This is a genomic window from Lysinibacillus sp. SGAir0095 (assembly GCF_005491425.1).
GTDB lineage: Bacteria > Bacillota > Bacilli > Bacillales_A > Planococcaceae > Ureibacillus.
In genome coordinates, this window is record NZ_CP028083.1 from 2025760 (window position 1) to 2256445 (window position 230686).

The 230686-nt window shown below is 35.2% G+C and carries 217 protein-coding genes, 10 pseudogenes, 2 riboswitches and 1 other annotated feature (1 of these 230 cut by a window edge); of the genes and pseudogenes, 94 read left to right on the forward strand and 133 right to left on the reverse strand.

What is annotated here, in order from left to right; translation table 11 throughout:
- Window positions 1–514: 514 nt before the first annotated feature.
- The 3 genes from bioB (at window position 515) to C1N55_RS09950 (ending at window position 3343) form a co-directional block, all read left to right on the forward strand.
- A complete protein-coding gene (gene bioB / locus C1N55_RS09940; RefSeq protein WP_137728680.1) occupies window positions 515–1507 on the forward strand; it encodes a biotin synthase BioB in 993 nt (330 codons plus the stop codon).
- Between the two features lie 387 nt (window positions 1508–1894).
- Complete coding sequence (locus C1N55_RS09945; RefSeq protein ID WP_137728681.1) at window positions 1895–2221, forward strand: antibiotic biosynthesis monooxygenase family protein; 327 nt, start codon at window positions 1895–1897, stop codon at window positions 2219–2221.
- A gap of 156 nt (window positions 2222–2377) precedes the next feature.
- Window positions 2378–3343, forward strand: coding sequence for a nucleoside hydrolase (locus C1N55_RS09950; protein ID WP_137728682.1), 966 nt, complete (start codon window positions 2378–2380; stop codon window positions 3341–3343).
- A 256-nt stretch (window positions 3344–3599) separates the two neighbouring features.
- On the opposite strand, the gene C1N55_RS09955 is transcribed toward C1N55_RS09950, so the two are convergent.
- On the reverse strand, window positions 3600–4007 hold the full coding sequence (locus tag C1N55_RS09955; protein ID WP_137728683.1) for a cupin domain-containing protein: 408 nt from the start codon (window positions 4005–4007) through the stop codon (window positions 3600–3602).
- A 23-nt stretch (window positions 4008–4030) separates the two neighbouring features.
- Window positions 4031–4894, reverse strand: coding sequence for an aldo/keto reductase (locus C1N55_RS09960; RefSeq protein ID WP_137728684.1), 864 nt, complete (start codon window positions 4892–4894; stop codon window positions 4031–4033).
- A 344-nt stretch (window positions 4895–5238) separates the two neighbouring features.
- Between C1N55_RS09960 and C1N55_RS09965 the strand changes: the two genes are divergently transcribed.
- The 8 genes and pseudogenes from C1N55_RS09965 (at window position 5239) to C1N55_RS10005 (ending at window position 11253) form a co-directional block, all read left to right on the forward strand.
- Entirely contained in the window at window positions 5239–5787 is a 549-nt protein-coding gene (locus C1N55_RS09965; protein WP_137728685.1) for a TetR/AcrR family transcriptional regulator, read from the forward strand.
- An 8-nt stretch (window positions 5788–5795) separates the two neighbouring features.
- Window positions 5796–6206, forward strand: a pseudogene (locus C1N55_RS09970) (aldo/keto reductase); the annotation flags it as partial.
- A 159-nt stretch (window positions 6207–6365) separates the two neighbouring features.
- Window positions 6366–6545, forward strand: a complete 180-nt coding sequence (locus C1N55_RS09975) for a DUF6440 family protein (RefSeq protein ID WP_137728687.1) — start codon at window positions 6366–6368, stop codon at window positions 6543–6545.
- A 185-nt stretch (window positions 6546–6730) separates the two neighbouring features.
- The gene (locus C1N55_RS09980) at window positions 6731–7762 is read left to right on the forward strand and encodes a S66 family peptidase (RefSeq protein ID WP_137728688.1); all 1032 of its coding nucleotides are present in this window, start codon (window positions 6731–6733) and stop codon (window positions 7760–7762) included.
- A 1080-nt stretch (window positions 7763–8842) separates the two neighbouring features.
- Window positions 8843–9163 carry a PadR family transcriptional regulator gene (locus C1N55_RS09990; RefSeq protein ID WP_137728689.1) on the forward strand — a complete coding sequence of 107 codons (321 nt, stop codon included), beginning with the start codon at window positions 8843–8845 and terminating at the stop codon, window positions 9161–9163.
- Between the two features lie 70 nt (window positions 9164–9233).
- The gene (locus C1N55_RS09995; RefSeq protein ID WP_137728690.1) at window positions 9234–9575 is read left to right on the forward strand and encodes a DUF1048 domain-containing protein; all 342 of its coding nucleotides are present in this window, start codon (window positions 9234–9236) and stop codon (window positions 9573–9575) included.
- A gap of 166 nt (window positions 9576–9741) precedes the next feature.
- On the forward strand, window positions 9742–10503 hold the full coding sequence (locus tag C1N55_RS10000; RefSeq protein ID WP_137728691.1) for an ABC transporter ATP-binding protein: 762 nt from the start codon (window positions 9742–9744) through the stop codon (window positions 10501–10503).
- Window positions 10504–11253 (forward strand): ABC transporter permease, encoded by a 750-nt coding sequence (locus C1N55_RS10005; protein WP_137728692.1) that lies wholly within the window; start codon window positions 10504–10506, stop codon window positions 11251–11253.
- A 76-nt stretch (window positions 11254–11329) separates the two neighbouring features.
- On the opposite strand, the gene C1N55_RS10010 is transcribed toward C1N55_RS10005, so the two are convergent.
- Window positions 11330–12046: a CPBP family intramembrane glutamic endopeptidase gene (locus tag C1N55_RS10010; protein ID WP_137728693.1), complete on the reverse strand. Its 717-nt coding sequence runs from the start codon at window positions 12044–12046 to the stop codon at window positions 11330–11332.
- 286 nt (window positions 12047–12332) lie between these two features.
- On the opposite strand from C1N55_RS10010, the gene C1N55_RS10015 reads away from it, so the two are divergent.
- The 9 genes from C1N55_RS10015 (at window position 12333) to C1N55_RS10055 (ending at window position 20701) form a co-directional block, all read left to right on the forward strand.
- Window positions 12333–13067, forward strand: coding sequence for an SDR family NAD(P)-dependent oxidoreductase (locus C1N55_RS10015; RefSeq protein WP_137728694.1), 735 nt, complete (start codon window positions 12333–12335; stop codon window positions 13065–13067).
- A gap of 131 nt (window positions 13068–13198) precedes the next feature.
- Window positions 13199–13432, forward strand: coding sequence for a cyclase (locus C1N55_RS10020; protein ID WP_137728695.1), 234 nt, complete (start codon window positions 13199–13201; stop codon window positions 13430–13432).
- Between the two features lie 110 nt (window positions 13433–13542).
- Window positions 13543–14568: a C45 family autoproteolytic acyltransferase/hydrolase gene (locus tag C1N55_RS10025; protein WP_137728696.1), complete on the forward strand. Its 1026-nt coding sequence runs from the start codon at window positions 13543–13545 to the stop codon at window positions 14566–14568.
- 399 nt (window positions 14569–14967) lie between these two features.
- On the forward strand, window positions 14968–15462 hold the full coding sequence (locus tag C1N55_RS10030; protein ID WP_137728697.1) for a cysteine hydrolase family protein: 495 nt from the start codon (window positions 14968–14970) through the stop codon (window positions 15460–15462).
- A gap of 897 nt (window positions 15463–16359) precedes the next feature.
- Window positions 16360–17235, forward strand: a complete 876-nt coding sequence (locus C1N55_RS10035) for an alpha/beta fold hydrolase (protein WP_255502532.1) — start codon at window positions 16360–16362, stop codon at window positions 17233–17235.
- A 206-nt stretch (window positions 17236–17441) separates the two neighbouring features.
- Window positions 17442–18158: a carboxymuconolactone decarboxylase family protein gene (locus C1N55_RS10040; RefSeq protein ID WP_137728699.1), complete on the forward strand. Its 717-nt coding sequence runs from the start codon at window positions 17442–17444 to the stop codon at window positions 18156–18158.
- A 16-nt stretch (window positions 18159–18174) separates the two neighbouring features.
- Window positions 18175–18861: a CoA transferase subunit A gene (locus tag C1N55_RS10045; RefSeq protein WP_137728700.1), complete on the forward strand. Its 687-nt coding sequence runs from the start codon at window positions 18175–18177 to the stop codon at window positions 18859–18861.
- The gene (locus C1N55_RS10050; RefSeq protein ID WP_137728701.1) at window positions 18854–19486 is read left to right on the forward strand and encodes a 3-oxoacid CoA-transferase subunit B; all 633 of its coding nucleotides are present in this window, start codon (window positions 18854–18856) and stop codon (window positions 19484–19486) included. Before C1N55_RS10045 ends, C1N55_RS10050 begins: the two co-directional genes overlap by 8 nt.
- A gap of 18 nt (window positions 19487–19504) precedes the next feature.
- Window positions 19505–20701: a thiolase family protein gene (locus C1N55_RS10055; RefSeq protein WP_137728702.1), complete on the forward strand. Its 1197-nt coding sequence runs from the start codon at window positions 19505–19507 to the stop codon at window positions 20699–20701.
- Window positions 20702–20720: 19 nt separating this feature from the next.
- Here C1N55_RS10055 and C1N55_RS10060 read toward each other — a convergent pair whose 3' ends face one another.
- Window positions 20721–21050, reverse strand: coding sequence for a DUF3870 domain-containing protein (locus C1N55_RS10060; RefSeq protein ID WP_137728703.1), 330 nt, complete (start codon window positions 21048–21050; stop codon window positions 20721–20723).
- Window positions 21051–21217: 167 nt separating this feature from the next.
- Between C1N55_RS10060 and C1N55_RS10065 the strand changes: the two genes are divergently transcribed.
- Window positions 21218–22549, forward strand: a complete 1332-nt coding sequence (locus C1N55_RS10065) for a short-chain fatty acid transporter (RefSeq protein ID WP_137728704.1) — start codon at window positions 21218–21220, stop codon at window positions 22547–22549.
- Window positions 22550–22642: 93 nt separating this feature from the next.
- Complete coding sequence (locus C1N55_RS10070) at window positions 22643–23260, forward strand: carboxymuconolactone decarboxylase family protein (protein WP_137728705.1); 618 nt, start codon at window positions 22643–22645, stop codon at window positions 23258–23260.
- Window positions 23261–23512: 252 nt separating this feature from the next.
- On the opposite strand, the gene C1N55_RS10075 is transcribed toward C1N55_RS10070, so the two are convergent.
- A complete protein-coding gene (locus C1N55_RS10075) occupies window positions 23513–24550 on the reverse strand; it encodes a YeiH family protein (RefSeq protein WP_137728706.1) in 1038 nt (345 codons plus the stop codon).
- 119 nt (window positions 24551–24669) lie between these two features.
- On the opposite strand from C1N55_RS10075, the gene C1N55_RS10080 reads away from it, so the two are divergent.
- Window positions 24670–25569, forward strand: coding sequence for a LysR family transcriptional regulator (locus tag C1N55_RS10080; protein WP_137728707.1), 900 nt, complete (start codon window positions 24670–24672; stop codon window positions 25567–25569).
- Between the two features lie 83 nt (window positions 25570–25652).
- Window positions 25653–26135, forward strand: a complete 483-nt coding sequence (locus C1N55_RS10085; protein WP_137728708.1) for an immunoglobulin-like domain-containing protein — start codon at window positions 25653–25655, stop codon at window positions 26133–26135.
- Window positions 26136–26275: 140 nt separating this feature from the next.
- Here C1N55_RS10085 and C1N55_RS10090 read toward each other — a convergent pair whose 3' ends face one another.
- The gene (locus tag C1N55_RS10090; RefSeq protein ID WP_255502533.1) at window positions 26276–27400 is read right to left on the reverse strand and encodes an NADH:flavin oxidoreductase; all 1125 of its coding nucleotides are present in this window, start codon (window positions 27398–27400) and stop codon (window positions 26276–26278) included.
- Between the two features lie 336 nt (window positions 27401–27736).
- Between C1N55_RS10090 and C1N55_RS10095 the strand changes: the two genes are divergently transcribed.
- From C1N55_RS10095 to C1N55_RS10125, 7 genes and pseudogenes are all read left to right on the forward strand, one after another.
- A complete protein-coding gene (locus C1N55_RS10095; RefSeq protein ID WP_137728709.1) occupies window positions 27737–28771 on the forward strand; it encodes an ABC transporter permease in 1035 nt (344 codons plus the stop codon).
- 1 nt (window position 28772) lies between these two features.
- On the forward strand, window positions 28773–29480 hold the full coding sequence (locus C1N55_RS10100) for an ABC transporter ATP-binding protein (RefSeq protein WP_137728710.1): 708 nt from the start codon (window positions 28773–28775) through the stop codon (window positions 29478–29480).
- Between the two features lie 184 nt (window positions 29481–29664).
- Window positions 29665–30342 carry a response regulator transcription factor gene (locus C1N55_RS10105; protein WP_137728711.1) on the forward strand — a complete coding sequence of 226 codons (678 nt, stop codon included), beginning with the start codon at window positions 29665–29667 and terminating at the stop codon, window positions 30340–30342.
- Window positions 30339–31718 carry a sensor histidine kinase gene (locus C1N55_RS10110; protein WP_137728712.1) on the forward strand — a complete coding sequence of 460 codons (1380 nt, stop codon included), beginning with the start codon at window positions 30339–30341 and terminating at the stop codon, window positions 31716–31718. The genes C1N55_RS10105 and C1N55_RS10110 overlap by 4 nt, the downstream gene beginning before the upstream one ends.
- Window positions 31719–31897: 179 nt before the next feature.
- Window positions 31898–32287 (forward strand): hypothetical protein, encoded by a 390-nt coding sequence (locus tag C1N55_RS10115; protein ID WP_137728713.1) that lies wholly within the window; start codon window positions 31898–31900, stop codon window positions 32285–32287.
- A gap of 185 nt (window positions 32288–32472) precedes the next feature.
- Window positions 32473–33036: a DUF6434 domain-containing protein gene (locus tag C1N55_RS10120; protein WP_137728714.1), complete on the forward strand. Its 564-nt coding sequence runs from the start codon at window positions 32473–32475 to the stop codon at window positions 33034–33036.
- Window positions 33037–34077: 1041 nt separating this feature from the next.
- Window positions 34078–34428 (forward strand): annotated as a pseudogene (locus tag C1N55_RS10125) (transposase); the annotation flags it as partial.
- Between the two features lie 200 nt (window positions 34429–34628).
- Here C1N55_RS10125 and C1N55_RS10130 read toward each other — a convergent pair.
- The 3 genes and pseudogenes from C1N55_RS10130 to C1N55_RS10140 all read right to left on the reverse strand — a co-directional run.
- Window positions 34629–34814, reverse strand: a complete 186-nt coding sequence (locus C1N55_RS10130; RefSeq protein ID WP_137728715.1) for a hypothetical protein — start codon at window positions 34812–34814, stop codon at window positions 34629–34631.
- A gap of 67 nt (window positions 34815–34881) precedes the next feature.
- A complete protein-coding gene (locus tag C1N55_RS10135; protein ID WP_137728716.1) occupies window positions 34882–35436 on the reverse strand; it encodes a hypothetical protein in 555 nt (184 codons plus the stop codon).
- A gap of 300 nt (window positions 35437–35736) precedes the next feature.
- A pseudogene (locus C1N55_RS10140) lies at window positions 35737–36509 on the reverse strand (IS110 family transposase); the annotation flags it as partial.
- Between the two features lie 449 nt (window positions 36510–36958).
- Here C1N55_RS10140 and C1N55_RS10145 point away from each other — a divergent pair.
- Window positions 36959–37411 carry an SRPBCC family protein gene (locus tag C1N55_RS10145; RefSeq protein WP_137728717.1) on the forward strand — a complete coding sequence of 151 codons (453 nt, stop codon included), beginning with the start codon at window positions 36959–36961 and terminating at the stop codon, window positions 37409–37411.
- A 205-nt stretch (window positions 37412–37616) separates the two neighbouring features.
- The gene (locus C1N55_RS10150) at window positions 37617–38753 is read left to right on the forward strand and encodes an MFS transporter (protein ID WP_137728718.1); all 1137 of its coding nucleotides are present in this window, start codon (window positions 37617–37619) and stop codon (window positions 38751–38753) included.
- Window positions 38754–38948: 195 nt separating this feature from the next.
- On the opposite strand, the gene C1N55_RS10155 is transcribed toward C1N55_RS10150, so the two are convergent.
- The 3 genes from C1N55_RS10155 to C1N55_RS10165 all read right to left on the reverse strand — a co-directional run bounded on the left by C1N55_RS10155 (window position 38949) and on the right by C1N55_RS10165 (window position 41785).
- A complete protein-coding gene (locus C1N55_RS10155) occupies window positions 38949–39263 on the reverse strand; it encodes a DMT family transporter (RefSeq protein ID WP_137728719.1) in 315 nt (104 codons plus the stop codon).
- Entirely contained in the window at window positions 39263–39604 is a 342-nt protein-coding gene (locus tag C1N55_RS10160) for a DMT family transporter (protein ID WP_137728720.1), read from the reverse strand. The genes C1N55_RS10155 and C1N55_RS10160 overlap by 1 nt, the downstream gene beginning before the upstream one ends.
- Before the next feature lie 71 nt (window positions 39605–39675).
- Window positions 39676–39771, reverse strand: a riboswitch (guanidine-I (ykkC/yxkD leader).
- A 634-nt stretch (window positions 39772–40405) separates the two neighbouring features.
- Complete coding sequence (locus tag C1N55_RS10165) at window positions 40406–41785, reverse strand: MocR-like pyridoxine biosynthesis transcription factor PdxR (protein WP_137728721.1); 1380 nt, start codon at window positions 41783–41785, stop codon at window positions 40406–40408.
- Between the two features lie 223 nt (window positions 41786–42008).
- Here C1N55_RS10165 and C1N55_RS10170 point away from each other — a divergent pair, with 223 nt between their 5' ends.
- The 3 genes from C1N55_RS10170 to C1N55_RS20525 all read left to right on the forward strand — a co-directional run bounded on the left by C1N55_RS10170 (window position 42009) and on the right by C1N55_RS20525 (window position 44062).
- Window positions 42009–42629, forward strand: a complete 621-nt coding sequence (locus C1N55_RS10170) for an FMN-binding negative transcriptional regulator (RefSeq protein ID WP_137730611.1) — start codon at window positions 42009–42011, stop codon at window positions 42627–42629.
- A 249-nt stretch (window positions 42630–42878) separates the two neighbouring features.
- The gene (locus C1N55_RS10175; RefSeq protein ID WP_137728722.1) at window positions 42879–43679 is read left to right on the forward strand and encodes a dihydrodipicolinate synthase family protein; all 801 of its coding nucleotides are present in this window, start codon (window positions 42879–42881) and stop codon (window positions 43677–43679) included.
- 212 nt (window positions 43680–43891) lie between these two features.
- Window positions 43892–44062 (forward strand): hypothetical protein, encoded by a 171-nt coding sequence (locus C1N55_RS20525; RefSeq protein ID WP_168193838.1) that lies wholly within the window; start codon window positions 43892–43894, stop codon window positions 44060–44062.
- Between the two features lie 836 nt (window positions 44063–44898).
- Here C1N55_RS20525 and C1N55_RS10180 read toward each other — a convergent pair.
- Window positions 44899–45336 (reverse strand): annotated as a pseudogene (locus C1N55_RS10180) (LysR substrate-binding domain-containing protein); the annotation flags it as partial.
- Between the two features lie 146 nt (window positions 45337–45482).
- Between C1N55_RS10180 and C1N55_RS10185 the strand changes: the two are divergent.
- From C1N55_RS10185 to C1N55_RS10305, 25 genes and pseudogenes are all read left to right on the forward strand, one after another.
- Window positions 45483–46559, forward strand: a complete 1077-nt coding sequence (locus C1N55_RS10185) for a homoserine dehydrogenase (RefSeq protein WP_240758254.1) — start codon at window positions 45483–45485, stop codon at window positions 46557–46559.
- 74 nt (window positions 46560–46633) lie between these two features.
- Window positions 46634–47202: pseudogene (locus C1N55_RS21015) on the forward strand (aldehyde dehydrogenase family protein).
- 37 nt (window positions 47203–47239) lie between these two features.
- Window positions 47240–47922 (forward strand): annotated as a pseudogene (locus C1N55_RS21020) (aldehyde dehydrogenase family protein).
- A 1352-nt stretch (window positions 47923–49274) separates the two neighbouring features.
- Window positions 49275–49727, forward strand: coding sequence for a MarR family winged helix-turn-helix transcriptional regulator (locus C1N55_RS10200; RefSeq protein ID WP_137728724.1), 453 nt, complete (start codon window positions 49275–49277; stop codon window positions 49725–49727).
- An 18-nt stretch (window positions 49728–49745) separates the two neighbouring features.
- Window positions 49746–50267 carry a spermidine/spermine N(1)-acetyltransferase gene (locus C1N55_RS10205; protein WP_137728725.1) on the forward strand — a complete coding sequence of 174 codons (522 nt, stop codon included), beginning with the start codon at window positions 49746–49748 and terminating at the stop codon, window positions 50265–50267.
- A gap of 57 nt (window positions 50268–50324) precedes the next feature.
- Entirely contained in the window at window positions 50325–51035 is a 711-nt protein-coding gene (locus C1N55_RS10210) for a B3/B4 domain-containing protein (RefSeq protein ID WP_137728726.1), read from the forward strand.
- Between the two features lie 447 nt (window positions 51036–51482).
- Window positions 51483–52406, forward strand: coding sequence for a LysR family transcriptional regulator (locus tag C1N55_RS10215; RefSeq protein ID WP_137728727.1), 924 nt, complete (start codon window positions 51483–51485; stop codon window positions 52404–52406).
- A gap of 180 nt (window positions 52407–52586) precedes the next feature.
- The gene (locus C1N55_RS10220) at window positions 52587–54107 is read left to right on the forward strand and encodes a succinyl-CoA:acetate CoA-transferase ScpC (protein ID WP_137728728.1); all 1521 of its coding nucleotides are present in this window, start codon (window positions 52587–52589) and stop codon (window positions 54105–54107) included.
- A gap of 193 nt (window positions 54108–54300) precedes the next feature.
- Window positions 54301–54939 (forward strand): HD domain-containing protein, encoded by a 639-nt coding sequence (locus C1N55_RS10225; protein ID WP_137728729.1) that lies wholly within the window; start codon window positions 54301–54303, stop codon window positions 54937–54939.
- Between the two features lie 1025 nt (window positions 54940–55964).
- Window positions 55965–56191, forward strand: a pseudogene (locus tag C1N55_RS10235) (sulfurtransferase TusA family protein).
- Between the two features lie 50 nt (window positions 56192–56241).
- Complete coding sequence (locus tag C1N55_RS10240; protein ID WP_137728731.1) at window positions 56242–56721, forward strand: DsrE/DsrF/DrsH-like family protein; 480 nt, start codon at window positions 56242–56244, stop codon at window positions 56719–56721.
- Window positions 56722–57418: 697 nt separating this feature from the next.
- On the forward strand, window positions 57419–58036 hold the full coding sequence (locus C1N55_RS10245) for a cupin domain-containing protein (protein WP_137728732.1): 618 nt from the start codon (window positions 57419–57421) through the stop codon (window positions 58034–58036).
- A gap of 515 nt (window positions 58037–58551) precedes the next feature.
- Window positions 58552–58815 (forward strand): metal-sensitive transcriptional regulator, encoded by a 264-nt coding sequence (locus tag C1N55_RS10250; RefSeq protein ID WP_107937020.1) that lies wholly within the window; start codon window positions 58552–58554, stop codon window positions 58813–58815.
- Between the two features lie 105 nt (window positions 58816–58920).
- Window positions 58921–59085 (forward strand): hypothetical protein, encoded by a 165-nt coding sequence (locus C1N55_RS20530; protein ID WP_168193839.1) that lies wholly within the window; start codon window positions 58921–58923, stop codon window positions 59083–59085.
- A 355-nt stretch (window positions 59086–59440) separates the two neighbouring features.
- Complete coding sequence (locus C1N55_RS10255; protein WP_240758255.1) at window positions 59441–59701, forward strand: metal-sensitive transcriptional regulator; 261 nt, start codon at window positions 59441–59443, stop codon at window positions 59699–59701.
- A gap of 60 nt (window positions 59702–59761) precedes the next feature.
- Window positions 59762–60109: a rhodanese-like domain-containing protein gene (locus tag C1N55_RS10260; RefSeq protein ID WP_137728734.1), complete on the forward strand. Its 348-nt coding sequence runs from the start codon at window positions 59762–59764 to the stop codon at window positions 60107–60109.
- A gap of 25 nt (window positions 60110–60134) precedes the next feature.
- A complete protein-coding gene (locus C1N55_RS10265; RefSeq protein ID WP_107937014.1) occupies window positions 60135–60431 on the forward strand; it encodes a rhodanese-like domain-containing protein in 297 nt (98 codons plus the stop codon).
- 48 nt (window positions 60432–60479) lie between these two features.
- The gene (locus tag C1N55_RS10270) at window positions 60480–61043 is read left to right on the forward strand and encodes a sulfurtransferase TusA family protein (RefSeq protein ID WP_137728735.1); all 564 of its coding nucleotides are present in this window, start codon (window positions 60480–60482) and stop codon (window positions 61041–61043) included.
- A gap of 28 nt (window positions 61044–61071) precedes the next feature.
- Window positions 61072–61467: a DsrE/DsrF/DrsH-like family protein gene (locus tag C1N55_RS10275; protein WP_107937010.1), complete on the forward strand. Its 396-nt coding sequence runs from the start codon at window positions 61072–61074 to the stop codon at window positions 61465–61467.
- A 122-nt stretch (window positions 61468–61589) separates the two neighbouring features.
- Window positions 61590–62717, forward strand: coding sequence for an MBL fold metallo-hydrolase (locus C1N55_RS10280; protein WP_137728736.1), 1128 nt, complete (start codon window positions 61590–61592; stop codon window positions 62715–62717).
- A 101-nt stretch (window positions 62718–62818) separates the two neighbouring features.
- On the forward strand, window positions 62819–63046 hold the full coding sequence (locus tag C1N55_RS10285) for a sulfurtransferase TusA family protein (protein WP_137728737.1): 228 nt from the start codon (window positions 62819–62821) through the stop codon (window positions 63044–63046).
- A gap of 95 nt (window positions 63047–63141) precedes the next feature.
- Complete coding sequence (locus tag C1N55_RS10290) at window positions 63142–63918, forward strand: sulfite exporter TauE/SafE family protein (protein WP_137728738.1); 777 nt, start codon at window positions 63142–63144, stop codon at window positions 63916–63918.
- A gap of 56 nt (window positions 63919–63974) precedes the next feature.
- Window positions 63975–64364, forward strand: coding sequence for a DUF302 domain-containing protein (locus C1N55_RS10295; RefSeq protein WP_137728739.1), 390 nt, complete (start codon window positions 63975–63977; stop codon window positions 64362–64364).
- Between the two features lie 525 nt (window positions 64365–64889).
- Window positions 64890–65606 (forward strand): annotated as a pseudogene (locus tag C1N55_RS10300) (MMPL family transporter); the annotation flags it as partial.
- Between the two features lie 238 nt (window positions 65607–65844).
- Window positions 65845–67149 carry a tyrosine-type recombinase/integrase gene (locus C1N55_RS10305; RefSeq protein WP_255502545.1) on the forward strand — a complete coding sequence of 435 codons (1305 nt, stop codon included), beginning with the start codon at window positions 65845–65847 and terminating at the stop codon, window positions 67147–67149.
- Window positions 67150–67207: 58 nt separating this feature from the next.
- On the opposite strand, the gene C1N55_RS10310 is transcribed toward C1N55_RS10305, so the two are convergent.
- From C1N55_RS10310 to C1N55_RS10325, 4 genes are all read right to left on the reverse strand, one after another.
- Window positions 67208–68119 carry a tyrosine-type recombinase/integrase gene (locus tag C1N55_RS10310; protein ID WP_137728742.1) on the reverse strand — a complete coding sequence of 304 codons (912 nt, stop codon included), beginning with the start codon at window positions 68117–68119 and terminating at the stop codon, window positions 67208–67210.
- Window positions 68120–68537: 418 nt separating this feature from the next.
- Window positions 68538–69116 (reverse strand): YdhK family protein, encoded by a 579-nt coding sequence (locus tag C1N55_RS10315; protein ID WP_137728743.1) that lies wholly within the window; start codon window positions 69114–69116, stop codon window positions 68538–68540.
- Between the two features lie 237 nt (window positions 69117–69353).
- Window positions 69354–70028 carry a response regulator transcription factor gene (locus C1N55_RS10320; RefSeq protein ID WP_137728744.1) on the reverse strand — a complete coding sequence of 225 codons (675 nt, stop codon included), beginning with the start codon at window positions 70026–70028 and terminating at the stop codon, window positions 69354–69356.
- 20 nt (window positions 70029–70048) lie between these two features.
- Window positions 70049–71338 (reverse strand): sensor histidine kinase, encoded by a 1290-nt coding sequence (locus C1N55_RS10325; protein WP_240758256.1) that lies wholly within the window; start codon window positions 71336–71338, stop codon window positions 70049–70051.
- 607 nt (window positions 71339–71945) lie between these two features.
- Here C1N55_RS10325 and C1N55_RS10330 point away from each other — a divergent pair.
- Window positions 71946–72269: a DUF485 domain-containing protein gene (locus C1N55_RS10330; protein WP_137728746.1), complete on the forward strand. Its 324-nt coding sequence runs from the start codon at window positions 71946–71948 to the stop codon at window positions 72267–72269.
- The gene (locus tag C1N55_RS10335; RefSeq protein ID WP_137728747.1) at window positions 72269–73813 is read left to right on the forward strand and encodes a solute symporter family protein; all 1545 of its coding nucleotides are present in this window, start codon (window positions 72269–72271) and stop codon (window positions 73811–73813) included. Before C1N55_RS10330 ends, C1N55_RS10335 begins: the two co-directional genes overlap by 1 nt.
- Window positions 73814–74102: 289 nt before the next feature.
- Here the strand turns inward: C1N55_RS10335 and C1N55_RS10340 are convergent, their stop codons facing one another.
- The 3 genes from C1N55_RS10340 to parE all read right to left on the reverse strand — a co-directional run bounded on the left by C1N55_RS10340 (window position 74103) and on the right by parE (window position 79584).
- Entirely contained in the window at window positions 74103–75008 is a 906-nt protein-coding gene (locus tag C1N55_RS10340; protein ID WP_137728748.1) for a DMT family transporter, read from the reverse strand.
- A gap of 176 nt (window positions 75009–75184) precedes the next feature.
- Window positions 75185–77611, reverse strand: coding sequence for a DNA topoisomerase IV subunit A (gene parC / locus C1N55_RS10345; protein ID WP_137728749.1), 2427 nt, complete (start codon window positions 77609–77611; stop codon window positions 75185–75187).
- On the reverse strand, window positions 77608–79584 hold the full coding sequence (gene parE / locus C1N55_RS10350) for a DNA topoisomerase IV subunit B (protein WP_137728750.1): 1977 nt from the start codon (window positions 79582–79584) through the stop codon (window positions 77608–77610). Before parE ends, parC begins: the two co-directional genes overlap by 4 nt.
- 619 nt (window positions 79585–80203) lie before the next feature.
- On the opposite strand from parE, the gene plsY reads away from it, so the two are divergent.
- From plsY to C1N55_RS10365, 3 genes are all read left to right on the forward strand, one after another.
- The gene (gene plsY / locus C1N55_RS10355) at window positions 80204–80809 is read left to right on the forward strand and encodes a glycerol-3-phosphate 1-O-acyltransferase PlsY (RefSeq protein WP_137728751.1); all 606 of its coding nucleotides are present in this window, start codon (window positions 80204–80206) and stop codon (window positions 80807–80809) included.
- 27 nt (window positions 80810–80836) lie between these two features.
- Entirely contained in the window at window positions 80837–81127 is a 291-nt protein-coding gene (locus tag C1N55_RS10360) for a HesB/YadR/YfhF family protein (protein ID WP_137728752.1), read from the forward strand.
- A 117-nt stretch (window positions 81128–81244) separates the two neighbouring features.
- Window positions 81245–81694 carry an NUDIX hydrolase gene (locus C1N55_RS10365; RefSeq protein ID WP_137728753.1) on the forward strand — a complete coding sequence of 150 codons (450 nt, stop codon included), beginning with the start codon at window positions 81245–81247 and terminating at the stop codon, window positions 81692–81694.
- A 58-nt stretch (window positions 81695–81752) separates the two neighbouring features.
- Here C1N55_RS10365 and C1N55_RS10370 read toward each other — a convergent pair whose 3' ends face one another.
- Window positions 81753–82310 (reverse strand): flavodoxin family protein, encoded by a 558-nt coding sequence (locus tag C1N55_RS10370; RefSeq protein ID WP_137728754.1) that lies wholly within the window; start codon window positions 82308–82310, stop codon window positions 81753–81755.
- A gap of 184 nt (window positions 82311–82494) precedes the next feature.
- Between C1N55_RS10370 and C1N55_RS21025 the strand changes: the two are divergent.
- Both C1N55_RS21025 and C1N55_RS10375 read left to right on the forward strand, forming a co-directional pair.
- A pseudogene (locus C1N55_RS21025) lies at window positions 82495–82595 on the forward strand (3-hydroxyacyl-CoA dehydrogenase); the annotation flags it as partial.
- Between the two features lie 250 nt (window positions 82596–82845).
- Window positions 82846–83766 carry an oxidoreductase gene (locus tag C1N55_RS10375; RefSeq protein ID WP_137728755.1) on the forward strand — a complete coding sequence of 307 codons (921 nt, stop codon included), beginning with the start codon at window positions 82846–82848 and terminating at the stop codon, window positions 83764–83766.
- Between the two features lie 43 nt (window positions 83767–83809).
- On the opposite strand, the gene C1N55_RS10380 is transcribed toward C1N55_RS10375, so the two are convergent.
- The 12 genes from C1N55_RS10380 to C1N55_RS10435 all read right to left on the reverse strand — a co-directional run bounded on the left by C1N55_RS10380 (window position 83810) and on the right by C1N55_RS10435 (window position 98694).
- On the reverse strand, window positions 83810–85390 hold the full coding sequence (locus C1N55_RS10380) for an amidohydrolase (RefSeq protein ID WP_137728756.1): 1581 nt from the start codon (window positions 85388–85390) through the stop codon (window positions 83810–83812).
- A 141-nt stretch (window positions 85391–85531) separates the two neighbouring features.
- Window positions 85532–86476: a VanW family protein gene (locus tag C1N55_RS10385; RefSeq protein ID WP_240758257.1), complete on the reverse strand. Its 945-nt coding sequence runs from the start codon at window positions 86474–86476 to the stop codon at window positions 85532–85534.
- Between the two features lie 78 nt (window positions 86477–86554).
- Complete coding sequence (locus C1N55_RS10390) at window positions 86555–87673, reverse strand: Ger(x)C family spore germination protein (RefSeq protein WP_240758258.1); 1119 nt, start codon at window positions 87671–87673, stop codon at window positions 86555–86557.
- Complete coding sequence (locus C1N55_RS10395) at window positions 87670–88782, reverse strand: GerAB/ArcD/ProY family transporter (protein ID WP_137728757.1); 1113 nt, start codon at window positions 88780–88782, stop codon at window positions 87670–87672. Before C1N55_RS10395 ends, C1N55_RS10390 begins: the two co-directional genes overlap by 4 nt.
- Window positions 88779–90308, reverse strand: a complete 1530-nt coding sequence (locus C1N55_RS10400) for a spore germination protein (protein ID WP_240758259.1) — start codon at window positions 90306–90308, stop codon at window positions 88779–88781. Before C1N55_RS10400 ends, C1N55_RS10395 begins: the two co-directional genes overlap by 4 nt.
- 120 nt (window positions 90309–90428) lie before the next feature.
- Window positions 90429–92594 carry a methyl-accepting chemotaxis protein gene (locus tag C1N55_RS10405; protein ID WP_137728759.1) on the reverse strand — a complete coding sequence of 722 codons (2166 nt, stop codon included), beginning with the start codon at window positions 92592–92594 and terminating at the stop codon, window positions 90429–90431.
- Between the two features lie 303 nt (window positions 92595–92897).
- A complete protein-coding gene (locus C1N55_RS10410) occupies window positions 92898–93896 on the reverse strand; it encodes a VanW family protein (RefSeq protein ID WP_240758261.1) in 999 nt (332 codons plus the stop codon).
- A 316-nt stretch (window positions 93897–94212) separates the two neighbouring features.
- Complete coding sequence (locus C1N55_RS10415; RefSeq protein WP_137728760.1) at window positions 94213–94668, reverse strand: DUF2269 family protein; 456 nt, start codon at window positions 94666–94668, stop codon at window positions 94213–94215.
- A gap of 147 nt (window positions 94669–94815) precedes the next feature.
- Window positions 94816–95715, reverse strand: coding sequence for an alpha/beta hydrolase (locus tag C1N55_RS10420; protein ID WP_137728761.1), 900 nt, complete (start codon window positions 95713–95715; stop codon window positions 94816–94818).
- Between the two features lie 54 nt (window positions 95716–95769).
- Complete coding sequence (locus C1N55_RS10425; RefSeq protein WP_137728762.1) at window positions 95770–95979, reverse strand: hypothetical protein; 210 nt, start codon at window positions 95977–95979, stop codon at window positions 95770–95772.
- Window positions 95980–96088: 109 nt separating this feature from the next.
- Window positions 96089–97240 (reverse strand): CapA family protein, encoded by a 1152-nt coding sequence (locus C1N55_RS10430; protein ID WP_168193840.1) that lies wholly within the window; start codon window positions 97238–97240, stop codon window positions 96089–96091.
- A 446-nt stretch (window positions 97241–97686) separates the two neighbouring features.
- Window positions 97687–98694: a M23 family metallopeptidase gene (locus tag C1N55_RS10435; protein WP_137728764.1), complete on the reverse strand. Its 1008-nt coding sequence runs from the start codon at window positions 98692–98694 to the stop codon at window positions 97687–97689.
- Between the two features lie 195 nt (window positions 98695–98889).
- Here C1N55_RS10435 and C1N55_RS10440 point away from each other — a divergent pair, with 195 nt between their 5' ends.
- Both C1N55_RS10440 and eis read left to right on the forward strand, forming a co-directional pair.
- The gene (locus C1N55_RS10440; protein ID WP_137728765.1) at window positions 98890–99336 is read left to right on the forward strand and encodes a GNAT family N-acetyltransferase; all 447 of its coding nucleotides are present in this window, start codon (window positions 98890–98892) and stop codon (window positions 99334–99336) included.
- Between the two features lie 90 nt (window positions 99337–99426).
- A complete protein-coding gene (gene eis / locus C1N55_RS10445; RefSeq protein WP_137728766.1) occupies window positions 99427–100683 on the forward strand; it encodes a GNAT family N-acetyltransferase in 1257 nt (418 codons plus the stop codon).
- 277 nt (window positions 100684–100960) lie between these two features.
- On the opposite strand, the gene C1N55_RS10450 is transcribed toward eis, so the two are convergent.
- The 3 genes from C1N55_RS10450 to C1N55_RS10455 form a co-directional block, all read right to left on the reverse strand.
- Window positions 100961–101860 (reverse strand): TIGR01777 family oxidoreductase, encoded by a 900-nt coding sequence (locus tag C1N55_RS10450; protein ID WP_137728767.1) that lies wholly within the window; start codon window positions 101858–101860, stop codon window positions 100961–100963.
- Window positions 101861–101984: 124 nt separating this feature from the next.
- Window positions 101985–102140, reverse strand: a complete 156-nt coding sequence (locus C1N55_RS20535) for a hypothetical protein (RefSeq protein WP_168193841.1) — start codon at window positions 102138–102140, stop codon at window positions 101985–101987.
- Between the two features lie 84 nt (window positions 102141–102224).
- On the reverse strand, window positions 102225–103001 hold the full coding sequence (locus C1N55_RS10455; protein WP_137728768.1) for a phosphotransferase: 777 nt from the start codon (window positions 102999–103001) through the stop codon (window positions 102225–102227).
- 390 nt (window positions 103002–103391) lie between these two features.
- Between C1N55_RS10455 and C1N55_RS10460 the strand changes: the two genes are divergently transcribed.
- The 3 genes from C1N55_RS10460 to C1N55_RS10470 all read left to right on the forward strand — a co-directional run bounded on the left by C1N55_RS10460 (window position 103392) and on the right by C1N55_RS10470 (window position 107039).
- The gene (locus tag C1N55_RS10460; protein ID WP_370452516.1) at window positions 103392–103718 is read left to right on the forward strand and encodes an ArsR/SmtB family transcription factor; all 327 of its coding nucleotides are present in this window, start codon (window positions 103392–103394) and stop codon (window positions 103716–103718) included.
- An 11-nt stretch (window positions 103719–103729) separates the two neighbouring features.
- Window positions 103730–106309 carry a heavy metal translocating P-type ATPase gene (locus C1N55_RS10465; RefSeq protein ID WP_240758263.1) on the forward strand — a complete coding sequence of 860 codons (2580 nt, stop codon included), beginning with the start codon at window positions 103730–103732 and terminating at the stop codon, window positions 106307–106309.
- A gap of 214 nt (window positions 106310–106523) precedes the next feature.
- Window positions 106524–107039, forward strand: coding sequence for a CBO0543 family protein (locus tag C1N55_RS10470; protein WP_137728770.1), 516 nt, complete (start codon window positions 106524–106526; stop codon window positions 107037–107039).
- Between the two features lie 164 nt (window positions 107040–107203).
- Here C1N55_RS10470 and C1N55_RS10475 read toward each other — a convergent pair whose 3' ends face one another.
- Window positions 107204–107692, reverse strand: coding sequence for a CBO0543 family protein (locus C1N55_RS10475; RefSeq protein WP_137728771.1), 489 nt, complete (start codon window positions 107690–107692; stop codon window positions 107204–107206).
- Window positions 107689–108156, reverse strand: a complete 468-nt coding sequence (locus C1N55_RS10480; protein WP_240758487.1) for a CBO0543 family protein — start codon at window positions 108154–108156, stop codon at window positions 107689–107691. Before C1N55_RS10480 ends, C1N55_RS10475 begins: the two co-directional genes overlap by 4 nt.
- A gap of 477 nt (window positions 108157–108633) precedes the next feature.
- Here C1N55_RS10480 and C1N55_RS10485 point away from each other — a divergent pair, with 477 nt between their 5' ends.
- The gene (locus C1N55_RS10485) at window positions 108634–110028 is read left to right on the forward strand and encodes a hypothetical protein (RefSeq protein ID WP_137728773.1); all 1395 of its coding nucleotides are present in this window, start codon (window positions 108634–108636) and stop codon (window positions 110026–110028) included.
- 103 nt (window positions 110029–110131) lie between these two features.
- On the opposite strand, the gene C1N55_RS10490 is transcribed toward C1N55_RS10485, so the two are convergent.
- The 11 genes from C1N55_RS10490 to C1N55_RS10540 all read right to left on the reverse strand — a co-directional run bounded on the left by C1N55_RS10490 (window position 110132) and on the right by C1N55_RS10540 (window position 123640).
- Complete coding sequence (locus C1N55_RS10490; RefSeq protein ID WP_240758265.1) at window positions 110132–111406, reverse strand: MFS transporter; 1275 nt, start codon at window positions 111404–111406, stop codon at window positions 110132–110134.
- Window positions 111396–112046: a 3-oxoacid CoA-transferase subunit B gene (locus C1N55_RS10495; RefSeq protein WP_137728774.1), complete on the reverse strand. Its 651-nt coding sequence runs from the start codon at window positions 112044–112046 to the stop codon at window positions 111396–111398. The genes C1N55_RS10490 and C1N55_RS10495 overlap by 11 nt, the downstream gene beginning before the upstream one ends.
- Entirely contained in the window at window positions 112033–112722 is a 690-nt protein-coding gene (locus C1N55_RS10500) for a CoA transferase subunit A (RefSeq protein ID WP_137728775.1), read from the reverse strand. The genes C1N55_RS10495 and C1N55_RS10500 overlap by 14 nt, the downstream gene beginning before the upstream one ends.
- A 24-nt stretch (window positions 112723–112746) precedes the next feature.
- A complete protein-coding gene (locus C1N55_RS10505; protein WP_370452618.1) occupies window positions 112747–113511 on the reverse strand; it encodes a 3-hydroxybutyrate dehydrogenase in 765 nt (254 codons plus the stop codon).
- Between the two features lie 9 nt (window positions 113512–113520).
- On the reverse strand, window positions 113521–114450 hold the full coding sequence (locus C1N55_RS10510) for a 3-hydroxyacyl-CoA dehydrogenase family protein (protein WP_137728777.1): 930 nt from the start codon (window positions 114448–114450) through the stop codon (window positions 113521–113523).
- A gap of 21 nt (window positions 114451–114471) precedes the next feature.
- Entirely contained in the window at window positions 114472–115779 is a 1308-nt protein-coding gene (locus C1N55_RS10515; protein WP_137728778.1) for a GntP family permease, read from the reverse strand.
- A 260-nt stretch (window positions 115780–116039) separates the two neighbouring features.
- Entirely contained in the window at window positions 116040–116900 is an 861-nt protein-coding gene (locus tag C1N55_RS10520; protein WP_137728779.1) for an MBL fold metallo-hydrolase, read from the reverse strand.
- 215 nt (window positions 116901–117115) lie between these two features.
- Complete coding sequence (gene metA, locus C1N55_RS10525) at window positions 117116–118054, reverse strand: homoserine O-acetyltransferase MetA (RefSeq protein ID WP_137730618.1); 939 nt, start codon at window positions 118052–118054, stop codon at window positions 117116–117118.
- A 102-nt stretch (window positions 118055–118156) separates the two neighbouring features.
- Window positions 118157–118264: riboswitch (SAM riboswitch) on the reverse strand.
- A gap of 103 nt (window positions 118265–118367) precedes the next feature.
- On the reverse strand, window positions 118368–119141 hold the full coding sequence (locus C1N55_RS10530) for a hypothetical protein (RefSeq protein WP_137728780.1): 774 nt from the start codon (window positions 119139–119141) through the stop codon (window positions 118368–118370).
- Window positions 119142–119156: 15 nt separating this feature from the next.
- Window positions 119157–122942: a DEAD/DEAH box helicase gene (locus C1N55_RS10535; RefSeq protein WP_137728781.1), complete on the reverse strand. Its 3786-nt coding sequence runs from the start codon at window positions 122940–122942 to the stop codon at window positions 119157–119159.
- Window positions 122943–123214: 272 nt separating this feature from the next.
- Entirely contained in the window at window positions 123215–123640 is a 426-nt protein-coding gene (locus C1N55_RS10540; RefSeq protein WP_137728782.1) for an acyl-CoA thioesterase, read from the reverse strand.
- A 319-nt stretch (window positions 123641–123959) separates the two neighbouring features.
- Between C1N55_RS10540 and C1N55_RS10545 the strand changes: the two genes are divergently transcribed.
- Window positions 123960–125117 (forward strand): alpha-hydroxy acid oxidase, encoded by a 1158-nt coding sequence (locus C1N55_RS10545; protein ID WP_240758267.1) that lies wholly within the window; start codon window positions 123960–123962, stop codon window positions 125115–125117.
- Window positions 125118–125284: 167 nt separating this feature from the next.
- On the opposite strand, the gene C1N55_RS20540 is transcribed toward C1N55_RS10545, so the two are convergent.
- The 9 genes from C1N55_RS20540 to C1N55_RS10590 form a co-directional block, all read right to left on the reverse strand.
- Window positions 125285–125434 (reverse strand): hypothetical protein, encoded by a 150-nt coding sequence (locus tag C1N55_RS20540; protein WP_168193842.1) that lies wholly within the window; start codon window positions 125432–125434, stop codon window positions 125285–125287.
- A 409-nt stretch (window positions 125435–125843) separates the two neighbouring features.
- Window positions 125844–126833, reverse strand: a complete 990-nt coding sequence (locus tag C1N55_RS10555) for an agmatinase family protein (RefSeq protein ID WP_137728784.1) — start codon at window positions 126831–126833, stop codon at window positions 125844–125846.
- 1 nt (window position 126834) lies between these two features.
- A complete protein-coding gene (gene hutI, locus C1N55_RS10560; protein ID WP_137728785.1) occupies window positions 126835–128091 on the reverse strand; it encodes an imidazolonepropionase in 1257 nt (418 codons plus the stop codon).
- On the reverse strand, window positions 128091–129767 hold the full coding sequence (gene hutU / locus C1N55_RS10565) for a urocanate hydratase (RefSeq protein WP_137728786.1): 1677 nt from the start codon (window positions 129765–129767) through the stop codon (window positions 128091–128093). The genes hutI and hutU overlap by 1 nt, the downstream gene beginning before the upstream one ends.
- 151 nt (window positions 129768–129918) lie before the next feature.
- Window positions 129919–131430: a histidine ammonia-lyase gene (gene hutH, locus C1N55_RS10570; RefSeq protein WP_137728787.1), complete on the reverse strand. Its 1512-nt coding sequence runs from the start codon at window positions 131428–131430 to the stop codon at window positions 129919–129921.
- Between the two features lie 122 nt (window positions 131431–131552).
- Window positions 131553–131996, reverse strand: coding sequence for a histidine utilization transcription antiterminator HutP (gene hutP / locus C1N55_RS10575; RefSeq protein WP_137728788.1), 444 nt, complete (start codon window positions 131994–131996; stop codon window positions 131553–131555).
- Between the two features lie 242 nt (window positions 131997–132238).
- Window positions 132239–132661, reverse strand: a complete 423-nt coding sequence (locus C1N55_RS10580; protein ID WP_137728789.1) for a GNAT family N-acetyltransferase — start codon at window positions 132659–132661, stop codon at window positions 132239–132241.
- Window positions 132662–132903: 242 nt separating this feature from the next.
- Complete coding sequence (locus tag C1N55_RS10585; RefSeq protein ID WP_137728790.1) at window positions 132904–133743, reverse strand: M15 family metallopeptidase; 840 nt, start codon at window positions 133741–133743, stop codon at window positions 132904–132906.
- Window positions 133744–134206: 463 nt separating this feature from the next.
- Window positions 134207–134314 carry a YjcZ family sporulation protein gene (locus C1N55_RS10590; RefSeq protein WP_137728791.1) on the reverse strand — a complete coding sequence of 36 codons (108 nt, stop codon included), beginning with the start codon at window positions 134312–134314 and terminating at the stop codon, window positions 134207–134209.
- Between the two features lie 343 nt (window positions 134315–134657).
- Here C1N55_RS10590 and C1N55_RS10595 point away from each other — a divergent pair, with 343 nt between their 5' ends.
- Window positions 134658–135032 (forward strand): nucleotide excision repair endonuclease, encoded by a 375-nt coding sequence (locus C1N55_RS10595; protein ID WP_137728792.1) that lies wholly within the window; start codon window positions 134658–134660, stop codon window positions 135030–135032.
- A 48-nt stretch (window positions 135033–135080) separates the two neighbouring features.
- Here C1N55_RS10595 and C1N55_RS10600 read toward each other — a convergent pair whose 3' ends face one another.
- The 3 genes from C1N55_RS10600 to C1N55_RS10610 form a co-directional block, all read right to left on the reverse strand.
- Complete coding sequence (locus C1N55_RS10600; RefSeq protein WP_137728793.1) at window positions 135081–135659, reverse strand: hypothetical protein; 579 nt, start codon at window positions 135657–135659, stop codon at window positions 135081–135083.
- 116 nt (window positions 135660–135775) lie between these two features.
- Window positions 135776–137221: a sodium/pantothenate symporter gene (gene panF / locus C1N55_RS10605; protein ID WP_205758548.1), complete on the reverse strand. Its 1446-nt coding sequence runs from the start codon at window positions 137219–137221 to the stop codon at window positions 135776–135778.
- Window positions 137221–137484: a YhdT family protein gene (locus C1N55_RS10610; protein WP_137728795.1), complete on the reverse strand. Its 264-nt coding sequence runs from the start codon at window positions 137482–137484 to the stop codon at window positions 137221–137223. The genes panF and C1N55_RS10610 overlap by 1 nt, the downstream gene beginning before the upstream one ends.
- A 276-nt stretch (window positions 137485–137760) precedes the next feature.
- Between C1N55_RS10610 and C1N55_RS10615 the strand changes: the two genes are divergently transcribed.
- Both C1N55_RS10615 and C1N55_RS10620 read left to right on the forward strand, forming a co-directional pair.
- Window positions 137761–138222, forward strand: coding sequence for a hypothetical protein (locus tag C1N55_RS10615; protein WP_137728796.1), 462 nt, complete (start codon window positions 137761–137763; stop codon window positions 138220–138222).
- Window positions 138210–138503 (forward strand): YxcD family protein, encoded by a 294-nt coding sequence (locus C1N55_RS10620; protein ID WP_137728797.1) that lies wholly within the window; start codon window positions 138210–138212, stop codon window positions 138501–138503. Before C1N55_RS10615 ends, C1N55_RS10620 begins: the two co-directional genes overlap by 13 nt.
- 43 nt (window positions 138504–138546) lie before the next feature.
- Here the strand turns inward: C1N55_RS10620 and C1N55_RS10625 are convergent, their stop codons facing one another.
- The 5 genes from C1N55_RS10625 to C1N55_RS10645 all read right to left on the reverse strand — a co-directional run bounded on the left by C1N55_RS10625 (window position 138547) and on the right by C1N55_RS10645 (window position 145836).
- A complete protein-coding gene (locus C1N55_RS10625) occupies window positions 138547–138822 on the reverse strand; it encodes a hypothetical protein (protein ID WP_137728798.1) in 276 nt (91 codons plus the stop codon).
- A 200-nt stretch (window positions 138823–139022) separates the two neighbouring features.
- Window positions 139023–141224 (reverse strand): 5'-nucleotidase C-terminal domain-containing protein, encoded by a 2202-nt coding sequence (locus C1N55_RS10630; RefSeq protein ID WP_137728799.1) that lies wholly within the window; start codon window positions 141222–141224, stop codon window positions 139023–139025.
- Window positions 141225–141477: 253 nt separating this feature from the next.
- Window positions 141478–144183: an aconitate hydratase AcnA gene (gene acnA, locus C1N55_RS10635; RefSeq protein ID WP_137730620.1), complete on the reverse strand. Its 2706-nt coding sequence runs from the start codon at window positions 144181–144183 to the stop codon at window positions 141478–141480.
- Window positions 144184–144416: 233 nt separating this feature from the next.
- On the reverse strand, window positions 144417–144971 hold the full coding sequence (locus tag C1N55_RS10640; protein WP_137728800.1) for a hypothetical protein: 555 nt from the start codon (window positions 144969–144971) through the stop codon (window positions 144417–144419).
- A 34-nt stretch (window positions 144972–145005) separates the two neighbouring features.
- The gene (locus C1N55_RS10645) at window positions 145006–145836 is read right to left on the reverse strand and encodes a DUF2785 domain-containing protein (RefSeq protein ID WP_137728801.1); all 831 of its coding nucleotides are present in this window, start codon (window positions 145834–145836) and stop codon (window positions 145006–145008) included.
- 188 nt (window positions 145837–146024) lie between these two features.
- On the opposite strand from C1N55_RS10645, the gene C1N55_RS10650 reads away from it, so the two are divergent.
- The gene (locus C1N55_RS10650; protein WP_137728802.1) at window positions 146025–147947 is read left to right on the forward strand and encodes a right-handed parallel beta-helix repeat-containing protein; all 1923 of its coding nucleotides are present in this window, start codon (window positions 146025–146027) and stop codon (window positions 147945–147947) included.
- Between the two features lie 125 nt (window positions 147948–148072).
- Entirely contained in the window at window positions 148073–149182 is a 1110-nt protein-coding gene (gene yfkAB / locus C1N55_RS10655) for a radical SAM/CxCxxxxC motif protein YfkAB (protein WP_137728803.1), read from the forward strand.
- Between the two features lie 36 nt (window positions 149183–149218).
- Here yfkAB and C1N55_RS10660 read toward each other — a convergent pair whose 3' ends face one another.
- The gene (locus C1N55_RS10660) at window positions 149219–150481 is read right to left on the reverse strand and encodes a helix-turn-helix domain-containing protein (RefSeq protein ID WP_137728804.1); all 1263 of its coding nucleotides are present in this window, start codon (window positions 150479–150481) and stop codon (window positions 149219–149221) included.
- Between the two features lie 195 nt (window positions 150482–150676).
- On the opposite strand from C1N55_RS10660, the gene C1N55_RS10665 reads away from it, so the two are divergent.
- Window positions 150677–152065, forward strand: coding sequence for an MFS transporter (locus tag C1N55_RS10665; RefSeq protein WP_137728805.1), 1389 nt, complete (start codon window positions 150677–150679; stop codon window positions 152063–152065).
- A 50-nt stretch (window positions 152066–152115) separates the two neighbouring features.
- On the opposite strand, the gene leuD is transcribed toward C1N55_RS10665, so the two are convergent.
- From leuD to ilvD, 8 genes are all read right to left on the reverse strand, one after another.
- Complete coding sequence (gene leuD / locus C1N55_RS10670) at window positions 152116–152706, reverse strand: 3-isopropylmalate dehydratase small subunit (RefSeq protein ID WP_137728806.1); 591 nt, start codon at window positions 152704–152706, stop codon at window positions 152116–152118.
- A gap of 19 nt (window positions 152707–152725) precedes the next feature.
- Complete coding sequence (gene leuC, locus C1N55_RS10675; protein ID WP_137728807.1) at window positions 152726–154135, reverse strand: 3-isopropylmalate dehydratase large subunit; 1410 nt, start codon at window positions 154133–154135, stop codon at window positions 152726–152728.
- A 15-nt stretch (window positions 154136–154150) separates the two neighbouring features.
- Window positions 154151–155248 carry a 3-isopropylmalate dehydrogenase gene (gene leuB / locus C1N55_RS10680; protein WP_137728808.1) on the reverse strand — a complete coding sequence of 366 codons (1098 nt, stop codon included), beginning with the start codon at window positions 155246–155248 and terminating at the stop codon, window positions 154151–154153.
- A 177-nt stretch (window positions 155249–155425) separates the two neighbouring features.
- Window positions 155426–156970, reverse strand: coding sequence for a 2-isopropylmalate synthase (locus C1N55_RS10685; protein ID WP_137728809.1), 1545 nt, complete (start codon window positions 156968–156970; stop codon window positions 155426–155428).
- Window positions 156970–157983: a ketol-acid reductoisomerase gene (ilvC, locus tag C1N55_RS10690; protein WP_137728810.1), complete on the reverse strand. Its 1014-nt coding sequence runs from the start codon at window positions 157981–157983 to the stop codon at window positions 156970–156972. Before ilvC ends, C1N55_RS10685 begins: the two co-directional genes overlap by 1 nt.
- 102 nt (window positions 157984–158085) lie before the next feature.
- On the reverse strand, window positions 158086–158598 hold the full coding sequence (gene ilvN, locus C1N55_RS10695) for an acetolactate synthase small subunit (RefSeq protein WP_137728811.1): 513 nt from the start codon (window positions 158596–158598) through the stop codon (window positions 158086–158088).
- Entirely contained in the window at window positions 158595–160367 is a 1773-nt protein-coding gene (gene ilvB / locus C1N55_RS10700; protein ID WP_137728812.1) for a biosynthetic-type acetolactate synthase large subunit, read from the reverse strand. The genes ilvN and ilvB overlap by 4 nt, the downstream gene beginning before the upstream one ends.
- Before the next feature lie 447 nt (window positions 160368–160814).
- A complete protein-coding gene (gene ilvD / locus C1N55_RS10705; protein WP_137728813.1) occupies window positions 160815–162485 on the reverse strand; it encodes a dihydroxy-acid dehydratase in 1671 nt (556 codons plus the stop codon).
- Between the two features lie 832 nt (window positions 162486–163317).
- Here ilvD and C1N55_RS10710 point away from each other — a divergent pair.
- Window positions 163318–163572 carry a GlsB/YeaQ/YmgE family stress response membrane protein gene (locus tag C1N55_RS10710; RefSeq protein ID WP_370452619.1) on the forward strand — a complete coding sequence of 85 codons (255 nt, stop codon included), beginning with the start codon at window positions 163318–163320 and terminating at the stop codon, window positions 163570–163572.
- 49 nt (window positions 163573–163621) lie between these two features.
- On the opposite strand, the gene C1N55_RS10715 is transcribed toward C1N55_RS10710, so the two are convergent.
- Window positions 163622–164323, reverse strand: a complete 702-nt coding sequence (locus tag C1N55_RS10715) for a lytic transglycosylase domain-containing protein (protein WP_137728815.1) — start codon at window positions 164321–164323, stop codon at window positions 163622–163624.
- Between the two features lie 140 nt (window positions 164324–164463).
- Between C1N55_RS10715 and mscL the strand changes: the two genes are divergently transcribed.
- Both mscL and C1N55_RS10725 read left to right on the forward strand, forming a co-directional pair.
- On the forward strand, window positions 164464–164853 hold the full coding sequence (gene mscL / locus C1N55_RS10720) for a large conductance mechanosensitive channel protein MscL (protein WP_137728816.1): 390 nt from the start codon (window positions 164464–164466) through the stop codon (window positions 164851–164853).
- 194 nt (window positions 164854–165047) lie between these two features.
- Window positions 165048–166154 (forward strand): methionine biosynthesis PLP-dependent protein, encoded by a 1107-nt coding sequence (locus tag C1N55_RS10725; protein WP_137728817.1) that lies wholly within the window; start codon window positions 165048–165050, stop codon window positions 166152–166154.
- Between the two features lie 113 nt (window positions 166155–166267).
- Here C1N55_RS10725 and C1N55_RS10730 read toward each other — a convergent pair whose 3' ends face one another.
- From C1N55_RS10730 to C1N55_RS10750, 5 genes are all read right to left on the reverse strand, one after another.
- Window positions 166268–166699 (reverse strand): CBS domain-containing protein, encoded by a 432-nt coding sequence (locus C1N55_RS10730; protein ID WP_137728818.1) that lies wholly within the window; start codon window positions 166697–166699, stop codon window positions 166268–166270.
- 122 nt (window positions 166700–166821) lie between these two features.
- Entirely contained in the window at window positions 166822–167427 is a 606-nt protein-coding gene (locus tag C1N55_RS10735) for an SCO family protein (protein WP_137728819.1), read from the reverse strand.
- A 127-nt stretch (window positions 167428–167554) separates the two neighbouring features.
- Window positions 167555–167683 (reverse strand): YvrJ family protein, encoded by a 129-nt coding sequence (locus C1N55_RS10740; RefSeq protein WP_137728820.1) that lies wholly within the window; start codon window positions 167681–167683, stop codon window positions 167555–167557.
- A gap of 79 nt (window positions 167684–167762) precedes the next feature.
- Window positions 167763–167981, reverse strand: coding sequence for a DUF2922 domain-containing protein (locus C1N55_RS10745; RefSeq protein WP_137728821.1), 219 nt, complete (start codon window positions 167979–167981; stop codon window positions 167763–167765).
- A 25-nt stretch (window positions 167982–168006) separates the two neighbouring features.
- Window positions 168007–168225 (reverse strand): DUF1659 domain-containing protein, encoded by a 219-nt coding sequence (locus C1N55_RS10750; RefSeq protein ID WP_137728822.1) that lies wholly within the window; start codon window positions 168223–168225, stop codon window positions 168007–168009.
- Window positions 168226–168345: 120 nt separating this feature from the next.
- On the opposite strand from C1N55_RS10750, the gene C1N55_RS10755 reads away from it, so the two are divergent.
- Window positions 168346–168777 (forward strand): DUF2621 domain-containing protein, encoded by a 432-nt coding sequence (locus C1N55_RS10755; RefSeq protein ID WP_137730621.1) that lies wholly within the window; start codon window positions 168346–168348, stop codon window positions 168775–168777.
- Window positions 168778–168831: 54 nt separating this feature from the next.
- Here the strand turns inward: C1N55_RS10755 and C1N55_RS10760 are convergent, their stop codons facing one another.
- The 13 genes from C1N55_RS10760 to C1N55_RS10820 all read right to left on the reverse strand — a co-directional run bounded on the left by C1N55_RS10760 (window position 168832) and on the right by C1N55_RS10820 (window position 181913).
- A complete protein-coding gene (locus C1N55_RS10760; RefSeq protein WP_137728823.1) occupies window positions 168832–169323 on the reverse strand; it encodes a CcdC family protein in 492 nt (163 codons plus the stop codon).
- Between the two features lie 223 nt (window positions 169324–169546).
- Window positions 169547–169918 (reverse strand): response regulator, encoded by a 372-nt coding sequence (locus C1N55_RS10765; RefSeq protein WP_137728824.1) that lies wholly within the window; start codon window positions 169916–169918, stop codon window positions 169547–169549.
- Window positions 169919–169984: 66 nt separating this feature from the next.
- Complete coding sequence (locus C1N55_RS10770) at window positions 169985–170695, reverse strand: cytochrome c biogenesis CcdA family protein (protein ID WP_137728825.1); 711 nt, start codon at window positions 170693–170695, stop codon at window positions 169985–169987.
- Between the two features lie 190 nt (window positions 170696–170885).
- The gene (gene rarD, locus C1N55_RS10775; protein ID WP_137728826.1) at window positions 170886–171812 is read right to left on the reverse strand and encodes an EamA family transporter RarD; all 927 of its coding nucleotides are present in this window, start codon (window positions 171810–171812) and stop codon (window positions 170886–170888) included.
- A 144-nt stretch (window positions 171813–171956) separates the two neighbouring features.
- On the reverse strand, window positions 171957–173726 hold the full coding sequence (locus tag C1N55_RS10780) for an ABC transporter ATP-binding protein (protein ID WP_137728827.1): 1770 nt from the start codon (window positions 173724–173726) through the stop codon (window positions 171957–171959).
- On the reverse strand, window positions 173701–175479 hold the full coding sequence (locus C1N55_RS10785) for an ABC transporter transmembrane domain-containing protein (protein ID WP_137728828.1): 1779 nt from the start codon (window positions 175477–175479) through the stop codon (window positions 173701–173703). The genes C1N55_RS10780 and C1N55_RS10785 overlap by 26 nt, the downstream gene beginning before the upstream one ends.
- A gap of 246 nt (window positions 175480–175725) precedes the next feature.
- Window positions 175726–176337, reverse strand: a complete 612-nt coding sequence (locus C1N55_RS10790; protein ID WP_137728829.1) for a transglutaminase-like domain-containing protein — start codon at window positions 176335–176337, stop codon at window positions 175726–175728.
- Window positions 176338–176537: 200 nt separating this feature from the next.
- Window positions 176538–177779 (reverse strand): ABC transporter permease, encoded by a 1242-nt coding sequence (locus tag C1N55_RS10795; protein WP_205758464.1) that lies wholly within the window; start codon window positions 177777–177779, stop codon window positions 176538–176540.
- Entirely contained in the window at window positions 177769–178668 is a 900-nt protein-coding gene (locus C1N55_RS10800; protein ID WP_137728831.1) for an ABC transporter ATP-binding protein, read from the reverse strand. Before C1N55_RS10800 ends, C1N55_RS10795 begins: the two co-directional genes overlap by 11 nt.
- 15 nt (window positions 178669–178683) lie before the next feature.
- Complete coding sequence (locus tag C1N55_RS10805; protein WP_137728832.1) at window positions 178684–179232, reverse strand: DUF2812 domain-containing protein; 549 nt, start codon at window positions 179230–179232, stop codon at window positions 178684–178686.
- The gene (locus C1N55_RS10810) at window positions 179229–179546 is read right to left on the reverse strand and encodes a PadR family transcriptional regulator (protein ID WP_137728833.1); all 318 of its coding nucleotides are present in this window, start codon (window positions 179544–179546) and stop codon (window positions 179229–179231) included. The genes C1N55_RS10805 and C1N55_RS10810 overlap by 4 nt, the downstream gene beginning before the upstream one ends.
- 586 nt (window positions 179547–180132) lie before the next feature.
- Entirely contained in the window at window positions 180133–181086 is a 954-nt protein-coding gene (locus C1N55_RS10815; protein WP_137728834.1) for an alpha/beta hydrolase, read from the reverse strand.
- A 197-nt stretch (window positions 181087–181283) separates the two neighbouring features.
- Window positions 181284–181913 carry a cupin domain-containing protein gene (locus C1N55_RS10820; RefSeq protein WP_137728835.1) on the reverse strand — a complete coding sequence of 210 codons (630 nt, stop codon included), beginning with the start codon at window positions 181911–181913 and terminating at the stop codon, window positions 181284–181286.
- Between the two features lie 315 nt (window positions 181914–182228).
- On the opposite strand from C1N55_RS10820, the gene C1N55_RS10825 reads away from it, so the two are divergent.
- Entirely contained in the window at window positions 182229–182618 is a 390-nt protein-coding gene (locus C1N55_RS10825) for a CotD family spore coat protein (RefSeq protein WP_137728836.1), read from the forward strand.
- Between the two features lie 91 nt (window positions 182619–182709).
- On the opposite strand, the gene C1N55_RS10830 is transcribed toward C1N55_RS10825, so the two are convergent.
- The 5 genes and pseudogenes from C1N55_RS10830 to C1N55_RS10850 form a co-directional block, all read right to left on the reverse strand.
- Complete coding sequence (locus tag C1N55_RS10830) at window positions 182710–183858, reverse strand: toxic anion resistance protein (RefSeq protein ID WP_137728837.1); 1149 nt, start codon at window positions 183856–183858, stop codon at window positions 182710–182712.
- A 224-nt stretch (window positions 183859–184082) separates the two neighbouring features.
- A complete protein-coding gene (locus tag C1N55_RS10835) occupies window positions 184083–184865 on the reverse strand; it encodes an SDR family NAD(P)-dependent oxidoreductase (RefSeq protein ID WP_137728838.1) in 783 nt (260 codons plus the stop codon).
- Window positions 184866–184936: 71 nt separating this feature from the next.
- On the reverse strand, window positions 184937–187093 hold the full coding sequence (locus C1N55_RS10840) for a DUF2339 domain-containing protein (protein WP_137728839.1): 2157 nt from the start codon (window positions 187091–187093) through the stop codon (window positions 184937–184939).
- A gap of 464 nt (window positions 187094–187557) precedes the next feature.
- Window positions 187558–187662 carry a YjcZ family sporulation protein gene (locus C1N55_RS10845; protein WP_137728840.1) on the reverse strand — a complete coding sequence of 35 codons (105 nt, stop codon included), beginning with the start codon at window positions 187660–187662 and terminating at the stop codon, window positions 187558–187560.
- A gap of 154 nt (window positions 187663–187816) precedes the next feature.
- Window positions 187817–187906: pseudogene (locus C1N55_RS10850) on the reverse strand (YjcZ family sporulation protein); the annotation flags it as partial.
- 370 nt (window positions 187907–188276) lie between these two features.
- Between C1N55_RS10850 and serC the strand changes: the two are divergent.
- Window positions 188277–189371 (forward strand): 3-phosphoserine/phosphohydroxythreonine transaminase, encoded by a 1095-nt coding sequence (gene serC / locus C1N55_RS10855; RefSeq protein WP_137728842.1) that lies wholly within the window; start codon window positions 188277–188279, stop codon window positions 189369–189371.
- Between the two features lie 330 nt (window positions 189372–189701).
- Complete coding sequence (locus C1N55_RS10860; RefSeq protein ID WP_137728843.1) at window positions 189702–190619, forward strand: cation diffusion facilitator family transporter; 918 nt, start codon at window positions 189702–189704, stop codon at window positions 190617–190619.
- Window positions 190620–190984: 365 nt separating this feature from the next.
- Here the strand turns inward: C1N55_RS10860 and proS are convergent, their stop codons facing one another.
- The 12 genes from proS to C1N55_RS10920 form a co-directional block, all read right to left on the reverse strand.
- Window positions 190985–192421 carry a proline--tRNA ligase gene (proS, locus tag C1N55_RS10865; protein WP_137728844.1) on the reverse strand — a complete coding sequence of 479 codons (1437 nt, stop codon included), beginning with the start codon at window positions 192419–192421 and terminating at the stop codon, window positions 190985–190987.
- Window positions 192422–192686: 265 nt separating this feature from the next.
- Window positions 192687–192914: a binding site (T-box leader), on the reverse strand.
- 236 nt (window positions 192915–193150) lie between these two features.
- Entirely contained in the window at window positions 193151–193921 is a 771-nt protein-coding gene (locus tag C1N55_RS10870) for a hypothetical protein (RefSeq protein WP_137728845.1), read from the reverse strand.
- Between the two features lie 93 nt (window positions 193922–194014).
- On the reverse strand, window positions 194015–194833 hold the full coding sequence (locus C1N55_RS10875) for an MBL fold metallo-hydrolase (protein WP_137728846.1): 819 nt from the start codon (window positions 194831–194833) through the stop codon (window positions 194015–194017).
- A gap of 176 nt (window positions 194834–195009) precedes the next feature.
- Window positions 195010–196719: a methyl-accepting chemotaxis protein gene (locus C1N55_RS10880; protein WP_137728847.1), complete on the reverse strand. Its 1710-nt coding sequence runs from the start codon at window positions 196717–196719 to the stop codon at window positions 195010–195012.
- Between the two features lie 402 nt (window positions 196720–197121).
- On the reverse strand, window positions 197122–197397 hold the full coding sequence (locus C1N55_RS10885) for a hypothetical protein (protein ID WP_137730622.1): 276 nt from the start codon (window positions 197395–197397) through the stop codon (window positions 197122–197124).
- Between the two features lie 371 nt (window positions 197398–197768).
- On the reverse strand, window positions 197769–197972 hold the full coding sequence (locus tag C1N55_RS10890; protein ID WP_137728848.1) for a hypothetical protein: 204 nt from the start codon (window positions 197970–197972) through the stop codon (window positions 197769–197771).
- A 112-nt stretch (window positions 197973–198084) separates the two neighbouring features.
- Complete coding sequence (locus C1N55_RS10895; protein WP_137728849.1) at window positions 198085–200031, reverse strand: elongation factor G; 1947 nt, start codon at window positions 200029–200031, stop codon at window positions 198085–198087.
- Window positions 200032–200139: 108 nt separating this feature from the next.
- A complete protein-coding gene (locus C1N55_RS10900) occupies window positions 200140–201645 on the reverse strand; it encodes a succinyl-CoA:acetate CoA-transferase ScpC (protein WP_137728850.1) in 1506 nt (501 codons plus the stop codon).
- Between the two features lie 179 nt (window positions 201646–201824).
- Complete coding sequence (locus tag C1N55_RS10905; RefSeq protein ID WP_137728851.1) at window positions 201825–202481, reverse strand: reverse transcriptase-like protein; 657 nt, start codon at window positions 202479–202481, stop codon at window positions 201825–201827.
- A 159-nt stretch (window positions 202482–202640) separates the two neighbouring features.
- The gene (locus C1N55_RS10910) at window positions 202641–202838 is read right to left on the reverse strand and encodes a spore coat protein (RefSeq protein ID WP_137728852.1); all 198 of its coding nucleotides are present in this window, start codon (window positions 202836–202838) and stop codon (window positions 202641–202643) included.
- Between the two features lie 248 nt (window positions 202839–203086).
- On the reverse strand, window positions 203087–203515 hold the full coding sequence (locus tag C1N55_RS10915) for a spore coat protein (protein WP_137728853.1): 429 nt from the start codon (window positions 203513–203515) through the stop codon (window positions 203087–203089).
- Window positions 203516–203541: 26 nt separating this feature from the next.
- Complete coding sequence (locus tag C1N55_RS10920) at window positions 203542–204096, reverse strand: spore coat protein (protein WP_240758269.1); 555 nt, start codon at window positions 204094–204096, stop codon at window positions 203542–203544.
- A 690-nt stretch (window positions 204097–204786) separates the two neighbouring features.
- Between C1N55_RS10920 and C1N55_RS10925 the strand changes: the two genes are divergently transcribed.
- Together C1N55_RS10925 and C1N55_RS10930 are read left to right on the forward strand one after the other, a co-directional pair.
- Entirely contained in the window at window positions 204787–205395 is a 609-nt protein-coding gene (locus C1N55_RS10925; RefSeq protein ID WP_137728854.1) for a methyltransferase, read from the forward strand.
- 235 nt (window positions 205396–205630) lie between these two features.
- Window positions 205631–206635 (forward strand): nucleoid-associated protein, encoded by a 1005-nt coding sequence (locus C1N55_RS10930; protein ID WP_137728855.1) that lies wholly within the window; start codon window positions 205631–205633, stop codon window positions 206633–206635.
- A 246-nt stretch (window positions 206636–206881) separates the two neighbouring features.
- On the opposite strand, the gene C1N55_RS10935 is transcribed toward C1N55_RS10930, so the two are convergent.
- The 6 genes from C1N55_RS10935 to C1N55_RS10960 form a co-directional block, all read right to left on the reverse strand.
- Window positions 206882–207196: an ArsR/SmtB family transcription factor gene (locus C1N55_RS10935; RefSeq protein WP_137728856.1), complete on the reverse strand. Its 315-nt coding sequence runs from the start codon at window positions 207194–207196 to the stop codon at window positions 206882–206884.
- Between the two features lie 26 nt (window positions 207197–207222).
- A complete protein-coding gene (gene arsC / locus C1N55_RS10940; RefSeq protein ID WP_137728857.1) occupies window positions 207223–207645 on the reverse strand; it encodes an arsenate reductase (thioredoxin) in 423 nt (140 codons plus the stop codon).
- 15 nt (window positions 207646–207660) lie between these two features.
- Window positions 207661–208956, reverse strand: coding sequence for an arsenic transporter (locus tag C1N55_RS10945; RefSeq protein ID WP_137728858.1), 1296 nt, complete (start codon window positions 208954–208956; stop codon window positions 207661–207663).
- Between the two features lie 195 nt (window positions 208957–209151).
- Window positions 209152–210651, reverse strand: a complete 1500-nt coding sequence (locus tag C1N55_RS10950) for a malate:quinone oxidoreductase (protein WP_137728859.1) — start codon at window positions 210649–210651, stop codon at window positions 209152–209154.
- A 251-nt stretch (window positions 210652–210902) separates the two neighbouring features.
- Window positions 210903–211553: an SDR family oxidoreductase gene (locus C1N55_RS10955; RefSeq protein ID WP_168193843.1), complete on the reverse strand. Its 651-nt coding sequence runs from the start codon at window positions 211551–211553 to the stop codon at window positions 210903–210905.
- Between the two features lie 181 nt (window positions 211554–211734).
- Entirely contained in the window at window positions 211735–212475 is a 741-nt protein-coding gene (locus C1N55_RS10960; RefSeq protein WP_137728861.1) for a hypothetical protein, read from the reverse strand.
- A 200-nt stretch (window positions 212476–212675) separates the two neighbouring features.
- Between C1N55_RS10960 and C1N55_RS10965 the strand changes: the two genes are divergently transcribed.
- On the forward strand, window positions 212676–213500 hold the full coding sequence (locus tag C1N55_RS10965) for an EcsC family protein (RefSeq protein WP_137728862.1): 825 nt from the start codon (window positions 212676–212678) through the stop codon (window positions 213498–213500).
- An 89-nt stretch (window positions 213501–213589) separates the two neighbouring features.
- On the opposite strand, the gene purU is transcribed toward C1N55_RS10965, so the two are convergent.
- The gene (purU, locus tag C1N55_RS10970) at window positions 213590–214495 is read right to left on the reverse strand and encodes a formyltetrahydrofolate deformylase (protein ID WP_137728863.1); all 906 of its coding nucleotides are present in this window, start codon (window positions 214493–214495) and stop codon (window positions 213590–213592) included.
- Between the two features lie 131 nt (window positions 214496–214626).
- On the opposite strand from purU, the gene C1N55_RS10975 reads away from it, so the two are divergent.
- From C1N55_RS10975 to pabB, 3 genes are all read left to right on the forward strand, one after another.
- The gene (locus C1N55_RS10975) at window positions 214627–214836 is read left to right on the forward strand and encodes a hypothetical protein (protein ID WP_137728864.1); all 210 of its coding nucleotides are present in this window, start codon (window positions 214627–214629) and stop codon (window positions 214834–214836) included.
- Between the two features lie 150 nt (window positions 214837–214986).
- On the forward strand, window positions 214987–215568 hold the full coding sequence (locus C1N55_RS10980) for an anthranilate synthase component II (protein ID WP_137728865.1): 582 nt from the start codon (window positions 214987–214989) through the stop codon (window positions 215566–215568).
- Between the two features lie 2 nt (window positions 215569–215570).
- Window positions 215571–217304 (forward strand): aminodeoxychorismate synthase component I, encoded by a 1734-nt coding sequence (gene pabB / locus C1N55_RS10985; RefSeq protein WP_137728866.1) that lies wholly within the window; start codon window positions 215571–215573, stop codon window positions 217302–217304.
- A 59-nt stretch (window positions 217305–217363) separates the two neighbouring features.
- Here the strand turns inward: pabB and C1N55_RS10990 are convergent, their stop codons facing one another.
- The 15 genes from C1N55_RS10990 to C1N55_RS20950 all read right to left on the reverse strand — a co-directional run.
- A complete protein-coding gene (locus C1N55_RS10990; protein ID WP_137728867.1) occupies window positions 217364–219079 on the reverse strand; it encodes a GMC family oxidoreductase in 1716 nt (571 codons plus the stop codon).
- A 41-nt stretch (window positions 219080–219120) separates the two neighbouring features.
- Window positions 219121–219900: a gluconate 2-dehydrogenase subunit 3 family protein gene (locus C1N55_RS10995; protein ID WP_137728868.1), complete on the reverse strand. Its 780-nt coding sequence runs from the start codon at window positions 219898–219900 to the stop codon at window positions 219121–219123.
- A gap of 251 nt (window positions 219901–220151) precedes the next feature.
- Window positions 220152–220472, reverse strand: a complete 321-nt coding sequence (locus tag C1N55_RS11000; protein WP_137728869.1) for a hypothetical protein — start codon at window positions 220470–220472, stop codon at window positions 220152–220154.
- Window positions 220473–220607: 135 nt separating this feature from the next.
- Window positions 220608–220754, reverse strand: a complete 147-nt coding sequence (locus C1N55_RS20545) for a hypothetical protein (protein ID WP_168193844.1) — start codon at window positions 220752–220754, stop codon at window positions 220608–220610.
- Window positions 220755–220858: 104 nt separating this feature from the next.
- Window positions 220859–221326, reverse strand: a complete 468-nt coding sequence (locus C1N55_RS11005; RefSeq protein WP_137728870.1) for a peptidoglycan recognition protein family protein — start codon at window positions 221324–221326, stop codon at window positions 220859–220861.
- Window positions 221327–221372: 46 nt separating this feature from the next.
- A complete protein-coding gene (locus C1N55_RS11010) occupies window positions 221373–221951 on the reverse strand; it encodes a TetR/AcrR family transcriptional regulator (RefSeq protein WP_137728871.1) in 579 nt (192 codons plus the stop codon).
- Window positions 221952–221988: 37 nt separating this feature from the next.
- Window positions 221989–223164, reverse strand: a complete 1176-nt coding sequence (locus tag C1N55_RS11015; RefSeq protein WP_137728872.1) for a thiolase family protein — start codon at window positions 223162–223164, stop codon at window positions 221989–221991.
- Window positions 223165–223245: 81 nt separating this feature from the next.
- Window positions 223246–223644: a MaoC/PaaZ C-terminal domain-containing protein gene (locus C1N55_RS11020; protein ID WP_137728873.1), complete on the reverse strand. Its 399-nt coding sequence runs from the start codon at window positions 223642–223644 to the stop codon at window positions 223246–223248.
- Complete coding sequence (locus tag C1N55_RS11025) at window positions 223641–224090, reverse strand: MaoC family dehydratase N-terminal domain-containing protein (RefSeq protein WP_137728874.1); 450 nt, start codon at window positions 224088–224090, stop codon at window positions 223641–223643. Before C1N55_RS11025 ends, C1N55_RS11020 begins: the two co-directional genes overlap by 4 nt.
- Window positions 224091–224107: 17 nt before the next feature.
- The gene (locus C1N55_RS11030) at window positions 224108–224872 is read right to left on the reverse strand and encodes a beta-ketoacyl-ACP reductase (protein WP_137728875.1); all 765 of its coding nucleotides are present in this window, start codon (window positions 224870–224872) and stop codon (window positions 224108–224110) included.
- Window positions 224873–224983: 111 nt separating this feature from the next.
- Window positions 224984–225949 (reverse strand): MBL fold metallo-hydrolase, encoded by a 966-nt coding sequence (locus tag C1N55_RS11035; RefSeq protein ID WP_240758270.1) that lies wholly within the window; start codon window positions 225947–225949, stop codon window positions 224984–224986.
- A 90-nt stretch (window positions 225950–226039) separates the two neighbouring features.
- Window positions 226040–227677: an ABC transporter substrate-binding protein gene (locus tag C1N55_RS11040; RefSeq protein ID WP_137728877.1), complete on the reverse strand. Its 1638-nt coding sequence runs from the start codon at window positions 227675–227677 to the stop codon at window positions 226040–226042.
- Window positions 227678–227717: 40 nt separating this feature from the next.
- The gene (locus C1N55_RS11045; protein WP_240758272.1) at window positions 227718–228557 is read right to left on the reverse strand and encodes an ABC transporter permease; all 840 of its coding nucleotides are present in this window, start codon (window positions 228555–228557) and stop codon (window positions 227718–227720) included.
- A 110-nt stretch (window positions 228558–228667) separates the two neighbouring features.
- Window positions 228668–229615, reverse strand: coding sequence for an ABC transporter permease (locus C1N55_RS11050; RefSeq protein ID WP_137728878.1), 948 nt, complete (start codon window positions 229613–229615; stop codon window positions 228668–228670).
- On the reverse strand, window positions 229612–230686 hold the 3' portion of the coding sequence (locus C1N55_RS20950; RefSeq protein WP_137728879.1) for an ABC transporter ATP-binding protein. It continues 965 nt past the right edge of the window; only the last 1075 of its 2040 coding nucleotides appear in the window; its start codon lies beyond the right edge, outside the window; it ends in the stop codon at window positions 229612–229614. The genes C1N55_RS11050 and C1N55_RS20950 overlap by 4 nt, the downstream gene beginning before the upstream one ends.

A 230686-nucleotide genomic window follows, 5' to 3' on the forward strand; every position in this document is an offset into this window, starting at 1 on the left:
GGAAAAGTACTACCTTCATTTAGCTTGAAATGGCTTTTCTTATATAGCATTAGTTTATGAAGTGCTCAGAAACTTTTGATAATGATTAGATTCTACTATTTATAAATTATATTAATATAATCAACCCTTTATAATTTCATCTCATTTTGTCAATTGAATATTCATAGTAAAACATAGATTTTCTGTATAGAAGATTTATGTTTTTTTGTTTTATTGATGAACTAATGATTCTACTCTTACTAGGAAGAATATCGTGATTTAGTAACTTAATAGAAAATAATTTGACATAAAATGGTTTTACATTTATATTTTAGTTAACCTAATAATAATTTTGATTAACGTAAACGACTATTTATTATAGATATACTTACTGCTCACTCCTGTAGAACAGTTGTATTATTGCAAGAAGTATTCGCACGCCTATGATAACTAACTTAATCTCTGTACGAATACTTACTTACCCTCAATAAAATTCCTTAAAAGTCTTACCATTAAATTAAAAAGGAGTCCTATGATGAACTGGATTACACTTGCTCATGAAGTAATTGAAGGAAAAATTTTAAATGACGAAATGGCAATGGCTATTTTACAATCTGACGATGATGAATTATTACCGATTATGCAGGGGGCATTTACCATTCGCAAACATTACTTCGGCAAAAAAGTAAAGCTTAATATGATAATGAATGCTAAAAGTGGCTACTGCCCAGAAAACTGTGGTTATTGTTCACAATCGTCAATTTCTAAAGCTCCGATTGAAAAATATCCTTTCATTACGAAAGAAGAAATTCTTGCAGGTGCAAAACAAGCTTTCGAAAATAAAATCGGTACATTTTGTATTGTCGCTAGCGGGAGAGGACCTACACGCAAAGATGTGAAAGTAGTAAGCGAAGCTGTGAAGGAAATTAAAGAAATGTACGGTTTAAAAGTATGTGCTTGCTTAGGATTATTAAAGGATGACCAAGCAGAGCAGTTAAAAGATGCTGGCGTAGATCGTTACAACCACAATTTAAATACATCTTCCCGTCATCATGATTATATTACAACATCTCATACGTATGAAGATCGTATCAATACAGTGGAAATTGCTAAAAAACATGGCTTGTCTCCTTGTTCTGGAGCGATTATCGGCATGAGAGAAACAAAAGAGGATGTTATTGATATCGCGCGTGCATTACGAGCACTAGATGCAGATTCTATACCTGTTAACTTTTTAAATGCAATCGAAGGAACGAAGCTAGCTGGCACAAAAGAGTTGAATCCTCGCTATTGCTTGAAGGTTTTAGCTTTATTCCGCTTTATGAATCCAGCTAAAGAGATTCGGATTGCTGGTGGCCGGGAAGTAAATCTAGGTTCCTTACAACCACTAGGATTGTATGCTGCAAATAGTATTTTCGTAGGGGATTATTTAACTACTGTAGGACAAGAAGAGCATCAGGATTATTCAATGTTAAAAGATTTAGGTTTTGAGATCGAGCTGGCAGAAAAACAGGCTGCTCTATTATAACGAAAATGTGGGGGCGACTTGTAATTCCTATTGAGTCTGCCCCTTTTATAAATGACGCTAATCATTTGGACAGCTACAACAATTTTATTGGGGACAATAGATAGCGTGGTAGGGAGGAGGACAATAGAATCATTTCATATGGAGTAACGCTTAATCTGAAGCATTTCCATATTTCGCAGCAAATTGCAAAGCAGTTACTTCGAATGTCTATGTTCAATCCTGTGATTTTATGTAGCAACTGTAGTGCCATATTAATGTTTTAAGTCATTTATGGAATAGATACATAATCATTATCTTAATTTAATAATTTTTCTTAAATCTATCTATAGAATTGCTATAATAATTACGATCATTCAAATTTGAAATTTGTAAACGTGGGGGAATGTAATGAGTTTAAATAGAAAAATGCCTGAACCACCTTATTATGCTGTGATTTTTTCCTCACGGCGAACAGATGGGGACAGAGGTTACGGAAAAATGTCCGATAAAATGGTAGAATTAGCTACTCAGCAGAAGGGTTTCTTAGGAGTGGAAAGTGCTCGTGATGAGGAATTAGGAATTACAGTTTCCTATTGGGATTCTTTAGAATCAATTCAAGCATGGAAAGAACACTCATTGCATAGTGTAGCACAAGAAAAAGGAATAAAAGAATGGTATAAAAGTTTTTCTCTTAGAGTTTGCAGAGTAGAAAGACATAATTTTTTTGAAATGTAATTTGAACATTTTCAAGTAAGATATAAAAAAGAGCGATTATATTCTAAATGTATCACGATTCTGAAACATTTGTGATGAGGGACTTTAGTTCTTATTATTAAGAATGTGCAAAGAACGAAGAATACGATCAGAAAGACAAAAAGGATGGATTTTCATATGACTAAATTACCAATCATTATAGACACAGATCCAGGAATTGATGATGCAATGATGCTAACTTTGGCATTTGCTAATGATGACATATTGGACATACGCTTAGTGACAACCTGTTCGGGTAACATTTCACAGGACAAAACAAATTACAACGCACGTACATTCTTAAGTTATATAGGCGCGAGTGTTGAAATTGCACGTGGTTTAGAAAAACCCATTTTCCGTGAACTAGAAGTGGCTGAAGATATCCATGGGGAAAGCGGTTTTGGGAATGTACAGTTTCCTGCGCCAACATTACCAGTAAGTAAACGCCCAGCAATTACAGCAATGCTGGAAACGATTATGACCAGCGATGAGAAAATAACAATAGTAGCAACTGGTCCATTAACGAATGTAGCGGCTTTGCTCCTTGCACATCCTGAAGTAAAACCAAAAATCGAGCGTATATCATGGATGGGCGGTGCTGCAGTAGGTGGGAATATGTCACCGATTGCGGAATTTAATGCGTATGTGGATCCACACGCTGTAGAAATAGTGTTCCGTTCGGGTATTCCAATTGTCATGAGTGGTTTGGATGTCACACATAAAGCATTTGTCACACCAAATGAAGCGAAAAGAATTTTAGATATTGGTGGTGAATTTGCGGAAAAAGCATATCAACTCGTGACATATTATTTTGATGTCATTAAGAAAACACCTTTCCATGAAGAAAATTATGATCAAGTGCTGCATTTCCACGATGTATGTGCCGTCATGTATTTACTTAGACCAGAATTATTTAAAGGACAAACCTGCTATGTTGAAGTCTCACTTGAAGGTATAACAGCTGGTGCTACAGTTGTTGATTATACGAATCGTACAGCTAAAGCTCCAAACGTACATGTTCTTCATTCAGTTAATCGCGAGGATTTTGTTGAAGAATTTATGAGGGCAGTTGACATAATTTCAAGCAGGTTGAGGGAAGTTTAGATCTCTATTTCGGATTTAACTATAGACTTTCCCAATATTTTCTACCAAATTAAAGTTAAAGAATTCCATAACCTGGATTGTTTTTGACTATGTTTCTTCTTTTTCTAAAAAAATAGTTTAACGTTCAACAATTAAGGCCATATTCTTGAACATCATCTAAGAAATTCTGTATAAAATATTGAAATATAAAGGCAGACTTGAGGCAGCCAACGAAATAGTACAGATGCATCGAATCTAATGATTCGATGCATTTGTTTTATAATTTATTATAAGATTCATCATCAACAGGTTCTAGCCATTCCGGCGTACCTGCAGTTATGGCAATGTGCTCAAACCAGCTGTCTTTTGTTGCACCATGCCAGTGTTTAACACCATCATGAGTAACATTCACATCTCCAGCTTTCAAGAATTGAGCGGGTTTTCCTTCTTCTTGGTACCATCCTTCGCCACCAGTTACTAATAAAATTTGGAACCCATTACGATGGATATGCCAGTTATTTCTGCAACCTGGTTCAAAGGTTACATTCCCTACACCAACATTCACTTCAGGGTCAGCAACTAATGATTTAAGATAACTTTGTCCCACAAAAAATTGTGCATAGGCTTCATTTTTCTCACCCATAGGGAAAATAACGCCATTTTTTACCTCTTCATGTTTAGCCATTGTAATTCCTCCAACTAACCTTGTTATTTTAGTTTTCCGCCAAATACTGGGAAGTAGCTATGCTCTCCATAATCCTGTATGCGTTCTAAGTTCTTTAAAGTCTCCATATCTGCATTGCTGATAGTAAAATCAAGCTCTGCATTGTTTCTCATGTGATTCGGATTTGCCGTTTTAGGAATTACTACAAGACCGAGCTGGATAGCATAACGTAGGCAAAGCTGGGCGACAGACACGTCATATTTATCGGCTATTACCTGAACCTCCGCATTATTAAGAACTGCACCGTGTGCAATTGGCGAATATGCCTCGATCAGGATGTCATTTTTCTGGCAGAATTCAATCAGTTCAAAAGGAGTATTGCTCACATGTGCCAGGACCTGATTTACCATAGGCTTGATCTCACAGCTAGCAAGAATATTATCGATATCATCCTGTAGGAAGTTCGAAAGCCCTATTGCCTTTACTTTGCCTGATTTATATGCATCCTCCATGGCTTTCCATACTTCTTTGTTTTCCTGGAAGTATCGTTTTTCCTCACGGAATTCCACCCATGGCTGCGGGCTGTGGATAATCATTAGGTCAACATAATCCAGTCCCATTTTTTCTAGAGACTCATTAATGGACTGTGTAGCTGTATCGTAGGTCTTTGCTTCTGCAGTAACCTTTGTTGTAATGAACAGTTCTTCTCTTGCGACACCACACGAACGGATTCCTTTGCCTACTCCTACTTCATTCATATAAGCTTGAGCGGTATCAATATGACGATATCCGATAGAAACCGCGTCGCGTACTGCCTGCTCTGTCTGTGCATCGTCAAGGAGCCATGTACCAAGACCTAATTTTGGAATTTCGACACCATTTGATAATTTGTAAGTTTCATTAAACATGATTTAATCTCCTTTGCATTGTTCTGTTAATTTTCTAAACTAATTTCATTGCCGCATACTAATGCGTTAAATGTTCACAAAAAGCCATATATGGTAAGCAGTGGGTGACGGCGGTGATTGGAAGCCCATTATCATTTAATCCTCCTTTTTATATTTCATAGATAAATTCAGAAAGCGGTAAATTGAGTGCCAAGAAATATACATATACGCATTAATACGCATCTGTGTATAATTATAAAAGGAAAGAGCATGTCTGCAATGACCAATTGGCTAATATTCGTGCATTATTGCACATATTTGTTTAAATTGAGCATTATTAATAAGAAGGAATGGTGACTCTTGTCATGTCTAAGGTAGATCGAAGAATAATCAAATCTCAAGAAGCAATAAAAAATGCTTTCATTGAATTGATGTCTGAAAAAAATTTGGATGGGATTACGATGCAGGATATTTCCGACAAAGCAAATGTGGGCCGTAGAACGATTTATCTACACTATTTGGATAAATATGATTTGTTGGATAAGCTCATTGAAGAACATATCAACGAACTAAGGATACTGTGTCAATCAGCATCTGAATTAAGCTTTACTGAGGGAAATCTCATTTGGTTTGAATATTTTGAACGTAATTACGCATTCTTTTCAACGATGTTATCAAGTAAAGGAGCCACTTTATTTCGTTGTCGATTCTTGCAATTTGTCATTGATGAATTAAAAAGTGATGTAGATGTAATGGAAGGGATAAATAAGGGATTCAGTCAGGATGTTATTCTTAGATTCTTTGGGGCAGCTATTGTGGAAGTTGTGGAGTCATGGATCACTAAAGGGTTATCTGAACCAGCGCAAGTCGTGGCAGAACAATTAGGGAGTCTGTTGGACAGAAACCTATTATAAACACTAGAAATAATAAAGTAGTTCCGGCAGTAAACCAGATTGAAACCCATCCATTCTGCCAGCAAATTGAAAGTCATAACCTTATGGGAGAGAACAATGTTCAAATAATGTCTTGGGGTCCTTTTGCTGAGGGGAAAAATAACATGTTCCAAAACGAAACTTTAGTAGCGATAGCTGAAAAGTATAATAAATCTGTTGCCCAAGTGATTTTACGTTGGTTGACACAAAGGAGGATAGTTGTCATTCCAAAATCAGTTCATATAGAGAGAATCATTGAAAACTTTAATATCTTTGACTTTGAATTAAGTCAAGAAGATATGGAGAAGATTGCTACGTTAGATACAAAAGACAGTGTGTTCTTTTCACATAGAAATCCCGAATTTGTAAGATGGCTCGGTAACGTAAAATTTAATATCTAATACTTTTTTCATCACTAGATAAGTCGAATTCCAATTAGGCATTGAGTAATAGCTCTAAATTGAGTGGCATATATATGTTGAAATTAAAGAAGCTATCAAGAATCGTACTTAAATTAATGGATCATTTTAGAAATTTGCTGGTTAAGGGAGAGTGGGATAATGGAGAGTAAACGTTTTGAAATTATTTATACTCAAGGAAAGCTAGAGTTTTTTAAGATTATTCGTGATAACCAGACGGGAGTTCTATACTTGTTGAACCTTAATGCTGCTGGAAGTGGATTGACCGTTATGGTAGATCAAGAAGGAAAACCCTTGTTAGATGAGAATTATAAAAAATAGTCGAGAATGAGTTAAGGTATCCATTTGGTTAATGCTTATTCCAGATATGGCGCAGTTCTGCAACAAGAACTGTGCCTTTTTTGTATTAAATTGACCATATAATCGAAAAACAGCAGGTAATCTGGTGTTTATATAGAATTCAAGATATATACATAAATAAAAGAGTAATATTAGGGGGAGTTCTTGTGTTAATTAAGCCAAAAAAATTGCAGCCAGGAGACCTGATTGCAACAGTAAGTCCTTCTTGGGGTGGAGCAGGTGAACCAACACTTAGATGGCGATATGAACAAGGGGTAAAGAGGCTAGAGGAAATTTTTGAACTAAAGGTTATACCAATGCCGAATAGTTTGAAAGGAGCAGACTTTCTGTATAAAAATCCACAAGCTCGTGCTGAAGATTTAATGACAGCATTTAAGGATGAGCGCATTAAGGGAATCATTGCAAATATTGGTGGAGATGATAGTATTCGATTACTCCCGTATATCGATTTTAATGTTATACGCGATAACCCGAAAATTTTTATGGGTTACTCTGATGTCACCATTTCTCATTTATTTTGTCATAAAGCAGGGATTTCTTCATTTTATGGTCCAGCAATTTTAACCGATTTTGCTGAGAACGTGGAGATGAATCCTTATACAATTGAGATGGTGAAACGAACTCTCTTCTCCAATGAGGTGATTGGTGAAATTCAGCCGGCTAATGAATGGACGAGTGAGCGTTTGGAATGGGTAGAAGAGAATATAAACCGTCGCCGGACTACCCAGAAAAACATAGGATACGAGGTACTTCAAGGATCAGGTGCAATACAAGGACATTTGATAGGTGGTTGTATTGAAGTTCTAGAGATTGCAAAAGGAACAGAACTTTGGCCCGAGAAAAAATATTGGGAAAATAGCATACTTTTCTTTGAAACATCTGAAGAAAAACCAGAACCCAATCTTATTAAGTATTGGTTACGAAATTATGGTGCACAAGGGATTCTACAAAAAACTAATGGCATCATTTTTGGCAAACCGCAAGATGAAAAGTATTATGAAGAGTATAAAGAAGTAATCCAAACGGTAATGAAAGAATTTGGTTTGGAGGATTTGCCGATCATTTATAACATGAATTTCGGACATACTGAACCAAAATTCATTTTGCCATATGGCAGATTGGCAAAAATTAATTGTGATAATCGAACTTTCACGATTCTAGAAAATGGTGTGGAATGAATTTTATCAAAGAAAAAGAGATACAAGGGATTTATTCAATAGAAAGGAGGTTTTGGCATTGGATATAGAAAAATATAATTTGGTTAATCAAACTAATTGTTGAGAACCAAATTATAAAATAGATGATAAAGAAATATATTTTGATATTTATATTAGCCCTCAAAAAGAAGTGTGTATCGTAGGTTGTTTAGACAACAATTATATTGGTTGGGCTTCAATTACTAATCTTGATGAAAGGGATTTGATTGTTACTATTATCGACTATTTATTAAAAAGTAAACCTGTTTTGGTTTCGAGTATGTATTCCGCTTTAGGATTTCGTTACGAGGAAGTCATGAAATGGCATAAATTTCGGATAACCCAAAAACTGTTTAGTGTTGATGAGTATCGATACTACTCACAAGCCACTCATACTTATTTAGGAGATAGCGAAATGGACCTTGCTAAATCTATAACAAGAGAAATAAACACTTTTTATTATTCAGCGTTATCGAAGTGTAAATATCGTGTGATGGATAACTATTATTTTAAGATATTAGAAGGTTATAAGAAACTACTTACACAAAAGGAAAATGACGAATACTATTACGAAATGAAACCTCTTATTTCCTTATTGAAAAGTGAAAGCTATCTAAAATTATGTCCGGATGAGGAAATAAGAAAATTATATTTGGACTGTATAAAGGAATGTTCGAATCTCTATAACCGCTATATGTCATCCGTGAGGTGAAAAATTGGAAGGTTAACAACTCAGCGGTGTAAACAATGTAAGAAGGAATAGAGTAAAGGACAAGCTTTATAAAGAAAAGCAGATGTATCCAATGTTGCTAGCAGTTTAAAAAAATTACAAATTCCAGTTGACAGACTTACTACTCAGTGTTACGATGTACCTGTAGTAAGTAATACTTAATACTAATAAACCTGATTAATGGTCGAGATAATTTTCCAAGAAAATATTACAAAATACTTTTTAAAAAGCAATACTTAATAGCGCTTTCCAAAAATGCTATTAAGTAAAATTTTTCTTCAGTACTAAGTGATACTGATTATAAGTCAGACAGAATAGAGGAGGTTATGAACATGGAGAATTTAACTGAAATGCTGAAGGGTGCGCTTGAGGGCTGTGTATTGGAAATCATTAGCCGCCATGAAACTTATGGCTATGAAATTACCCGTCATCTTAATCAACTTGGGTTTACCGAAGTCGTGGAGGGGACGGTCTACACCATACTGGTGCGATTAGAAAAGAAAAAATTGGTGAACGTTGAAAAGAAACCATCAGATATGGGACCACCCCGCAAATTTTACTCACTTAATGAGTCCGGCCGGCAGGAACTTGAATTGTTTTGGAAAAAGTGGGATTTTGTATCATCAAAAATAAACGTACTGAAGTCAATGTAGCTGCATAAAATATTCCATCTTAGATTTGTGGAATATCTTTTTCAGCTAATACAAAGGAGGAAAAAATAACATGATGGAACTATTCAAAAAACTGATTGGTGATAAAAAAGAGTACAAAATGATGATGGCACGGGTTGAAGCCTTGCCAGAGGATTATCAGTTTGTATTTAAGAAAATTCAAAATTATATGTGGAATTTCGCAGCAGGGAACGGGATGGATATGCTGAACATTCAATATGAATTAATCGACTTGTTCGAAGAAGGCGCAGCTGAAGGCAGACAAGTGCTAGAAATCACTGGGACCGACGTGGCATCATTTGCCGATGAACTTGTGGCAAACGCTAAAACCTATGTCGCTAAGTATCGTGAAGATTTAAATGAAAGTATCAACAAGAAATTAGGAAAAAAATAAATTCAATAGACATACGACTGAATAGATATCACTAATGTGAAATGCCACCTTCGCTATTCAGTTATTTTTCAATCCAGTAGTAAGTCATACTGGTTACCAGTGAGACTATATAGAGGAAGGTCAGATTTCTAGCTCTAAAAGGAGCTTATGATAAGGAGGAAAATAGATGAACAATGCAGTCATTTCTGTAAAAGGTGTTAAAAAATCCTATAAGGATAAGGAAGTCTTAAAGGGAGTGGATATTGAGGTTCGAAGGGGGACCATTTTTGCACTATTAGGCTCAAATGGTGCAGGTAAAACAACGATGGTCAATATCCTCTCGACACTAATAAAACCTGATGACGGTGATGTAAGTATTTGCGGTTTTGACGTTCAGCTTCAACCGAATCAAGTTCGCCAGAGCATCAGCCTGACGGGGCAGTTTGCAGCTTTAGACGGCATGCTAACCGGACGAGAAAACCTGATAATGATCGCTAAATTGCGGGGAGTTTCCAATCCTGCTCTTGTTGCCGACAATCTGCTTGCAAGATTCAGCTTGAGCGATGCAGCCAACCGCCGAGCAGACCAGTATTCCGGCGGCATGAAGCGTCGACTTGATATTGCCATGAGTCTAATTGGTACCCCTGAAGTTATTTTTCTCGACGAACCTACAACGGGACTTGACCCAGAAGCACGAATTGAAGTTTGGGATACAGTCAAAGAACTTGCTGGTGGCGGCACGACGATCCTGCTGACGACTCAGTACCTGGAGGAAGCAGAACAACTGGCGGACCGTATCGCCATCCTGCATGACGGAAAAATCATCACGAGCGGTACCCTTACCGAACTTAAAGAGATGTTCCCGCCAGCAAAAGTGGAGTATATCGAGAAACAGCCGTCATTAGAGGAAATTTTCCTCTCTATCATCGGCAAAAAGGGGGAAATCTAAATGAAAAGCAAAACAGGTGTATTACTAGGTCGTTTAATGCGTAACATACTCCGTAGCCCAGATACAATTATCACAGTAGCGATTACGCCGATTATGATGATGCTGTTATTTGTTTATGTATTTGGAGGCGCTATAGATACAGGTACGGATAACTATGTCAATTATTTACTGCCCGGAATTTTGCTGATTACTATCGCATCCGGCGTCGCATACACTTCCGTGCGGTTGTTTACGGATGTGAATAGTGGTCTGATGGCTCGTTTCGTTACTATGCCCATCAAACGATCGTCGGTATTATGGGCACACGTGTTAACCTCGCTCGTTTCCAATGCATTGACTCTAGTAGTAGTTATACTGGTTGCGCTATTGATGGGTTTTCGTTCCAGCGCTAATCTCCTGGATTGGTTTGCAATAGCTGGGATAATTGGTTTGTTTACGTTGGCGCTCACATGGCTGGCGGTCATTCCTGGATTGACAGCGAAATCAATGGAAGGGGCGACAGCGTACTCTTATCCGCTGATTTTCTTGCCTTTTATCAGTTCGGCATTTGTCCCTACCGAAACAATGCCTAAAATTGTCCGTGTGTTCGCTGAGAACCAGCCAGTAACTTCAATAGTGGATGCAATTCGTGGCCTCTTGTATGAAGGTGTTGTGGGTGATGATATCTGGATTGCACTTGCCTGGTGCATTAGTATCATAATCATTGCTTACTTCTTCGCAAGTAAAGCATTTAAACGCCAGTTAGGGTAAGTAAAAGCCCTATTATTACAAACAAGCTGTGAATATTTATCACAGCTTGTTTATTGTTCTAAATATTAGTATTGTTTCAATCTCCCAATTTGGCAACGTAATCTATTAAGAAATGTAAAACAATTAGAGGTAAAATCGAACCTATCCCAATATACAAACAAGCAAAAAGCACTCCAACAACTGTAGTCCTTATAACCCCAGAAAATCCTTGATAGGTATGGGCAAGTCCGAACAGAAGGGAAGTAAAAATGAGAACTAACCAAATTGATAAATCAGGAAATAGATAAGAAAAAGCAAAGATTAAGAAGCCTCTATATATTATTTCTTCGGTAACTCCTGCTGTTAAAGAAACGTAGTTCCATATGTGTTTCTCCTCCCTGGTAACAGGCATAATTTCTGAGAAACTGACTGTATTTAATTGACTTTCTTTTGCTTGTATAAACTTCTTTCTAATTTTGCTGCTAAAATGGTAGCCTACACAATTATATAAAACAATTAGTAGGTATAGAAAAACAATTATTAATATCGAATATGTCACCACAGATCCTTGAGGGCCAGTATTGATAGTTGGCATAGCAATTCCAATATCTTTTAAATTGATTTCAGTTACAATGACCAATAGTAAAATTGAAATGGTCGGAATCCAAAGATCAACAATAAGTTTTTTATAATACTTTGTTCTTACATTTCCATCTTCTCTAACAGCAATTTTAAATTTTTGATATTCGAAATAGCCAATAATCGGTTCGTATAACAAAGTGAAAATAATGATTATCCAAAGACAAAAGACCATAAAATCCACCCCTTTATTTAAATCTTATCCTATAAATGTATTATATTGTAAAAAGCACCTAGTACAGAAGAGTAATAAGTAAAAAGTTGTTTTTATCATTAGCACAAAAAGCAAAAAGATTGACGATACACCAAAATTTGGAATATTAGAAGGGGAATTATAAGGGTTAGGTAGAAATATATATAATCTACCTATTTTTTTATTACAGGGATGCGCAGTGTAAAGAAGGGATGGGTAATGCACAAAAAAATTAGTTAAATAATGAAATGTTGAGGAGAACTTAGGAATGCTTAAAAATAGAAAAGTAATAATAACAGGTGCAGCTTCTGGAATTGGAAAAGAAATTGTTAAACAATGTTTATTTCAAGGTGCTTCAGTGATAGCTTGTGATATTAATGAAGATTCCTTACATGAGTTAGAACGGTCTGTAGATGACTATCATGTTTTGCATACATATCAGTTAGATGTAAGTAAGTATGAAGACGTTGTGAGTTTTTTTGAATATGTTGAAACTGAGCATTCTGAAGTAGATTGTTTAGTTAATAATGCTGGAATCTATTTGGCAAAGAATATACTGGATTATCAAGCAGATGACATTGATAAAGTTCTGGATATAAACGTTAAGGGATCTATTTATTTCTCTCAATTGTTCGGGAAGAAAATACTTCAAAGCAAAGGTATGGGAGTAATCGTGAATATGTCTTCCGTGTCAGGCATTGAAGGCAGTTCAGATGCAATTTACGGGCTATCAAAAGCTGCCATACTGGGATTAACTAAAAGCAGTGCTATGAATTTCTCACCTTACATCAGAGTAAATGCTGTTGCTCCTACAATGGTTAATACCCCTATGATGGATGCAATCCCTAATTGGAGGAAAGAGGAGTACTTAAATCACCAACTCATCAACACACCAGTATTGCCTGAAGATGTTGCAGATACTGTTATCTTCTTATTATCAGATAAATCAAAGCATTATACAGGTGCGACATTCGATATAAATAATGGAGGGTATCTAAGATAGTTGAAGTTCGTTTTGAGATTTTTGCTTATACTTATCTTAATAGTAGCGAAGAAAGGTACTGGAATATGGTATTTGTTTTTTTACCTTGAATATAGATATTATAAATAAAACTATAAATAAGGTGGAATGAAGTGGATAAAAGAGTGCTATTCGACTTTGAAATCGAGTTTACCAATGGCGGTGCAATTCAAGGACAGGAATTCCGTCTCGATATAGATGGAGATGACATTTCTGACGAGGAGTTGGCTAGGTATATTGTTGAAGATATGAGATTGTTAATGGTTGGTGAAGTAAGGATTTTAAACAAGAAAATCATAAATGAAAAACATAAGCGAAAACCAGCTGACGGAAAAGAGTTTAAGTAAATACAATGATTAGAATGCCCTACAATCGGAGAAATCGATAGAAATATTGTTAAGTAAAATAGGAGTTGCTGCTGACTGGTAATCCAATCGAATAAGGAGGAGAATGACAAATGGAGGACTTGAAGGTCAGAATTGTGGAATTAAAGGGAAGTTCTTATGAAATGGGTCTCGAGCAAAGTAAAGAAATTAAAACGACGGAGCTTAGAGAACAACTTAATATTTTAGAGGGGTTAACTGTTAATTCAAATTCAAAGAAAGCCGAAGAACTATTAAAGTCTATTTCTCCGAATCTTTTAGAAGAACTTGGAGGTCTTGCAGAAGGATTAGGTATGGAGATTGCTACCATCATTAGACTTTATAGTGGTTATGATGTAACCTTTCCTTCAATGGGCTGTACTGCCCTTATAAATAATGACTATTATGTACGAAATTATGATTTTAGTCCAGAGCTATACGATGCAAGAATCGTTTTAACTAATCCTGTCGATGGTTACGCAAGTGTAGGGTTTAGCCAGCAACTAATTGGAAGGCTTGATGGGATGAATGAAAAAGGATTAGTTGTAGGATTACATTTTGTAAATAATCAACACAAGGCAGAAGGTTTCATTGCAACGACAATTGTTAGAATGTTATTGGAGCAGTGTGGGTGTATAGAAGAGGCAGTAGATTTACTATCAACCATCCCACATGGATTTTGCTACAATTATTCGATTACAGATCCAAGTGGAAATGGTGTTGTTGTGGAGGCAACTCCTGAAAAACAGTGTGTAAATTTCAAAAACCCATTAATTTGTACGAATCATTTCGAATCAGAAATATTACAAGAAAAAAATAAGCAAGAGTTTCAGGGGTCAATAAATCGCAAGGAATTTATAAGTAGCTTATTAACAGAGGAACTCTCACCATTATCTGCCTATCGTCGTTTTAATGATGGAAATTCTCCATTATTTTTTAAATACTATAAAGAGTATTTTGGAACGCTGCATACAGTTGTCTATTTACCAAAAGAGTTAAGCCTCATCATTGGTATTGGCGAGAACAGTGAGCCAATGACGCTCTCCCTAAGAAATTATTTGGATGGAACTATTAATCTCCCGAAAGTTAAAAAGGGAAAAATTAACCAAACAGTTTTTTAATTTTAAGATGCTGACTTTCAACGATTGAATTTCACTTTACGAAAACGATAATTTGAATCAGGTACAACAGAATATCACTAGTGATTTGAAACATCTACTTTTAGCCATCAAGTGGTTTAGTTCAGTTTACGCAAGCAATTCAGGGCATTTTCCTCTAATAGGTGCAGATACATCCGGAAAACATACCTTACTAAAAGGGAATTTATGTGGACAATGGAGAATTTACTCAAATGACAAATTGGTTTGTGAGAAATAGAAATGAATGTGTGCAATTCTATAGCAAGAATTGTTCTTTTTCTTTAGGTTAGAGACTAAATTATATAAAAAAAAGAACCTAAGGAGGATTTTATGCTAAAGTTAAATTAATAAATTATAGAATAGTATAAGGAGATAAAAATTGTGGAAAAATCAGCATTAATAATTATCGACTTGCAAATTGGTGTCCAGCCTGATAATGATTCACTATTTAATTTAGAAAATGTATTAGAAGAAGTTAATCAAAGAATTCATGTATTTAGAGAAAAAAACAATCCTATATTTTTTGTTCAACATAATGATTGTGATTTAGTTCTCAATTCTCCACAATGGCAACTATTTCCGGAACTAAATGCAAAAGATACCGATTTCTTTATCAACAAAACACATGCAAACTCATTTTACAAAACTGACTTGGATGATCAGCTTAGAAAATTAAATATAAATAAACTCGAAATTTGTGGTGCACAAACTGAATTTTGTGTAGATACAACGATTAGAATGGCTCATGGATTAGGATACGAATTATCTATGAAAAAAGGGTTAACTACCACTCTAAATAATGACCTTCTAGGAGCTAAGACAATCATTGAGCATCATGAGAATCTCTGGAATAATAGATTTTTAACTTTTTTCTAGTAAAGAATCATCTTTAAATCGAGTAGTCCTTTCATATACCTGGTTCAAAGAGAGCTAGAACACATTGATTTTTAAAATAAGGTCTCTCAAACTAATAGCTGCCTACTACCTCCAATAAGAAATAATTAATGATTCCCTACGTTTTAGCGCTTTCCTTAAAAAGGAGAGTGCTTTTTTTCTTAAATGCTCAGGTTATGGAAAAGGAAAAAACATAATTATTACTGTTCATTGATCAAATTAATGGTTTCTATGAAGATTTATAAAATAACTGTTTGATGTTAGATTTTTTGGAAACCATAATAATCCCCTGAACTTATTTAAATGTAGAGCAAATTTACTCGAAGAGGTTTTTCAATGGAACTAATAGCTATATTTATTGTACTGCTTGTGTTTGCTGTAGCTCTTGTGTTTTATGTACTTATAAAAGGTGATAAAGATAGTTTAAGCTGAGAGGTATCTCTAGCACTCAACAATCATGAGTTTTCCTTCAATAAGGAAAGTTTTTCTCATTAAACATGCTCATTGTTGAGTAACCTTAGAAGATTAGTTGCTATCATTTAGTAACTAATTTTTATTTAGAAAGTTACAAGAACAGATAACCTATCAACCGGAAATTAATTCAAATTTATTATCAATTTTATATGACTTGGAACTAACAAAGTGCAGTTATATTTTTTAAAAAAATTAACCTGAAAATAAATATATTAAAATATTAAAAAACACTATTAAAAAAGATTGGATCCTATTTTGCAAATTCAATAATTTATAAAGAAGAATATAGAAGTATTTGTTTACAAGCTCCGCAAAATACTTGGTTTATAAACTATACTAATCTAGCTAATTAGAGTCTATTAACAAAACCAATACAAAAAATATATTTTGACTTATTTGAAAATAGTGTGTAACTATTATTTTAAATTATCGAATAGGGGGATGGAAATGGAATTAAAAACAATTGAAGTGAATGGTGGATCTTTATTTTATGCAGACTATCCAGGTGAAAAAGGGACGATTATTGCAGCACATGGTTTGACTGGTAATCACAAACAATTGCATTATTATGCGGAATTGCTAAAGGGTGAGTATCGTTTTATTTCTGTTGATTTAAAGGGACGAGGTAATAGTGCACCTGCACCAGAAAATACTGGTATTGAGCAGCATACAAAGGATATTGAAGCACTAATAGAAGAGCTGAATATCCAAAATCCGATTTTAATGGGCTATTCTATGGGTGCCTTTATTATGTCAAAGGTTGCTAGCAATCATGAAGATGTAAAGGGTCTCATTTTACTAGACGGTGCTGCAACTTGCACGGAGCACCAGGGGAAAATTGTGGAGCCTTCATTAGGCCGTATAAGTAAACAGTATGAGTCGGCAGAGGCTTACATCGAGGAAATTAAGGCTATCTATCATCGTCTAGGTGTTGAATGGACTGACCATCTTGAGCATGTAGGACGTTATGAAATAGCTGAGCATGGGAGCTATTGGGAAAATAAATCTGACGAGGATAAGCTGCTACAAGATTTCCGAAGTTTTTATGACTTTAAGCCCCAAGATGTTTTTGAGAAAATAACTTGTCCGATTTTGTTAATTCACTCTCAAGGTGATATTGGCCAAATGCCCCCGTTATTTTTAGCAGAATCATATAGCGAAACACAGCAATATGCGGCTGATATTCATAAAGTAACCTCTGATAGTAATCATTACACACTTGTATTTGAAAACCGCAGTGATGTAAATGGCAAAATAGAGCAGTTTATTGCGAATTTGTAAAAAAAAGTTATTGAAATTTTTTGATATTTGTGCAAATATTTAATTAATCAAATCTGCAATGTCTATCGGATGGCTATAAGGGAACAACCTTCTCTTACTATCCCCATCCGACTGTTGACTACACTAATCTACTGTATGTGATTTTACACATGCTTGATTTGGTGTAGTCTTTTTTATTATCACTAACGATAAGGGGAAGATTTTGTATGTCAAAAGGATTAGAGTATTTCAAAAAAGTATATGACGTTGTTCCGGGTTGGGTGCAAAAGATGCACGATTATAACCCAGAGATGCTAGATCACTATACAGCACTTCGTGGAGCTGCAATGTCAGCCGGTACCCTTTCTGTAAAAGAGAAAGATATTTTACTAGTTGGGATGAATGCTGCAAGACATTATGCACGCAGTATGGTTTACCATACAAAGGGTGCTATTGATGGCGGTGCGACGCTAGAGGAATTAGCTGAATATTTATTAATTGCATACAACTTCGGTGGAGAAACAGCCTTACAAATTGGACTGCAATCATTTGAGTATGCGCTACAGCTTATCGGAGTAGAGGCAGATAATATCTCTCACGATTCAACTGCCGAAGAAATTGCTCATTATTACAGCTCATTCGCTACTACTGATGAAAGCCGTGAGTACTACAAAGAATTAATTACACTCTTTGCAGCTAAAGATGCGAACGCTTTAACAGAAAAATTGCTAGAGTCTAATGTTGTAGCCAAAGATATGAAATACATTTTAATGACTGGAATTTATACTACAGTGCTCAAAAATGAAGAAACAAATTATTGGGCGAAAAAAGCACGTGAAAATGGAGTTGATGAGCCAAGACTAGCTGAACTGGGCTACATTTGCCTATTAACAGCAGGTATTCCATCTTGGTTTGAAATTAGCGATGCACTTATAGAAAAATAATGGAGTGAGTATCACAATGAAAATTTATAACTCGGCCAAAGAGGCGCTCTCTTGCTTGGAAAGTGGTCAAACGCTTATGGTTGGTGGCTTCGGCTTAGTGGGAGGACCACTTACACTAATTGATACTTTAGGTGAGCTTGACGTTAGCGATTTAACGATTATTAGCAATAATCTCGGTGAAAAAGGAGAGGGCTTAGGGAAACTTCTTAACCAGAAAAAGGTTAAGAAGGCAATCGGCTCGTACTTTACAGGGAACCGGGATGTTGGAGAAGCTTATCAACGTGGTGAGCTTGAAATTGTATTATTACCTCAGGGAACTTTAGCAGAATCTATTCGAGCAGGGGGCGCAGGTATAGGGGGCTACTATACAAAAACCTCAGTGGGTACAGATTTAGCAAAAGGAAAAGAAATTAAAATCATTAAAGAAGAGGAATACGTTTTCGAGGAAGCGCTGACTGCTGATGTTGCGATTATTAGAGCACATAAGGCTGACAAGCTTGGAAACTTAATTTACTACAAAACGGCTCGAAACTTTAATCCATTAATGGCTACAGCGGCAAAAACAGTCATCGTAGAGGTGGATGAAATCGTTGAGATTGGTGAGTTAGATGGCGATACCATTGTCACACCTCATTTATTCATTGATCGAATTATTTTAGCGAAAAAGATCTTAACAAAAGAGGGGGTCGTCGAGCATGGCTAATTATGTGCAAGAAATGATTGCAAAAAGAGCTGCACAGGAAGTGGATGACGGCCAGGTTATTAATCTAGGAATTGGAATACCAACTCTTGTTGCAAAATATGTTTCTACCTCAAATATTTTCTTCCATACAGAGAATGGAATGCTTGGAGTGGATGACGTGAACGACGAAGATATTGATCCAAACCTCGTAAATGCAGGAAAGATTCCAGTTGGAGAAGCAAGCGGTTCATCCTTTTTTCATAGTGCCGATTCATTCGGTATGATTCGTGGAGGTCACGTAGATGTTGCGATTTTGGGTGTATTACAGGTTGACGAATCAGCGCGCATCGCTAACTGGGCTGTTCCAGGAAAAACTATTATAGGTGTAGGCGGAGCGATGGACTTATTGGTAGGTGCGAACAAAGTCATTGTGACAATGACGCATACATCCAAAGATGGAAAAAGTAAAATTTTAAAAGAATGCACATATCCAATAACGTCTACAAGAAGTGTAGATACAATTATTACGGAATTAGCGGTATTTAAATATATTGATGGTCAATTACATTTAGTGGAGCTAATGCCAGATGTCACTTTAGAACAAGTAAATGCAAATACCGAGGCTGATTTTGTTAATTCTTTATAACTAGGGAGGTACTTGAAAATGAGGGAAGTAGTTATCGTAGATGGGATTCGTACAGCTATTGGAAAAATCGGTGGCTCCTTAATGAATGAAACAGCTGATTTTTTAGGAGCTAAGGTTATTCAGGAACTAATTCAACAAAATAACTTAGATACTTCAATTATCGATGAGGTTATTTTAGGACAAGCAAAACAAAGTGCAGATCAATCAAATTTGGCACGACTAGCATTATTGCGCGCAGAAATTCCTGTTGAAGTTCCGGCCTACACAGTACATCGACAGTGTGGTTCGGGCTTGCAATCGATTAATAACGCAGCTCAGCAAATCGCTTTAGGCTATAGTGATATTATTATTGCTGGCGGAGCTGAATCGATGAGCACAGCACCATATTATTTACGAAATGCTCGTTTTGGTTTTGGCGCAGGTAACGGATTAATTTTAGATTCGAATACCGAAAGTCAACCTGGATCACAGCCAGAATCTTACGGTATTAAAACTATGGGCGAAACAGCAGAAAATTTAGTAGATAAATATAATATATCTCGAAAGGAGCAAGATGCGTTTGCTTACGATAGCCAGAAGCGTACAGCAGAAGCAATTAAACAGGGCTATTTTGAAAAGCAAATTGTACCTTATGAAATAAAAACACGTAAATCAACTACATTATTTACAGTGGATGAGCATCCTCGTCTATCATCAATCGAAAAGCTAGCGACATTGAAGCCTGTGTTTCGTCAAGATGGTTCTGTAACTGCTGGTAATAGTAGTGGCAGAAATGATGGAGCTGCAGCATTGCTTGTCATGTCGAAGGAGAAGGCAGAGGAATTGGGCTATCAACCAAAAGTGAAAATTATTGCTCAAGCTTCTGCAGGTGTAGATCCCTCGATTATGGGGATTGGTCCTGCACCCGCTACAATAAAGGCACTTAAACAAGCCAATTTAACTATTGATGATATTGATGTAATTGAATTAAATGAAGCATTTGCAGCACAATCGTTAGCGGTCATTAAAGAACTTGGTTTGGATTCTAGCAAGGTGAATCCAAATGGTGGAGCGATTGCAATGGGTCATCCTATTGGGGCAACAGGGGCCATTTTAATGACAAAACTAATTCATGAGTTAGAGAGAACTGGCAAACGCTTCGGCTTAGTAACGTTATGTATTGCTGGAGGGCTAGGCATTACAACAATCGTTGAAAATTGCCAACATAATATGTGAAGCTGAATAGCCTCACATATTATACATCGATTGAATTTATTTTTTCTAAATAACGTTTTTGTGCAGATTTTAATGCAACAGTCACAGAACCTGTTGAGGGTGCAAAATAATGGGTATCTACTCTTTTAACCAACTCATCAAGGTTTGATGTCATATCAAAGCCAATCAGCATTCGTTTGAAATAGTTTTGAGCTAAATCTGTGATAAAAGTAAATTCAGCATCAACGATTTGATGTGTTACTTTATCGATTTCTAAAACAATTCCTGCATGTTTGTAAATCTCATACATGGACGTACCTTGTGGAGCCTTTGCATATGCAGTAACAATAACTGTGGATAACTGTTGCATGAATATAACCTCCGTATTATGAATGACAGGTTAATTTTATCACTATTATTCAGAAAATCATAAAAAATATTAATTTTTAAAATTATGTAAGCGTTTTTAATTAATGTGGATTTTTTATAGTTTATCAGAGGGAAAAAATGCTCACTACATTCAGGGGGAGAAAAGGGATGGAAAAACTAACAAATTTTTTTACGGAATTGATGAGAAAGTATTTACCGGATCCGTTCGTATTTGCAATTGGTTTAACATTGCTAACATTCGTGCTAGCGCTAATAATCGAGGATACTAGCTTTATAGATTTAACAAACGCATGGGGAACAGGCTTTTGGGATTTACTTGCGTTTACGACACAAATGGCGGTAATACTAGCTATGGGTTATGTACTTGCAACGGCTCCCATTACAGACAAATTTTTAAATAAAATCGCTAGCATGGTACATAAACCTAAGACAGCAATTATTGTTGCAACCCTAGTAGGTGGGATTGGAAGTTACTTAAACTGGGGGTTCGGTTTAGTCATTGGTGGGATAATTGCGAAAAAATTAGCATTAAAAGTAAAGGGTGTACACTATCCTTTAATAATTGCAGCCGCTTATTCTGGATTTACATTCTATGGTTTAGGTTTATCAGCATCTATCCCTATACTAATTTCAACACCCGGTCATTTCCTAGAAGATGCAATGGGTCTAATCACGCTTTCAGAAACAATTTTCAGCTTACCGATGATCTTAACAACAGTTGTTTTGTTAATTACACTTCCGTTGTTTAATGCCATGCTACACCCAAAGAATTCGAAAAACGTAGTTGAAATCGATCCAGCACTTTATGCTGATCAGCCTAAACCAAAACTAACTTTACTAGAAGACAATACTTTAGCAAACAAATTAAATAACAGCAAAATGCTAGCTTATTCAATTAGTGCATTAGGGTTTATTTATATTTGGATTTACTTTACCCAAGGTAATTCATTAAATCTAAACATCTTAAACTTTATCATTTTATTTCTAGGTATTGTTCTACTTGGTACACCAGCTCGATATATTGAGCATTTGGCAGATGGTATTAAAACAATTTCAGGTATTATACTGCAGTTCCCATTCTACGCTGGTATTATGGCAATCATGGCAACTTCAGGATTAGTAGATACAATGTCAAAAGTATTCGTTGATATCTCGAATGAGCAAACATTACCATTCTGGGGATTAATCAGTTCGTTTTTTATCAACTTCTTCGCTCCATCTGCAGGTGGACACTGGGCAGTTCAAGGTCCATTTATGATTGAAGCCGCTAAGGAATTAGGATCATCAATCGCCGAAACATCCATGTCAGTTATGTTAGGTAATGCATGGAATGACTTAGTACAGCCATTCTGGATATTACCAGCTCTTGCATTATCGCGATTAAAACTAAAAGATATCATGGGCTTCCTTGTAATGATCATGTTCTATGTGGGGATCATTTACATTATTGCGATTTTAGCTTGGTCATATTTTTTCTAAAGGAACAAGCCTTTGTTTTCGGACAAAGGCTTTGTTATCCATAGCAAAATATTTAATTTCACATTGTTGATTACTATTTATGGGGGTTAATTGATGATGCAAACAATTGTTCATTCGTTATTAAAAGATGGTGAAATGAAGGCAAAGGACAAAACATTATTGCTTGTTGGATTATTTGCTGCTCGCCGTGAAGAAAGACAAATGCTTTACTTTTTGGAGCGAGCAGTTAAGGAAGGTAATTCCGTCGCGGAAATTGCTGAACTTATATCTGCTGCAATAATTTCTCGAGGCATACCAACATGGCTCTCGGGAATTGAAGCAATAACAAAGGCAATTGAGCTTTCACCAAATCAGAATTCTCAAATGAATGAAGCAAATATTTCAACGTTTGAGTCACAGGAGCAATGCATTCAATATTATAAATCTGAATTTGAGCAGCTTCCGAAATGGATTCAATATTTAATAGATTATGCACCGGATACTTTGCTAAAGTATAGTAATTTGCGTACAACATCATTACGGGACGGGGTCGTATCAAGGTGTTTAAAGGAGCTTTTACTCTATGCTATAAACTTGTGTGACCAATATCCAAAAGGAATAGAAATTCATAAAGCTAATGCTCTTGATTTAGGTGCTACTACGGCTTTTTTAGAAGAAACACGCATTCTTTGTATATATGCGGTAGGTATTCAAGCAATTTGGCAGGAGTAGGGGGAATCCCGTTGCTTACCGATAGCGATTGAAATTAAATCGTAGACGTTAGTCTAAATTCATAGTAATGTAATCTGATAAAAATTATTGATAAATCATCTGAATTTGTTTTATATAAAATTCTATTACAATGGCATAGCTACAACTCCACTCAGTTGATATGAGTGGAGTTTTTCTATCGAGCGCAATTCTAGAGTAGAAAACACACTCTTTCTTTATATATAGGGCCAGATTTTTTATATCCTTTCATTTCTATACAATAAAATAAGTTAAAGTAGAAAGTAAGATGGAGGTGATCCCCATTGCAAGCAATGGTTTTAGGGCTTTTGTACGGAGATCCCGAAGACTTACATTTAATCCGAGTCCAACCATGGCCGCTGTTAAACACCATGAAGAAAAATCGGTTAAACCACTCATGAATTTGCTTGAAATAGGTATAGTTACACCAATTACATAACTTCCCAAAATGCTCATGACTATGAACCCTATTAAAAACCATGGAAATTCAAACACCGTTTCAGAATTTTCATCCCCAGAGCTTTTCCTTTTTATGATATAGATGAAAAGAAAACAAAGAGGAACGAGCAAAAACACTCGACCTAATTTTGCAAGCAAGCCTATCGCGAGCGCATCTTGTCCACCAGGTGCTGCTGCTAAAGCTACATGAGCAATTTCATGTAAGCTAATTCCGGACCAAATCCCATATTCATGTTCTGACAACGGTAGAAAAGGACGTAGTATCGTATAAGATATCGAAAAAATAGTCCCAACCAAAGCAATAATGCCAACACTAATGGCGGTGTCCTCGTCTTTAGACTTAATAATCGGTGCTATGGCAGCTATGGCAGCTGCACCGCACACCCCGGTTCCTACTCCGAGAAGTAGTGATATTTTTTTATCTGCATCAATCATTCGAGATAGCCATAACGTTGCTACTATTGAAAAGATAATAACACCAGCATCCCGAACAAGTAAACCTAATCCATCCTCTAAAACTACGCCTATATTGAGTTTAAAACCATATAAAACAATCGCAAACCTCAACAATGTTTTGGATGAAAATACGATGCCTGCACGAAGTAATTCTGGATAGCCCCAAAATTGCCGATACAGGAGTGCAACTAATATGGCGGATCCCAACTGACCTACATAACTAAATCCTGGAATTTTTGCCAATAAAAAACCCAGGAGAGCAATCAAAAAAGTAAATCCAATTCCACCTATACATTTCAAGAAAGCATTTTGGGGCTGGATAGGATGCTTATGTCGTTTAAAGAATTGCGTTACCATCTCTACACCACCTTTAACTCAGACTAAACCTTTTATAGTCATAAGAAAAATAATTATTTATGATAGTTATTATAAGTAAAACTATATAATGAAATATACATCAAGAAAGGATTGATAAAATGGATCAGCAGTTACATGTTTTTGTAACGGTAGCAGAGATGAAAAACTTCTCCCGTGCAGCAGAAAAATTACATATGACTCAACCTGCAGTAAGTCAATATATTCAGTCTTTTGAGCGTACCATGGGGGCAAAGCTTTTGGATCGCAGTAATAAGATCGTTCAGTTAAATCAAGCTGGAGAAATTGTCTATCATCACGCAAAAGAGATATTAGGTCTCTATACAAAAATGCATTACTTGATAGATGACCTAGCCAATAAGCCGAGTGGACCGCTTTCTATTGGTGCCAGTTATACTTTTGGAGAATATGTTTTACCAGATATTATTGCAAAAATGCATGATAAGTATCCATTGATCACTCCAACCATCAGCATCGGAAACACAAAAGATATAGCAAATTTGGTATTAGGCCACCAATTAGATGTGGGTATTGTGGAAGGGGAATTCAGTAATAAAAATTTACTAATTGAACCTTTTGCAGAAGATTTATTGTATTTGGTGACTTCATCAACTCATAGATTGGCTCAAAAAAATAATGAAATTGACAGTACAGAGTTAGAGGAAGAAACATGGATTGTTAGAGAAAACGGTTCAGGAACAAGAGAAGTAACAGAAAAAATGTTCAAATTATGTAAAATGACCCCGCAAAAAACATTGGAGTTTGGGAGTACACAGCTGATTAAGGAATCTGTAGAGGCAGGTCTTGGCGTTAGTCTGCTTTCTTACTGGACAATTCGAAAAGAATGTTCAATGGGCTCTTTAAGTGTCATTAACTTAAACTACCTTCCGATTAAACGGAATTTTTCAGTTGTGCTACGATCTCCATTCCAGACTAAAGCGTTGCAAGTATTTTTAGAACTATTAAGAGAAAGTAAGGAAATACCTAATTTTACTGACTGACATTATCGTAAAAGAAAAGAATTGGAGCTTTTTGAGGTTGGAACAGGATATTTTTTTAATCATTTATGAGAGGGGATAAACTAATGAAATCAAGAAATATCTTTGTTTCGTTGATGGGAATAACGATGTTTATTTCAGCATGTTCGTACAATTTTACTGATTCAGGAGAAGAGTTTTTGGAAGAAGAGTCTGAGTACGGAGATTTACCGAATAAATTAAATGAAGAACTAACAGAAATTGAAGTTACGACCGATAAAAATGAATATTCAACGCAATTGAATGAACTAATTCTAAAAATAGAGAATGCGGGAACAACAACTGTCGGTTTTGGAGTACCTCTTTACATAGAAAAGTTAATTAACGGAACTTGGTATCGAATTCCGTATAAAAATCTCTCGTTTACAGACATTGGCTTAGGAATAGAACCTAATTCGGAATACGAACAGGCAGTACCACTTGAATATTTGAATTATCAAATTACACAAGGAAACTATCGAATCATTAAAGCCTTCAATATAAACGAAGGTGAAGTTGTTCTTGGAGCTGAATTTGAAATTAAAGAATAACAGCTTTGAAGAATTTTGTTGCACTAATGTGGATAACACCCATTTGGGTTTTGCAGGGCCCCTATGGGTGTTATTTAGAAAGCAATTCAGAAGATATGATGTTTAGCTACAAACTAAAAAATACGTGTTCTTACATGTAATTAAACCAGCTCTTTCTCAGCTTCCTTCGTGTAATGCAATACTTGGTCAAGTTTACCCTTTTTGAGTTTTACTGCCCATTCTGGGTCAGCCAACAATGCACGTCCGACTGCTACATAGTCAAATTCGCCTTCTTTGATTTTGGTATCTATCATTTTGAGATTGTCTACAATCGTTAAATTATCATTATCCTGATTGCTCAAATATGCGCGATTAATTCCAACAGAACCTACCGCAATCGTTGGTCTGTTCGTAATTCGTTTAGTCCAGCCAGCTAAGTTTAAAGATAGATCTTCATCTTTAAATTCTGCTTCCCATATTCGTCTAGTAGAACAATGAAAAATATCTACGCCAGCATCAACCAAGGGAGTAAGCAGTTGTTCAAGCTCACTAGAGTTCTTAGCTAATTTAGCTCCATAATCACTTCCTTTCCATTGGGAATAACGAAAGACAATCGGAAACTCAGGCCCCACTTCTTTCCGGCAAGCACGAACTATATCTGCCGCAAATTTTGTTCGCTCTGCTAGATTTCCACCATACTCATCATTACGCTTGTTCGTTAGTTCCCAAAGAAATTGATCAATTAAATATCCATGTGCTCCATGCAATTCAATTCCGTCAAATCCGATGCGCTTAGCATTTCCGGCTGCTTCGGCATAAGCATCAATCATTTCAATGACTTCATTTTCTGTTAGAGCCTTTATTTTTTCATTTCTTTGACCTTTCAAGGTAAAGCCAGACGGACTCACAGGAGGAGAGTCAATATTTGGTGCACTGCCTGCTTTTCTTGCTGCACCTACATGCCATAATTGCGGAATGATTTTGCCACCGGCTTGATGAACTTGAGTCACTACATTTGACCAGCCATCTAAAGCATCCTCACCATAAAAACGAGGAATATCGTTGCTCGCTACTGCAGATGGGTGGTTGATCGCTGTTCCTTCAGTTATGAGGAGTCCAATCCCATTCTCTGCACGTTTACGGTAATATTGTGCAACATTTTCTCCTGGAACACCTCCCGGCGAAAAGTTTCTTGTCATTGGGGCCATTACTAACCGGCTTTTTAACATTTCATTTCCAAACGGTACAGATTGTAACAATGTATGGCCTACGTAGTTATTATCCAAGTGGAGCACTTCCTTCCTTATTTCACTTTTTATGTTTCCTTTTTACACTTCCACCATACGAAACTGGTGCGTTCCTTAAATAAGGAACGCATCTTTCTTCATGAATGGTCCATTTTATGGAAGAATACTTAAAGTTTATTCCAAAACAAAGATAAAAATATTATAATAAATCAATTTTATAGGTAAAACATGGTAGCAAATTATTAATTAATAGAAAAGCACAATAACTCGCAATCAAGCTCTGATGTATTTTTTGAATTGTTATATCCTGTTCATCGTCTATTCACATAAGAGGTTTATTCTAAGAATGTCAAAAAGAGAGTGGAGGATTTAAAGATGAACCTTGCGTGGAAAGAAATTAGGAGAAACAAAGTAAGATTTTTGATTTTAGGTTCAATTGTATTTCTGATTAGTTTATTAACTTTTATTATTTCAGGCTTAGCGAACGGGTTGTCACAAGATAATGCTTCATTAATTAAAGATTTACCAGACGGGCAATTTTACATGGATGCAGATGCTGACGAAACCTATAGTCTTTCTAGAATAGATAACAGTGTCCAGAGAAAAATGTTACACGATTTTAAAGATGCCACAGCACTATCTATTCAAATGGGTTTTTTGAATGATAAGAACGGTAAACAATTAAGCGTTGCTTTTGTCACCTCAACTGAGACGAAATTAATAGAGGATATCAAAGCCGGTGAAATCATATTGGATCGCTCAATGGAGGAGGAAGGCATAAAAGTTGGTGATATTTTAAAGAACAAACAATTCAATGGGGAGTTTATTGTAAAAGGATTTGTTGATCAAAAGAAATTCAGCCATGCACCTGTTGCATTTATTAATATTGAGAACTACAAAGATATTTATAGAGTAGATGAGATGCAATTGATATTCGTACCCGAAATCGAAAATTCACAAGAGGTGGCTAGCTTACAATCTTTTACCATGAAGCAATTTCTCGACACGATTCCAAGTTATAACGCAGAACAAATGTCCCTTAATATGATTGTTTGGTTTTTAGTCGTGATTTGTGGAATGTTGTTCGCAATCTTCTTTTATATGATGAACGTCCAAAAAATTGGTTTGTACGGCATTTTAAAAGCAATCGGTTTGAAAACAAGCGCCTTATTCAAAATAATGTGGACACAAATGGTTTTTGTAACAACATTAGCTCTTTGTTTATCTATTGCGATTAGTCAAGGCTTTAGTTTTATTGTACCTGCAGGAATGCCTTTCAGTTTAAGCCTTGATACAACAATGCAACTGTCGATTGTCTTTCTAATAATTGGATTTATTGGGGCAACACTATCTGGATTACAAATTAGAAAAATTGAGCCTTTAGATGCGATTCAACAAGGAGAGATGTAACGTGGATTTTTTTACTATTAATGAGGTTAAAAAAACCTTCACAAATGGTGAAGTGAAGGAAGAAATACTAAAAGGAGTCAATCTTACTCTTAAAAAGGGGGAAATTACGGCATTAGTGGGGGCATCAGGTTCAGGAAAAAGTACTTTGCTCACAATCGCAGCAGGACTACAACCCGCATCAAAGGGACAAATAATATTTGAGGGTAAAAGTATTCATACTATGAACCAAGAGCAAATTCGGAAAATACGTGCAAGTGAATTTGGCTTTGTCTTTCAATTTGCACATCTCGTTCCTTTTCTTACAGTCGAAGAGCAACTTCTATTAATGCTGAGTGTTTCGGAATCTAAATTATCAAAACATCTACAAAAAAAGGAGGTTAACCATATTCTAAAAATAGTCGGAATGGAACATCGGAAAAATGCCTTTCCATCCTCCTTATCTGGTGGGGAAAAACAGCGGGTAGCAATAGCACGTGCGATTATTCATAAACCAAAAGTTCTTTTCGCAGATGAACCAACAGCAAGTCTAGATTCCAAAAGGTCTGAAGATGTTATGTCATTAATCAGATATTTAACAAAGACCCTGAATATAACGACCCTAATGGTTACCCATGACGAAGAAACGCTTGCATACTCTGATCATATAATTAAAATGAGTGATGGTCTAATTTTACAAAATGGCGATTCGATCGTTGAACTTCCATCTTAAAATCAACATTTCTTCATATAAACAATTAGCCCTGCTTTGTACTGGGCTAATTTTATTTGCATTAAGTTAATGATAGTTGATAGTAATGGTTCGCTTATTATGTTATAAAGACAGCAGTAAAAACATTTCAGACGTAGATTTTCATAAAAATAAAGCATTTAATTCTTAACAATCGGAGGATAGTATGAAGAAAATTCTAATAGTCGATGATGATATTAATATTTTAAACCTTATTAACATTCATTTGAGTGAACAAGGATACAAAGTATTTGAAGCAAAAGACGGAATTAAAGCATTAGAGCTCCTCGCTATGGAAAAATGTCATTTAGCAGTTGTTGATGTAATGATGCCTTTTATGGATGGTTATACATTAACGAAAGAAATTCGAAGACAGTATAATATTCCGATTATTCTTTTGACAGCAAAAAATCAAATCGAGGATAAAGAGCAAGGTTTTCAAGCAGGTACAGACGATTATCTTGTTAAACCATTTGAACTGAAAGAATTAAGCTTTCGAATCAAAGCTTTGTTGCGGCGATATGATATTCAACCAGATGAGCCGATTGTTCGCATAGGCAATACTACTATAAACAAAAAAAGCTATGAAGTTATGATCGGCGTCAGAACTATTCTTTTACCCTTAAAGGAGTTTGAACTTTTGTATTTCTTAATGGCAAATCCTAGGCAGGTGTTTACCAGAGATCATTTAATCGTACATATATGGGGTTTGGATTATGAAGGAGATGAACGAACGGTAGATGTACATATTAAAAGATTAAGAGACCGTTTTTCTATATTGACTGATGATTTTCAAATTAAAACAATACGAGGGGTGGGCTATTCACTGGAGGCAACGCAATGAAGACTCTTTATGTCAAATTTGTTGTTATTACAGTTGGAATTATGGTTTTAAGTAGTATTCTTGCATTTTTACTATCCAATTCTTACTATCAGCAAAAATTAAAACCCTCAAACGATGAAAAAATCACTAAAATTGCACAATCTATCGCTACATTTACGGACGAGCATCCTAAGTTGAATTTAAAAGAGTATCTAGAGAATATTTCTTCAATCGGATATCAAATATACTTAGTGGATAATTCTGGAGCTGAATCTTATTGGGGTGCAAACTTTAGAGAGATTAATCTTCCGGTTTCAACTAAAGAATATGTCTTAAAGGGCAATACTTATCACGGTATTCTTCATTTTCCCCAAGAAACATTTGTAACAGGCTTCTTTGCAAATGAATTGAAGAATACAATTGGCGTCCCATTAGCACATGACGAAAAAATTTATGCTCTATTTATAAGGCCGGATATTAAACTTCTTTTTAATGAGATGCATCTTCTATTTGGGTGGCTGCTTGCATACACAATTCTTCTGAGCATCGTAATGGTGGTTTTTAGTACAAAATATTTAGTAAAGCCAATTTCCAAACTAACAAAAGCTACAAAATCACTTTCCAATGGCGATTTTGATGTTGAACTTGAGATTAATCGTTATGATGAGCTTGGAGAACTTTCCCGAAGCTTTTTACGAATGGCCCAAAAATTAGAACAAATGGATGATATGAGAAAGGAGTTCATCTCAAACATATCTCATGATATTCAGTCACCTTTATCCAATATAAAAGGATATACAAAACTTTTGGAAAATGAATCAATCGGTCCAGAAGAAAGGGGCCATTACATCTCCATTGTAAACGGTGAAATTAAGAGGCTATCTACTTTAACCACGCAATTATTACTCCTTGCATCACTAGATCGCAATGAGGATATTTTGAAGAAGAAGTCATTTAATGTTGGACAACAAATTAAGAAATTGGTACGAAACTATCAATGGCTAGTAAGCGAAAACAGTATCATGATTAGCTATTCTTTGCCTGATTGTGAAATCGTTGGTGACCCATCTCTGCTCAATACGGTATGGGATAATTTACTGTCAAATGCCATTAAATATAATAAGCCTGAGGGCAATATAGAAATTTCAATTGAAGCAAAAGGAGAATCGATATTAGTAACGTTTCAAGATACAGGAATAGGATTAAAAAATACGGAAGTAGAGCGGATATTCGATCGTTTTTATCGGGCAGATACTGCACGAACTCAAACAATCTCTGGAACAGGATTAGGCTTATCGATTGTTTGGACCATTGTTCAATTACATGATGGTCATGTTACAGTAAATAGTATTGAAGAAAAAGGAACTACTTTTTCTGTTCAATTACCAATTAAATAATTTATAATTACTTTTTTTAATTGTCATTCATTACCGAAGCAATTGCCAATCGCTAATGAATGACTCTTTTTTTGTAAACATTTATTCATCTTCTGTTCATATTTAGGGCGTAAATTAGAGTTGTGTAAGTGAAGTGTGCTTATTTATACAAATGCTATAATGTGGAGGGTAATCTTGTTATGAATAACTATAGTCAAGTATTGTTACGATTTGCTGGTGTTTTCGGTGTAATAGGAGCGATTTTGGGTGCACATATGGCAGGTTCAGACTCTTATGCATTCCGTCCAATTCATGCACATATTTTAGTCGTTGGTTGGTTAAGTCTTTTTGCATGGGCGGTTTTCTATCAGGTTTTCAAAACCTCGCAAATAATATTGTCAACAATACATGTTTGGAGTGCCATTATAGGATCTGTGGGCTTAACAGTGGGCATGTGGTTATACTTGGTTAAGCCATTTCATCTTCCTGAAGGATTAACATTGACTTTTTATATTGGTGGGGGGATTTCGTTACTTGTAAGTTTTGTTTGTTTCTTCTTATTAACATTGTTATTCAAGGAAAATGCATAATTTCCTTAATTCACTTGTTTTCGAGGTATATCACATTGAGTGAAAAATGGCCTTCTTAGTTTGTTTTATTGAATAATCGTGTTTAGGTTTTTATTATAACCAGCTTGTGGAACAAATGGCATGAATAGGTGACATGACAAAACGTATGTTCTATAATAGAGTTATTTAATATGGAGGTGAAATATATGAGACCCATACTGAATAAAAATCTAAATGTAACGGAATTTCTTAATTTCTATTGGTTAAAAGAAGAATTACAATCTTTTTGTAGAGAGAATGGGCTGACTACTTCTGGTACTAAAATTGAAATAACGGATAGGGTAGCAGCATTTCTACAAACCGGAGAAATACAAAAGATTCCGAAGAAAAGAAAGTCTCCTTCAAAAGATGTATTGCCTACAAATTTAAATCTAGATACGGTTATTACTGAAGAACACCGTTGTAGTCAAGCTGTAAGAGCCTTCTTCAAGACTGAAATTCCAAAGTTTCATTTTTCAACTTATATTCAAAATTATTTTAAAAATAATGTGGGTAAAACTTATCGTGACGTTATAAATGCGTGGTATGAAGAGGAAGAAAGAAAAAAGAATCCTTCGTATAAAAAACAAATCGGCCCGCAATTTGAATACAATCAGTTTATTAGAGATTATTTTGCAGATCCAAATAACAAAGAACACAATCGAGAAGATGCAATTAAAGCTTGGAATATCATAAAAACACTACCGGGAAGCAACAAATATAGAAGCTAATTACATATTTCTTCATTTGGGGTGCAGATTATAATAAGAAATGCTTGAAATGCTTCTTTATTAATAAAATGGGTGAGAAGTTAAGTCGATCCCAATTATCATCATCAAGTTTGGAGGAGGAACTTGATGATAAAAGTAATTATGAGAAGTTTTTTGACTAGTTATTGTTCTGTTTGATTTTTTTATAGTTTACATAATATCTATTAAGTTCGTACAAAACAGACTTATCTAAAACTACCTATAATTATTGGTGTGGGATAGAGAATTATAAGGTTGTTCCTTAGAAGTTATGTTCATTAACATTACTCCTAATATTATTATTGCTAAATTGGAAAATTTTAATCATAATATATAAAAAGCCTTATCTTTTAAGTAGAAGTATAATAAATGCTAGGAATTTAAGGGTTTTCTGAAGAAGAAATTATTCTCATTAAAATGAACCTCCTATTTTATAAGAGTTCATTATATTTTGATTGTCAACTGACACTTTAAAATTCTTTATACTATAAATTGACATCACTTGGTAAAGAGGTATAAGAAGAACAACATTTGGAGTATAGGTATGTAATTTATTCGTTTTTAGTTGAGAATCTTCAATTTTATATGTCTTCAATCATTACATAAAATATTCTATATCTTTTGAGGCAGTTTAAATAAAAGCTGACTCTTTTTTTTGTGAATTTTTAAACAATATAATTTAATGGTTAGATTTTTTCTATTTTTTGGTATATTTGAATGTATAATTAAGTGAAAGGTTGAAATGTATATTAGTATTTTGGTTATAGCAGAATTAACATTAAGAAGAGAAAGAAGTTCGGAAAGTGAATTAGTATAGCAGCTGATGTAAAGTTGGAAAATATAAAAAAGTTGACAGAGGTTAAAGAGTCAAATAAATCAGACACTGAGATGGCTTTTTATTATGATAATATCAATGGGAAGACATCAGAAGAAATAGCTGAAGTTTTAATGAGACAATTGATATTGAAAAAATTGTAGATCTTTTGCTTGTCGATGAGACTGGTGATAATGGTGGAATAATAGCTTTGTCCGGAAGGGCAACTCCTAAAATATCCGACAACGACTAAAGATGGAAAACGCCAATACAAATCAAACCCTACTCAATGTGCAACCTGTTCTTTACTTGCTCAATGTACAAATAGTAAAGACCACCGAAAAATCATTGAGCGTCATATTTGGGCACATCATGTTGAAGAAGCGAATCATCTTCATCATCAAAACGATATCAAACAAATAAATGCGAGACGTAAAGAAACGATTGAACGGGTCTTTGCGGATGCGAAAGAAAAGCATGGTATGCGTTGGACAACCCTACGTGGGATTAAAAAATTGTAAATGCAGGCCATGCTTACTTTTGCTGCCATGAATTTATAGAAGCTTGCCAATTGGACGTGGCAGGCTCCAGAAATGATTTAAATAAGGATACTCATAGAGTACTTTCCCTTAAAATAACACTGCAAAATACCCAAAAAGTCATTCAAAATACAAAAGGCCTTCAGAATGAGACCATTCTGAAGGCTTTTTGTCGACATTCTGAAAAGAGTGACTACTGTCATTCTTTTATTTTGTGTTTTTTAGGCTTTAATCTTTGTTTTTGAATATACATATGTTGAATATATTGAAAAACCTATTAGAGTACCTGATATTGCAGGAATCCCAGTTTTTGCTTCTACATTAGCTGTAAAAGAATAAACCAGTAAATAAACCCCTATGCCAAATAAAATAAGAAAATTCAAAGTAATAAATAAAGTGTTTTTCATGAGAACTCCTCCAATTTTTTAGAGTCTCTTTAAATTTGTCTCTATACCAAATTTAAACATAAACTTTTTAGTTTTTCACGTATAAAGTTTTAACTTTTGAAAAATCTCTACGTGGTATTATTGTTAAACTTTGTGTTCCAGTTGAATACATTTCTACCCAACCCATTCCATATCCTTGAGCTGCTTTATTTGAGATATCATCAAAATTTGTGAAAATAGAAGCTACAACAGAAGCAGTACTTATAGTACCTCCGATAATCGGATTTAGTGATAGCCACCCCATAGTTGCTGCCAAAACAGTCATACCATTATTTCTGTTTTTAACGTGTTGTACATAACTTTTCAATTGCGTATTATTCATATACCCTTGAGCTTTTATGTATTTGTCAACATAGATAAATTTAACTTCACCACCACCACCTTGATCATTAGCGAACGGAGTTATTGAAATTATGTTTTCGCTCTCGCTACTAATAAGTGGAGTTTGTTGTACTTCTCCTAAGTTTTTCTTAAATGAGTTTGAATCTGGTGTTGGTGCAGCTGCATCAGCCGAATTTGCGAATCCAATTGCTGATGATGTAACTAGTAACGTAGCAACCGAACTAAGCAATAGTTTTTTCATGATGTTTTCCTCCAATTGTTTTTTGAATCTCTTATAGATTAGCATATGTAATCTTAATGTAATTTTTTTGTAATATATTTGATACAGGGTGAAAATAGTTTTAAGGTCTTTTGTTTTGATTGTTGAATTCTCGGAGAGTAGTGTAGAGCTTGTAGTTATGAAATTATCACGTCCCACAAAACCAGCTAATAGTTGTCAATAAAAATAATAAAAAAATCAAGTTATACTAAATTTGTGCATACCAAATAACCGTTCAAACTAGATTTGGAAAGTTTAGGGCCACTTGGTTAATTTGTTAAATCAAGCAAAGTCTTGGAAGGAAGTTTTACTTCTTAAGTGCATAAATCCAATGTAATAGTTTGTTTGCACAAACTATTACAGCTACTTTATACGATTTTCTTTCTTCACGTTTTTTATCATAGAACGCCCGTAATTTCTTATTACGAGGAAGGACTTCATCCGTTGTTTTCTTTATTCGGCGGTCACGAATAGCACATTTAACAGCCATATACAAAGCTTGCCGTAGTCTGCTAGAGCCTCTTTTGGTTATTCGGTTGTAAGTACCTTTGAAGGCACCAGATTCAAACACACTTGGATCAAGACCGGCAAATGCGACGAGTTTCTTAGGATGATTATATCTTTCAATTTCCCCAATTTCAGATACAATCGTGGCAGCGATTTTTTTTCCGATACCGGGAATTGATTGGATAATCTCAAATTCTTCAATACCTTTTGCTAAAGCATCTATCTCATTTTCAAGTATGGATAGATGTTTTTTGTATTCAAAAAGCATATTAATATACATATCTAAGCTTAGGGCAAGACTAGAGTATAGAGCCTTCTGAAAAGTATTTTTTGCTGCGGCATTCATTAACTTTTCAGGCCTGTTGATTTGCCCATTGTAGAGAACGAGTATTACAGAATTCTTTCATACCTGTAATATTATCGTGCTGTCTCGTAAGATGACGTAAGTTCGTAAGTTGGATACCACGCTTTTTATAAGGCTCTAAATCCTCCTTATAATACAGCTCGCAGAGGTGATTGGCATAATTGATATCTGTTTTTACCTTTCGCTACATCCAGACCAATGACTGGATTCATTATAATTCCTCCTTCAAATTGATAATTGCAGGTAACCCCTAAATCCTCTTTGTAGTGTCATAGCTTCGCTTGGTATACGAGATCATTGTCCCAACCAGCCTCAAACATGTTTCTACAAGTAGGGGCGAACTGTTTTGCGGACGGGGTCTAGCCCCACTGGCGCGAACGTTCTACCCCGGCTACCGTTATCATATATCGATATAAAAATTGGTCAACCAGAAATATTTTCTGGCTGACTTTATAATACGATCGGGCGCTTTCCTTGATAAGGAGAGGGTCTTTCTTCATGAATCGGGGCATTTTCTTGAGTAACAATCCACAATTGAATCATATCAATGCTAAAATATGGATAAGTTTATGAAATACGAACTTAAACTATCAATAGTGTTGATAGAGATATGTTTTATTAAGGAGAATGCAAATGCCAATTATTAAGCACATGCAATTTATAAAAGCACCTATGGAAGTATGTTTTGACCTTGCAAGGAACGTAGATATTCATACTAAAACAACTGCTAAAACAAAGGAAAAAGCTGTTGGTGGTGTTACACAGGGCTTATTAAAAGAAGGCGATACTGTTACTTGGGAAGCCACTCACTTTGGCATTAAACAAAGACTAACGGCAAAAGTAATTTATATGAAAAAACCTACTGAATTTGTTGATATTATGATAAAAGGAGCCTTTCAATCTTTTACCCATACACATCGATTTAGAAAAGAAAAAGGTGGAACTTTAATGATTGATATATTTGAGTATAAGTCACCTTATGGTCCAATTGGGTTAATTGCTGACAAATTGTTTTTGGAGAGATATATGACAAGGTTTATAATAAGCCGAGCAAAAGAATTAAAAAGGATTGCAGAAACACATTAATAACTTATTCCATTATCGGGCGCAATTCTTGAGTAGAATTGCGCTTTTTGCAGCAATAGGGCCAGATTGTTGAATAAGAGAGTAATCGAAAACTAATGAAGTTCTAATCTATTCTGTTAATAATAATTTTAAAGCTTGTATAAAGTCCTTTTTATAATCTTTGGAATATACATGTATATATACTTTTGAGGGGAGATGGCTGGAGTTGCGAGAAAGGATAAGTTTAAGTGTTGGTTGGATAACTTTGTTTCTAATGGGTACTGACTTATTTGTTGTGTCTCCGTTACTACCGTTCATTTCGGAAGCATATAGGGTTAGTCCAGAAACCACAGGATGGATGGTAACTGTTTTTGCAGTAACATATGCTTTTTCAGCGCCTATATTTGGGTGGCTTTCAGATAAAAAAGGCCGAAGAACTTTTATTATATTTGGTTTACTATTGTTCGTTATTTCCAACATACTAACTGCTTTTGCTTCTTCATTTTTATGGCTAATTGTTAGCCGTATTTTAGCTGGTTTGTCCGTTGCTTCAATCACTCCTTTGATATACGCAATCATTGGGGATATTGCACCGCCAAATCGAAGAGGAACATGGCTTTCGATAGTTGTCTCTGGACACTTAACTGCTCTTTGGGCAGGGGCGCCATTGGGTGCTTTATTAGAACATTTTCTTGGGTGGCGATCAGTATTTGTTGTAATGGCAATTATAGGAGCCATATTGACGGTAGTGAATTTTAAAACCTGGGAGTCTATTCATAAAAGTGATTTAACAAAAAATATATTAGAAGGAAATTTGCTAAGAATACTTAGTTCCGTTAGTGTTACCACCATTTGGGCAATTTCTATGTATGCTATTTATGTTTATTTAGGTGCAGCGCTTTACTCGGAAAATAGATTCTCATCATCAGAAATCGCATTAGCTGTAACTTTTTATGGTGTTGGTGCTGTTCTAGGAAGCTTAACGAGTGGTCAATTAACAGATAAATTAGGAGCAAGGAAAATTTCGAAGTTTGCACTAATTTTATTGACTCTGATACTCATTTGTTTAGGAATATTCTTCTCATATGGCGATTGGGTTTATTTCTTTCTTTTTATTTGGGCCTTAGTTGGCTATGCAGGATTTACATCATACCAAGCACGGTTAGTGGTAGAATATCCAAATGAAAGAGGAATGGTTATGGCATGGAATAATACAGCTCTGTATATTGGCATCACCATTGGTTCACTGATTGGAGGTTATGTCATTTCTAATTGGGGTTATTCTTTACTCCCATATGTTTGTAGCGTCGCAGCAATTATAAGTTTTGCACTTAGTACACAAAAGGTAAAAGAAGTCAAATAATATCCAGTTTTTTCTAACTTGTATTTTAATTCAATTAACCTATTAAACAAACCAGCTAATAGAAGCTGATCGTTTTTCAACAATCGTGCGCGATTCTTGAATTAGAATTGTGCTTTTTTTATTTAGGAATGGTTTGTTGATTAAGACAAGCCTAATTTTTATGTGCTATACAAAAATTAGGCTGTATTAAACTTATTATGAGACGAATTTTAATCCTATTGCTGCACCTAAAACCATGCCTATAAAAACAAGTCTTTTCCAGTCTTTGGATTCGTCATATAAAATCATTCCTAAAATTGCTCCGCCAGATGCACCAATTCCTGTCCAGATTGCATAAGCTGTACCCATGGGAAGAGCTTCCATCGAATAAGCAAGGAATATGAAGCTTGCTCCAAACCCAAGAATTAAAAGAACTAATGATTGCCAATTACGATCTTTGTGCAATTTATTAATCATAGCAACACCAAACATTTCGCATAAACCTGCTAATATTAAAGTAATCCATGCCATTAAATTTCTTCTCCTTCCTGACTCGTATCTTTCGTAACTAATTTCAGGCCAATAACACCAACTAATAAAACTAAAATTAACAGTACTTTTTCTATTTTAAAAGGTTCACCAAAGAATAGAATTTCAGAAAAGACCGTGCCAGCAGTACCTAGCCCAACAAAAACTGCATATACCGTTCCTACAGGGAGTTTTTTTCCTGCCATGATCATTACATAGAAGCTAATGATGATCGCAATAACAGTCCCAGCCCAAGTCCACAAATCATAAGAGTGTTTTAAACCAATAACCCATAGAACTTCAAAAAAAGCGGCAACAAATACTTTCAACCAATCTGAATTCATTAAAAAAACACCTCCGATTTTATTTTCGCCAAAAATGAAAAAAAGCCCAAGAGATAACTGTAAAAAACAGTATCTCCCAGGCTTTTATCCTTCCGTGACACAGCAAGCTGTGAGTTTTCTCTCGGACCAGACCAACGTTTCGCTGCGGAACCCTAGAAAACATTTAACTTATGCAATTACCTTGTATTATACACAATTTTTAATTATAGTCAAGGATAGATTGATAGAATATTTACTTTATCTTCTTGAAATAAATGAACTAATTGATGTAGCACCTTATTCAACAAACAGACGGAATTCTTGAAGATGAATAGTCCCATTTCAGTAAACAGGGCCAGATTGTGGAATTAAGCAATGTAAAACTCTAGTAGTATTGCTACAAAGGTTTTTTATTGGAAAAATAAAGAGACGTATATATATCTGGTAGCTAGTTTAATTTCGTACTTACCAATTTAAATCGGCAATATATGAGAAAAGAGAGTATTCGGTACAATAGCGATAAATACGTCTTTTTCCATTAAATGGCCATTTGATGGAGTAATAATTTATTAATAGTTATTCGACTATTAGTCAGGGTAGTAGCACAAGAATTAAAGCATTAATTCACTTGGATTAACGCTATTTAAATTACATTAAAATATTTCACTCTTTAAGTGCCTAATTGACAAACTTACATCTCCTATATACCCTAATCTGTCCATTTTCTTGAATAAACTCTTGTAAAAAAGATAGTTGAATATAATCCTTAATTACATTAAATACCCCGAGATTTTATACAACATAAAATCTTGAGGGGATATTTTATAACCAAGCCTTTTTTAAGAGATTCACACCGAAATTTATTTGGTCACAATTGAGATTACTAAAACCAAGTTTAAGGATGGGGACATCAGATTGATTATTAAAGTAGTAAATGCTTGTTGGATATACTTTAACTCCATAATTAGAGGCACGTTCAATGAACCAATCTTCAGGTCGGTCATCATGAATTTTAACTAATACATACAAACCAGATTGTTCCCCGATAATGGAAATATGCTGACCGAACTGTTTATTTAAGGCTGACACAATACATTGCATTTTGTTCTTGTAAACGAGTCGCATCCGTTTAATATGGCGGTTCCATTCACCTTCTTCCATAAATTTAGCCATGGTCAATTGGCTTAAAAGGGAAGATGTACTTTCAAAATACTTGAATTGATTTTGATAACGATTTAAAAGCACCTCTGGCAACGCCATATAGCTGAGACGCATTCCAGGCAGAAAGGACTTTGAGAAGTTTCCTAAATAGATCACCTTTGTTGAATCAATGGAAGCAAGTGCTGGAAAAGGCTGTTGTGTATAGCGAAATTCACTATCATAATCGTCTTCAATAATATAGCCGTTTCTCTTGTCTGCCCACTGAATGAGCTTTTGCCTTTCTTGAATAGACATGCTGACGCCTATTGGGCTTTGGTGAGAAGGAGTCACATAAATTAGCCGTGATTTCATATCATCTAATTGTGAGAAATCAGCCCCAGTTTCATCTACTGATAACGTTTCAAGTGTAAATTGATGAAATAAAAATGCCTCTCTTGCCCCGTCATACCCCGGATTCTCAACGATTATGCTTTGAAAATCGTCTTTTAATATTTGACCAAGATGAATCAACATTTGTTGGGTGCTGCTCCCAATGATAATGGCATTTGGATTTGTTTTTACTCCACGAGATTGGAGTAAATAAGTAGCAATTTGTTCCCTCAAACACATTTCACCAAAGGGATTTCCGTATAGAAAAGTCTCCTGTAAGGTAAGGACTGAATTTGAAATTCTTCTATAAGCTTTTAACGGAAAATTTGCTTGATCGACTGATCCAGCTTTAAAATCCACGATATAGTTTGTAGTTGGTTCAGATTGCTGATCAGGAATCGAAATGGCACCCTCTTTAACTATATGAGCTTCTAATTCATTGACAAAATAGCCTCTTCTTCCTTCTCCACGAATATAGCCTTCTGCAACAAGTTGTTCATAAGCCATTAATGTAGTATTACGACTAATTCGCAGTGAATCAGCGAGCTGGCGAATAGAAGGTAATTGGTCGTTCGCAGGAATGTCACCTTGTTCAATCAGTAATTTAAATTGCTTATAGATTTGTATGTATTTAGAAGTGCCCTTCTCTATAGTAAAAATGATATTCTCCATAACAATCACCTCTGACATGTATATTTAATAAGAATTGTACCTTTTAAGATGTCAAATGCTAGTATACTCTGTTAACAGAGGAAAATCTAATAACGTTTTTATAAAAACGGAATTGAAAATTGCCTGATTGAAATTTGGAAGAAATCTAATTTGAAATTGATTATTAGGAAAAAATGTTATGTTACAGGTGAAGATGTTCATTACGAAAGGGGAAAATGTGATTATGTTTATACCAAAATATTTTCAAGTGAAAAATATGGATGAAGTGGTTGGATTTATGGAGGAGAACTCCTTTGCAACGGTGGTCACAACAGAAAAGGGTAAGCCAATTGCAACCCATCTTCCATTACAGCTTCAAAAAGAGGAAGAAAACTATTTCCTTACTGGGCATTTTGCATATGGGAATCCTCAATGGAGGACTTTTGAAATTTCTGAAAGTGTGCTCGTTATTTATCAAGGACCTCATGCTTACATTTCTTCATCATGGTATGGCCATGAAAACGTACCAACATGGAATTACCAAGCGGTACATGTATATGGTCAAGCAACCATTATAAGAGAAGAAGAGTTAAAACAAGATTTAACGAAGTTGTTGGAAAAATACGAGAAACATCGTGAAAATCCAATTTTATGGAATAAATTATCTCCGCAGTTATTGGAAAGTCAACTAAAAGGGATTGTTGGGTTTAAAATTAAAGTGCATGAAATTCAAGCTGCTTATAAATTAAGTCAAAATCGAAATGAAGAGGATTATCAGAATATTATTAAAGAATTACAAGAGGAAAATAATATAAATTCTCAACAATTAGCCGAAGTGATGGAAAAAAGACAAGATAATAAATAATTATTAGAGTTTAATTTAGAAGAGGGCGCATTTCTTTAAAGAAGGCGTTTTACTTAGTGAAAATGACTAGATTGTTAAATAATCATTATTGGAATTACTCGAAGCCGTAGTACGATTTATCCAATGTTTCGACTCGGACACGATTTAAGATAAAGTGAATGTATATTCTAAACAATCATTTAACCCATATGTTATTTTAAACTGAACAATAAAATGAAAAAAGAATTGCCTTAAAAGGAGAATTAAATAATGAAAAATATAAATGTAGCCATTCCTACTCCCTTTCACGAAGATGAGAGTCTATTTTTAGAAGGGTTTAAACCCATTGTTGATCACTTAAAATACAATGGGATTGATTCAATTCTCATATGTGGCACAACAGGTGAACAACATTCACTTAGTATCAATGAACGATTACAAATAATTGAATACTTTAATCAACAAAGCTTTTATAGTATCGAACTTATGTTTAGCGTATCCGCTACAAGAACGAGTGATGCAATTAAATTAATTCAAGCACTCGAAACGTCTGAAATTGATGTTTTCGTCATAAGTTTCCCCCCATATATTCTACCAAGTCAGGAGCAAGCTGTTTACTATGTTGATGAACTACTCAAACATACTTCTAAACAGGTTGTACTATATAATAATCCTTTGCGAACTGGATTTGATTTGGGTCAGGCTGCACTTCAAGATCTAATCACTAGACATACCAATATTATCGGACTCAAAGAGGGGGGAGATGTTAATCGTCATCAACATACAAATTTCGCAGAAGATTTTATTCTGTTTGCAGCCGGTGATGTTGATTTTCCAGAGATGATAAATAATGGATGTAGCGGGCTTTCTAGTATGGTTGGAAATGTTTATCCTAAAGAAATTAAGCAAGCTTTCAATGACTTGCTAGAGCATAAATCCATTAATTCAAATAAATTAAACAATTTAATTAAGGAAGTTACAAACAAACAAACTATTGTGAATATAAAAAATCACTATAATAGCATTGGGTTAAAAGTTGGTACTTGCCGTTCACCTATCGTCCAAACATAATGAGTATAGAGTGTTGCTTTGAAAACAAATTAACAATTTATATTCAATTTTGAGATAATGTTCTTTACTAGGTTTAGGGAGAGAGTCACATCTCTCTGATAAAGACTAGACAGTTCCATGGCTCTTCATATACAGTTTATCTGTCATTTAGACAATATGAAAATCAATACTGATTAAAATAAATTTTATTAACTGAAGGGTAGAGAAGAAGGGTGAAATTATTATGGATAGAAGATATCCATAATAACTTCACTTGTCCTAATGAAGTTCAAGAAAAGAAAATTCAAATGTGGATTAATGAAATGACTTCCCTACCTTATCGTATGAAAGCATTAACTGCATCCCCATATACTTGCATCGTTTACAGCTTTAAGCAAAAATGAATTTTTGGCATTAAAATGGAGAGATGTCTAGAAAACTTTAGAAAGAATATAAATTCATTAAGACTTTACCGTTTAAGATACTTAGGAGGATTAATTTAAATATATTTACCATTTGTGCGGTGGGACCGATTCTAAATTACTTTCTGCAATACTTACGGAGACAAATACAACTATGACTATTAGTGATAAAGACTAAACCCATTCTGTATAGAATGGGTTCTCCCTTATTAAATAAACATAGTTTATTTAGAAACTTGATGTAGAGCTTTTACGAATAATCCGAAGTCGAAGGACGATACCAAGAGTTCTTACAGCAAACATCGCAATTGAAAAGAAGATAAATGCTGCTGGTATAACATCAGCACTCAAAACAACCTAATCATGTGCTAACAAGTAGAGGGCGTACAATTTATAATCGTAATCAAGTCACAAGGGGCAGATCGTTCAACCCGGATACTATAAGACTATATAAAAAATAGTCTACCAAATTCTTTCTGGCCGACCATATAATACGATATGCGATCAATTTGAATTAGAGCAGCCTAATTTTTACGTGCTATACAAAAAACTAAGTCTTATCTTGTTGGCTTATGGTGGGTACCCCTTTCATAAGAGATAACTCCTTTCCTTTCTATGTTAGGTTTTAAGTCATTTGAAAGAGCCGTTCATATCATAAGTGGTATAAAGGCTATGTATATCGTCAAAAAAGGGCAGTCCATGAAAGAAATGAAGTCTGCCCGAAATGAAAAACAATTTATAGACGAATTGTTTGGATTAAGTTCGTAAGTAATCAATTACTAGAAAATAGAACATCTATGTTCCTAGTAAGTGTTTTTTTAACCAGAACCCCACTTTTCAGCATGGATTTTAATTAAATATATAAGCTTTTCCATGGCGGGAGTCAGCCATTTGTTTTTATGATAAGCTAGTTGTGTTGTGACAGATTCTTCTGTATGAATCCAAGATAAAGCAACAAGTTTTCCTCTTTCTAGTTCCTCTTTCACTGCTATTTGGGCGAGATAGGTAATGCCCAGTCCACACATAACGCACTGTTTTATTGCTTCAATATTCCAAAAATTGATTTGTGAGCATTCAATCCCTTCCTCTTTTATCCAATATTCTAAAAAGTCTCTGTAACTTCCTGGTTCTGTAAGTAACAATATTTCCCCTTGCAAGTCGGCAGGGACAATTTTATTTTTTTTCGTTAAGTGATGCCCGGGATTAGCGAACATGACTAACTTTTCACGGATAAGATTGAAGTTGTGAAGGTCATCATCCTCAGAAGAAGGTTGAGAGTTAGCATCTCTGCCATTTTTCTAATGTGATTATCTATTGGTACGGATCATCCTACTAATATTATTAAAGATGTTAATCAGCTTTTAGAGCGGCAAAATAATTTTTTTAGGAAAGTGAAAATTTGATGAAAATAATAACACACAAATTAGCCTTAATTGGCTTTGGTAATGTAGGGCAAGGGCTAGCAACGATTATTGCTGATAAAAGCGCCCAACTTGAAGCATTTGGAATGAAGGTCCAAATTGCTGCTGTTAGCGATCCGATTAAAGGGAGTATCTACAATCCAAATGGTTTAGATGCTGAGTTACTCTTGAAAACTGTTCAAAGTGGAATAACGTTGGATACTCTTACTGCTCCATATACAGGATGGTCTGCTAAACGTACTATTGAAGAAGCCGATGTAGATACGGTGGTCGAACTTGCTTATACAGATCTAAAAACAGGTGAACCTGCTTTGACTCATATGGAAACTGCATTAAGGCGTGGACTAAATGTTATTACCACTAACAAAGGACCTATTGCTTTGCACTATGACAGACTTATGAAATTAGCTAAAGAAAACAATGCGCATCTACGAGTTGAGGGAACTGTAATGAGTGGGACACCTCCTCTACTATTCGGTTTAGAACATTTGGTAGCAGCAGGTATTACAAAGATTGAAGGAATTTTGAATGGAACTACAAATTACATTATTACGAGAATGATGGAAGGGAAAAGCTATTCTGAAGCTCTTCGAGAAACACAAGAATTAGGGTATGCAGAGGCTGATCCTGCTGGTGATGTTGAGGGGTATGATGCAGCTGCCAAGGTAGTTATCCTTGCGAACTTGCTTATGAAACAATCCCTCAAGATGGAGGATGTCGACCGTGAAGGAATCACAAAATTAACACCTGAAGATATTGCAAATGCAAAAGAGGACAACGAATGTGTGAAGTTGATTGGTAGAATTGAATCCTCTTCAGAGGGGTGTAAAGCAGAAGTCCGTCCTTTGAGAATTCCGCTTTCTCATCCACTCTCATCGATTCAAGGCGCAACTAATGCGATAACTTATACTACTGATATCCTTGGTGAAGTCACTCTTATAGGTACAGGAGCTGGTAGGATGGAAACTGGATATGCCATTATCGCTGATTTGATTGCCATTCATAAAGAGCACGCACGTTCTGCTTCGGGTCAAGTTGAAAAGGAGGTAAGGTTATGATACACACTTCAACTGCAGAAATAATAAATAAAAAAATGTTACTGAATGGAGAATGGATATCGAAGGATGAGTATATGGAAATTCGAGATCCACAGGATGGAAATCTGACTGGGACTGTACCGTTAGCTAACTTAAATGATGTGGAGATTGCCCTTGAAGCGGCTGTTTCTGGGAGTAAAACTGCTCGTTCTATTCCAATTCATCAGAGGATCTCTATTTTGCGAAAAGCAGCTGAAGTGCTAGAAAATAGAGTAGAAGAATTTGCTCGAGTTATAGCCCTAGAAGGTATTAAAACGATTCGTAAAGCCCGTAAAGAAGTTCTGCGTTGTGTGGAAACCTTGCGTATTTCTTTAGAGGAAGCTAGGCGAATCAAGGGTGAGACAATACCATTTGACCAATCAATTGGTTCAGAAAATAAAGTTGGATACTATATGCGCGAGCCGGTGGGGATGCCATCATATTAAAACCGCATGAAGAGACACCTCTATGTGCATTGATGCTTGCTGAAATACTTACGAATGCTGGACTTCCTAAGGGTATATTGCAAGTTATTACCGGTAGAGGAAGCGAAATCGGTGAAAAATTAGTAACTGATCCTCGTGTTCGCATGGTTTCCTTTACTGGTGGGCGAAGTGACAGGTGAAAAGATCATCAAAATGGCGGGACTTAAAAAAGTGAGTATGGAATTAGGAAGTAATGCACCAACCATAATAATGAATGATGCAGATTTGGATTTGGCCGTTCCAGCATGTGTGAGTGGGGCATTCTGGGCAGCAGGCCAAAACTGTTTACACGTACAGCGTCTTTTGGTACACAGTGAAATCTATGAATTGTTCAAGAAGAGTTTTATTTCTCTTTCAAGCACGTATCAAGTTGGGAATAAGCTTGATGAAAATACTGACATGGGACCACTTATTAACGAGGAAGCAGCTAAAAGGGTGGAACAATCAGTCAATGAAGCATTGTCACATGGAGCAAATCTCTTAATGGGTGGGTTTAGAACAGGAAGTTTCTATGCACCAACTCTTCTTGAGAATGTATGCGATATCACAAGCTTAACTTACTAAGAAATTTACGGACCAGTGACGATTATTGAAAGTTTCACGAACTTTGAAGATGCTCTTAACCGAGCTAATTCAGTAGACTATGGTTTGAAGGCGGCTATCTTCACTCCTAATTTAGAGACCGCATTCAAAGTTATTGCTGATCTGAAGTAGGGGCAGTAATGATCAATGAAAGTACGGATTATCGCATTGATGCAATGCCTTTCGGGGGTACCAAAGGATCTGGGCTGGGTCGTGAAGGTGTATCCTTTACTTTGAATGAAATGACAGAACCGAAAATATCTTGTTTCAGTATTTAACAATATAACTATAAGAATGAATGTATGCCTATATGACTTAAATAGTAAAGTAACCAATATATTCACAATACTCGGGAGATTCGTTGTAACGTTAGAACTCTACCTGGGAATTCAGATAATTATGTAAATATTTGTTGCATCATATTGCCTCAGAAGGTAGATGTTTAATTCTATTTTGTAATCATTGTATGTATAGGATATGTACCTTACTATTCAACTTGCCATGATTACTTATCTTTAGCCTCTATTGAGATGTGTCCAGAAGGAAGAAGTTCAAACTTTAAGGGATTATATGAAAAAACTGCTTGTGGGAGATATTATTAGCAGATCACGGTTTACCCGATTTTGCTTAAAATCAATTAGATTTTGATGAGGCGGTTTATTAATCAAGACCTGATGTATTCAACTTGTGTTGCACGAAGAGAAAAAAGAGAATGGAAAATTGGAAAACAAACATTTTTGATATAGGGCTTATCATAGACTCATCTCGAAATACTTAATTAAAAACAATTCGAGATGGGTGATGATTATATTTATCGAATTCAACAATACTAGAATATTAAAAATTATTATTTTATCCTATTCAATTAACTATCCGTTTTGAGAACAGATAACAAGCGGAATTTATTATAATTATTAAATGAGCTACTGCCATGAATTAGTATCATATCTAGTGGATTTTAGAATGTGCATAAAGTAATTAAGTATTAGTTCCGCAAAACAAAATAGTTAATAATGATCCCACTCCAATAGGATAAGTAAACATTTTTGATTAAATTTAGAACAAGCGATAAATGAATGATCTTGAAAAAAGATAGTTGTTTTAGTTACTTCTTGTATGATTAATGTTAATAGGTCACCTAGAATTAGGGGAAAAGTATGTGTAAATAAATGTCTGTTCGCAAACCAATCACAACTAAGCCAACTACAAAACAGACAATTTGGCTAAGGAAGCCTTCGGCTGTAATCATGTTGTTTAATAAGAAGAGCCACAGATCAATCCCAATCCCCGTTATAAAATAACAAAAAAGTTCAAGTTTTGTCATGTTAACAATGAATTACAACCCATCATGACGAAGGCGATAATGATTTCCCAACTATCCGCAGTTAGCCCCACATTTCTAAACAGTTCTACCAGAAGTGCATCAATAGGTGATTTTTCAAAATTTGATTGTATCGTGAAGGAGACAACAAGCGTTCAGAATAAAATGTCTGTTAGATAAAATTTATACTTCAAATTATTCGACCTTTATTATTTTTTATTGTAAATGCAACATAATTGAGTTAAATTAAAGGTATGCAAATTTTGTTGTATTTGCAACAAAAAAGATATCTGTACTTGGGAGTTTATTATGAAGGAAATTCTTAGTGAAATTGGAATGATTGCAAGGGCATTAGATTCTATAAGTAATATAGAGTTTAAAGAACATGACCTAACAAAAGGGCAATATTTATATCTTGTCCGAATATGCGAAAACCCAGGCATTATTCAAGAAAAGTTAGCTGAGATGCTCAAAGTAAATCGCACAACAGCAGCCCGTGCGATAAAAAGACTTGAAATGAATGGTTTTCTTGAAAAAAAAGAGGATTGGGATAATAAGAAAATTAGGAAACTATATCCAACGGTAAAAGGTGCTTATGTTTATCCTTTTATCAAAAAAGAAAATGTTTATTCTAATCATGTTGCATTAGATGGATTTTCCAAAAGTGAAGTAGAAACCATTCATAATCTTATTCAACGAGTACAGAAAAATATAGTTATAGAGTGGGAAAATGTAAGAAATAGGGAACAAAAAAACTATTGAAAGGAGATTCATATTCAAATGGATCTAAAATTTAAAAAATGCTACCTTGAAGATTTACAAACGCTACAAGAAATTAGCATTGAGACGTTTAACGATACATTCAAAGATCAGAATTCACCTGAAAATATGACTGCTTATTTGGCAAGGGCATATGACTTAAAGCAATTAGAAAGAGAATTATACAATCCTTCTTCCCAATTCTTTTTTGTATATGTTCATAATGAAGTTGCTGGATACTTAAAAATTAATACCGATGATGCTCAGTCTGAAGGAATGGGTAATGAATCACTAGAAATTGAGAGAATCTATATAAAAAACAAATTTCAAAAACATGGGCTTGGTAAATATTTGCTAAATAAAGCCATTGAAATTGGAAAAGAACTTCATAAAAAGAGCATTTGGTTAGGCGTATGGGAAAAAAATGAAAATGCCATTGCGTTTTATATGAAAATGGGATTTGTTCAAACGGGAGCCCATTCTTTTTATATGGGGGATGAAGAACAAATAGATATTATTATGACTAAACACTTATTTGGATGATGACAGATTAAGAAATGACAAAGAGGGTTCATTGAAAAATGAAATGGAGAGATCAATATGCCTAAATTTATTATTGAAGATGATTTTTGGTCGTTATTCCCTCAGGCAAAGATAGGTATTGTTATTTGCCAGGGGATTGATAATTCAATTAAGAACGTCGAAATGTATGATCAGCTACTAAGAGAAGCAGAGAAAGAAGCACATCAATTTCTTAGTTTAGATGAATTCAGTCTCAATCCGGTCATTTCCGTTTGGAGAGAAGCTTTTCAGAAATTTAAGACAAAAAAAGGAGCAAGGTGTTCCATTGAAGCTTTATTAAAAAGAGTAAAAAATAGCAATGAGATTGGAACTATCAACCCACTTGTTGATATTTATAATTCCATTTCACTGCGTTTCGGTCTTCCGTGTGGTGGAGAAGATATCGATACGTTTGTAGGTGATATCCGTTTAACACAGGCAAATGGGAAGGAAGGGTTTATCCCATTAGGAAGTGTTGAAAATGCGACGCCATATGAAGGGGAAATTGTCTATAAAGATGATGAAGGTGCAATATGCAGATGCTGGAATTGGCGTGAGGCTCAGAGAACTATGCTAACGGAACAAACGAAAAATGCATTCCTGTGTATTGAATCGATTGATGAAACAAGAAGCGATGAGTTTTATACTGCTCTCAAAGTATTGTCAGAATTAGTATCACATCATCTTGGTGGTTCTGTAAAAGTTGAAGTGTTAGATTTAAATAATAGGGAAACGACAATCATTGAATAAGATCAATTCGCCTAATTCAATTCCACAAGGGTTACTATACTGACTAATTATGATTCAAACTTAGGATGCATAACTGATTCTCTAAAATATTTTATTAGTTAATGACTATAATTTGGAAGCAGTTACTCAATGCAAATTGAATCTATTTCGCTTTCTAGTAAGAATTTAAAATGAAGTTCTTGGATTGGTAAAGAATTTTTATAGGTATAATTAGTGACCTCTAAACTTTCTTCTTAACTAATGAATACACTAGCAGAATAACTGAGGAACTATTTGGCAGCTTTCTTGGAACTCAAGGCGCGTTTAATTAGAAACGCGTCTTTTTTTATTTAAGGGCTAAAAATTGTGGAATAATTTCTTTAAATATAATAACTTAATAACTAGATTATCAACTTAAAGTAGTATATAAATAAAGATAAAAATTTTATTAAAAAGGGTTGAAACAGTATGGAATTACGACATTTAGAGTATTTTTTAATGCTTAGTAAAGAACTACATTTTACAAAAGCAGCTGAAAAATTAGGAATCTCACAACCTACTTTAAGCCATCAAATTAAAATGCTGGAAAAAGAAGTAGGATATTCACTATTTAATCGTGTTGGCAAGAAAATTGAGCTTACAAAGGTAGGAGCAATTGTCCAACAAGAAGCAATGAATATTCAAGATTCTATCCAAAATATATCTTCCCAAATTGTAGCATTTTCGAAAGTAGAAATAGGAGAATTGAAGATTGCTGTATTACCAGGAGAAATGACAGATCTAATATCCACCGTATGTATTGAATTTAATAAGCTATATCCGAATATTAAAGTTATTATTGATACTACAGATCAAGTAGAAAAAGCTGTTCTAGAAAATCAAGCGGATTTTGGTATTGGTTTTCAATTTGATAAGTCTGATTTATTACAAGGAATAAAGTTGTACAATGAAGAGTTTTATCTAATTAGTAATCAAAGTAACCAAGAACAATATGTTTCGTTCTCTTCTATATTTAATGAGCCTCTTATATTATTTTCTAATTCACATCAATGTAGAAAATTATTAAATAAGACTAGCTACAGCATTGGCAAAGTGTTAGAGCCTACTATTGAAACATCGAGTATTACATCTATTTTAAATCTCGTTAGAAGTGGAATCGGACGCAGTGTTGTCTCACGCACTCTATACGAATCTTATGATACAAACGATTTATTTTTCCAACGTATTAAAAACCCATCTTTAACTAGACCTGTTTATCTCTTGATGAAAAAGAACTGCTTTATTAACTATGCAGCACGTGAGTACATGAAGCTAATAATAAGGGAGATTGAAAAGCTTCATTTCCACACAGAGGAAGAGACGCTTAATTATTTAAAGGATTTAATATTATAGGTTTTTTCTATCATTATTATAGAAATAATATAATAGACGCATGATAAAACAATATATACAATAATATTATGCCAATTAAAAAAGAGTAAGGGATTTTTTAATTGGCCATAATTATGAATTTTTATAACTAAAGTTCATATCTTAACAACCAAACAGAAAACTAATACGAGGTGAGTATTGATGGGCAAAGATTTAAGTCAATTCATCAGAAATGAAGCGTTTTTGGACAAAATTGTTTCGGCTGAGGAAGCAGCCTCTTGGATTGAAGACGGAATGAACCTTGGCATGAGTGGATTTACATTATTTGGGGAGCCGAAAGAATTTCCAATTGCACTTTCTAAGCGTGGTGAGAAAGAGAACTTTAAAGTTAACCTTTATACAGGAGCTTCATTAGGACCAACTGCAGACCAATCAATGGCTGAAGCAGGAATTATTAACTTACGTGTCCCTTATCAGGGTAACGCTGTAATGCGAGGGAAAATCAATGCTGGTGAAATCTACTATATTGATCAGCATGTATCACATACAGCAGAAGAGGTGCGTAAAGGGACATTAGGAAAAATTGATTATGCTATTATCGAAGCAGCTGCTATAACTGAAGAAGGGTATATTATTCCAACTGGTTCTGTAGGAAATTCGCCAATCTTTGTGGAAAAAGCTGAAAACGTTATCATTGAACTAAACACAAGTGCACCTAGAGCATATGAAGGTCTTCATGATATTGTTGTACCGAACAATCAAGGTGAACGTAGAGAGATTCCGATTTACAAAGTTTCAGATCGAATTGGAGAAATTGGTATCAAAGTAGAACCATCTAAAGTAAAAGGAATTGTTTTATCCGAACAACCTGATATTCCTTCACCGTTATTTGAGCCAAATGAAGAAACACAGCAAATTGCGAATCACTTATTAGACTTCTTAGCAAGTGAAGTAGAAGCAGGCAATTTAACGGAGTCGTTAGCTCCATTACAGTCTGGTGTAGGGTCTGTAGCGAATGCTGTTCTAAATGGTATGAAAAACTCTCAGTTTAAAGATATCGAAGTGTTTTCTGAAGTATTACAAGATGGTATTTTTGACTTAATCGATGCAGGTGTTGTTAAATTTGCAGCGGGTACTTCGTTCTCACTTTCTAAAAAACGTGTTGCTTCACTCGCTGAAGATTTAGAAAAATACAAAGATAAAGTTATGTTCAGACCACAAGAAATATCAAATCATCCCGAAATTATTCGTCGTTTAGGTGTGATTTCATTTAATACTGCCATAGAAGTAGATATTTACGGAAACGTAAATTCAACGCACGTAAGTGGAACAAAAGTGATGAATGGTATCGGTGGATCTGGAGACTTCGCTCGTAATGCTAAAATTACAATCTTTGTAACATCTTCTCTGGCAAAAGACGATGCTATCTCAACAATCGTTCCTTTCGTATCGCATATTGACCATACAGAGCATGATGTAGATATTATTGTAACAGAGCAAGGATATGCTGACCTTCGTGGACTTCCACCAGTGAAGAGAGCAGAAAAGCTTATCGAAATCGCACATCCTAAATATAGACCTCAATTACATGCCTATTTTGAAGAAGCGAAAGAGAAAGTCGGCGGTCAAACACCTCATATCCTTGAAAAAGCATTCTCGTTCCACACAAACTTGAAAGAAAAAGGAACAATGTTATTCAAGGAAGAAAAAGTGAACAATTAATTTCCATGAATAAAAGGGTTACACTATGTAGCCCTTTTTTATATTTTTCTTAAATTACAAGATTAAGCTCTTATCATCGGCTATTTCTATGATTATGATAGAAATAATAGAATAGACGAATGATAAATTGTTCCTTAAAATAAAGATAGGTATACAGATATGTGCACTATTACATTGCAAAGGAGTTTTTATTATGTGTCAAGAAATCGCAGGCATTCAAATCCCGGACTCTAGATTAGCAAAAGATGCAGTTGATATTTTACGTGAATATGGAAGCGATTTATTATGGAATCACTCTAACCGTGTATTTTTATTTGGTGCGGTTAATGGTCAAAATGCAAAAAAAGATTACGATTTAGAACTACTGTATGTAAGTGCATTATTCCATGATTTAGGACTAACTAAAAAGTACAGTAGCCCAGATTTACGTTTTGAAGTTGATGGTGCCAATGCAGCAAGAAGTTTTTTGCAACAGTATCAAATTCCTGATGAATCAATTCGCCGTGTTTGGGATGCAATCGCATTACATACAACACCTGGTATTGCGGAGCATAAAGAAGCAGAAGTAGCATTACTGTTCTCAGGTGTGGGAATGGATGTAATGGGAGACGGATTTGAACAATTCCCTCCACACTTACGTGAAGAAATCATTAAAGCGTTCCCTCGTAACAATTTTAAACAAGAAATTATTCCTGCTTTTTATGAAGGCTTTAAACATAAGCCAGAAACTACTTTTGGCAATATGAAGCAAGACATTGTACAACATTTTGTGCCTGAATATAAAAATAAGAATTTCTGTAGCTGTATTTTACATTCACCTTGGTCAGAATAAAAAACAACATCTTAATGAACTGACAGTACTAACATAATAAATATGAAAACACCTTGCGTTGAAAATTAGGTATTAAAACCAAAGCTACAACGTAGAGGCGTTTTTTTATAGCAACTCTTTAAAAAAGATGCCGATAGTGAAAGAAGAGCATCATATACCTTTAAGATTATCTCGAAATCGAATATTCTGTTAAAGGGAGCGATTATTGAACAACATAGGAAGAAAATGAACAAACAATTTTATAAATATCAAACTAAATTCTACAGATTAAGACCCTCTTTTGATCAATCAGGAGAAACAGTTAGAATTAAGATAAATTTAGCTTACGGATGGTAGCCTTTTTATAAGAAAGACGTATCAGTTTTTGTTGAGTTTTAAGCATCTTGAAAAAACCACATTTATCATAAGTTGTATAAATGCTATGTATACATCAAAAATGGGCAGACCAATCAAAAGGGTGAAGGCAAATATTTTTAGCTCAGATACGATCGGGTGCGATTCTTCAATAAGAAGATCGCTTTTTTCCGTTATAGGGCCATATAGTTGAATAACATCTAAGAAATTCTATATATAAATGTTGAAATTAAAGGGAGACATAAGGCTTAACTAACTAAAAAGAGCTAATGCATCGGATCGATTGATTCGATGCATTTGTTTTATAATTTATTATAAGTTTCATCATCAACAGGTTCTAACCATTCCGGCGTACCTGCAGTAACACGGATAAATATGACCTATTAGATACAATGATTGAAGAACATACAAATAATCTGAGAAAACTTTGCCTATCTGCATATGATGCGACGTTTCAAGAAAGGAACTGTGTTCGAGAAAATGTTATAAGAGATAAAGGTTCTGAAGATTAACTGCTAAAGGTTAAAATATTAAGGGCTTGACAAGAAGGGTCCTATCCATTTATGATACCTAATGGGGTATATGGAGCGAGGATTAAATCTCCTATATATTTTTTGGAGGTTTATATACCTATATGGGTATTTATATTAAAAGCAATAGGAGGCAACATAATGAATACTGATAAATTATTAGATGCAAAGGGACTTACTTGCCCGATGCCAATCGTAAAAACAAAAAAAGTTATTAATGAATTACAATCGGGTCAAGTGTTAGAAGTTCATGTAACAGATAAAGGGGCGAAAGCTGACTTGACGGCTTGTCAAACTCTACTGGGAACGAGTTATTAAAATACGAAGAAGATAATAATATTTTAAAATTTTGGATTAAAAAAGGTTAATAGATTAAAAAATAATACCCTTATGGGTAATTTGAAGTAGGAGAGATTATATGTTTGAAAAGAAAAGAACAACAATCGTTTTATTTAGTGGAGACTACGACAAAGCAATGGCGGCTTATATTATTGCAAACGGTGCGGCGACTTACGATCATGAAGTAACGATTTTCCATACCTTTTGGGGATTAAATGCATTACGAAAAGATGAGCCATTGACTTTGAATAAAGGATTCCTTGAAAAAATGTTTGCAAAAATGATGCCACGTGGTGCAGACAAAATGGGCTTATCAAAAATGAACTTTGCTGGGATGGGGCCAAAGATGATTAAACAGGTAATGAAAAAACACAATGCCATGACATTGCCGCAATTAATTGAGATGGCTCAAGAACAGGAAGTAAAGCTTATTGCGTGTACAATGACAATGGATCTTTTAGGTCTTCATCAAGAGGAACTATTGGATGGAGTTGAATATGCAGGTGTGGCCGCTTATCTAGCTGAAGCAGAAAATGGAAATGTGAATTTATTTATCTAAAAAAAAATTTCTAGTTATCGATACGACTAATTAAATGCTTTGGTAAATTAGAATGGGCTTTGTCTTCATATATTTTTTAACCAATGTAATACCCTGTGTGGTATGGAGGTAAGAGATTTTATGAGAAAATTAGATGTGCGATCAATCGCAAAAGGATTGACTTGCAAAACCAATTATACGAACAAAAATAGCAATCAATACACCGAAATCTTGTGAAATTTTAGATGTATAACAAACAGAAGGTTAGTGGCATTAACTCAGCTATAGTAGTCCATATACTGTTAGAACATAAAGAAGAGGTATTAGTGTTATCGTTCATCATTAAAAACTCGTAAAAGAGAGTTTTTATTCGACTCATTTTTTTGCAACAAAACAACAGGTGGATTTTGAATATATAGTTTTGTTAAATTAGAATGAATGAAAAATTCACACTAAATATTAGTCAATTTAAATAAAGGGTGAGTAGAACTTTTGATGAGTAGTTTATTAAAGGTTTATAAATTATAAGTATTGTCCCAAATTGTAGAACTTTTTTTAGCGGTTTTAGAGAAGAGAAAATTATAGATATAATAATCTATAGCTTATGAAATGTTAATTCAAGAAGGATTGATTTACTTCTCTTAGGGTACCTGAATCAAAGTACGTTCTTTTCGCAGCTTGCATAGGATATTATGATAACTGTGAAGGGACTGAAGAAATGTATTATCCTTATATGTATATACATCAAACTCCATATTATGGTATGCCGATGTATTATTATGGAATGATGTATCCAAATTATACTAATATGGTTGAACCTACAAATCATTATAACTCTTACTTTGCTTCTAATGGGAATGCAGGAAGAATGCTAATAGATCAAGGGCCTAACCCATTCGTCATTAATATTAATACAGCTGCGAAACAAAATAATACGTACCGTACGGCTTTATGGACGGGGCAACATTTACAAGTCACTTTAATGAGTCTAAATCCTGGAGAAGACATCGGATTGGAAATGCATCCAGATGTGGATCAATTCTTACGTATTGAACAGGGGCAGGGTATAACTCAAATGGGTAGAAGAAGGGATAATTTGAGCTATAGAAGAAATGTAGAAGATGACTCGGCAATCTTTATACCTGCTGGAACATGGCACAATTTAACAAATATAGGGAATATTCCATTAAGACTTTACTCTATTTATGCGCCACCTAACCATCCATCTGGTACTGTTCATCCTACAAAAGAAGACGCAATGGCTGCTGAAGAGGAAACTGGCCATTATAATGCAAATCCCGTTAAATTAGGTAATATTCCTGGTGAATGGGTATAGATACCATAATTAGTGAGTTAGGGATTAGATGTTATTATAAAAGAGGTAATGTGGGACAATTTTCAAGATTCACCCGGTTAGTGACAAGGGTATTCTACTAATCATGCATATAAGATAGTAGAAACAGGGAACACATTGGTGAGTCTTAACTTTTTCAACTAAGTTAAAAGTATAAACATTCGAAAAAATATTAGGGGTTTTGCCAAATGGGTAAAACCTTTTTTATATTACTTTATAAATAGAAACTTTTTATAGATGAAAATAATATATATAAAGTGTAATAAACAGTTCTATCTATATTAATAGAGAGAGCATTATACATAATGGTCTATTCCATTTCATTCGATTTGTAGGAAAAAAATAATGCTTTAATTATGCAAGTTTTATTCACACTCTTAAAACACTCACTTAAAAAGAAACCTTAGCCTGACTTAATAGGCATCATTAGCGCTTGACAGTATACCTTGCAGGGTATAATATATTATTAATAATCAATGTAAAGGGAGTTTGCATAGATGAATTCATATGATGATAAAGTCAAAAATAGAGTGAAACGAATGGAAGGTCAACTTCGTGGAATATTGAAAATGATGGATGAAGGAAAAGATTGCAAAGCTGTCATCACTCAACTTTCGGCTGTTCGTTCAGGAGTAGATCGTGCAATAGGCTTAATCGTTAGCCAAAACTTACTTGAATGTATTCAAGAAGCAGACGGTGATGAACAAGTTTTAAATGAGTCAATTCAAGAAGCGGTGAATCTATTTGTAAAAAGTCGATAACTAGTTCGGCTTTTTATTTTCAGTAAATAAATACCCTATACCGTATATGCAGTGTAGAATCAACCATATATGAATATTCAAAGAATAAAAAAGTAGAGGAAAAACATGACAAAGAGAATTATCATTATTAGCGGAGTTGCTGGTCAGGAACAGCAGATGCTAGTCTATGAAGGGATAAGTGAAGGGTATAACTATAATACTTTCGGAACCCGGTGGGGATTGTTCGTGAACCAAAGGAAAGCGACAAAAGAATTAAGAAAGTTCTATTAACATCTCCCTAAATGAGTTAAGAAATCAATTAGATTAAATTCTAAAAGATCAAACGGTTGATTTTAGCTGACAAGAAGGCGTAAGAGGGTATCTGGCAAGCTGCATTTTAATAAATAATGGGTATTAGGTGAAAAATGTTGATGGTGGTTGGAAAATATATTCATCTGGATATGGTGTGAATACCAATACTAACAACTAACTTAGTTTTAAGAAATAGAGAAATATAAAATAAAGATGAGTCAAAAGGTGAAGAATGGTCATCCAAAAATCTTTTGTTTACTTGTTGACAATATACCTATACGGGTATATTATATGTATATCAGTAAGAGAAAAAAACTTGAAGGAGGCGGCACAAGTGAATTCGTATGAGGTTAAAATTATAAATCGTATAAAACGAATTGAAGGTCAACTTCGAGGGATATTGAAAATGATGGACGAAGGAAAAGACTGCAAGGCCGTCGTCACTCAATTATCAGCTGTCCGTTCAGGTGTTGACCACACAATTGGTGTAATTGTAAGTCAAAACCTAAAAGAATGTATATTGGAAGCAAAAAGCAACGAAGCTGCCAATGATTCTGTACAAGAAGCAATGGAGTTATTAGTTAAAAGTCGTTAAAAAATCGACTTTTATTTTTCAATAAAAATATACCTATGGTGGTATGTGAGGGGCGAGTAAATGGAAATTTGGTTGATTATTGCGATTGCAATTGTTTTTATCATTTGGCGTATGCTACCAGCTAAAGGAACAAAAACTATATCGACAGAAGCATTAAAAGGGACACTCAACGATAAAGATAAAGTATTTGTCGATGTACGAACACCTAGTGAATATAAGGCTAATAATATTCGTCAGTTTAATAATATTCCATTAGGATCAGATCTTTCAAAACTTCCGAAAGGTAAAGAAATTGTGGTCATTTGTCAAAGTGGGATGCGTAGCGGACAAGCTTGCAAACAATTAAAAAAATTAGGATATGATAATGTCACAAATGTTCGTGGTGGCATGAGTGCCTGGAGAGGCTAAAAATTAATTTAGGAGGACATTGAAAATGAAAGAAATGACAGCAAAAGAGGTTCAACAACGCATAGAAAATGGTGAAATGCTAAATCTAATAGATGTGCGTGAAGTGGATGAAGTGCAGGCTGGCCATATTCCCGGCATTACGAATATTCCACTTGGATTACTTGAATTCCGTTCACATGAACTTGATAAAAATAAACAGTATATTATGGTTTGCCGTTCTGGCGGACGCAGTGGTCAAGCAACACAGTATTTAGAAAGTCACGGCTTTGATGTAACAAATATGACGGGTGGCATGCTTTCTTGGGAAGGGAAAGTTGAATAATTTTTTTAAGAAAAATAATACCCTTATAGGTATGTGGAGGTTTTTGAAATGTCAATAAAAGCAGATGTAAACTTAGATTGTAAAGGACTTGCATGTCCAATGCCGATTGTTAAAACGAAAAAGGCAATGAATGATGTGAAGGATGGTCAAATCTTAGAAGTACAAGCGACAGACAAAGGTTCTGTTGCGGACCTAAAAGCGTGGTCAGAAGGTGTCGGTCACCAGTATCTTGGTACGAAAGAAGAGGATGGTGTATTACTGCATTACATCCGTAAAAATGGAGATGACCAGGAATCAGAAAAGAAATTTGAACAAACGATTACCAATGAAGAAGTAATCAATCGTACTGCTAACGGCGGTATTATTCTAGATGTTCGTGAAGAAGCTGAATATGCATTTGGTCATATCGAAGGTTCAAAATCAATTCCAATGGGCGAATTAGAAGATCGCTTAAATGAGTTAGATAAAGACCAAGAAATTTATGTGATTTGTCGTACAGGAACACGCAGTGATTTAGCGTCACAAAAATTAGCTGAAAAAGGTTTTACAAAAGTATATAACGTCTTACCAGGAATGAGTTCTTGGAACGGCGATTTATCAAAAAAACTTTAAATTTTAACTAAAATGGAGGAATATTATCATGTCTAACAAAGTAGCAATTATTGCAAGTAACGGTGGGTTATTTGACGCTTATAAAGTTTTTAACATCGCAACGGCAGCTGCCGCAACAGAAAAAGAGGTAGCTATTTTCTTCACATTTGAAGGGCTTAACTTAATCCATAAACAAGCGATGCAACAACTACCGATGCCAGAAGGAAAAGAACATTTTGCTGAAGGATTTGCAAAAGCAAACGTACCGAGCATTCCGCAATTAGTTGAAATGGCGCAAGAAATGGGCGTAAAATTTATCGGTTGTCAAATGACAATGGATGTAATGAATTTAACAAAAGAAGACTTTATAGATGGTATTGAAGTAGGTGGAGCTGTAACATTCCTTGAATTTGCTAAAGATGCAGCACCAACTCTAACATTCTAATGCCAAAGTCAAAGTAGTTAAATTCTGAAACACCTAATTTCAGATAATTAGGGAAAACTAGTGGAAGGGAAAGCCCTTCCACTTAAAATAACGAAAAATAATACCTATGGGGGTAAGTCGATATGACAGTTATTAAAATGACAGCAGCGCAAGTAGCTCGTAAAGTGATAGAAAATAAAGAGTTATTTATCTTAGATGTACGTAACAAAGACGCATTTGAAGATTGGAAAATTGAAGGACACAGCTTTGATTATTTAAATATCCCATATTTTGATTTATTAGATGGAGTAGACGAAATCTTGCCGAAACTTCCAACAGACAAAGATGTATTAGTTGTTTGTGCAAAAGAAGGTTCCTCTCTTATGGTCGCTGAAATGGTATCAGAAGCCGGGCGTGATGTGTTCTACCTTGAAGGTGGAATGAAATCTTGGAGTATGTATCTAGAACCAATTAAAGTTGGTGATTTAACAGATGGTGGCGAATTGTATCAATTTGTTCGCCTTGGTAAAGGTTGTCTTTCTTATATGGTAATTTCGGAAGGGGAAGCAGCAATTATTGATGCTGTTCGTTTCACAGATGTTTTCACAAACTTTGCAAAAGAAAAAAGCGTAGTAATTAAACACGTATTTGATACACATTTACATGCCGATCACATCTCAGGTGGTCGTTATATCGCTGAAGCAACAAATGCAACTTACTACTTACCACCAAAAGATGCTGAAGAGGTCGTATTCGATTATACACCTCTTGAAGATGGCTTAACAGTAAATATCGGTGCATCTCAAATTGAAGTAGGCGCTCTTTACTCACCAGGTCATACAATTGGTTCGACATCATTCATTGTTGATAGCAAGTATTTATTAACAGGCGACATTTTATTCATCGATTCAATCGGTCGTCCAGACTTAGCAGGTCTTGCAGAGGACTGGGTAGGCGATCTTCGCGAAACTTTATATCATCGTTACCGTGAATTAGCAGAAGATTTAATCGTACTACCTGCTCACTTCATGATTATTGAAGAGTTAAATCAAGATGGGACTGTAGCAAAACGTTTAGGTGATTTATTTACAGAAAACCACGGTTTAAACATAGAAAGTGAAGAGGAATTCCGTCACACAGTAACAGATAACTTACCACCACAACCAAATGCCTATGAACAAATTCGTCAAGTAAACATGGGTAAAATTACGCCAGAGAATGACGAACAAACAGAAATGGAAATCGGTCCAAACCGTTGTGCAGTTCGCTAATAAAAATTTATAAATAAGTTTAAAACAAAAACTTCGGCAAGGAACGAAGAGAAATTCTTTCCTGCCAAATTACTTTTATGAATCTAAAGGAGAATGTAGAAATGGATGTAACTCAAGTTTTAGATGCAAAAGGATTAGCATGTCCAATGCCCATTGTACGAACAAAAAAAGCAATGGACACATTGGAATCAGGTCAAGTATTAGAAGTGCAAGCAACAGATAAAGGGGCGCTAGCCGACTTAACGGCTTGGTCGGCTGCAGCTGGCCATACTCTTTTAGAACATAAAGAGGAAGCGGATGTATTAACGTTCTATATTCAAAAAGGGTAAAAAATAGAAAGTGAGTTGTTCTGCGACTCACTTTTCTTATTAATTGAGAGACTAAAAAATTGCAAGGTTTAATTGAATAGAAAGAAGGAAACAACATGGATATAAGTTATGTGGTCCTCCTTTTCGTTATAGGGTTTATTAGCTCCTTTCTTTCTGGGATGCTTGGCATTGGTGGTGCGATTGTTAAATACCCAATGCTATTAATGATTCCGACAGTGTTCGGCTTCCAGGCTTTAACAGCACATGAAGTTTCCGGTATAAGCGCACTTGATGTATTATTTGTATCGATTGCTGGTGTCATAGGATTTCGAAAGGGTAGTTATTTAAATAAATCGTTAATTACTGTTATGGGGATAACGGTGCTAATAGGGACATTTATCGGTAGTTTTGGATCACAATATTTTACGGAAGCTCAAATAAACATTGTCTACGGAATATTAGCATTATTAGCAGCCGTTATGATGTTCATTCCAAAAAAGAAGATTGATGATATACCTTTAGAAGAAGTCACCTACAATAAACCTCTTGCCGGAATTCTCGCATTTATTGTCGGAATTGGTTCTGGTATTGTAGGTGCTGGTGGTGGATTTTTACTAATTCCAATTATGTTATTAGTATTACGTATTCCTACACGAATGACGATAGCATCCAGTTTAGCGATTACGTTTATTTCATCCATTGCGGGTTCGATAGGTAAAATCTCTACGGGGCAAGTAGAATATGTAACTGCTGTTGTTGTAATCATTGCCGGTCTGATTGCCGCTCCGATTGGTGCAAAAATCAGTAAAAAAATGAATACAAAGATATTGCAAGGGATTCTAGCGGTTTTAATTTTAGGAACAGCGGTCAAAATATGGATAGATATACTATAGGAAAACAACGGAATCATAATTTCTTACAGAGAGAAAACAATAGGAGGATTGATTGTATGAATTTTCACTATACAGTTCAGACAAATAAAACGATTGATGAAGCAATTGCATCTATTGAACAACATCTAAAAGAAAATAAATTCGGGATTCTTTGGCAATTAGACTTGACGGAAACTTTACAGAAAAAAGGTGTAGATAGTTATCGAAAGCCCTACCGAATTCTTGAAGTGTGTAATCCAGTAGAAGCAGCACGTGTAATCGAGCATAATCCTTTAGTTGGTTATTTCTTACCTTGTAAAATTACCGTTTATGAAGACGAAGGAAAAACAAAAATAGGACTTGCTAAACCAACTGCTATGATAGGTTTATTAAACGATGCTGAATTAATTTCAATAACAAAAAAAATTGAAAAAATCCTTATAGATGTACTAGAAAAAAGTAAATAAAGAATAATAGAACAGGAATGCAATGAAAAAATGCATACCTGTTTTTTCTTCTTATTAGCAATGAAGAGCTATATCTATAAGAATTTGAAATTTTGTTGATATCAGTTTATAAGGAAGAATGGCATGTACTTAGATTATTCCAGCTAATAGAAGTTGATTGTTATTCAATTAAAGGGCGCTATTGTGGAATAAGCTTTTCTTTTTTCTTAAGCTAAAGGTCCATTACTTTCTTCTTTACCCAATGTAGTATGAGATTTTTTATAACCAGGTAGTATTTGCCTGGTTTTTCTTATTATCAAACTTGAAACGTACGTTCTATAATTGTTTTATTAATTCAGAACATGTGTTTGGATAATGTAATGAACAGCTTTTAAAATTTCTGCAGCGTAATCAGTTAGTCGATATGATATACGTTTCAAGAACGGGCGAAATTACAAAAAGGCGTATTAATCTTACTAAAATAGCAAATGATTCATTTAGTACTTATTGCTTTGTGAAGTATGCAAAGCATAATTTCATAATCGGACGGGGACAACTTCTGTAAATATAGACATTTCTGAACAATTGAGTGACGCATTGCCGTTATTTGCAAGTCTTATTGTTGGTTTTGATTTTATTCTGTTAGTTGTTGTATTTAGATCTATTCTTGTTCCATTAAAAGCTGTTTTAGGTTTCTTACTTTCACTTGGTGCAACTTTGGGATTTGTAGTATTTGTTATCCAAGATGGTAATTTAATAAACTTATTTGGTTTTCCAACTGCTAGTCCTGTCTTAGCTTTCTTACCTGTTATCGTTATAGGTATCTTGTTTGGATTAGAAATGGATTATGAAGTTTTCTTAGTAAGTAGAATCCGTGAAGAATTTAGCCATACAAAAGATGCAAAAAAAGCTATCCTTGTTGGCTTAAAAGACAGTGGGGCAGTTTTGACGGCTGCAGGCTTAATAATGGTTGCTGTCTTTGCTGGATCTATGCTTGCACCGGATCCAATGGTTAAATCAATTGGATTTGCTTTAGCTTTTGGAATCGTCTTTGATGCATTTATTGTTAGAATGACAATTGTGCCAGCTGTCATGACTTTGATGGGTAACGCAGCATGGTATATGCCAAAATGGTTAGATAAAATCCTTCCTGATATTGATATTGAAGGAACTAAAATCCAAAAGGAAGTAATGAAAAGAGAGGATAAACTTAAAAAGAAAATATATTCTACAGCAGTAGGAGAAGGGAAGATATCAAAATAAAGAACATTATATAAGATAGTCTTATTAAGAAAATGACTTATTATACTGTGCTTCTCGCCGAAGTACAGTATTTTATTTTGTTTTATATGTTCTCAAAATTTGTTTGCATTTGTCAATTATATTACAGTAAGTGAAAATCCTTTTGTCCTATTTAGTATAGAATGATTAAAGGTTCCAATTTGTAACCTGAGTTCTTAAATGTTAGTAGACATAATTTGAAAACTATTGTTGACAAATTATCCATAAGACCTGGTCTAATTCAACGGTAAGAGCATATGAACGCAATGTAGATGAGTTTATATTTGATATGGAAGAAAAGAATATTGAACCAATAATTGAAAATGTAACATATGAGTATACATTAAAATGGGTTAAAAGAATGGTAGAAGAAGGATATAAAGCGAAAACTATTAATCAAAAAATTTCAACCCTTTCTTCTTTATTAACTCACTATAACAACTTAGGAGTGATTAATAAGAATCCTTTTGCAGCACTTGATAAGGTGGAAGATTATGATGAGGAACATCATTCTAGAGCGTTAAGTTTGGAAGAGTTATATTTAGTTTATAAAGCTTCATATGAATTGCAATCAAGGGGTGTAAATGTATTAATCCCTATCTCGATTGAAATTTTTACAGCCTTACGTTCGACATCTTTAAAAAAGCTAACGGTTAAATCCGTATCAATCGAGAAAAATGGATTAGAGTTTAAAAGAGAGAGTAGAAATGGAAAGAAGAAAATTGAAGAATCTAAGAAAGGTGATAAAGGAAATCGAAAAAATAAGTCTTTTTTCTTACCACTACCACCTAAATCAATGTCTCTACTTGTAAAACATATCGAAGGTCTTGATTCCGATGATCCGTTATTATATGGACTGAAAGGAAAGGCATTAGAAAATAAACAAATGAACTATATTACGAACAAGATTTGTGAGCATTTGAAGTGGATGGAGAAGAAAGTGTCTACTAATAAAGATACGGATGAACTGGTTAAAAAAGAACAATTCTTTACGCCACATGCATTCCGTTACACACTGGCATCTTTACTGGATGAAATGGAAGTAGAACGTGATACTATTAAGTTTCTTCTATTACATTCAAATAAAAACTTTGATTCATTAGATCCATATATACTTCGTTTCAACAAGCATACTAATAACATAAAGGCTGCCCAAATTTTACTGGAAACGGTGCTAGAAACTGCCCTAGAGCTTGATATGAATTATAGTATCAAATTAAATTTTAAAGATGTGACTAATCATTTAAAACTTGCTTATCAATATCAGTTATATAACGAACATTATTACGTACAGCTAAAGGAACAAATTATCTCTAGTGCTTTAGCTGATATATTTAACAATTTCAGAAGTCCTGTTCCTGGTCAAGTACCACAGCACACTAATTTAATGGCTAATAACTTTGGACATCAAATGTTGCCAACACAACAGTCAATTCAACAAATGCCAATTAATTCAATACCAGCAGAAAAAACATTGGACCAATTTATGTCTCTAATGAACAATTTTAATCAACGTGGTATGTAATGTTGTTGATATAGAATTAAAGACGAACAACAAAAAATGTTGTTCGTCTTTGGTATTATTAGTCATTAAAAAGATTAAAAGAGTCAATAGCTTTCTTTTTTTGTTGGAATTCAACGTGTGTATAAACTTCCGTCGAGGTAATACTCTCATGACCCAATAATTCCTGTAAAACGCGTAAATCTACGTTCTCTTTATTCTCTTGCAACATCAGTGTCGCAAATGTATGTCGTAAGTGATGTAAAGAAAAACGGGAAGGAGGCAGACCTGCTTTTTTTAGAACTTTTTTAAAGATGCTATGCAATCCCCGTGGATCAAGTATTTTACCATCTTTATTTAAGAAAACATGTTCCGTACTGTATATTTGATACGCTTGTAAAGACGCTTTATACGTAACAAGAAGGGGAATCAGGTGAAGATGGAGCGGTAATAACCGTTCTTTTTTCCCTTTTCCATGTATTCGAATCGTTTGATTCGAAAAATCTAGTTGCTGCCACGTAAGTGAAACCAATTCAGATCGTCTCATACCAGTTGTTGCTAACAACTTGATCATCACCTCATTTCGTTTTGAAAAACGGGTATGATCTTGTTCGAGTGCGCGGAATAGATGCTGTAAATCTGTTGTCGTCAAATAGACCACCAGTTTTTCATCTGTTTTTGGCGTTTCTATATCAAACATGAAGTCATGGTTGATATATTTCTCACGTACACAATACTTTGTGAAGGATTTCAGACAAGAAATCTTTCGATTCAACGACCGAGGACTTTGATGTCGTTTACCTAGTAGATGTTGAATAAATCGACGTACATTTAATTTAGTAATGTCATTTAACTCAGTTGAACAGCCGTAATCAGCTAAGAAGGAAAAGAATGATTTAAGATCGTATTCGTAGCTTAGAACAGTATGTTCCGAGTAATTTTTTTCGACTTGAATGTACAAAAGGAAATCTTCAATCGCAGTATTAAGATTCATTAATTAAACCTCCAGGTAATGATGTTTAAACGATAACGCATTATCTGTACAAAAAACCCAAATTATTGTTTAAAAGGAGAATTATCGTTCACATGAAAAGCAATAAAAATTATAAGGAACTTAACAGGAAGAAGTCGAAGAGTACGGATATTATAGGAACTTTAAAGTACAACCCCTCTTCTATCGCAAAATTTTTCTAGTTTACATAATATCTATTATAGGAAGTTATGTATCATTTCAAAAGTATACTTTTAATAGTGAGACAGAATTGAAAAATGTTTTTAAACAGCATTCATAAGACTCTTACATGAAATCAGCCGATTTTTTTCTAGTGTTTATTTTTAATTAATTTCTTCAAAAACTATTTGCAAATTAAAAATGCATCCTGGTTTAACCAAGCTGCATTTTTAATTTGAATTTATTCTATGGCTGATAATTCACTTTCTGTGACCCATTTATGATTCTTTACTTCTTCACCTGAAGTTGAAATGTAATCTACCATATATACCGTAGTTTCTGTTGCTGAATCGATTGTTGCATTTGCTCCTTGCATGCCTTCCATATGATTTGCCTTAAGAGTTACTTGATCTCCAGACTTTAAAGTTTCTTGTTCAGCCTCTTCTAATTCTTCATGGATGACCCACTTATGTTTAGTCACTGGCTCCCCACCAATTGTTGGTGTGTAAGTTACTGAATAAACCGTAGTATCAAATGCACCAACTATAGTAGCTTCAGCCCCATTCATTCCTTCCATGTGATTAGTTTGAATGATTGCTTTACTGTCGGCTGGGTATGTTGGATTAGTTGATTCTTTTAAACCAGTTGGAATTTCTCCATCACTTGAGTGATTCATGGAAGAATGATCCGTATCATAGGATTCCTCCAAATTCTTTCCCGAATTTTCATGTACTTCGTCTTCATTATTATCATTGGCACATGCTGATAGTGATATAACTGCTGCCAATGAAATAATCCCAAATATTTTTTTATTAAACAATTAAAACCACTCCAATTCTAAATACTTGAATTTTTTAATTCATATTTTATATTCCACATTATAAACACCAAATTTGCAAAAACTATGCAGATTAATTGTATTATCTTAATTCTTTGAAAGCATCCGAAAAAACAATCAAGAGTACCTATAATTATTTGAAAATTACCCGTAAATATTTGAAATAATCTTACCACCTGCCTACTTATTTGTAAGAGTGCTAAAATTATCGGTAATGATTTAGTTCCATTTATAGCCAATTCCCCATACTGTCTTTAGAAATTCATCAGTAGGAAATCCTGACATTTTAAGTTTTTCTCTTAAATTTCGAATATGAGAATCAACTGTTCTTATATCTGTTTCAGTTTCGTATTCCCAAGCGATATTTAATAACTCTTCTCGAGTAAAAGTTTTATTGGGCCTGGATAGTAAAGCTTTCATAATATAGAATTCTTTTAATGTTAGTTGAACCTTTTTTTCAAAGTATTGCAGGCTATACCTCTCAATGTCTAGAACAAAGCCATTGTTCGTTATATTCTTGGTTTTCTCATCCTTCGTGGTACGTCTTAATAGAGCGTTAACTCTTGCAATCAATTCTCTATCATCAAAAGGTTTTGTAATGTAATCATCTGCACCATGATTTAAACCTTTTACTAAATCCGTTTTATCTGTCCGTGCTGTCAGCATAATAATTGGTACATTTGAGAATTCCCTTATGGCTTTACATACATCCCATCCATCCATTTGAGGCATCATTATATCTAATAACACAAAATCAACTACTTCGTTTCTTAGGATTTCTAAAGCATTTTTACCACTAGTTTCCTTCAAACATTGAATCCCATAAGGCTTAAGAAATAACTCAACTAAGTCTAACATTCTTTTTTCATCATCTATTAATAGAGCTGTTTGCATTCTTCTATATTCCTCCAACTTCAAATCATTACCTTAAATGTGCTGCCTATTCCCAGTTCACTAGTCACTTCTATTGTACCTCCATGTGCCTCAATCAACTCTTTTACAACAGAAAGTCCAATTCCTGATCCACCATATGTTCGCGAGCGTGATTTTTCAACCCTATATAATCTTTCAAAAATTAATTCAATTTCATCTGAAGGAATTCCAAAACCTTTATCGATTACTGAAATCACTGTCCTATTATCCGTATTGTAGATTTCTAAACCTACTTCTGTATATTCGTTTGAATACTTCAGGGCATTATCTAATAGATTGAGTACAATTTGTTGTAAACGTAAAGGATCAGCGTAAATTTGAAATTTATCTGGAGCCTTAATTTTGAGTTTTAAATTTTTAAGTTTATATGAAGGTTCAACAAGTTTTTTAATCCTCTTTAGAAATTGATCTGACCAAAAGTACTCTTTAGCTACTGTAAAGGAGTTTTCATCTATTTTAGCTAAATCTAGTAAATTTTTTACGAGTTCTTTCAATTGCTCTGATTCTTCATTTATTATCTTAAGATATTGCTCGAGTTCTATCTCTTTTATATCTTTCCTCATAGCTACTTTTGCATAACCAGTTATATAAGTTAACGGAGTACTTAACTCATGTGAAATTACTGCTAAAAATTCATTTCTTTCATTTTTTAAACGTTCTAATTCCTTTGCTAGCTTTTGGATTGAGCTTGAAAGCTGGCCGAGTTCATCTTTACTGATATATGGAAGGGCTACATTAAAGTCTCCTCTACTTAGTTTCTCTGTGGCTACTTTCATATTAATTAGCGGTCTAGTTAGGACTTTAGAAAGTATTGTGTAAACGATTAAAATGATTGCAACACTTATAACGCCGGCTATTCCAAAGTGCAAAGTTAACTCATTTACCATCGCGTTTATAGATTTTGTACTTTGAAACATTAGGACATAACCAGAAAGCTCGCTATTTTGAAATGGATGTAAACTTGCAATATACGGTGAATTCTTATAGTCTGAAACCAATATTTTATCGTTTTCCGAATTTCCCTTCATTACTAAAGGAATATATCTCTCTAAGATTGGATTACTCTCATCAGAACTGCTAATTATGTTACCTTCACTATTCATAATAATAACTTCTCTATCACTACCATTTTCCATTAACACAATATGTTTAATTGTAGATTCAGAATAATTCTCTTGTAGGACATCACGATGATTGGCACCATTGGCTAATAATCTGGAAAATTCCTCATCCATTTGAGCATAGATAATATTTCGATGCAGATAAAACATAAGAACCATCCCCAATATAAGTATCACTGCAAAAAAATAGATCACCAATTTTGTAGAAATTCTATTCATTCAAATCTCACACCCTTTCAGTAGCTAATTATAAATAAAAAATATGAAGAAATTATGCAGAAGAAAAACTAAAAACGAACTTTTAGAACTCTCCAAATAGGTAATCGTTTTACTAGATTCATTTGATTATATTTTTAATTGGAATGAAGAACGAGTTGAAAGCATTTTATAAAGTCCTCTCTAAAGAACATCTTAGAAATTGTAAAAGTCGTATTATAGAATACTAATATTTACTATTTTCTTCATTTATACAGTGATAAATAATTGTGATATCAGTTTGTCAATAACTAAATATTTTCATATTTTCTACCTCATGCTAATAGTAAAACTGTGTATTTTTAATGGATTTCCTCATTTTCAATCGTTTTTGTATAGAATTTCTCTAATAAACGGATAAATATTCAAAAATTTATATATTATTTAAATAAAAAGTATTGCAATTTTGTGAACGCTTAAATAAAATGAGAATGTAAAAACTATTAAAATAGAATTTTACGAACACAAAGTAGAAAAAAATAACTAAAAAAGGGGGATGTTTATGACGGGGAATGTTAAAGAAAACATTAATTATGACAAAATTGCAGAAATGGACTCATTCAAAAAATTAACTAAAAGAAAGAACAACTTCTTATGGACTATTACTGCTATTTTTTTAGCTGCATATTTGTTATTACCGATCTTAACGTCATTTACTGAAATTCTACACCAAAAGGCTGTAGGGGAAATTACATGGGTGTGGTTCTACTCTGCTGGGCTATTTATCATGACTTGGGGATTAGCTCACCTGTATGTAGCAAAGGCAAATTCTTTCGATAAAGAAGCAAAAGCGATTATCGAAGAGTACGAGAGAGGTGCTGTTTAATGAGTATTACAGCTATATTAATGTTCGTAGCGATCGTGGGCTTGACATTAGTCATCACATGGTGGGCTTCAAGAAGAACAAGTAGTGCTAGTGATTTCTACACTGCTGGTGGTGGTTTAAAAGGCTGGCAAAATGGACTAGCTATTTCTGGGGACTATTTATCAGCTGCCTCTTTCCTTGGTATTGCTGGTTCTATCGCTTTAGCAGGATTTGATGGTTTCTTCTTCTCTCTAGGTTATTTGGTTGCTTACTTAGTGGTATTATACATCGTTGCTGAACCATTACGTAACCTTGGTAAATTTACATTAGCAGATATGATTTCTGCTCGTTTTGATGCAAAAAAGGTTCGTGGAACTGCTGCTTTAAGTTCAATTGTAATCGTTCTATTCTACATGATTGCACAACTTGTTGGTGCAGGTGCTCTTATTCAATTATTATTAGGTATTGATTACTGGATTGCCGTACTACTTGTAGGATTCATGATGACAGTTTATGTATTATTCGGTGGTATGACGGCAACAAGTTGGGTACAAATTATTAAAGCATGTCTATTAATGTTAGGTACAGTTATTATTTCATTCTTAGTATTAGCAAAATTCGATTTCAATATTTTAACAATGTTCTCTGAAATGACAACGAAAACAGAAGCTGGAGCTGCATATTTAAACCCAGGACTAAAATATACAAATGGAATTGACACAATCTCTATGTTAATTGCATTAGTATTAGGTACAGCTGGTTTACCACACATCTTAATGCGTTTCTTCACAGTTAAAGATGCACAAACAGCTCGTTCATCTGTTATTTGGGCTACTTGGATTGTAGGTATTTTCTATGTATTAACAATCTTCTTAGGATTCGGTGCTGCTGCATTCGTAGGTAAAGAAGAAATCGTAGCTGCAAATGCTGCGGGTAACATGGCTGCCCCACTTCTTGCTCAAGCTCTAGGTGGAGATATTCTATTCTCCTTCGTGTGTGCTGTTGCCTTTGCGACAATTTTAGCAGTAGTAGCAGGTCTAGTACTTTCTGGTGCATCTGCCCTATCACATGATATTTATGGACAAATTATTAAAAAAGGTAAAGTATCAGAAAAAGAACAAGTGGTTGCTGCTCGTGTAGGATCAATCATCATTTCTGTAGTGTCAATTATTTTAGCATTAGGAGCTCAATCTTTAAACGTTGCGTTCTTAGTATCATTAGCATTCTGTATCGCTGCTTCTGCTAACTTACCTGTTATTATTTACACAATTTATTGGAAACGTTTCAATACAAATGGTGCTGTAGTTGGTATGTTAACTGGTTTAATTTCTGCATTAATCTTGGTGGCTGTTTCACCAAACGTTTGGAATCCAGTTGAAGGCGCAGCTATCTTTGTAGGAGAAGCTCTATTCCCATTAGGAAATCCGGCAATCGTTTCTGTACCACTTGGCTTCTTGGGTGGATGGATTGGTACACTTCTTTCTAAAGAAACAAATGAAGCGAAATATCGTGAAGTTGACGTTAAAGCTCAAACTGGTATTTCTGTACAGGATGTATCACATTAATCTAAATCTAGAACCTCGGGTTACTTACCCGAGGTTTTTATTTCTACTTCCCTTTTTCATCACAATAGAATAATATAGAAATCAAATAGTATGTAGAGGTGAAAAATATGGCCAATTCAAACGCAAAGAAGAAAAGATTGAAGCAATTACGTGAGCAAGGAAAAGATGTGACAGTACAGCGAGGTCAGGTCAATTTTAGTACACATGAACGAACAACAAAGACGAAGAAAGAATCATTGGATAAAATCTATAACAAACATAAAAGGCATTTCCAGGATCATCACAAAGATCAACCTGGAGATGCCTTTTGTTTTTTTGCTAATACGACAATCGTAAGGAGTATAAATACAGAACCAATCCAATCGATCCAACCGAATGAAACACCAAGAAAGAGAACGGACGTAATGGCAGCTGATAATGGCTCAGCACATGCAAATAAGCTAGTTTCAGAGGCAGATAAATATTTTATGCTTTCTAAATAACTATAAAAAGAAAGAACTGTCCCACATAAAACCACAAATAAAAATGCAAAGTTAGTTGTGAAAGTCCATTCCCCTTCAAATTTCCATGGAGGTGCAACAAAGCTAAATACAACCCCACCAATAATCATGCCCCACCCTACAACAATTGTTGAACCCCATCTTTTTAATAGCTCAATAGGATGTATCGTATAGAATGCAAGTCCAAAAGCGGACAATATCCCCCAAAAGAAACCAAGCTTCGAGATAGATAGTGATTGTATATTTCCATGAGTTACAAGTAAAAATGTACCTAAAAGTGCTAAGAATACTGCAATAATTTCTTTTGTTGTGGGACGTCTTTTAGCTTTCAGAATAAAATAACTCGTTACAATTGCTGGACCTAAATATTGTAGAATCGTGGCAGTAGCTGCATTGCCATGTTGAATAGCTGCTAAATATGTATATTGAACACCAATCATCCCAATAATTCCAAATATAATAATTCCTAAAATATCTGCCTTATGTCGCCAAATATCAAATATTCTATTTCCTTGTTGTTTATAAGCGATTAATGTTAGTAAGAGACCAGCAGATAATAGACGTACAGTAGTTAACCATTCTGCACGGATATGTAAGACTTGAAAGAGATATTGCGAAACTGTTCCTGAAATTCCCCAGAAAAAAGCTGCTGTTAGCACTAAAATAATTCCCTTTTTCCTACCCTGTAATATCATATTAAACCTCCTTGAATATAACACAAACATCTCTATCTTATTCGTATTGATGGCAGAAAGCAATGTACATTTTATCTTTTCAGAATATTATTAACTGCAAATTTCTAAGCTAATAAAAAAAGATATATAAAAACGTGGTAACGTTTTTATATATCTCATACGAGTTAAAATTACTCCTACTCTTTTGTCGACACATTAACACGCATTAATTTTCCGTCATTGGATACATCTATTTTTAATGATCCATTCGAGTAGCGATCTGCTTTCGATAAAGATTTCACAACAATGGTTTCTTGCACATTTTTCTCTGTTTCTAATAAAACAGTATCATTCGCAGAAACAACTTTAACGGTGAAGATTCGATGAGGATTTGATTTTAATTCTTTTAAAGTGACTACGCCTCGTTTAGCTCTAGAACTTTTTTCAACTTCAGAAACATTCATTCGTTTTACTGATCCTCGATGTGTCACGATGACTACTTCTTGATTATCTTCTGAATTTAATAGATTTACAGCTGTTAAAACGTCTTCATCCTTTAAATTGATACCTTTAACCCCACCAGTTTTAACTCCTGTTACAGGGATTTCTTCGATATCAAAACGAAGACAATAGCTTAGATAAGTTGTTAGTAAGATTTCTGATTCTGTTGAAACAAGACTTGCGAAAATTACTTCATCTTCACCTTTGATATTCATTGTTTTAATAGGCTTAGAATAGCGAGTAACAGAGTAATCTGCTAAGGCAGAGCGTTTAATTTGCCCTTCTTTTGTTGCAGTAAGTATATAAATATTTTCTTTGTCGAACTTGTCAATACCAATCACTTCGATAATTTCCTCATCTTGATCAATTGGGACAATACTTGATATATGCTGCCCAAGATCCTTCCAACGAATATCTGGTAATTCATGAACCGGTTGATAAATGTAGTTTCCTTTATTCGTAAAGAGCAATAAATGATGTTGAGTGTTAAGAGTTTCTTCAAATAATAGATAATCAGAATCCTTCATTGCAAAATCCTGACCATTCGAAGCTGAATGAGACCTTGTACTTGTACGTTTTACATAGCCGTCTTTCGTTACCGTGACAACAACTTCTTCACTTGGCACAAGTACATCCAGCGTTAACTTAATTTCTTCGATTTCTGCTTGTATAATTGAACGACGTTCTTCAGCAAATTTTGTTCGAATTTCAGCTAACTCAGATTTGATTACTTTAATCAATTGTTTTTCATTCCCCAGAATATCGTTTAGCCTTGCAATGGACTTTTCAAGCTCTTCTTGTTCTGCACGTAGCTCTGTAATATCTGTATTGGTTAAACGATATAATTGTAAACTTACAATTGCTTCTGATTGAGACTCTGTAAAACCAAATTGAGCTTCTAAATTAGATTTTGCATCACGTTTATCTTTTGAAGAACGAATCGTCGCAATCACTTCATCTAAAATGGATATAGCTTTAATTAACCCTTCTACGATATGTAAGCGATCATTAGCCTTTTTAAGGTCAAATCTAGAACGTTTTGTTACTACATCCTTCTGGTGGGCTATATAAGAATCCAGCATTAATGGAAGAGTCATCATTGTCGGACGACGGTTATGAATAGCAATCATATTAAAATTGTAATTGACTTGTAGTTCAGTTGATTTATAAAGGTAGTTTAATATACCAACTGCTTGTACATCCTTCTTTAACTCAATCACAATACGAAGGCCAGTACGATCAGATTCATCTCGAATTTCAGAGATTCCCTCTAAGCGTTTATCTACCCTCTGTTCATCAATTTTCTTTACTAAGTTAGCTTTATTAACCTCGAAAGGAAGTTCAGTAATAATAATTTGCTCTTTTCCACCTTTTAGCGCTTCAATTGTGGCTTTTGATCGAACAATTATTTTCCCTCTGCCAGTTTCATATGCTTTTTTAATACCCTCTACACCTTGAATAATACCACCTGTCGGGAAATCAGGTCCTTTAATAACCGTCATTAGATCATCAACAGAACAATTTGGCTTATCTAAACGCATTAGTACTGCGTCAAGTGATTCAGTTAAGTTATGCGGTGGAATGTCTGTCGCATAACCAGCAGAAATTCCTGTAGAACCGTTAACAAGCAAGTTTGGAAATCTCGAAGGTAATACAGTCGGTTCTAAATCTTGATCATCAAAGTTTGGTACGAAATCAACAGTTCCTTTATTGATATCACGAAGCATTTCGGCAGCAATAGCAGATAAACGTGCTTCAGTATAACGCATCGCTGCAGGTGGGTCACCATCAACCGAACCGTTGTTCCCATGCATTTCAATAAGCATATGACGCATTTTCCAGTCCTGACTTAGACGAACCATAGCATCATAAACGGATGTATCACCATGTGGGTGGAAATTACCGATTACGTTCCCTACTGTTTTGGCAGATTTTCGGAAAGGCTTTTCGTTTGTGTTTCCTTCATTGAACATGGCATAAAGAATTCTTCGTTGTACGGGTTTTAAACCATCACGGGCATCAGGTAAAGCACGATCCTGAATGATGTACTTACTATAACGACCGAACCGATCGCCCATCACTTCTTCTAACGGTAACTCTTGATAACGTTCGGGTGTCGTCATACTTCTAAGTCCTCCTCATGTTGGATGAAATCACTATCTAGGATATTTAAGTCATCCTCCATACCAAAATCTACATTGGATTCAATCCATTTACGTCTAGGTTCTACCTTATCACCCATCAGTGTTGTAACGCGACGCTCTGCACGTGCTCCATCTTCAATTGTTACACGGATTAACGTTCTTGTTTCTGGGTTCATTGTAGTATCCCATAATTGATCGGCATTCATTTCTCCTAATCCTTTATATCGTTGGAGCATATACCCTTTTCCAACCTTTTGGATAGCCGATTGCAGTTCCTTTTCTGTCCAAGCATATTCAATCACTTCTTTTTTACCAGCACCTCTAGAAACCTTGTAAAGTGGCGGTAATGCAATATAAACTTTCCCTGCGTCAATTAAAGGTCTCATATATTTATAGAAGAAAGTTAATAGTAATACTTGAATATGGGCACCATCCGTATCGGCATCGGTCATAATAATCACTTTGTTGTATGCGGAATCATCTATATTAAAATCCGCTCCTACTCCAGCACCAATCGTATGAATAATTGTTGAGATTTCTTCATTTTTCATGATATCTGCTAGCTTAGCTTTTTCTGTATTAATTACTTTACCGCGCAGTGGTAAAATCGCTTGGAAAGTACGGTCACGTCCTTGTTTAGCAGAACCGCCAGCAGAATCACCCTCTACTAGGTATAATTCATTTCGAGCGGCATTTTTAGACTGGGCAGGAGTTAACTTCCCAGAAAGTAGTGTACTTGATTTTTTCTTCTTCCCGCTACGAGCATCCTCTCTTGCTTTACGAGCGGCTTCACGAGCTTGCTGAGCACGGATTGCCTTTCGAACAAGAGAAGCAGACAACTCAGCATTTTCTTCTAATACATAAAGCATTTGCTCTTGTACCACACTCTCAACTGCAGAACGAGCTTCAGTTGTTCCAAGTTTACTTTTTGTTTGTCCTTCAAATTGTAGAAGATGCTCAGGAATACGAACAGAAACAATTGCCGAAAGACCTTCTCGAATATCCGTTCCCTCTAGGTTTTTATCTTTTTCCTTTAGAAGGCCGACTTTGCGGGCGTATTCATTAAACACTTTTGTCATGGCAGATTTTGCACCAGTTTCATGTGTTCCACCATCACGAGTACGCACGTTATTGACAAAGGAAAGAATCGTTTCTGAATAGCCATCATTAAATTGAAATGCAAACTCAACCTCAATGCCTTCCTGAGAACCTTCTACATATTTAACAGGGTGAAGAACATCTTTTTCCTCATTTAAGTAAGTAACAAATGCTTCAATACCGCTCTCATAATGAAAAATATCAGTCTGTCCATCACCACGTTCATCAATTAATTCAATTTTTAACCCTTTTAATAAAAAGGCAGATTCACGCAGACGTTCAGCTAATATGTCGTAATTAAATTTAGTAACAGAGAAAATATCTTTGTCTGGAAGGAAATGAACGTTTGTTCCTGTTTCTTTTGTAGTTCCAATCACTTCAAGAGTTGTAACCGGTTTCCCACCATGCTCGAAGCGTTGGCGATAGATTTGTCCATCACGATAAATGGTAACTTCTAAATATTTGGAAAGTGCATTCACAACGGAAGAGCCTACACCATGTAAACCACCACTTGTTTTATAGCCACCTTGTCCAAATTTTCCTCCAGCATGAAGGATTGTAAAAATGACTTCAGGAGTTGGTTTCCCCATTTTGTGCATCCCAGTAGGCATTCCTCGACCATAATCTCGAACGCTTACAGATCCATCCTCATGAATTTTTACGATGATATGTGATCCAAATCCACCAAGAGCTTCATCTACCGCATTATCCACTATTTCATAAACTAAGTGATGAAGACCTCGACTGTCTGTGGAGCCAATATACATTCCTGGTCGCTTTCGAACCGCTTCTAAACCTTCTAATACTTGAATGGCATCGTCATCATATGCGATCCCTGGCTGATTTATTGCCAAATCAAATCCCCCTCCAAAAATACAAACATCCGTTCTATCTCTATATCAATCGTAATGATTATAGTAATTTCTGTCAATATTTCAATAACAGAAATAAGCTTTCTTATTGTATCAAACTCATGTGGCTCTATACAAATAGAAGTTTAGTTAATCAAATTCGCCTTGGTTTTAAGGCCAGACTTCACCAGAACTCGTTCGAGTAAAATCATTTTTGAAAATCTGTACCATCAACCGGAGACTTAGCCTCACGCAGGTTAATTTTATACCCTCTTTTTTTAATTTCTTATTCACAGCAATTATATAAGTACTTACTATTCCCGTGAAGTTAATTTTTACTAATTATACCTGTTAATTTAAAAACATATTGTACATTTATTCACGATAATTTTCACTTTTTCCTTCAACTTCATTCATTTTCTTTAAAAAAACTTTGTTATGATAGTATCACCATCAAGAATTGTATAAAATGCTACACAAGAAGTGACACTTAATGAAGGTCTTCTAATTTGTTGGTTAAATCATCTAAATACAAATACATCTTCCTCAAATGGTTAAAAAGGTGGTATATTGTTATTACAAGTATTAGTACCAACTATTAATTTTTTGAAAGGAACATTCTATGGTTAATGCAATTATTCTTATTTGTGCAGCATATTTAATCGGCTCTATTCCTTCTGGTCTTTGGATTGGCAAGATATTCTATAAAACTGATATTCGAGAGCATGGCAGTGGAAATTTAGGTGGGACAAACTCATTTCGCGTACTCGGAAAGAAAGCCGGCCTAATCGTTACGATACTCGACATCTTAAAAGGGACAGCAGCAACATTATTGCCACTACTACCCCTTTTCACTGAAACAACTATCCATCCTCTGATTTTAGGAGCTATAGCAGTTGTTGGACATATGTTCCCAATCTTTGCTGGATTCCGAGGAGGTAAGGCTGTAGCAACTTCTGGCGGTGTATTATTAGGCTATGCTTGGCCACTATTTCTTTTATTGGTCGCAGGATTCTTTGTAGCATTAAAACTAACGAAAATAGTTAGTTTGTCATCGATGATTGTTTCAGTCGTTGCTTTGATTTATAGTATTATTTATGTAATTGTCACAGGTGATGTAGCCTTATTAATTTTAATTTTACTATTAACGGCATTCATTTTCTATCGCCATCGTGCAAATCTAAAACGTATAAAAGATGGAACTGAACCAAAAGTGAAATGGATGTAAAGAATGGTCTGAAGGGAAGTTTATGGAATGAACATTAAAGTTACCAAGGAAGCATTGCGTTGGTTTAAAGAAGAAATGGAAGTATCACCAGGCGACATGATTCGTTTCTACGCACGATATGGTGGTGCCTCTCCCTTCCACGAAGGATTTTCACTAGGTATGAATCGTGAAGAGCCACATGATATAGGGGTAAAAGAAACAATTGAAGGTGTTCATTTCTATATAGAAAAAGACGATCTTTGGTTCTTTAATGAACATGATTTACTGGTAGATGTAAATATAGAAACAGAAGAACTTAAATATGACTATTTAAAGTGATATCAAGAGCGGGAAGTAACCTAATGAGGACTTCTCGCTTTTTTATTTTAATAAAGGTTTTTAAGTAATTAGAATCGAATAGTAATAGCTAAATAAGAATTTAAATGAGGTCTTAATATGGAATATTATAAATCAATCCGTATATTTGTTGGCTCTAAACCGTTAATTTTACCTGGCTCTGTTGTCATCATTGTAAATAATCAAAAGGAAATTCTTTTGCAACAACGCCCTAATGGCAGCTGGGGTTTACCTGGAGGTTTGATGGATTTAGGTGAAAGCTACGAGGAAGTAGCTTGTAGAGAGGTTTTTGAAGAAACAGGATTAATCATTCAAGATTTGAAATTGTTAGGGGTCTTTTCAGGAAAAGATTACTACTGCAAAATCGAAAATGGCGATGAATTTTATTCGGTCACAGCCGTTTTTCTTACTAAATCCGTTAGTGGTGATTTAAGGCTCAATCAAGAATCAAAGGAATTAAAGTACTTTTCACCACTTCGGCTTCCAGAAAATATAAAACATGAGTACAAAGGATTTATTACACCCTATATCGAAGAAATCGTCTCCTGATTTCTCCATCATAAAACGAGTTGACTCTCATGCTATCAACTCGTTTTAACTAACTGATTCAATTAGACGCCAACTGTTTTTTCAATGCGGAATTCATCCCACTAGCAGCAGCAATAGATTTCGTATCAATTTGAATCTCTCCTGGTTTACTTGCTTTTCCGATTAAGTAACTTTCCAGTGTCATTCCAAAAAAGTCACAAATGTATTGAAACTGTTGTATCATCGGAAGTGCCTTAATAGATGGCCGATCTCCTCCTACGGCAATTACATATGCACTTTTCTTCGCTAATTCTTCTCTAAAGTTAGGACGGTCTTTATCTCGTAAAGTTTGAGACCACCGATCAATAAACAGCTTCATTGTCCCACTCATACTATACCAATAGACTGGGGTAGAGAAAATAAGTATGTCATGCTGAAGTACCTTATCAATAACTACATTATAATCATCTAGAACCTCTTGAAAACCCGCCTCTGAATGCCGTTCATCCTTGATGGGTAAGATATTATATTCTCTTAGATATATTCTTTCAACTGTTAAACCATTTATAACTTGCTCGGTTAGCCATTCCGTATTCCCATTTTCCCTTGTACTTCCATAAATAACCGCAATTGACATGCCTTGATTCGCTCCTTTCCAACCAACATATTCATTTTCAACATATGAAAGAACCCTAATACGATCTCTAACCGTGACTAAGCATTTAATCCCTGTAAAGAAACAGTAGCATGTATACGATGAAATGTGAACAGAAAAATATTGTTCAAAACCTAGTAAGAGGTTTTGCTATGAAGTATTAAAAATTATTCTAGCAGGTAGTGGTTTTTAGGAAGTCAGATTGCGTTTCAATCCGCTTTTAAAGGATATGATGTTGCAGTGAATGATATTAATGATGAAGGTATCGATGTTTAAAAAAATCAATTTTCATGCCAAGATTGATTGAACCTTATTCTCCTATATATTAAGCAACAATACTCCCCTATTTATTTTATGATGATCTTATCCCTAACCTATCCCATTTCTTAAAACAAGATTGCAAGGTTTTCTTCTGTTTTTCTATTTAGAACATATAATAAAACATATTTTACTAGACATTAAGCAAGAAGTTAAACTCCATCGATTGATTTAAAGTAAATTAAGGAGTGTGTGATAAATGACTAATGGTTGGACTAAAAGAGAGATTCGTGATCTAACAGGAAAAGTAGCAATTGTTACAGGAGGGAATAGTGGAATCGGTTACGAAACAAGCTTAGCCTTAGCAGAAAATTACGCTACTGTAGTTCTTGCTGTCCGTAATATCAATAAAGGACTTGAAGCTGTAGATAAAATTAAGAAAGAATTTCCTAATGCAGATATTCACGTAATGAAATTAGACTTAAATGAATTAGAAAGTGTAAGGGAGTTTGCAGAAGAATTTAGAAAAAAATTTCGTTCTTTATCTATATTGATCAACAATGCTGGCGTACTAATGCCTCCTCGTAAAGAGACAAAGGATGGTTTTGAATCTCAGTTTGGGATAAACTATCTTGGGCATTTTGCATTAACCGGTTTATTACTAGATTTAATCATTAAAACGCCAGATTCAAGAGTTATTTCCATTGGTAGTATTTCGGCACACAATATTAAGCCTGAATTTAAAGAATTTTTGGGAGCAAAAAAGAAAACAAACACCAGAAAATGCTATGCTCAGAGTAAACTCGCTTGTATGTATTTTGCTAAGGAACTTCAGTATCACTTTCGTGCGCGTAATATCGATTCAATGAGTATTGCCTGTCATCCTGGCATTGCTCAAACCTATATTTTTGGGAAGGGCTCTCGGAAACTTAAAACTCGTTTAACCCGCGCTTCGTTAAAAGTTATTGGACAAAGCGCTGAAGCTGCTGCTTATCCAATTTTGTATGCAGCTACAGAATATTCGATGCGTGGTGGCGAATATATTGGCCCTGACGGACGAAAAGGAATCAAAGGCTTTCCAACAGAACTTGAGATTTTAAATGAACAGTTTGTTGAAAATGTATCCAATAATTTATGGGTACTATCTGAAAAGCTAACAGGTGTCACATATAAGTTTTGAAATGAACAATCCCCCCTGCCACTAAAGAGGGGATTGATTATTATTAATGACGTTCGAATACAACACGACCAGCTACGACCGTTTTAACTGCCTTTGCATTCAGCATATCTTCTGATGAACCTTCAAATAGATCGCGATCAAAAATTGTAAAATCAGCATCGTAACCTGGGCGTATTAATCCTCGACTATCCTCTTTTCCAATGGCTTGAGCACTACCATATGTGTAGGCTAGGATGGCTTCATAACGCGTAAGCTTCTCATTCGGAAGATAGCCATCGTGAGGATCAAAAGGTTTTTTACGTTCTACTGCAGCATAAATTGAAATTAATGGATCGATATCTTCAATAGGAGCATCGGTTCCAGCAGAACACATAATCCCTCTGTCCAACATTTTTTTCCATGCATAAGCATACTCTAGACGCTTCTCACCAAGCCTATCAGCAACCCATGGGAAATCGGATGGCACAAAGGCTGGTTGTATATCAATGACAGCCGATAATTTTGTTATACGTTCTAATAACTCCTCATTCAACACACAGCAATGGATTAAACGATCACGCTTTCCAGCTGGTACTGGATATTTTTCAATTGCAGCGATGACCTGCTGTGCAGCCGCATCACCAATGATATGGACTGCAATCGCCTCGTTGTACGAACGAGCTAATTTCACCAGTTCTACTAATTGTTCATCTGTATGAATGAATAGACCTTTATTTTCAGGATTATCAGTATAAGGTTCGATCAAAGCAGCCGTAGCTCCACCCAATGAACCATCTGCAAAAATCTTCATGGCACCTGGTTCGATAAATGGTTCATCAAATGAAAGGTTTGCTTTCATCATTTCTTCAAAAACAGTATGATGTCGCAATAAATTTACGCGGAAGTGATGCTTCTCTCCTATCACTCTTTCATAAGCAGACAACGGATTGGTATATTTACCAAAATAACTCATATCTTCAGTATGGCCGCCTGTTAACCCTTTCGACAACATATCATCAATTGAACGATTTAAAGCATCCACTAAATCTTGTATGTACGCTTCGCCCTCACGTGGAATGGCATTCTTCACTAAATTACAGGCTTGTTCATATAACAATCCATTTAGCTTTCCTTCAGAATCTCGACCAATTTTGCCACCAGCAGGTGAAATGCTGTTTTCATGAATATCTCCAGCTATTAGGGCAGCTGTATTTCCTAATACTACATGATGACATACTCGAGTCAAAAGAATTGGCCCTGTTCGTAAGGCATCTAGCTCTTGAATCGTTGGAATTCGCTTGTCGATAAAATTATTTTCATTCCATCCTTCTCCGTATAGCCATTTATCTGCTGGTAAATCTTTTGCAGCTTCACGTACGAATGCAAGCATTTCATCTGCTGAAGTAGCTTTTGACAAATCTAATCGAATTAGCTTTTCACCGTGGAATAGAATATGAAGATGACTATCAACTAAACCCGGGTACATTGAAGCACCATTCAAATTGGAAAAAGTATCTGCTTTGGATTCTAGTTCTTCAAAGGTCCCTACTTCTAAAATTTTTCCATTCTCCACTAATACTGCTTCGACTTTTTCATGTTCGGAAGCCATCGTATAGATTGGCCCACCATGCCACAACTCTTTCATCTTATCAATTCCTTTCATAATTTTTTGTTCCAACATTTAGTTATAAATACTAGATTTTCTACTAATCTCATTATGCTATTTAACTTCAAAATCCTCAAGTAAAGGAAGTCCTTCCAAAAAAAAAGACACGTGAATCGTGTCTTAGTGCAAATGACTTAGTTCATTTTTTAGAATTTGTTCATATTCCTTTGATGTCTTGATTTGAATCGTAATCGAACCTTTTTGATAATAAGTTTTAACGATAAATGGAATCCCGGTTGTATTTTGAAAAACAAAATCAAGGCCTCCAAAGGAAACAGTTGCATCTCTTCCTTTTGGTACATATCCGACATCACGTGAATGATTATGTCTTTCGATGATTTTGATATCTAATTGGTCGACAGCATTGAATAAGGTAGATGATGTTTGACAGATTCCACCGCCTATTCCCATAATCATTTTTCCTCGGATAATTTCCGGTGCCATTTGATAGCCAGACGCAACATCTCTTGGACCTACAACAGAATTAAATGAAAATATGTCATTGTTTCCGACAATTACATTATTTATAGCCATTGCAGAAAGCTCAATGTTTTTACTTCGGCCAGAGTTATGTGCTCTAAACCGAGTGGAATAAGAAGCAAGTACAACTTCATTGAAATAAGGAATATCTTTAATACTATAGTCACTTTTAGTGTACTTTAATGGTAGTTCTATTTCTCCCCCCGAGAAAGAATGCTGGATTATTAGTTCAACAAGCTCTTCTTCGTTCACTGTTATCAGGGGTCTACCTTTAATAATTTCGCCATTCTCATCAATTTTATCTAATATCATTGATTTTCTATAACCGCCACTATCAACAGAACCATTCACAAATTGATGAACCCACTTTTCCAATTCTTTTTTATACTGGGAGATGTCTACAATCAAATCATAATCGGTAGGTGTTATGTTCTTTACTATTTCTTTAGTAAATGGATCAATAATTTTTATCGTTCTTTGAGAGGGTGTTTCACTTTGTATGGTTTCCTGAGCATTTGTGTGGAAAGCATTGATCGAAAGGAAAAAAATGAGAGTCATGAATAGTACTTTTTTTAATTCAAACACTTTTAACCCAACCTAACATTGTCTGTCGTTGAGTTTATCATTCCCTAAACGACTTGAAATATAAAATGACCATTAAAATTATTCAAATACACCATTTCGAATGATCTCAACATCGACTTTAATATTAACTTTCATGTCTCTGTACAGTTCACTCCATTTCTTAGTAGTAAGATCTACATTTCGAACTTGTGATTTATAATGTTCCCCAAAGCCAAAGATATCTGAATTTACTTCTTGGCTATACTCAAGGACTCTAGTCATTTCTTCCTTAATTTTTTCATTCATTGCTTTCTCGATTTTGTCCAACATTTTAGCATCGCTAGTTGAAATGGTATTTTCGATTTCTAATATTCGACACATCATTTTTACCGTTAGATTAAATTCGTTTTTCTCAGGATTAACAACTTTCATTCCTCTAGTTGTCTTAATGGAATCAACCGCAATTTCTAATTGATTATCTTTAAATTTGGAAGCGTCTATTGAATCTCCATCCAAAGAAAGATCAAGTGTTCCATCCTTGAAATTATCCTGCATCATCATAATATAGAAAAAATCATCTGCCGGAAGTTCGCCTACCATTTTTTCATTACTAAAAAAAGCAACTCCATCAATCTGAATAAATTCCCCCTTCTTTGCGAGGATGGGCATTGCATAGTTTCGTACTTCAGAGTAATGATCACGTACAACCTCATGTGTCGTTGAGGAGATGGTTTGTTGTTGTTTGACATTATGATCGATCAAGTTATAAATATGTTGGCCGACATCCGAAACATCCTTATATTGATACTTAAGGAGAGACTTGGATGTACCTTTTACAACAGCCAGATAAACACTGGTACTTACCTCATTATTCATCATTAATGTGTGTATAGTTTGTCCAAGTCCGTTTTTTGCTAACTCTTCTCCGAATAACACAACACGTAATTGACCAGTTGCTAGTTTTTTTGCGGTTTTCATATCTGTTTTAATTCGAGTACCTTTACTTGTTTTATCAGTTTCTGATTGAACTTCCACTTTACTCTCGAATTCAGGATTAATTTGTCTAATTACAGCGGTTGTAGTAACTTTATCTTCTTCTTCCATGTCGTAACCAAGTAAAGTAACCAATCCTATCCTTTCAAGAATTCTAGATTCAGCACATCCCATTACTAACATACAGCACAATAACAACACTACTAATAATTTTACTTTTTTCAATTACTTCTCTCCCAATTTTTAAACAACATCTTTTTTATTAAAGCCATAATATAAAGTAGAAAGGGATAGATATAAACAATACAAAAAGCAATTTGAGCAAATAAATGGTTCGCTTTATCTATTTGTATTCGTGATTGTATAGGGATATTGGCGAAAAATATAAGAATACAAAATAGCCAAATAAAAGTTGTTTCTCTCAGCTTTTTAATTCGATTGATTCCTCGATAAGCTGCCCAAGAAAATAAACAAAGGTTCGGTAAAATAATCATCATCCAAAAGCAGATAATAATAATTTCGATTCTTTCTATAAATGGAAGCTTTACAACACTAAATAAAGTAAGTGTTGCCCAGACAGTTCTATCTAATTGATTCTCACTAAAGTAAACAATCGTAACTAGCATTACAGACAAATAAATAAACAATGTAAAAAGTAAACCCAAATGAACATATTTTTGTACGTTATTCTTTTCCTTAGCAAAAGGATATAGAACATTGATAATTTCAAAGCCAACAATTGTGAAGGTCATTGAATATGCGCCTTTAAGGATGCTTGTCAAATCATTTTTAAAGATTGGAAGTATATGATTGTAGTGTGCGAACTCTAATGGCATAAACAAAATTATTAAGATCCAGAGGCCAGTAAAAAAACTAAAAAAACAGACTCCAATCATAATTCGCAATCCACCAGAAAATGCATAAATAACTAGAAGCAGCAACGTAATTGTAATAAATGACTGTGATAAATTTTGGAATACCCAAGTATTTATTACTTCAATATAATTTTTAATTACGGAATAAAAGGCGAAAGAACAATACAATACATAGATTAAATTAAGAAAATTGCCAATGTATTTACCGAATATTTCCTGATGAATCCCATATAGGTCATTTGATGGAAATAATTCGAGAGTTTTAATCATGACAAATACAACAATATGTGAAAATATGGTGGCTAATATTACGGAAATCCACGCGTCGTTGCTGGCATCTTTTACAACCACTCGTTGAAAACCGTGGATTCCAACACCAATTTGAGTTGCTACCACAACAAAAAAGAAGAGAGAGGTACTTATTTTTTGGCTATTACTGATTTGGAGAGTAGATTTCATTTTTTCACCTTCTCTTCTTTGGAAAGTGTGTTTTCTGTATCCTTTCCAGTTTCAGTGGATCTTGAATTCGCAGCATGCCGCTTAACTAATGGAAATGGCAGTCTTATAAGACTATCTGACCAATCTCCCCATCTTGGTGGATAAATTGGGGCTGTATAAGGAGCACCTAAAGTTGACTGTCTTAATAAATGAATAATCAAGTAACAAAAGGCAAGCATTATTCCATAAAATCCCCAGAATCCTGCTAAGATAATGATTGGAAAACGTAAAATTCTAATTACATTCCCCATCAAATAATTGGGTGTTGTAAACGAAGAAAGTGCACATAAAGCAATAATAATGATTAAAATATTGCTTGTTATACCTGCTTGAACTGCAGCAGTACCTAATACAATACCTCCTACAATCCCAATTGTTTGACCGACCTTTGTAGGCAACCTTGCACCTGCCTCCCGCAATAATTCAATGATTAATTCTAAAAGCAAGGCTTCTATAATTGGCGGGAACGGAACAATTGCCCTCGATTCACTTAACGGTACTAACATGGGTTGCGGTATTACCTCATAATGAAAGGTTAAGGCTGCAACGTATATGGGTGTAAAAAAAATGGATATTAAAATTGCCATGAAACGTAATAAACGAATAAATGTAGCGATGGGCCAACGAAGATTTTGGTCTTCTCTACTTTGAAAAAATTCAAAAAAACTATAGGGGCAAAGGATTCCCATAGAACTTCCATTTACCATAATTCCGACTTTCCCGCTTACCAGGCCATCACAAAACCTGTCAGGTCTTTCTGTTAGAAGCATTTGAGGGAACATTGAAAATGAATTATCATCAATTAACTCCGCCAAAACAGCACTATCAATCAGGTCGGTTAGGTCTAGATCATTGATTCTTTGGCGAACAGTATTAACGTGTTGCTCATTTGCAATACCATCAACATATAAAAGAGATACTGAAGTATTTGTTGCTGTTCCTAGAACAAACTTTTCATTACATAAGTTAGGGTTAGTGATATATCGTCGAATCAGGGATATGTTTGTTGCTATATTTTCGTTGAATCCAACCTGTGAACCGATAACTTGGGACTCGTTCTCCGGTGCTGATAAGCCTCTCGATTGATAGGAGGAAATTTTTGCAACAACTAGTTCAGGATAGCCATCAACATGAATTAACACAGCTCCGATTAATAGTTCATGAACAGATTTATTTAGCTCTGTTAATAAGTCGACCTCAGCTATTAGAAGCTTTTCTTTAATAACTTTTGGAGATGTACTATTTACTTTTTCAAGCGTAGTTAATATTTGTTCATTCAATGTTTTTCCATCAATTAAAAAGTCAAGAAATGCAATCGTTATGGAATCGCTAATTTTTTTGACAATCAAATCAGCTGGTGAATGAATCGACTTTTTAAGTTTATCAAGAAATTCAGTTTTCGAATTTGGAATTGGTGTTTTTTGGGGTTCTTCTTTTTTTGCTGCGTTATTAGATGGATTTTCTTGCTTATTTTTCTTTCTAAACATAAAACTTCTCTCCATTTCCTATCTTTACATAGGATGTCTTAATAGAGTTGAACTATACTATCAATTTAGAATGAAAAAAGGCAATTTTTTCGCTAGAGAACGAAAAAATTGCCTTATCTCTTACATTTTAAAAGCTTGTGCTGCCTGCTTTAGATTTTCTGCCATAGTGGCTAAATTATCAGCAGATGCTGCGATTTCTTCCATTGAACTATTTTGCTGTTCCGATGCAGAAGCAATTTCTTGAGTATTACGAGAAGCCTCAATCGAGATTTTAGATATGTGATCGATTTCATCCACCATTTTTTCAGAAGAATTTTTAATATGCTGACTTTCATCTAAAATTTCTTTCATGTGAATAGAAACCTTATCAACTGCTTTTGCAATATTCTCGAATTCACTACCAGCTCTTACAACTAATTCTTTCCCATCATTCACAGCAGAATTCCCATCCTCCATCGCCTGGATAGATAAGGTAATTTCCTTTTGAATATCCTTAATCAAATCACTGATTTGTGCAGATGCTCTACTTGATTGCTCAGCAAGCTTACGAACTTCATCTGCCACGACTGCAAATCCTCTACCATACTCACCTGCTCTTGCTGCTTCAATTGCCGCATTTAGCGCAAGTAGATTTGTTTGGTTTGCAATTTCTGTAATTACGGAAACAATATCATTAATTTCAGTTGATTTTTTCCCTAGCCCGTTAATTGTATTTGATGCCGCATTCGTTTTTTCTTCAACAGTTTTCATATAGTTAATCGTATTGCCGATAACCTCTGAACCTGAACTGGATGCATCAACTGCTTGACTTGAAAGCTCATTTGTTCTTTGAATATTGTCCGCTATAGCAGAAATACCATCTGAAATATTCACTACAACATTTTTTGCATTATCTGTAAAGCTCACTTGAGTTTCTGTGTTAGATGCAATTGTTTGAATAGAAGCGGAGATTTGCTCCGTCGCTTGAACAGTTTCATCAGAGCTTGCTGATAATTCTTCTGATGAAGATAGTACTTTATCGGACGCTTTCTTAATTTCGGATACGAGATGCTTAATATTATCAATCATAAGATTAAAGTTATTTGAGAGTTGTCCAATCTCATCGCGTCGTTTTGTTTTAATAATTTTTGTTGTAAGATCACCAGTTGCAATTCTCTCCATTTTAGACGAAAGAACCAAAATTGGTTTCGTAATGCTTCTTACAATAATAAACGTAATGATAATTATAGCAATTGCAGCAATGAGAATCATAATAATTGTTGCATCACGTAATTCTTTTGAATCGGAAAGTACATCCTTTGAAGGTGTATAAATAGCTAATCCATACCCCACCGAATTGATTGGCGTATAGGTAATGATGTATTCCTCATCTTTATAATCAAATGTAGAAATACCTGATTCTTGAGTACTTTTTTCTAAAAACGCACTCAATTCTCCAAGATCCGCTTCTTCAAATTTAGTTCCAACTAAGTCTTTAGAAGGGTGTTCTTGAATAATACCTTGTTCATCAATTAAAGTAATCAGATTTGAAGAGTTTTCATCTTCTGCTAAATATGTACCAACTAAGGCTTCCAGATTTGCTGCACCAGCTAAAATACCTACTATTAAACCTTTGTCATTGAAAATTGGTGTAGCAGCAACAACAGCACGTTTACCTGTATTCTCTAGAGTTATCACTTCTGAGAAGGCTGATTTTCCACCAAATACAGCAGAAACATAGCTTTGGTTACTATAATCCGCTCCAACACTGTTCTTCAGTGTATGGGCTAGAACCGTACCTTCTTTGTCAATAACAAACATTGTATCAAATACATCAGAACGATTTTCTAACATATTGATATATGGTAATACTCGCTCAGCATCCATCGTTTTCATCACATCACTCGCTGCAGCTACCTGCATTTCGGAGATTTGAGTATTAAACCACTGCTCGATGGAAAGAGACTTACTTACAGCAAGATCCTCCATAGCGTTCTGCTCTTTTTCTATCAAAATACCACTATTGTTATTTTGAATAAATAAAGAAACAGCAATTAATGGAATAATTGAAATTAATAATATAGCGGTAACGAATCGAGTTCGTATACTAATCATCCGTTTTTTCTTAGTTGAATCTTGCTGTACCTTTTCCGAGGTTGCTTCTTTTGGAGCCTTTTTCTTTTTGAACATAAATAGATTTTTTTGCTTTTTAAACTCGGATGAATCCTTTGGAATTTTCTGTTTTCTTAACTTGTTTAACTCCTTTTGAATCTTTTGCTTTTTTGGCTTTTTATTTTTGATTAACAATAAAGTAGCCCCCCTGACGCATTTCTAGTTTTCAATTATGTGAAAATTGAAGTTGTAATTGTAAATTCCTCCCTTTTGCGATAATATTTTCAGAATTAATTATATACTAAAAATAATAGTAATAAAATATAAATTTAGAACATTATTACTAAACGAAAAAATACTACTAGTTAAAAAGTATAAGAAATTTGAAAATATAGTAACTTTTTATGAGATAACTTCGATTCTAATAAAAAATAGACACGATATTTGTGCCTATTTTTAAGTGTATCCATTTCAATTGCGTTCAAAATTAGCAGAATGCTAGTTTTGACTATTTGCATATTTCTCAGATGTTCGAATTTCTACAGTTATCGAATTATCCGTAGTAGACGAAGTAATCATAAAGGGGAAACCTGTTGTGTTTTGGAATCTAAAATCTAACGTTCCATAAGAGACCGTCGCATCTCTACCCTTTGGCACATAGCCAATCTCCCTGGAATGATGGTGTCTTTCTGCATAACTAACTTTTATTTGATCTACAGCATTAAATAGAGTCGAAGAAGTTTGACAAATTCCACCACCTATACCCAGCACAAATTCTCCATTCACAATCTCAAGTGCTTCTTGGTAGCCAGTTTCCTTCGTTCTGGGCCCAACTGTTGTATTAAAGGAAAAATAATCCCCCATTCCAACAATCACGTGGGAAATTGCTTCGGACGACTGATTGATATTATGTGTACGACCAACATCTGAAGCATTAAAATATGTGGTATATGAAGCAATGACTACATCATCTAAAGAAACATATTCATTTCGATCATACCCTGTTTCGGTAATGTAAAGCGGTAGCTCCACGTCTCCCCCTTCCGGAGATACTGAGAGAATTTTATCTACAAGCTCACTTTCTTTTAATAGAATCATAGGATGACCCGCGACTAATTCCTCATTCTCATGAACTTTGTCAAGTACCATCCGCTGATCATAACCTTCACCGGACTCAGTGCCTCTAGCTATTTCTTTTGCAAGTTCTTCTATTTCCCGTTGATATGAAGAATAATCTGTATAAAAACCTAGATCAATCGGGGAGAGTGAAGCGATGATTTCCTCTGTGTTCGGATCAATGACATTAATTATGAAGGATGGCTTTTCCTCATCTATTATCGGTTCATCAGGTGGAGTTTCCACCTCCTCTTCGTATAGTCCCTCCTGATTCTCTAGTTTAGAACTATCTTCTTGAACCTGTTCTTCGATGACTGAAACGTCACTACATCCAACCAATAACATCACCATAATGAAAATAAAAATGAAAATAGTCCTCACATATACGCCCCCTGATTCGACATGTTTCACCACTTATTAGGATATTCAACAGGGAGTGAAAATGACTCTGTGAATTCTCGGATTAGGTATATATTTATTTCATAGTAACAGTTTGAGTGCGCAGGAAGGCGTCAAACTCCATCTGGTTTCTTTAGATTTTATAGAGTAACCAGTGAAGAGGACTGTCAGATTATTTATCGTTTGAAGCTATTTACAGTATGAAGTTAGGAAAAGAGCTAATTTATTCGTGCTCCAATTTCATAAAATTCATGAACGAACATAAAAAAATGCCCAAAGTTACCTTTGGCGCATTCACTTAAAACGGTTTAAAGACCATCAGGAATACTAATAGAAACAAGAGGAAGTAGGTTGTTCGTGTTAAGGGTTTCGTTTTATTTGCAATTTGTATATATTCACTCGGCAAATCCTCACCGTTCGCGCTTTCCAATATTTCTAGCAAAGCTCTTTCATACCTCGGTAATAAATAAGCGACGATTGGTTGGGTAAGAATGTATAAAACGATGGAAGATATGTACCAGCCTGTTGTGAATAAATAAGGATGAATAAATCCCATGATGAGTCCAGTCGCTAATATAGCGATACTTCCTATCTTTGCTAATTTTTCAACTTTTGCATTTACCATATGTGCATTAAAAGCAGACCTTACATTACGAGCGCTATTCAAGATATATGGAGAAGCAAAAGTAGCTCCTAACCCACAAATAGCACCGAGAATATGGATGAACAATAGTAGGTTGAAAAGAATATCCATTGTCTAAGTACACTCCTTTCTATTCAATACTGTATGTATACGTGTAAGAAGGGCAAAAAATTTGTTGAATTGAAGCTGTTCTAGATAAAATTAATCACAAATAAAAAAGCAGTACGAATTCTTTTGCGGAAATCGTACCACTCCTATTTAATCACTTATTAAAAATTCACTTGTAATATCGTATCCCCTCATGTAGTCAGGTGAACCAGGGAAGTTCTGCATAAAACCATGAATACCTCCATCAAACCGCACAAGTTTAACAGCTGTTCCTGCATCCTTTAATTTTTCTGCGTATAGTTCTCCCTCATCACAAAGTGGATCATATTCTGCTGTGAAGATTAATGTTTTTGGCATTTGTGATAAAGTTTCCGTATCCACTGATAAAGGTGAGGTATACGGCGTGCCTGCCTGTTCATAACCAAGTAAATCTGCAGAAGAAGTAGTGATGTCCACACCATACTTTGCATTATAAAGTGCTCTTGATTGATAGATACTTCCATCTTTTGTAATATCAATATCGAGAATAGGATAATGAAGAACTTGTTTCGCTAGCTTGAAATCGTTTGTAGCAATTGATTTTAAAGCCACAACCGTAGCCAGATTTCCTCCTGCACTTGCTCCCCCCACAACTACATTTTCCTTGTCTCCACCAAGTTCAGATGCATGCTCAACTGTCCATTTTGTCACATTGTAGCAATCCTGAAAAGCAGCTGGAGCTATGTGTTCCGAGGAGAATCTGTAACCCACGGAAATCACTTTATATCCCGAAAGCTGGCAGAGCAATCGACAAGAAACATCATGGGATTCTATACTCCCATCGATAAATCCTCCTCCATGAAAAAATACAAGAAGTGGATAAATGGCCACTTTATCATCAGGTGTATAAATTCTTATAGGAATTTGATGCGTATCTCCCTCAACTACCCGCTCTTCAACGTTTAGCACTTTTGGCCGCTTTTCTAATGGGGGAATTTCGAGTGGGACTCCTTTACTTCTAGCTTCCAAATTTTGCTGAAAAAATTGTTCAATATAATGATGTAATGGCATTAGCTAGCTCCTTTCATATTAAATTGCATAGCTCGTATAAATCAGTCCATAATATTACTTCTTACGGTGATAGGCAGAAATTTGAGTAACCCGAACATTTCCCGTATTTAATTCGTGGTATATTCCTCGACTATCGGTAAATTCAATGTATTGACCTCTTTCTTTGCGGATAATTTTTTCGGCCATTTCTTGTGATTCGACATGAATAAATCTTCTTACATAATGTTGTTCATCAAAGAAATAAGTCACTTTATATTCCTGCACGGATATTTTTCTCCTAAAGTTTCTTACTACTTAACATAACCAAGTGAAGTTCCTCTATGAATAGAAAAACCAAGTTAAAAAGGATATTTCCTTCTAACTTGGTTAGTGACTATGACTCAATAAATTCTAGATTTGGAACGTATTGTGACATATGTTTTTTAATTTCACTATAGATTGTTGTGGCATTTGGTAAGCTGTCATTTGTTAATTGATACATAGGAATGATTTTGAATTCCTTCCAATTAGCAAATTTCACATAGGTAGGCAATAACTTTGGATTTTTTATTTCAATTACTGTGGCTGCATTGCCGTCCGTATCGTAAGTAATCGTTTTATTCACTTCTAACTCCAAAATGGCACCGATTTGTCTGTATAATTTATCCTGTGAAGATAAAAAATTACCTAGTGAGTGAATAACAAATGTCTGATTTCCTTCTATACCTGTATACCATTTTACAGGCTGTAACACATGTGGGTGATGGGCAAAAATAATATGAACTCCATTATCTGCCGCTAATTGGGCGATTTTCTCTTGATACTCGTTTTGCGAACGACTGTATTCATCCCCAATATGTAAATTCAATACTACGAGATCGGAGATTTCTTTAGCCTTTTGTATATCTTGCATCATTTTGTCTTCATCAATATAACTAACTAGATACTCTTTTCCTACAGGCACCTCTAAACCATTCGTCCCGTAAGTATAGCCTAAAAATGAAAAGGTGATATTATTAACTGTTAAGGTTTTGATTTGCTGGGATTCTTCATAGGACGAAGCTGCACCAACATACTCTATCCCTAGATCATTCCAATAGTTTGTTGCGTTTACTATAGCTTGCTCTCCTCGATCAAGCGTATGATTATTTGCCATATTTACGACATCTACCCCAACATCTTTCAATATGTCTGCTAACTCATACGGACTATTGAACTGAGGATAGCTTGAAACTCCCAATCCTTGTCCGCCAACAATACTTTCACTATTGGCAACAGTAATATCAGCTCTTTCTATGTAAGGCTTAACTTGAGTAAACATTTCTGAGAAATCATATTGATCATTGCCGATATAAGCTTCCTTATAAACTGGGCTGTGTGCTAAAATATCCCCAATTGCCGAAATCGTTGCCGAATAGCGTTCCGGTTCTTTTGGTTCGCTCTTAATGATTTCTTCTTCATTAACTAAATTATTCTCCTCTTCAACAGAATGCAATTCTTCAATTTCGGAATTTTGATGATTTCGATTGGTTAGATTATTGTCCACACAGGATACCAAAATTAATAAAAATATTAAAAAAAAATATTTCTTTATTATTGTCAATCACCACCTTGAATTCATGTTACATTTTAATATACATATCTTATCAAAGATTATACTTTTTACAATCAGCCGTAGGTAAAATATTCAAAATATAGAAAGATTATTTACTATTAGTGTTTAATAAATGGAAAACTTTATTTTACAAAACATAAAAAAGGAGATACAGAATCTCCTTAGTAATTTATTTTATCTTTGTGATGGGAAGCAGACTGAATATGGTCTGCTTTCATTCAATTTATTCTTCTGGATATTTTGCAGTGTAATACTCTTTCCCCGCTTCATCAAGATATGGGAATTTTATTTTTCTTGAGATTAAGTAATTATAACTGGATACCTGTGTCATGCTTTGTTTGAATAATGACTTAAAAGTCGCCAAAAGCAAAATGCTTTCAAAATGTTTTGAATAAAGAAAAAATAAACCGAGGAATCGTGATTAGAGCCTCTCCTAGAAGGACGATGAGTTCAGCAGATTCCAGTTTATCAGAACTACGTGACCTTGTAATGGCTGTGTTATAAAATAGCGGCCCTTCTCTAACTAAATCTCCCTGAATAGGTTCTACTCCATTTGAAAATCGGATACAACGAGATTTACATTTTTTTAAGTTTGGTGAGTTCATTACTTGAAAGTGTATATGAGGTTCCGAAGAATTACCTGAATTCCCACATAATCCAAGAACTTGGCCTTGCTTAACCTGATCTCCTTTTTTTACTGTAATGGAATGCTGTTTAAAATGTGCAAGTAAGCTATATTCGTTATTTAGATGCTTTAAAATCACATGATTTCCTGCTGGCGCTTGTTCATTCATTTCCCCTGGTATGTTGTCCGGAACATGGTTCATCACTTTAACAACTGTCCCACTGTCAGGCGCAACAACCTCTTGATTAAATGCAAAGTAATTTTCATTGCGGGCGTGATTGTCTTCATAGGTTTGATTGTCTTTCATGATGACCAAATCGTAAGCATACCTTTGAGATTCATATGCATAGTGATAATTTAGAAATTCATTTTTACCACCCCAAAAAACAAACCATTCTGCATTTATCGGCATATTATAGAACTTTTTAGTGTAGCGTTGATCACTCTTTGGATAGGTTAAATACGGCTTTAGTAATAATCGGTGAATCGTATTAGATGAATCGAATGCAACACAGATGTACTTTTTCTTGCGAGTGTCTAACCATAAATATTGGTTCAGCCCTCCGATTGAGGTAGTTTGAAGAAAATGATAGCTTTTAACGTTTTTATTAAAAGTTTGTATTAATTCTTTAAATTGTTGGGAAGTAATGAGATCCTTAAAATCCTCGCTACATTGTTTATAAATAGTTTCTGGTTTAATGTGTAAAAAATCATGCCCAAAGTTTTCTGGCGTCACAAAATTATTCAAAGAGCTGCTCATAATATCCTCCCTCACATATCAATCCTTTAACCAAAATTTTACCATTTTTAAGAATCATTATCAAAAACTGTCCACAATCAATTTGAATTTTCTTTTTTGGCTGAACAAGAACTCTTTGAAGGATTAATCTAACTGCGAGAAGAATTATATATACTTGTTGCAGGTTTTAGTTGTTCGTCTAGAGGAGGATGAGAAATGCTGGAGGTTAAATTAATTGAGGCCGAAGACACATACAGTCTCAGGCATAGAATTTTACGGCCCCATATGGAGATAAAAGACTGTATGTATGACACCGATCATGGTGAAGGTGCTTTTCATGTAGGAGCATTTGTACAAAATCAACTTATCAGTATTGCTTCATTTAATATTGAAAAATATTACGACTTCCCCCATGAGAATCAGTACCGTCTAAGAGGAATGGCAACACGAAATGATTTTAGGAAGCAAGGCGCAGGCAGAGAAATTATTCGCTTTGCTGAAAAATTAATAAAAGCGAATGATACTAATTTGTTGTGGTGCAATGCACGTACTACAGTACAGGATTATTATCTAAAAATTGGATTTCAAGCACATGGAGAAGCTTTTGATTATCCACCGATTGGTCCGCATATTGTTATGTATAAAAAAATCGAAAGTTTGTAAACACAAAAATAGCTTAGGAGCACTCTTTTAATTGATCAGCTCTCTATTTATTGCTATATATTTATATCTACAGGTGAAGGGGGTTATGGAATGGGTGAAATTAGAAAATTAGTTTCAGAGAATGAATTTACTAAGTTTGTGGATATTGTTGCTAACGCATATCCAGGCATACTTGCCAATGCGCCACAAGAAAAGCAAAAATTTAAGGAATTCCTTATAAATAAACAACAAGAAGATGCCGGGGTAGAGTTTTACGGATTATTTAGAGAACAGCAGCTGATAGCAGGCATGCGAATCCATTATTATGAAATGAATTTGTATTCTAAAAGAATAGATATTGGTGGGGTAGGTCTAGTTGCTGTTGATTTACTTCATAAAAAAGAGCGTGCTGCAAAAGAGCTGATTGAACAGTTTCTTCAAACTTTTAAGGCTAAAGGGGTTCATCTCGTAGCATTGTATCCATTCCGACCAGATTTTTACAAGAATATGGGGTTTGGCTATGGATCAAGTATACATCAATATCTTTTAGAACCCGCTAGTTTTCCAAAAGGAAAAACAAAAGAGCATTTAATTTATGTAAATGAAGAGGATTCTGAACAACTAGCAGCTTGCTATAATCGTTTTGCAGAGAGTAAACACGGTCTGATTTACAAAACGGTGCACGAATGGAAAGCGCTGTTTAAGAATTCAGAAAATCGAATTATAGCTTTTAAAAAAGAGGATAAAATATATGGATATATGGTCTTTACTTTTAGAAAACAGAGCGAAACGAATTTTATGCTAAACAACCTAGTTATTAAAGAATGCATATATGAGACACCAGTATCACTAATGGCGCTTTGCACTTTTTTAAACAGTCAGGTCGATCAAGTATCCCGGATTGAATGGAACACACAGGATGAGCATGTACGCTTTTTAGTAAATGATGCAAGGAATGGCTCAACCGAGTTAATTCCAAGTGTATATCATCCAAGTGCTACAACAGGTATTGGATTAATGTATCGAATAATTAATGTGAAAGGTTTTATCACTTACTTAAGGCATATTCAATATTTTACACCTGATTTAAAATGGAAACTGACTGTGACTGACTCCTTTTTCCCCGAAAATCAGGGTGAATATTTGTTACAAGTCAAACAAGGATTTCTAGAAATTATGGAAGAGAAGGATTATGAAGTAGAAGTAAAAATTGATATTTCGGAGTTATCTTCATTGTTAATGGGTGTAGTATCGCTCAAAGAATTATATATTTATAGTAAGGTTGAGATTAGTCATCCTACCTTCCTTAATGTGCTTAATACTCTATTTAATACACTAGATAAACCAATGTGTTTAACAGCTTTTTAAATACTAACCTTGAGTCGAGTGCCAAGAGTTTAACAATTGGCACTTCATGTTGCCCTCAATAGGAAAAGATGAATTTACTGTTTTGGCTGGGTAACTACTTTTCTTTATATAATTTATTTTATTTCGAGTCCCCTCTTACTCAAACTCCATATATTCACTACTAAATTCAGGTTGACTACCAGGAGCTATTATTTGGTTTTACTAAGAAATAGAAGTCTATAATCCAATTCTGTAAGAAGTTAAATATCTTCCATAACTCAAGCATCCATCCTATTTTCTATTTGAGTAAATCTTTTAAAGCTAACTCTAGATTAGGAAATTCAAATTCAAATCCTTGTTTCAAGAGCACTTTTGGTAATACTTTTTGCCCCTCCAGAACAAGTTTGCTTTTTTGGCCGAGAGCTATCCTCATGACGAATGAAGGTACAGGAAACCAATGAGGACGTTTTAATACCCTACCAATTGTTTCACCAAAACAACCCATTCTAACAGGTGTTGGGGCTGTCACATTTACAGGTCCATGTAAATTATGATTGTTGACAGCAAAAGATATAGCCCTTACAACATCTATGACATGAACCCAAGACACCCACTGTTTACCAGACCCAACAGCTCCACCGACGAATAATTTATATGGTAAGATCATTAAAGGAAGTGCACCCCCATCACTCCCAAGTACCACTCCAAATCTCATAAAGATCGTCCGCACTTCATGTTTCTCTACTTGTTTCGCTTTATTCTCCCAATCAAAAACAGTTCGACCTAAAAAGTCGTCGGGGGATGATATTGAATCTTCCGTATATTCGGCCTCCAATGATACGGGGTATATACCGATTGCACTAGCATTGATAAAAATAGAAGGTTTTTTGGGCAAAACATCGATTATCCTTAATAACTCTTCAGTTGCTTCCATCCTACTTTTGTAAATTTGCTTTTGATGTTTCTCACTCCATCTACCATCGTTAATGGAAACGCCTGCTAAGTTAATAAACGCATCTACATTGTCTAACTCTTTTTCGGGAGTTGCACTATCAGTAAGCCACATTACATACGAGATACCACTAGATGCTTGTTTTTCCTTCCTTGTTAGGATAACAACCTCATGCCCCTCGCTTAGTAGAAGTTTTGTTAATTTACTTCCGATAAATCCTGAACCTCCAGAAATCGCTATTTTCATACGTTCACCTCAATGATCTCTTTAAAATCTAGATACACCGTTTACTTTTATTAATTAATGGAAAACCATGCTTTTCCAGTTAATTTCTAATTAGATTTTTGAATTGATTTTTTCTAATTCCATTTTAAATATTCTTTAAGTAATTATCTAATTCTATAATATTTTTTACGATGACTGAATTTACCTCGTCACGTTGCAGCATATTTAATATCTTAGGTTTGCTTTCTTTTTCAAACAATCGATTCCATTTAATATGGATTCTATTAGGTATATTTGGCAATTAGTTCACCTTCTCAAAAAAAGAGTTGTGTAGTACCTAAGAGTATTTTACTATTCCTGATTTCTTCATTTTGACGATGGCATTCTAAAAAAATTCATAAAGTCCCGCGTCAAAATATTGAATCTCATTCTTTGTCACTTTATACCTTTTGTACCCATGGTAAAACGCTGCTAAATATTCCGGATTACCGCTAATCTTTCGAATTGCTAAGGCTTCATCATAGCGCGGATCTCCAACCGTCATTCCAGCAACATCAATAAATAGCCGCACCTCACCGTTAATAACCAACACATTGTCTGTTGTGCAATCCCCATGAATCATGGTTTGTTGCACTGTCTTTGGTTTGTGCCTCTTTAAATTGTTTAACAGCTCCAAGCTGGCATTTTCATCCGCATGCCCTTTCTCAAAAGAGTCTTGTGCTAGCATCAACTGATTCTCCAGCCAATCTCCTTCATGCTTCAAAAGCTGAAGTGGCTCTTTTTCATGAAATTGTTGCAGAAATACCCCAAAGCTTTTGATTAACGCAATTTTCTCGCATTCGGACTTCGCTAATTTTAATGCTTTTGTTAACGACATCCCATTTTCAAAAGACATTAACAAATGACTTCTCCCTTCTTCTTCAAAAAAACTGAAATATTCAGGAATTGGGATTTCTTGATTTTGCTTTAGTTTTTCTAGCACTTCTGCTTCAGACTTAAGCCATAATCGATATCTTGCTATGTAAGAACTTTTAAGTAAATATGATTTTTCGCGAGTTGCGATCCTTCGAACTTCCGATGTCCATCCCTGTTCATCTAATAAAGTAATACTATGGAAAGGTCCTATAATCTGTTCTAGTTTTTCTTTCAACATCTTTTCCATCCGACACAATCCTCCAAAAGTTTTGCTATTTAACATTTCTCCATTTATAGACAAATTACCTTGTTATATATAAAGAAAAAGAGTTGAAGATAACCGGTTTGGTGATTCTCAACTCTTAGAACGCAACTCCTTGCTATTGTATGGATAATATTTTACTACTACCTTTTACCTTGATTTCTTATCAATCTTCTTCAACGATTTCCTTTATAACTTCGGCTAAAGCAGCTGTAGTTTTTGCACGTTACGGTTTGTCCCAATTATGCCCACTCTCCAAAAGAGAAATTTTAATAATTTCTACTATTCCATTTATTATTGACACACATATTAGCACATACTAATATGATAATAACAATACATATTAGTTATAACTAATATGAAAGGAGCGAAATGATGCAAAAGCAAACATCCGATTTCGATATGAAGATGAAACTTATCCATGGTTTTTCCAATAAAACTAGAATGCAAATTCTTGAATGTATCAAAGCTGAAGAAAAAACTGTATCACAAATAATTGACGAAACCAAAGGAAGTCAATCGAACATTTCACAACATCTCGCTTGTTTGAAAGGTTGTGGAATTATTGTAGGCAGGAATGAAGGCAAGTACATGTATTATAGTTTGCGAAATCAAAATATTCGAGATTTATTAGAAATGTTTGATGTAGTGCTAGAAGATGTAGAAAAGACGATAGCTTGTTGTGATCGTCATATAGATTAGGAGTGGTTTGATTGGCAAAACAATGCTGTAGCGCTAATAAAGAAAAAATAAAAACTATTGAAACTAATTGCTGTAGTTCTACTACTGTTAAACAGGAAAAATCCATTTGCTGCTCTAACGAAAAAAATTCAATAAATAATACGATAACCAATATTAATGATAAAAACACGAGCAGTTGCAATAACAGTTCAAAGAAAGAATTAGAAGAAGAACAAGAAGAAGCCCATTGTTGTAGCAGTAATGAACAACCTTCATTCAAAGAGCTTTCGAATTCTAGCTCCTCAGAAAAGATGTCATATCGAGTGACTGGAATGGATTGTGCAGCTTGTGCAGCTACAATTGAAAAAGGATTAAGTAAACTGAACGATATAGTGGAAGTAAAGGTGAATTTCAGTACGGGAAAAATGCATGTAGCTGCCAGAAATGCTAATGCATTGATGCCAATTAAATCAGAAATTCAAAAACTTGGCTACTCCGCTGAACCTTTAAATCAAAATAAAAAACTGAAAATATACACTATCGAAGGAATGGACTGCGGCAGTTGTGCAAAAAGTATTGAGAATCACTTAAATACCCTCCCTTCTGTTCAAAACGTTAGTGTCAATTTTTCTACTGGAAAAATGAAAATCGAACATGCAGGTAGTGTGGAAGATATTATTTCTGAAGTCTCTAAGATCGGTTATAAAGCGGCATTACCATTAAAAAAACAAGATGAGCAATCTCCGCAAAAACCTAAAAAAGAGATGAATTCAGTTATTTTATCTGGAATACTGATCGCATTTGGTTTTATCGGTTCATTTGGTGGTATTTCTCCGATACTTCCCACAATTCTCTACGCGATCGCTATAGTAATTAGTGGATATAAACCGGCAAAGAGTGCATTCTATGCCATCAAGAGTCGCTCTCTTGATATGAACGTACTTATGTCGGCAGCAGCAATTGGAGCTGCCCTGATTGGTGAATGGCTGGAAGGTGCAACAGTTGTTTGGTTATTTGCAATCGGTACCTATCTTCAAAATAAATCGATCGAACGTACAAGGGATTCTATTCGTAAACTGATGGACCTGGCACCTCCTGAAGCCTGGGTTAAGGTAGTAAATGAAATTATAAGAAAGCCAGTGGAAGAGATAAATGTTGGGGAGACAATCGTTGTTAAGCCAGGCGAAAAAATCCCTCTAGATGGTGAGATCATTCTTGGTGAATCAAGTATTAATCAGGCGCCGATTACAGGAGAATCGATTCCAGTAGATAAATCCATAGGTGATTCTGTCTATGCAGGTACGCTCAATGAACACGGTTCTCTTGAAATCAAGGTAACAAAGTTAGTGGAAGATACAACCATTTCAAAAATTATTACCCTTGTTGAAGAAGCTCAAGAACAAAAAGCACCAACTGAAGCATTCGTCGATAAATTCGCCAGCATTTATACCCCAATCGTCTTTGTTTTGGCATTAGTCATTATGGTACTACCTCCCCTATTTGGTTTTGGAGCTTTTGGAGAATGGTTTTACAAAGGATTGGAACTGCTTGTTGTTGCTTGTCCTTGTGCTTTAGTGATTTCTACTCCAGTTGCGATAGTATCAGCGATAGGTAACGCTGCAAAAAATGGTGTCTTAATTAAAGGTGGCACTTTCTTAGAAAAGGCAGGTGCCATCACTGCCATTGCATTCGATAAAACGGGGACTCTAACTGAAGGAAAGCCTAGAGTTACTGAAATAAAAGCAATCAATGGCTCAGAAGAAGAGTTATTATCAATTGCATTAACTCTAGAAGATTATTCCACTCATCCTATTGCACGAGCAATCGTTCACTATGCCAATGAACATGGAATACGACCTTATAATGGAAATTCATTCAAAAACATTGTAGGTAAAGGTGTTCAAGCAACCATTGGAGGAGAAATTTACTACGCAGGTAATAGAAAATTATTCGAAGCCCTACCTATCTCCTTAGTAGAAGTAAAAAAACATGTTCAAGATTTACAAGCCAAAGGAAAATCTATTGTAATTATTGGAACACAAAACAAAGTCATTGGAATTATTGCCGTCTCTGATACAATTCGAGAAACATCAGCTTCAGCATTACAAAATATGAAACAAACTGGCGTTAAGCAAACGGTCATGTTGACTGGAGATAATGAAGGAACAGCAAAACGGATTGCATATGAAGCTAATATTAATCGTTATTTTGCAGAATTATTGCCGCAGGACAAAGTAGTTATCATCAAAAAATTACAAGATGAAGGCCATAAGGTAGCAATGGTTGGAGACGGTATAAATGATGCTCCAGCATTAGCAACTGCAGATTTGGGCATTGCAATGGGTGGTGCCGGGACAGATACAGCAATGGAAACTGCAGATATCGTGTTGATGGCAGATAATCTTGAAAAGCTGCCCTATACAATGAAGCTAAGTAATAAAGCTTTAGCAATTATTAAACAAAATATTTGGTTCTCAATACTTATAAAAGCTGCTGCATTAGTGTTGATTTTCCCAGGCTATCTAACACTTTGGATGGCTGTTCTGAGCGACACTGGTGCTGCATTAATCGTCATTTTCAATTCAATAAGGCTTCTAAAGTTTAATAAATAATTATTGTGAGATGTTTCTTCATAGAGACATCTCATTTCTTCTACTCCCTACTTTTTAATCAAATATAAAATTAATGGGTTAAAATTTGATTCTTTTAGATTGTAACCCTAATAATCATCGGAGCTTACCCGCTATAGATTCCTCCACTTTAGACTAAACTTTCAAAAGATTGTCCAAATTAATTATACAGTTCAATTGTTGCAAAGGAGAAATTATGCAATCTTCATTTGTATTATTTTTTATGTTAATAGGAATACTCTTTGGTGTTTGGAATCGCTGGAAAGAATTTTACCCTACTTTATTATTTTGGATTATAGCTAATCTGCTTTATGATTCTTTGTTTCACGACTTTCAGCTATGGGAATTTATTCCTGTTTGGATTGATCACATTCTTCTTCCTACACATACAATTATTTCAGCAGCAATTGCCCTTTTGATCTACCCATTTGTAATTGTTGTTTTCTTAGGTAGATTTCCTGAAAAAGTCTCTTTAAAAATATTATGGATACTTCTTTGGGCTTTGATTTTTCAGGGAATAGAAACGATTGCCTATTTAAATAATAGTATTACTCATCATCATGGATGGTCACTTATCTGTTCTTTTATTTTTAATATATTGACCTTTTCTTTATTAGCTGTCCATAAATGGAAATATTGGGTAGCATGGCTGGTTGCCCTTCCTGTTGTCATTTTAATATTTATTATTTTTGATGTTCCACTTCCTAAATGACCCATTCTTTGGTTGATTGATTTATTTTTTATAACATTGGTTCTTTCCGAGTTGTTGAACTTTAAAAAAAATGCAAAGAAAATGGCTGCGATTTATTCGCAGCCATTTTTCATTTATCAAACGATCACTACTTTAATATCATGCAGGAAACATGCTCCACCATACTAGAGTTTTGGTTTAACAGATGGGCTACCACCCTCTTTAAAAAACCATAGACAAAAGCGACGTGTAGCATAAAAAGAAAGAAATAATGTTATCCAAGTAACATACCAGTCCCAATGGATATACTTGATGAGCTGGGTATTTTCTTCGAGTATAACTTCTGGAATCGTCAAAATGGAACAAACCCCAGCATAGTACCCCCATTGAAAAGGCTTACTCCGCTCATTTGGATACCATACATTAAAAATGGCACAGACAACTGGGAAAAAAAAATACTCAAATGTGAAGCTCGTCCTACTGATTGATGCGAACAATCGCACTGGGTATTCAATCAGCCCACACTCTACGACAATTAAACCAAAAAGAATAGTAATTATCTGTTTGAATAAAAATGCCACTACTGCAAGTCGAATTTTATATTTCGGTATGAAGAAAAGCAAACCAATTCCCACAGCGTATGCCGCTAACAAAATCCAGTATTCAATTCTCATCTGTTCTCCATCCGCTCCGCTTGAAATAATGCTTTGTCCTTATAGAACCAATTGCAACAGACTTGACTCACGAAAAAAAGAGCCCCTAGATAGATCCACATTCCATACCACGTTATGGAGCCATATTCCAATAAATCGGTATATTTCTTGAGTACAATATCAAAAAAGGTGATAGCAGTAATCCAAACAAAAAAGTATATAAATCGAGCCCATCGACTCTCCTTTACTTCTTTATGGACATAAAATATGGAAAATAGTACGGGATAAAAAAAATAATTGATCGTAATGGAGAGATCTATCGCTTTTGGGAACTCTCTGACAGGCGCACTTAACAAACCGTATTTAAAACTAAGCATATCACAAAGCCAGATGATTGCTTGAAACATCATAAGTGCCAAGAATCCTTTGCGTAGATCTTTGCGTGCACTAAATAGAATAAAGCCAACAATGCCAAAGATCCACATTGCTACCAAAATCAAACGCTCCATCAACATTTTTCAGAAACACCGCATTTCAATAAGGTGATTGTTACTATTTATTATCAATAAAAGTATCATCCAGTTTTTCAAATCATATTCAATAATGTCCTAATTCGTTTCTGATTTTCAGGGATAAATTATGGAGAATAAGGGGTAAAAAAGGTGACAGAGAATTAGAAAAACCACACGAAATGGCGTACCAATTAGACAAAATCAAAGCAAACATTAGTGAATGAAGTCAAACAAGTCGGTAACTCAACCACTTCACCAAAAAGTATTCATTTTCCATTAATTCCATCAACCATAATTGAAATTTCGAAAAACTTTCAAATTTCATTAGGATTTTTACCTAGTGACAACGGCAGTTGCGTGTTTTTTATTTTCATATATCAAATTCCCCCTCATCACCATCTAGTCATAAGCCTCATATTCTATGGTTAAACGAATAGAGGGGATAGACTTATGAGTGTTGATTTGTCGGCGTTGCATTGGATTTATGTCGCGTTTATTGTGTTGATTATAGGGTTTATGGTCAAACGTCGTGATACGTCTTTAATATGTATTATCGGAATTTTTGTCATCGCCATTGTGGCAACCGGGGATTTTACTGCTTCAATCAGTGGTGTATTTGACAGCTTTATCTACGCCATAAAGGAACTATTATCTACCATTCTCATTATCTCCATCATTGTTGCGATGAGTCGTGTATTAATGAAAACGGGGATCAATGAAGTCATGATATCTCCTTTTACAAAGATCATTAAAAACCCTACCCTTGCCTATTGGACAATTGGGATTTTAATGATGATTATCTCTTGGTTCTTCTGGCCATCTCCCGCGGTAGCTCTTCTTGGTGCAGTGCTTCTTCCTGTTGCGATTCGAGCAGGGCTTCCAGCTCTTGGAGTCGCTATGGCCATGAACTTGTTTGGTCATGGTATTGCACTATCCTCAGACTTTATCATTCAAGGTGCTCCAAAGTTAACGGCTGATGCTGCAGGGATTCCTGTATCTGATGTTATTTCAGCTAGTATTCCACTAGTCATTGTAATGGGTGCTGTAACTACAATCGTAGCCTTTTTCATGTTGAGAAGAGATATGAAACGTGGAAATCTGGAAATGGTCGGTACCTTTGATAAAGAGAAAAAAGATGAGGTCGTGAATACGAGTTTATTAACACTTGGGCAACGTAAATTTTTTGCCGTGCTTATACCTGTTGCCTTTGTGCTTGATGTAGTGGGGATGTCAGTCTTTAATCTCTCAGGTGGGGATGCGACAGCTCTAATAGGTGGTACGACTGTTTTTATCCTTATCCTTCTTGCTATTTTTGCTCATAAAAATGATGGCTTGGAGAAAACAACAAGTTATCTAATTGAAGGTTTCCAATTTGGCTTTAAAGTATTCGGTCCAGTTATACCGATTGCCGCCTTCTTCTATTTAGGTGATTCTGGATTTATAGCTGTGCTCGGAGAATATTTACCGAATGGCTCGCAAGGAATTGTCAATGATCTTGGTATGGCTCTTGCTGCCGTGGTCCCTTTGACAGGTGAAATCGCTGCAATGACGTTAACAACAGTCGGTGCGATTACAGGGTTGGATGGATCTGGTTTTTCAGGAATTACTTTAGCTGGATCTATTGCCAACCTTTTTGGAACCGCCATTGGTGAGGGAACAGCAACTCTTACTGCACTTGGTCAAATTGCTGCAATTTGGGTAGGAGGAGGAACACTTGTTCCTTGGGCACTAATTCCAGCAGCAGCGATTTGTAATGTAAGTCCTTTCGAATTAGCACGGAAGAATTTGATCCCCGTTGTAATTGGTCTAGTCGTAACAACAATAGTCGCAATGTTTTTACTGTAATCAAAAAAGTGGGTTATCCTTTTTATCGGATAGCCCACTTTTCATTTTAAAATTGCTTGGGGATTGTAATTTTGAAAAATAAACTTCCCTTCCGATAGTTCCACTAGGTAGATAATGCACTCTTACGTTTCATCGTGAGTAAAATTAACAAACCTACTCCAATGATTGCTGCCAGTAAAAACATTCCTGACGTTAATGTAAACATCCCTAAAATTGTTGGTCCTACAAAGCCTCCTAGTGCCGCGAAGGAATTTACCAACGCAATTCCCACTGGTGCAGTTGACTCTGTAAAGAAGAAGGTTAAATAGGCAAAGAAACAGCCAGCAAACCCGTATAGTCCAAAAGAAGCGATTGATAGCACAATTACCATAGGTGCAACAGATGAAACACTTGCACATCCAATAAACCCGATTAAGGCAATAACTAAACAGATTAATAAGTGCTTTTTATGACTACCTGTCCGGTCAGCATTCCAACCGACAAATAATGCAGCTGGAATGGCAATAATATTAGGAATCATTGCTAACCAACCAATTTCTAAATTGGTTGTATTCGCCTCTGATAATGATTTTATGATTGTAGGTACCCAAAAAGAGAGTCCGTAAATTCCGGTGTAACCAGCAAAGTAAAACGCAGAAAGCTTCCAAACAGTTAAATCTTTTAGCATCGCTAACTTAGTTGGTTTATTAATCTTGCTACTTGCAGTTCTTTCAGTCTCCAATTCTTTTTCTAGCCATTCTTTCTCGTCCTGCGTTAACCATTTTGCATCTTTAGGACGATTCGTTAAGTAAAACAATACAATAATGCCAAGAATTAATGCAGGAATCCCCTCTAAAATGAACATCCAACGCCACCCCGCCATATTCCCCCATGAGATGGTATCAATAATCCACGTTGATAGAGGTGCTCCGATTAATCCTCCTATTGGCAAAGCTAGTATTAAAATTGCTGTAGCTTTTGAGCGTTCTCGTTCTAAAAACCAATAGGTTAGATAGAGAATAATTCCAGGGAAAAAGCCAGCCTCAGCCACACCCAATAAAAATCTTAGAATATATAAATGCGTTGCGTTCTCAACAAATCCTGTTAAAACAACAACGATGCCCCATGTCAGCATAATTCGTGCAATCCAAATTCTTGCGCCTACTTTATGCATAATCATATTGCTTGGTACTTCAAAGAAAAAGTAACCAATAAAGAAAATTCCTGAAAGTAAACCGAATACTTCAGCAGTTAAGGCTAGCTCTGCATTCATCTCAAGGGCTGCATAACCCATGTTGACACGATCTAGATAGGCTACTATATATAAGATTAATATAAATGGTAATATTCTTATATTTCTTTTCCTTGTAGCCGATTTTATGATAGCCTCATTTGTCAATGAATTCCCTCCATTTTAATGGTATTCCAATATTTTCACTTAACTCATCAAGAGACATCTCGACCAATATTTCATCAACGACTATCCCTTCATCTTCAAAAGAAAAAACGGCATAGTCCGTAACGAGCAAATCAATTGTACGAATACCGCTAATTGGATAGGTTAGTTCTTTTACGATTTTAGAAGCACCATCTTTTGTGAAGAGTGTTGCTGCACCAATTACTTTTTTAGCACCTGCAACTAAATCCATCGCCCCGCCGACACCTAAGATTGGTTGATTCGGCACCGCCCAATTGGCGATTTGACCACGGGGATCTACTTGTAAAATTCCTAATACTGCCACATCTACGTGTCCGCCTCGTATCATGGCAAATGAGTCAGCACTACTGAAAAAGGATGCTCCCTTTGTAGTTGTGACAGGCTCTTTACTAGCATTAATTAAATCGATATCAAGTTGATGGGAAGTTGGAGGCGGGCCAATTCCCAGAAGCCCATTCTCAGCCTGCAGGTAGACTTCTTTTTCCTCGATAAATTCATTTACCAAGGTAGGAATTCCAACACCTAAGTTCACTACTTGTCCGTCTTCTAATTCTTGTGCAATTCGACGGGCAATTTTATAACGAACATCAGATTTTGACATATTGGTCTCCCTCCTTTTTGTAGCCTGTTTGGATAATATAGTCCACATAAACATGCGGAGTCACAATATTCTCTGGATCTAATTCCCCTACCTCAACAATCTCATCCACCTCAGCGATGACTATTTCTGCTGCAGTTGCCATCATTGGGTTAAAATTGCGAGCAGTGGTATGATAAGTCAAATTACCAAGAGAATCACTTGTTTTTGCCCGAATTATGGCGACATCACCTTTAATAGCTTTTTCAAAAATGTAGCGTTCACCATCAATTACACGTTCTTCTTTTCCTTTTGCGAGCTCTGTACCTACAGCAGTTTTCGTATAAAACCCACCAATACCAGCACCACCCGAACGAATCGCTTCCGCTAATGTCCCTTGTGGCAACAAATCGATTTCTAATTCTCCTCTGGACCATGCAACTACTGCTTCTCTATTAATCGTAAAAAAGGAGCCAATTGCTTTTTCAATTTGCCCTCTTATAAATAATTGGTGTAGCCCCATCCCATAATCGCCCAAATTATTACTTACAACATGCAGGTTCTTTACATTCGATTCAGCAATCATATCAATGATTGTTAATGGCGTACCCGATATACCAAAACCACCTGTTAATATCCTTTGTCCATCTTTAAACAATGGAATCAAGTCCCTTGGATTCTTGACCATTTTTTGTTTCATCACTTCACCACTTTCATTGATACTTTACATGCCCCCAGCGACTTTTATATGTTCCATCGTAATTGCAGAAGCTTCTTCTGATGCCAAGAAAAAGACTGTGTCTGCCACTTCTGTATCTTCAATAAAACGATTCATTGCTTGCTTTGGATAAACAATACGGGATAATGCCTCTTGTTCAGATAGTCCTTCAATTTCGTATAAATCATCAAGCTGCTTTACTAATAAAGGAGTTTTTACTGGCCCGGGCAAAACGGAGTTAACAGTTATTCCATATGGAGCCGCTTCAATCGCTGAAACACTAGTAACACCAATAACTCCATGCTTCGCCGCGACATAGGCAACCTTTTCGGGAGTTGCCATTTCACCGTGGACTGATGAGATATTTATTATTCGACCAAAGCGTTTAGATTTCATTTCAGGAAACACATGCTTTGTCATCAAGAAAACACCGGTTAACATCACATCTATGAGTAATTGCCACTTTTCTAAAGGGAAATCTTCAATCTTTGCACGGTATTGTAATCCGGCATTATTTACTAAAACATCGATTCTTTGGTGTTCATCCAGAATAGCAGTGATTGTTTGCTGTACAGATGCCTCTTTTGTTACATCACAGACATAACCCTTTACATTTTCACCAAGACCGGCAACAGTACTGTCTAGCTTTTCTTGACTTAAATCCAGTAAACATACAATATCGCCATGTTGGACAAATTTATTTGTAATAGCTAAACCTAGTCCACCAACCCCACCAGTAACAATTACAACTCTTTTTTTCTGCAGAACAATTCACCCCGCTTAATAATGTGTACTGATTAAATGTTTTAATAGTTCGGTATCTCGTTGAAGAACATACGCATCGAACCCTTTACCTGGATATTCAAAAAACCCTTTTCCAGTTTTCACGCCAAGAGATTGTTCCTCAACTAAATTCTTTATGGTGGAATATTCTCTTTGCCCTGATTCAATTTCTTTTTGCAAATTTTGCAATACAACGGACCATACATCCAATCCTCCAAAATCGATGATCTTTAATAATCCACTGGCAGAGAAACGGAAACCCGGCCCATCATATAGAGTCTTTTCTAAATCTTCTTTAGAAACAATTCCATCTTCCAATAATGATAGTGCTTCTCGTGCTAAAGCTACCTGTATTCTGTTGGCAGCTAAACCTGGCACTTCCCGTTTGATAATAATAGGTGTTTTATTTATGGATTCAAAGAAGGTTTTTACCTCATCCACGATATGAGGAGCAGTTTCATCTAATGCTAATAGTTCAATTAGTGGAACAATTTGAGCTGGATTAAAGAAGTGTGTCAAAAGTAAACTGCTTCGATGGTTATCTACATGAATTGCGATGTCTGTTAGTTTTAGACTAGAGGTGTTAGATGCCAGAATTGCGTCCGGCTTTGCAATGGCATCTAGTTTTTTAAATATTTCTTGTTTTAAAATTAAGTTTTCAGTTGCACTTTCTATGATAAAATCAGCGTTGCTCAAATCTTTTAAATTGGTTGAAAATGAAAGGTATGCACTAGCATCAGATTCGCTCATTTGGAGTGGGTATTGGTGTTCTTTAAACATCTGATAATAAGCTTTAAATTTTTCTTTTGCAGTCTCAATCACATCATCCGAGACATCAATTACATGAGTGGATATTCCGTGAATAGCAAAGTAAAATGAAATTCCAAATCCCATAGTACCAGCCCCGATGACACCTATTTTCTTCATAACATGTAACCTCCTAATTGATTAATAGAACATGATTGCTACAATTAAGCCTGGAATCGCAGCGATTAATGGAGCTATTACACAAGTTGCAAAAATATGCTTATAGGCATCTTTATGAGTTAACCCCGCAACGACCAAGGTAGTAATAACTGCCCCGTTATGCGGCAATGCATCTAATCCACCAGAAGCAATCGATACAATTCTGTGGAATGCTTCTTTATTGACTCCAAGTTTTAAGTAAAGGTCTGTTAGTGTCTCCATAGCAATTGCTAATCCCCCTGAACTGGATCCGGTAATACCTGCCAACAAATTTGTGGCGATAAATAAAGAAATTAAAGGGTTGCCGGGAATATTTGTTACAAAATCCTGGAACACAACAAAGCCGGAAGTGGCAGCAATAACAGCACCATAGCCAACGTCTGCTGAAGTATTAATGATTGGTAATACTGCATTTGTTGCACCGATATTAATCGTATCTTTTTTCTTGTCAACATATTTCCAAAAAATAATAGCGCTTACGAATAAAGTAATCATCAGAGTATAAAGTACTTCTAGCTTTACAAGGTTTAGAAGGACCAACAGTAAAATTGGAGGCACTAGACTTAGTATTAGGCTTGGTAATTTCTTGTCGGCGTATTTGTCGTCTATTGGTTCCTTTTCTTTTTCTAGATTTTTCATGTTGGCGAAAGTTTCACCGCGTATTTCAGAGCGTTTTAAAGCGAAGCGGATGTACCAAATGTTTAAGATGATTACTGCAACTGCACTCACTAACCCAATCCATGCACCAGAAGTTACTGTTGTTCCCAAATAGGTTGTAGGAATGATGTTCTGTACAGCAGGAGTTCCTGGTAACATCGTCATCGTAAAAGTAGCCATACCTGGCATAAATGCCGCAATGAATAAATGCCAAGGAATATCCATCTCTTTAAAAATTGGTTTTGCAATTGGTAGAATAGCAAAGATGACAACAAATAAGCTTACTCCACCATAGGTTAATAGTGCACAAACGAACATGATTGTGACCAATACTCTCAATTTGCTTTTTCTACCGGACAGCCTTAATAGATAGTCGGCAATTGTGCGTGCAGCCCCAGACTCTTCCATAAACTTACCGAACATCGCAGCAAATAAGAAAATTAAAAAATAGTTCTTCACATAATTTGTAAAGCCGCTCATATAGGCTGTTTGAAAGGTCTCCAAAATCGGCATATTATTCAGGACAATAACAAACAAACTGACAACTGGCGCAATAATGACAATTGTAAAGCCACGCATAGCTAAAACCACAAGCAAGATTAAAGATAGTGCAATAATAAATAAACTCCACATAAATTTTCACCTCTTTTTATCTTTAATATTTTTTTTAAATAGATTCTTGTCATTTCTACTCCCTTTAAATTGAAATCGTCAGTGAAAGCGCTTTAGAAAAAAATCGGAAGTAAAGTTAACAAAGGTGTGGTTAATGAGTCTCGCAAATATTAAATCATTCTATTAGAGAGGAAGTGGTGATATTCATAGATTCAGTAGTTTTATTTAGGAGGCATTACGAAAAAAAGAATGCATATCGCATCCTTTTTTCATGAATTTATTTAGTTTTCTAAACCATCGACATAACGGCCGTATTTTGGTATTGCAATTTGGTCAAAATCATTTACTAATTTAGTTAAGTTGTCAGTCAACTCACTACCTTTCATCGGTAAACCATGGCCTGTGATGGCGACAGTCGGTTTTAAATCTTTCAGTATCTTTACGGAGTGCCAGGATAGCTTCCAATCAGATGTAAAATAACGCGGCGGACCACTAATTTCCTTTTCCTGTACCAGAACTTTAAAGAGGGATTCCTGTTTAACCGTTACAAAAGCATCACCAGCAATCAATGCACTATCTGTTTCCCTAAAGAAGGAAACATGTCCAGGAGAATGCCCAGGTGTATGCACCCATTTCCAATCCTTTAGCACCGGGATTGAACCATCACTAGGCAAAGGTTTTACATGGTGTCCTAAATTGATTGGCTCGTTCGGAAAATAAGGAGAAATCCTTGCAATAAGTCCACCTTCCACGCTTGAGTCAGCTTCAGGATAGCTCTTTTGCCCTGTTAAATATGGAATTTCTAATTCATGGGCATAAACGGGGACATTCCAATGCTCGACTAACTCGATTATTGCCCCTACATGATCAAAATGCCCATGGGTTAACACAATGCCGTTTGGACGTGCATTTGATCCGAAGCGCTTTTCAGCTTCTTTAATAATCGTATTAACGGATTTGGGCATCCCTGCATCAACTAAAGTCCACCCTGTCGGATTGTTCGGTTCGCCAATCATACACAAATTGACAACCTGAACAGTAAATGAATAAATATCAGGCATAATCTCTTGACCTTTTCCACTAGAAACTGATGACATAGGAATATATTTATAATCCTCACCATAATTCATTTGTTCAGACAAATTTTTGCCTCCTTCCAATAGTATTTTTTCTATAAAAATAATCCCTATTCATTCCAAAATGATAAAAACCCACAATATTTGGGGATAAGTAGTTTTAGGAGACTTTGATAAACCAGAAAAAGTTTGATGAGATCCATCGACTATTGGAAAAAATTAAATTCATACAGTGGTTTGCCCACAAAAAAACCATGTGTTTCAAACACATGGCTCACTTGTTAAATATGGAACTCAATTGTATCTTCTACATAGTGCCAATCAAATGGAGTTTCTTGGTATACATAATAGTTTAACCAATTGTAGAAAAGAAGATATGAATGGGCACGCCAACTATTTTTAGGCGTATTCTTTGGATCATTATTCGGGAAGTAATTCACAGGAATGTCTACCGTGTCCCCTTTTTCTACATCACGTGCATATTCATCCGCCAATGTTGTCGCATCGTATTCTAAATGGCCAGTAATCATAATATGCTTTGTGTCTTTTGATTGTACGATGAAGGGACCCGCTTCTTCTGAATAGCTAAGTAACAGTAAATCTGGATGATTTTGTACTTCCTCTAGCGAAACAGAAGTATGACGAGAATGCGGTGCAACATATTCATCGCTAAATCCACGCACTAAGTCAACTGTTAGGTCAGTAATGACATGGGAATAAACACCCGAGCATTTTTTAGGAAGCTCGAACTTCCCGATATTGAAATGTTTATATAGGGCAGCCTGCGCTCCCCAACAAATATACATACAGGAAGTAACATTAAGTTGAGCCCAGTCCATGATTTGGGATATTTCTTCCCAATAACTAACCTCTTCAAATTCCATTCGTTCCACTGGTGCTCCTGTAATTATCATCCCATCAAAACGCCGGTGCTTTATTTCATGAAAAGTTTTGTAAAAAGTATCTAGATGTGATCTTGATACATTTCTTGAAGCATACGTAGCTGTGTTTAGAAATGTCACGTTTGTTTGTAATGGTGTGTTCCCTAAAAGGCGTAATAACTGTAGCTCCGTTTTTTCTTTTTCAGGCATCAAGTTACACACTAAGATGTTTAATGGTCGGATTTGTTGTGTACTTGCACGGTCTTCTTCCATGACGAAAATTTTCTCTTTACGCAATATTTCTCCTGCAGGCAAATTCTTTGGTATATTGATAGGCATTCTTGTTCCCCCATTTCTTAACATGCCGAATTCATCTAAATCAGACAAATAAAAAACCTCTCATTCCAGCGTGAGAATGAGAGGGTATTAGTTATACGCGCACTCTTATCTCCCAAGACATAAGTCTTGCTGGAATTAGCACCTTTCTAACGATGTTAGAGGTTGCTGAAGCTTCATTGGGCCATATCCCTCTGCTTCTCTTGATAAGATAGATGAAATTATTTAAATATTAACATAGAGAATAAATATTTGCAATATTCCATATTTCTATTTTATAAATTAATATTACATTTTTGAAATCAAAAGAATTTTCCTATTGTCGTGTCAATTTATCTCGCCATGTTGATTTGTCAGTTTCTTGGATGAGTTGCTCTAAAGTTTCATCCCATTTGCTCGTTAAAGTATTCCATACGCGAGTAGAAAATAAATCTTTTACTTCATCATAAAGCAAAAATTCGATACATGGCACATCATTGACTTGGACATTTTCTACAGAATCGATAGATGTGATAAAAAGTTTTGCTTGTTCTTCCTCAGGTTCTTCAATTTCTTCTTTTTGAGACTGCAGCTCCTTGATCACAAGGTGATCCTCAAAGCTTAACTCAGTATCTTGTACTTGATAACGGAAAATTTTCTCTGGAAAATCTTCAAATTCGAGAACTTCTTCTATATCGCCCTTTAAAAAACTTCTATGAGTCGGGCTATAAAGAAGCTCGGTTGAAGTTCCATCCTGCTCCTCTTCAAAAACTCCATTCTCAAACTGTTTCTGCCCTTTTTCCGTTAATAGGAAGTAGTCATCTACTTTTGCAATTAGGTTGGTCTTTTGCATTTTTGATAACAAATCCTCTACAAAAAGTTGTTCTACCAGGAGAATTTCACTAATTTGTTCAGCACTTTCAAATTTTGTATCTTTCAGTGAAAGAAAAAGCATTTTCATTAGAATATCCATTTTTGTTCGAATGACTGGTTTATAGGTGACATTTAAGGTATGCACCGGAACACACCAAGTATCAGATTGAAGTATTGAAACTTCCGTTTTTTGTGTAAGTTCTAACTCAAGCGATTTCTGTAAGGAATGTAGTTCCATTTTTCCTCCTTAAATTTACGAAATGTAACTCTCGATTGTATTTCGATAACCGTCTTGGGACTTCACAGTATTTAATAGTGTTTTATACATTTTGCGAGTTTCTTCTTTTTTCGGACGATTCACAAACATTTCTGTACTTCCAATTAATACAAGTAATTCTCTTGCTCGCGATAAAGCAACATTTAAACGACGATAATCTTTGGCAAATCCGATATCACCATATTTATTATCATTATTACGAACCATACTCACCAAAATCACATCCATCTCCATCCCCTGGAATTTATCGACAGAACCAGTTCGGATGTGTAAATGAGGGAGGTTTAGTTCCTGTTCAATAAGTCGATCAATTCGTTTTACCTGGGCAGCATAGAAACTAATAACCCCAATTGATTTTAAATCATCTTCAGGAATTAACCCTTCCGCTTTTGCATTGGCCGTAGCTTCATTTAAATCAATTAGCATGTTTCGGATAACATTGATCTCCGATTCATTTAGTAAACTTGCGCCTTCTTTTAATAGTTCCTCGAAGAATTCTTGCTTGTTCGGGATATCCACCCATAATAGATGTTCTTTTCGCTTAATGAATGGACTATCCAATTTATGATCACGTATAGCATCTGAATCTGGAAGACCACATTGTAAGGAATCATTTCCATATTCATAGAAAGGTGAAATAGTTTTCATAATGTTCTCATGCATACGGTATTGAATTGCAAGCATTTTCTTATTGGATGCTGGCAGGTTTTTATATAAACGTTCAAAAAGAGATTCTTCAAGAAGCTTTTCTAATTCACGTTTTTCTTCAAAGGTATTACTTTCTTTGATAACGGTTTCCAATGTTTCTTCAAATGTATCATCACCGATTAGTGGCGGTAGCTGATGGTGGTCACCAACTAGAACAACCTTTTTCCCTTTGAGCATTGGCAACAGTAGTTCTGGAGGCGTTGCTTTAGATACTTCATCAATAATAACCACATCAAAAATCGGATAATTCTCCATAAACTCTTTATTGGCAGAAGCAACACATGTTGTCCCAATTACATTTGCATGTTTTACATAAAGTTTTCGAATTTCGTCCAAGTCATGTTCTGTTGCTTGTTCAAGTAGAGCCTTCCATTGAAGCTGCATATTTTTAGCAACTGGAAGCATTTCGATCTTCTTATGTAATTTTTCGATATCTTGCTCTACTTGTTCCATTCTGGTCTTTGTTTTTTCAAGTTCTAGTTCAGGATTTTGCTTCGTAATTTGCTCTAATTGCTCCCCTTCTTTTTCAAGCTGAATTCCTTTAGAGTTAAGCTCTTTTAATTGGGCAATAGTCTCTTTCAAAACGGATTCACCAGTAGTGATTTGCTCCTGTAGGCTTTCAAGCTCAAGCTGTTTTTTCGATTCTTGGTTTTTTAGTCCATCGATTTTTTCTTTATTTTGCTCGAGCTCCATTATTTCTTTTTCCAATACATCACGAACAGTTTGAATTTCTGCGATTGAAGGAATAGACTCAATTTCCTGTATTGTGAATTCAAAGGTTTGGAGTTGTGCTTTATATTGAGCTTGTCTGGCAATTAGATTTTCTTCATTTGTTTTTAACGAAAGCATAGCACTTTGATCAATTCCACCTTGCTGCAGCATTTGATCAACCATATCTTCTTTGATTTTATTAAAAACTAATAGCGATTCATCAATCAAAGCGCGATAACGATGGGCTAATTCATTTAAGACGAGTCTTCTTATATAAAGACCTTGAATGGAACGAACCCCATTGTCTTTATTAATCTTCTTTTGCGCAAAGGCACGGCTTAGCTTCGTTAAAAATTCATCAATTTCTTGTAGAGAATAATGATGATTTACCGGTAAATCCGGTGCTTGTACTTGGATTCCAAGAGCAGATCTACTATACTCAATTGCTTTATCTAACCGAGTTGAAATTTCATTAATTGATTTGAAGCCTATCAATTGTTCATGAATTTTTTCCATGTCAGAAAATAGTCGATTTAGGACGTACCCTCTACGTATTTGATTATTTTCTATGAACGATTCGACTTCATGCACCTTTTTTAAGGCTTGTACTTCTTGTATAGTTGCATCCATCATGCTACTGCGCTCTTCAAAGCTTTTTCTTTGGCCTTTGACCCCATCTAACTGTAACTCAATTGTTTCAAGCTCGGATTTCACTTGAATATATTCAAGCATTCTTTGACTTTTTTCAATATTGTTTTTTGCTTTTTGAACCTCTTCATCGATAGTAGTGGCAGTACCAATCGCTTCTAAGCTATTCCTTAATTCATTTAAACGAGCTGAAATTTTATCGCGCGATTCAATAAGCTTTTGGAGTGTTTCTTCTGTTTTTTCACGTTCTTTTTTAAGGGGAATGATTTGTTTTTTTATTCCAGAAATATCTTCTGAAATGGCCGCTAATTTTTCCTTAGCAGCTTCCTTGTTTTTTATTTCCTTAAGTAATCTAATTTCTTTATCGTTTAGGGTTGCTATTTCAGTTTGGCAGTTCGTAATTTCTTCTTTTAACTGCTGTTCCTTTAAGTTATGCCCCTCTATTTCTTTTGTAATGGCTTCATAGGTTTGCTTTTTCCAATACTCGGCAACATTTTCTTCAATAAATTTTTTACCCTCTTCTTCGATACTCTCGGTACGTCCATAACGAAGAATTCGAATATCCTTATTGGATAATAATCGACTTAATGCATTATCCACCGCTAAGTTTGACTGTGAAGCGATTAAAGTTTTTAGACCTGCTTTAGCATTTTGGTAGCAAATTTCAGAAATTACTGTTGTTTTACCTGTACCTGGTGGCCCTTGAATAACATATAAATCCTCTGCTGAAATGGCTCCAGCAACAGCAGCCCTTTGATATTCATTTAAATTATTATGGAATTCAATCTCTACTTCATTTTTCCGCTCACTAATTTTCGGTGTATCTTCAAATAGAATATTTTCCAAGTTTGGGTTTGCTGACAAGCCTTCCTTTAGTCGCTCGAAGCCTTTTAACAGTCGGTTTAACTGCGATTTTGTTGAGGCATTACTAAAAGTAATAGATTCAGACGAAAAATCAAAAGCATTGGAACGTGCAAGCTTCGCTACTTTTGGATTTAGTTCAATTTGAACGGTCCTCTCCTGCTTATTGGTTTTCACAACTTCCCCAATTTCTCGAGGAAATCCTTTCACATAAGCACTTAGACCCTTTAGCTGCTTCCATTCCTTATCAGCAACTCCGTTACAACGAAGAGTGACCTTTGAATAGTCGGAGCTATATTGAATGGAATTAAAGGTTGCGTCAATATCATCGATCGAAGCATTTTTATATTGGACCTTTAAGTAACCTTCCCAGCTGGATATACGTTTATTGACAAAGTCAAATCGTTCTTGCGCAATCGGTAGTTCCGCTAAGGTAGAGATAAATTCTTTCGGGTATGTATGGCCGTTTATCCGAGACGGTACAAAGCGAATACGCATTCTTTGCCGACGATTTGTTGCAACAGGTGTATTTTTACCTCGAGTTCGGAAGCTTTTTGCAACCAAACCATTTTTCATATCGAATGCACAATCCATAATCACTACGCGTTCGTCAAATTTCTTTTTCAATTTTTCATTTCGCTGATTATCAAAGAAAATTGTTAATGATAAAGAAGTTTCTTCGACAGATTGCTTTTCAATATAAACATCAAAGGGATTTTGTAGCTTGAAGAAGGAGTGTTCATCCTGAAAGTGTTGTTTTATGGCCTCTCGAGCCGTATTCGTTAAAACAATAAAGCATTTAACAGTCTCAATCGTTTCCATCTTTTGCACCATGACTACACCCCTCCTGTTCGTTTCAAATTTTTCTCATAAACTTTATTATATCAAGATTTTTTCCTTCTTGGTAGCTTGACAAAAATAGTTTGAAAGTTGTTAATACTGTATAGGTTATTTGTCTTTTGCGGAATAAGAACTCTATTACAGCTTGATTTTCGGACACTTCGTTTATGATTATCAACTTATATTTTAAAGTCGACCTTTTCAATTCATATATTGATCGAAATAAATGAAAACAGACTAGCGAAATGGCTAGTCTGCAATAAAATTTACTTCTTATTAAGTGCAATCTCTAAATATTTTGCATCCCAAACCGGGTCGACTTTACTTAGTGGATATGGTCGGAAGCTATCTTTCTTAACTAAGGTATGTAAAGAAGTCGCAGTTGCTGCAATCGAACCATCTTCATGTAAAATTTCGTAGCCGTAAACTGTTTTGAGCCTTGAATGGGATTCTACCCAAGTTTTCACAGTAGCAACTTGTCCATAACGCATGGCTTTTTTATATTGAATGGATAAATCTAACACTGGAGAAATATACCCCTGTTCCTCTAGCCCAGCATAATTAAAACCAGCATCACTCACCAATTGAGTACGACCGATTTCCATCCAAACCAAATAATTTGCGTGGTATACCACACCCATCTGATCTGTCTCGGCATAACGTATTTCTATTTGTTTTTCACTTACAAACATTTTAATCACCTCGTACTCATTATAGCTCAACAAACATTGATTTGTAGGAATATTGTTTGGCTCAATATTTGTTGATGGCTTTCTTCGATAAGCTTTTTATGATTTTAAAATATTTTGTTGTTTTAAACTTAATCGATTGTAATAAAATTCTTTAATTTAATATTTTAATTTTCAGATAACTCATTGACAGTTTTATATATAATATTTACTATTGCATTACCAATCTAATAAAATTCTAGCCTATTTAATGCATTCTTTTTTAGGGGTAATCAAAGCATATTGGTAAAAGAGTTTTACTATTTTTGACAAAACGAGAGGAATGGTTCAAGCGATGAATAGCCTATCAAAAGTAAAAGATCACACTGAAATTGATAAAGATATCCCAGTAAATTTTAATGACCTTCAAGCTGTGGCTAAAGAAAAGATACCACATGAAAATTTTGAATATATTCGTGGTGGAGCAAGCCAAGAGCAAACTATGAGAAATAACCGAATAGCCTTTGAAAACTATTCATTTATCCCTCAACTTTTAAATGATACAACTGCTATTGATACGAATATAACTTTATTCGATAAAACCTACACTAAACCATTTATATTTTCGCCAGTAGGGATGAATAAACTAGAACATCCAGATGGAGAATTAGCCGTTGTTAGAGCAGCTTCAAAACTAGGAATACCCTATTCATTAAGTACTGTTTCAAGTTATTCACTAGAAGAAGTAGCGGATGCCGCCCCTTTACATACAAAGTTTTTCCAATTGTACTGGTCAGCGGATGAAGAAATCTCATTTAGTATGATCTCTAGAGCAGAAGCTGCAGGATATCGTGCAATAATCCTAACGATTGACACGACAATCTCAGGATGGCGTACTGGGGATAAGAAAATTAATTTTTCACCTATTTCTAATGGTTATGCAAAGGGAAATTACGTAAACGATCCAATCTTCCAGATGCATCTATCGAGTGGTAGGTATGAGAATTATATCGATGGCATTTTTAAAAATATCAATACTCCTCATTTAACATGGTTACATATAGAGAAAATCAAAAACCATACGAAACTCCCGGTCTTATTAAAAGGAATTTTACATCCAAAAGATGCATTTAAAGCCCTAGAATGTGGAGTTGATGGAATTATCGTATCGAATCACGGGGGACGTCAGTTGGATGGTGTTATTGGCAGTCTGGATGCGTTGCCCGAAATTGTAAAAGTCATTAATGGAAAAATACCTGTTTTATTTGATAGTGGCGTCTATAGCGGGGTTGACGCATTTAAAGCACTAGCTTTAGGGGCAGATTTGGTTTGTATCGGTCGTCCATATGTATATGGGCTTGCCATTGCAGGTGAGCATGGAGTAGAGCAAGTGATGACAAATTTGTATGATGAATTTGTTACTACAATGATGTTAGCTGGGGTAAGTTCATTAGATGAACTGAAAAAAGTAGAATTAGTAAAAAGAAATAGTCATGTATAATTAATTTTTTCAAACTGACTAGGGGCTGTATGAGTAGCTTGCTTTATGGCAGCCCTTATTTAAAAGTAAATTGATGTTTTCTAATTACTAGGTAATTAATACCTGGTAATATGTAGCTGTGCTCGTCCCACTAACTACATTTTTATTTTGTATTTATACCCTATCAATTAATCTTTAGCTTTCTCCTCTATAAATTTCTCTATCTTATACGCTATAAATACAAGTGCTGCTGCTCCAACCCCCACCATTACACCATCCGTAAATAACCCAATAAGTCCTCCGACCAAAACAAACGTGGTAATCTGTAATTTCATCATTTTTTCTCTCACTCCCTGTCTATCTTGCTTGTATGTAGCAAAAAAACCTTTCTCCATTTTAAATCGGTCTAATTTTAACATATTATTCCAATATTAAGTTTACATCAAGCAGCTAAACTATACAAATTCTTCAGTTTTCATGTCCTAAAAATATTTAGGCAATTTGGATATAGTTTGTCCTACTCATCCTTATTTTAGGGTAAATTAATGGAATCAAAAAATAATCACTATTTTCCTAAAAAATCTCAATCATCATGGCTTTCATTTCATTGATAAAGTAAAGACCTTATCTATTACAAGTTTCTTCACTGTTGCGCCATTAAATGATCCAAAAAAGCACTTCCCTCAATATTAGGGAAGCGCCATTTTGAAACTATCTAGATAACATGATATTTGAAAAGTGGAGAAATTAATAACCCATCTGAATATTTTTTTGTAAAATACATCCTGTAACAAACTGTAACCATGCATAAACACCGGTTTTCACGGTTTCTCCAACAGCTGAATCTTTGCTGGGATCTAGACAAACAAAATCAATATGCTTCACACTACGATGCTTTCCAATTTCTAGTAAACTATCGAACATTTCAATCGCTGTCATTCCACCCGGAGTTGATGCCGGTACACCCGGCGCAACTGATATATCAAGTACGTCCATATCAACTGTTACGTAAATACGATCAACTTTGGCTGATAATTGTTCGAGTGCTCCTTTGATTGTATTTGTAAGCCCATCTTTTCGCGCTTGCTTTAATGTCACCATTTGAATATTGTGTTCATTTGCGTAGTCAATCAGCGGCTTTGCGTTAAAGAAACCGTGTAAACCAATATTGATGACATTCTCTCCATCAACCATCTTCCCATCTATTAATTGTCTAATTGGAGTGCCATTTGCCGGTCCTAATTCTTTCGGATCTCTCACGTCAAGATGTGTATCTAGTTGCAGGATTCCAATTGTTTCTTTTAAAAAAGCTCCTTTAATCCCCCGAACCGCACATGCCGTAGTCGAATGGTCACCCCCAATCATACACGTTGTTGAATTTGGATAGTGTTCCGCTAAATATTTAGTGGTATCTTGAATCCTTTGATGAGATAAAAGAATATCTGTTGTATGCATTACCACATCCCCAGCATCTGCTACTTTATAATGAGTTAAATCTACATTTTCGTCCAAATTATAAGTCGCAAAACCTTTCCATGTTCGTCGAAACTCTGACGGGTATAAGGAAGCCCCTGACACACTAATGGAGGATCTCGAAATAGGTGCTCCAAAAAGAATCATATCCGGTGTAGACTGCATGTTTTTTAGTTGTTGAATCCAATGATGAACATAAGATGGATGAATTTCCTTTGAATGATTCCAGGACCACTCTGGTACTTGAAGCCAATGCTCACTCATATTACACCACCTTTACACCTTTTTTCCAGACAGCTTTCACATGGTTTACACCAAATAAATATTGCAGTTCCTGATAACTTTTTGTTTTCCATAGTACGATATCCGCTTGTTTCCCAACCTCGAGCGATCCCACTTGTTCCTGTCGGTTGATCGCACAAGCAGCATTATAGGTTGCTGCTGTTAAGCTTTCAGCTGGAGTAAGACGCATAGAAATACAAGCCAAATTCATAACAAGTGGCATTGAAGTTGTTGGTGAAGACCCCGGATTACAATCGGTAGAAATCGCCACTGCAACTCCCTCATCTATCATTTTCCTACCTACAGCTGCTTCTTCTCGTAAATACAAGGCTGTAGCAGGGAGTAGACAAGCGATTGTTCCCGACTTTGCCATTGCTTTTATACCCGCTTCGGATGCTTTTAATAAATGCTCAGCTGATATAGCCCCTACTTTTGCTGCTAGTTCTGCTCCCCCGTATGGTTCGATTTCGTCTGCATGGATTTTCGGGATTAACCCTAAACGTTTTCCTGCTTCTAAAATTCGCTCTGATTGTTCAGGTGTATAAACGCCTTTTTCACAAAACACATCATTAAATTCCGCCAATTTTTCCTCAGCTACTACCGGAAGCATGTCATGAATTAAGTAATCCACAAAATCCTCTTCACGCCCCTTATATTCAGGTGGTACGGCATGAGCGCCCATAAAAGTTGGAACGATATCTATCATATGTTGTTCTTGCAGCCTTTTCATTACTTTTAATTGCTTTAGCTCTGTTTCGAGATTCATACCGTAACCGCTTTTTCCTTCAACAGTTGTCACACCATGTGCTAGAAATGAGTCCAGACGTCGTGTTGCTTGCTCAATCAGCTCATCTTTTGTTGCTTCTCTTGTCATTCGGGTTGTCGCATGAATTCCTCCACCAGCATTCATAATATCCATATAAGTCGCCCCTTGAAGGCGCATTTCAAATTCTCGTTCACGGCTTCCCCCATAGACCACGTGTGTATGTGGATCCACTAATCCTGGAGTGACTAAATGGTTCATGGCATCAACAATTTCTGCTTCATGCGACCTATCTAAATAGTGTTTTTCAAGTTCTTTCGTAGTCCCTACAGCTTGTATAAGCCCATTTTCAATCCACAAGCTGCCGTCTTCGATTAAACCTAGATCAGACATCGCCTCTTTCGTACGTGGTCCCTTTTTATCAGAAGCAAGTGTCGCCAATTGAGCTGAATGCTTAATCCAGATAGGTCTTGGCATTACTGATCAGCCCCTTTTTCAAGCATCGGCATCTTGATTCCTTTTTCACGCGCAGTTTTCTTTGCAAGTTCATATCCAGCATCAGCATGACGCACGACACCCATACCAGGGTCTGTTGTCAATACTCGCTCAATGCGTGCGGCTGCTTCTTTCGTACCATCTGCGACAATAACTACTCCAGCGTGTAATGAGTAGCCCATTCCCACTCCTCCACCGTGATGTACGGAGACCCAAGTAGCGCCGCCAACTGCATTTAGCATCGCATTTAAAATCGGCCAATCTGCAACAACATCCGATCCGTCTTTCATAGCTTCAGTTTCACGATTTGGAGAGGCCACAGAGCCAGAATCTAAGTGGTCACGACCGATAACAATCGGTGCTTTTAGCTCGCCATTTGCAACCATGTCATTGATGATTTTTCCGAAACGGACACGTTCTCCATACCCTAACCAACAAATTCGCGAAGGAAGGCCTTGGAACTGTATTTTATCTTGCGCCATACGAATCCAATTACATAAATGTTTGTTCTCACTAAATTCACGTAAAATTGCTTGGTCTGTTTTATAAATATCTTCAGGATCTCCCGACAGTGCTACCCAACGGAAAGGCCCTTTTCCTTCACAAAATTGGGGACGTATATAGGCTGGAACAAATCCTGGGAAGTCGAAAGCATTTTCCACGCCTTCATCTTTGGCAACTTGACGAATATTGTTGCCGTAGTCGAAGGTGATTGCTCCCTTTTCCATCATTTCAAGCATTGCTTTTACATGTTTTGCCATCGACGCCTTCGAAAGTTTGACATATTCTTTAGGGTTCGAGCTTCGTAATGCTGCTGCTGCTTCAAGTGACATCCCTGTAGGAATATAACCGTTTAGAGGATCATGAGCGGAAGTTTGGTCTGTTAATGCATCAGGGATAAAGTTTCTAGCAATCATCTCAGGAAGAATATCCGATGCGTTACCTAATAAACCAATCGATAATGCTTTCCCTTCTTTCTTCGCTTCATGGGCCAACTGAATCGCTTCATCCAACTCATATGCTTTCACATCTGTGTAGCGAGTTTCAATTCGGCGGTCAATTCTAGTTTCATCAACTTCAATTGCGATACATACACCACCATTCATTGTTACAGCAAGAGGCTGTGCACCACCCATACCACCTAACCCTGCTGTAACCGTAATTGTCCCCCTAAGAGTATTGTTAAAATGCTGCTTCGCTAACTCCGCAAATGTTTCATATGTTCCTTGGACGATTCCTTGTGAGCCAATGTATATCCAGCTTCCAGCAGTCATCTGTCCATACATTATCAATCCTTTTTTATCGAGTTCATGGAATGTTTCCCAATTTGCATATGCCGGTACAATGTTGGAATTCGCAAGAAGAACACGCGGAGCATCCATATGCGTTTTAAAAATTGCCACAGGTTTACCAGACTGTATAAGTAATGTTTCATCAATTTCAAGTTCTTTAAGTGATTTAACAATCGCATCAAACGACTCCCAATTACGCGCTGCTTTTCCAATTCCACCATACACAACTAAATCTTCTGGTCTTTCTGCCACATCTGAATCTAAATTATTCATCAGCATACGTAGGACTGCCTCTTGTTGCCAGCCTTTTGTATTTAGTTTTGTGCCTGTCAAACGTGTAATTCTGTTGTTCGTTGTCGCTTTCATCTATTTTCCCTCCTAGTTGTGATACTTAAATCCTATAAAGATATCGCTAAAAAAATGTACTTATTTGATGTTTTTTTATGGGTTTTGGGAGGTGAGCATCAAGCTATGCCTTCCGCTTTCTTCCCATTTTTAACAGCTACTTTAACTATCTCTATATCAATGCTTTACTTCTTTTGAATTCAAAAGTACCAGTCTTTAACCAGTCATTCATTGCTTCAATATCTTTGGAAAACACTCGGTCCGCATTTATGAATGAGACTATTTTCCTAGCATTCACTAAAAATTCGCGAGTAGCTAGTGCCATTTTATCTTTCCCACGAATTTCTGCTGCCTGTAGACCACAAATGGCTTCTATCGCCAACACTCGGCGTGTATTTGTAATTACCTGATAGGCATGTCGTGATCCAATCGTCCCCATACTAACATGATCCTCTTGGTTTGCTGAAGAAGGGATGGAATCAACACTTGCTGGGTGTGCCAAAGTTTTGTTTTCAGATACAAGTGAAGCTGCGACATACTGCATAATCATCGCTCCTGATTGTAAGCCTGGTTCAGGACTTAAAAAAGGCGGTAAATCATTTAATTGTGGATTTACGAGTCGTTCAATTCGACGTTCTGAGATGTTTGCTAGTTCGGCTATGGCAATTGCTAAAAAATCCATGGCAAATGCAATCGGTTGACCGTGGAAATTACCACCAGATAAGACTTTTTCACCGTTATCAAAAATGAGCGGATTATCAGTTGCAGCATTCATTTCAATTTCCAATTTTTCTTTGACATAGTTTAATGTCTGCCATGTGGCACCATGTACTTGAGGAATGCACCGGATTGAGTATGCATCCTGTACACGAAGCTCTCCCTGCCTTGTTATTAAGGTACTGTCCGCCAAGTAACCGCGAATGCGCTCTGCCACTTCTACTTGCTCTCTATAGCCTCGTGCCAAATGAATATCTTCGTCAAATGCATCGATAATCCCACGTAATCCTTCTATTGTAGCTGATGCGATTAGCTCGGTTTGGTAAGCTAATTTTTCTGCTTCCAAGTAAGCAACAACACCCATTGCTGTCATCGCCTGAGTACCATTAATAAGGGCTAAACCTTCTTTTGCTGTTAATGTAATAGCAGAGATGGCTTCTTTCTTTAATGCATGAATTGCAGGTGTTTTCACTCCCTTATAAAAAACTTCTCCTTCCCCAATTAACACTAAAGCCAAATGTGAGAGAGGGGCTAAATCACCACTGGCACCAAGTGATCCTTGCTGAGGAATCACTGGATGAATACCAGCATTTAATAACTCTAGCAATCTTTCAATGACCACAGGACGTACACCGGAAAAGCCCTTCAATAATGCATTTGCACGCAGGAGAATCATCGCGCGGGAAACAACCTCTGGAAAAGGCTCTCCTATCCCACAAGCATGGGAACGGATTAAATTTAGCTGTAATGCTTCAACATCCTCTTTGTCAATAAGCACATCACTAAATTTTCCAAATCCTGTCGTAATCCCGTAAACCATTCGCTCTTCGGATACGATTTTTTCAACCGCTTTTCGGCTTTCCTGAACCTTTCTCATGCTCTCCTCAGAATAAACAACTTTTTCTCCTTCAAATAAAACTTTTTGTACATCTGAAAAAGTAAGTGTTTGACCATTTAATGTAACCATCCTTTTGTCACCCCTCTAAATTGTTGTGGTAATACTCAATAAAAAAAGGGACTATATCAAAGAAATCACTAAAAAAATGATTTCATGATATAGCCCCCTATTATCTAAATACTATGGGCAAATTATATGTGATTAATGCCTAAGCCAATTGTTTCATGCTCAGAACCTTTAACTGGCGCGCCAATTGTTCCGTATAAGGAAACAGCAACCCAGTCTCCCTCTTGCTCATTATCATATGGGTTTCCACGTAAAACAGCAAATGATAAACCAACTGTTCTTAGTACAGAACCGATTTGGACTTGACCTCTCGTTATCCCATTCAACGCTTCAATTATCGCATGATATAATGCGTGTGATTCCCGATAAAGGTCCGGATTGATAACTCCATTCTTCTTAGCCGCTGTTTCAATCGCAGCTACTACCTTATGCGCATCCATCGATCCAACTTTTCCCGTACAACTCTTCCAATTCAACTGTTCGAGCATTACCAGATGTTCAGCCGAATTCTCAGATAGCAAAAGTAAGATAGCGTGTTTACCAATACGGCGATCTTTACTTAATGCCATAATAACAACTCTTTTCATTTTTCTAATAACGTTAAACAACTAGTTGTATGTTCTAATGTCTAATAGCTAGTTTAAGTGTATACGCTTCAAAAACCAGTGTCAACGTAATTTTTTCAAATTTAGAAAAAATTAGACAATTATTGAATGACGTGCCAGGTTGCCGTAAAATTTATAATTATAAGTATTCTTTCCTTAAATTTAGCCCTCTAAAGAAATTCATTTCGAAGTTTTCATTATTGATTCTACAGATCTTTCTTTAAGTAATAATGCTTAAAATCCCTGCCGACATTATCTAAAGTACCATAAACTTCATAACCGTGTTTTTTATAGAAATCCAATGCTTGAAAACTTAAAGTATCAACTTTGATAAAATCACATTCTTTTACTCTAGCTATTTTCTCAATCTCTGATAATAATTTGGATCCATAGCCTGATTTTCTAATCTCTTCATCTACCATTAAAGTGTGAATCTCTAACCAATTCCAACAAATCTCGCTTAAAATACCACCACGAACGATGTGGTTATCATCCTTGAGATATAAACAGACCTCTTCATATCTGCCACTCAAATCCTTTGGAAAATGCTCTAAGTTAAATTTGTAAAGTTCTTCATCAATATATTGTTTGTACTTATTATTTAATTCTTTACTAATAGAAAGTGTCATCTACATTACTCCTGATTAATGATGTGGTTTCATATGATAACTTCTGTTATGAATGACCATTTCCCTTCTTTTCCCATTCACTTTTTTGTTAATACACCTACATTTCTTCACAAACTTAATATATCTTTGTTGCAGAGATTCTAATTTTCGAATTAAAAAACTGCCTTCCGTAAGATGGAGAGGCAGTACTTAGAATTTCAAATTTCAATTAATCCTATTTTATACAGAATAAACAATTTGAGTTATTTAATGTTGATCACTCGATTTAACATCGTACCAATTTGCTCTCGAGTGGCTAGTGCTCTTGGATTGCTGCCGTCAGTAATACCTAAGGAAATTATTTTATCCCAAGCTTCTTTGTGTGAAGCTGAAACAGCTGCATTATTCTGTACAAACGTCTCATGATATCGTTTTAACACAGTAAATAATTGTTGACGAGTTAAGGCCCCTGCTGGATTGGATCCGTCGGTTAACCCTAAACCTTTTGCCCATTCGTAAGATTCTTTGTGAGATGAGCCAACAGTTGCACTAGAGTTTGAATTTGCTTTATTTGCCAATTCTTTTTTTAATGCTTCTATTTCACTTTTAAGCTCTTCATATTGTGACACTGTTAATTCCTCCTTTTTGATTAATTGAACTCTTACTTGACTCGAAGTGGGTACAATAACATCGCCTTCAAGTTTATAACCTTCAGGCATTACCCAATTTGATTTCACCTCGAAGTGTGGAAGATCAATATTATTGCTCCACGTACCACCCCAAGTGATGTCTAACTTTTTTGCAATATTTCCAACGATTGTAAGTGTTGTCACATCATACAGAGATTTTGGAGGTGCTACAGCTATATCCCAAGCTAAACGAGACGTGTGATTACTAGATTTTGTCCAAGTAACAATTTGTCCTGGTCTAGTACGGCCTTGCGCATATAAGTAATCTTGCCGCGCTTGGGAACGATAAGTTTCTGTGATGAAAATGTCTGTAATTCCAGCTTTATAACACTCCTGAAACAACAACTTACAAGCTAATTGTGCGGTACTAGATAATTCATTTAAATCTCTAATAGTTGTTGTTATTGATGCCAAATTCTCTCTCCTTTACATTAGTTTATATAGAGCTTGTAACCTATCAAAGAAACCACAATTCTATAGGTCCAAAATCATCGCAAACAGCTCTAATATACTAGTATAATCTCAGTTTTCTATGTGAATTGGACATTATAACAGTAAAATTTATACTAAAAGTGACAGCTACTTGTTTCGTCGGTACGATTATAATAGGATTACCGAAGCCGAAACTATCAAATTTTATTAATAATTCTTGATTTGGTGTTCTAATAATATAACAGATAAACTATCACAAAAAATTATAGGCAAAGCGAGTAATATTTTTTATGTTTAGGAAAATACTCATTAAACCGGAAAAAGAGATGGTCAGTTTAAATTACTGTTTCAAAAATAAAAAAAAGACCAGGGAATTTTCCTGGTCTTCATTGTATATTTTTAACTACTATAAAAAAGAAATGACTCATCAGTAGTTAAAATTATACTAGTAGCGCATAAACGATGCACCAACAATAATAAGAAGAATGAATAGAACAACAATCAATACGAAATCATTGTTGTTGTTACGACCACCATCATAGCTATATGACATAATTTCACCTCCACTATTCTTGATAGTTCAGTATATGGCTTACTTGATTCCCTGGAATGTGTAAACGTGGAGTTTTTATAAATAGATTTTCACTTTATAAATTTAAGCAGCGGTTTTGCAACCCAAAAAGCGTGGTGAAGATAAACGTGAGAACTCCATTTTTTTTACAGCTAGTATTTCTCAAAAAAAAAAATAAAACTTTAATTTCTTGCAATTTATAACCACTCTTTATGTTGTCAATAATAAATAAAGATTAAAAACTTTTGATTATTGTTTCCTTTATAGCAATTCATTGGTATTTATGGTAGCATAAAATTCTATTCATAATAAGGACGTGAACTATTTGATTAAAATTGAATTACCAAAACCGGATGTTGTAATCTATCAACGTGAACAAGTCTTAAAAGATGGCGAGGTACCTATTACCCCTTTCCACGGGTTTATTGATTTCCATAAAATCACGCGCGAAAATGGTGGATTTTTCCTCTTCTATAACAAAGCAAATGAAGTTTTATTTGTAGGTAAGGCTCGAAAAATTCGTCAACGTATCAAAAAGCATTTTGAAGATAATGTTTCTCCGATGAAAAAATACCGTGACGAAATTTATAAAATTGAAGTTTACGAAGTGGAAGATCCAATGGAACGTGAAATTTACGAAACATATGCGATTAATACTCTTCGTGCAAAACATAATATTGATAAAGTATTTTACGAATAATAAAAAGCTGATTGGGAGGACTCAAACTCCTTCAATCAGCTTTTTTAATTAAAACTCTAATAATTGAGCGATTTGTTTAAAATCATCCAATACAAAGTCTTTGTTTCGCATTACATCATTAAACCATGGATCAATCGGTTTCATAAATTGTTCTTCTACCTCTTCGTTATGATGGAAGGCAAATACAAGATAATCAATCATTTTTGTACGTTGTTCATAGAATTTAATACGTTGATGGAAGTCTTTGTTAACTTCAACATTAAACATTTTGCCTAGACGTATAATACCTGAGTTTACATGCTGTTCTGCATATAAAGAAGAACCCACAATAGCAAGCTTTTGTTTAAACGTTAATGGCATTTGTTTAAAATAGGTCTGCATTAACTCATCAGTTTGCTGAGCTATTAATTGAAGTTGAATTTTTTGAGCTGGTGTAAGGCTTTTGGTTTCCTCGAACACCGGCATAATAGTATATGTTTCATCTAAAAGTGCTTTAGCTTTATCAAAACGCTCTTGATCGTAAGGTTCCCCAATACGTCGATAAATCGTTTCTGCTACAAACAATCTTTGTAAATATCCAGTTAATAAAATCATTCCATTATATTGTGCATTTATATCTTTTGTCATTAGGAAACGACCCCTTTCTTACATTGTTTCTTGCGGTCATTTCGTTTAAGAAAGTCCCATATGCATACTTAAGACAATATCACAACTTATAAGAAAACTAAATAATAAACTTATATTTATAGCTTTGTTGGATTTAATGTAGATTTATTTTGTGTGACCAAACTTCCTATGACAAATGTCACCAAGGAGGCAATTATCGGAATCGTTACAGAATGCATGCCAAAGACATTAGGGAATTTTTCATAAATGGTGATATACAATAGTAAGCCCACAACCATTGAGGAAATCGCCCCATATTTATTCGCTTTATTCCAATATAATCCAAAGACAACTGCCCATAAAAAGGCTGACTCCAGACCACCAAATGCAAAGAGATTTAACATAATTAAAAATTCTGGTGGATTTAAAGAAAATAGTACAACAGCTAGTCCAATAATTGTTGTTACCCAAAAGCTTCTCGTTTTAATTTGTTTATCTGTTGCTTTTGGATTAATAAAATTAAGATAAACATCCTTCACGACAGTCGAACTCACAAGCATAAGTAAAGCATTTACCGTTGACATGATTGCAGCCATAGGAGCTGCTAAAACGATACCAGCAAGCACTGGTGGTAGAACTTCCAAAGTTAATGTTGGCATTACCTTATCTGCAATTTCAATCCCTGGAGTTACAGGACGCGCTAAAACACCGATTAAATGCATACCAAACATAATGGTACCGATTCCGATTGTTCCAATAAGAATTGCTCGATGCAGACTCTTGGAATCCTTATAGCTCATTGCACGTACAGCTATTTGTGGAAGACCGATAACACCTAACCCTATCAAAATCCAGAATGTGGAAACATACAAAGGTGTAAGTGAACCGTCTGAACCAAATGGTGATAACATTTGAGGATTTTCTTTTAATAAAGAGTTCATAATATGATCAATGCCCCCACCTGCTATAATTGTGCCTATTAATAATACAACCGTTCCAATTATCATGATCGTACCTTGTAAGGCATCAGTTAAAGCGACAGCACGGAAACCACCAATAATCACATAAACGAGTACAGTTACAGCAAAAATGAGTAATGCAACCGTATAATTTAAACCTGTTAACGACTCTATTAGTCGCGCTCCCCCAACCCATTGAGCAGTCATTGAAGCAAACAGGAAAACAATAATACTAATCGCTGAAATAAACACCACTACATTACTATCATAGCGTTTTTTTAGGAAATCAATTAATGTTATTGCTTCATAACGGCGAGAAATAATAGCGAATTTCTTACCAAGTATCATTAATACAAAATATCCTGCTGGTAGCTGAGCCATAGCAAGCAGCACCCATCCAAGTCCTAAATTATAGGAAACACCAGGTCCTCCGATAAAGCTTGATGCACTTCCATAAGTGGCCATCATTGTCATAGCAAGAAGGAAACCACCCATTTCTCGGCCACCTAAAAAATATTCTTGTAAGAAGGAATTTGAATGTCGTACTTGTTTGTTTGCCCAAAAGCCTATTGCAAAAATGATAACTAAAAAGACTAAAAGAGGAATAATAACTTGCCATTGTATCATATCTCATCCTCCTCATCTTGGAACGGTACATCCTTGAAAAAGACTTTAATGGCCACCCAAATCAGGATAATCATAAAAATGGTACCTGCGATACAGCTATAGAAAAACCACGCTGGGAACCCCATTATTAAATCATATTCAGCAGGATCACCTGCTCCCAATCCGTAAGCAAACCCAAACCATATAGCAAAATTTATGATTACAAGAGCTACACCTATTAAGGCTTCTCGATTTGCAATTTTAAAACGCGCATCTTTCAATTAAATTCATTCCTTTCATAAATATGTAAAGCTTTGTGTGATACATTTTCTATCATACGTTTTCGTTTACAAAAATGGAAGAACTACTATTTACTACCGCGTAAACAATATTTTTCACTGTATATAAACGCAATGAGAAATTCAAAATATAATGAAAAGAGACGTAAAATTATTAATCGATAGCAAATATTTTTTATATAATTTATATTTTGATATAATTGTAGAGTATAAGCACAAATAGAGTTTGTGTTTAATAAGGATGGAGGATACATAGTAATGAAAAAGCTTTCTGCAATATTAATTGCCATCACTTTAGCGTTCTCAAGTGTTGGAACAGTTATTCCTTTTTTCGACCATGTACAGACAGCTGAAGCAAAGTCGTACAAATCCGGTAAAAAAAGCTATAACACAAGCCCAGGATCAACAAATAATAATGTTCAAAATAATGATTCTGGATCAAACTCAACAGTGAACAAATCGACAACAACAAATAAATCCACAACAACACAATCTAAAGGTGGTTTCTCGAGTGGTGGCCTAATGAAAGGTTTATTCATCGGTGGCCTTGCTGGCTTATTGTTCGGCAGTCTATTCTCGGATATGGGACTAATCGGAAATATCCTAGGCTTTGCGATTAATGCAGCTGCAATTATCTTTATTGTCTTTATTTGTATGAAAATTTATCAAATGATGAAACGTAAGAATAACAAAGAGGTAACGGACAATTGGAAAAAATAACATTATATGAACAGGAAGTAATTAATGCATTGTGTTATTTCCATGCAAAATTTAAACAAATAAAGCCTACAGATGTTGAAGTGGAGTTAATGTACGATGATGTAGCAGGTTTCACTGCAGAAGCCTATGTGAATGGAGAGATGGACTTTTACAACACTGTAAACTTTATCACAGCAATTCGACTATATCTTGACGAGAAATTAAATCGTGATTCCATTTCTGCTAGAATCAAGCTAGACTTACATGATGATGAAGGTATTATAGCTAATATTGAATGGTAAAAAAGAGAGGTATCACAATTATTATGTGGTACCTCTTTTAGTATCAATTATTATCCAGTTCAGTTTTGTCGAGGTTGATGGTTTTCATAACCTTAGTTCGTCGGTCCTTCAAATGGTAATATTTTATGTTCCCATTGATTAATTCAACAAAAAACTCAATCTCTGTATGATTATAAATTGGCCACTGTGCAAGGGCTAATAGTCCTTGTGGTGGAGGAACTTGTTCTAAACAATCTAAGATTTTAGGATTATTGAAGTTTAAGTAAAAGTAATGCCCTTCTCGAAACTTCGCTAAAATACTATATCTATTATTATCCATAATTCCTCCTGTAGCTTTTTAGATTACTGCATTATGTATTTACTATTTTATTAATTGTCAGTATTTATTTCAACTAAAATTTTAATAGTATGTAAATTTAATAATAATATATCAAAATTGGATTTAAATATAAATCGAAACATTGAGAAAGAGAAAGACCAAATCTGCACTTAAGTGTAAATTTGGCCTTTTGAAAGAAATTATTTTGCTGCGTCTACAATTCGTCCTTCAGTTGTAGGTGTAATTGTACCAATTGATTCTAAATGTTCTTTAAGGTTTTCCCAGTCTGATAATCCTAAGTCAGTTACGCGCCCTTCTGCATAAGCTTTCGCAAGAACATCATAGCCGTCTCCGCCTTTTGCAGTAAATGCGTTTGTCGCAATAGTATAAGTTGTATTATCTTCAATAGCTACTTCTTTACCATTAGCATCTGTATAAGTAATACTTACGATACGCTCCCCTGCTGGCTTAGAAGAATCAAATTGTACTTTTACTCCTTTAGAAACGTGTAAGAAGCCACCGTTTTCATTAGGATAAACACCTACACTCGTTTCAAATGTTTCTTTTAACTCAGCACCAGTTACATCCATAACTGCTAGAGTATTCATAAATGGAAGTACTTTAATTACTTCAGCAACAGTGATAGGACCGGCATCAATTGAAGAACGGATACCCCCACCGTTTTGAACTGCCATGATTACATCTTTACCAGTAAAGCTTCTTGCTTTTTCAACCATTCCATCAGTAATCAGGTTACCAAGAGCTGTCTCATTTTTACGAACACTTAGCTGTTCAGTATTCCCTTCATCAGTAATACGTGGACTTACTAAAGCTGCCGTTGTTGTTGCTTTAATTTCTGCACCACCAACTTCATCAACGCGTTCTTTATATGGTTTTAATAGTTCAAGCGCTTCTGGATCATCTGCATAATTAGCTAAATTCAATAATCCACCTTTATATGCAACAAGGACTCCTTTATCGTCAAATGTTACATCTAGTGTTCCCAAGTAATCACTCGCATTTTTGGCTTGTACAATTAACGTTGTGTCTTTAGCCTCACCTTTTGTATTAGTATTTACTACATGAGGTTCCTTCAATTCAGTATGAGAGTGTCCACCAACAATAATATCAATACCATCTACAGATTCAGCTAAAATAATATCGTTATCAATTGCAGGATTGTCATCAAAACCTAAATGAGAAAGAGCGATAATTTTATCTACTCCTAAACCTTCAAATGCTTTAACAGCTTTCTCTGCTTCTTCTAAATAATTTTTGAAAGCAATACTACCAGGCGAAGAAATATCAGACGTTTCAGCAGTCGTTAATCCAAAAATCCCAACTTTTTCTCCATTAATTTCTTTAATAATACCATTGTAAATTTTTCCGTTCTCAGGTTCGCTAGAAATTAAATCAGTAAATAATCCTGTGAACTTGGCATCCGCTGAAAAGTCAACGTTCGAAGTAACAAATGGGAAATCGGCTTTCTTGATAAACTCTACTAATGCTTGATGTCCATCTGGAGTAGAACCTGCATCGAACTCATGATTACCAAATGTCATAGCATCGTATTCCATATAATTCATGAACGCGATATCAGCTTGACCTTTAAATTCATTGTAGTATAGAGTCCCTGTGTTCGCATCCCCTGCATCCAATAATAGAGCGTCCGGGTTTTTAGCACGCACTTCTTTTACAGCAGTTGCACGTTTTGGAGCTTTGTCAACAGCACTATGAGTGTCATTACTATGCATAAGCGATAAAGTAAAAGTAGAATCATATACTTCTAAAGCACGATAAAGGAATGAAGCAGCTTGTCCACGAGTTACATTATTATTTGGAGCGAATGTCGTCTTGGATGTACCTACTGTAATACCGAAATCGTACAGGGCTTTAATTTGTTCGTTATAAAATGTTACATCTGTGAATGGCAGTGCTTTTTTATCCTTTGGTTGGATTTTTAAAGCTGAAGCAATCATTACCGCCAAATGTGCTCTAGAAATTTTTTCATTTGGTTTGAAGGTGTTGTCTTCGTAACCGTTAATGATTTTTGCTTCTTTTAAAGCAGCAATTGCAGCATAATGATCGGATGATTTAGGTACATCTGTAAATCCTGGATCTTTTGGTTTGTCTTTATTTATGTTAAGAATATTCGCTAAAATGGTAGCAACCTGTCCACGAGTAACAGGGCTTTCTGGTTTATATGTACCATCTTTATGACCGTTAATAATACCTAGATCCGCTAATTTTATAATAGCTTCATAATGAGAATCAGAAGCTGTTACATCCGAGAAAGGACCTGCAGCTTGCGTTTGTTGTGGCGTAACTACTACAACAGATGAAGCTAGTGCTGCAGTCGTTGCTGAAGCAATAAAGATTTTGCTACCTTTAGAAAATTTCATTCAAATAAAACCTCCACCAAAATTATTTTTAAAATTATGAAATAAATATAATTTTATTATATTTTAAACTATCTGAATCTAAAAATCTATTAATTTTCTGTAAATTGATGTAAATTTATATAACTTTTATAACATTTAGGTAGAATCTTGGTAAAATATCGTGAGAAGACTAAATATAGAAAATATTAACTATACAATACGAAAAAAAACCGATAAGTTCAAATGAACTTATCAGTTTTTTATTTATCCATGATTATTCAGCAGCTTTTTGACGAAGAACCATTTGTAGGATACCACCATGACGGTAGTAGTCTACTTCTACTTCTGAGTCGAAACGAGCAAGAGCTTGGAATTCTTTAACAGTTCCGTCTTCTGATTTAGCTGTTACAGTTAAAATATCACGAGGTTTTACATTATCAGTTAGGTTTACTGAGATTTCTTCTTTACCAGTTAATCCTAATGTATCAGCGCTTTCACCTGGTAAGTATTGAAGTGGTAAAACACCCATCATTACAAGGTTTGAACGGTGAATACGCTCATAGCTTTGTGCGATAACTGTTTTAATTCCTAATAAGAATGTACCTTTAGCAGCCCAGTCACGAGAAGATCCCATACCATAGTCGTTACCAGCTAATACTACTAATCCAGTACCTTGATCTTGATATTTCATAGCTGCATCGTAAATGTACTCAACTTCACCTGTTGGCCAGTAAGTAGTGAATCCACCTTCTGTACCAGGAGCAACTTGGTTACGGATACGGATGTTAGCGAATGTACCGCGCATCATAACTTCGTGGTTACCACGACGAGAACCGTAAGAGTTGAAGTCACGAATAGCTACACCATTTTCTTGTAAGTATTTACCTGCTGGTGTATCTTTACCAATCGCACCTGCTGGTGAAATATGGTCAGTTGTAATAGAGTCGCCAAATTTAGCGATTACGCGTAATCCTTCAAGAGTTTGGATTGCGCCTGGCTCTTTAGAAAGACCAGTGAAGAATGGTGGGTTTTGAATGTAAGTTGATTTTTCATCAAATGTGTATAAAGACTCAGTTGATGTTTCAATTGCATTCCATTTTTCGTTAGCTGTGAATACTGTTTCATATTCTTTTTGGAATAATTCACGAGTTACAACTTTGTTTAATACAGCGTTTACTTCTTCAGTTGAAGGCCAGATGTCCGCGAAGAATACTTCGTTACCATCTTTGTCAGTACCGATTGCATCTTTTTGTAGGTCGATATCAACTGTACCAGCTAATGCATAAGCAACAACAAGTGGTGGTGATGCTAAGTAGTTAGCTTTTACTAGTGGATGTACACGACCTTCGAAGTTACGGTTACCAGAAAGTACTGAAGTTACGAATAAGTCTTTGTCTTTAATAGCTTCTTCGATTTCTGGAAGTAATGGACCAGAGTTACCGATACATGTTGTACAACCATAACCTACAGTGTTGAAACCAATTTGGTCAAGGTAAGATTGTAAACCTGACTCTTCTAAGTAACCAGTTACTACTTTAGAACCTGGTGCTAAAGAAGTTTTAACCCATGAAGGTGGTTGGATACCTTTTTCAACTGCTTTTTTCGCAACTAAACCAGCAGCTAAAAGAACGTATGGGTTAGATGTGTTTGTACAAGAAGTGATTGCAGCGATTGCTACAGCACCTGTTGGCATTTCCACATCGCCATCTGCAAATTTAACAGTTGCTTTTTTAGCGAATTCATCTTCTGTTAAACCAAAGCCTTGTACGCCCATTGGAGCAGTTACTGCTTCATGGTAGCGAGCTTTCATATCTGTAAGAGGAATTAAATCTTGTGGACGTTTTGGACCAGAAAGGTTTGGTTGGATGTCCTCTAATTTAATTTCTAAAACATCAGTGTAAACAGGCTCTAAAGATGGATCGAAGAATAAGTTATTAGCTTTTAAGTAAGCTTCAACTACTGCGATGTGCTCTTCGTCACGACCTGTTAAACGCATATAGTTTAATGATTCTTCGTCAATAGCGAAGTAACCACATGTTGCACCATATTCAGGAGCCATGTTTGAAATTGTAGCACGGTCAGCTAATGGTAATTTAGATACACCAGGACCGAAGAACTCAACAAACTTACCTACTACACCACGTTGACGTAATACTTGAGTTACTTTTAATGATAAGTCCATTGCAGTTGCACCGTTTGGAAGATCACCAGTTAATTTAACACCGATTACTTCTGGAATTGGGAAGTATGACGCTTGACCAAGCATACCTGCTTCAGCTTCGATACCACCTACACCCCATCCAAGTACACCGATACCGTTGATCATTGTTGTATGTGAGTCAGTACCTACTACTGAGTCTGGGAATGTTTCAAATGTGCCATCAACGTTTTCTTTAACGTGAACTACTGGCGCTAAATATTCTAAGTTAACTTGGTGTACGATACCAGTTGCTGGAGGAACAGCACGGAAGTTATCGTATGCAGTTTGAGCCCATTTTAAGAAGTTGTAACGTTCTGCGTTACGTTCGAACTCAAGATCCATGTTAGTTTGTAATGCTGCTGCATTACCGTATTTGTCAACTTGTACTGAGTGGTCAATAACAAGGTCAACTGGGATAGCTGGGTTGATTTTATCTGGATTTCCACCTAATTCTTTCATAGCAGAACGTAAAGAAGCTAAGTCTACAACTACTGGTACACCTGTGAAGTCTTGTAATACTACACGTGATGGTTTGAAAGGTACTTCACCTTCTGCGTCAGCACCAGCACCAAATTTCGCTAAGTTGTTAACGTGCTCTTCTTTAATTACATAATCATCAAATTGACGTAATACAGATTCTAATAATACTTTAATTGAGTAAGGTAGGCGTGATACGTTTGCTACGCCAGCTTCTTCGATTGCAGCTAAACGGTAAAAGTTATATGTTTTACCATTAACGTCGAATGAAGAACGGCTGTTGTGTAAGTTACTTGCCATTATTGTACTCCCCCTATTTAATATTGAAAATGCTTGCAAAGCTTTTCTCCATAAATCATCATAAACGATTTATATACATAAGTAAATTACATTAATATTATCTTTTGTGATAAGTTATTTTTATGACCTAGCCATTTACTATGCAAATAGTATTATAGCTTACTTTTCTAAAATAGAAAACCCACCATTATAAGATAGCTAGATAGTTATCCCTTCCCAATTATGGACAATTAGTATTAGATTAATAACTCATTAATCAATGAATTATTTTCATCTAATACTTGGATTCGATATTTCTTTGGTTGAGCCAGTTCTGACAAATCTATGTACCAGATTTCATACCCTTGAACATTATAGTTTTTTATTGCTTCTTTACTTAAAGTATTGAATGGTATACGTTTCGTTACTTGCTCGTTAACTGTGACTTTCACTTTCCCATTAGGTTTGATAAGTCCAAATAGAATTTTGCTATCAGAGAAAGCAGCATTTATGGTATTTTCTTCTATTGCTTTCACTAAAGGAGATGCTGTACTTTGCCCTGTGCTCCAGCCTTTAAAATTTTCGGTTACAATTTGCGTTCCAAAGTAATTTCCATTAGATAAGAAGAAAAATCTCTGTTCCTTTTTACTTTTTGGCCCTTCAATCCATACATAGCTAGCATCTTGGGGTAATGCCTCTTCTGGTGAATCTTTTCCATCTCCTGAAAAGAGATTTGAAATGAAATTGTACCCAACACCTAAACCAATAATGAGTATTGCAAAAACAATAATACGTGTAAATCTCCTTCTCACGCTCTCACCTACCATACTTATTAGCTCTGTATTTCTATTGCTTCATCCATTTCGATATAAATAATGAAACAATCCCCATTATTTCTGGAGATTTTTGAGAAAACTTTAATGTGAAGTATAAAGTTTTCATAAAATGAAGAGTATTTGTTCGTGCTGCAAAATACTGTGGTGTGTATCCCACTTCCATTAAATAAAATTGTAATTTATCAAAAACCTGTTCAATCCATTCGATCAAAATTTCTTCCGGGTAATCTAGAGCTATTAATTTTTCAAAAACTGTTACTAGACGTTCTTCTTCGTCATCAACATAGACACTGCCTTTCCAAAAACTATCCTTTATTCCTTGCAAAATAACTGGTGCAAGTCGAACATTGAACGAAGGATGCGAAATAAGTGCACTGGATAAATCAGCTCCATGTGCAATACTGTGTGCCCAACCTTTCTGGCCAACAAAACCACGCACATCTTTTTCTTTTGTTAGATAACGAGAGCTTGCTTCTAAAATACTTGCTGCCTGCTCCTCTTTTAAGAATCGTAATTGTCTATCTGCATTTAGTAAGTTGCTTAGCCAAAGTGCTGAAAATGACCGTGTAAATACAGTGTCGGTATCTCTCTCACCAATGGAGCGGAACAGATAGTTATCGCTTTTTAGGGTAGTAGCGATATGTGCCATCTGTTGATGCGAAAACAAATGATCCGCAAGTAGCTCGATAAATAAGCGGTAGTTTAATTTATCGCGCAGTTCATCTTCAGGATACCCAATATGTTCAATCATATTTTCTATTAAGTAATCAGCGTGTTCTTTCAGGTATGCTTGTCTTTCAAGATTGTTCATATTTAAAAGTTCAGTGAATGTAGCTTTCAAAAATAAAATCCTCCTAAAATCAAATAAAGTTAATTCTAACCCTCTATTTGGCTTTTAGCAAAAAAGAAAATTTAGATTGCGAAAAAAAATTATCCATATTTTTCAAAGAATTGTAAAAATGCGATTAAGATTCCTCATTTTTACTGACAATAGAAGTATTGATTTTAAAATGGAGGAGGTATCCCTTAGTGGCTATTTATAAGTATTTTTCAAGATTATTTTCTAAAACAAAAACAATCCAAAAAAATATACAGCATTCAAAAGCAGGAAACTTTATACAATTAAAGCCAAAGCTATATAAAGAATCAATCCATATAAATAAAAATATGGTTCTTGCCGGTGATCTACATGACGAAACGATTATTGAAGGTTTAATTATTATTCCAAAGAATGTATCTGTTACATTACAAAATCTAACAATTTCCCCTACCGCCCAAATGTATATTGAAGGTGAAGCTGTTCTTCAAAATTGTCATTTTAAAGGCGGAAAAAATGATATCCATGTCACTGTAGATGGCGGAAAACTAAACGCCTACCATTGCACTTTTGGAAACGCAAAGGATATGGCACTTTCTATTATTAATAATAGTAAGGCTATTTTTGAAAATTGTAACTTTGACCATAATGGGAAAGTGCAAATTTTAGCAGAATCCTCCCAGGTCTACATTGAAAAGTGTGAGTTCTCCTATGCCAAACATGCCTTATGTATAAAAAATGGTTCTTTTGTACAATCAAGAAATGTCCATTTTCATCATCATACGAGTGCACAAGTCGTCGTCGAGGATTCAAGGTTCATTGATCATGAAAGTGTTATTGAACATGGAGAAGGTATGGGGATTCATGTATATCATGAAGGGGATGCTTCGATTCAATCTACCGTTCTTCAGTACAATACTCAGACTCAAATTTGTGTACAAAGAGGCTTATTAACTGCTCGTTATTGTTCCATTCAACAAGGAAGGGATGCAGGAATTTCAATAACTCAAAATGCAGAAGCACAAATCTTTCATTGTGAAATAGCTCAAAACAAGAAGTCTAATATTGTTGTAACCAAGGATTCTAAAATGAATATTGAGTTTTGCAAAATTCATGCAGGTGAAAACATCGGGATACAATTGAGTGATACTTCAATTGTCAATATCTTTGAAACAAGGATTAATGGGAATCGATCCTCTCAAGTTTCAATAGCAAATAAATCGATTTGTTCAATGAAAAAAGTCGAGGTTACTGGCGGTTATCATGTCGGGATTTGTATTGAGGACAACGGAAACTGTTCAATTGTTGAGTGCTCTATTACACATAATGCTAATTCAGCCATTACATTATTTAAATCTGAATTATCGATTTTCAAGTCCATTTTAACCCAGAATATCGGTAACGGAATTTTAGCAATGTCTGATTCGAAGGTAGAAGTGGATATGTGTAAGTTTTACGAAAATGAAATGCCGCATATCGCTTGTAAATCAAATGTTGAAATTATTATTATTCAAAGCGAGCTTTCCAATGGAAAAAGCCTATTTATTGTTAATGAGTGCGAGCTGACGGCCATCGATTGTCAATTTTTCGATAGCCTGAATGTACAAATCGAAATTTGTGATTTGTCCAATGCTCGTTTCGAGAACTGTCAGATTTATAATGGGAAATCCTATGGCGTGAAAGTATTAAGAAATTCGAGTTTATATTTATTTGATAGTCAGATTTTCAACCATGAACTTTCTCAAATGGTCGTGAACGATAGCTCAATCATACTAAAAAATAGTGAATTATTTGATGGCAATCGAAATGCCCTATATATTCAAAACCATAGTGAAGTGTTTGTTTCGGACTGTTTTATTTCTAAACATGCCCAACATCAATTATGGATAGACTTTGAATCAACGGTTGAGTTGAAAAGTGTTCAAATAACGGATGGTGCCCTTTCGGATATTTTTGCACAAAATCAATCCTCTGTATTCATCTCTGATAGTGTTATCCGGAACAATAAATCACGATTTAATGTGCAGGCAGTTAATTTTTCTAAAATTGAAATTAGCAAAACTGTCGTTGAAAATATTTACGGTGATGTCTACTACAGTGAAAATCATAGCTTCATCAAGCAATTAGATACTTGAGATGGTCTCTAGATTATTAGGTGTATTATCCCGTTAACCGTTAAATCTTCTAATTGAAGCAAAATTAGTTTTCTAATGGTCCAGGTTGTGAGAAAATGGAACTTTGGAAAGGAAGATCGATAACTATGAAAACATTAGAAAAGATTACTCCTAAGTTCGACCCTTGGGAAGCTTATTTAGATGTAGAACAATACGGGAAATTAACACTTTCAAATATCGAATTTACTACAACAACTTTATGTAATATGAGATGTGCACATTGTGCGGTTGGCTATACATTACAAACAAAGGATCCAACTGCACTTCCGATAGATTTGATCTTAAAGCGATTAGACGAAATTCCAAATTTAAGAACGTTAAGTATTACAGGCGGCGAACCGATGCTAAGTAAAAAATCGGTAGCAAACTATGTAAAACCGATTTTCCAATACGCTCATGAACGTGGTGTAAGAACACAAATGAATTCAAATTTAACAATTGATGGCGAGAGATATTTAGAAATTGCCCCTTACCTCGATGTTCTTCATATATCGCATAACTGGGGAACAATTGAAGAGTTTGTCGAAACCGGGTTTGCAATGATGGAACGAAAACCTACCTTTGACCAAAGAGCCAAGCTTTTCGATCGAATGATTGAAAACTCGAGAATACTTTCAGAACAAGGGGTAATGGTTTCAGCTGAAACCATGTTAAATAAAAAAACAATTCCTTATATAGAACATATACACCATCAAATCGTTAATGAAATGAAGTGTGCAAGACACGAAATACATCCAATGTACCCATCAGATTTCGCTTCAAGTCTTACTTCACTCTCTTTAGAGGAAACGAGAGATGCTATCAATCACTTATTGGACATTCGTGATGAGGAGACTTGGATGCTTTTTGGAACTCTTCCCTTCTATCCATGTAGTCTAAATGATGAAGATCAAGCTTTGTTAAATCGGTTACGCGAGGCCAAAAATGTTACATTGCGAAATGACCCAGATGGTCGATCACGTCTTAACGTGAATATCTTTAACGGTGATATTATCGTTACCGACTTTGGTGATACACCTGCGCTTGGAAATATCCAAACAGATTCATTACCTAATGCATTCGGTAAATGGTTGGATACTGAACTGGCAAAATCATTAAATTGCCATTGCCCTGCCGTAAAATGCTTGGGCCCAAATGTTTTAGTGAAAAATATGTATTATAAAGATGCGAAATTCATAAGTGGATCAGTAAAATAGAAAAAGGGGTTAAGTAGAAGTGGAGCGCCCACTTCCCTACTTAACCCTTTTTCCATATTGAATTTTTTCATACGCATCCTGTATAAAGTTTTTATAGATTGAGCTCGAGAATTCTGCAACACCATGATATGCATACAAAATCTCACTTTTTGCCGCTTCCTTTTCACCAAGTTCATGATAGCAAAGTGCTCGAACAGCAAAACTTCTATACATAATCGACAAATCTAGTGGATGATGAGCATAAACAGGTATTGAAAAAGACTCACTCAGTTCGATTGATTTCTTATAACGACCTAACATCCAATATGCATAGGCTTCTTCCATTTCATATAAAAGAGGAACATCATTCAATTCATCGCTGTCATAACTATCAAGGATCAAAAATTCGCGATATACTGGTACTTTTTTATAATCTTTTTCTATTAGATTTGTATAATGTGCATTTGCAAAAGCAAGGGCACTTATAGACACTTTGTCCTCGGTAAAGTCTGCATGTTGCTTTAATTTCTTTAAGTAGTACTTACTCTTCTCTTCATCTCCTTGGCCAATCGATTGAATTAATGTAAAGCGATAAAAATCATCTAAACGATAATAAATTTTATTTTTATGTGCAATCTCTAATGCTAAATTTAGATTTTCTTGAGTTTTTGCTGTGTTATCAATCGCTGCATACAAAACAGTTAATAAATAATGTATATCCAACAATGCAATATGATCAATAAGATGACGATATGGTTTAATTCTTCGTTCAGCATCTAGTATGAATTGTAAGGCAATTTTATAGTCATTTCGGTAAAATGCATATGCCGCTAAAAAGCTATAGCAATCTATAATACGACTATAAGCATGTACTTTTTCGTAATAAGCCATGACATCGAACATCGTTTTTTCTTCTTGTTCATAATTTAATATCGTCGTGATTCGGATGTAATAATCCAGCAAACGAATTTCCTCATATTTCTTACCTTGCAGCTGTCCATTTACAACTGATATTTTGTCATATAATTTTATGAATTTCTCTTTTTCTTTCACATCGAAAGGATAGAAAATACTTTTATATTCTGTTTCTATTTCCATAAGTAATTCACGTAATTCTTCAATATTTCCATCATCAAGCAAAGTTGAAACTTCGACTCCTACTCTCTCGGCAATATATCTTAAGCTCTCCATGGATGGCTGAGCTTTTCCATTTTCAATTAAGCTAAGCATCCCTTTAGTTAAACGGTCCCCAGCAAGTTCGGCCAATGTCATTTTCTTTTGTTTTCTTAATTGTTTGATTCGTTCACCAAGCGAATTCATTTAACCATCCCACCTTTATTTGCCACAAATAACAGAATAATTAGCAAATTTTTAGTTCAATTAAACAAATAGTAACCTAAATTTCTACTTTTTTCAAATAAGTTAAATTAAATTAAACTTTTAGGTTGATTTTTTCCAAAGAGTGGAATATTATGAGTTTAATTAAATTAAACTTTAAACAAAGGGGATGGTAATATGTCAGAAGTGATGAAGCAGAGACGGGCTACCTATCATTTATATACATTTTTAGTTAGTAAAATGATTTCTTCATTAGGTGCCAACGTATACTCATTTGGAATGAGTATGTTTATCTTATCAATAACAGGCTCTGCCTTAAGTTTTGCAGCAAATTTAATATTTTCGATTATTCCTCGTATACTTCTTTCGCCAGTTGCGGGGATATTAACTGATCGTCTTCCTAGAAAGGCAGTAGTTTTAGTTGGTCAGGGTGGGGTTATCTTATCAGTAACTTGCTTACTCACATATAGTCTTTTGTTCGACTTGTCCATTACCGCTATCTATGTAACAACAGTATTCTATACAATTAGTAGCACTTTTTCATCTATTGCCTTTTCTGCATCAATTTCTAACTTGGTTGATCAAGAAAGAATACAAAAAGCGATGTCTTTTAACCAGATGTCACTGTCTGTTTCCGGGATAGGTGGTCCTATTGTTGGGGGGATGCTGTTTGGATTTGTTTCCATGGAAATGTTCTTACTGATAAACATCATCTCTTATCTAATTGCCTTTTTACTAGAATCGACGATGAATTTCAATTTATATTCGAAAAAACTGGCTGAAACAAAAAGTGAAGATAACATGCTTGAAAGCTTTAAGGAAGGACTTCAATACTTAAAGACAAAACCAATTATATCTCGCCTTTTACTAGTCGTTCTATGGCTAAATTTATTCTTCACTTCTGTTAGTGTTGGAACGAATTTTATTCTAGTGGAAGTATTGAAAATGGAATATTCTTTAATTGGCTTTGTTGAAGCTTCTGGTGCAATTGGTATGTTGCTGGTTTCAATTTACTTTGCCGCTAGATCAAACATAAAATACCCCTTACAGTTTTCAAAACGTGCTGTATTAGGATTGTCGGTATTAGTAGGGACAATTGCCATACCGCTTATGTTCCATTTCTCTGCCTCGATGTTATTTATGTATTTTTTATTGATCATGTTCTTATTTGGTAGTTTTTCTGTATTAACAAATACACCAATTGGAGTTATGTTGCAGAAAGATGTAGATGAAAACTATCGCGGAAGAGTGTTTGGCATTCTTGAAATGATGGCAATGGGCTTAATGCCAATTGGTTCATTAGTCTTTGGGATACTCTACGATATAGTGTCAGCAGAAATTATTTTAATTGTCTGCAGTGTACTATTAGTGATGATTACTTTAGTTTTACTTCCCTCTTCATTAATAAGGGACGTCTATCCTGAACTAGAATCTGAAAGGAACTATGTTAAATCAGCCACATTGAAAAACACGGAGATGCAAGCGAAGAAACAAATAGCAAACGAGTACCGTGATCATGTTACAAAACAAAAGCAACTATCAAATCCTACAACTTCTCGGTTATAAATAAAAGTCACTTCAATTCTGAAGATAGAATTGAAGTGACTTTCTAATAATTAGTATGCAACTCGCTTTTCTTCATATGCTCTAATTTGATCTTCATATTGGAAAGTAAGCGAAATCTCATCCCATCCATTTAAAAGCATCTGCTTGTAATATGGATCGATGTTAAAGCTATATATTTTTCCTTCTGAATCTGTAACTGTTTGCGCTTCTAGATTAACTTCTACATGATAAGGATTTTCCAAGCCTTTTGCTAAGATTTCATCACATTCTGATTCTGTTAACTTAATAGGTAGGATTCCATTTTTGAAACAGTTGTTATGGAAAATATCCGCAAAGCTTGGTGCAATTACTACTCGGAATCCATAGTCTAAAATTGCCCAAGGAGCATGTTCACGGGAAGAACCGCAGCCAAAGTTGTCTTGTGCAACTAGAATTTCGGAGCTATGATATTCAGGTCTATTTAAAACGAAGTCCGAAATTTCATTTCCCTGTTCATCAAAACGCCAATGATAGAATAAAAAACGGCCAAAGCCAGTTCTTTCGATACGTTTTAAAAATTCCTTTGAAATAATTTGATCTGTATCAACATTTTTACGATCTAATGGTGTAATAATACTACTTACAATATTAATAGGTTCCATTTTCTCCACTCCTAGCCTCTTATACTACTTGCTTAACATAATTTCGCACGTCAACAAAGTGACCTTCAATTGCCGCTGCTGCTGCCATAGCAGGACTAACTAAATGTGTACGAGCACCTGCTCCTTGACGACCTTCGAAATTACGATTTGATGTAGAAGCACATCTTTCACCAGACGGAACGATGTCCTCATTCATACCTAGACAAGCAGAACATCCAGATTCGCGCCATTCAAAGCCAGCATCTAAGAAAATTTTGTCTAAGCCCTCTTTTTCAGCATCGGCTTTCGTAGAGTATGAACCTGGAACTACTATAGCTTTTACACCGGGTGCAACCTTTTTGCCTTCTACAATACTTGCTGCCGTACGTAAATCCGATAGACGAGAATTTGTACAAGAACCTATAAATACATGCTGTATTTCAATTGAAGAAATTGGTTGACCTTCTTCTAATCCCATATAAGTAAGTGCTTTTTTAAGAGCGGATTTATCTGATTCTGAATTATAATCAGCAGTTGTTGGAACCGTTTTTGATACCCCTGTTCCCATTGAGGGATTTGTACCCCAAGTAACAATTGGTTCAATTTCTTCTGCATCGATTTCTAGTACAACATCATATGAACAGTCGGGATCAGAAGCTAAACTTAACCAGTAATTAGCCGCTTCTTCAAATCGTTCATTACTTGGAGCGAATCGGCGTCCACGAAGGAAATCGACAGTCTTTTGGTCTGGAGAAATAAGTCCGGCCTTTGCCCCACCTTCAATCGACATATTACAAATTGTCATACGTTCTTCCATACTAAGGTTACGAATTGCTTCACCTGTGTATTCAACAATATGACCTGTACCAAATCCAATTCCCCACTTCGCAATAATTGCCAGAATAATATCCTTAGCGGCAACACCGACACCAAGCTTTCCATTCACACGAATTTCCATCGTTGGTGGCTTTGATTGCCATAAAGTTTGAGTGGAAAGAACATGTTCAACCTCGGAAGTCCCAATACCGAAAGCTAAAGCGCCAAATGCACCATGCGTCGAGGTATGTGAGTCACCACAAACAATCGTTTTGCCTGGCTGTGTTAACCCAAGCTCTGGACCAATAACGTGAACAATTCCTTGATCCGGATGGCCAATATCAGCTAGTTGAATTCCAAATTCTTTTGCATTTTCTGCTAATGTCATAATTTGTTTTTTGGCAATTGGATCATTGATGGTTGGTAAGTTTTTTGTTGGTACATTATGATCCATCGTTGCAAAACAAAGATCTGGACGGCGTACTTTTCTGCCTGCTAAACGTAACCCTTCAAATGCTTGCGGAGATGTTACTTCGTGAATCAAATGAAGATCGATATAAAGTAAATCCGGTTTCCCAACTTCTTGATATACAATATGTGAATCCCAAATTTTTTCTATAATATTTTTTGCCATTTTCTTCACCAATCCTTAAATATATGATTCCATAATACTATCTGCAACGAAACTAGTATCAATCTCAGCGATTACTTTATCCGTCCATTCATCAGTTGTTAGTGCACGGCTATTATCTTTCACTAAGTCTGCTGTGTAGTAACCATCATCAAATACACTGCTTACTGCACGTTCGATTTCTGTTGCTTCCTCTTGAAGGTCAAAGGAATATCTTAGCATCATTGCAACCGATAGTATCGTTGCTGCCGGATTTGCAATTCCCTGACCTGCAATTTCTGGTGCAGAACCATGAACAGGCTCATACAGACCGAAATTATCACTACGTATTGAGGCGGATGGTAGCACGCCAAGTGAACCTGTAATGACAGATGCTTCATCACTTAAAATATCTCCGAACATATTATCTGTTACAACCACATCATAGTGACCAGGGTTAGTGATTAATTTCATCGCAACGGAGTCAACTAAATTATGTTCAACCTCAACTTCTGGATATTGTTGTTTTTTCTCTTCGACAATTTGGCGCCATAGTCTTGAGGTTTCAAGAACATTTGCTTTATCAACCGAACATAGTTTACCTTTTCGCAGTTTTGCTAGTACAAAGGCGTTATCAATAATGCGCTCAATCTCTTCGCGTGTGTATATATTTAAATCGCTAGCTTGGGATTCTGAACGATTTTTTTCACCGAAATAGATTCCGCCTGTTAGTTCGCGAACAATCATCAAATCAACATTTTCCGCTACTTCGCGTTTCAATGGAGAGGCATCCAGTAAGCTTCCGAATGCTTTTACCGGTCTTAGATTTGCAAATAAATCAAAGGTTTTACGAATTCGAAGCAATCCTTTCTCGGGACGTAAATCTGCAGGATTGTTATCCCATTTCGGCCCTCCTACTGCTCCCAGAAGAATTGCATCACTTTCCATACACATCTCAATTGTTTCTATTGGAAGTGGGTCTTGGAATTGATCAATTGCAGCCCCACCAATTGCTGCATATCCTAGTTGGAAATCATGTTTGTATCGTTTTGCAATCACTTGTAAAACTCGTATTGCAGCCGCAACAACTTCTGGTCCAATTCCATCACCAGGAAGTACCGTAATTTTCTTTTCCATCTGCAAAACACCTTTCTATACTGTTTTTACGCTAAAGCGCTAGTTTAAAGAAATGCCACCAAAGCAAGTCTTTGATGGCGTTTTCCTTGTCGATTTGAGTTTAACAAATTGCATAACCAATCATATGAAACCACTTGTAGCCTTATCCAAAAATCTGCTAAATGAATGAATGAACGATCAAACCTCTGCTGTTTGCTTACCACGTATACTTTCTTGTATTAAATGGCGATTAATTGCATTTAAATATGCTTTAGCTGTTGCTTCAAGTACATCTTGAGAAGCATCGCGCCCTGTTGACGTATAACCGTTATATCTTAAATTTACAAGTGCCTCACCTAATGCATCTCTACCTTTTCCTACTGATTTAACGCGGAAGTCAAGGATATTTACTGTTGCATTCACTAATTGTTCAAGAGTATTGAATATCGCTTCTACAGAGCCAGATCCAGTAGCAGCTAAAGTTTTTAAAGCTCCTTCCGGTGTTAATACAGATGCTGTAGCAGTTGGAATGTTTTCTGTTCCATAAGAAACTTGAACTGATTTCAATTCGAATAATGGAATGTCTTCAATTGATACCTGCTGCTCAGTCAGAAGGGTAACTAAATCTTCTTCGGTAATTTCCTTTTTACGGTCGGCAAGTTTTTTGAATTCCTGGAATGCTTTATTTAATTTTTCATCTGATAAGTCAAAGCCCATTTTTTCTGCGCGATCACGGAATGCTGCACGCCCAGAGTGTTTACCTAAAACTAGAGGAACCTCGCCCTCACCAACTAATTCAGGTGAAATAATCTCATAGGTTTCTTTATTTTTTAATACACCATCTTGGTGAATACCTGATTCATGCGCAAATGCATTTTTCCCAACAACGGCTTTATTAGGTTGAATGACAACGCCTGTTAAACGGCTAACTAATTGAGACGTTCGTTTAATTTCCTTTAGGTTCAAGCCTGTTTCAACTTGGTAAAGATCGTTACGGATATGCATGGCGACTCCAATTTCTTCTAATGAAGCATTACCAGCACGTTCACCGATACCATTGATGGTACATTCCACTTGGTCAGCACCATTTTGAATTGCTGCAATTGAGTTCGCTACTGCCATACCAAGATCATCATGGCAATGAGCAGAAAATTTCACTTTTTCAGCACCGCGAACATTCTCACGCAAGAATTTGAAAAGTTCACCGTATTCTTGGGGGGAAGCATATCCAACAGTATCAGGAACATTTACAGTCGTAGCACCAGCTTCTATTACCTTTTCAATTATTCGAACTAAGAATTCACGATCTGAACGGAACCCATCTTCAGCAGACCATTGAACAAGCGGAAAGAATTTTTTCGCATATTTCACGGCTTCTACCGCTTGTTCGACAACTTGATCTGGTGATTTTTTTAATTTATATTCCATATGAATCGGACTTGTTGCCAAAAATACATGAATATGTGGTTGTTCAGCTTCTTTAATAGCTTCCCAGGTAGCATCAATGTCGTTTTTCACACAGCGAGCAAGACCCGTAACAATGGAATTTTTAACAGTTTTTGCTATTTTGTTAACCGCTTCGAAATCACCAGGGCTTGAAGCAGGAAAACCTGCTTCAATAATGCTTACGCCTAGACGTTCCAGTTGCTTAGCGATTTCGATTTTTTCTGCAGTATTTAAGTTAATACCAGCTGACTGTTCTCCATCACGTAGAGTCGTATCAAAAATATCAATCTTGCGCACTACTTAATCACCACTTTTTTCTTGCCTTCATTAATGAATGGCATCATTTCACGTAATTTTGATCCTACTTCTTCAATTTGGTGTTCTGCACCTGCTTTTTTGTATGCATTATAACGTGGGCGACCAGTTTCATTTTCTTTAATCCAATCTTTAGCAAAAGTACCGTCTTGGATATCTGTTAATACTTCTTTCATTCGCGCTTTTACTGATGCATCAATAATACGAGGACCTGTTACATAATCTCCCCATTCTGCAGTATCCGAAACAGAGTAACGCATTGTCTCCATACCACCTTCATAGATAAGGTCAACGATTAATTTTAATTCATGTAAAGTTTCGAAATAGGCTAACTCAGGTTGATATCCAGCTTCTACTAACGTTTCGAAACCAGCTTTGATTAATTCTGTTGTGCCACCGCAAAGTACTGCTTGCTCACCGAAAAGGTCAGTTTCTGTTTCTTCTTTAAATGTAGTCTCCAACATTCCTGCACGGGCAGCACCAACACCCTTACCATAAGCTAAAGCAAGATCGCGTGCTTGACCTGTAGCATTTTGATAGATTGCGAATAGTGCTGGAACACCTGCACCTTGAACGAAAGTACGTCGAACTAAATGACCAGGACCTTTTGGTGCAACCAGAAATACATCCACATCAGCTGGAGGTACGATTTGACCAAAGTTAATGTTAAAGCCATGAGCGAACATTAATGCTTTACCTGGTTCTAGGTACGGTGCAATTTCAGCTTCATAAACTTGTTTTTGTCTTTCATCAGGAAGTAGGATTTGGATGATATCAGCCTCGCTTGCAGCTTCTGCAACTGTTTTCACATCTAATCCATCTTCTTTTGCTTGGTCAAATGACTTACCTGGACGAACTCCAACTACTACATTAAAACCAGAATCCTTTAGATTTTGCGCGTGTGCATGGCCTTGTGATCCGTAACCGATAATTGCGATTTTCTTTCCTTTTAATGGAGCCTCATTAATTTCGTTTTGATAGTACATTTTTGTCATTTTCATTTCCTCCTAATATTGGGTTCTATTTTTTAAATACCAGATAACACGCTTATAAACGTATCATCGATTTATATACTAACTATCTAGTAAGTACACTTACTAAAGAATAGAAAGTTGCGGTGTTTCAATTGGTTGAGTCTCGCGAACAGATGCAGTAACACCTGCTCGCGTTAATTCTTTAATGCCATATGGTCGAATTAATTCAATAAATGCATCGATTTTGTCAGGATGACCGACTACCTGATATGTGACAACATTTTTGGACGTGTCGATAATTTGTGGCCTAAATGGTTCAACAATAGAATTCATTTCATGCCTTAGATTAGCTGGCGAGACGACTTTAATAAGGGCTAATTCTCTTAAAACAATTGATTTTTCAGTAATATCGTTCACTTTTAAAACATCAATTTGCTTTGATAATTGTTTGATCAATTGTTCGAGCTTTGTTTCATCTGCCACGTTTACAACAAAGGTCATTTTAGAAATGTTCACTTGTTCTGTGTGGCCAACCGTAATGGATTCGATGTTAAATTGACGTTTCATCAGTAAACCCGTAACGCGATTTAGTACGCCACTTTGGTTTAATACAGTAACTGTTATAACTCGTTTCAAAATTTCTTCACCCCTACAATATCATCCAAAGATTTTCCAGCTGGAACCATTGGATAAACGTTTTCTAACTGCTTAACTCTTGCATCAATTACTACAGGTTCATCGGAATTTAATGCTTCTTCTAATAATGACTGTGCCTCATCCATTGTATTAATGCGGTAACCCTTTACTCCGTATGCCTCTGCTAGTTTCACGAAATCAGGTTGTACAGGCATTAAACTCTGTGAATAGCGACCATCATAGAATAGCTGTTGCCATTGACGTACCATTCCCAGTGCACCGTTATTCACAATGACAACTTTTACAGGTAGATTAAATTCATTCAGTAAGGCCAGCTCTTGTAATGTCATTTGGAAGCCGGCATCTCCACAAAATGTAACTACTTTCTTGTCTGGCTTAGCGAATTGAGCACCGATTGCAGCAGGGAATCCAAAGCCCATTGTGCCAAGACCACCTGATGTTACCCATTGATGATCATGATTTAATTTATAATATTGTGCAGCCCACATTTGATGCTGCCCTACATCCGTTGTTACAATCGCATCCCCATTTGTGATTGTGTGAACCATCTCAATAATTTGTTGAGGTAAAATTTCCTTTTCATCTTCTACATACCAATAAGGAGTATCTTGTTGTTTTGAGTAGAGATATGCTAACCAGTCCGTAGTATCCGGCCCCTCAAAATCTTTCTTAAGTAAGGCATTTAATGCTTCCTTTGCATCTGCCACGATCGGAATATCGGTTGGAATATTTTTACCAATCTCTGCAGGGTCGATATCAATATGAATAATTGTTGCTTTAGGTGCAAATAACTTTGTATCTCCTGTGAGACGATCATCAAAACGGGCACCGATATTAATAAGCAAATCCGCTTTTTGGATAGCATCATTCGCGACAGCAGCACCATGCATACCCGCCATGCCAAAGTTTAATTCGTGCTGTCCATGAATACTGCCTAAACCAAGCAACGTATTAATAACAGGCAGTTTGTATTTTTCCGCAAATTCAGTTAATTCGTTGCGAGCATCAGCAAATAATACACCGGCTCCTGCTAGAACCAATGGCTGTTTGGATTCACTGATTGCTTGAATCGCTTTTTGGATTTGTAGAAAATTAGGTTTTGTATTTGGTTGGTATCCCGGTAAATATAATTCTTCTTCTCTACTAGCCTCAGCCAATGCTTCATCAAATACTGAAGCAGATATATTTTTTGGGAAGTCAATTAACACTGGACCTTTACGACCACTGTTGGCAATATGGAACGCTTCTTTTACAATACGTGGTATGTCGTTCACATCTTGGACTTGGTAATTATGCTTTGTAATTGGAGTTGTAATTCCCATAATGTCAGCTTCTTGGAAAGCATCAGAGCCAATTACATCTGTTGCCACTTGACCAGTGAAAATGACTAATGGAATTGAATCAATCATTGCATCGGCAATACCAGTAACTAGGTTAGTAGCTCCAGGACCACTTGTTGCGATAACAACACCCGTTTTATTTAACACACGTGCATAACCTTCTGCTGCATGAATTGCTCCCTGTTCATGCCTTGTTAAAATGTGTCGAATCGGATTTCTGTACAATGCGTCATATACATTTAAAACAGCACCACCAGGATAGCCAAAAATTATATCTACTTTTTGATCATGTAATGCTTGAATTAAAACATCTGCACCGTTTCTTGGTTTACTTTCTACTTCAGGTTGTAATTGAGCTGTAGTGTTTGTATCTTTTATTTCATTGGTTGTGGATACGTTGGCAGCCATTTGTTAACTCCTCCCTTAATTTTAAAAAAATAAAAAAGCCCTTTTCTCCAACGCAAAGAAAACCTTTACGTAGGGATGAAAAAGACTTTCATGGTACCACCCTTGTTCATAGCTAAATAAGCTACCTCGCGAATAGTGGGAAATGCCAATCTACAAAGAACATTCTAAATAATAAGAAAATTCCAAGTGCAACAAGATTTAGCACACTATTCATTAATAACGAGCATTTCGAAACATGCCCGGAGCTATCTAATTGCGAACTCGCGTTTAATAGCTCACTCCGAGGGGATGTCGGATATAGTTGCATCGTCGGCTTCCAGCAATACCGACTCTCTGGTAGATACAAGACTCTATAACCTTTTACCTCATCATCGAATTATCTATTCACTTACAACATTATTAGTATTACTTTGCTTAACTATACCATTAAAACTTTACTACGATGAATTATATTTTCATTACTCCACCTTTAGAAGCATTTGTAACAAGTTTTGAATATCTTGCTAGCCAACCAGTTTTAATTTTTGGTTCGAATGGTTTTAGGTTTAGACGACGTTCGGTTAATACTTCTTCTGATACATCTAGATTAATGGTTCTATTCGGCAAGTCAATGATTAATTTATCGCCATTTTCAATTAGTGCAATCGGACCACCTTCTGCAGCCTCAGGCGAAATATGACCAATGGAAATACCACGGGATGCACCACTAAAACGTCCATCTGTTATTAAAGCAACCTTTGTACCTAATCCGCGCCCCATTATAGCAGATGTCGGGGCAAGCATTTCAGGCATTCCTGGCCCACCTTTAGGTCCTTCATAGCGAATAACTACAACATGCCCTTCTTTTACAGTTCCATTATCAATGGCAGCCTGTGCTTCATCTTGTGAATCAAACACAATAGCATCCCCAACAAAAGTTTGAATGGAAGGGTCAACCGCACCTACTTTAATAACTGAACCTTCAGGAGCAATGTTTCCATAGAGTACAGATAGGCCTCCAACTGGACTGAAAGGATTGTCCTTCGTACGTATTACTTGATCATTTGTAATTACATGATCCTTAACAAGTTCACGCATCGTCTTTCCAGCAACAGTGATACGATCTGGGTGGATAGCATCTGGAATCTTTGTTAGCTCATTAATGATGGAGCTAACGCCACCAGCTTTATTGATGTCATCCATTGAAATATCTGATGCCGGCATGATTTTCGCTAAGTAAGGCACACGAGCTGCAACTATGTTAATATCCTCTAAGTTATAGTCAATTTCTGCCTCATTTGCAATTGCCAATGTATGAAGGACTGTATTTGTTGATCCACCCATTGCCATATCTAAAGCAAATGCATCATCAATCGCTTCTTTTGTTATAATATCTCGAGGTTTGATATCTTCTTTAATCATACGGACTAATTGCTTAGCCGCTTCACGAATAAGTTCGTAACGCTGTTCACTTGTAGCTACAATTGTACCGTTACCAGGTAGTGCTACACCAAGCATCTCCATTAAACAGTTCATAGAGTTTGCTGTAAACATTCCTGAGCAAGAACCACATGTAGGACATGCATTATTTTCTATATCCAATAGTTCTTCGGCGGACATTGTACCAGATTTATGAGCACCTACACCTTCAAAAACAGATGTTAATGAAAGTTGTTTACCTGATGCTGATATCCCCGCTTCCATCGGACCACCTGATACGAATATCGATGGTACATTCGTACGTACAGCAGCCATTAACATACCTGGTGTGATTTTGTCACAATTTGGAATGTAAAACACACCATCAAACCAGTGTGCATTAATAACAGTTTCTGCAGAATCCGCAATTAACTCACGACTCGGCAAGGAGTACCTCATACCAATATGCCCCATTGCAATTCCGTCATCAACACCAATTGTATTAAATTCGAACGGAATTCCACCAGCTTCGATAATAGCTTCTTTTACAACATCAGCAAATCCACGTAAGTGAACGTGTCCGGGAATAATGTCAATGTATGAATTACACACACCGATAAATGGTTTTCCAAGATCTTTTGCTTTTACTTTTCCAGTAGCATATAAAAGACTGCGGTGAGGAGCACGATCAACTCCTACTTTAATCATGTCACTTCTCATTTTGAAACGCCCCTCAGTAATATCTATTACTTTATCAAAAGATAGATAGAATTAATTAATTTACAACCAGTAACATTTAAGTTACATGATTGTGTTCGTTTTTAAATTACGAACTTCTTAAATTGTTGCTATCATAGTACAAAAAAGTAATAGTAGTCAATATAATTTTTAGAATTATTTAAACAATTCTAAAAATTCTATTTTCATGAAATCGTTTACATACTCACTATTGCTTTAAATTTTCTACTTTAATTAATTTTTTCGAAATTTTGACAAATTATTATTTTCTTTAATTGAGCATATTAAAATTTATAAATTCAATAATAAATGTATTTTAAAAAATTCATCCTCTTCAACTGTTATGTCATGTAAGTTTTTATATGAAAATAATAAAAGTCTAGCTAAAGATAGCTAGACTAACGAAATGCATATTATTTTACGTACAACAGATCAAATGAGAGGTTTAACAATATGACGGCGTGTAGAAAGGCGATTACAAATCCTTGGCGATTTAATTTCTTCATTACTTTCATATTCATTTAAAACACCCCATTATAAATGATTTTTTGTACTGCTTGAAGAAATTATACTCCTACAGTTTTAAAAAATCAAAACTTTTTGAACAAATTGTGAATTTTTATTTTTCTCCAATTTCCTTGTTCTATCACAATTAAATTTTCTATATGCATTCATTTTATTAAAAATGCGCATATTACCTATTGAAAAGGTGTATTAACTGTACGTGTAAAAAAAAATTAGTTTAGAATGTCGATTTTTAGGTTATAAGTTAGTACACGCTTTTAACAAAAAAAAAGGAGTTGACAATCATATGATGAGTTTCATCTGGTTTTTAATTATTGGCGGTGTACTAGGTTGGTTAGCAGGAGTTATTATCGGTAGAGATGTTCCTGGCGGTATTATTGGTAATATTATTGCGGGTATTGTTGGTTCTTGGATTGGTAGTGCCATTTTAGGTAACTGGGGCTGGCAAGTATCTGACTTCTATGTATTCCCTGCACTTATTGGAGCAATCGTACTAATCTTTATTGTAAGCTTGATCATGCGCTCAATGAGAAAAGCAACTTAAATTAATTTAAAAAGAAAGAAGTCAGCGGCATTTTGGCAGCTGACTTCTTTTAATGTTCATTATAAACTGTTTGAATGAGATCCTCACTTACCTCTTCATATTGATGATAATAATATAAAATATCCTCAACGTATTGCTCACTGTGATTATAATTAAAAATTGCTTTTTTAAGTTCCCCTTCAGATGCACCCGAACGGGATAAATAATTTGCTGCACTATAAATTGCATCTTCAATATCAAATGGATCTGCGACACCATCTCCATTTGCATCCACTCCGTAACCGCCGTATTTTTTAATAATATTTGGATCTGTTTTTTCAGAGTCTGGAATGTTGCCTTCTCCTAGATCTGAGCAAGTTGGATGACTCCACCCAACAAAAGTACAAGGCATAAATTGCATATGTCCTTCTGCCCCAACCGGAGATACAAGAGATTTCATTGTTGAAAACCGAGTTTCCACACGATGGTGTGCAGCTAAAAGTGTCCAAGGGATATCATATTTTTCAGCAGCTGCTATATAGATTGGAATATTTTCTTCCGGGATTTGAAGATCGAACTTAGATTGTATTTTTTCAACTTCACTTTGTGAAAAGCTTTGAATGATCGGTAGGTTTCGTAGACTCTCCCAAGTAAAAAAGACAAGTGAATAAACCGTAATCGAAATGGGGATTAATAGCATGATAAGGAATAATTTTACACCAGGTGTAATTATTGGCTTTTTCAATTTTTTCTTTTTCTTATTTTTTTTCATTTTAGCCACACCCACAATGATTCCCTCGTCAATTCCTATGACTTAAGACATATTTCGATCAATTTCATATAAGAATAATAGATTCTAACGAAGTACCATTTTATACTAAATAAATATTAAAATGCAAGGAGATGCAATATATGTGGAAAGAATTTAAACAATTTGCTATGAAGGGCAATATTCTTGATTTAGCTATTGGGGTTGTAATAGGTGCTGCATTTGGTAAAATTGTAACCTCATTAGTAGAAAATATTATCATGCCTATTGTCGGTATGCTAACTGGTGGTGTGGATTTAACGCAAAGTTTTATGTTTGGCCATGGAGATGCCCAAATAAAACTTGGTGTATTTATACAGTCTATTTTTGACTTTTTGATTATTTCTTTTTCTATCTTTATAGCCCTTCGTGTTATCAATAAAATAAATCGTAAAAAGAAAGAGGAAGCCGTAGAAGAACCAACAGCTCCTGAACTTGATGCGAAGGAAGAGCTTTTAAAAGAGATTAGGGACTTACTAAAAAATCAAGGATAAAATGCAGGGTGTTTAACCATCTAAGGTTGGACACCTTTTTAATAAGAATTATTTAGAATATCCAATTAAATATTTATTTATAATAGAGAGTGTTGTTTTCACTACTTTATCATGATAAATTGTAATAATAATCAATAAAATTGATTTATCATAATATTTCGTAGAATGCATCTTCAAAAGAAAGAGTGAGAAAAGTGACAAAACGTTCAATTGAAACGAAACTAGTTCAATTAGGTAATTTAAGTGATCCTAAAACAGGAGCCGTTAATCCTCCCATTTATATGTCAACTGCGTATAAGCATGCTGGAATTGGTCAATCCACAGGGTACGATTATACACGTACTAAAAATCCAACACGAGAAATTTTAGAAAAAGGGATTGCCGATTTAGAAAATGGAGATGCAGGTTTTGCATGTAGCTCAGGAATGGCTGCTGTACAACTTATCTTATCTCTCTTCAAGCCAGGCGATGAAATTATTGTTCCAGATGATATTTATGGCGGTACTTATCGATTATTAAAAACATTTAGTGAAACTTATAACATTAATCCTGTATATTTTGCATCTCTAGAAGATGTTGAAGAATTAATTAATGAAAATACGAAAGCGATTTTCTTAGAAACACCTACGAATCCATTAATGTTAGAATTTGATTTAGACAAATTTGCTAATCTATGTAAAAAACATAATTTATTATTTATCGTAGACAATACTTTCTATACACCTTACTTCCAACGACCAATTGAACATGGCGCTGATATTGTGTTACATAGTGCAACAAAATATATTGCAGGCCATAACGATGTATTAGCAGGACTAGTTGTTGCTAAAGGTCAAGAATTATGCGAGAGGTTAGGCTTTGCTCATAATGGTATGGGATTAGTCCTGTCACCAATGGATAGCTGGTTAGTAATAAGAGGATTAAAAACTATGCATCTCCGTTTAAAACAGCATGATTCAAACGGAAAACAAGTTGCTGCTTATTTAAATACAGAACCACTTGTAACAGATGTACTATACACTGGAAAAGGTGGAATGCTTTCTTTCCGTGTAAAAGATGCTGAAATGGTGAATCCATTCTTGCAAAAAATTCAATTAATCACATTTGCTGAAAGTCTTGGTGGTGTTGAAAGCTTTATCACCTACCCTGCCACTCAAACTCATGCAGATATTCCATATGAAGAACGCGTTGCTCGTGGTGTAGACGACCGTTTACTGCGTTTCTCCGTGGGTGTAGAAGAAGCAGATGACATCATCGCAGATCTTAAACAAGTATTTGAACAGTTAAGAAAAGAATTTTAAAAAAAGCGTGGGGTTAAACAAAACTCCACGCTTTTCCTATTTAACCCCGATGAGCCCCATCTTGAAGCAATTTCATTAATGAAATGCATGCCATTTCGTTTAAATTTATTGATTTAATGGTCAAATCGTGTGTGCTCGGAAATATCGCTTAAGGCTTCTCCTGCTTCATTTGCATAAATATTTTCGCTAGCTAAATCACCAATGGCAATAATCCCTACAATATCTCCATTTTCTAATACAGGAATACGACGAATTTGATGCTGTGACATCATTTTTGCACACTCATGAACATCTGTATCTGTCGTACACGTCACAACATCTGTTGTCATACAGTCATGACAATGTACAGTATTCGTATCTTTTCCATCTGCTACTACATTAACAACAATATCACGGTCTGTAATAATTCCTACTACTTTATTGTTCTCACATACCGGCACTGAACCACACTCGATATCACGCATGATTTTAGCAGCTGCAGTCACAGAATCATGAGGTGCACACACTTTAATATTTGTAGTCATTAATTCTTTTACAGTCTTCATTTCATAACCTCCAATTTTAATTTTGACTTCTTTATTTTCTGTTATCTTCAATAAATTATTCTTATAAAAGTGCTTTATCGTAAAAAAAGAGCCAGACTTTAAAAGTCCAGCTCTTTTAGAAACTATTTTTTTCCTAAACGTTCTTCGATTAAAGTTTCAATGTCGATAGCAATTGTATCGTATGGAACATCTTCAGTACCTGAATAATTTTTTACTGCAATCCCATTTTCATCTACTAAGTAAAAGGACGATCCGTGCACAACTTGATCGCCTTCGGTTGGCATTTTTACGATTGATTTAAAAGAATTCACTGCAAATTGCTCAATCCATTTTTGGTCATATCCAGTTACTAAACTCCATTTCGATTCATCCGGTACTGTAAAGTGACTTAAATAATTTGAAAGTACTTCGGGAGAGTCGGTTGCAGGGTCAACTGAGAAACCTACAATATTATAATCTTCAACCCCACGTTCTTCAAGTTTCGTTTGAATTTCTGTCATATTAAATGTCATTGGCTGACAAATGGTTGTACAGTTTGTAAAAATGAACATAGCTAACCAAGGCTTCCCTTTTAAACTTTCAAGCGTTACTTCTTCACCTTTATGATTGGTTACAGTAAAATCATCAATTACATATTCTGTGTCTGCTTTAAATTTATAATTACTACATGCACTTAAGGCAACAGACAGAATTAATATTCCGATAAGGCCCACTAATTTCTTATTCAACAGTATTCAACTCCTCTTTACTCCTTTCATCTTATCGGAATACTTTGAAACGTACAACCAATCAATTTCATTCATATCGAACAAATTTGTGAAGAAAGCACTTATTTACTAGAATAATTTAATTCTCTTATTGGTGGTTCATTGAGATGAGAGCCGTGTGAATCGCCTCAAGTTTGGTTTCAATACGGTATAACAAGTAAAATGAAACCACTATCGGAAAACCAATTTCTTGAATCAATCGAACCCATTCCTCCATCAGCCTACCCTCCTTTAATAAAAAAGCCGACAAAATCATGTTGTGGATTTTGTCGGCTAACTCTTGTAAATGAATGACTTTAAGCTATTTCTATTTCAGAAACAGTTCGTTCCACAATACGCGCTTGATTGATAGCGACTAGACTACTTCCGCTATTATGAAAAATATTAGCGGAAATAATGGTTTGCATCACAGTTTCAACTTCAAGAGCGGTCAAATCTTCCCTCGGCTGGTCCACTGTTAATGTCATGGTTTTTCCGTTGGATGTGTCAAATTTCAATTCTAATACTTGTGTCATTTAATTCTCTCCTTCAAGTTAGTGTTTACATATCAACTGTTTCAGTTAATATTTTTTTCGTTAAAGACAATTCATAGTTTGAAAGACTTGCTAGAGCTTGAGCTACATCTAATACTTGAGAAGCTTCAACATTGTCGCGAACGTTACGGTAGGTTTTTGAAGTTACAATTGCTTTTCCAGATTCATCAACACCTGTTACATAAGAAAGTCTTAATGTTGCATTGTCAAAGTTAAATGATGCCATGCTTATCACCTCCTCTCACTTATTAAATATCTTTTTTCTTCAAAAAAAGAGACATTTAAAGTGAAAACTTTTCTTGTTCCTTTTATAATAAGAAATAGTGAAATTAAAGAGGTGAACGGTTTGAACTTGGAAGGTTGGTTTTTGTGGTTTATCCTATTTTGGGTCTTCGTCCTGATTACCCTTATGGGAATAGGCGGATTCTTTATGTTCCGCAAATTTTTAAAGGCATTGCCAAAAAAAGACGGGAAGTCCGATTTGGACTGGCAGAATTACTATCTAGATAAAACAATTCATTTATGGGGAGAAGATACAAAAGAATTACTAAATGAATTGGTAAGCCCCGTACCTGATTTATTTCGTCAAGTTGCAAAGGAGAAGATTGCCGGAAAAATTGGTGAGATTGCTTTAAAAGAAAAGGCTAAATTGATTACACATGACCTTCTAATTCGAGGTTATATTTTAGCAACTCCAAAACGTGATCATAAGTTTTTAAGAAAAAAACTAGATGAATTAAATATTGATGTTACTCCTTATGAACATTTTTTTGAGTAACATTACCTACATAACACTAAACGGGACCTTCATAAATAGAAGATCCCGTTTTGTTTAAGCAGTTATTAAAGTTTTTTCAATTTTCTTATATCGGAATAACATGGCAAGTCTCCATGGCCATAGCATTGAAAAGGCAAGTATCCAAAACATTCCAGCTAATTCAAAGACATCAAATGAATCTGAAAGGTATACTTTCATTATTACTCGCAGAATTAATAAACCGGCCAATATAAAGAAAAATGCCTTTGAGCGTTTCATAAAAATTTCGGTATTCCGAACTTCAAATTTTGAAGTAGCAATCAATACCGTAGAAAATACAACCCCTACAGCAACCGCTTCTAAAATTTGAATTGGTGATACATGGAACTCCTCAAAAATAAACATTAATCCTCCAGAAGACATGGCAATTGGAGGGATTAGTATTTTTTTTGCGTTAACAGGTTTCTTTTGGGAACGAATACGTACAAACATTACAAATAAACCCATTAAAAATGCCATAACTGTTGATCCAATAATAAAATATTGAGAAGGTATATTTGCTAACATAACTCTTCCCTCCTCTGTAAATCTCTCTCTCATGGTATTATCATTACCTGAATTGATACTTTATATCCAATTAAGGTGAATAAGATAAATAACGTATTGATAATACCCTATTTATAAAAATTTTTCCACACTAAGCATATTAAGATAATTCTTTTTTTTTATTCCCATCTTGCAATGATTCTCAAATACAAAAAACCTGCTATTTGATAGCAGGTTTCATACTCTAAAGCTCCTCATAACCTAAAATATTATTGACAACCGTTTTTAATTGATTTTTTTCAAAAGGTTTGGTGATAAAGTCTTTTGCGCCAGCCTCTATAGCTTCAACAATTATTCTCTGTTGTCCAAGTGCTGTCATCATAATTATATTAGCAGCTGGATGTGCAGGAATTATTTCTTTTACCGCATCTAATCCAGACATACCGGGCATTGTAATATCCATCGTAACAAGATCTGGCTTATATTTGTCGTACAGTTCGACAGCTTCTCTCCCATTAGAAGCTTCTCCAACGATATCAAAGCCCCACTCTTTAAACATATTACCGACTGCAACTCTCATAAAAAGTGCGTCATCAACTATTAATACTGTTGGCATTCTTCATTCCCCTTTTTAATAAATCAATCTATACTTTGTTGTTAAAAGTTACTTAGAAATTTTTGATTAGAAGCCAGTGAATCCACCAAAAATTGGAGAAAGTATGCGAATAATATAATCTAAGCCATTAAAGAATAGTAAAATACCTACAGCGATCATGATATATCCGCCAACCTTAACGATTTTTTGACTATTTTTACGAATCCATCCTAGTTTTGAGATAAAGAACGATAAAACAAAGAATGGAATAGCAAAGCCAAAGTAATAAGCAAGCATATACCAAATACCTGATTCGGGATTTGCTCCAGCCAACGCAATAATGGATGCTAGGATTGGGCCTGTACAAGGTGTCCAACCTGCTGCAAATGCAATTCCAATCAATAAAGACCCAAAGTAACCAGATGGTCTATTTTTAAACTGAAATTTACGATCCTTCATTAAAAAGTCAATTTGTAATAAACCAACGATCATTAGACCGAATACGACAATTAGAATTGCCCCAATTTGTCTCATCAAAACTTGATAATTGAGGAAAAACTCTTTAGCTAATGAAGCACTAAAGCCAATAGCAATAAAAATAATAGAAAAACCAATTAAAAAGAATAACGTATGTAAAATTGCACGTTTTTGCAGCATACCTTTTTCATTTTTTAGTTCATCATAGCTCATACCTGTTATATACGATAGGAAGGCCGGATAGAGTGGTAACGTACATGGGGAGATAAAGCTTAAAAATCCCGCACCAAACGCTAAAAAGACATTCACATCTGTGTTCATGGTGTTCTCTCCTTACAATTAATGTCTTCATAGTACCAAAATTTCTCTATAAATGCTTTGAAATGGCTATGAAGATTTTTTGTCTAAAATGTGTAAGAAATGTGAATTGAAACGAAAACGACTCTAGTTACATAAAATCATACCATATACAATTAAAAAGCAATACAAAATTCTAATAATTCAATAAAGTTTATAAGTCCAAATCAACCGTTTTTTGTTGAAGTTGAATTCTCTTTTTCGTTTCAAAGATAGTAGAGAAGGTAAAAATTAATATCGATAACCAAATAAACATAAATGAAATTAATTCAGTTTTCGTAAATGGTTCCTTATACAATACAATCCCCAATACAAGCACTATTGTAGGAGTCATATATTGAATAAAACCAATTACATACTGAGGTAGTAGCTTCGCACCATTAGCAAATAATACCAGTGGAATTGCTGTTACAATTCCTCCAAGGACAAGAATCAGGTCTGTCTGCCAGTTCAGCTGTAAAAAAGTAGCTTTATTAGTAGACATAATATAAATATAGTAAACTATCGCTACTGGAAGCATAAACAGCGTTTCTATCACTAGGCCACGAGTTGCATTTAATGTGATTTGTTTTTTTAATGCACTATAACTAGCAAAGCTAAATGCAATTAACAATGCTATCCAGGGAACTTCTCCATAACCGATAGTAAGTGATAATACACCAATAAACGCAACGATAACAGCACTAATTTGAAGCTTGGACAGTTTTTCTTTAAAGAATATCATGCCAAAAACAACAGTTATTAATGGATTAATATAATAACCCAGACTAGCATCAACCACATGATTATTGTTTACTGCGAATATATATAGAAACCAGTTACAGGATATGACAAAGGAAGCTGATAATAAGGACAAGAATAATTTTTTGTCTTTCCATAATAATTTTAGATCCTCTAATAATAATTGTCTCTGTTTGATAATGATGATAAAGAGATATGTAAACACAAATGACCAAATAACCCTGGAAACCAATACTTCTAAACTATCGACATGGGCAAGTAGTTTCCAATAGAGTGGAAAGATTCCCCATATAGCATATGCAGCGACTGCATAAAGAATCCCCTTACGATCAATATTCATTTTGACACCTTCTTAATTTTTTTGCTTTGTTAAAGCTAAACCAATTATAGTCCTCGGAAAAATTGAAGTAAATGGAATTTTATAGGTACGATACCGAAGAACTAAAAAGGGGTGCACCCTATAAGTGACATCCCTTTTTAGAAATTATTCAACAATTCCATTTTGCAATAAATACATTTTATGATATAACCCTTTTTGTGTTAGAAGCTCTTGATGTGTCCCTCTTTCAACAATTTCTCCCTGATGTAAGACTAAAATTTGTTCAGCATCTTGGATTGTTGACAGTCGATGAGCAATTGCAATGGTTGTTCGACCTTTTCTCATCTTTTCTAAAGAAGATTGAATCGCAACCTCAGTTTCAGTGTCGATAGAGGCTGTAGCTTCATCTAAAACCAAAATCTTGGGATTTGTTGCAATTGTACGTGCAAATGCAACAAGCTGTCGTTGCCCACTTGAGAAAGTAGAACCGCGCTCAGAAACTCTTTGTTCGTATTTGCTTGGCAATTGCTCGATAAATTTATCTGCCTGTACAAATTCTGCAGCTGCAACAACATGGTTCTTAGTTAAGCTTGGATTAAACAACTTAATATTACTTTCGATTGTTCCATAGAAAAGGAATGGATCTTGGAGTACTAAACCGAGTTTGTTTCTTAACTCTTGCTTACTGTAGGATTTAATAGATTTTCCATCTAGTAAAATATCGCCTTTCTCAAACTCATAGAATCGCATTAACAAATTGATAATCGAGCTTTTTCCACTTCCTGTATGCCCCACTAATGCAATCGTTTCACCAGGCTTAACAGTAAACGAAATATTCTTTAAAACATCTGTTTTACCATCATAACTAAAGGTTACATTTTTAAATTCAATTAACCCTTCAAAGATTTCTAGTTTACTTTCAATTTGTTCAGGCTCAATTTCTTCATTATCCAGTAAAGTAAATACTCGTGAAGCCGCAACAATTGCTTGTTGATAGAAAGATAATCGTTCCATTACACTGTTAATTGGTTCAAAGAATCGATTGATATAAGTTATGAAAACATAAACAACCCCTACTTCAATTGCAGTGTTGAATGAAGTCATACCGAAGTAAGTTAAAATAATGACAATTGCTGTAAAGAAAATTAAATCAATTACTGGTCTAAGTAAGAGACTATTTAATTTGATATTGTTCATCATTGCATCATAATGCTCATTATTTATGTGATCGAACTCATCAGAAATTCGTTGTTCCTGACGAAATGTTTGGATGATCCCCATTCCCGATAAACTTTCTGCCAACTTCGCGTTTAGCTGACTTAGCTTCTCTCTCATTGTCATAAAAACCACTGAACTATACTTCCGGTACAAATAAATAACCAAAAAGATTAATGGCAATAAAACAAGTGTATATAAAGCGAGTAATGGATTTAATAGGAACATGGCAACATAAACCCCAACAATAAGAAACGCCGCTTGTATGAATGAACTTAAAACAGAGACGAATAATTCCTTTATAGCCTCTGTATCATTTGTAGCTCTTGAAACAATTGACCCTGCAGGTGTTTCATCGAAATACCGCATTCCCAGCTTATGAATTTTAGAGAAAACATCAATTCGCAGCTGCTGAATTATTTTTAACGCAATCTCCTGAAACTTTACAAGCTGTAAATAGGATATCACTACATTCAGAATCTGTATGATAAAATAGGAAACCGCTAAATAGAGGATAGGCTCAAAATCGAAAATGTTTTTTGCTACATAATCATCCAAAAATATTTTAATGAGATATGGGCCAAGTACATCCCCGATAACAGTCAGCATCAGTAAAAACAGTGCCAGTATTACTGATTTCTTATGCGGTTTTAAATAAGCTAATAATCTGAAGAGAATCTGTGTTTGTTCTTTACTAGAAAAGGCGAGCTTGTTTTTCATTTCCTTCCCCTCCCTTTTCTACCAATCGCTCAAGCTGCTGTAGCTGATACATTTCAAAGTATCTACCTTGTAAGCCCATCAATTCTCCATGTGTTCCTTTTTCAACGATCGTCCCTTCATGCATCACGATAATTAGTTGAGCATGTTCAATTGCACTTAAGCGATGAGATGTAATTATAGTTGTAGATTCTTTTCTTGCTTCCTTAAGAGACCTTAGTATCGCTTCCTCAGTTTTTGCATCTACAGCTGATAATGAATCATCTAAAATAAGAAGCTCTGGTTTCATCATTAAAGCTCTGGCAATAGAAATTCTTTGTTTTTGACCACCAGATAAAGAAACACCACGTTCTCCCACAATTGTTTCATATCCCTCGGTTAAACGTAAAATATCTTCATGAATATGAGCAACTTTCGCAATTTGTTCGACGACTTCTCGTTTTTCTTGAGGATTGATAAATGCGATATTTTCATAGATTGTTGTTGAGAATAAAAAATGATCTTGAGGCACATAACCGATTGCTTCTCTTAATCGTTGTTTTTTATATTCATCAATGGAATGTCTTCCGAATTTAATTTCCCCAGTATATCCTTCAAATTCACGTAATAATAATTTTAAAATGGATGTTTTACCTGAACCTGTTTTCCCTACTATTCCTAATGTTTCACCGCGCTTCAAGGTAAAATGAACATTATGCAGTGCACTGGTATGATCACCTGGGAATTTGAAATCTTCAATGTCGAATTGTATATCTCCATTTGGTTTAATATCCACCGCATTTTCTTTATCGTCAATCTCTATCGGGACATTCAGTAGTTGTTCAATACGGTCATAAGAAGCAGAACCACGTTCCATAATATTAAACAACATACCAAATGCCAGCATTGGCCAAACCAGTAATCCTAAATAAGTATTAAATGCTACCAGATCACCAATTGTCATGGAATCTTCATAAATAAATTTGGCACCAAAACCTAAGCTCAGCATGAAGCTAAAGCCAATCACTAAACTAATGGTAGGGTCAAACAAAGAATCGATTCTAGCAACTTTCATGTTTTTATCAACTACATCATTTGATAACCGAGTGAAATCTGCTGTATCTTCTTCTTGCTGACCAAAAGTCTTGATTACTTTAATACCTGAAATACTTTCCTGTGTTTTATCATTTAAATCGGAAAATGCTGCTTGAGCTTCGCGGAACTTCGAGTGAAGCAGCTTCCCATAATAACTAGTGGAGATGGCCATTAAAGGCATAGGAATCAAGGCAATTAATGTTAAACGCCAATCGATTGTAAATGCCATCGCTAAAATAACAAATCCACCTGTTGTAACAGAGTCAAAAAGAGTTAGAACGCCTCCACCAGCTGTTTGCTGCACTGCAGAAATGTCATTTGTTGCATGGGCCATTAAATCTCCAACTCGTCGCTGTTGATAAAATGACGGACTCATTTTCGTAAAATGACGAAAGAGCTTCTCTCGTAAAATTTTTGCTAAATAAGTAGAAGAGCCAAATATCATTCTTCGCCAATAATAACGAAGAATATAGATAAGAATGGCAACTACGATTATGATTCCAACCCATTTTGCAAGTGTTTGCGGCGTTAACACTCCTTCACCAATTTCATCAACGACATAACCTATCACTTTTGGCGGAATAAGATTTAATAGTGCAACTAAACCAAGCATCGTCAGACCAATTAGATACTCTTTTTTCCTCAATTTAAAAAACCAACTTAATTTTAAAAATACTTTCATCCATTCACCTTCTTTAATGTCTAAAGGTACTTAATTTTTCAAAAATTCAGTCCATATCAAGCCCAACTAATTTTAGCAAATATTAAATTCCACGTGAAGAGCATTCTTAAAAATAATTCAGTATTCGAAACATTTCCGTCGAAAGTAGTAGGAAAAGAAAAAAAACTGCAACCAACCTCAATCATTTCGAATTTGGTTACAGTCTAAAACTTTTCTTCAATTATATAAATAATTTTATATTTTCCTTTATACATTTATTACACATGGTAAATCTTCTCGAAACATTTTGTGGGCATCTGTACTCAATTCTAAAACTGACATTGCCTCAACATTCGGTTTTGCATAAATAATCGGATAATCTTTTTCACCAAGTAATTCATCCGGTTTGTAGGGTAATATCTCTTTATCAATCGAAAATCCATCATAAACACCTTTACAATTTCCACGGGCATCTAACCGAATCCATTTACTTATAGAAGGTATAAAGACCGCATTTAGGGCATGGAGCGCATAACGATTATCTGTTCCATTAATAAGTAATCTTTGATAACAAAAACCTGTCGGAATGGATTGCGATCTTAATAATGCTGCTAATAGATTAGCTTTGGCAAAACAAACTCCTTCACCATATTTTAAAACTTCATTTGCTCGACAGGGTACATATTGGCTTTGGATATCCAATGATTGAGCGATTTGATCCCTTACATACTCAAAAGCAATTTTTACTTTGTCGATATCTGTTTGATTTTCTGAAAATAACAGAGCAACTTGTTTTTTAATCGATTCATGTGAATAGTTAACTACATACAGTTCATTTAAATAATCACCAATGTCAATAGATTCAGCAATCAAATTCATTATAACCATCTCCGAACATTTTCATGTAATCTCTTATTTAGCTATATTATACTTCTTTAGGAAATTTGGATTCTATATTCTATCAATCACAAATATGTATAAACCGTGAAATGTTGTTTAAGTTAAAGGTTTTACTTGAGTATTAATTGCCATAAAAAATGGAAAACCACCTTAAAAAAAAGATGGTTTTCCTGACATTGTCATGTTGTAACTTTTAATACAGTTTTAATTTTTTGAATTACTCCACCCGAGCTATAAGTTAACACACTACGTTTATAGAATGATAAACTAATCATATAAAACGCCACAACTGTTATAACTAAGAGGGCTAATGAAATAATTGGCTCTATTGCAGCTATATCAGTTGCTCCTATACGCATTGGCATAACCATCCCAGAAGTTAAAGGAATATATGAGAATACTTTAATAAGCAATGTATCTGGGTTTGCAACACCTGATATCATCACATAGAAACCCACTAAAGCAGTCATAATTGCCGGAGTCATTACTTGTGAAGCTTCCTCTACCTTCGAAACAAGCGAACCAAATAACGCACCAATGATTAAGAATAAAATAATCGTTAAGAACAAGAAGGCGATGACATAAAATACATAGGAATAAGACAATTCATTTAAAATGGATTCAACCATTTCCCATTTCGATCCACCATCCGTAAATCGAAGCAACACAAATAGGAAACCAAAAATAATTACAAACTGTGTTAAGGCAAGTAACGTAATTCCTATGATTTTAGATTGGAAATGAGTACTTGGTTTTACACTTACTAATAGCATTTCAAGAGCTCGTGATCCTTTTTCAGATGCGACATCTGTCGTAATCATCGATAAGAACGCCATTATAAAGAAGTAAATCACAATCCCCACAAAGTAGGATGCCCACATACCTGATTGCTTCTGGTCTTCACTCTTCCCATCTGCGACAGCTTCATTTAAATTTGTTGTCGTAATAATTGCTTCAGAATTTAAGATTTTGTCAGCCTCACTAGCCGTTAGATTCAATTGTTGAATACCGTAAATCTTCCCAGCATATTGAACAAACGAGGAAATAGTCGATTGATCATTTAATTTTAATGGTGCATATGTTGCAATATCAGCCTTGAAAGCTTCATTTTCTTCCGTAACAACGACAACTGCATCATATTCTTCTTCTTTTAATTGATCATATACAGTTTCCGTCTGATCTGTCGGGAAGCTAAAGGCAATGTCCTCATTTGATATAAATATAGGTTCCAATTCAACGGGAGTTTCGTTAATCAAAGCCACTTTAAGGGCTTCTTCATCCACAAAGATGGCTTTAATATCTGACCAAAATACAACGACTGCAATAACTGCTACATATAAAAGAGTCATTAGTATAAAAGATTTTGCGCGTACCTTCTGTTTATAGAGCTGTTTAATCAAAATCCCTAATTTACTCAACATTGCCACCTACCTTATCTTTGAATATCTCATCCAGTGATAAATAATCAAGACTAAATTTCTCTATATATTGTCCGTTTGAGACAACCTCAAAGATAGATTCTGCGAAAGATTCGTCCATCAAGGTTAGAATATATTCATCTCGATCAATCTTAACCCCTTTTACACCTGCCATTTTTTCTAACTCTCTTAAAGGAACATCTGTACGAAGCGTCAATTTCGTTTTTCCATATTGCTTCTTCAAATCTAGTAGACTACCAGAGAATAGAGAGACACCTCTTTTAAGGAGGCAGAGATGATCACATAATTCTTCAACATTATCCATTTGATGACTGGAAAATAGAATCGTCACACCTTTATCTTTTAATAATAAAATTGCACTTTTCAACAAGTCTCTGTTAACAGGATCCAATCCACTGAAAGGTTCATCCAAGATTAAAAATTTGGGATTGTGAATAAAGCTAGCGATTAATTGTACTTTCTGCTGATTTCCTTTTGACAAAGTTTCCGCCTTGTTATGTCGTTTCTCCTCTAAATCAAAGCGGGCAATCCAAAAATCAATCTCCCTCTTTAGAGCATCACGTTTCATACCTCGCAATTCACCAAAGAAATATAATTGCTCCTCCACCTTCATCTGAGGGAATATGCCACGTTCCTCCGGTAAATATCCTAAGTAATCACGATTTATTTTTTTAATGGGCGTTCCATCCCAAGTAATCGTTCCAGATGTTTGGTCTTGTAGATCTAAAATCATTCGGAAAGTAGTGGTTTTGCCTGCACCATTTTGGCCAATAAGACCAAAGATTTCACCTTTCCCGATAGTGAAATTCAAGTCATTTACCGCTGTGAAATCTTTGTATTTTTTCACAACATGTTCTAAAGTCAATGTCATTTTTATAGCTCCTTTCTAATCGTTAAAAATCTCTAACTTCTGTTTCAAATTTCTTCGTTTATTTATAACTTTTAGCAAGGGGAATAATATAATGGTCGCAATTCCTATATTTAGTCCCCCGACAAAATCATTAATACTATTTTTACTTTCATCACTTAAGAGAGTAGTATTAACGATTCCAATTAATACATTAATAAAGAAAACCGATGAAAATAGATAGAACACTCGGTTTAGGTATGCTAGTTTCGAAGAAGTATCACTATATAATTCAAATGGTCCTTCTGACGCCTTTTTTCGAAAATAGGCCCAATTAAACACTACTTTCACAAGTTCAATTCCAGATAATTGCAAAAAATCTATGTACTCTTTGCGATCATCTTTTGAACCTAGCTCATAAATCATCTCATTTCGATAAATATATTCTCCTGGGTCCCCTTTCTTAAAAGCATAATATCCTATCCCGAAAGTGGTTAAATGCCAACCTTTTTCTGCCATATGATTTACCCATTTTTCCTCTTTTTCATAATCGAAAAAAAGACGTAATTTAATTTTAGTCTCTTTCAAGATTTGCCACCTCCTGTTATACGGACACCATTATCGAAAAGTTCCCTTAATCTTGAAATTTCTGTATTAATTACCTTTTTTCCTTCCTCTGTAATGATGTACTCCTTTTTTCGTCCATCTTCTTCAAAATTTTGGATCCAACCCCGTTCTAATAGGGTCTTTATCGCTCCATAAATAGTACCTGCACCTAGTTTCACACGCCCTGCTGTCATTTCTTCCGTTAGTTGAATAATTCCGTATCCATGTCTAGGTTCGTATAATGAAAGTAAAATATAATAAACCCCTTCCGTTAGAGGAGGATGATCTTGAGTCATTTCCTTCTTCCCTTTCAATTATATTGATGAACGATATATCGGCTGTTGATATAGTTAATATATCAGCAACCGATATAGTTGTCAATATGGTAGATAATTGGATTTCATTTGCATTGGATAGTCTATACATACTGAAGATAATATATAAAAGTAATTATTTTTTTATACGGATGGAATTGAATTGAAGTTGGAGTAGATTGAAATAAGAATAGTTCATAAAAGACATTTTGAAGGAGGAGAAGGATGATGATTCACTTTTTGATAGGAATGAGCAGCATAATTTGAACAAGATAATACTAAGGAGGGACTTCATATGGGGAATGAAGTCCCTTTTGAAGAAAAAGTTTTTGCTAATTCACCTCATAAAGGGAATTCACTGCATTTGGAAGATAGATAGTATTGCTCATGCACTTCAAATAGCCATTGAACTGCATCCAGAAGTTTTAGACTGCTGCTAATGCACCCAGGACTAATGAATGAAGTGCATGATATGAAGAAGTTTGCATAAATGGGGCAATTCGTAATATAAGACCGTCTCTCCCTGACAGGTTCCCCCTTGGTTTTGTCTTAGTTTTCTGCTTGTCTGCTACTTTTCCTTTATGTCATTTTCCTGATTTTCTTTCAAAAAAGTACAGATTATCTTAATGGTTTCATCAATTTCATTATTAAAGAAATTATTTTTAGTGAAGTAGCTATGTACTAAACCATTTGCAACATGTAATTCCACATTATTACCAAAACTTTTTAGTTTATGCGCATAAGCAATTCCTTCATCCTTTAAAACATCATTTTCAGCAACAATAATCAATGCTTCAGGTAACTGTTTTACATCTTTCGCCTTCAATGGTGCTACATAAGGATGGTTTTGTAAGTCCTTCTCGACTAGATAGTAATGGGCAAACCATTCCATATCTTTCTTCTGCAAACCAAAACCTTCTGCAAACTCGTAATAGGAATCAGTAGTAAATGATAAATCTGTAACAGGATAAAGCAAAATTTGCTTTTTGATAGCAGGACCTTGTAGTTCTCTATTTAATAGTGTGACAACTGTAGCTAAATTTCCTCCTGCACTATCCCCCATTACAGAAAGCTCATTTTGTAGACCATTTAAGACTTGAGAGTGGTCCACCGTCCATCGAAACGCATCATAGGCATCATTTACTGGAATAGGGAATGGATATTCCGGAGCTAAACGATATCCAACGGAAATAACAATGGATTTCGTCTCGGCTGCTAGAAGTTGACAAGTTTCATTACATGTCTCGATATCGTTCAACACCCATCCTCCCCCATGATAATAAATGATTATGGGAAACGGTCCTTTACCGCTTGGCGTATAAATTCTAATAGGAATTTCCTCCCCATCACGTACAACGATGGTTTTATCTTCTATTAGCCTTAAAGGAACAAGATTTGCTAATTCTATTTTAGGGGCATTTGCTCGTAATCTTCTTACTTCAGTTGGAGTCATCGTATGTAAAGGGCGTTGCTGATTTACAATTTCTAAATAATCTTTCGTGCTTTCCAATAAATTTGCCATCTATTTCACGATCCTTAAAAGTGTATTTTTAATACCAATCTATTTACTCTGATTTAATTATAAGTAATTCAATAGGAATTATCAATTATATGGAAATAAATATCTTTCTACCTTGTTTTAGTTTCCCTACACTCAATACTTCTTAAACCAAAACTACTAGTCAATTAAAAAAGACATGGTCTCCCATGCCTTCATAACTAAGAATAAAACGGAAAATTCTTTGGTTGTTGAATTACAGGCATTGAAAAATGTGAAGGGTGTGAATGATGGTATGGCTGTTGATAATTGTGATTTTGATGACAGTCCTTATATGGGCCTATAAAAGTATTTGGTTTCACAGGTGCAGTCGTTTGCTTCCATTGTTGTTCATCTATACAATATGTCCTCGCCATGATACTTGAAGGCGTAAATTTCAAAATATCAGAACCTAATATTACTTCAGGTGTATTCGCATCGAAAATCGCTAGAAAGTGTGTGTGATCAGCTTGTGCCTCGATAAAGTGCCACCAGCCTTGGGGAACATTTGCTACCTGTCCAGGCATTATTGTGAATTGCATTAATTGCTTCATAAATGGGTTAAAGATTGACACAGTAGCACAACCAGAAATACAGTAAACTAATTCAGCTGCGTTTTGATGGTAATGAGGCTCAACAATATTGCCCTTACTTAAGTAAGTATCAAGCATAGAGAGATTTTTTAATGAGTTTAATTGACTCACACCTAAAACATTTATAAAATTTTGTTGGTCTTTTTTAAACAATTGGCTTTTGTTTACATCAAACGAAAATTGAGTAGAAGGTGAAGAAAAATCAATTGTTGAATTCATTGTATGTTCTCCTTTTTGAATACTTTAATAAAGCTGAAAAACCTTTTCAAAACTATAAGATATCATTACGGTAATAACGTAATGTCCCAGATTCATGACAAAAGCCTCGCTTCTCCCCAACTATAATATGTACATTTTCAATTTAGGTTCTTGCACGTAATATTAGCAACTTTAAGAAATTTATCACGGTATTTATTAAATAGTAATTCTATTTCTCAAATTCTTATGTGACAATAGGTAATTTATCTAGTTCACTTTCTCACTTTTGAATAGATTAATAATGCACAAAATAATAAAAAGAGGAGGGTAAAATTTATGCATCGTCGTCATCATTGTGGAGGCCGTTGTAACAACCCGATTTGCTGTCCACCAAATGTTTTTCCAACTCAGGTAGCACCAGCTCGAGTATCACCAACTCAACAAGTTGTAAGAACAAACATCTTTAACACAGTTGTACCGCATTACCACCCAGTTCATACGACAACTGTCAATAGACATAACACTCACAATCAACATTACTTCCCACGTACTCAATCTGTTGTGAATGAATTCTCTGAAACTCAAGAATTCTTCCCACCTTATAATGCAGGAACTACAGGTAATACTGGATTTACTGGAAATACAGGATTTATAGGTAATACTGGAATGATGGGTAATACTGGATTTATGGGAGCTCCAGTTCGTAGAAGAAGAGGATTTTTTTAATTTCTAGTTTCTAGAAATGACTTGTCTATACTTCTTCCTATAAAAAATAGATTACCTGCTTCACGTAAAGTGAGAGGTAATCTATTTTTACTTACATACGCTTTAATTTTTCATACTCAAGTTGTAATTGTTCTATTCGTTTTCTTCCCTCTTCACGGTTACGAACTGTCTCAGCTTGAATTTGTTTTGTTTCTTCAATTCCTGACATAATTGTCTGCCATGTTGTTTCAATTGTTTCAATTTTAATGCTTGGATTTCCAGCTGATCGAGCAATATCAATACTGTTTTGACGAATATTTTCAGCATTTCGAATTAACATTTCATTTGTTCTTTTATCAAGCTCATTCATCGAATCTGCAACTAACTTTTGACGTTGGATTGTAACTGCATGAATTAACCCTTGTTTAAAAATAGGAATTGTAGTAACGAACGCAGAGTTGATTTTACCTATTAGATGATTGTTTCCTTGCTGAATCATACGAATTTGAGGTGCAGCCTGGAAAGAAACCTGTTGAGCCATTTCTAAATCATACCTGCGTTGCTCTAATAGCTCCATATTTCTTCTTAACGTTTCCAGCTCCATAATAGCTTGTTGATCGCCTTCATTTGCTCTTTGCTCTAATTGCGGAATGAGTGGCTGAAGTTTATGCAGTTTCACTTCAATAGCAGCCACGTGCTCACTTAGACTTTGGAAATAATTTAGATTTTGATCATACATTTGCTCAAGCTCAACCGTATTTCGTTTCATCTCAAGCTCATATTTTTGTATTTCATTATAGATTACATCAATTTCTTTATTCATTGTGTCGTATTTCGACAGGATTTTTTCTAGTTGTTCTTTTCCTTTGTTAAATAAGCGCTTTAAAAAGCCGCCTTTTTTCTCTTCTTTAAAATCCTGTGGATCAAAACGGTCCATTATTTTGTTTAAATTATTTATAAGCTCACTTGATTTTTCAAGCTTGCTTGTTTTTATAGAAGCTAACATTTTATCTGAAAATTTCGAGATTGCTGTTGCAGTTTCTTTTCCGAACTCTAAAACAGCAATTTGATTTTTAACGTCTATTTTCTCAGCAAGCGCCTGTACTTGAGGTTCTTCTCTTAAAGCTAGCTGACGTTTCTTAATTTGGGACAATTCTTCCTTACTAACTAGCTGCTGCTGTGGTATTTCAGAAAGGCTATTATTTTCTACATTCATTTTTGAATTTAAATCATCAAATAATGGGTTTTTTAGTTCTGACATTGAAATCCCCCGTTCTATTTATTGTTTTGTCATTATAGACAAAAACACAGTTAACTTTAACCTTGTATAAATTATGCTTATAAAAAACATACGAAATACAAGTAAAAAAGTTTCAAGAAATAATTTATCATGAGTAAGTTATTTTGTTAAGCTGAATCAAGAACAAATTTATACACACCTAAAAATAATCCTGTTTGTACTCAAACAGGATTATTATTCCATTATTATAATGCACTTCCTGAACCACCATCAATATTAAGAGCAGTCCCTGAAACATAGGAGGCAGCATCAGATGCTAAAAAAGTAATTACATTCGCTGCTTCTTCTGTATTGCCAATGCGTCCTAATGGAATATTTTTTCCAACTTCTCTAGAATACTCTTCCCATGTAGCATCCGGCATTTCATTGTGCCATTTTTTTTCGATTTGACTACTTCTAATTAACCCAATACATACAGAGTTCACTCGGATATTGTATTTCCCTAAGTCTTTACTCATCGCTTTTGTTAATGCAAGGCCAGCTGAACGACTAACTGTGGTTGGTAGGCTTGATGCTGGTGGAGTTTTAGCTAAAACAGCAGTTAGATTGATGATAGAGCCTCCGTTTTGTTCTTTTAAATAGGGAAGAGCGTATTTTGAACAATGAATGGCACCAAATAATTTTAAATTTAAATCAGAATGCCATAATTCTGTTTCCACGTCCTCAAAAGAGTTAGCTGATGATGTTCCGGCATTATTAATGACTATATTCAACTTTCCGAAATGAGCAACCACTTCTTCAATTAGTCTCTTGCATTCTTCTTCGATAGACACATCTGCAGAGATCGTCAGAACATCTTCTCCTGTTTGTTCTTGGATAAATGCTTTTGCTTCCTTCAGTGTATCTTCACCTCGAGCAGCAATTGCTACTTTAGTCCCCTCTTTGACTAGCTGTAATGCTGTATATAAGCCAATTCCTTTACTCGCACCTGTTATTACTGCTACCTTATCTTTTAATCCTAGATTCATATGCAATAACTCCTTTAATTTTCTATAATAGTTAAATTATATAAGAAATTATCTTAGTTGTGTGAATTTTCTTATGATTCTTTCTTATTTTTATTCGTTAGTAATTTGTTTGACAAAAATAGTCCAATTCCACCAATCACAATAAATAACAGTGCACGGACTATGAGATTTAAAGAATCAAGATCAGAGAATATGAGTTTAATAATAGCAACCGCAAGTATACAATACCCCATTGACTTTACTTTTCGTAATACACCTGTAGTGCTCATCCATAGGGATAAACTTGCTGTAATAAATAGTAAAAGTGTCTTGCCAGTAACAACAAGGAAGTAATTGACAATACTATCGAATTGCAATTGACTTAAAAGAGAATATAGCAGCACCAATGCTCCGAGTATCCCTACAGTTAATAGACCGTCCACATCCAATTTTAATTTCGATATCCAAGTTCTATATAAATATCCCTTCATATATATATCGGCAAGAATCGCAATGACGATAAATGCATAAATAATACGAACGAATAGGTTCAGCCATATATCAATGCCCTCTACAAAATGCGTTGGTATCAGGTTAATGTACGTAAGGAAAAATGCAAAAATTAAAATGTATCTAAGTCCCCTGCCGATAATGCTTTCTGAGACAAACAAGGATACAAGCATGACTACCGCTAATACCAATGCTGTTAAATATGCATGATTATCATAAGATAAATATGAAATGTCAAACTTATATACGTATATAAAGAAATACGTAACCAGGAAGATTGGGAATATATCCAGCGAAAAATTAACATTGACTTTACCATCTTCACTTTCTGCTACTTTGTATCTTTGTTTCATATAAAGGAATAGCACTATTAAATAAAAGAATATTAATAGATAGTTAAGGTTTTCTATTGTCCAAAACGGTTTAATATCATTTACTAACAAATGTACCAGCACTATAAAAGTAAATAAGAAACTATATATAATTTTCATTAATTTCGCATTTATCTTTAACCCTGCCATTAATCCTAAAAATGTACTTAAAGTTAAAAGAACGATTTCGAAATCATCAAAAGTATTTAGAACCATTATGAAATTAACAATGGATAATAATGAAAGTGTTCCTGCAAGATCCACTACCCTTGAAGCACTTCGTTTATTAGCGAATAAAGCAAAAATACCGTAAATAACTATTAACATTAATAATGGAAGTGCTATTTTATCCGAAATTATATTAACCATAAGAATCGTAAGACCATTCATACTAAATAATAGTCCTTCATGGATTGCTCTCCATTTACTAAATGGTTTATATAAATGCCACCAAACAAGAAGTAAAATACCATTTAAAAGGAGAATACCCAGTACGTACATTCCTGCATTTTCATCATTCAAGCTCCAAATAATCTGTACAGCAATTAGTGAAAAGAAGTATGAGATATACATAGCAATTGATTGAACGTGTTTAATCACTATAAATTGCATAAAACTGTAGACTATTACAACATACAGTAAAATAATCATTCCATTGAAATCCATATATTCTAATAAGTATGGTAATAACAATGAGGTAAAAATAACAAAAATTGAAAGAACTTGATTTTTCTTAACATAACAGATAGCAATTCCATAGGCAATAAATATCAGAGCTAGCAGAAGTGCAAAATATAATCCCAATACGTCATATAATATGGCTCCAGCTGCTGTGGTCAATATACCAATGATAAAGGCTCCACCATATAGGACGATGGTGAAAATCTGGGAGGATTCAGGTTTTTTCAAATCCATAATCAGACCGATAATGATTAAACCTACTGACAAACAGTATGCAAGAGCAATTTTCAATTCATTTGACAGTAACCCAAAATCACTGATTACCTTTAGTCCCCAAAGTACCCCCAGCACAAGAATAACCATAAAGACTTTTGGCAACAGCCATAGAATCACTTCCTCAAAACTTCGTTGTTTTTGGGGATTCGGTAGATTAATTTGTTGATCTGTCTTTTGGTTTTGTTCATTTAAAATAGATTTTTTTTGTTTTTCTGATGCGGCTTTATTCAATTTAACCAAATGATTTTCAGCTTCAACTTCTTTACGAGGCTTTTGAGATGGTTGATCTTTTGCTTGTATCATTTCTTTTTTTTCTAAACTTTTTATCCCCTTTAGATTATCTAATTCTAAACGTAGCGCTCGAACTTCTACCTCTAACCTTTCGATTCGCTTATCCGTCTCTTTTTCCATTCAAGTACCCCTTTATTAATTTTTCACTGCACCTCCATTGTAATTGAAAAAAATCCATTTTCAAGGAGAAATGGAAATAAATTAGGAAAATCCAATAAATTTTAAAAGCGTTTAATATCCGTCCATAGTTGAACTTATTCATTTAAACACAATATGTGAACAAAAAATTAGATTTTAAAGATTGAGGCTTTAAAATCGTTTAGTTGCTGTTGAATGTAGTTGAGTTGAATTGTCCCCAAAACAACGAATGTAAAGAATTCTAAAAAGAATTTTATTCACCAAAGCTATTCACTAATATTCATTCTATGAATATTTAATTAGTAATGACGAGTGCTTCAATATAATAATTTTATGTACAAGTACAATTGAAAAAAGTAGACAATGTCGTAAAATACAACATTGCCTACTTTCTGTTGGACTTTAAGTCAAAAACTTTATGATCCCAATTGTTGCTTCTAATTTAATTAGTAGTTGAAGTAGTAAGCACCAACAATAATTAAAAGAATGAATAATACAACGATTAAAACGAACTCATTGTTATTTTTAGAATATCCTCCGTTGCAATACATAAATTTCTCCTCCTTTTGTTCTTGATACAATAATTTATGTAAGGGTCTTTATGGTGACAGGGACATATGCTTAGATTTTATTAATAAAACAAATTTTTTCTATAAAAGCAAAAGCGGATTCTCCTGGTGAGAATCCATCTCTTGCTAATTATGATTAGTAGCTTCCGTTAAAGAATGAAGCGCCTACGATAATTAAAAGAATGAATAGTACAACTAATAATGCGAAGCCATTATTATAGCCACCGCCGTTATATTCACCTACTCCACCTACATTGCTAGAGTGTCCCATGTCCTAACCCCCTTTTTAGCTCAACTGTTTATATGCTATGTAAGTTTGGATGACAGACTATGGTCAACCGTGGAGATTTTCTTAAATAAACGTAAATTAAACTTGAAGATAGTAAACAATCTTAATAAGAATACTTCTAAACTTATCCATTAAAATCACATGTCATACTTTCAACACCTCTTACTACCAAATTCGCTATTAATATCTATAAGTAAATGGTAAATGTCGAAAAATTCATCATTTTTTTAAAAATCAAATCCATTATTTAAAAAAAGGTATATAATCAATATATCAATTTATTATTTTTCTTTAGGGAGTGTTCAGTTTGATTTCAACAAAACGTGCATACAATTTTAATGCAGGTCCATCTGCTTTACCAATCGAAGTATTACAAAAAGCACAGGAAGAATTAGTAAATTTCAACAACTCAGGCATGTCAATAATGGAAATGAGTCATCGCAGCAAAGACTATGATGCAGTACATAATGATGCTATTGCCCGCTTCAAATCATTATTTTCTATTCCTGATAATTATGAGGTGCTATTCTTGCAAGGTGGAGGCAGTCTTCAATTTACAATGGTACCCATGAACTTCCTAAACGAGGGACAAACGGCTAGCTATATACTTACTGGTTCCTGGTCAGAAAAAGCATTAAAAGAAGCAAAACTTCTAGGACAAACTCAGGAAGCAGCAAGTACAAAAGAGAATGCTTATCGTAATATCCCATCATTAGAAGATATTAAATTTAGTGAAACAGATGCTTATGTTCACTTAACTTCCAACAACACCATCTACGGAACACAATGGAAAGAATTCCCAAACACTGGTGAGGTACCATTAGTTGCCGATATGTCCAGTGATATTCTTTCAAAACGAATAGATGTAAGCAGCTTCGGCATAATATATGCTGGTGCACAAAAGAACCTTGGACCTTCCGGTGTTACGATTGTTATTATTCGAAAAGATTTACTTGAAATAGCAAAAACTAACATTCCAACAGTATTAAAATATTCTACACATTCTGAGTCCAATTCTTTATATAATACACCACCAACTTTTGGAATTTACATGTTAGGTGAGGTATTAAAATGGGTAGAAGAAAAAGGTGGGCTAGAAGCCATCGAAAAAAATAACGAAGAAAAAGCGAAGTTAATTTATGACGTAATCGATCAAAGCAATGGTTTCTACAAAGGTCATGCAGATGTTGAGTCTCGTTCACTTATGAACATTACATTCCGCTTGGCAGATGAAGAACTTGAGAAGAAGTTCCTTGCCCAAGCAAAAGAAGAAGGCTTTGTTGGATTAAATGGTCACCGCTCAGTCGGAGGTTGCCGCGCGTCCACATATAATGCTGTCCCATACGAAACTTGTAAAGCATTAGCTGATTTCATGATCGAATTCCAAAGTAAAAATCAATAATCGCAAGGTTGATAAAGGCCCAATATCTTCATTTTGGGTCTTTTTATTTTTGGATATTTAAAATATTTGGAATGCACTAACTTAATCCTTATAGAGTATTCAATGATTTTTTGGAAAGCGAAACAGAGATAATAAGCTTCGTTATCCTAATTTGTATATGACTAAAAATCAAAATCAGCAATCACTAATTCTATTAAATAGTCATACAGAGTTTATGAACCGAATACCTTTTATAAATAACTAAAATATTGGGTTTCGAAAGAGTGGACGACTTCAATCTTTCTTTAACTACTACTCCCCTCTTCAATAAACTATAATGGAGGACTATTAATGGCACATTCTCATTCACATAGCCATCAACATCATATAAAAAATAAAAAGGCACTTTTAGTAAGCTTTTTCATCATTGCATCTTTTGTCATTGTGGTTTTTATAGGAGGGTTATTAACCAATAGTTTGACGCTACTTTCAGATGCGGGTCATATGTTTAGTGATGCTTTATCATTAGGAATTGGATTGATTGCATTTAAACTGGGAGAAAAAGCTGTAAATAGCAGAATGACTTTCGGTTATCAACGATTAGAAATCCTAGCTGCATTATTTAATGGTCTTTTACTAGTTGGGATTGCTTTGATTATTATCTACGAAGCGTTAAAAAGATTTGCTAATCCTCAGGAAATTTCAAGTATTGGTATGCTTGCAGTAGCGATCACTGGTGCTATTGTAAATATTATTGTCGCGTACATTTTAACAAGAGCTGATACTACAGAAAATATTAACTTGAGAGCTGCATTTATGCATGTTTTAGGGGATTTGTTAGGCTCGGTTGGTGCTATTATTGCTTCTATTCTTATTATGTTATTCGATTGGTCCATTGCTGATCCTATAGCAAGTCTACTTATCTCTATAATCATTCTAAGAAATGGAATTGAGATAACAACTATATCCTTTCATATTTTAATGGAGGGCATTCCGATGAATATGGATGTCAAGAAAATCCGAGAGTCCCTCTTAAATATCCAAGGGGTTGTAGGTATGCACGATTTCCATGTATGGAGTATCACATCAGATTTCCCAACAGTAACCTGCCATCTTGAAATAGTACGTAATGAACATGATAAAGTGATAAAGGATGCATTAAAAATTTTACATGATGAATTTCATATTGAACACGCAACCATCCAAGTGGAACGTGTAAGTGCAAAACATGAGGAATATGAGCATCATCGTTGTAATTCATATACTTAAATTCATTTTAGTAATCGCCTTTTCTAATGGAGAGGGTGATTTTTTTATGTGACAATGCATGATTCTTCTCACTGGTAGCAAACTGATAATCATAGTTCATACTATAGGAAACGTCTATCATTTTTCCTAAAGCCAATCTTACTAATTTCACTAAAGGGAGCTGATAGAAATGACACAAGAAAGATTAGAAACACTAATCATGTCTTTGATTTATTCCCTTTGCTAAGAGATAAAGCTTATAGTATGAATTTAATATCCGCCTATTATGGGTGGATATTTTTAACTGTAAATTATTCTTATAATAAAAAAATAAACACTGCCCTCTTTGCTTCCAAGAAGGAAGGGGCAGTGTTTTCTATTTACTATTAGTATGCGCGTCCGAACCAAACTGTGTGTTTTGCTTCTTTTCCACAGTTAATACATGTATGTTTTTCTGCTGGTGGGTTGAATGGAATATTACGAGTTGTGAATTTCGTTTCTTCTTTTACATTTGATTCACAAGCGTCATCTCCACACCAACCAGCAAGGATCCAACCAGGGATTGTTTCGTTTTGATCTGAATCCGTTAGGTGCTGCTTTAGTTGGTCTAATGAATCAATATGTGTATGTGAATTTGCATCACGGAATGCTTTTGCTTTTTCGAAAAGACGCGTCTGCATGACTTTTAATTCATTTTCGATTGTTTCTACAACAGAACCTAATTCAACTGACTTTTTGTCAGCTTCATCACGCAGCTTTAATAATACTTGGTTGTTTTCTAAATCACGAGGTCCAAGCTCGATTCGTACTGGTACCCCTTTTAGTTCCCATTCATTGAATTTAAAGCCAGGTGATTGATCTGAATCATCAAGACGAACACGGATTCCTTTCGCTTTTAAACTTGCAAAGATTTCATCTAATTTCTCAATAATCGCAGGATTCTTTTTCCATGGTCCAACTGGAATTAATACAACTTGTGTTGGTGCAATCGTTGGAGGTAATACAAGACCTTGTTCATCACCATGAACCATGATTACTGAACCGATTAAACGAGTTGATGTACCCCAAGAAGTAGTATGAACGTATTCATGTTTGTTTTCTTTACTTAAGAACTTAATATCAAATGCTTCCGCAAATTTAGTACCTAAATAGTGAGAAGTACCAGCTTGAACAGCTTTACCATCCTTCATCATCGCTTCGATTGAATACGTATCAACCGCACCAGCAAAACGTTCAGATGGTGTTTTTTGTCCATCATATACAGGGATTGCTAAAAAGTTTTCAACCACTTCTTTATAGATGTTTAGCATTTGCATTGTTTCTTTACGAGCATCCTCTTCGTCAACATGTGCTGTATGCCCTTCTTGCCATAAAAATTCAGAAGTACGGATGAATGGTAGAGTTTTCTTTTCCCAACGGAATACATTTGCCCATTGATTAATTAGAACAGGTAGGTCACGATAGCTTTTAATCCAGTCAGAATATAAATGGCCAATCATTGTTTCGGAAGTCGGACGAAGTGCCAAGCGTTCTTCCAATTGCTCCCCTGCTGCTTCTGTAACCCATGGAAGCTCTGGAGAAAATCCTTCAATATGATCTTTTTCCTTTTGGAAGAAAGATTCAGGAATTAACATAGGGAAATAAGCATTACGGTGACCAGTTTCTTTAAAACGGCGATCCATCTCCCCCTGTATATGCTCCCATAATTCATAGCCATCCGGTTTAAATGCGATACATCCACGTACTGGTGTATAGTCCATTAAATCTGCTTTTTGAATTGTGTCAATGTACCATTTTGAAAAATCATTTGTTTGTTGTGACATCTTTTTTCCTCCTAATATTTGAAAACTCGGCAATCAATATCCCTTTACGAAAGAGAAATGCCTTAGTTGCACTTATGCAGATAAAATTTTGAAAACCTTTTACCTTCCTAAATACAAATTTGATGTAAGCGACCCGTTGCTACGCTGTAAAATGGTAGTTAATCCAAGCTTTGGTTTAATTTGCTCTAACTAAACCTTCTACCTATAAAGACATAGGGGAATTGATTCTAGCTGTAAGCAAATAAAAAGCACAAAGCGTCCTTATAAAAAGGACGTCTTTGTGCATTAATAGACGTGGTACCACCTTAATTTGGTAATAGCGATATTGATTTGAACGCATTTACCCTCTAGGCGTTTGTAACGATAACGAATCGGCAAGTCTGACTTGCATCTCCGTGATAGGTTTCAACAAGAAGAGGTGATATAGCTCTCAGCAATTACTATATTTTCTGTCTCACAATTCTCATTTACTTGGTCACATCATAGATTATTTCATATTGTTTATACTGTATCAAATAATAGAAAATAATTCAATCTATGTGAAATATTTTCTTACTATGTGTTGTGTGCTGTTTCGAGGAAGTTGTAATCGTATTTTTTTCATATAGCTCGGATTATGTTCGTATAACAGAAATTGAGTAGAAATGTAAAAAGATTTGCGTGCCTCCTCTTAAACAAAAAACCGCGAATGCTTAATAAATGAAGCAATTCGTGGTTTTAGATCATGCTCTAATTTTTTATTTTTTGAAAATAATCTGCTGAGGATTGTATGACTTTCTCCAATTTTTCCTCTATGAAATTGGTACGCTCAAACAAAATGGAACGTAAATGATCAACCTGACGAAGTATTTTCTCCATCAATCCTTCATGATCATCGACACGGCTTAGTACATCTTTTTGAGTTTCGTCAACACTTGTAATTTGATCTAAAATTTGCTGATTTACGGTATTTTGAGCCTCCATATGCTGTTCTACCTTTTCGTTTGCTGACATTACTTGTTCTACACGGGAAATTAAAACTTTATTCATCGAAGTGAATTCTTCCAAAATCTTTACTATTTCTTTATGTTCGATTTCAACATGATGGATTTGGCTAACTATTCCTTTTTGTGATTGGTTAATTTCATTCACTTGATGAAGTAGATCATTATGGATGCGTTGATCGTAATTGATTGTTTGTTGCATGATATTATTTTGGTCTTCGATTTTTTCCAACCAATCAATCACTTGATGCTCCATTGCTTCTTGATGCTCTTGGAGCTCTTTTAACTCATTTATTCGTTTATCTAATTTTTTATATTGAATGGATTGATGTTGATTCCAATCGTTTTGCGAAAGCTGCATATGAACAAAACTATGTTGTAGCTTTCGATTTTCAACCAGCTGTTGTTCGATTAACTCAGACAAGTAATCTCGTCGAAACTCAACCTGATTTGGTTCTGGAACTGTCTCTGTATTACAAAACACTCCTGGGTGCTCTTTGTTGATGTAAATTGCCATTTAATGGACACCCCCCCTTTTTACCCTCTATAGTGTATGCGACATTCGCCTTTGAGGATACAAAAGAAAGTTGTTCAAGTCATTTTAATGAATTTAGTTCTTCTTTATCTCAAGCTCCTTTTTTATTAGCGTTACATTTTCGTTGTGACTATTAATCTGATCTTGCCTATATTTATAGCCTTGTATTAAAAACTGATGGTCGAGATTGTCACTGACAGCATTTCGAAGCTCTTGTATATAGCGATAAGAAAGCACTTTTCTAAAGATGATTTCCTCCTTGATGTCTGTTGCCGTGCCATGTCCTGGTACCAGGAGCTTGATATCATGAGAACCTAAAATTTTATCTGTCTTGGCAATTGTTTGCTCATACTTCTCACTACTATCATAAATAAACGGGAATTCAACATCGGACAAGTAATCTCCTGCTACCCATACTCCTACAGGTTCCACTACAACGAATATACCATCATTTGTATGCCCTTCAGCTTTATAGAATGTAAGCTTTGTCTTACCGATTTCAAGCTCTTGACCATCCTCGGTAATTGGAATGTCAACAGGAGGATACAATATTGGGTAATTTCGATCTAAATAATATTGGTCATCGAATTGTTGAATCTGATTTAATATCTCTTCTGTATCTTCTCTTTTATTAAATGCTTCGCTAGCAATAATGATCGAGTCTTGGAAAGCTCCGTATCCTAAAATGTGATCCCAATCAGAGTGCGTAAAAATTAAATAAATTGGTTTATCTTCCTTCCATCTATCAACATGTTGCCGAATTTCAACCACTTCTTCAGGAAGTAAAGTTGGATCGACTACTATTATGCAATCTTCAGTTCGAATAACAAGGGATGTTGTTTTAAATAATACGCTTTGAAAAATTGTAACATGATTAGTTTGATATTTTATCAAATAGCTTCACCCCTAAATAGTACGTTTTGTTTTGTAAAAAATGCTGGATTTGTTGTCTTAACTCGAAGTTTTTCGTATAAAAGAAGTGTACGCATCATAATTATGACGGTACACTTTTTATTTATGCTTGATTCTATTATTCTACTACTAAATTTAAAAAACTTCTTATTTTAATGCTATTTCACTTTAAAAGTTTTTACATAATTCTCTAGTTCTTCTGCCATCTGCTTCGATTCAATAGAACGATTTGAAATTTCTTGGATACTCGCAGACGATTCTTCAGATGCAGCTGCGATATTATTCATTGTGTTTTCAATCTCGTGTATCGAATGTGCCAATTCTTGAATTCTTTGAACAATCTCATCAGACTTTGCCGTTTCAGTAGATAATAGCTCCGACATAGTCGTAATTTCTGAAACCGTTTCTGATACTGCAGTGTATATACTGTGTAATGCATCGGTAGTTGATTGTACTGTTTGACTACCTTTTTCGATATACTTTTCATTTTCCTGAGATGAAACCAATACATTTCCTATACGTTCCATGATATCTTTGATAAGCTTTTCTACTTCTTTTACTTCTGTATTTGATTGTTCAGCTAGTTTACGAACTTCTTCTGCTACTACAGCAAATCCCTTTCCATGTTCACCTGCTCTTGCCGCCTCAATAGAAGCATTTAGAGCCAATAAATTAGTCTGTGAAGCAATGCCTGCAATTGAGATAGTAATATGTTTAATTTTTTCAGCCGAATTAACAAGCTGTTGAATTGTATTACTTACAACTTGAGATCCTGTACGAATTTTTTCCATGTCAAGACGAATTTCTTTTGCACGTTCTTCACCTTTTGAGGCAACTTGCATTGTTTTATGAGAGTTTTCTACTGTGCTATCAGCCTTACTCTTCATAGTTTGTAAGTCTTCAGCTAATTTTGATAAAGCATTGGATGCATTATCCGCATGATGCATACCATCAGTCATTGCACTGGACACTTCATCAATATTATTAGATACTACTTGCATTGAATCATTAATTTCAGATAAAGAACTTGCCGTTTCATTTGCATTTCCTGTTATTTGATGTGATGTAGCTGTCATTGTAGCAATCATATTTTGAAGTTTATAGGTCATGATATTTAATGTATTGGCTAAATCGCCAATCTCATCATTACTTTTAACTGCAGTCGGTTCAACAGTCAGGTTCCCCTCAGTAATCTCTTTTGATTGATTAATCAATAAAGATATCGGTTTCGTTTTTCGACGAATTAAGAAAGCTGTGACAATTGTTGCGAGAAGCATTGGAATGAGGCTAAGCAGGATTCCTCCGCTTACTACTCCCCAGGTACGTTCCGTTACAATTTCCGCATTAAAATCTATAGCACTGATTGCTATAATTTCTTTTGATGGATCATGATCTTCATAAATTGGTGCATACCCGGTTAGTCTTTCAATTCCAGCAAATTCATAGGCTTCAGAATAGGTAGGATGCTTCATTTCTAAAAGCATTGAAACAGCTGCTTTGTCATATTCGAATGCATCACCCGGTTTAAATCCTTGCGCCTTCAAGTTATCATCTACCGCTATCAAATTTCCATCTAAATCCACAATATATTGATTCTCAAATATCTCTTTATGAGCAGTTGTCCAATTTAGTTGTTCACCAATGTTCGCTTGTGATCCAACATCACCAGCAATCGCTTTTACTATTTCTATTGGGTCGATTAGGCCCGTCGTAATATTGGCACAACCATATGCTTCGATACCTGCTGCATCGTATAATTTATCATATGCTGTTTTGTATGTAGCAACTGAAGTAATAAGGATCATCACAACCAGTATACCTGCAATAATAGTACCGAGCTGAAATGTTAAAGAATTTTTGAATTTCATTTATGTCCACCTTCGTTTTTTCAATAATAAAATCTATCATACTATTAAAAGATGTATCTTAAAAGCATGTTTTAGAGTCAACAATTAAAGCTTATTTACAATTCACACCAATTAGTCAATTATTTGTCACATTTCATAAAATAGTACTAATTATTTCTTCTTTTTTATTCGATTAGGGAAATTTTAATTATCATTCAACTCAAAAATCATAGCTAATTCATCCTAAGATTCTACCTATTTTATTATCGAACTCTCAAGGATAAACTTTAACAGGATGCGAGTATATATTTTAATTCTACTTAAAAAAACTAAGGTAAAATCCCATTAATATTGAAAAAAGCTCCCACTTTATATAAAGTAGGAGCTTTTTGCTTTGCATTAAATTCTATACCAGAATTTATATTATTGTTCTTTTGGTGGTTCTACAATTCCTAAACACCACGTAAAATTATCCCATGCAGAATACCAGCCATTGAAAAGTTCAGAAGAGTCATCCCAACGAACTTCAAATTTCTTTTTCCCTTCAGAGTCGACTAAGTAAAGGGCAAGCGTTGGATCTACTTTTGAAACAGCTAATTTCATACCTTCTTGTAGCTGTTCTTCAGTGAATTCAACATCTGATACTGAACGTACCTGTGCTTGTTCAAATACTGGTTTGTTAATAATTTTATAGTTCATCATAAGCCTCCAATAAAACTTTCTCTTCCTAATCGGTTCCTATATAAATAACATTTACAGGACTATGAAAGTATATCTTATTTTTCAATTAGCAATTAATACAACCCAAATACTTGTGGTTATGCCGTCCAATTATTTTAACATAAATACAAGCGTACTAACATTCCACTTTTATATTTATATAAAATAAATTTATTTAATAAGGATTATATGTGCAAACGATTATTTTTTAAAAAGTCCTATCCATTTAATTCCATGTTAACATAATTTTTATTATAAACAAGATTTATAAGATAGATTTAACCCTTTTCAAACTCATATAAAATATGAAAAAGCAGCGTTAATTGGATTTTAACACTGCTTTAAAAATTTTAAGATAACGGTTCGTTTTTCATTCGTTGTATTGCATGTTTTCGACGCTCATTTTTTTCTTGTAGATGTTCCAGCTCTTCTTCCCCTGCAAATTCCATGCTGATTTCAGCTTCTTGCATATTGTCTTTGGTATTATTAATCATTTCTTCTTTACTAACGAATTTTTTTGGTCTCCCGGGTACAGACTGTGGGTTTTGTTTCATAAAAATAACCTCCTAATTTTAAATTACAAAATTAGTTTGTTTTTCTTTGTTTCATTTATACTTCATTAAAATAATACTGACTTTTTTGGTTATGTTAAATGGGAAATCGTTATTATTTTAAACAATGCATTGCTTCTTCTGCTTTATGCCAGGGAACTGAATAACCTTTCCCTTTAGCACAAAAAATACTGGTAGAAGTATATTCTGGATCTGCATCCTTATCATAATCAATTTGTTCAATTACTTCCTCTGCATTATGGCAAGAATCATAGCCACAATATTGAAGAGAAAGAACACCTTTACCATTGGTATATGCAGCATAGATCGTACTGTAATTCATAAAAGTTGATACAGGTACCTTACCAGTGACGGTAACTTGGTCTTCCGTCGTTATAGGCTTATCAAATTGCCCGCTTGCTTGCTGAATATCTGTCAGCATTCTGCCTATATACTCTAAGGAAGCCTTCATTTTAAATCGGTAATAAGGTTCTAATAGCACATTTTGAGCTTGTTCAAGCCCTTGACGAAGTGCCCGGTATGTTGCTTCTCTAAAGTCTCCACCTTCTGTATGCTTGTTATGTGCACGTCCTATTAATAAAGTAAAGCGTATATCTGTTACCGGATACCCTGTAAGTAAACCATGGTGTTCTCGTTCAAACAGATGTTTTTCAATTAATCGTTGATGTCCGACTGATAAATCATCTGCATGGCATTCATTTTTGAATTGAATGCCCGAACCTCTTGGTGTTGGCTCCATTTTCAAATGAACTTCTGCATAATGCTTCAGCGGCTCAAAGTGTCCATAGCCTATGCAACTATTTTGAATCGTTTCCATATATAAGATTTTGGGGTCTTCAAATAGAACATCAATTCCAAAACGCTCCTTTGTCACTTCTATCAATACCTCTAACTGAATAACACCCATTACATGCACGTTGATTTCCTGAAACTTCTCACTCCAAACTACTTTTAAAGTCGGTTCTTCCGCGTCTAAAATACGGAAATAGCGAAGAATTTCTTTTATATGCTCGCTACCTTTATAAACCACCTTAGCCTGTAACGTAGGAACAAGTTCAAATTCCTCTTGAACGATTACTTCATTGCCAATTACATCGCCAATTTGAGGATGATTTAGTCCTTTAACTGCAAAGATTTCACCTGCTGCTACCTGTTGTACGGATTCAAAACGATTACCGTTATATAAGCGTACTTCAGTTACTTTTTCTGTAATCTCACCAAATAGAAGCTCATCACGAACAGTTAAAGAACCTTGTAATGCTTTGATAAAAGTAATCCGTTGATTTTTCTCGTCATGTCGAATTTTAAATACTTGTCCTTTGAATGGTAAGCTATTATCAAAAATTGTTGGCGTAAGAAGGGATATTTGATCAAAGAATTCCTTTACTCCAACATCCCTTAGAGCTGACCCTGCCATACAAACAAAGGCACGTTCATCGGAAATCATGGAAAGAAATGATTCGAAAAACAAGCTATAGTCAATTTTCCCTTCCATATATTGCTCTAATAAAACTTCATTTCTTTCAGCTATCCATTCAAGAACATTTTCTGAAATATATTCGGGAGTCATTTGTTTATCGATTAAAATTGCATCTTCTGACAAATCTTTTTGAATAGCTTGCATGACCTCTTGAATATTTGCCCCTTCACGGTCTATTTTATTGATAAAAATAAAGGTCGGTACATGATATTGTCTTAATAAATTCCAAACGGTTTCTGTATGCCCCTCTATTCCATCAACAGCACTAATTATTAAAATAGCATAGTCCATGACACGAATTGCTCTTTCCATTTCTGGCGAGAAATCGACATGCCCAGGTGTATCAATTAAAGTATATGTATCCCGTTTAAACTGAATCCTTCCTTGTTCAGCAAAAATCGTTATACCGCGTTTTTGCTCAATGGAATGATTATCTAAAAAAGCGTCTTGATGATCCACTCTTCCCCGTTCTTTTATACTGTTAGTATGATATAGCACCTGCTCTGAAAAAGTTGTTTTTCCAGCATCAACATGAGCAAGAACGCCAATTGTTTTATACATCTAATCCCACTTTCTAGTTGTTCGATAAATTGATTGTAGCAAATTATTAAAGAAAAACCCTTTATTAAAATTTCTTTTAACAAAGGGTTTAGCAAGATATTCGACTATTTAAAGCTTCATTGTACCTATTTTTGCTGCGTTTACATGCCAGGAAAGCGCTTTTTCTAAGTTATGTGGAGTTTGGGCATTTCCAGTCAAAGCAACTGCTTCGTTAAAATAATCCCAAAGCTGTTCCTTAAAATCAGGATGCACACAGTTTTCAATAATTAAAGGAACGCGTTCTTTAGGTGCTAAACCACGTAAATCTGCTACTCCTTGTTCAGTCACAATAACATGTACATCATGCTCTGTATGATCATGGTGGGCAACCATTGGCACGATTGAAGACAGCTTCCCGCCCTTTGCATACGACTTCGTCACGAAAATACTTAATCGCGAATTACGAGTAAAGTCACCTGAACCACCAATGCCGTTCATCATTTTTGTTCCGCCCACATGAGTTGAATTCACGTTTCCATATATATCAACTTCTAGTGCTGCATTAATAGCGATTAGGCCTAAACGGCGGATAACTTCTGGATGGTTCGAAATTTCTTGTGGACGTATGATGATCTTATCAGCATAGTTTTCTATGTTTCCATACACTTTTTTCTGTAATTCCTCTGAAATTGTAATAGAGGTACAAGATGCAAAGGATACCTTTCCGGCATCGATTAAGTTAAACACAGCATCTTGTAACACTTCTGAAAAAATGACTAAATCTTCAAACTCGGACTCTTTAAAACCTTCCAATACTGCATTTGCAACTGACCCAACTCCTGACTGCAAGGGTGCCAATTTATTAGTAAGGCGTCCGACATTAATTTCACTGCGAAGGAAATTTAATAGATGATTTGCCATTTCTTGTGTTTCATCGTCTGGTTCTACTATCAATGATGGTGCATCTTGTTCATTTGAAACAACAATGGCTTTGATTTTATCAGGATCAACCTTTATACCAATTTCTCCAATTCTATCGAGAGGACTAAGAACTGGAATTGGTTCTCTTTCACCCTGATTTTCAGGAACATATATATCATGCACACCAACTAATGACTCTGAGTGTGCCAAATTTAATTCGACGATAATGTTCTCTGCATATTTAGCAAAAATTGGAGAATTTCCAACAGATGTAGTTGGCACTATGAAACCTTCACTAGTAATGGCAGTTGCTTCAATAATGGCAAAATTGATTGGACCAATAATTCCTTGTCGAACTAATTCGGCATTGTGAGAAAGATGGGCATCCACATACAAAACTTCGCCTGTATTAATTAAGTTTCGAATCACTGGATCCCCTTGATATGGACCGCGTTTCCGAATTCCACCAGCTTGAGCTAATACTTGATCGACTTCAGGACCAAGAGAAGCACCTGTATAAACATCAATTTTTAATTGTTCATTCTTTGCCCGTTCTGCTAAAGCTAACGGCACTACTTTAGCATCACCAGCACGAGTAAAACCACTCATTCCAACAATAGCACCATTTGGGATAAATTCAGCAGCTTCTTCAGCTGAAACCACTTTGTTGACTAAACTACTAACGCCAATTCTTTTTACTACTGCTTCTTGCAAGTCATCTCCCCCAATTCTTATTCATAAAAAATTGCTAGATTCTCTCAACCATTTTATTTATGCTACTAGAATTAAAAATAGAACGATTGAAGGAGATAAATCATAATCAAGCTCTAGTTTACATAATAATATTATTGAATAAATAAAAGGCTTGCTAATAAACAAGCCTTAAATTGCAATCATTGTAATTCTATTTGTCCTGTTATGCCTACGCCTTGTAGACTTTGAGTAGCTAGTCGATCGGCTTCAGCATTTAATTTACGAGGAACGAGCTCAAATTCTGGTGTAATACCAAGCTCGTTTAATTTTTCATCTATTCGGTCTGCCCAGCTTGCAAGATCTTTTTCATAAGCTGGCCACTCGCCACTCATTTGGTTAATGACAACCTGTGAATCTCCAAGAAATTGAACAGTTTGATGATGTACATCTAACAAGTCCAACTCAACAATTGCTAGATGGAGTGCAGCATATTCGGCTTCATTGTTTGAGTTTAGTCCAGAGGCCGGGGCATTTCGTCTTAATCTAAAAGACTTTCCATTTTGTTCATAATATATCGCAATTCCTAAACCGGCATTACTCGTTTGAATATCATATCCTCCATCAAAATAGACGCGGACATTATGTGGTTCCGTATCGATTTCTTTAATATATTTTTTCAATTCTTTGGCCATCCATGTACTGTCATGTTGATCAATGAATTGTATTTTTTTGGCTCGACCCGTTTTCTCTAAATCCTCCCCAATAGTTAGTGCATGGGCTGGCGGCATTTCGTCTGAACGGAATACTGTTTCGACACCATTTTTTGATTTATATATCCATTCAATAGTAATTTTCATTGAAGCCCCTCCTCAAATCCTACTTACTGTTATTATGACCATTAGTTCGATTATTTTTCAATCACTAAGTATTTATGACAAAACGGATTGATTTCATCATATAAATTGTTAAATTATTATAAAAAAACGCCTTCGATTCGAGGCGTTTAAAAGTTAATATTATTCGTCCTGTTTTGCTGTATTCACAAAAGAATCGACTTGTGATTTTAATTCATCAACTAAATCTCTTATTGCCTGTTTTTGTTCGTCGGTTAAATTAGTCTTTGCACTTGCAAGATTAACGTTGTTTTTTCGAAATACTTCACTTACAAGTAGGTCAACAACCTTGTTCGGAATTGCCTTCGGTATCTCACTCATTTTATCACTCCTTTTCGAAATGGTTCATTTCTAACAGTATATGCAAACCACATACGAAACGAATGGTTTTTGTATTTTTGTACATCGAATCAATCCTATTAATTGGCTTTTATCATACAAAACTCCAAATGGATTATAAGTAAAAAATAATATTTGAAAAGAATATTCCACGCAACTTATGGGTTTCAATAACGTTGCGTGGAATACTTTTTATAAAGTGTAAAGGACTACAATTTAATATCTAGATCCTATAACACATCTAATTTAGCTACAATTGCAACTAGGATTTGAAGAAGTGCTTGAATATTTACAGCCACGTCAGTATCAGTCGTTTTAACCTTCACGTTTTTGCTGCCTTCAATAATTGTTTTTTGTCTGTTACTCTGTTTTGTTTTCATAAATTGTTTCAAATCTTGAGATACGTTTTTCCCTTGCTCATTATCACCAATTGTTACACTGATAACAGCAACAATAGCTGCTTGAATAGCTAGTTGTAGAGATAGCGCAACCTGTGTATCAGTAGTCGTTACTTCAACACATTCCGAATCCTTTACAATAATCCATTCGTTAGATTCCTGCTTCGTTATTTGTTTTTGAACAGCTTCTTGCTCGACATCTGCGCTGTCATTATTGTGGTCATCACAATGATCTAGAGCTCTCCACTTCGTTTCCGCCATTTTTTTCCCCCCTTTTTTCATTAAACTTAAAGTACATCGATTCTTACTACTAATGTAAGTAGTACATCCAATAAAGCTTGAATGTTAACCGATAAATCAGTATCTGTTGTGTGAATATCAACATCTTTACTGTTTTCAACATAAATTCTTTGTTTGTTTGATTGCTCGTCATCAAATTTTTGCAAGACTTCTTGTGCTACTGCGCGGCCTTGTTCTGAATCTCCTAGAGAAATGCTAATTACTAGAGCGATTGCTAGCTGTAATCCTACTTGAAGAGAAGCTGCAGCTTGAGTATCAGTCGTTCTTACATTAACGTTGCAAGAATCCTTAATCCAAATTAATTCATCTGATTCTTGATCCATTTTAGAAATTTGATCAAACTCTTGGTCAACAAAAGCATCCTCATCAAACTTCTTTCTTCTAGATCTCACCGGTCTTTCCATAGCCATTAATGATTCTTCTTCCATGGCCAAAACGCTTTCCTCCTCCTCCATTGATTCCCAAGGAGTATGGCAATGCTTGCAATATGTTTTTTTCCTAGAGTTTTTAGTATCACACTCTGTACAATTCCAACGTCCCATTTATTTCTCCTCCTTTCCTGGTAGATTCAAGCTGCAACCTATTCAACAACTTGACATTAATAGAATATGGATAATTAAACACTCGGTATAGTTGAATATCATTATTATGAAAATTTTATATAAAGTAAAAATAGCCTATTTTTATAAAACCGAGAAGAGAAACAAAAATTAGTAGGCTACAAGAATAAATTCACCAGGATAGATATGTATTACTATAGATTTAATAACAAGGGCTAACTTCTTATTCTTGATACAGATCTGAATATTTCTAAATTTCTTCACATTTACAGTTCTTTCTGCTGGGTGGTATGATTTTCTATACCCACCTCTCGAAAAGAAATTATTCTGTTAAAGTCATAAAATTGAATGATACAGTGATCTAAATTGATAAATACGCAGAAACTATTGTGGATGATTTAGTGGATGAATAAAAGCATCGCCCTTCCCTCAAGACCAACAATATCTTGGATGCTGAAGAAATAGCTTGGAGCTCAACTATTTAGAAAATACTGAAGTAATGTGGGGAAGGTCGGTTGGTTCCGGCAATAGAAGAAGCGAAGAATTTTGAACTTACACAGAAAGAAAAAGAACAAGTAGTATTATAACAAAGATTGATTAGAGTCTTATAAACTATTAGCGGATGAAATTTTGGCTCAATAATTTTATAGTCACGATAGGAGAAATACTTAAGTGAATGAAGACCATTATGAAGAATTGCTACATATAAATACGCAAGGAAATAAAAGTGATATCAATCATTCGATACACTATCATCCATACGAACCTACTCCATACTCGGCGTTAGAAGAATTGTTCAAACATTATGAAGTGCAGCCAAATAATCACGTTGTAGATTTCGGCTGTGGTAAGGGACGATTAAATTTTTATCTTCACTATAGATTTCTGGTATCTGTTGTTGGCATCGAGATGAATAATACCTTTTATCAAGATGCTATGAAAAATAGACATAATTACTTAAAGAAGACCCATCGTAATTCAGAAACTATTCATTTTCAATGTTGCTTAGCAGAGCAATATGAAATTCAACCAACGGATAACAGATTTTATTTTTTCAACCCTTTCTCAGTACAAATCTTTATGAAGGTTTTAAATAATATCTTATTATCTGTGGAAAAACATAAACGAGAAATTGATCTAATTTTCTATTACGCTTCTGATGATTACAGATATTTTTTAGATCAGCATACTGAGTTTGAATTGATAAAAGAAATCCCCCTACCGGAACTTTATGTAAAAAATACTTACGAAAGATTCCTAATCTACCGTCTTACTAAATAGTTAAAATATAAAAAACCGTTTCCATATGTTAAGTGCTGCCAAGCACCTAACGGAAACGGTTTTCTAATTTGAATCACTTGTATTCTATTTGTTATTATAAAGTATTTTATTATTTCTGCATAGCTTTATGTCCGAATTTTTTTCTGGAAGTTATTAGCTATATGAAAAGCTATGAAAATATTAATTGTATATGTTATGGTATATTCTCCGAGATTATTAATAGTAGGTGAAAAAATTGTTAGAAGTTAGTGAAAGTATATTAAAACAGTACGTCATACATTATGTGAGTGATACATTAATACTGGGCGAAGAAGTGTTTCCTCAGCCAGAGGTTTTGCTCGAAGCTGCCTTTACTCAACTCGCATTTAACAAAATTGATTTAGACCAGCAATACGAATTTTTCCATGAAACAGAAATTAGCTTAAATGAAATGTATGCTTATTCAAAATCGATATTTAATGACCAGGATCGTTTCCTAGAGCAATCAAAAAATATTGCCACTCATTTACATAGTTCTTCTCAGCATCCAAATATAAAAAATGGTGAATTATTTATCGGGTTTTTCGACAATTGCATTTGGAACAATGAAGTAAAAAAAGTTATTTCCATCGTTAAGATTGATGAAAAAGAAATATTCTTGGATGTAAAAAATGATCAAAATAAAATGGTCGTTAATGGAATCGATGGAATAAACGTAAAGAAGATCAATAATGTAGCTGTCATTGTAGACATGGGAACGAACGAGTTACCCGCTATCTTTATTAAGACGAAAAGAAAAGAAGATGTTGTCTACTGGCAAGAACGCTTCTTGAAAATCAAGGTAGCAGATGAACATTATCATAAAACAAATTTAGCTTTAACAGAATGTAAAAAGTATATTCTTAAAGAAGATAGCTTTACTAATACAGAGAAGCTCGGATTCTTAAACAAAACGCTCGATTATTTTAGAAGTGAAAAGGAATTTCAGGTGAACGACTATATTGAATCCGTTTTTGAAAAGGCAGACTCTACTCAAAAAGATATTATTGTGAATACAGTAAAACCCTATGAAACCGTTATTTCTGATTTTGCAATAGAAAAAGCTGAAAAAACATATAAACGAAAGATCAAACTTGATTCAAATATTGAAATTCAAGTAAACGTACAAAACATCGAACAGGTTGATGAACTAATTGAAATAGGTTATGACGAAGCTACTAATCGCAAATTCTATAAAATCTATTTTCAAGAAGAAGCGTAATAAAACCATTTGGCTAAGTAGGTCATTCCAGCAGACGGTGAACAACGATATGTTGTTCACCACTGCTTTTTATTTTGATGAATCCATCTAGTTTGAAGTCAACTTCCTTCAAACTGTAAGTGAATTGCATCGCCAGTTTAATTTAGTTACCATAACTCTCTTCATAGCGCTTCAAAGGTACTGCTTTAAAAAGCCAATTCAAATCACTTACTGTGTTCTGAATTGACTTTACTTTGCTAATACTTATTAATCATTTTCACATGAAGAACCTGTATTACATTTACATACTGTACGTTCCTCTAATTGATCCACGACAGCTTGAATAATTGGTGTTGGATTATCAATAATTCTGTAGTGCTTCCATGTTCCGATTTTACGTGCCGTTATAATGCCCGCTTCTTCTAATTTCTTTAAATGTTGACTGACTGCTGGCTGGGAAATTCCAAGCACATCTACAAAATCACAGACACAAACCTCTCCAGCTTTTAAGCAACTTAAAAGAGTTAAACGGTTGGCATCTGATACTGCCTTTAATTGTTTTTCAAGTAAATGTATCTCCATTCGCCCACCTCGTTCTAACTTAGACTTTATAAGTCCGTTTTTGAAAAACGCTCGATTCTTTGACCTATTTCATCACGAACACGCTGGAAAAATGCCCATTTTTCTTCTTCCGAGCCTTGTGCTTTTGCAGGATCATCAAATCCCCAGTGCTCACGTATTACATTCTGAGGAGTTACAGGACATTTATCGCTAGCGTCTCCACACAAAGTAACGACTAAATCAGCATTATTCAAAATTTCCGTTTCAATAATATCAGAAGTTTGCTTCGAAATATCGATTCCGACTTCTTTCATTGCTTTTATGGCATTAGGATTCACTCCATGTGCCTCGATACCAGCACTTTTTACTTCCCATTCGTCAGGAGACAAAAGGTTTTTCGCCCATCCTTCAGCCATTTGACTTCTACAAGAATTCCCTGTACATAAAAAATAAAGTGTTTTTTTCGACATGTTTAATAGCTCCTCTTAAAATAGAATAAATGTTAAATAAAGTCCAAGTAATGTAATGAATAGAATTGGTATTGTAAGGATTATCCCTGTTTTAAAGTAGGTTCCCCAAGAAATTTTAATACCTTTTTGAGAAAGTACATGTAGCCAAACAAGAGTCGCTAAGGAACCTATTGGCGTAATTTTCGGTCCTAAATCTGATCCGATGACATTTGCATAAATTAGCGCTTCTCTCACAATTCCAGTTGTACTCGTTTCTGCAATCGCTAATGCATCAATCATAACAGTTGGCATGTTATTCATTACTGAAGAAAGAATAGCAGCTATAAAGCCCATAGCAATCGTTGCAACAAATAATCCATGCTCTGCAAAGTTTTCAATAACACCAGCTAATGAATGTGTTAACCATGCATTTCCGAGTCCATAAACAACCACATACATTCCGATCGAGAAAAAGACAATATTCCAAGGTGCCCCTTTCAAAACTGCAGTTGTATTGACTACTGCACTTTTTCTTGCCATGAATAAGAAAAACATAGCGATGATTCCAGCTACAAAAGAAACTGGAATTCCAATAAACTCGCTTAAAAAGTAACCAATTAGTAACAGTGCTAAGACATACCAAGAAAGCTGGAACATTTTTAGATCTTTTATAGCATCTTTTGGCATTCTTATTTTAGAGATTTCGTAATTTCTAGGAATGCTCTTTCTAAAATAAATCATTAGAACAGTAATAGTTGCAACCAAAGAAAATAGATTTGGCAAAATCATTCTAGTTGCATATTCCAAAAATCCAATATTAAAGAAATCCGCAGAAACAATATTTACCAAATTACTGATTACAAACGGTAATGAAGTTGTATCTGCAATAAAACCACTTGCCATAATAAATGGAAAAATCATTTTATCCTGAAAGTTTAGATTTCGAACCATTGCTAATACAATTGGCGTTAAGATTAATGCGGCTCCATCATTTGCGAATAATGCTGAAACAATTGCCCCTAATAAGCTCACATAAACAAACATTTTAATACCATTACCCTTTGCGGTTCTGGCCATATGTAATGCAGCCCATTCAAATAATCCAATTTCATCTAAGATTAATGAAATAAGGATTATTGCTACAAACGTGATTGTGGCGTTCCAAGTTATTCCTACTACTTCACCAACATCTCCAAAATCAACTACCCCGAACATTAAAGCAACAATTGCCCCAATACAAGCTGTCCAACCAATATTTAGCCCTTTAGGTTGCCAAATAACGAAGACGAGTGTAACTAAAAAAATAAGTGTTGCTATTATATCTGTAAACAATAAAAACTTCCTCCATTTCAAAAATCAAAAAAAGTTGTGATGAGAGAATAAATAATTAATCAACTCCCACACAATATATAACTAACTACTTATATAATAATCCACTTATATATAGAATTCAATAGCTTTCTTTAATGCCAAAAACCACCAATCCGCAAATTAAATCACAGATTGATGGTTTTTAGTTTGTTTGTATTAGTTATGAACTACTTCTTTTTCATTAAGACCAAGTACCTCAGCAGTAGAAGCTTGGATTTCTTCTAGTAATGCTGTGTTCTGAGCTAAAGAAACACCGTATGAAGGAATCATTTCTTTTAATTTTGGTTCCCATTCTTTAATACGATCGGGGAAGCATTTATTCATAACGTCTAGCATTACTTTTACAGCTGTAGATGCACCTGGTGATGCTCCAAGTAATGCAGCTACTGAGCCGTCCGCAGCTGTTACAACTTCAGTACCAAATTGAAGTGTCCCTTTTCCTGCATCTGTATCTTTAATAACTTGTACACGTTGACCAGCTACGATGATATCCCAATCTTCAAGTTTAGCATTTGGAACAAATTCTTGCAGCTCTTCTAAGCGTTGTTCATTTGATAACATAACCTGCTGGATTAAATATTTTGTCAATGACATTTCTTTTACACCGGCAGATAACATTGTTAAAAGGTTGTTTGGTTTTACAGATGCAATTAAATCCATATTGGAACCAGTTTTTAAGAACTTAGGCGAGAAGCCTGCAAATGGCCCAAACAGTAATGATTTTTTGTTGTCAATAAAACGAGTATCTAAGTGAGGTACTGACATTGGTGGTGCACCAACTTTCGCTTTCCCATACACTTTACCATGATGTTGTTCAACGATTTCTTGATTATTACATACCATGAACAAACCGCTTACTGGGAAACCGCCGATATGTTTTGACTCAGGAATACCAGTTGCTTGTAATAATGGAAGACTTGCGCCACCAGCACCGATAAAGACAAATTTGGCTTTATGGTACTCCATTTTACACCCTTCTAGGTCATGTACTTTTACTTCCCACATTCCATCGCTAGAGCGTTTGATATCAGAAACAGAGTGCTTATAGTTTACTTCTACATTCTGTTTTCCTAAGTGGTCGATTAACATACGTGTTAAAGCGCCAAAGTTCACGTCCGTACCGCTATCGATTTTTGTTGCAGCAATAGGTTCGTTTCCTTTACGTCCATCCATTACAAGAGGCATCCATTCTTTTAGTATTACTGGATCCTCTGTGTATTCCATACCTTTAAATAATGGGTTAACTGAAAGCGCTTCAAAACGTTTTCTCAAGAAGTTTACATCATCTTCTCCCATAACTAAGCTCATATGTGGAATTGCTTTAATGAAATCTTCTGGATTGCTAATTAGATTGTTCTTTACAAGATATGACCAAAATTGTCTTGAGATTTGGAACTGTTCGTTAATGTCAATTGCTTTTTTTATTTCAACCGTACCGTCTTGTTTTTCAGGTGTGTAGTTAAGCTCACAAAGTGCTGAGTGTCCTGTACCAGCATTGTTCCATTCGTTAGAACTTTCCTCACCAGGCTTATCAAGTGATTCGAAAACCTTAATTTCCCATTCTGGTGCTAATTCTTTAAGCATAGATCCTAAAGTAGCACTCATTACACCAGCACCAATTAAGATAACGTCTGTTTTTTCATATCTAGTACTCATAATTACCTTCCTTATCTCCCCTATATTTGCAAAGATGTAGGTGAATTACCCGATGAGTTAAATACATCTAGGACCCACCTTCTCTGTATTAATTATAACCGTATAATATTATAATACATTTTTTCTTAGATTAAAATATCTACTATTATATAATAAAATTTTAGTTTATAAAAGGTGAAATAAATAGCATTCTATCCACAAAGGCTAGTAAAACACGGAATGTTTTATTTATCATTTTTAAAGATGATGAACTAAAAAACCGAATTTATCGCTTCAGCTATGGGATCTTTGCCTGTTACTATCTTAAATTCTTTTCGAATGGTGGATTGATTTTCTAAGCACGCAAGAACTATTTTTGCAACATCTTCTCTAGATATATTACCTTGCCTAACATTGCTTGCGACTATTTTCACAAATCCAGTTCCCTTTTTATCATTGAGATTTCCTGGATGGATAATTGTATAATCAAGCGATGACATCCTTATCCACTGATCAACATAATAATTTTTAATCATTATCTGTCGAAAGTATACAGGTAAATGCATCCACTCTTCTTTTCTAGTTTCAAACGTACTAATATGAACCACCCGTTTTAGCTTAGAGTACTTCAATGTTTCCAATAAATTAACCGTTTCATCAATTTCGATTATCGCATCAGGTATTATATCATGAAGGTTGTGATCAGCAATTACAATTGCATCAACATTTCGAATTTTCTCTAGAAAGAATTCAATGGATTCTTTAGGGCTGTAGATAAAATTCTCAATACCTTTTTCGTTAAAATATGCTGCCTGTGCGTTATTTTGCAACAAAGCTACAGCTCGGTGATCGCCAACCTCAAGTATGAATTGAATTACAAGTCTACCTAATGGCCCATTTGCCCCAATTACGAGAATGTTCAATTCCCTCACATCCTTTAAAATAGATGTTTTACATACAGAATGGACTAAAAATGAAAAATTTAACCCTTTAGTAAGGGTTGATTTCCTTTAATTACTTCTTCTTGTTAGTACAATCTCCCAAAAAATCAAAAAAACCGACATACCTTAATATGTCGGTAACAGTATCCTTATTCCACAATAATTAATTATCATCCTTAATCTTATCAAATAACCAATAGCTCGCTTGATCGGCTATAAATCTTTCGTATTTATTCTTACTATACAAATATACCGTTTTAAATATGGACTGAATATCCTTCCAATATAATATACTGATTCCTTTCAACGAAGGCAGTTCTACTCGATGTGGTAATAAATCCTTTACCTTCTCAACAGAACCTTTATACTCATTCGCCATTCTAAAACCCATTGGACTGTTGTATTTATCTAAGATTAATAAAGTAAAATAAAAGTCTTTTTTCCTAGAATAATTTGTACCCACATCAATCTTTCTTATAAGCTCATCTCTTTTTGTTTGATGATCTGTATCTAATATAATATCCGATTTGTATTTCGCTTCAATAAACCATACGAAGGAATCTGACTCTATGATGATATCGATATCGGTTTTTCCTTCATTAATTTGGAGGCTTTTTGGTGGGTGAATTTTTTTCCATAGCTTGATTTCTATTTTTTCATTTGAATGAGAAAAATCCTCTTGAAATGATTTGTAAAATAAATCTTCAATCCAAAGGTTACGTTCAATTTGATTTAATGTACGAAATACATTCCAGACGATTGTATCTTCACTAGTTTCACTTTGAGACTTTTCAAACCTTCTTTTTTGCAAATATTCAATCTGTGCCTCATATTTATCGATAAGTAACGAATCTCTAAAATGTTCATGGAGCTGCTTCAATTCGGTTTGTGCTCCTTTGTCCAATACTTCTCCCCCTTGTTCAAAATCCACTAGCCAATTAAATGAATATAAGTTAAATATACGATTCAATTTTTTATTGCATTCATTTTTATTTTGTTTTAAGTAAATCTTTAACAAAAAGTACATACTTAAAACGAAACATTTTGGCAGTAACATTCGTAATAGATACTATAACAATATGGGGAAAGATGGGAGAAATGATATTGGATTCGAAAGAACAATTGACAGTTTACTTAGAGGAAATTGAAAAATGGGAAGATGATCAAAAAGGTTTATTCTTTTGGGAGAAAATAGGTCGTCTCCCTTTTAAGGTTATTGATAAGTTAACTCCAAAATTTATACAAGCAAAAATTGGAATTTTAGTGAATGAATTAGGAAGCTATATTCAAACTGGTGGAAAATATTTAATTAGTGAAAAATTAATGATGAAAAAAATTCAAAAATCCACTTCTCATCCGATTGATTCGTTTGAGGATATAGGAAAAATGCCGATGGATGATATGATAGATTTAAGTAACAAATTACAAAGTGAGCGTAGTAAGTTAGCCACTGTTCAAGGAGCTTCTACAGGTTTCGGCGGAATTTTTACACTAGTTATTGATATACCAGTTATTTTAGGCATGGCTCTAAAAACTCTGCAAGAAATAGCCATAATTCACGGCTACAACCCAAACGAAAAGCATGAACGTGTATTTATTGTAAAATGCTTGCAATTTGCTTCAGCTGATATAGTTGGAAAAGAAGCTATTCTAAATGAATTGGCAAGCATGAATAAGAAAACAGATTCGGCAGAAAGTATGATCAGTCAGCTAAAGGGATGGCAGGAAGTATTTTTCACATACCGCGATAATTTTGGATGGAAAAAGTTATTTCAAATGGTGCCAATTGCAGGAATGGTGTTTGGGGCAATTATCAATAAAGGCATGATGGATGACGTATCGGAAGCTGGTATAATGCTTTATAGGAAAAGACGAATCTATGAAAAGCTACATGAGCTGGAATTAGCAAGAAATTCTTCAATTGAATAGTGAAAATGCCTGTAAACCGTATTTTGACGTTTACAGGCATTCTTTTTTAGCTAAAAGCTTATTGGAAGGTCTCCAACTGATTGTCTGCACTAATGGAAAACGATTGTTTTATTGCCTTCAACAATGATTCGATTTTCTAAATGCCATTTTACTGCTTTTGACAAGACGCGGCGTTCAATTTTACGCCCAATTTTCTTAAGAGTCTGAACATCATCACGGTGGTCCACTCGTTCCACGTCTTGCTCGATAATTGGACCTTCATCTAAATCGTTTGTAACATAGTGTGAAGTTGCACCGATAAGTTTTACTCCTCTCTTATAGGCACGATCATATGGATTTGCACCTATAAACGCTGGTAAAAAAGAATGATGAATGTTAATAATTCGATTCTCAAAATGATTAACAAATTCAGGCGTTAATATTTGCATATAACGGGCTAAGATCAGTAAATCTATATTATATTCTTTCATCAATTCAATTTGCTTTGCTTCCACTTCCCTACGAATATCCTTATTTGCCGGTAAGTAATGAAATGGAATTCCATAAGACTCTACAATTGATCGAGCTTCCTCATGGTTACTTATGACCACGGCTATATCCGTCTCTAGATCTCCATTTTGCCATTCCCATAATAATTCTAGTAAACAGTGTAATTCTTTTGATACGTATATAGCCGAACGTTGCCGATTATTTAAATAGTGAAAATGATAGGTCATCTCATAATGATCAGCAATTTCTATAAATTCCTGTTCCATCTCTTTAGCCTTAATGGAAAGATTCTCACAATAATATTCTAATCGAATAAAAAATGTACCGTTTTCTGGATCATTTGAATACTGATTGGATTCAATGATATTTGCATTATACTTCAATAAAAAACTTGATAGGACTGAAACAATTCCCGGTTTGTCGGGACATTTAACTAATAATCTTGCTCTATTCTCAGCTCGTGAACCATGTTGTCTGCTCTCTGGCTTAACTTGCTCTGCTTGCATATAATGTACACTCCTACTCATTATTAATTTTTTCATTATCTATTATTTTGAATTATTGAGCAACTGTTTGGAGTATTGTTTACATAATCTACACAAATATTCGCATATTAAAGTCGAAAGGAGATGATAAGATGACCGAAAACAAAGATTTTGATGACTACTCAAACTTTGATGACCGAGGATTAAAGGGTCAAAGCAGTGCGAACAAACAAATGAATTCTCAACAGAAGAATAGTCAGTCAAAAGTAGAATTTGGGATGGAGAAAAACCCACTTTTAAACAAAATAAAAAATAGCTCCATAATGAAAAAAGTTGAAAAATTCTTAGATGACAAAAAATAATGTCTATCGAATGCCTCGATTATAATTCGAGGTGTTTTTTTATTGATTTCCTTCGAAAACTTAGATATTTTTTTAAAATTCTTCGCATTTCTGACTCAATTCTTCTATAATAGGTCTCATATTACTCACCTTGAAAGGAAGACTATTAATTTGATACTAGTCATTGATAATTATGATTCATTTACCTTTAATCTAGTCCAATATATTCAATCAGTAGGTGAGGACGTCGTTGTTGTTCGAAATGATGAGGTAACTTTGGAAGATATAAAAAAAATGGACCCCCATTCGATTCTTCTGTCGCCTGGGCCAGGAAATCCGGATACTGCAGGTATTTGCTTAGAGGTAGTAAAAGAGTTTCATCAGGATATCCCACTTTTGGGTGTATGTCTAGGGCATCAAATAATTGCACAGGCTTTTGGGAGTAAAGTACATAGAGCAAGTATGCCGATGCATGGGAAAGTGGATGTAATCATTCATGATGGAAAACAACTTTTTAAAGATATTCCTTCCCCTACTCCCGTTACAAGATATCATTCATTAATTGTCGACGAAGCATCCTTACCAAATACTTTAGAAATAAGTGCGAAAACAAAGAATGGAGAAATCATGGCCATTCGCCATAAACATTTTCCTGTTGAAGGTGTTCAATTTCATCCTGAAGCTATACTTACAGAAAATGGACTTCAAATGATTCAAAATTTCTTTACTAACATACAAAGGATACCATCATGAAAATGAACAATTTACAAACACTTTTATCATTCGAATTTGCAAATTCAGCTGGAAAAGTAGAGCCAGTTACTTTTAAAAATCCTATTAAAACGATAGTGGCAAACAATATAGAAGAAATTCTTCCGTGCTTTAACTTAATCCAGGAAGCAGTGAATAAAGGCCTTTACGCAGCTGGATATGTTTCCTACGAAAGCGCACCTGCTTTCGATCCAGCATTTCGAGTAAATCCAAATCCGAATATGCCATTACTTTGGTTTGGAATATATGCAGAACCTATAAAAGAGAGTGTAGTTCGTAAAGGAAGCTATAAACACTCAAAATGGATGCCAAATGTCAACAGGGATCAATATGATTCTTCGATTGAATCTATTAAAAACTCTATTAAAAATGGTGATACTTATCAAACAAATTATACAATTCGGCTAAATTCCCATTTTGAAGGGGATGACATTGCTTTTTTCGATAAGTTAAAACTAGCGCAGGCTTCCAATTATTGTGCATATATCAATACCGGAGAATTTAGTATTCTATCTGCATCGCCGGAGCTTTTTTTCCATTTAAAAGATCATCGAATTACCACTCGCCCGATGAAGGGGACAATTGCTAGAGGTACGAGCTGGGCGCAAGATCAAGAAAATGCAAAATGGCTTTTCGAATCTGAAAAGAATCGGTCAGAAAATGTAATGATTGTCGATTTATTACGGAACGATTTAAGCATTATTAGTGAACAAGGGTCAGTTCATGTGCCGAAACTTTTTGATATTGAGCACTACCCTACTGTTCACCAAATGACCTCTACAATTACAGCAACAGTGAAGTCAAACACTACATACTTCGACTTGTTTAAGGCTCTTTTCCCTTGCGGCTCTATCACTGGGGCTCCGAAAATAAGTACAATGGAGATTATTTCGAGGCTAGAATCAGACGCTCGAGATGTATATTGTGGGGCTATCGGTTATATCACACCTAACCATGAAGCGATATTTAATGTCCCTATTCGATCAGTAGTCATCAATAAAAAAACAGGGAAAGCAACCTATGGTGTCGGTGGTGGAATTACATGGGATTCTACAGCATCTGGTGAATTTGAGGAAGTTCTAACCAAAGCAAGTCTGTTGGAACAAAAGAAACCAGAGTTTGATTTACTTGAAAGTATGCTTCTAGAAAATGGCGAACTGTATTTACTTGATGAACACCTTAAACGTCTTCAAGATTCTTCGAAATACTTTAGTTTCCTTTTTAATCGACATGAAGTAACGTCAACTTTACTCGAGTTTATAAAAGATTATCCAACAGGCAAGTATAAAATAAGGTTGCTTCTATCAAAATCAGGTCACTTGAAGATTGAATCACAACAATTAGTTGAAAATGAAGTGCTAAAATTTGTTAAAATAGCAAAGCACCCTATCGATAAAAAGAATGTGTTTCTCTATCACAAAACAACTCATCGTGAAATCTATGGAGAACACCAACAATCAAATAGCTTTGATGTTCTCTTATGGAATGAAGATAAAGAAATTACCGAATTTACCAATGGTAATATAATCGTAGAAAAGGATGGTAAGCTATACACCCCTCCTATTCGAAGCGGACTTCTTGGCGGAACATTTCGTGAGAAGTTACTAAAAGAAGGTAAAATCCATGAAAAAGTGTTGACATTATCTGACCTTGAGAATTGTACGGGAATTTGGTTCATCAACAGTGTACGGAAATGGATTAAGGTTAACCTAATTTGATATGTAAAAAAGAGAATGTCTTCAGTTTGATTACATTCTCTTTTGAATTTTTCTTTCAATTAAACTAATGAGCCGCCATTTTTCAGATATAAATCAATACCTTCTGCAGCACGGTAAGATAAAGCTCCAACTGTACCTGTTGGGTTATATCCAGAGTTATGTGGGAATGCACTTGCACCTGGAACAAATACATTTTCAAAATCCCACATTTGTAAATAACTGTTTAAGGCACTAGTATCTGGGTTATCACCCATAATTACGCCGCCAGTATTATGTGTAGATTGATATGGCACAATATTATATGGACCTTTTTCTCGCTGTACAATTACTTCAGAAGCGCCCATTTCTTTCATTATCTGCTCAGTTTTACTTGCCATAAATTTTGACATCTCGTTGTCTTGTTCTTGGAAGTCGTATGTCATTCGTAGTAGCGGATTTCCAAATGCATCCTTATACGTTGGATCCAAATCCAGATAATGATAACGATAAGGCATGGAAGCTCCTTGAGCATTAAACGAAATGGATCGATTTTGATATTTAACCGATTCTTCTTTGAATTTGGCACCCCAACTAGGTGTATCAGGTTTAACAGTGTTATTCTGAATAGGTCGCTTTCCAAGCTGAGATAATGAAATATTCGCTCCATGAATAAAATTAAGCTCACTATGATCAAAATTATCTCCATTGAACTCATCAATACTCATACCGAGTGAACCTGCCCCGGCGTAAACATTAAACTCTTTATCCTCGAAGAAGCCCGTAGTATTTGCACACATATTTTGATATGCATAGTTTTTTCCTATTACACCAGTACCTGTTTTTGGATCATATGGTTTCCCAATGTTTGATTGTAATAATAATCGAACATTATTTAATACATAACTTGTTACAGCTACTACTTCAGCCGGCTGAATAAACTCTTCACCGGATTGAGTATCAATAAAACGTACCCCAGTTGCTCGATTTCCTTCATGGAGAATTTCAACAACATTCGAATTTGTACGCAAATCAAACTTTCCTGAGCTTTCTGCTACAGGAAGAACTGTAACAACCGGATCTGCTTTTGCCCCGTACTCACAACCAAATCGTTCACAGAAACCACAATATTGACAGGCAGCACGTGCAATACCATCAGGATTCGTATAGGCTTCAGATAAATTGGCAGATGGTTGTGAGAATGGTTTATAACCTAGATTTGCACAAGCTTCCTTAAACAGACCTGTTATTGGAGTTACTTTCATGGGAGGGGTAGGAAATTTATTTGAACGAGCCCCTCCAAAAGGATTTTCTTCTCCTGAAATTCCCGCCATCTGTTCAAATTTATCAAAATAAGGTTCTAGCTCATCATAAGTAATTCCCCAGTCTTGAAGAGTCATTTCTGCTGGAATTTTATTTTTCCCATAGCGTTCTTCAGTTAAAGTACGAATTTGGAAATCATATGGCAGGAATCTCCACGTTTGACCATTCCAGTGAACCCCAGAACCTCCTAAGCCTGTTCCTAATAAGAATGAACCGTATTGACGCATTGGAAGTGCACGCATTTTTTCGTTATTTCTGAATGTGACAGTCTCTTTAGATAAGTCCTGCATTAAATCGTATCGAAGTGCAAAGCGTAGCTCATCATGAACCATCAAGTAATCAGAAGTAGTTCTTCTTTTCCCACGTTCGAGACCGACTACTTTATAACCCTTTTTTGTTAGTTCAGCTGCTAAGATACCGCCTGTCCAACCAACACCTATTAACACAACATCCGTTTTAGGTAATGTCGTTACCATTCTATATCACTCCTGTATTTTCGCTATTTAATTATTTTCAATTAGTGATTATGTTGTGAGGATAAAGATTTTGGTGCAATTTCCTCAAATTTATCTTGTTCAATAATATTGAAGTAACTCATTTGGTGACCTGGGTAGTTTTTCAACTGCCATCCTGCCATATTGGCATTTCCACCATATAACGGATCCGCATAGACACCTTCAATTGTTGTGGAACGCAGTAAATTAAAGAAATAATTAGATGAGACACCCTTCATGTCTACATTGCCGTCTTGGAAGTCTTTTAAAATGGCATCCTGCTCTTCGCCCGTCAATTCAATAAATGGTTTTTCGGTTTTTTCGATACTATGTTTTTCGATAGCTTCTAATCCAACAGTAAAAATTTCTTGACGGTTTAGACTACCTTGATAGCCTTGTGTTTCTTCACCAGGGAAGAAAGGACCTGCCATGTATTCTTTTGCACCAATTCCCCAACCACTCGCTAATTGATGGTCTATAAAATAAGCTACCAATAACTCTTGTGCTCCTGGACCGTTATCATCTGCTGGAAAAATTCTTTCCACTGCTGCATTTGTTATATCAAATTGATTTGGAGTAAAGAACATTAATGCAGCATTAACATTCGCCTCACCCGATCCTTGTGGGGATGGTGTTTGTTTTGGGTCTTCGGTTGTTGTTGTTTCGTTTGATTCTCTACCTATTAGGGTTCCTACTGCACCACCGACAAGTAGTCCACCGACTGTTAAACCAGAACTTTTAAGAAATGAACGTCTCGATGTACGTTTTTCTAATAACGGATCTTTCTTATCTTGATCTGCCATGAAAATTACCTCCTAATTATTCACTTTTTGTTTCAATTACAAAGTAATTGAAAAATCATTCTATCTACTTGTGAGAAGTAATGAAAAATATAGTTCACAAGTATTTTGTTTCAAAATTAGTTTTTAATACTTTTTCATCCAATATTTTTACTAACAAACCATGATTTATTTAATTGTTGCTAATTTTTAATTTTGAGGACAAAAAAAACGACCCTTTTGAGTGGGTCGTTTGATTGATTACTTATTGATAATTAATCTTGAACAGTGTTGGCATCGTGGTTTTGACCTTCATCCTCAATTCCTTGACCACCTACATCATCATTTACCGGTGGATGCTGTTCAGAATTTTCACCAGTAGCTCCATCAGGTTCGTTTTGTAGTTCAGTATCAGTTTGAGGTTTCTCTGACTCCCTTAGCGAATCTTCTTGAACCTCTTCTAAATCTTGCTCAATAATTTCCGTTGTTTCATTGATATTTTCACTTGTCTCAGTTTCTGAGGCAGTGTCTGCGTTACAGCCGACTATTGATAAAAGGACTAATAATAGGAACGGTACATACCATAATTTTTTCAATGTTATAACCTCCAAAATAATTTGGTCTTATTATGTCACCTTTCAATATTATTATTCGCATTGGTTTGTTAGATTTTATGATCACGGTTCTTTCGATTTATGTTATGTAGAATATTTTTGGGGGGAAAATAAAATTCAGGATAAGTTCAAGCAATAATTGGCATTTATTATAGTGAAACCAAATACAGCTCCTTCTTCTAGAAATGGATGCTGTGAATAAAAATAGCCAGCCAAGAGTAAAAGGAAGAATAAAACAAAGGCAATTAGGTTTCGTTTTTTCAAAACATCATCTCCTCTACATTTATATAGTACATACTTCTATAAATTTCGCTTTAATTCCTTTTATTTCAACAAAAAAATCTCGCCAGCATCTTTTACTGACGAGATTACATAGTAATATATTCCATTACCTGGCTTCGCACTTCATCCAAATCGATTAATATTCCCGGGCAGCTTTTCTGTACTCCTTCAAGCTCTCGATGTCCGAGGACTTGATTGGGTTGTAAATTATAGAGTTTCATCATATAACTACTTAACCAAAGAAAGGATGTCCATTGTTGGTTGGTAGGTGTTTCTATATCAAAATCTCCTGTTATACAAATGCCAATGGACGTTCGATTATGGCCATATGCGTGTGCTCCAACATGTTGACCCCTACCCTCAATAATATTTCCATTTTTTTCTATAAAATAGTTATAGCCTATACCACTCCAGCCGCGCTCTTTTTGATGAAATTCATGACATTCATCAGCTGTCATATGTGCCCTTGAAGTATGATGAACAATGATATTTTGCACCTTTTCCAATGGCTCGAATGATTCTAAAAATTGAAAGTTCTTTTGAATAATTTTCATAATTCTCCTAATACGTTTTGTGCTATGATTTTTTGGTACTACTATATCATTTACTATTTGGTTCAGATTTTATTCCATTCAAGATCAAATCCATATAGATACTAACAAGTTCTTCCTCTGTCACTTCCCCATCGGGTTTATACCAATTATAAGATCGGTTAACCATGCCTAGAATGCCAAAGATGACAATATCACTTCTTAAATGTTCTCTGAATTCACCTTTTTCAATACCTTCTTCAATCAACTTTTGAAGATTAAATCGGAACTCTTTTCTGTAAACATTCACTGACTTTACTTGTTCTTCATCTAAATGCCGAACTTCTCTATTAAATACTCTCGCACTTTTTCCATGCACTCTAATGTTCTTAATAATCAAATAAATTAGTTTCTGCATCTTCTCTTCGAAGCTAATATATTCATCTCTCAGGATGATTTCCTGTTCTTTTAGAAGTTCTTTTATATAATTTAAGTGAATATCCCTTAGTAACTCCTGTTTGCTTTTAAAATAATAATAAAAGGTACCCTTAGTCACTCCAATAGTATCAACAATATCTTGTATGGAAGTTTTACTGAAACCCTTCTTATCAAAAAGGTCTATACTTTCTTTTATAATTCTTCCTCTCATAATATTGTTCCCTTCGACTATAAATTTCACTACATTTTTAATTCGGCTCCCTTTCTATTACTAAAGAAATACCTTGACCTCCACCAATACAAGCAGTGATTAGTGCATATCTTCCAGCGGATCGTTTTAATTCATATACTGCCTTTGTTATTAAAATCGCCCCAGTTGCTCCTAATGGGTGCCCATGTGCAATCGCGCCACCATTCACATTGAGTTTCTCTGGGTCGAATTCTAATTCTCGATCACAAGCAATTACTTGTGAGGCAAACGCTTCATTCAGCTCGATAATATCCATATCAGCTAAAGAAAGACCAAGCTTTTCCATTAGTTTTTTCGTTGCAGGTACTGGACCAATACCCATGATGTTAGGATCCACTCCTGCCACTGTCGAACCTTTTATAGTCGCTAAAGGTTGTAATCCTAGTTCTTCCGCCTTTTCACGTGACATAATGACTAAGGCAGATGCTGCATCATTTAATCCTGAACTGCTTCCAGCTGTTACAGTACCATCTCTTTCAAAAGCAGGATTTAGTTTTGCTAATGCAGCTAAAGTTGTGTTTGGACGTGGGTGTTCATCTTTGTTGAACAAAATAGGTTCACCTTTACGCTGAGGTATACTAATCGGTACAATTTGCTCATCAAATCGACCTTCCTCTATCGCTCTAGCCATTCTTTGCTGACTTCTTAATGAGAATTCATCTTGCTCTTTTCTCGTAATCTCATATTTTTTCGCTAGATTTTCAGCAGTTGTTCCCATTGCTGGATTACCGATTTCTTCAGGAGCAAGAAGGGTCTTACGGTATCTTGGAGGAAGTGAACTATAGGCTTGCTCAGCTCGCTCATATTGATGGGGTGCACGACTCATGCTTTCAATACCACCAGCAACATAGATATCTCCCGCACCCGATTGGATTGCTTGAGCAGCTAAAGCAACTGCATTGATTCCGGATCCACATTGACGGTCAACAGTTAAACCAGGTATATTCACAGATAAACCGCCTTGCAAAGCTGTCAATCTCGCAATATTACCACCCCCGCTAAGCACATTTCCTAAAATAACATCATCAATCAATTCTGGATTTATGTTCGCTCGTTTAATTGCTTCTTTTATTACTTCTCCACCATAAAGATGCGCAGGAATACTTGCCAAAGCGCCACCTTGCTTACCAATTGCAGTACGTACAGCTGATACAATAACAGCATCTCTTTTCATCGCAATTCTCCTCATTTACATAGTTTGTAGGAAAAGGGTGTCTCTTTTTAGTTGATATAAATCGAGACAACCCCGTCTTAATTAATAAAGTTCAAATTTAAGTTTTCCTTGAACCACATCTCTTTGGTTTTGATTAGTAGCTTTTACTTCAAAAGTTAGAGATTGTTCATCTTTTTCTATTAATTTGGCTTTTAATGTAAGGACATCATTTAAAAACACCATTCCTGAGAACCGGATATTATAATCCTTTATTAGACCTTCTTCATAATATGGCGTAAATAATTTAGATAGATTGCCCATTGTCCACATACCATGAGCAATAATCCCTGGTAACCCCGCTTTTACAGCTTCTTCATCGATTGTGTGAATCGGATTGAAATCTCCTGAAGATCCAGAGTACTTGATTAAATCCATTCTCGAAACTGGATTGAGAGTAGTTTCTAGAGTTTCACCTATGCTTACCTCATTTAGTACTGTCATACGCTTAGGGACCTCCTTACTGTTTCAGTAATGATTGTGATGGATTCTTCCGTAAAAATTAGATTTCCTTCTGCATCTTCACCATATCTTTTCATCTTAAGAAAGCCCATCTTACCTGTACTGCCTTCCTTTTCGTAATAATCTTCAATTTTCGAATAACAGAAGACTTCCTCACCTACTAATAAAGGTCTTTCGTAATGATAGATTTGTTCCCCATGTATTAAGCCTTTTGATGGTAATTTCAATCCATCAATCGAACCCGATCGTAGGACACGCGGGAATGTAGGTGGAGCAATATTTGTTCCGAATCTTGAATTTTTTCCCGTTTCTTCATCTATATAGATTGGATGACTGTCTCCAATTGACTCTGCAAAACGTCTAACCAATTCTCTTTCAATCACACTTCTCACTTTGTTTGAAGTTAGACCGATATAATCTTTATACATTGCATTTCTCCTTCCCATTAATTAGTTGGACCGCCAGCCACATAAAGTACTTGACCGTTAACGAAAGAAGATTTTTCGTCTGCAAAGAAGGCAACTGCATTTGCAATATCGCTCGGTTTACCTGTTCTACCTACTGGAATTCTACTAGCACCGGCTTTGATGAAATCTTCAAATGGTACACCCATTCTTTGAGCGGTTGCTTTTGTCATATCTGTTTCGATAAATCCAGGTGCAACAGAGTTAGAAGTAATGCCAAACTTTCCAAGTTCTCTTGCTAGCGTTTTAGTTAAGCCTTGTAAACCAGCTTTTACCGTGGAGTAATTTGCTTGACCGGGATTACCCAATGCAGAAGTTGAGGAAATGTTAATAATTCTTCCATATTTTTGTTGAACCATATATTTTTGAGCAGCACGTGAAGTATTAAATGCTCCCTTAAGATGTACATCGATTACTTGATCCCAATCACTATCAGTCATTTTAAACAATAAGTTGTCTCGAATAATTCCAGCGTTATTAACTAAGATATCGAGGGAACCAAAGTCACTAACAACCTTCTCTATTGCAGCTTCTACTTCTTCTGCTTTTACAACATTCGCCTGGATCGTTAGGATCTCGTACCCTTTTTCCTTAAAATCGGACTGAACTTCCTGTAAAGCTTCTTCATTTATATCAATAATGGCTATTTTAGCCCCTTCTTGAGCGAAAGTTTCCGCAATACTTTTACCTATTCCACGACTACCACCTGTAACAAAAGCAACTCTATTATCAAATCTTCCTGTCAAAATAAACTCCTCCTATATTTATACTAATATTATTTCTTAACATTCTATTAGAAGTTATATAGAAATATTCAAACAAACGGCACATTTTCTTTGGTATATTGCCTCTCAATATCAATCTACTAAACGATATTGGTAGACACCATTTTTCTTGTCTGCTATTACAATATTTCGTTCCTGCAATAAATCAAGTACACTTAAGATCTCAAACACAAATGTTATTACAGCCCTCTCATATCTACCTTTATACATCTCTTGAATGATCTCATATCCGGTTGCCACTCCATTTGCTTTTTTAAGCGTATTGATAACACGGTTTGTACGGTTTTCAATATTGCTTATATGTCCATCAATTGCTTCATTTAGATTTTCAATCAGCGGACCATGCCCTGAATAAGTTAATTTTGCAGGAAGTTTTCTGCATTTTTCCAAGTTGTTTAGATATTGGAGGAGCGGTTTTGCTCGCTCCTCCCCTTGTTTAGGAGCATCTAAGAATATTCCCCCATGTACCCCTTTAATGACGTTATCCCCACATATAAATTGTTGGTCGTCCCAACTATATAGGGAAATATGATCTTGGGAATGTCCAGGTGTTTCGATTACTTGAAAAGAAGGTAATCCTGGTACGAAATCTCCATCTTGGAGCACTCCATCTACAGTAGCAACCTGAAAGTAATCTCGAAGATGTCCTTTTCTATAAGCCCATGTATGTGCCATTTCTTTAGTTAGACCAAATTCGATGAATAATCTATCAAAGAACTCTGCACTCCATTCTATATAACTCTCATCTTTTAAATACATTTCTGTATCTTTATGAGCATAGATGGAAACCGACGGATTTTTTTCAAGAATCCAGTCAACCAGACCCGTATGATCATTATGATGATGAGTTATGACAATTTGTTCAATATCAGTTACGGTTAACCCAATTCGATGAAGACCATCATTTAGATTTTTCCAACCCTGCTCATTTTTTAAGCCGGCATCTATGAGCGTTAATTTATCACCAAAGACGACATATGAATATACTGGACCAATTGGAAAGTTGGTTGTTAACTCCAGTCTTTCAATTCTATGCAAAGCACTCAATCCTTCTTTTATAAGAATGTGTTCTCACATACCTTTCATGAAACGTTCTCAATTTTATGAAAATCGATCTATTCATTACAATTATTTATCCAACCATACATCCTTTAGATATCCGTACCCATAAGACGCATGTGGGTAAGAATCTTTGACAAAAGAGTGTCTTGGTGTTTTTGTGTAGTATGTTGTAAGTGGTAGCGGATTAGCTAAATTTTCTAAAACATAGCGTTGAATATCATAAACATATTCTTTTCTTTCTTCCACATCTAAGATAAGTCTTTGCTCGTCAAGCATCTTATCTAGTTCTGGATCGCTAATGTTATACCAGTTTCTTGCACCATCTGTATGAAGCTGTGTACGCAGCCACTCATCAGGCTCTTGGAAATAAGTTTGATAGCCTACACCCATATCGTAATCTACATTTGGCCATCTCTCTGAGAAGTAAGTAGCATATTCAACAATTTCAATTTCAACATTAATGCCAATATTTCTTAAATCTTCCGCAACCCATTGAGCGACACGTACTAATTGTTCGCCGTATCCATTTGTCACAATCATTTTCGTATCAAAACCATTTGGATACCCAGCTTCTGCAAGTAACTTTTTCGCTTCCTCAGGGTTGTATGGTAGTAACGCTTTCCGTTCCTCTAAAGGTAATGCCCAATCACCCAATGATGGATTGACAGGTGAACTGATTTCACCACCACCATAAATTGCATCGACCATCGATTGACGATCGACTGCCATACTAATCGCTTTTCGAACCTTAAGATCATTAAATGGTTCTCTTTCCATATTCATATATAATTGTTCTTGAGTTGCAAACAACGCTTCAAAAATTTCTGTATCTGGGTTTGTTTTTTGAAGCTGTGCAAGCTGCTCCGGTGCTAATCCACCAATTGAATCAGCTTGACCTGTTCTAAACGCCGCAATACGAGAAGCTTGATCTGGAACGACTTTATAGATTACTTCGTCTAAATAAGGCTTACCTTCTTCATAGTAGTTTGGGTTTTTAGAATAGGTTGCCTGAACATTATCTTCCCACTTTTCCAAAACAAATGGACCTGTTCCGATAGCATCAGTCGCTAAATCTACTTTTCCTTCTACTGCCTCTTTCGGTAAAATCCACATAAAATGATTAGCCATAAAGTTTAAAAATGGTGCAAATGGTTGCTTCAGTTTAAATACAACAGTTTGTGAATCTTCAGCCACGATACTTTCTACCTCTGAGAGAATCGCTGCTTGATGACCTGGTAGATTAATAATTCTTTCCATTGTTGCCACAACATCTTCTGCTGTAACCTGTCTTCCATTTACCGGTTCTTTGTCGTGCCAGTATGCCTCTCTTAAGAAAAATTTATATTCTTTTCCGTCTTCAGAAACTTCCCAACGCTCTGCAAGATCTGGAATAACATTGTAGTCTGTATAATCCACTCCTGGACCTGTTTCATAAGAGACTAGTTTGTTATAAACTAGCCCAGCCATCATATGAGTATAGATTGATGATTGTTTATGTGGATCTAACATATCCGGGTCTGCAGGTGAAAGAATTGTATACGTTCCACCACTTTTAGGTTCTGATGACTCTGTACCTGCATTCTCCGTTCCTGGGCTTTCAGTTGTTGATTCATTCTCTTTTGTGTCAGAAGAGCATGCACTGATTAACAGTATCAATAATCCCACTAGAAAAAAGCTTCCAATTGATTTCAACTTTTTATCCATAACCATTTCCTCCTATGAAATATCAATCTCTTTCAACTCTCTAAGACATTTTTGGATCAAGGAAATCACGTAATGCATCGCCAAATAAGTTAAAAGCCAAAACCAATATACTTAGAGCTAATCCTGGGAAAAGAACGAGCCAAGGAGCACTTTCCATGTACATACTCGCATCACTAAGCATCAGTCCCCAAGAGGGATTTGGTGGTGGTGTTCCAATTCCAAGAAAACTAAGTGAAGCTTCAGCAATAATGGTTTGACCAAACGCAAGACTTGCCATAACAATAATAGGAGCCATCATATTTGGTAAACCATGCTTCATGATAATTCTGAATGAGCTTGCCCCTACTGAACGGGATGCTTCTACATAATTCGATTCACGGATTCTCAGCATTTCCCCCCGAACAATCCTTGCAAAACGAGGTACTTCAATTATGACTAGTGCGATAATAACATTTTGGATTGCAGGTCCTAACAATGCTGCGATAAATAATGCTAGAATTAATGCTGGGATAGACATGATTGCGTCCATAATTCTTTGAATAATCATGTCAACAACCCCACCAAAGAAACCTGATACCATCCCAATCAAAGTTCCTAATATTATTGAAATAACTACTGTTACAATTCCAACAAGTAACGAGATTTGAGAACCATAAACAAGTCGACTGAATACATCACGACCTAAGTCATCTGTCCCCATCATATGATCTGCATTTGGAGCTGCCAGAAAAGCTGCACGATCCTGACTTATAGGGTCATAAGGTGCAATGATTGGGGCAGCGATTGCAATCGCTACCACAAGAAGGATGATTAAAAGAGACACAAAACCAATTTTTTGAGTGATAATAAAGCGTTTGCAGTCCTGTTTGAATTTACTCAAATGCAAATTCTTTCCCGCCTTTATCCTCTCGTTTGGCAATTCTGAGTCTAATTGAACTTGGGACATGCGAATCACTTCCTTTTCTTGAAACAAGAATTTTGATGCACTTTTTATTTCGCTCTAATTCGTGGATCAACCCAGCCATACATAATATCAACAATTAAGTTAACTAGTAAGAACATTCCACCAAATACCAATACAGTCGATTGTACAATTGGGTAATCTCTTATTAATACTGATTCAAAAATCAAACTTCCTAGTCCTGGAAGCGCAAAAATTGATTCAAGCACTACTGTTCCACCTAGCAAATAGCCAATTTGTAAGCCGATTAAGGTAATAACGGATACTAAAGAGTTTCTAAGAGCGTGTCTGAAGATTACGATCATTTCTTTTGCGCCCTTCGCACGTACGGTTCTAATAAACTCGGAATGTAATACTTCGAGAACAGCAGACCTTGTCATACGTACGATACTCGCACTTAGTGTGATAGCTAAACAGATTGCCGGTAAAAACATTTGTTGTATATTTACTAAAGGATTATCTAAAAAAGATTGATACCCTAACGGTGGAATCCAGTTTAAAATTAAGGATAATCCAGTTAGCAAAATGAGTGCTAACCAGAAATTAGGAATAGATAAACCACCTATTGAAATTATTTTTAAGAAGTGATCAATAAATGAATTCTGTTTAACTGCAGAAATAACCCCAATTGGTATACCAATAATGATAGCTAAAACGATTGATAGGATTGCCAATTGTATGGTTACTGGCAGCCTTTCTAAAATAATTTCTGATACTTGTTGACCTGACCAAAGTGAATTTCCTAAATCACCTTGTACGGCTTTCGATGCCCAATCTACTAGTTGACCGATTACACTTTTATCCAGCCCCATTTCAGCTTTCAATGCTTCCATTTGCTCTGGCGTTGCCCCTGAATTAGCTAATTGGAGTGTAACAACATCACCAGGAACTGCTCTCATGATGATAAAAATAAAAGTTGTCATTATAAATAGAACGAATATTCCGAATATTAAACGTCTAACGATATATTCAATCATGCCTTTTGCTCCTCTCCATAGAGATGACATGAAACCGTATGACCATTTGAAATGGCTTTTAGTTCAGGTTTTTGTTGTTTACAAATATCCATAGCTGCTGGACATCGTGTATGGAATTTGCAACCGGATGGTGGATTGGATGGACTTGGTACTTCACCGCTTAATATAATTCGATCCGGTTCGATTTCTGGGTTCGGAATTGGCACAGCTGAAATCAATGCTTGAGAATAAGGGTGTAAAGGCTCCTCAAATAACGTATCGGAATCCGTTACTTCAACAATTTCACCAAGATACATCACAGCAATCCGATCGGAAATGTATTTGACCACATTCAAATCATGAGAGATGAATAAATAGGATAATCCCAATTTTAGTTGAAGGTCTTTTAATAGATTTAAAATTTGCGCTTGAACGGAAACATCTAATGCCGATACAGCCTCATCACAAATTAAGAGGTCAGGTTCTGTTGCCAAAGCTCTAGCAATACCAATTCTTTGACGTTGTCCCCCTGAGAATTGATGTGGAAATTTATGCATATCATTTTTCGATAATCCAACGATTTCAAGGAGTTCTCCTACCCGTTGACGTTTAGCAACTCCTTTTGCTAAATTGTGAACTTCTAAAGGTTCACCAATAATATCTAATATTGTCATTCTTGGATTTAACGAACTATAAGGATCTTGGAAAACAAATTGAATACGTTTTCTTATCGCTTTTTTATCTTTTCGATTCGAGCTTGATAGCTGTTTTCCGTCAAAACTTACAGCACCATTCGTTGATTCAATTAGCCCTGTTATTAAACGCCCCACCGTTGACTTCCCGCAGCCCGATTCTCCAACAAGCCCCAGAACTTCGCCTTTATGAATATTCAGTGATACCCCATCAACTGCCTTCACATGACCAACAGTTCTAGACAAAATTCCTTTTGTAATAGGGAAATGTTTTTGCAGGTTATTTACATCTAAGAGCAATTGTTTGTTTACAAGATGTTCATTCACTTCGAAGTTTGAATCTTGTTCTTCAATTAATGTAGGAATTTCCCTTTTATCTTGCAGACTCGGATCGGCAATC

What these genes read in the sequence shown, in the direction of transcription:
- ilvC (WP_137728810.1), bottom strand. Translation starts at nt 157,983, where the DNA reads ATGACAAAAATGTACTATCAAAACGAAATTAATGAGGCTCCATTAAAA.
- C1N55_RS10820 (WP_137728835.1), bottom strand. Translation starts at nt 181,913, where the DNA reads ATGAATTCAACAATTGATTTTTCTTCACCTTCTACTCAATTTTCGTTT.
- purU (WP_137728863.1), bottom strand. Translation starts at nt 214,495, where the DNA reads ATGCAAGCAGAGCAAGTTAAGCCAGAGAGCAGACAACATGGTTCACGA.
- C1N55_RS11010 (WP_137728871.1), bottom strand. Translation starts at nt 221,951, where the DNA reads ATGAGAGGAAGAATTATAAAAGAAAGTATAGACCTTTTTGATAAGAAG.
- C1N55_RS10250 (WP_107937020.1), top strand. Translation starts at nt 58,552, where the DNA reads ATGAATTCATATGATGATAAAGTCAAAAATAGAGTGAAACGAATGGAA.
- C1N55_RS10515 (WP_137728778.1), bottom strand. Translation starts at nt 115,779, where the DNA reads ATGTGGAGTTTATTTATTATTGCACTATCTTTAATCTTGCTTGTGGTT.
- C1N55_RS10005 (WP_137728692.1), top strand. Translation starts at nt 10,504, where the DNA reads ATGAAAAGCAAAACAGGTGTATTACTAGGTCGTTTAATGCGTAACATA.
- C1N55_RS10905 (WP_137728851.1), bottom strand. Translation starts at nt 202,481, where the DNA reads ATGAAAATTACTATTGAATGGATATATAAATCAAAAAATGGTGTCGAA.
- C1N55_RS10625 (WP_137728798.1), bottom strand. Translation starts at nt 138,822, where the DNA reads ATGGATAATAATAGATATAGTATTTTAGCGAAGTTTCGAGAAGGGCAT.
- C1N55_RS10420 (WP_137728761.1), bottom strand. Translation starts at nt 95,715, where the DNA reads ATGCCATTACATCATTATATTGAACAATTTTTTCAGCAAAATTTGGAA.
- C1N55_RS10870 (WP_137728845.1), bottom strand. Translation starts at nt 193,921, where the DNA reads ATGGCAATTTACATCAACAAAGAGCACCCAGGAGTGTTTTGTAATACA.
- C1N55_RS10095 (WP_137728709.1), top strand. Translation starts at nt 27,737, where the DNA reads ATGAACCTTGCGTGGAAAGAAATTAGGAGAAACAAAGTAAGATTTTTG.
- C1N55_RS10205 (WP_137728725.1), top strand. Translation starts at nt 49,746, where the DNA reads ATGGATCTAAAATTTAAAAAATGCTACCTTGAAGATTTACAAACGCTA.
- C1N55_RS10220 (WP_137728728.1), top strand. Translation starts at nt 52,587, where the DNA reads ATGGGCAAAGATTTAAGTCAATTCATCAGAAATGAAGCGTTTTTGGAC.
- C1N55_RS10510 (WP_137728777.1), bottom strand. Translation starts at nt 114,450, where the DNA reads ATGAAGAAAATAGGTGTCATCGGGGCTGGTACTATGGGATTTGGAATT.
- C1N55_RS10070 (WP_137728705.1), top strand. Translation starts at nt 22,643, where the DNA reads ATGATGCAAACAATTGTTCATTCGTTATTAAAAGATGGTGAAATGAAG.
- C1N55_RS09975 (WP_137728687.1), top strand. Translation starts at nt 6,366, where the DNA reads ATGGAGAGTAAACGTTTTGAAATTATTTATACTCAAGGAAAGCTAGAG.
- C1N55_RS10745 (WP_137728821.1), bottom strand. Translation starts at nt 167,981, where the DNA reads ATGACACAAGTATTAGAATTGAAATTTGACACATCCAACGGAAAAACC.
- C1N55_RS10285 (WP_137728737.1), top strand. Translation starts at nt 62,819, where the DNA reads ATGGATGTAACTCAAGTTTTAGATGCAAAAGGATTAGCATGTCCAATG.
- C1N55_RS10330 (WP_137728746.1), top strand. Translation starts at nt 71,946, where the DNA reads ATGACGGGGAATGTTAAAGAAAACATTAATTATGACAAAATTGCAGAA.
- C1N55_RS10530 (WP_137728780.1), bottom strand. Translation starts at nt 119,141, where the DNA reads ATGGAACTACATTCCTTACAGAAATCGCTTGAGTTAGAACTTACACAA.
- C1N55_RS10730 (WP_137728818.1), bottom strand. Translation starts at nt 166,699, where the DNA reads ATGAAGACTGTAAAAGAATTAATGACTACAAATATTAAAGTGTGTGCA.
- C1N55_RS10260 (WP_137728734.1), top strand. Translation starts at nt 59,762, where the DNA reads ATGGAAATTTGGTTGATTATTGCGATTGCAATTGTTTTTATCATTTGG.
- C1N55_RS10120 (WP_137728714.1), top strand. Translation starts at nt 32,473, where the DNA reads ATGAGACCCATACTGAATAAAAATCTAAATGTAACGGAATTTCTTAAT.
- C1N55_RS10780 (WP_137728827.1), bottom strand. Translation starts at nt 173,726, where the DNA reads ATGAAAAACAAGCTCGCCTTTTCTAGTAAAGAACAAACACAGATTCTC.
- C1N55_RS10310 (WP_137728742.1), bottom strand. Translation starts at nt 68,119, where the DNA reads ATGAATCTTAATACTGCGATTGAAGATTTCCTTTTGTACATTCAAGTC.
- C1N55_RS10380 (WP_137728756.1), bottom strand. Translation starts at nt 85,390, where the DNA reads ATGAAAGAGTTGTGGCATGGTGGGCCAATCTATACGATGGCTTCCGAA.
- C1N55_RS10630 (WP_137728799.1), bottom strand. Translation starts at nt 141,224, where the DNA reads ATGAAATTTTCTAAAGGTAGCAAAATCTTTATTGCTTCAGCAACGACT.
- C1N55_RS10040 (WP_137728699.1), top strand. Translation starts at nt 17,442, where the DNA reads ATGTCAAAAGGATTAGAGTATTTCAAAAAAGTATATGACGTTGTTCCG.
- hutU (WP_137728786.1), bottom strand. Translation starts at nt 129,767, where the DNA reads ATGAAAGCGACAACGAACAACAGAATTACACGTTTGACAGGCACAAAA.
- C1N55_RS10750 (WP_137728822.1), bottom strand. Translation starts at nt 168,225, where the DNA reads ATGGCATCATTTAACTTTGACAATGCAACATTAAGACTTTCTTATGTA.
- C1N55_RS10045 (WP_137728700.1), top strand. Translation starts at nt 18,175, where the DNA reads ATGAAAATTTATAACTCGGCCAAAGAGGCGCTCTCTTGCTTGGAAAGT.
- C1N55_RS10990 (WP_137728867.1), bottom strand. Translation starts at nt 219,079, where the DNA reads ATGGTAACGACATTACCTAAAACGGATGTTGTGTTAATAGGTGTTGGT.
- C1N55_RS10210 (WP_137728726.1), top strand. Translation starts at nt 50,325, where the DNA reads ATGCCTAAATTTATTATTGAAGATGATTTTTGGTCGTTATTCCCTCAG.
- C1N55_RS10890 (WP_137728848.1), bottom strand. Translation starts at nt 197,972, where the DNA reads ATGAAACAAAACCCACAGTCTGTACCCGGGAGACCAAAAAAATTCGTT.
- C1N55_RS10160 (WP_137728720.1), bottom strand. Translation starts at nt 39,604, where the DNA reads ATGAATTCAGATTGGTTGAAAGTATTTGTTGCCGCTTTTTTTGAAGTT.
- C1N55_RS10535 (WP_137728781.1), bottom strand. Translation starts at nt 122,942, where the DNA reads ATGGTGCAAAAGATGGAAACGATTGAGACTGTTAAATGCTTTATTGTT.
- C1N55_RS10240 (WP_137728731.1), top strand. Translation starts at nt 56,242, where the DNA reads ATGTTTGAAAAGAAAAGAACAACAATCGTTTTATTTAGTGGAGACTAC.
- C1N55_RS10825 (WP_137728836.1), top strand. Translation starts at nt 182,229, where the DNA reads ATGCATCGTCGTCATCATTGTGGAGGCCGTTGTAACAACCCGATTTGC.
- hutP (WP_137728788.1), bottom strand. Translation starts at nt 131,996, where the DNA reads ATGGCATTAAGTAAAGATCGCCGTATTGGTAAACACGCTATCTTACTT.
- parC (WP_137728749.1), bottom strand. Translation starts at nt 77,611, where the DNA reads ATGACGACACCCGAACGTTATCAAGAGTTACCGTTAGAAGAAGTGATG.
- C1N55_RS10995 (WP_137728868.1), bottom strand. Translation starts at nt 219,900, where the DNA reads ATGGCAGATCAAGATAAGAAAGATCCGTTATTAGAAAAACGTACATCG.
- C1N55_RS10265 (WP_107937014.1), top strand. Translation starts at nt 60,135, where the DNA reads ATGAAAGAAATGACAGCAAAAGAGGTTCAACAACGCATAGAAAATGGT.
- C1N55_RS10270 (WP_137728735.1), top strand. Translation starts at nt 60,480, where the DNA reads ATGTCAATAAAAGCAGATGTAAACTTAGATTGTAAAGGACTTGCATGT.
- C1N55_RS10795 (WP_205758464.1), bottom strand. Translation starts at nt 177,779, where the DNA reads ATGTTGAGTAAATTAGGGATTTTGATTAAACAGCTCTATAAACAGAAG.
- C1N55_RS10340 (WP_137728748.1), bottom strand. Translation starts at nt 75,008, where the DNA reads ATGATATTACAGGGTAGGAAAAAGGGAATTATTTTAGTGCTAACAGCA.
- bioB (WP_137728680.1), top strand. Translation starts at nt 515, where the DNA reads ATGAACTGGATTACACTTGCTCATGAAGTAATTGAAGGAAAAATTTTA.
- C1N55_RS10800 (WP_137728831.1), bottom strand. Translation starts at nt 178,668, where the DNA reads ATGACATTGACTTTAGAACATGTTGTGAAAAAATACAAAGATTTCACA.
- C1N55_RS09995 (WP_137728690.1), top strand. Translation starts at nt 9,234, where the DNA reads ATGATGGAACTATTCAAAAAACTGATTGGTGATAAAAAAGAGTACAAA.
- C1N55_RS10500 (WP_137728775.1), bottom strand. Translation starts at nt 112,722, where the DNA reads ATGAAACAAAAAATGGTCAAGAATCCAAGGGACTTGATTCCATTGTTT.
- C1N55_RS10200 (WP_137728724.1), top strand. Translation starts at nt 49,275, where the DNA reads ATGAAGGAAATTCTTAGTGAAATTGGAATGATTGCAAGGGCATTAGAT.
- C1N55_RS10320 (WP_137728744.1), bottom strand. Translation starts at nt 70,028, where the DNA reads ATGCAAACAGCTCTATTAATAGATGATGAAAAAAGAATGTTAGACTTA.
- C1N55_RS10845 (WP_137728840.1), bottom strand. Translation starts at nt 187,662, where the DNA reads ATGTATTGCAACGGAGGATATTCTAAAAATAACAATGAGTTCGTTTTA.
- C1N55_RS10710 (WP_370452619.1), top strand. Translation starts at nt 163,318, where the DNA reads ATGAGTTTCATCTGGTTTTTAATTATTGGCGGTGTACTAGGTTGGTTA.
- C1N55_RS09945 (WP_137728681.1), top strand. Translation starts at nt 1,895, where the DNA reads ATGAGTTTAAATAGAAAAATGCCTGAACCACCTTATTATGCTGTGATT.
- C1N55_RS09990 (WP_137728689.1), top strand. Translation starts at nt 8,843, where the DNA reads ATGGAGAATTTAACTGAAATGCTGAAGGGTGCGCTTGAGGGCTGTGTA.
- C1N55_RS10910 (WP_137728852.1), bottom strand. Translation starts at nt 202,838, where the DNA reads ATGAGTGAGATACCGAAGGCAATTCCGAACAAGGTTGTTGACCTACTT.
- C1N55_RS10370 (WP_137728754.1), bottom strand. Translation starts at nt 82,310, where the DNA reads ATGTCAATTGCGGTTATTTATGGAAGTACAAGGGAAAATGGGAATACG.
- leuC (WP_137728807.1), bottom strand. Translation starts at nt 154,135, where the DNA reads ATGGCAAAAAATATTATAGAAAAAATTTGGGATTCACATATTGTATAT.
- arsC (WP_137728857.1), bottom strand. Translation starts at nt 207,645, where the DNA reads ATGTCGAAAAAAACACTTTATTTTTTATGTACAGGGAATTCTTGTAGA.
- C1N55_RS10075 (WP_137728706.1), bottom strand. Translation starts at nt 24,550, where the DNA reads ATGGTAACGCAATTCTTTAAACGACATAAGCATCCTATCCAGCCCCAA.
- C1N55_RS10000 (WP_137728691.1), top strand. Translation starts at nt 9,742, where the DNA reads ATGAACAATGCAGTCATTTCTGTAAAAGGTGTTAAAAAATCCTATAAG.
- C1N55_RS10815 (WP_137728834.1), bottom strand. Translation starts at nt 181,086, where the DNA reads ATGGCAAATTTATTGGAAAGCACGAAAGATTATTTAGAAATTGTAAAT.
- C1N55_RS10085 (WP_137728708.1), top strand. Translation starts at nt 25,653, where the DNA reads ATGAAATCAAGAAATATCTTTGTTTCGTTGATGGGAATAACGATGTTT.
- C1N55_RS10810 (WP_137728833.1), bottom strand. Translation starts at nt 179,546, where the DNA reads ATGACTCAAGATCATCCTCCTCTAACGGAAGGGGTTTATTATATTTTA.
- yfkAB (WP_137728803.1), top strand. Translation starts at nt 148,073, where the DNA reads ATGAAAACATTAGAAAAGATTACTCCTAAGTTCGACCCTTGGGAAGCT.
- C1N55_RS10485 (WP_137728773.1), top strand. Translation starts at nt 108,634, where the DNA reads ATGAGTGTTGATTTGTCGGCGTTGCATTGGATTTATGTCGCGTTTATT.
- hutI (WP_137728785.1), bottom strand. Translation starts at nt 128,091, where the DNA reads ATGCCAAGACCTATCTGGATTAAGCATTCAGCTCAATTGGCGACACTT.
- metA (WP_137730618.1), bottom strand. Translation starts at nt 118,054, where the DNA reads ATGCCTATCAATATACCAAAGAATTTGCCTGCAGGAGAAATATTGCGT.
- C1N55_RS10115 (WP_137728713.1), top strand. Translation starts at nt 31,898, where the DNA reads ATGAATAACTATAGTCAAGTATTGTTACGATTTGCTGGTGTTTTCGGT.
- C1N55_RS10470 (WP_137728770.1), top strand. Translation starts at nt 106,524, where the DNA reads ATGCAATCTTCATTTGTATTATTTTTTATGTTAATAGGAATACTCTTT.
- C1N55_RS10835 (WP_137728838.1), bottom strand. Translation starts at nt 184,865, where the DNA reads ATGAATCTAGGATTAAAAGATAAGGTAGCAGTAATAACAGGTGCGAGT.
- plsY (WP_137728751.1), top strand. Translation starts at nt 80,204, where the DNA reads ATGGTTAATGCAATTATTCTTATTTGTGCAGCATATTTAATCGGCTCT.
- rarD (WP_137728826.1), bottom strand. Translation starts at nt 171,812, where the DNA reads ATGAATATTGATCGTAAGGGGATTCTTTATGCAGTCGCTGCATATGCT.
- hutH (WP_137728787.1), bottom strand. Translation starts at nt 131,430, where the DNA reads ATGGTTACATTAAATGGTCAAACACTTACTTTTTCAGATGTACAAAAA.
- C1N55_RS10375 (WP_137728755.1), top strand. Translation starts at nt 82,846, where the DNA reads ATGACTAATGGTTGGACTAAAAGAGAGATTCGTGATCTAACAGGAAAA.
- C1N55_RS10840 (WP_137728839.1), bottom strand. Translation starts at nt 187,093, where the DNA reads ATGGAAAAAGAGACGGATAAGCGAATCGAAAGGTTAGAGGTAGAAGTT.
- C1N55_RS10545 (WP_240758267.1), top strand. Translation starts at nt 123,960, where the DNA reads ATGGTTCAAGCGATGAATAGCCTATCAAAAGTAAAAGATCACACTGAA.
- C1N55_RS11040 (WP_137728877.1), bottom strand. Translation starts at nt 227,677, where the DNA reads ATGGATAAAAAGTTGAAATCAATTGGAAGCTTTTTTCTAGTGGGATTA.
- leuB (WP_137728808.1), bottom strand. Translation starts at nt 155,248, where the DNA reads ATGGAAAAGAAAATTACGGTACTTCCTGGTGATGGAATTGGACCAGAA.
- C1N55_RS10215 (WP_137728727.1), top strand. Translation starts at nt 51,483, where the DNA reads ATGGAATTACGACATTTAGAGTATTTTTTAATGCTTAGTAAAGAACTA.
- C1N55_RS10245 (WP_137728732.1), top strand. Translation starts at nt 57,419, where the DNA reads ATGTATTATCCTTATATGTATATACATCAAACTCCATATTATGGTATG.
- C1N55_RS10360 (WP_137728752.1), top strand. Translation starts at nt 80,837, where the DNA reads ATGAACATTAAAGTTACCAAGGAAGCATTGCGTTGGTTTAAAGAAGAA.
- C1N55_RS10885 (WP_137730622.1), bottom strand. Translation starts at nt 197,397, where the DNA reads ATGAACTATAAAATTATTAACAAACCAGTATTTGAACAAGCACAGGTA.
- leuD (WP_137728806.1), bottom strand. Translation starts at nt 152,706, where the DNA reads ATGGAACCTATTAATATTGTAAGTAGTATTATTACACCATTAGATCGT.
- C1N55_RS10475 (WP_137728771.1), bottom strand. Translation starts at nt 107,692, where the DNA reads ATGAGAATTGAATACTGGATTTTGTTAGCGGCATACGCTGTGGGAATT.
- C1N55_RS10935 (WP_137728856.1), bottom strand. Translation starts at nt 207,196, where the DNA reads ATGGAGATACATTTACTTGAAAAACAATTAAAGGCAGTATCAGATGCC.
- C1N55_RS10135 (WP_137728716.1), bottom strand. Translation starts at nt 35,436, where the DNA reads ATGAAAAAACTATTGCTTAGTTCGGTTGCTACGTTACTAGTTACATCA.
- ilvB (WP_137728812.1), bottom strand. Translation starts at nt 160,367, where the DNA reads ATGGCTGCCAACGTATCCACAACCAATGAAATAAAAGATACAAACACT.
- C1N55_RS10615 (WP_137728796.1), top strand. Translation starts at nt 137,761, where the DNA reads ATGAAAAAGCTTTCTGCAATATTAATTGCCATCACTTTAGCGTTCTCA.
- C1N55_RS10765 (WP_137728824.1), bottom strand. Translation starts at nt 169,918, where the DNA reads ATGCCAACAGTATTAATAGTTGATGACGCACTTTTTATGAGAGTTGCA.
- C1N55_RS10110 (WP_137728712.1), top strand. Translation starts at nt 30,339, where the DNA reads ATGAAGACTCTTTATGTCAAATTTGTTGTTATTACAGTTGGAATTATG.
- C1N55_RS10280 (WP_137728736.1), top strand. Translation starts at nt 61,590, where the DNA reads ATGACAGTTATTAAAATGACAGCAGCGCAAGTAGCTCGTAAAGTGATA.
- C1N55_RS09960 (WP_137728684.1), bottom strand. Translation starts at nt 4,894, where the DNA reads ATGTTTAATGAAACTTACAAATTATCAAATGGTGTCGAAATTCCAAAA.
- C1N55_RS10400 (WP_240758259.1), bottom strand. Translation starts at nt 90,308, where the DNA reads ATGTTTAGAAAGAAAAATAAGCAAGAAAATCCATCTAATAACGCAGCA.
- C1N55_RS10295 (WP_137728739.1), top strand. Translation starts at nt 63,975, where the DNA reads ATGAATTTTCACTATACAGTTCAGACAAATAAAACGATTGATGAAGCA.
- C1N55_RS10455 (WP_137728768.1), bottom strand. Translation starts at nt 103,001, where the DNA reads ATGGAAAAGATGTTGAAAGAAAAACTAGAACAGATTATAGGACCTTTC.
- C1N55_RS10460 (WP_370452516.1), top strand. Translation starts at nt 103,392, where the DNA reads ATGCAAAAGCAAACATCCGATTTCGATATGAAGATGAAACTTATCCAT.
- mscL (WP_137728816.1), top strand. Translation starts at nt 164,464, where the DNA reads ATGTGGAAAGAATTTAAACAATTTGCTATGAAGGGCAATATTCTTGAT.
- C1N55_RS10365 (WP_137728753.1), top strand. Translation starts at nt 81,245, where the DNA reads ATGGAATATTATAAATCAATCCGTATATTTGTTGGCTCTAAACCGTTA.
- C1N55_RS10015 (WP_137728694.1), top strand. Translation starts at nt 12,333, where the DNA reads ATGCTTAAAAATAGAAAAGTAATAATAACAGGTGCAGCTTCTGGAATT.
- C1N55_RS10895 (WP_137728849.1), bottom strand. Translation starts at nt 200,031, where the DNA reads ATGTATAAAACAATTGGCGTTCTTGCTCATGTTGATGCTGGAAAAACA.
- C1N55_RS09965 (WP_137728685.1), top strand. Translation starts at nt 5,239, where the DNA reads ATGTCTAAGGTAGATCGAAGAATAATCAAATCTCAAGAAGCAATAAAA.
- C1N55_RS10740 (WP_137728820.1), bottom strand. Translation starts at nt 167,683, where the DNA reads ATGGAGGAATGGGTTCGATTGATTCAAGAAATTGGTTTTCCGATAGTG.
- C1N55_RS10920 (WP_240758269.1), bottom strand. Translation starts at nt 204,096, where the DNA reads ATGGGACGTTGGAATTGTACAGAGTGTGATACTAAAAACTCTAGGAAA.
- C1N55_RS10060 (WP_137728703.1), bottom strand. Translation starts at nt 21,050, where the DNA reads ATGCAACAGTTATCCACAGTTATTGTTACTGCATATGCAAAGGCTCCA.
- C1N55_RS10165 (WP_137728721.1), bottom strand. Translation starts at nt 41,785, where the DNA reads ATGGAGAATATCATTTTTACTATAGAGAAGGGCACTTCTAAATACATA.
- C1N55_RS10540 (WP_137728782.1), bottom strand. Translation starts at nt 123,640, where the DNA reads ATGTTTGTAAGTGAAAAACAAATAGAAATACGTTATGCCGAGACAGAT.
- C1N55_RS10080 (WP_137728707.1), top strand. Translation starts at nt 24,670, where the DNA reads ATGGATCAGCAGTTACATGTTTTTGTAACGGTAGCAGAGATGAAAAAC.
- C1N55_RS10335 (WP_137728747.1), top strand. Translation starts at nt 72,269, where the DNA reads ATGAGTATTACAGCTATATTAATGTTCGTAGCGATCGTGGGCTTGACA.
- C1N55_RS10025 (WP_137728696.1), top strand. Translation starts at nt 13,543, where the DNA reads ATGGAGGACTTGAAGGTCAGAATTGTGGAATTAAAGGGAAGTTCTTAT.
- eis (WP_137728766.1), top strand. Translation starts at nt 99,427, where the DNA reads ATGGGTGAAATTAGAAAATTAGTTTCAGAGAATGAATTTACTAAGTTT.
- proS (WP_137728844.1), bottom strand. Translation starts at nt 192,421, where the DNA reads ATGTCACAACAAACAAATGATTTTTCAAAATGGTACATTGACACAATT.
- C1N55_RS11025 (WP_137728874.1), bottom strand. Translation starts at nt 224,090, where the DNA reads ATGTATAAAGATTATATCGGTCTAACTTCAAACAAAGTGAGAAGTGTG.
- C1N55_RS10580 (WP_137728789.1), bottom strand. Translation starts at nt 132,661, where the DNA reads ATGACACTTTCTATTAGTAAAGAATTAAATAATAAGTACAAACAATAT.
- C1N55_RS10495 (WP_137728774.1), bottom strand. Translation starts at nt 112,046, where the DNA reads ATGTCAAAATCTGATGTTCGTTATAAAATTGCCCGTCGAATTGCACAA.
- C1N55_RS10590 (WP_137728791.1), bottom strand. Translation starts at nt 134,314, where the DNA reads ATGTCATATAGCTATGATGGTGGTCGTAACAACAACAATGATTTCGTA.
- C1N55_RS11005 (WP_137728870.1), bottom strand. Translation starts at nt 221,326, where the DNA reads ATGAAAATTATTCAAAAGAACTTTCAATTTTTAGAATCATTCGAGCCA.
- C1N55_RS10275 (WP_107937010.1), top strand. Translation starts at nt 61,072, where the DNA reads ATGTCTAACAAAGTAGCAATTATTGCAAGTAACGGTGGGTTATTTGAC.
- C1N55_RS10790 (WP_137728829.1), bottom strand. Translation starts at nt 176,337, where the DNA reads ATGAATTTGATTGCTGAATCTATTGACATTGGTGATTATTTAAATGAA.
- C1N55_RS10665 (WP_137728805.1), top strand. Translation starts at nt 150,677, where the DNA reads ATGTCAGAAGTGATGAAGCAGAGACGGGCTACCTATCATTTATATACA.
- C1N55_RS10050 (WP_137728701.1), top strand. Translation starts at nt 18,854, where the DNA reads ATGGCTAATTATGTGCAAGAAATGATTGCAAAAAGAGCTGCACAGGAA.
- C1N55_RS10290 (WP_137728738.1), top strand. Translation starts at nt 63,142, where the DNA reads ATGGATATAAGTTATGTGGTCCTCCTTTTCGTTATAGGGTTTATTAGC.
- C1N55_RS10185 (WP_240758254.1), top strand. Translation starts at nt 45,483, where the DNA reads ATGAAAATAATAACACACAAATTAGCCTTAATTGGCTTTGGTAATGTA.
- C1N55_RS10225 (WP_137728729.1), top strand. Translation starts at nt 54,301, where the DNA reads ATGTGTCAAGAAATCGCAGGCATTCAAATCCCGGACTCTAGATTAGCA.
- C1N55_RS10170 (WP_137730611.1), top strand. Translation starts at nt 42,009, where the DNA reads ATGTTTATACCAAAATATTTTCAAGTGAAAAATATGGATGAAGTGGTT.
- C1N55_RS10760 (WP_137728823.1), bottom strand. Translation starts at nt 169,323, where the DNA reads ATGTTAGCAAATATACCTTCTCAATATTTTATTATTGGATCAACAGTT.
- C1N55_RS11020 (WP_137728873.1), bottom strand. Translation starts at nt 223,644, where the DNA reads ATGACAGTACTAAATGAGGTAAGCATAGGTGAAACTCTAGAAACTACT.
- C1N55_RS11015 (WP_137728872.1), bottom strand. Translation starts at nt 223,164, where the DNA reads ATGAAAAGAGATGCTGTTATTGTATCAGCTGTACGTACTGCAATTGGT.
- C1N55_RS10830 (WP_137728837.1), bottom strand. Translation starts at nt 183,858, where the DNA reads ATGTCAGAACTAAAAAACCCATTATTTGATGATTTAAATTCAAAAATG.
- C1N55_RS10155 (WP_137728719.1), bottom strand. Translation starts at nt 39,263, where the DNA reads ATGGCATGGATTACTTTAATATTAGCAGGTTTATGCGAAATGTTTGGT.
- C1N55_RS10105 (WP_137728711.1), top strand. Translation starts at nt 29,665, where the DNA reads ATGAAGAAAATTCTAATAGTCGATGATGATATTAATATTTTAAACCTT.
- C1N55_RS10325 (WP_240758256.1), bottom strand. Translation starts at nt 71,338, where the DNA reads ATGTTTTATCTGCATCGAAATATTATCTATGCTCAAATGGATGAGGAA.
- C1N55_RS10880 (WP_137728847.1), bottom strand. Translation starts at nt 196,719, where the DNA reads ATGAAATTCAAAAATTCTTTAACATTTCAGCTCGGTACTATTATTGCA.
- C1N55_RS20540 (WP_168193842.1), bottom strand. Translation starts at nt 125,434, where the DNA reads ATGATGAAATTACAGATTACCACGTTTGTTTTGGTCGGAGGACTTATT.
- C1N55_RS10450 (WP_137728767.1), bottom strand. Translation starts at nt 101,860, where the DNA reads ATGAAAATAGCGATTTCTGGAGGTTCAGGATTTATCGGAAGTAAATTA.
- C1N55_RS10145 (WP_137728717.1), top strand. Translation starts at nt 36,959, where the DNA reads ATGCCAATTATTAAGCACATGCAATTTATAAAAGCACCTATGGAAGTA.
- C1N55_RS10915 (WP_137728853.1), bottom strand. Translation starts at nt 203,515, where the DNA reads ATGGCGGAAACGAAGTGGAGAGCTCTAGATCATTGTGATGACCACAAT.
- C1N55_RS10715 (WP_137728815.1), bottom strand. Translation starts at nt 164,323, where the DNA reads ATGAAAAAAAATAAGAAAAAGAAAAAATTGAAAAAGCCAATAATTACA.
- C1N55_RS09955 (WP_137728683.1), bottom strand. Translation starts at nt 4,007, where the DNA reads ATGGCTAAACATGAAGAGGTAAAAAATGGCGTTATTTTCCCTATGGGT.
- C1N55_RS10395 (WP_137728757.1), bottom strand. Translation starts at nt 88,782, where the DNA reads ATGAAATCTACTCTCCAAATCAGTAATAGCCAAAAAATAAGTACCTCT.
- C1N55_RS09950 (WP_137728682.1), top strand. Translation starts at nt 2,378, where the DNA reads ATGACTAAATTACCAATCATTATAGACACAGATCCAGGAATTGATGAT.
- C1N55_RS10600 (WP_137728793.1), bottom strand. Translation starts at nt 135,659, where the DNA reads ATGACAAAAGATATAAATGCACAATATAATGGAATGATTTTATTAACT.
- C1N55_RS10660 (WP_137728804.1), bottom strand. Translation starts at nt 150,481, where the DNA reads ATGAATTCGCTTGGTGAACGAATCAAACAATTAAGAAAACAAAAGAAA.
- C1N55_RS10435 (WP_137728764.1), bottom strand. Translation starts at nt 98,694, where the DNA reads ATGAGCAGCTCTTTGAATAATTTTGTGACGCCAGAAAACTTTGGGCAT.
- C1N55_RS20530 (WP_168193839.1), top strand. Translation starts at nt 58,921, where the DNA reads ATGACAAAGAGAATTATCATTATTAGCGGAGTTGCTGGTCAGGAACAG.
- C1N55_RS10175 (WP_137728722.1), top strand. Translation starts at nt 42,879, where the DNA reads ATGAAAAATATAAATGTAGCCATTCCTACTCCCTTTCACGAAGATGAG.
- C1N55_RS10055 (WP_137728702.1), top strand. Translation starts at nt 19,505, where the DNA reads ATGAGGGAAGTAGTTATCGTAGATGGGATTCGTACAGCTATTGGAAAA.
- C1N55_RS10480 (WP_240758487.1), bottom strand. Translation starts at nt 108,156, where the DNA reads ATGTGGATCTTTGGCATTGTTGGCTTTATTCTATTTAGTGCACGCAAA.
- pabB (WP_137728866.1), top strand. Translation starts at nt 215,571, where the DNA reads ATGAACAATTTACAAACACTTTTATCATTCGAATTTGCAAATTCAGCT.
- C1N55_RS10555 (WP_137728784.1), bottom strand. Translation starts at nt 126,833, where the DNA reads ATGAGTGAGCATTGGCTTCAAGTACCAGAGTGGTCCTGGAATCATTCA.
- ilvD (WP_137728813.1), bottom strand. Translation starts at nt 162,485, where the DNA reads ATGAGAAGTGACATGATTAAAGTAGGAGTTGATCGTGCTCCTCACCGC.
- C1N55_RS10950 (WP_137728859.1), bottom strand. Translation starts at nt 210,651, where the DNA reads ATGAGTACTAGATATGAAAAAACAGACGTTATCTTAATTGGTGCTGGT.
- C1N55_RS11050 (WP_137728878.1), bottom strand. Translation starts at nt 229,615, where the DNA reads ATGATTGAATATATCGTTAGACGTTTAATATTCGGAATATTCGTTCTA.
- C1N55_RS10785 (WP_137728828.1), bottom strand. Translation starts at nt 175,479, where the DNA reads ATGAAAGTATTTTTAAAATTAAGTTGGTTTTTTAAATTGAGGAAAAAA.
- C1N55_RS10770 (WP_137728825.1), bottom strand. Translation starts at nt 170,695, where the DNA reads ATGAACACAGATGTGAATGTCTTTTTAGCGTTTGGTGCGGGATTTTTA.
- C1N55_RS10860 (WP_137728843.1), top strand. Translation starts at nt 189,702, where the DNA reads ATGGCACATTCTCATTCACATAGCCATCAACATCATATAAAAAATAAA.
- C1N55_RS10065 (WP_137728704.1), top strand. Translation starts at nt 21,218, where the DNA reads ATGGAAAAACTAACAAATTTTTTTACGGAATTGATGAGAAAGTATTTA.
- C1N55_RS10975 (WP_137728864.1), top strand. Translation starts at nt 214,627, where the DNA reads ATGACCGAAAACAAAGATTTTGATGACTACTCAAACTTTGATGACCGA.
- C1N55_RS10130 (WP_137728715.1), bottom strand. Translation starts at nt 34,814, where the DNA reads ATGAAAAACACTTTATTTATTACTTTGAATTTTCTTATTTTATTTGGC.
- C1N55_RS10415 (WP_137728760.1), bottom strand. Translation starts at nt 94,668, where the DNA reads ATGGATATTCTTTTCAACCTACTATTGTTCATCCATATTCTCGGTGCT.
- C1N55_RS10010 (WP_137728693.1), bottom strand. Translation starts at nt 12,046, where the DNA reads ATGGTCTTTTGTCTTTGGATAATCATTATTTTCACTTTGTTATACGAA.
- C1N55_RS10440 (WP_137728765.1), top strand. Translation starts at nt 98,890, where the DNA reads ATGCTGGAGGTTAAATTAATTGAGGCCGAAGACACATACAGTCTCAGG.